The sequence below is a fragment of the Rhodoligotrophos defluvii genome, assembly GCF_005281615.1.
GTDB lineage: Bacteria > Pseudomonadota > Alphaproteobacteria > Rhizobiales > Im1 > Rhodoligotrophos > Rhodoligotrophos defluvii.
The window spans coordinates 1-227692 of the sequence record NZ_SZZM01000003.1 but is presented as its reverse complement, the minus strand read 5'-3'; the positions used below and the strand labels follow the sequence as shown (position 1 = coordinate 227692).

The window sequence follows — 227692 nt, the reverse complement described above, 5'->3', positions numbered from 1 at the left end:
CGCGCCAACTTCGTCTGGGAACAGATAATCGACCGGGCTCAAACCACGTTGATGGGCCACGATGCTGTCCACGTGATCGATGGCAATGAGACGATGAAGTTCCTCGTTCGGAACGAGGTCCTGTTTCGGTTCAAGAAAGCCGACGCGACGGGCCGCACCTCGAATGTTGCTACGCAGCTTGCGCTCGCTTTCCATGATCATGAACAGGACCTCTTCGGTCTGCCGGAAGTGCAGCGTGTCGAGGTCGTCTACAAGCTGAACAGGCTCGAAACGCAGGTCGAAGACGTATGCGTCGTTGCTCGCAATGGTGATTCGGTCGCCTGGGAATACAGCCTGCTGGATGCGAGCGAAGCGGTGGTGCCGTTGCCGATGTCCGAGCCGCAACCCGAGCGGCCCGCCGCGAAGATCGTTAAACTCAAGGGCGCTTCGGACGACCGCAAGAAGCGGCAAGAATGATGTCAGCCGAATTCAATCAGGATCTGCTGCGAATAGCGCGGCAGGCGCGAGGATGGAGTCAAACCGAACTGTCCAAGCGCTCGGGGGTTTCTCAGGCCAATCTATCAAAGCTCGAGAACGGACTGATCGGTCCGACTGATGATGTGCTGACCAACGTCAGTGCAGCTCTGCGCTTCCCTATAGATTTCTTCTTTCAGAACGACAGGGTTATCGGTTTGCCGATGAGCGTCCAATACAGGAAACGCGCGAGCGTCGGACAGAAAGCAATCGAGCGTCTTGAAGCCGAACTGAACATCAGGATTTTGCACATTCGCCGGCTACTCGATGCTGCCGAACTTGAACCTGAGCTTTCGCTTCCCCGCCTCGATGTTGACGAATACGGCGGCGACCCGGAACGAATTGCCGATCTAATAAGGCGAACGTGGCTCGTACCATCTGGACCGATCCGCGATCTGGTGGCGTGGGTGGAGCGAGCAGGATGCATCGTCGTCCATTGTGACTTTGCCGCCCTCAAGGTTGATGGTTTTACCGTTCAGATACCAGACATGCCGCCATGCATTTTCCTGAACCGGAATATGCCTGCGGATCGCCAGCGGTTCAGTTTGGCACACGAACTCGGCCATGTTGTGATGCATCAGGTCCCATCTCCGCAAATGGAGAACGAGGCCAACGATTTTGCGTCAGCGCTGCTTATGCCCGCGCGCGATATTCGCCCCCACCTCTCTGGTCGACGTCTCTCGATACAGCAACTCGCTGCGCTGAAACCGGTTTGGCGCGTGTCCATGGCAGCACTGCTCTACCGGGCAAATGCAATTGGAGCCATTACCGAGAACCAGAGCCAGTACCTGTGGCGGCAGATGAGCGCGATGGGTTATCGCCGCGCCGAGCCGCCTGAACTCGACCTCAGGGTTGAGATGCCGACGGTATTGCCGGAGATCGTGCGACTACATCTCGAAGATCTTGGATATGGTTTATCCGACCTCGCCGAGGCGCTTCGTTCGAGTGAAGAAGATGTGCGGGCATTGCATCCGCTACCATCAAGCTCTCCACACCTTCGCCTTGTGAAATAGGTCATGTTGACAAATGGCGGAGCCAGAGGCGGATCGACGTGATGTCGATGAAGCCCAGGAAGCTTTCGGCGGTCTTGTCGTAGCGGGTGGCGACGCGACGGGCATTCTTGAGCTTGTTGAAGCACCGCTCAACGAGATTGCGCAGGCGGTAGAGCCTGCGGTCAACGGCGACCCGTAGCTTCCGGGTTTTGCGCATGGGGATGACCGGCACCACGTCGCGCACCTCCATGGTCTTGCGGATGTTGTCGGAGTCGTAGCCGCGGTCTGCGAGCAGAACGCTTGGCTCGGGCAGGTTGTCAGCCATGACCAGATCGAAGCCGAGGTAGTCCGATGTCTGCCCGGCCGTGATCTCGGTTCTCATGGGCAGGCCTGCCGCATTGACCCGCAGATGGATCTTGGTCGTGAAGCCACCTCGCGAGCGGCCGAAACCTTGGCGCGGAGTCCCCCTTTTGCGCCCGCTGCCTGATGATGAGCGCGAACCACGGTGCTGTCGATCATCTGCAGCGCATCCGGCACGATCCGGCTCTCGTTCAGCGCCTCCAGGATCTGTTCCCACAGCCCCGCCAACGTCCAGCGCCGGAACTGCCGATAGACAGACGACCATTTGCCGAACTCTTCCGGCAGGTCGCGCCAGGGCGACCCCGTTCGGGCGATCCAGAAAATCCCATCCAGAACAAGCCGATGGTTCGTGGGCTTGCGGCCGTTCGGAGAACGGACAGCCAGGATGAAGCGTTCAAAGAACGCCCACTCGTCGTTCGACATCAGGTTTCGTGCCACGCTGGTCTCCATTGCAGATACCAGCTTGAATCACGATCACCGCGCCCGGTGAATCCCTTTTGTCAACACGCCCTAGCGCAATGGTGAGCGCGAGAAGCTGGGCAAGTTCCGGATCGCCACGCGACGCTACCCAACGGGCCAGCAACTGCAACGGGCCACGGGCAATGAACAGAGCTGCAACCAATGCCGTTGCACTGGCGACGACCGTTATCACGCCATACCCTTCGGCGGCTCCACTCATCGAATCGTGCAGAAGCAGGAATGCGACAGCTGCCAAGTCTTGAAACAGAAGCACCGCAATGGCCAGGCGTCCTTGGGCCGATCCCAGAGCGTTCGCGCTTGCGAGCACCTTGAGGCACATGGCCGTGGATGACATGGCAACGGCCCCGCCGATGAGGATTGCGGGGACGGGCGCGAGATCGAAGATCAGACTCGCTATCAACGACACCGTTATCGTCGTGACTGCAACCTGCACGGCTCCAAGACCGAAGACATGCATCCTGAGCCTTACGAGCTTCTCGAACGAGAATTCCAGGCCAAGCGCGAACAGCAGCAGCACCACTCCGATCTCGCCAATGCTGCTAAGGGCAGCGTTTTCGGCAATCAGGCCGAGGCCGGCGGGTCCAATGACTATACCGGCAAGAATGTAACCGACAATGCTGGGCACGCCAATCCGTGAACATATCGTCACGAGCACGAACGCGGCAAAGACCAACAAGGCCGCACTCTCGACAAATCCGGTCACGCCATGCATGTTCTTCTCCTGATGGCATGGCGCAGGGAAGGCCGCTACCTGTAACCTCTAGACATGCGAGCGCGCCCACTGCGCTATCTGCGCGGCAGGCATTGCACCGCTCGTCCTCGCGATTTCCTTGCCGCTCCTGAACAGGATCATGGTGGGAATGCCGCGGATCCCGTAGCGGCCGGCAATCTGCTGTTCGGCCTCGGTGTCGAGCTTGCCCAGGCGGACATGGGGTTCGAGCGAGCGCGCCGCCGCCTCGAACTGGGGCGCCATCATCTTGCATGGCCCGCACCACTCGGCCCAGAAATCGACCAGCATTGGCAGTTCGGCATTCGCATGGCGGTCAAAATTACCCGCGGTGAGCGTGACGGGCATGCCTTGAAAGAGAGGCGCGCCGCAGCGTCCGCAATTGGGGTTGTCGCTCAGGCGCTCTTGCGGCACCCTGTTGGTGGAATTGCACTGCAGGCAAGCGACCGTGGGCATCCTGTATCCTTTCGTTGACGAGCCGGGCTCGGCGGCCGAATGATGCAAGCGTTCAGCGCGTGGATATGGCGCGGCGCGCCTCTCGCTGCCGCGGCTCGGGCAGGTATTCCACGCCACCGCCCTGGCGCCGAACCGGCTGCGGATAGAGCGTCATCAGCTCCAGTATTTCCTTGGGCATGTCCGTTCCAACGGGCAGGCCCATGTCGCGGGCCTCATCGGCAGAGATGGGATAGTCGTGGGTCCAGGTGCCCGTCGCCAGCTTCGCCGCCAGCGCCGCCGCGCGGTTCTCGTCCATCTTGTCGGACAGCAGACGTTTCGCGAATGCCTCGATCTGCGCAATGGCCTTGCGACCGACATCGGCCATGATCAGGGTCTGGTCGTCGATCTCGGCGATGGGCTTCTCGGCGACGACCTTGAGGAGCGAGGCAGCAGGCAACTGGCCAAGTTGCGGATCGACGGGTCCCAGCACGGAATGCTCGCACATCACGATCTCGTCGGCGGCAAGCGCGATCAACGTGCCGCCCGACATCGCGTAATGCGGCACGAACACGGTGACCTTGCCCTTGTGGCCCTGAATGGCCCGAGCGATCTGGGTTGCCGCCAGCACAAGGCCGCCCGGTGTATGCAGCACGATGTCGAGTGGCACTTCATCGTCGGTCATCTGGATCGCGCGCAGGACTTCCTCCGAGTCATTGACGTCGATGTAGCGCATCAGGGGGAATCCCAGCAGGTTCATCGTCTCCTGCCTATGGATCAGCAGGATGACGCGACTGGCACGCTTCTTCTCGATACTGGCGATCTTGCGTGCGCGCATCGCCTCAAGATATCTGCGCTGCAGAACCGGCTGCAGCGCCGAAATGATGAAGAACAGCCAGAAAAGCTGCATTATGTCCATGGACCTTGTCCTCCTTCCCGTCGGCCATCCGGCAGAAAGCCATAGATGCCCTCGTCGCGATAATAGTGGCGATAGACGTCGGCGCGCCTTCGCAGGAGTGGCGTTACAAGCCAACCGGCGAGAAACCCGCCGATATGCGCCCACCAGGCAACCCCGCCCGTGGCCGGATCGCTGCCGAGCGATAGGAAACCGGGAACGACCTGCATGAAGAACCAGATCATCGCGAAAATGACCGCGCGCACTTCGAAGAAGAGGGGAATGAACAGAATCGGCACGATCACCACCAGCCGAGCCGCCGGAAACATGCGTGCGTAGCAACCGATCACGCCCGCGATGGCCCCCGATGCGCCAAGCGCGGGAACGACTGAGTGGGGGTTCGCCAGCGCGTGAGCCAGTCCGGCCGCCACACCACAGAACAGATAGAACAGCGTGAATCTACTCGGTCCGAGCCGATCTTCGACGGCGGGGCCGAAGATCCAGAGCGTCCACATGTTCAAGATGAGGTGCAGCCAGCCCCCGTGCAGGAAGATGTTGGTCAGGAACGGGGTCCAGTCGGACGGGGCGACGAGGCTTAGTTCCCCGAAGAAGCGCGAGGGCACCAGCGCGAACTCGAACAGGAACCGGTCCAGCACGCGCGGCGGCAGGCTGATCTGATAGAGGAACGCGAGGACGTTCATGCCGATGACCGCCCATACGATGACGGGCGGGTAACGGCGCGCGACGCTGTCATGGTAGGGAAACAAGCGGCAAATCCTCCCTCGCGCTGGCCATTCCGTTCATTATTTTTTCCCGGCGATCGTCACGCCCGTCCAGGCTGGGGGATCGGAGGCCGGGAAGGATTCGAGCGAGGCTTCGAGCACCGGATCGAATTCGGCCTGTTCTTGCGACGACAGGTCCACCGTGCCTTTCTCCTCGACCGCGCGCCGGAGGCGGTGATCCGTGCGACCCCGATCCAGGCGGGACGGTATGCGAAAGGCGTCCGGGGCGTCGGCTCCCTTGTAGAGGCGATGCCGCTCCTCTCCCCGCCAGCGGGCAGGCGCATGCCGGTGAGCTGTGTCCTCACGCACGAAATAGCGCCAGTCCTGCCGCTCCGCGAATTCGACCGCGCTTTCGCGGTCAGGGAATTTCAGCCGGAGCGGACGATAGGGATCGTCGCTGGAGGTATATCCCATCAGCGGCTCGATTTGGGGCGGGCGCGACGGTTCAAATTCCAGTATCCAGTCGTTGGGCCGCGGCGCCGATGTCATCGCGGAACGAGCCGGCCGGTAGATGATCGCCGTCGGAACGTCCCACGACCTCATATCGGTCCCGGGTATCTTCGGCGGAAAGGGTGGACGATTGTGACCGCGCATCATGGTGCTACCCCTCGGTTGTCTCCCAGAAAAGCGTGTTCCAGCCGGGCGCGATCCCGCAGGGGCTGGGGAATTCGCGACCCTCTCTGATGAGCACTGTCAAACAGCGCATGAACGGTATCGGAAGACTGACCTGAGTCGCGCAGTTTATCGCGAAGATAATCGCGCGCCGCTTGGGCGATCCGGGTCACGTCGTCTTCGGGAATGCCGAGAACCGAGGAGGCCGTTTCAAGCGGGGTGTCGTTCAGGTCGACAAGAAACAGAACCCTGCGCCATAGCGCCGGCAGACCGGCGATCGCCCGGTGAAGGGCCAGCCCGTCCTGCCGTTTCGCGACCGCCGTTTCGGGGTCGTCCCCGCCGTCGTCGGCGATGAGCTCCTCGAGCAGCAGCACGTCGTCGGGCTGGTAGAACTCGAACATCTCCTCGTCCGACTCGGTGGGTTCCTCGGCCGGAGTCTCGGGTTTCGCGTCGATCGAGGCGGCGTCCTCCGGCACCGCGCGGCGCGCGGCGCGCGCCTCGGCCTCGATGGTCTCGAAAGCCAGTTTCAGCAGCCAGTCGCCTATGGAAAACTCGGTGGGCCGCTGCTCGAACCTTTCCAGTCCCTTGAGGATCGTCGCATCGACAAGATCGCGAACGCTGAGGTAACCCTCCGGCACAGATCCGCTGCATTCGAGATAGGTCAACTCGCGCCTGACGGTGTCGTAGACCGTATCGAGATGATCCTCGATCAGGTCGAAGAAGAGTTGGCGCCGCTCCGCCTCCGCCGCATCCCGCGCGGGCGGCAGCGGGGCGCCGATCCGGCGCCGGCGGGCGGGACGCTTGTACTCCGGCTCGTGCTTGAGGCGCGCCACATGCCGATCGACCTGGTGGCGCAGGTCGGCAAAGGCCTTGCGCAGGACCGGCTCGATCTCGAACCCCTCTTCCTGCGCCGCGATCACGCCCGATGGCAGTTGCAGGCGCAGGCCGCCTTTGATGCGCGTCTTGCCCCTCGTCTGCGAGGCGACGACTTCGAGCCGGACGAGATTCTCGCGGAAGCGTATAAGATGCGGTTCAAGTTGCCGCACCTCTTCCTCGATGACCTCAGGCGCGCGCTGTTGGCCGTGCCGGTCAAGATTGCGAAATGCTCTGATGACTTCCATGCCGCGGATCCTTCCTGCAACCCTCCGACGAAATGGGCCGGCGCGACCGTCATCGCGCCGGGCCAGTCCTTCGCAAAGTCACCCGGCGGATTTGTCGTCCTTGGACTGCACCTCATCCTTGGCCTCGGCCGGGACGTCGGGCGTCGGAGCGTGCGCCTTTTCTTGGGCAACTTTGCCGGACTCGTCGATCCCGGCCTTGGCCTGATCGTCCGGGCTGTCGTCACCGGTGTCCTTTGCGATCTTTTCGAACACGACCTTCTGTTCGTCCGCTGACCAGGCGACGCGGACCTTGTCGCCATCCTCGATCCGCCCCGAGAGCAGTTCGCGAGCCAACTCGGTCTCCAGCTCCGACCGGATCAGCCGGCGCAGCTCGCGGGCACCGAATTCGGGACGGAAGCCGACCGCGCCGAAGTGATCCACGACGCTCACATCGAGTTCGAGTTCGACGCCCTGGGTAAGGGCGGTCCGCTTCACCCGGTTGAGCTGCAACTCGACGATCTGGCGGATCTCCGACTGATTCAGCGAATGGAAGACGATGATCTCGTCGATCCGGTTGATGAACTCTGGCCGGAAATGACCGCGCAACACCTCCATCAGTTCGGACTTCTGCTTTGCCTCGTCGAACTCCTTGGTGCCGCGTCTCTTGAGGTTACGCTGGATGATGTCCGAACCGAGGTTCGAGGTGGCGATGATGATGGTGTTAGTGAAGTCCACCACGCGACCCTTGCCATCTGTCAGGCGGCCATCGTCGAACACCTGAAGCAGGATGTTGTAGACATCGGGATGCGCCTTTTCGATCTCGTCGAGGAGCACGACCGAGTAGGGCCGACGGCGCACCTTCTCCGTCAGCTGCCCGCCTTCGTCGTATCCGACGTAGCCCGGAGGTGCGCCAACCAACCGGGCAACCGAGTGGCGCTCGCCATACTCCGACATGTCGATACGGATCATCGCATCCTGGTCGCCGAAGATCACCTCGGCGAGCGTCTTGGCCAGTTCCGTCTTGCCAACCCCGGTTGGCCCGAGAAACAGGAAGGTCGCAGTCGGACCGGAACCTTCGCGCAGACCCGCACGCGCCAGGCGCACCGCATCAGCCACGGCGCGGATCGCTTCTTCCTGGCCGATGACGCGCTCGTGCAGCTTCTCCTCGAGCTTGAGGAGCTTGTCCTTCTCCTCGGTGGTCAGCTCGGTGACCGGAACGCCGGTGATCTTGGAGACGATCTGCGCGACGTGATCGGCGCGCACCTCGGCGGTCGCCGAAGCCTGGTCGCGCTTCCAGATTTCCAGAAGCTCGTCCAGCTCCTTCTGCTTCTGCTCCAGCTCCTTCTTCAGTTCTGCTGCCCGGTCGAATTGCTTGCGGGCTGCGGCATAGTCCTGCTCGCGCCTGATCTGCGCGGCTTCGGCCTCCAGTTCCTGGACTTCCACGGGGCGCGCCGTGGCGCTGATCTTCACCCGTGCGGCTGCCTGATCGATCAGGTCGATCGCCTTGTCGGGCATGAAACGGCCAGTGATGTAGCGATCAGAAAGCTCGGCCGCCGCGACGATGGCCTCGTCGGTGATCGTCACCTTGTGGTGCGCCTCCAGCGTGTCGCGCAGGCCGCGCAGGATCATGATGACCTGAGCTATCGTGGGTTCCTCGACATAAACCGGCTGGAACCGTCGCTCGAGCGCTGCGTCCTTCTCGATGTATTTCTGGTACTCGTTGAGCGTCGTTGCGCCGATCAGGTTCAGCTCGCCCCGCGCCAGCGCCGGCTTGAAGGTGTTGGCGATGTCGAGACCACCTTCGCCACCGCCCTGGCCAGCGCCGACGATGGTGTGGATCTCGTCGATGAACAGGACCAGGCTGTCCTTCTCCTCGGTGATCTCCTTGAGGATCTTCTGGACTCGCTCCTCGAACTCGCCGCGATACTTCGACCCGGCCACCATCGAGTTGATGTTGAGCTCGACCAGCCGCTTGTCGCGCAGCGCCTCGGGCACTTCGCCCGCGACGATCCGTTGTGCAAGTCCCTCGACGATGGCGGTCTTGCCCACGCCGGGCTCGCCGATCAGCACCGGGTTGTTCTTTTTCCGGCGGGCCAGCACTTCGATCGTCGTCTCGATCTCGCGGGCGCGGCCGATGACGGGATCGAGCTTGCCCTCGCGGGCGAGCTTCGTCAGGTCACGGCTGAACTGGTCGAGATCGGGCGTGCTGGAAGGCGCCGCCACGCGGCCTTCCTCGGCTCCCTTGCCCACGACCTTGGTCACCTGCTGGCGCAGCGCCTGCGGCGTCAATCCGTATTTGCGCAGGATCGACGCGGCCAGGCCTTCACCTTCCTCGGCAAGGCCGATCAGCAGGTGCTCGGGACCGACATAGGAATGGCCGAGTTCGTTCGAGGCGATGAAGGCCCGGTTCAGCGCGTCCTTCAGGCGAGGACTGACGCCGATTTCGCCCTCCGTCCTGGCCTCTCCACGCTTCGCTTCCTTCTCAACCTGGCGCCGCAGGTCGTCCACATCGACCTTGAACTGTTCCAGGATCGTTTTGACGACGTCGGACGAGGTCAGTGCCAGAAGCAGATGTTCGGTATCGACCTCGCTGCGCCCGAATTCTCCAGCCTTCTGTGCGGCATCCTGCAATAGTTTGTTGCCCTGTTCGCTCAGCCGATCGGCGATGGTGCGTCCGCCGCCGCGCCGCGATCCGCGGCGCGGCGCTTCCTCCCCGAAGGTGGCATCCACGACGTCGTCCTCACCCGCGCCCGTGGCGCCCAGTGCGCCACCCCGCAGCGGGCTGTCGCTGAACAGGCTGCCGAACCCGCTATCGCCGAAGAATTCGTCAAAAAGGGAATGTCGTCCGAACAGGGACTCCAGCGGCGATGCGCTGCGGCCCGACCGGCGCACCATTTCGCTGTAGTGCTGATCGCACAGCTCCATGTTCTGAACCCTGCCGTTCACCGAGGCGCGCACGCGCGCCGTCGCCGGGCGACCGCAAATATCGCAAGCTCCGTTTGCCATTCGTCTTCTCCGTTTCTTTATCCAGTCAGGGTTGTCCGCCGATCATCTGCGCCAGTGACAGTGTTACGCAGCGACCGCTTCCGTTCTTTTCACCTTGGCCCCAATTGCCACCAGATCGGGCTCGTCCAGTGTCTCCCGTTGCAGGAGATCCTGCGCCGATTGCTCGAGCAGCGCCCGGTTGGCTTCGAGAAGCGAGAGGGTGCGCTTGAACACGCCATCCACGATGTCGCGCACCTTCGCGTCCATCCGCTCGGCAGTGGCCTCGCCGTAGCGGCGGTTCAGCCACGACGACTGGTCACCGGTGCCGAGAAAGCCGGGCCGATCGGTGTCGTAGCTGACATGCCCGAGGTCTTCGTCCATCCCGTACCGCGCGACCATGGCGCGGGCGATATCGGTGGCCTTGACCAGATCGTCGGCCGCCCCGGTCGAGAGGTGGTCGTAGACGATCTTCTCGGCCGCGCGCCCGCCCAGCAGCACGGCGATCTTGTTCTCCAGCTCCTCGCGGGTCATCAGGAAGCGGTCCTCGGTCGGCCGCTGGATGGTGTAGCCGAGCGCGCCGATGCCGCGCGGTATGATCGAGACCTTGTGCACCGGATCCACCCCCGGCAGAGCCATCGCGACCAGCGCGTGCCCCATCTCGTGGTGCGCCACGATCTCGCGTTCGCGCGGATTGAGCACGCGGTTCTTCTTTTCCAACCCTGCGATGATGCGCTCGACGGCATTGTTGAAGTCGTCCATCGTCACCGCATCAGCCTTGCGGCGCGTGGCGAGCAATGCTGCCTCGTTGACGAGATTGGCGAGGTCGGCCCCGGAAAAGCCGGGAGTAAGCGCTGCGACCTTCTCGGCATCGACGTCCGGGGCGAGCTTCACCTTTTTCATGTGAACGCCGAGAATCTGCACACGTCCCTTCTTATCCGGCCGATCCACCAGCACCTGCCGGTCGAAGCGTCCCGCACGCAGCAGCGCGGGGTCGAGGATCTCTGGTCGGTTGGTGGCGGCCAGGAGCACGATGCCCACCGAAGGGTCGAAGCCGTCGAGCTCGGTCAGAAGCTGGTTCAGCGTCTGCTCACGCTCATCGTGGCCGCCAGCGATCTGGCCGGAGGAGCGCGCCCGCCCGAGAGCGTCGAGTTCGTCGATGAAGATGATCGCCGGCGCGGATTTCCGAGCCTGCTCGAAGAGGTCGCGCACCCGCGCGGCACCGACGCCCACGAACATCTCGACGAACTCGGAGCCCGAGATCGAAAAGAAGGTCACGCCGGCCTCGCCTGCCACTGCGCGCGCTAGAAGCGTCTTGCCGGTGCCCGGCGGCCCGACAAGCAATATGCCTTTGGGGATATGTGCGCCCAGCTTTCCGTATTCGGCGGGGTTCCTGAGGAACTCTACGACCTCCTCGAGCTCGGCCTTGGCCTCGTCCACACCGGCCACGTCGGCGAAGCTGACGCCGGTTTCTTTTTCCATGTAAACCTTGGCCTTGCTGCGGCCGACCTGCATGAACCCGCCGAAACCCTGTTTGTCGGCGAACTTACGGAACAGCAGCATCCAGATTCCGAAGAAGACAAGCGCTGGCGCCACCCAGGAAATCAGCGTGCCGAGAAAGGTGTTCTGAGGAACGCCCGTGATCTCGACGCCGGAGCGGTCGATCCGCTGCAGGATCGCGGGATCCACGACCGTGGTGACGAACTGGCTCTTGCCGTCGACGGGGTCGGTGAAGGTGCCGGTGATGGTGTCCGCGCCGACCGCGACGGACGCGACCCTGCCATCCTCGAGATAGCTCTCGAACTGGCTGTAGCTGATCGGTGCGACGGATTGCCAGCCGGCGATCAGGTTCTGGATGAAAAGCACGGCTATGAAAGCCACCACCCAGTACCAGATGTTATATTCGGTCTTCCTTTCCATGCCGCTTGTCCCTTTCACTGGCGCCCGAGCCGCGCCCTGATCCGCTCGAGCAGCGCCAGCAGGATGCGCCTTTCGTCTGCCGACAGATCCTGCAGGATTTCATGTTCGAGCGCCGATTGCCGCGGCGCGAGTTCCTCCAGCATCGCCCGGGCCTTCGACGTTGCGGTGACGATCTGCGACCGCCTGTCGTCGAGCGAGGGCGACCGCTCGACCCAGCCGCCCCGGACCATGCGATCGACGAGCTGGCCCGCAGTGGCCGGGCCGACCTCAAGTCGGTCGGCCAGATCGCCGATGGTCAGCCCGGGCGCATCCTCGACATGCGCCGCCGCCATCCAGGACAGGCGGGTCAGCCCGCTGTCGCGGATGTCTTGGTCGATCCGCTGCTGGATGAGCTGCGCGACCCGGTGGATCGTCGTCCCGATCAGCGCGATGTCCGAAGAGATCATAGGTATCCTTCCTCCGGTTGCATGAGACATAGGATAGACCGCACTCCATCCAAAGTGCAATGCACGCATCATATATGCTTGCATAATAAATGGAACCGCCTATCTTGATGGGCGGTCTCCGAACCCACATCCGGCCGGCACCGTTGCCCGGTCCCTCCATGCCGACGGTTCGGGGGCATCGATCAGCAACAGGAGGCCAGTAATGCTCTACCCGACATATCTGCGCCGCAGCGATCCCTTTGCGCTGATGCGCTCCATGATGCGCGATCTCGACCGCGGTTTCTGGCCGCCGGCCCGCGCGGCGTTCCCGGCGGTGAATGTCTGGCAAGGCCCTGAGGCCGTTGCCATCGCCGCTGAACTTCCCGGCATCGAACCGGGCGACATTGAGATTTCGGTTAAGGACAACGTCCTGACGCTTTCGGGCGAACGCAAGGCGCCCGAGGTTCCCGACGGTGCGCGCTGGCACCGCAACGAACGCAGTTTCGGCAGGTTTTCCCGCACTATCCGCCTGCCGTTCGCGGCCTCGGATGACAAGGTCGAGGCGAGGATGACGAACGGCGTATTGCGGATCGTCATCTCCCGGCCCGAGGAAGAAAAGCCGAAGAAAATCGAGATCAAGGCAGCCTGAGAGGAGCTGGAACGATGAGCACCGACATCACGCAAGCCGCCGAAAAGACGCCGACCGACTCGCCCGAGACCACCGGCGGCGGACGCATCTACCGCCCGTTGACCGATATCGTCGAGACCGATCAGGGTGTCTCCATGATGCTTGAAATGCCTGGGGTCGCCGCCGATGCGGTCGAGATCACGCTCGAAAATCGTGTGTTGACGATCCGCGGCAAAGTTGACCCGGTGCGGCCGGAAAACCTCGAACTTGCCTATGCCGAATATGGCGAGGGCGATTTCGAGCGTGCCTTCACGCTTTCCGAGGACTTCGACCCCAACAGGATCGAAGCCGAGATGCGTGGAGGTGTCCTCACCCTGACGCTCCCCCGAGCCCCTGAAGCGCAGCCGAAAAAGATCGCCGTCAAGGGCGCCTGAAAACCGAAGGAGACCATATCATGCAGATCAAAGACCTCATCCCCTGGGCGCGCAAGGACGGCGCGCCAGATGCCAAGAGCAGCGAAGACAACCCGATCGCGACACTCCAGCGCGAAATGAACCATGTGTTCGAGAACTTCTGGAACCGTGTCGGTCATTTCGAATGGCCCTTTGGCAGCGGCGAAGCGAAATCCGACGTGGTCGAGACCGACAAGGCGATCGAAGTATCGATCGAGCTGCCGGGCATGGAGATGAAGGACATCGAGGTGACGGTCAACGATGACATGTTGACTGTGAAGGGGGAGAAGAAGATCGAGCGCCAGGAGGAGAAAAAGGGGTATTACCTGTCCGAGCGCAGCTACGGCGCGATCTACCGGACAATTCCGCTCCCTCCCGGTGTGGATGGCGAAAAGGCGCAGGCATCCTTCAAGAACGGGGTTCTGACGATCAAGCTGCCCCAGACTCCCGAGGCGCAGGCGAAGGTCAAGCGCATCGAGGTCAAGAACGGCTGATTTGCCACATTGGGTGTCGCCGGTTTGCGGCGTCCCCTCCGCTCCTTGCGATATCGCACCGTCTGGAGAAGCCCCGGGGAGCTTGTCTCTCCGGGGCGGCCTTCGAGAGGCAATCATGAAAGACTTGCAACGATCCGGGCTGACCCGTGAACAATGGTCGGCGATGACGCTCTACGAGAAGTTCGAGCAAGTTGTCATCTTCGTCCTCAGCGTCATCATTGCGGCGATCGTCGTGGCGTCGGTCTGGGCGCTGATGCGCGAAGTCGTGAACCGCCTGGTTCTGGGGGCATTCGACACTCTCGATTACGCCACCTTCCAGGTGGTGTTCGGCATGATCTTCACCGTCGTGATCGCGCTCGAGTTCAAGCGCTCCCTTCTTGTTGCGACCGAACGCAGCTTCGGGATCCTCCAAGTCCGCACGATCGTGCTGATCGCGCTCCTCGCCATCGCGCGCAAATTCATCATCCTGGACCTCGGCGAGACGGAATCATCCAAGATTGCCGCACTCGCGGGCGCGGCGCTTGCGCTCGGCGCTGTCCATTGGCTCGTGCGCGATCAGGACCGACGCGAACTCGGAGGCCACGAGACGCGATGACCGCGGCCTCCGCCAGCCACCGCCTGCTCAATTTCGTGCAATCGGCGCTGCTGCTCGGGCTCATGGCCGCGATCGCCTGGATCGCGGTGACAGCGATCGTCGGACCCGAGACCGGTCTCCTCATGGCGCTCGCGATGGTCGGGGGTCTCCTGTTTGCGCCCGCGCTGCCACGCCGGCTGCTCCTCTCGGCCTATCAGGCGCAGCGGCTCACCGGTCGTGATGCCCCCGGTCTCGTCGCGGCCCTGGCCGAGCTCGCCCGCAGGGCCGGGCTGCAGCGCGCGCCGGCGCTATATCGCGTGCCGAGCCGGCTGCCGAACGCCTTCGCCCTGGGCAGCCCCGAGGACAGCGCCATCTGCGTCACCGACGGGCTGCTCAACCTGCTCGACGGCCGAGAACTCGCCGGGGTTCTGGCGCATGAGATCGGGCATATCGCCAACTGCGACCTGTGGATCATGAGCCTCGCCGACATGATGTCGCGCCTCGTCTCGCTGGCAAGCTGGCTCGGACAGTTGTGGTCTGCCCCCTGAAAAGTTCTCTAATCGCATTCGTCAAGCTGGCTGATGGGTTGTGCGCAACGCCGGGTTCATGGTTCTCTCCGCGGTCGGTCTCGGTGGATCGCCGCATGTTGGCGTCAGATGGTCGGATCGACCGAAGTGGTCCTCGTGGTTGCCGAAGGCACCGCATTTTCAGGGACGGCCTGATCCTCGCCAAGCGTCCCGGCGGGGACGCATCCTTTGAAGTCAGTCGAACGGCATAGCGATGTTCATGCCGCCTCCTCCTGACTCCAACGGAATGGCGTATTGGTCTTCCACATGGCGTGCAGGATCACGGCCATCTTACGAGCTACGGCGATCCTCGCCTTCTTGAACCCGGACGCCTTCGCCAGCTTCAGGCCCCAGGCTTTGAGCGTCGAGAAGCGTAGGTTGCGTGTCAGAAGCGTTGTGGCTGCTTTTCATAGAGGTGCTTCCTGGTCATCACGCTCCCCTGCTTGGAGATGCGCCCGTTTCGGCTTGTCTCGCCGGACTCGTATCGTCGGGGTGTCAGGCCGAGATAGGCGCCGGCGCTCGATGACCGACTGAAGCGCGATGCATCGTCAAAGGAGGAGGCGACTGACAGGGCGGTGATAACGCCAACGCCGGGCACGGTCATGAATAGGCGCGCGGTCGGGTTTGCCTTGGCGATCGCCATCAGTCGCCGGTCCAGAACCTTGATCTGATCGAGAATGGAGGCTCTGGCTTTCATCAATGTCTCGGCAATGAGACGCATCTCCGGGGATGCATCGAGTTCGCCGGCGATGATCTCGTCGGCCCGTCCCGTGAACCCGCCGACGCGCTTGCCGAACAGAACACCGAAGGTGCGCAAGAGACCACGGATCTCGTTCTCGATCTTGACCCGGATCCTCACCAGCATCTCGCGGGCGACCAGAAGGGAGCGAACCTGGTAGCTGTCGCGGCTTTTGATGCGCACTTGCTTAAACCAGCCGGTTCGCATGATCTGCGCCAGGCCAGCAGCGTCGTTGCGATCCGTCTTCACCGGTCGCATCTTCAAAGCTGCGTTGGCATGACGGGCGTCGATGCACAGAATTGGAAGACGGCGTGCGGCGAGTTCGTTCCAAAGCCACACGGCCAACGGTCCCGTCTCGAGCCCGACCCGGACGAGGTCTGGCGCTTTCCGATTCAAATATGTGGCGATCGCTTCGGGGCAGGTTGCGACCTTCTTCTCGGCTCGAATCCGACCGGCATCGTCGACGACGCAGATCGCTGTCGTCTCTTGGGAAACGTCCAAAGCTGCATAGGAAGGCATCATGGTTCTCCGTCACTTGTCGGCCGAGCCGATCGTTGCTGGATCGCCAGCTTGGGGAACCGCTTCGCTCTCGGCGAGGGGGGCCACCTGCGATTACGCTAAGTGGTCCTCCCTGAAGTAGGCTATTGAGCCGTTGGAGGACGTTGGAATGCCCCAGAAGAAGCATAAGCCCGAAGAGATCGTCGCGAAGCTGCGTCAGGTCGATGTTCTGCTGTCGCAAGGTCGTTCGGTTGGCGAAGCGGTTCGTTCGATCGGCGTGACACAGTTCACGTATTACCGCTGGCGCAAGGAGTTTGGTGGCCTGAAGGGCGACCAGGTGAAGCGGCTGAAAGAACTTGAGAAGGAGAACGACCGGCTGCGCAAGGCGGTGTCGGACCTGACGCTTGAGAAGCTGATCCTGAAAGAGGCTGCTTCGGGAAACTTCTAAGCCCCTCCCGCCGCCGTCGCTGCGTCGATCATGTCATGGCGAAGTTCTGCGTGTCGGAGCGCTTCGCCTGCAAGGTTCTCGGCCAACATCGCTCGACCCAGCGAAAGAAGCCGCAAGGCCGGCCCGATGAAGAGGTGTTGACCGCCGACATCATCCGGCTCGCCTCACGCTACGGTCGCTATGGCTATCGCAGGATCACAGCGATGCTGCGGTCCGAGGGCTGGACGGTGAACGCCAAGCGCGTCGAGCGCATCTGGCGGCGGGAGGGGCTGAAGGTTCCCCACAAGCAACCGAAGAGAGGACGTCTCTGGCTGAACGACGGATCGTGCGTCCGGCTTCGGCCGGAGCATCCCAACCATGTCTGGTCCTACGACTTCGTCGAGGGCCGGACCCACAATGGCAGGAAGTTCCGCATGCTCAACATCATCGACGAGTTCACCCGGGAATGCCTGGCGATCCGGATCGATCGTAAGCTCAACTCGACCGACGTCATAGACGTCCTGTCGGACTTGTTCATCCTGCGCGGTGTGCCCGGCCATGTTCGTTCCGATAACGGTCCGGAGTTCATCGCCAAGGCGGTGCGGGAGTGGATCCCCGCGGTAGGGGCAAAGACCGCGTTCATTGAGCCGGGTAGCCCATGGGAGAATGACTACTGCGAGAGCTTCAACTCGAAGCTGCGCGATGAACTGCTCAACGGAGAAATCTTCTATAGCCTCGCCGAGGCAAAGGTCATTATCGAGGCATGGCGACGCTACTACAATCCTGTTTCATAACACCCATCTGTCTATGTTGCTGAAGTAAATAGGCTTTGTTGATCGGACTGCGATCCTGCGGGGTATTTTGGGTTCTGCCGCGCGCGATGAACGATCTGCTGAGCTTGCGGCTTTCCAAGTTCTGAGCGGCTGAAGAGCCACGGTCCATCCGGCAAAGGATGAACGCCTTCGATTTTGCCGGCCTCGGCGGCGAGCCTCAGCGTCTTCGGTGTTACGCCGAGGAGGCGTGCGGCCTTGTTCAGATTAAGCCATGGTTCGTTGCCGTCCAGCGCCGGCCGGAAGATCGGGATCTTGTGATGCGACCTGTGCGCCGTCACCCGCTCCCGTGTCCAGCGGTTGCCATGCCCGGTCACCAGGCCGTTGCGGTTGAGAATGCCGGCAATCAGGTCGTCGCTGGCGATCAGCACCAGTTGGCGAATGGCCGCGATGATATCTGCGGAGGTGCTGTTGCGCTGTCCACGACGCCGCTTCGGCAAGCGAAGTTCGGTATGAGCGCCACCAAACCAATGGATCAGCAGGACGATCTCAGAGGCTTCGTCGTCGATATCGGCGAGCACCTCCTGAATGACCGTGCGTACGATGCGCTTTTTGAGCCGCGCATCCGTCGTTGGCGCCGACCAGACAGCAGGGAGGTCTGCAGCCAGGGTCTGAAGGTCAGTTGCCGACACCGGCGATTGCTTCGGCGTGGCGGAATCATGCGCGGCGATCTGGCTCTCGACCTCATCAACATGTGCGAGGGCGCGGTTCCATCGCATCTCCAATTCCGCTGCGACCAGACGGTTCGCAGGGTCGGCGGCGTCATATTGCCGGAAGGCCCGATCGGCGGCGTAGCGGGCGGCCTCCAGATCGCGACTGAGAGCGTCCCGAACCTGGTCTCGACGACCGGCTGCCCGCGCCTCGGCTTCGGCAGCAGCCGCGATTGCGCCCGGCTCGACGACACGCAGCAGCGCTTCCTCGATCGCATCGTCGACGCGCAGTCCGCCGAAGGCGATGCAACGCGGCTCGCCATTGTCGAGCAGTCCCCGCCAGCAGGAATAGCGCGGGATGTTGTGCTTCGTGCCCGTGTAGCGCACCGTGAGCTTGCGGCCGCAGCGCCGACAGCGAACGAGCCCCGACAGCAATGCGTCGCCATGCTTGGGCGCGCCGTGATGCTGGCTTGTCGGCGTGTTATCGCTCACCATGGTGCGGATCGCCTCAGCCCTTTCCCAACTAACATAGCCTTCATGGTTGCCCGGGATCAGGGCCAGCCATTCCTCGCGCGGCTTTCGGCGAGCGCCTGACCGAACAGGGGACGGCCCAAATCCCGGTGCGACACCAGACTTACCATAGGCATAGGCGCCACCGTAGATCGGGTTCTCGATCATCCGGTGGATGGTCGCATAGTTCGGCCTGCGCCAGACGACGTCTCCATTATTGCGCTTTGCCGGCAGATCCAGTCCGTGCTCGAGGAACCACATCAGCGCCTGACGGGCACTACCGAGCTCAGCCACCTTATCGAAGACCATGACGATCGCTTCCTGCACGCGGCGATCGGGATCCTTCTCGAGCCGGTCTCCAACCTTCACGAAGCCGACAGGAGCAGCAACGACAAGTTCGCCGCGGCGGGCTTTCTCATAGCGGGCCGAGAGTGAACGCTGGCGCAAAAGATCCAGTTCATACTCGTTGAGGCTGCCCTTCAGTCCCAGCAGCAGCCGATCGTTGCCCTGGCGCGGTGCATAGACCGCCTCCTGGTCGACCAGCACGGTGTCAACGACGCGGCACATCTCGATGAGCTGCTGCCAATCGCGGCTGTTGCGGGCAAACCGCGACACCTCTCGGGCCGCCACTGCTCCAACCTTGCCGAGGCAGACCTCGGCGACCATACGGTCGAAACCGGCGCGCGTGACGCCGCCGGCGGCAGAGCGCCCGAGATCATCGTCGATCGTTTCGACGCGAGACCAGCCGAGCGCCGTCAGACGGTCGCGCATCGCGTATTGCAGCGTGCCGCTCTCGCGATTGTGCAGGACCTGATGAGCCGACGACTGGCGCACATACAGGATTGCCTTCCGCTCCAGATGGTGGGGTCTGATCTTCTCATGCATCATGATCAGCGCCCTCCCGTTGCCCGGCACGATCGCCGTCGACGTGGTCGAGGATCAGGCTGACCATCAGCTGCGTCACAGATCGACGCGTCTCGACGGGCAGCGTCTGCCATTGCGGCGTCTGCATCGTGTCGGCGTCGTTCGGCTTGGAGAACAGATCGAATTGGTATGTCGTGGGCTTGCGCGGCATGGACATCTCCCCGATTCGCGTCGTGAGAGCCCAATGCTGCGCCGTTCTCATCAGATTGCGATGGGGGATCCGTGTTCCGCAGCAGTGACGCCAGGGTGCCGAGCGCGGCGAGGTCGACGCGCGGATGAGTCGTGATGCGCCAGTTCGCGCTGACCGCTCGGTCGAACATCCAGGCCGGAATCTCCAGCCACCGATGTAGTGACTGGCCACAAAGGGTGCAGCGGAAAACCGCCGCGTCCTTCTTGTCGATTATCTCGTGGATAAAGACTTGCCGCCCGGCCCAGGGATGCCATGGGTAAAGAAGCTCGCGCTCAAAATCGATCCCGTGGGCGTTCCGTCGTCGAGTTGTACAATACCGAGCGGCCGCACTCATCGCTCGGCTACAAGCCGCCGGCACCGGAGGCCATCATCTGGCCCGGACAACCACCCGGATCGGTTCCATCGTCGGCACAGGCGATGGCCGAAAAGCCGGTCATGCATTAAGAGTGAAACCGGACCACCTCATGGGGTCAGGCCAGTTAAACGAGCGAAGCCACGATCGTCGCGAAATTTCCCGGAATCATCTATCGGGAACTCGCGGGTGAGGTCTTGCCTTTCAGCATGGTCTGGTCCGCGCGGAACGATAACCCCGCATGCCGGCGGCTGCTGAGTCTGGCGCGCACCATAGACCAAACCCCTCGCGTATCCAGGCCGCCGCCTGAAAAGGGCCAAAATCGCCCCTGAGTTCGCCCACGTTTCTGCTGCCGGAGATGAGCTGCGGGGAGAATTCTTCAAGCTGCCTCCAGCTTCAGGATCTCATTCGCCACGTAACTTCGAAACTCGGCAACTGAGGTGAAGCAGCGAAAGCCGGCAGCGCTTGCCAATGACAACACATCCGTGGGTTCGTTCAGCAGCACCGCGACCGGACCGGTCAGTCCTGGTTGGAGGCCGTCGGGCCAAGCCAAATCGAACACGGCCTTCTGGTCACCTGTATCAGGGTCTGCATAGTCGTAGCTGACCTGCCCGCGCGGTAACCCTTCTCCCTCGACCCAGTCGTTGATGGCTTCGAGCTCCAGTTCTTCGGCCTCACTCGTCACACCGCCGACAAATGGAGGTTCTGCTGAGACGATAGGCGACATCGGCGCGCCCAACCACTTGGAATCCCCGTGCAGCAGCTCTTCGAAGCGCTTATTCGCCTCGGCCGCCAATAGCTCCTTCCTCGCCTCGAGGAAGTCGCGATAGCGCTCGATCTTCCACAGTGCGGGATCGGTGGGGATCCACTGGGACGCCAGCGCCCCTGGATGCTTCGTCTCGACCTCCGCGAAATAGATCTCCGGCAAGCGGTCGCTGATGCTCAGATTTGTATCTTTTGTCAGAAAGCAAAAATTCGCCAGCGCATTAACTTCTGGCCGGCTATGATTCCTCTTATAGAGCTGTGCCTTGGGGAAAATGTGATGGACTTCCAGCCGGCTCATCTTACCCAGTAGGTTCGCCTTAAGGGCCAATCCCATCCCCCAATCTCGCGCCTCGCCCATGCGGGTCAGCATGTAGAGGACCGGATAGAAGCGCGCTCCGAGGCTCCAGCCTGTGAAATGGCCTGGCTCCACCCGCAAGCCGCCATGCCAGAGCCGAAGCCGTTCCAGCAGCGCGTCGAGACCGCCGGTTGGACCTTCAAGGGCTCCCAAATCCTGGTCGATAATTGTCTCTGTCGATCCCGAAAATCGACCCCACATTCCTGCTTGTGCAAACCAGAAGAGCAGCTTGTCGCGTTCAACGGCATCGAGGGTGCCCTGTTTCTGGTCCATCAATCGAACCATAACCGGAACGCCGAAGCGACCGAAAAAGACCTGATCGTGATCGAGGCCAAGTCTCCCTGCTATGAGGTTCAAACTGGTATCGATATGTTTGGAGGCGCGCTTCAATCCGTCCTGAATGTCGAGCGCGTCTTTGTCGTGGAGGTAGCTGAATTTGGCCTCGCCGGTGAGGACCGTATTCACCGAGCGCAGCAGCCAATCGAGGTTGAAGTTATAGCCCGCGTCAGCCCAATCCTTGAGTTTGGCCTTCATGGAATCCCGCGCGTCCGGCCACTCGGCGCAGATCTTTGCCAGCGCGAGATCACCCTTCGACAGCTTGGTGCCGCCGCTATTCACGCGGTTGAAAATGTCCACGACGATGTCGAGCGTCTTGTCCGCTCCAGTAACCTCCTCAACGTGGAGATCAATGTCGGTGATACCGAGCAAGGCGCTGAGACGGCCGACATAGGCGCCGACGTTGGCGGCGTGTTCCGGTACGGCTGATAGCTCTGAAACGAACGTGCCGAGCCCGGCCGTTCCAGCTTGCATCAAGGTCGTCACGTCGATCCAGAGGGGGTCGTCCTGCATCTTGACTGGCTGGTAGAACGCGAAGGTCTCCGTGCCGAGGTGGAATCGCAAACCCGTGAATACGTGGGCATTTCCGTCGAAGAACTTCGGCGGCTTTCCTCGAACGACGCCATAGAGCGTCGTCATCCGCTGCTGTCCATCGAGCAGCAGTTTGACGATGCCCGCCGCCAATGTCCCGTCGCCCCGGTGAGCCGCCGTCTTCGATTCAGTGGCCCAGACCAGTAAGCCACCAACTGGATGCCGACGATAAAGGGAATCGAACAGGCCCCGGACCTGATCACGGTTCCACACATAGCCGCGCTGGAACTCTGGCAAGGCCATGTGCCCGCTATCAATGTGATCCAGTATCGTCGAAATCTTCATTCGATCCCCCGTAGTATCGATTTTCTCAGGCAGCCGCACGCCCGACCAAGTCCATCAGCTTGCTGTAGTCGGTGACCACATCATATTTCACGCGATCCGCTGTAATCCTCTGGCTGATCTCATCGAAAAACTTCCGGGCACATTCGATCTTTGTCCTCTCGATCTCGCGCAACTTCATGCTGGACATCGTGCCCTTGGTCTCGGCCACGAAGTAGATGTGCCTTACGCTGCCAGCCTTAAAGGATATCGCCCAATCGGGATTGTAGTCCCCGACAGGGGTTGGAATCAGGAAGCCGCGCGGCAGCTTGGCGTAGACAACCACTTCGCTGCTTGTATCCAGCTCCTTCACGAACGCCTTTTCGACATCCGAGTCCGTGATCGCATAATCGTAGACATGGTTTTTGAGCTTCGCAGTAGCTCGGGAGAAATCCTGGCTGGTCTGGTTCGCCGTGAAGATGTCGACGTCGTACCGCTCATCGACTTCGTCGTAGGCCAGACGCTCGATCACCATGGCCGCCTTCTGCTCGGCGATGATGCGCGAGGCTTCTGAGATGAAGTGCTCGGGATTATTCGTGAACTGTTCGAAAACCGCCGGTGCGATTTGGCCCAGAATGGTGGCAGTCGTTTCTCGCGTCAGCTGTGCGTTTTCGGCCACCTTCCCGACGAGGTCGTATTTCACGAGAGAGTGGATCGAGCCCCCATGCTCGGTCGTCGTGGTGGTGACCATGAAACCGTCGCCGCTGCGAAGCTGGTTGTCAGTCAATCCGTCGTTCTGCACGCCGGCCTGAACCGTGTATTGCAGAGGGGTGACGCGCAACTGGCTATCCAGCGCACTGACGCACTTTCGGATCAGCTCCGCTGAGTCGAACTCCACCCGATAGACCGCCTTGCGGTTGATCCGCGCCCAGAGCTCCTGGAACTCCTTCTTCTCGAAATTGGCATTGAGGGGGTTGGTCTTGGGCTTGCGGCCGTCATCGACCTTGGGCAGTTGCGCGTCGCTGAAGACGCTGTCGATGAGCTGGAACACCTGCTCGGCGTGCGGCTTCAAATCGTCGGGCAGGTCGGCGAGTTTCCCCTCGGCCTTAGCCTCATGATAGGCGTCCGCGATCTGGTCCGCATCGTCGGTGTAGTCATTCTTCACCAGATAGCGGTAGATCTGCTTGGCCATGGCGGCAGTTACTTCAACCGGGCCATGCTCGGTCGCGAGTGTCTTGCCCGTGAAGTACTCCTCGGTTGCCTGCCGCGGACGCGACGAGAGGGTCTCCGCGATCTCCTTCTGGAGCCCGGCCACGAAGTCTTTGTAGCTCTCGCTCGCCACGACGGTCAGCACGTTGATGTCATGCACCACCGCCGGGTGGTCCATCCTGTCACCGTGCTGATCGACGCTCAACCGCAGGCCACGCCCCACTTCTTGGCGGCGCGAAATGGTGTTGTCGCTGTGCTTCAGCATGCACATGACGAAGACGTTCGGGTTGTCCCAGCCCTCGCGCAGCGCCGAGTGTGAGAAGATGAACCGGGTGGGTTCGGCGAGGGAAAGCAGGCGCTCCTTGTCCTTGAGGATCAGGTCGTAGGCGTCCACGTCGTCGGAATCGACCGAGCGGGCGCCAACAGCAGGGTCTTTGAGGCGGTTCGTCTTCTTATCGATCGAGAAATAGCCGTTGTGCGTCTTCGCGGGGTCGATGCTGGCGAGATATTTCCGGTACGCCTCGTTGTCGATTGCGAGCTCCGAAAGGTATTCAGCCTTCAGCAACTCGTACTCTTCCTCGAAGACCCGCGCATACTCGCCCTTCTCGTCTGCCTGGCCATAGTCCCGGTACTTCACCACCTCGTCGATGAAGAACAGCGACAGGACCTTGATGCCCTGTGCGAACAGCTGCTTTTCCTTGTCTAGATGCGCCTTGATCGTCTCGCGGATCTGGATACGGCGGATATCGTGTTCAGAGACGTCGCCGTTCGCCTCGCCAGCCCTCAGCATTTCCCCGTTGGTGAATTCGACCGTGTCGTTGACGGCGTCGATCTGGCTGATCGTGAAGCCGCGATATTGGTCCAGCTCGCCCGACTCCACGAACAGGTCATCGCGGAACTCGAGCCGCCTAAGCTGGCGCTTGATCTCGCCCGACTTCAGCTTCACCTCTATCTCGATCCGCGCCACGGGAGCCTTCTTCGAGATGTCGATGCCTTCCAGGTAGAGGTAGGCGTTGGTGCCAGCGAGCCCACGGGTCTGGATGCCGCGCACCGCGATCTTCTTGACCAGCTTCTGATTGTAGGCGTCCAGCGCGTCCAGCCGATGAACGCGGTTGTGCTGGGTGCGGTGGGGCGCCGAGTAGCGCAGGATGAACAGCGGCTTGAACTTCGGCAGCGCCTCCATCGTCGCCGCGCCTTCCATCTTTTGCGGCTCGTCCAGGATCAGGATCGGCCGGTTAGAGGCGATCACGTCGATGGGCTTGCGCGACTGGAAGTCGTCCAGCTCCTCGTAGATGCGGCGGTTGTCGGCTCCGCGCGCGTTGAACGCCTGGATGTTGATCACCATAACGTTGATCCCGGCGTCGGAAGAAAAGCTCTCCAGCTCGTGCAGGCGCTTGGAATTATAGATGAAGAACCGCGCTTTCTTGCCGCAGCTTTCCGTGAAGTGGTCGGCCGTGATCTGAAGCGACTTGTAGACCCCTTCGCGAATGGCGATCGACGGCACCATGATGATGAACTTCGACCAGCCATACCGCTTGTTCATCTCGAAGATGGTCTTGATGTAGCAGTAGGTCTTTCCCGTGCCGGTCTCCATCTCGACATCGAGGTGAACGCGGGTCGCGGCCAGCGCGTCGCGCTTGTAGTTGGCCGCGACGGGCACGCGCTCGCCCCGGGCGTTGAAGGTCGTGAAGTCCGTCAAGGACTGCGAGACGGGCAGGTTCTGCCGCCGTTGGACCTTCTGGATGTTCTCCAGAATCTGCACGTCTGTCAGCGCGAGGTCGGCGTTCTTGAAACCTTCCTCGAAGGCGCTGGTCTGCGCCTTGCGGCCGGGGTCGATGCGGTAAGTCAGGCCGGAGGTCATGGGCTGCCCGGCGAAGCAGTCGACCACGTCGTTGACGGCATTGGTCTGATAGGGCTGGACCTTGAACTTGAGTTTCATGGTGCGCCCTCAGATCGACTTGACGTCGGTGCTGGGCGAAAGCTGGCGGAAGATCTGGGTCACGTTGATCTTCACCGCGTCCGACACGAAGCCGTTGTCGCGGAAGACGACGCGCAGGGGCTCGTGGCCCGCCAGTTCCTTCACCAGATCCTCGGTGATGCAGCGGTCGAAGCAGGCGACAAGGGCGTTGTCGTCGACGAAGAACACGGTCTTGCCCTGCACCGCCTCGCGGCGGATGGGCAGCGTCAGGTCCACGCCCCAGTCTACCAGCACCTGGAACAGCAGGTCCTCGGCCGTGCGGCCCTCCTTGACGTTGTCGACCAGGTCGAGCAGGTCGGACTGCTTCAGCTCGTCCGGGCGGTAGTAGACGTCCTTCATGTTCGAAGTGTCGACCTTCAGCACCCGGAAGCCAAAATCTCCATGTTTCTCTTGAGCACCCACCGCCCGTCCCGCACGGCGAACACGCTCCTTCGAGATTTCCGCAATTGTTTGAAAGCCAGCCTTGCGAGCAGGCGAATCTTCGGGCGTCAACTCAGGAATCTGGATCAATATAAACTGAACGTGGTCACGCACAGGCTTCGGCAGACTGAAGCAGGCTTCCGCTGTTGTCCCACTTCCGGCAAAAAAGTCGAGTACAATCGCAGTTGGGTCATTCGAGGTTGCAATCTCGATGAACTGCTGAATTAGACGAACTGGCTTTGAGAATTGAACTACGACCGCCTCAGGGAAGTGCCTGCTAAGGTCTGCGGTGCCGTGCTGCGTATAGATTCCATCAATAACACTAAACGCCTTTTCTCCCCGCTCTTCTCCTTCCTCGTCTTTCAGATACTGTTTATAGTTTAGGGTAACCTTGTCGCCATTTCTAACTACAATCACATGATTATTCTTTAGGGCCTCTACAACTCTATCCTTACCCCAAAGCCATTGGCGCTGAGGCCGAACAATCTCGCCGCTTTCGAGCGTGACTTCGTATACCAAATTGGGGCGAGCATCCATGCTCTTCGTTGCTTCAAGCGGCTTGAGTCGGTAAGGACCCCGGGTCTCGAAGTGTTCGTCCCGGCCCTTGTAATACCGCTCAACCTTTTGTGGGTCATATGGCAGAGTAAAGGGAAGAAAGTCCTCCTTGCTCTTTGCGTACATCAGAACATATTCGTGCTGGGTAACCGCATATTTCTCTTTTGGCCCCCCGCCGTAGCTCTTCTTCCATACGAAGCACTCAATGAAATTAGATCGCCCAAAGATTTCATCGCATGGCCTAATCTTCCTTCACGGTCAAAAGCCGAAGTTGTACTTCAAGGAGCCGCTTTCCTTCCCCGATCAGCGAGAAGTTGCGCGCCCCGAGCGACCAGCGGATCGCCATGCCCTGCACCAGCGACGTCAGCAGAACGGCGGCATCCTCAGGGGCGACTTCGCGGCGCAGGCAGCCGCCGTCCTGACCGCGAGCCAGTTCGGCTACAATCAGCGCCTGAAACTTCATCAACAGGCCTCGAAAGGCCGCGCGCAGATCCTCATTGCCGACATTCAGCTCGCGCGAGAACAGCAGCATGGGCAGCGTCGGTGTGGCTGCAATCTGTCCCAGTTGCGCGGCCATGAGCGCTGTGACCCGGTCGAGGGGGTTATCAGTCCCAGCCAGTGCCCGCTGCCATTCCATAGCCAGTTCCCCGGCCACATGATCCGCCACGGCAAGCCACATCGCGGCCTTTGTCGGGAAATGCCGGAACAGGGCAGCCTGACTTACGCCCACCGCCGACGCCGCAGCGCCTGTCGTCACCCGGTCCGGTCCGATCTGGTCGGCCAGGTCGAGGACGGCCGCGACGATTTCGGCCTTGCGCAATTCCGCGGATTTTCGCATAAAACACCTAGTAAGTGAGCAGTCACATACTTAATGGAGCGATGATCGTGGTCAAGCTTTTCTGACGAGGCAATGCGAACGCGCGGTGTTGCGGGCAAGATGGGGGCAGCCTGCCGGCAATCGGAGCAGGCTTGCAAGGGGTGATCCTTCATGGATGCACAGAACCAGAACTGGGACGATCTGCGCTTTTTCCTCGCTGTGGCCCGGGCGGGCACGCTGTCTGGAGCAGCACGCAGCCTTGGCGTAACGCACTCGACCGTGTTTCGCCGTCTCGGCGCCTTCGAGGAACGTCTGGGTGTCCGGCTCTTTGAGCGGTTGCCGGATGGCTATGCGCTGACGGGCGCCGGAGAGGCCATGCACGAGACCGCCATCCGGATCGATGAGGAGATTATCGCCCTCTGGCGGCCTTCCATGCAGCGCAGCCAGGGATCGAATTGGAAGTGATCGTTTCGGACACTCCCCTGGACCTGACCCGACGCGAGGCCGATGTCGCACTGCGCATCGGCAACACCCCGCAGGAAACATTGGTCGGCCGGCGCGTCGGCCGACTGGCATTCGGAGCCTATGTCTCGGCGGAACGCGCCGCTCACGGACTCGATGACGATCTTGCCGGCAATGACTGGATCGGCTTCGGCCGGTCACATGGAGCGATTGGCCATCAGTTGGCGGATTGGCTGCCGACGGTGCGGCCGATTTACCGGACCAATTCGATCTCGGCTGCGATTGCCGCGGCAAGGGCCGGAATCGGCCTTGCGCCACTGCCTTGCGCCGTGGCCGACCGCACGCCCGACCTCGTCCGCATCGCCATGTTTCCGGAAGATTTCCGGCTCGATCTGTGGCTGCTGACCCATGAGGATCTGCGCAACACTGCCCGTATCCGCGCCTTCATGGATTTCATGGCCGACGCGCTCGCTGCTGACGCCGATCTTCTGGAGGGTCGCCGGCCACAGGCGGGTCCTCCCCGGACAACCACGGCATGATTCATCCGTTATCTCTCTTGCGGGGCGCGGTCCTGTGGACACCGCTTGCGATGCTGATGGAGCAACAAGGCGCGCGCTTCGGCAGTCACCAGTCTGTTCCATTGCTCCAATACAGGGACAATGTCGGATGCGTCTTCTCATAGCGCCTGGCAAGCCCCTGAAATCGCGAGCATCACGGAGACATCATGCCCGCCAATGACACGCTGAATGTTATGCCTCAGCGCCAACGACAAGGAACGCCCGGCGAGGTTCTGGCCGCCTTCCTGAAACTGGGCCTCACCTCCTTCGGTGGACCGATCGCGCATCTGGGCTATTTCCGCGAGGAATTCGTCGCCCGGCGCGGCTGGATCGAGGATCGTGGCTATGCCGATCTGGTCGCGCTATGCCAATTCCTTCCGGGACCAGCATCCAGCCAGGTCGGCTTTGCATTGGGCTTGCAGCGTGCCGGACCGGTGGGTGCGCTGGCTGCCTGGGTGGCGTTTACCTTGCCTTCCGCCCTGCTGCTGCTGTTGTTCGCGCTCGGAGCGGGGGCGTTTTCAGGCCCGCTTGGCATCGGGGTGCTCCACGGGTTGAAACTGGTGGCGGTGGCCATCGTGGCGCAGGCGGTCTGGGGGATGGCGCGCACGCTCTGCCCCGACCGCTCACGCCAGACGATCGCGCTCGCCGCCGTCCTGATGGTGGTGCTGATCGGGGGCGCGACGGGCCAGGTGGGTGCAATTCTGCTCGGTGGACTTGCCGGGCTCTGGCTTTGCCGGGACACGGCGGGAGAGACGGGTGAAGCGCTGCCCTTCCCGGTCTCGCGACAGGCGGGGATAGTCGCGCTGGCCCTGTTCTTCATCCTGATCTTCGGCCTACCGCTGGCGGCGGCGCTGTTTCCCGCGCAGGGATTGGCGGTGATCGACGCGTTCTATCGCGCCGGTGCTCTGGTATTCGGTGGCGGCCATGTGGTCCTGCCTTTGCTGGAAGCCGAAGTGGTTCGCCCGGGCTGGGTCACGCCCGATGCGTTCCTGGCCGGCTATGGCGCGGCCCAGGCGGTGCCGGGGCCGCTATTCACCTTCGCCGCCTATCTCGGCATGCTGCTCGAACCCGGCCCGAACGGGATCGCCGGCGCGACGCTCGCCCTTCTTGCGATCTTCCTGCCGGGCTTCCTGCTGCTTGTCGGCGCGCTGCCGTTCTGGAACACACTGCGCGCACGCTCCGGCGTGCGGGCGCCGATGGCAGGCGCGAACGCTGCGGTGGTCGGCATTCTGGGCGCTGCGCTCTACGATCCGCTCTGGATCAGCGCGATCGGTTCGCCCCGCGACTTTGCGCTGGCGCTGACCTGTTTCGTGGCCTTGATGAGCTGGAGATTCCCGCCCTGGCTCGTGGTGCTGATCGCGGCTGCCGGCGGCGCGATTCTGGAGGTAAGCTCAATGTCATAATGGAAAGGAATAGCGACCAGGAACCTGATCGACCGGACAGATCGCCAGCCCATCCGGCGCATCATCGCCGGTCTCCCCAGCCACTGCCGCCGTCGCGGCACAGCCAGGAACACAAATTGCAAATCGATCTTTCTTCCGACCGCTTCATGACAGCATTGACCGGCATCACGCTTGCCGGGATGGCGCTTGCAACTGTCGATGCCTTTTTGAGCCCCGGTCTATGGGGACCGGTCGGCCTCGTGCTGGTCTATCTGGCCGGTGGTGTGCCGACGGCGGTTCGGGCCCTGACCACGCTCTGGCGTGAGCGGATCCTCGACATCGATCTTTTGATGATCGTGGCAGCCCTTGCTGCCGCTGCGGTCGGCGCCGCGCTTGAAGGGGCAGTGCTGCTGACGCTGTTCAGTCTCTCAACCACGTTGGAGCAGCGGGCGATGGGCCGGGCGCGCCATGCGGTCGAGGCGCTGATGGCGCTGCGCCCCGACACCGCGCTGAGACGCGACCCAGAGGGCGCCGTCACGGAAGTTCCGGTGGGCGATCTCGTGGCCGGCGATCTGGTGGTGCTGCGGCCCGGCGCGCGGGTGCCGGCCGATGGCGAGGTGGCGGAAGGGGAAGGCTCGCTCGATGAGGCGACGATCACAGGCGAATCGATGCCGGTCGGCAAAAGCCCGGGTGCTAAGGTGTTTGAGGCCACGGTGAACCTCAACGCCGTGCTGGTGGTCCGCGTCACCCGCCCGGTCGCGGAAAGCACGGTGGCGCGGATGATCGAACTGGTGACAGAGGCACAGGCCGCACGCGCTCCGTCCGAACGGTTCAGCGCCTGGTTCGGCCAGCGCTACACCATCGCGGTGCTGGTGGGTGCGGTGCTTGCTTTGGCGATATTCCTCGCGCTTGGCTGGACGATGCAGGATGCGCTTTATCGCGCCGCGACGCTGCTTGTCGCGGCCAGCCCCTGCGCGGTGGTGATATCGGTCCCGGCCGCGATCCTCTCGGCATTGGCGGCGGCCGCGCGCGGCGGCGTGCTGTTCAAGGGCGGCGCGGCGCTGGAGACGCTGGCCGATGTCGATATCTTCGCCTTCGACAAGACCGGTACGCTGACAACAGGCAAGGCCGAGGTGACACAGGTGGTGGCGTCGGAAACGGGAGCACAGGCCGAAGAGCGGTTCCTGTCATTGATCGCGGGTCTCGAGGCGCATTCCGAACATCCAATTGCCGATGCGATCCGCCGCCACATCGACGAAAAAGGCATAACCGCCGCCGTGGTGCGCGATGTGGAAACCGTGCCCAGTGAGGGGATTACGGGGGAGGATGCCGTGGGCCCGCTCTGGGCCGGCAATCCGCGCATGGCCGCGCGCATGGGCGCATCGCTCGACGCACCCGAATTTGCGCAGCTGACGGACGGCAGCCAGACCGTGGTGTGGCTGGGGCGGGGAGATCGGGTCTATGGCGCGCTCACCGTCGCCGACCGTCCGCGCGCGACCTCGGCCGCGGGGTTGGCTGCGCTCAGAGCGGCTGGGGTGGGCACCATCGCCATGATGACCGGCGACCGGCGCTCTGTCGGCTTGCGGATCGCCGCGGAGCTCGGACTGGAAGCAAAACATGTCCATGCCGATCTGCTGCCTGAAGACAAGGTCCGGCTGGTGGGCGAACTGGCGAGGAATGGGAAAGTCGCCTTTGTCGGCGACGGGGTGAACGACGCCGCCGCGCTGGCGCGCGCCGATGTCGGCATCGCCATGGGCGCGGCGGGCAGCGATGTCGCGTTGCAGGCGGCCGATGTCGCGCTGTTGTCGGAGGACATGGCCCGGCTTGCCGCCGCGCATCGGCTGGCGCGGCGCACCCACCGGATTATCCGCCAGAATCTGATTTTCGCCATCGGCATGATGCTGCTTCTGGTCGCCTCGAGCCTGTTCTTCGCCCTGCCTCTGCCGCTCGCGGTCGTCGGACACGAAGGCGGCACGGTGCTGGTGGTGCTGAACGGCCTCAGGCTACTCGCCGACCCGATCCGGGCGCGCAGTGCGACCTCACTGCGACGCCAATCCAACGCCGGCCCTGTAGAGCCTTCATACCAGTCAGGGGTTTGACCGGATGACGGCAATCCCGCTCGAAACGCGCGTAGATGAGGAAACCGATCGATCTTCAGCAGGTGTCGATTGCCGGTCAAGAACCTGTAGTGCGAATGGCGACCGAAGGCGGCGATGACCATGCCAAGCAACAAGAGAACAATTCTCTCCGACAAAACGCGGTTCTTCCAGACGGAACCATTCCGCTGGAGAGAAAAATTCTCACAAGGCCGTTTCCCGGTGTGGGCGCTTCTGAACGTTCGCGATTTGGCAGGCGGCTTTATCGATAGACGATACCGCCATCGGTCAGGATCGACTGTCCCGTGATGTAGTCGGAATCGGCGCCCGCGAGGAAGGCGACCAACGCTGCCACGTCCTCCGGTGTCTGCGCGCGGCCCAAAGCGATGCCCTCGACGTATTTCTTGTAGGTTTCGCCCTTCGGCGTTCCGGTGATCTCGGAAAAGCGCTCGTCGATCTCCACCCACATGTCGGTGCCGACGATGCCGGGGCAGTAGGCGTTCACCGTGATGCCCGCGCTGGCATATTCCTTGGCGGCGGCTTGCGTCAGCGCACGCACGGCGAACTTGGTTGCCGAATAGACGCCGAGCATGGCGAAGCCGTCATGTCCGGCAATCGAGCAGGCATTGATGATCTTGCCCTTCTGACCTCGATCCTTGAATTTCTGCGAAGCCGCCTGGATGCCCCAGAGCACGCCGTCGACATTGATCCGGAAGATCAGGTCCATGTCCTCGGGCGTGACGTCGGCGATCGGCTTGACCTGGGCGATGCCGGCATTGTTGACCATGACGTCGAACCCGCCGAGTTGCTTCTCTGCATGGTCGATGGCGGCGTAGACTTCGTCGCGCTTGCTGACATCGGCGACGACGGTGGCGGCCTTGCGTCCGAGCGCTTCGACTTCCTTGCGAACGGAGTCGAGCTTATCGGCCTTGACGTCGGCCAGCGCGAGATCAGCGCCTTCCTTTGCAAGCCGCAGCGCAATACCGCGTCCGATCCCCTGGCCAGCGCCGGTTACCAAAATGACTTTGCCATTCAACGACATGATTTTCTCCTACAGAAAGTCGGCCAATCCTGTGCAGCCAGCATGTTCCCTTTCCGGGCAATACAGCCGGAGCAGAACCCACTCCACTCCATGATCCCGGCCCATTTTAAGGCCGTGGCCTGGAAATGATGCGACGGCACGGATACTGGCAGTAAGGCCACCTCAAGGGGCCGCCCGCAAAAGCAACAGTAATTGTTCGACCCCGCAAGAGTATGACATGATTCCGCATATATGTCCGAGCGCCATATTTTCATCGTGCGGTGAGTCGCTGTTGCAGAAGGATACGTAGTTGATGACGGAAGCGGAGCGCTACGACGCTGTCGTGATCGGCAGTGGCGAGGGCGGCAAATACCTCGCCTGGGATATGGCGCAAGCCGGCCAGAAGGTAGCCGTCATGGAGCGGCGCTGGATCGGCGGTTCGTGTCCCAACATCAACTGCCTGCCCAGCAAGAACGAGATCTGGAGCGCGGGTGTCGCTCATACCGTTGCCCATGCCGGGGAGTATGGCGTTGTCGCCGGCCCCGTCTCGGTCGACATGAAGACGGTTGTGGCGCGCAAGCGCGCCATGGTCGAGAGCCTCGTGGCGTTTCATCTCGAGCGCTACGAGGCGACCGGCGCGGAACTCGTCATGGGCAATGCACGCCTCGTCGCGCCTGGGACGATTCAAGTTGCCTTGAACGACGGCGGGATGCGGCGGCTCGCCACTGAAAAGCTGTTCCTCAATCTTGGGACGCATGCAACCATTCCGCCTGTTCCCGGCCTCGCCGAGACCAGGCCGCTCACTCATATCGAGGCGCTCGAACTGGACCGGTTGCCGGCACATCTGATTGTTCTCGGCGGAGGCTATGTCGGCCTTGAACTTGCCCAGGCGTATCGACGTTTCGGCAGTCGCGTCACAGTTGTGGACCGTGGCCCGCGGCTGCTGAAGCGCGAGGATGAGGATGTTTCCGACGAGGTCCGACTGATCCTGGAGGCGGAGGGCGTCGAGGTGCTTTTGTCGGCTGAAGTTGCGAACGTGGAGGGCCGATCAGCCGGAAGCGTGCGCGTCACCGTTCGGACGCCGGATGGTTCGAGAATGATCGAAGGCACAGACATTCTGGTTGCAGCCGGCCGCACGCCCAACACGCGAGGCATCGGCCTTGAAGAGGCAGGGGTTGCGCTGACGGATCCCGGCACCATCAAGGTGAACGATCGCCTGGAGACGACCGCAAAGGACGTTTGGGCCATCGGCGAATGCGCGGGAAGTCCGCAATTCACCCACGCTTCGCTCGATGATTTCCGAATAATCCGGGACAATCTCGACGGTGGAGACAGAACGACCACCGGGCGGCTGATGCCCTATTGCATGTTCATCGACCCGCCGCTGGCCCGCATCGGCATGAGCGAGGCGCAAGCGCGGGCCAATGGAATGGATTTGCGCGTCGTCAAACTGCCGATGAAGGCGGTGCTGCGGACACGGACGACATCGCAGACCGCGGGCTTCATGAAGGCGCTGGTCGATCCGCAGGATCGGATCGCAGGCTTTACCATGATCGGCTCGGAGGCCGGGGAAGTGATGGCCGTGGTGCAGGCGGCCATGCTTGGCGGTCTGTCCTACAGTGTCCTGCGCGATGCGGTTCTTGCGCACCCGACAATGGCCGAGGGGCTGAACGCGCTATTTGGCAACGTAGCGAAACGATGAGTTTTCCAAGTTCCATTGAGGCGGCGGGTTAGAGAATGAACGGACACGATGAGCATCGGCACCATTCGAATGATCATGACCATTCGGGTCATGCGCATCTTGTGACGGACCCGGTCTGCGGGATGGAGGTCGACCCGCAAACCGCAGAACATCGCCTGACCCATGGGGGCCACACTCACTATTTCTGCTCGGCGTCCTGCAATGCGAAATTCGAGGCGGACCCGGCGCGATATCTTGCAGGGGAAGCGTCGCCCATACCGGAAGCGCCCGAGGGCGCGATCTGGACCTGCCCGATGCATCCCGAGATCCGGCAGGACGGGCCGGGAAGCTGCCCGATCTGCGGCATGGCGCTGGAGCCGCTGGTGGTGACGGCCGACAGCGGCCCCAGCCCCGAACTCGCCGACATGACACGGCGTTTCTGGATCGGGCTGGTTCTCGCCGCTCCGGTCTTCGTGCTCGAAATGGGCGGTCATCTTTTCCCGGCCCTGCACCATCTGGTGCCAATGCGGATATCGATCTGGATTCAGCTCGTTCTGGCGACGCCGGTGGTTTTGTGGTGCGGATGGCCGTTTTTCGAGCGCGCCTGGGCCTCGCTGATCAATCGCAGCCTCAACATGTTCACTTTGATCGCCATGGGCACCGGCGTCGCCTGGGCCTACAGCATCGTCGCCGCCCTTGCGCCGGGAATTTTCCCCGCCGCTTTCCGCGCGGAAGATGGCACGGTCGCGGTCTATTTCGAGGCGGCGGCGGTCATCACCGTTCTGGTGCTGCTTGGCCAAGTGCTGGAACTGCGCGCCCGCGAACAGACCTCGGGCGCGATCAGGGCGCTGCTTGATCTGGCGCCGAAGACGGCGCGGCGCATCGGCGATGACGGCACAGAGGAAGACGTGCCGGTCGAGCACGTTATTCTCGGCGACAGGCTGCGCGTGCGGCCCGGCGAGACCGTGCCGGTCGATGGCGTGGTGGAGGACGGACGCTCATCGCTCGACGAGACGATGGTTACCGGCGAATCCATGCCTGTCACCCGCACTGTGGGCGATCAGGTCATCGGCGGTACGCTGAACCAGACCGGGGCGCTGGTGATCCGTGCGGAAAAGGTCGGCCGCGATACGATGCTGTCGCGGATCGTCCAGATGGTCGCCGATGCGCAGCGTTCGCGTGCGCCGATCCAGCGCATGGCCGACCACGTCTCGGGCTGGTTCGTACCGCTGGTCATCGTCATCGCAATTCTCGCCTTCATTGTCTGGGGCATCTGGGGGCCGGAGCCGCGCTTTGCCTATGGGCTGGTCGTGGCCGTTTCGGTGCTGATCATCGCGTGTCCCTGCGCACTTGGGCTGGCGACGCCAATGTCGATCATGGTTGGCGTCGGCAAGGGCGCTAGTGCCGGCGTCCTGATCAAGAACGCCGAGGCGCTCGAGCATATGGAAAAGGTCGACACGCTGGTGGTCGACAAGACCGGCACGCTCACCGAGGGCAAGCCGTCGGTGACGGCGGTCGTTGCGGCGGCCGGCTTCGACGAAACGGAAATCCTGCGGCTTGCCGCCGGTGTCGAGAAGGCGTCGGAACATCCGCTGGCATTGGCGATCGTGGAGGCGGCGGAGAAGAAGGGCATCGCCATCCCGCCCGTAGTGGATTTCGACTCTCCGCTTGGCAAGGGCGCGCTCGGCAGCGTCGAAGGCAAGGCGATCGTGGTCGGCAATGCGGTGTTCCTCAAGGAACACGACGTCGACGTCGCGGAATTGTCCGGCCAGGCAGATGCGTTGCGTCATGATGGCGCCACCGCGATCTATATCGGGATCGATGGCAGGGCCGGCGGCATCTTCGCCATCGCCGATCCGGTCAAGGCGACGACGCAGGAGGCGCTGAACGCGCTGCATGGCGAGGGCATCCGCATCGTCATGCTGACCGGCGACAATAAAACCACGGCCGAAGCCGTCGCGCGGCAACTCGGCATCGATGAGGTTGAAGCGGACGTGCTGCCGGACGCAAAGAGCGCGGTCATAAGCCGGCTCAAGGCAGAAGGCCGGGTGGTGGCGATGGCGGGCGACGGCGTCAACGACGCGCCCGCGCTTGCCGCCGCCGATGTCGGGATCGCCATGGGCTCGGGCACCGATGTCGCCATCGAAAGCGCCGGCGTCACCCTGCTCAAGGGCGATCTGATGGGGATCGTCAAGGCGCGGCGGTTATCCGAGGCGACGATGGCGAACATCCGCCAGAACCTGTTCTTCGCCTTCATCTACAATGCCGCCGGCATCCCGGTTGCCGCAGGCGTGCTCTACCCTTCTTTCGGCCTGCTCCTGTCACCGATCATCGCAGCAGCCGCCATGTCGCTGTCGTCGGTCAGCGTCATCGCCAACGCGCTGCGGTTGCGGGGTCTGAAACTGTGACTGAAACGCTGACGCGACTGACGCCCTGGCGTCAGTCGTAGGCGAGGGCGTCAGTCGCGCCAGTAATTGTTGGCGGCCGCCACCGTCTGGAAATGGATGGCGATCACCTGTGAGGAGGCGATCAGTTGCGCGGTGTCCTGATCGTAGGCCGCGCGCAGCTTGTCGCGAATTTCTGCGGACGGTTGGGTGACCTTGACGCCGACCCGCGCCATTTTGGTGGCAAGGTCGAACCCCTCCTGCGGGGTCGCTGTCTTGAGTGAGGGAAGCCAGATGTCAGCCATGTTTTTTCCTTCCAGAGAATATGAATACGCAACAACCGTAATCTACCCGAGCAGCCGACGAAAGCATCAACCCGCGATGCGCTTCGCCTCCAGGCGTCACGCCTGAAACGCCCTTTCGTGCGGGAAATCCCTTCCGGCGATGTAAGCTTCTTCCGCCGGCGTCGATTCTCGGCCGAGGACGTTATTGCGGTGCGGATGACGGTCGAAAGCGGCGATGACCTTGCGTACGTCGCCAGCCTGATCCACCAGCGACTGGTATATCGGTTGAAGGGAAGCGGACGCTTCCGCCGCTATCTCTTCGCGAAGCCTGATGAGCAGGTCGATGCGCGCGAGGTGATCCGGGCCTTCGCAATGGCCAAGGGGCTGACTGTAGACGATTCTGAACCAGGGCATGTCCAGCGATGCGTAGTGGCCGTTCGAAAACCCCTCCATCGCCAGCGACAGCGCGGCAGGGTCCTGCGCGAATGCGCGCTGTGTGTTGCGCCAGAGCGAGCGCGAGAACTGGTCGAGCACGATGATTAGCGCCAGCCTGCCTTCGGGGTCGCTGGTCCAGTCGTCGAGATCGCCTGAAGCTGCGCTTCTCGTGAGGTCGGCGAAGCGCTCGACGATCATGTCATCCGCTCCGCCGTGCAGCCGCCACGACCAGTGATCGCGGTGAGTTTCAGCCTTTATCTGTGAGGAGCGGCCTTCGGGAAACCAGAAGTCGAAAACGTCGTTCCATGGGGCGGTCCTGGCATTCATGTCGATCCTTTCCGACAAATGCGAGCGATGAGACAGGGTTGACGTCGCAAAAACAACAGACTCCGCATCGCTGCGGGGTCTGCGAGGAGGCTTCAGCCTCGCGCGGCCACAGTTGCGGGCCGGGCGGTGGCGACCTTTGAGGCCCTCCCGCCGGGTGCGGTCGTCTTCGGCATGCGCAGAAGGCGCATGCCGTTGGCGATGACGATCAGCACCGAAAGTTGGTGGACCAGCATGCCGCCGGCCATATGGACATTGCCGGAGAACACGCCCGCCAGCAGTCCGGCCACCGTCACCAGTGCGATGACGAGGTTCTGGCGCATATTGCCCAGCGTTGCGCGCGAGATCGCCATCGCCTCGGGGATCTTGCCGAGATCGTCTTTCAGGAGCGCGATGTCGGCGGTCTCGATGGCGACGTCGCTGCCGGCGGCGCCCATGGCGATCGAGGTGTCGGCGGCGGCAAGAGCGGGGGCATCGTTGATGCCGTCGCCGACCATGGCGACATGCGCGCCATCCGCCTTCATCTTCCGGATCAGTTCCAGCTTGTCCTCGGGCATCAGCCCGGCATGGACCTCGTCGATACCGACCTCGCGGGCGATGGCTTCGGCTGCGCCATGCTGGTCGCCGGTCAGCATGACCACACGGCCTATGCCGATGTTACGCAGCCGGGTGATGGCTTCCGCCGCGCCTTCACGGGCCATGTCGGACATGCCCAGCATCCCGATCAACTGCCCGTCACGCGCCACCAGGATCGGCGTCTGGCCATTGGACAGCAGACGGTCCAGAGCGGCTTCGCCCTCCTGGCCCAGCGCAATGCCGAGCGTGTCCATGAGGCGCCGGTTGCCGGCGGCGATGATGCGGCCGTCGATGCGGGCGCTCAGGCCCATGCCGGCATGTTCCTCCAGCGATTCGAGCGTGGAAAGCGGCCCCTGCTTGCGGCCGGCCTCGACGATCGGACGGCCGAGCGGATGGGTCGATCCGGTCTCGGCGGTCGCAGCCAGATGCAGCAACTCGGCCTCGGCAATGCCGCCGAGCGCGACGATAGAGGCGAGCTGCGGCTTGCCTTCCGTCAGCGTGCCGGTCTTGTCGAGCGCCAGCGTATCGATGCGGCCCGCACTTTCCAGATGCTGGCCGCCCTTGATCAGGATGCCGCTGCGCGCCGCCCGGCCGATGCCGGCGACGATGGAGACCGGCGTCGAGATGACCAGCGCGCCGGGGCAACCGACGACCAGCAGCGTCAGCGCCAGGCGGATGTCCTGCGTCACCGCGAAGGCGGCGACCGCGAGCCCGATGATCGACGGCGTATACCATTGCGCAAAGCGCTCGATCATGCGCTGGCTCGGGGCCTTTTCCTCCTGCGCTTCCTCGACGCGCTGAATAATGCGGGCAAGGGTGGTGTCGGCGCCGACATTAGTGGCGCGGATGCGCAGCAACCCGTTCTCGGCGATCGTTCCTGCATGGACGTGGCTGCCAGGCGCTTTCTCGGCCGGCATCGGCTCACCGGTAATCGCCGCCTCGCTGACGGCGGCGGTGCCTTCGGTTACTTCACCATCCACCGGGATGCGTTGACCGGCCCTGACCAGCACGGTCTCGCCAAGCTGGACCATATGCGCCGGCACCTCGACGGGATCGCCGTCGCGCAGCACGGTCGCGGTGGCGGGCGCGGCATCAAGCAATGCCTTCAGCGCGCCACGGGTCTGCCCCATGGTGCGCGCCTCCAGCCAGCCGCCGAACATGAACAGGAAGGTGACGGCCGCCGACTCCCAGACTTCGCCAATAATGAGCGCGCCGACCGCCGCGACGGTGACGAGCAATTCGATGCTGAAATGCTTTACACGCAGCGAGCGCCAGGCACGGATCGCGATGTCGGAGCCGGCAAGAAATGCGGCCGCGACCATCAGCGCGGTCCATGCCTCGACCATGCCGAAGCCGTAGCGCGCCAGAAGACCGGCCGCGATCAACCCGCCGCTGCCGACCGTCAGCCAGAAACGCCGCCGTGCCGGATGCACGAAGGCGCTCTTGATCCTGCTGACAAGATTGCTCATCTCCTCGCTCCTTTCATCTTCATCCATGTCGGAAAAGCGTGCCTGCCGCGCCGGCACGCGGCGCGGCGAAAAAGGCGGAGTGCCGATCAAAAGGCGGCAGGCCGCGCCTCGTAGCCGGTTCCACGCACTGCCTCGACCAGCGCTTCAACGCTCGATTGCGCGGGGTCGTGCTCGACCTCGATCTTGCCGGTGTTGAAGCGCACCTCGGCCTTTGCCACACCGGGAAGGGCGTTGAGCGCCTTCTCGATCTTGGGTACGCAGGAGGGGCAGGAAAGCTCATCGCTGCGAAGGATGGTTTTCTGGGTCATGATCGGGTTCCTTTCGATAGTGGGGAAGGGGTGTCCCCTGCCTCATTGATCTAAGGGTTTGACCCCGCATTGCGATTGGTGAAACCGGCAAGCCAGGCTTGCATGAATGCACAGGCCGCTGCCTTGGTTCTGGTTCGTCGGGCGACCACATGGGGAGCTGTGGTGGAATTGCCGCCTAAACCAAAGGGATTTCCGTGCGTAAATGCACAGGTTGACAAGTCTCGATTCCCTGGCGGATGCTTTGATGTGGACGCGCCGCTGCTGGAAGGACAGCTTGAGGATACTCTTACCAAAGTCGCATCGGCGACACGACCATATGCGAAAGTCTTATGGGGAGACTTGAGTGAGATCAACGACGAGCTAACATTTTTGCAATAAACCAATGAAATGGAGCATATCATGCGTGGATTTGTTGATGACATCGAGGAACTGACCGAAGGAAACACGGATTTTCGCCGTGTTCTTTATACGGCAAGAAATATGCAGCTCGTGCTGATGGCGCTTCAGCCCGGCGAGGAGATCGGCGAAGAGGTTCACGACGACGGCGATCAGTTCTTCCGTGTCGAGGACGGCGAAGGCGAAATCCTGATCGACGGCAATGTGAGCAGGATCAGGGCCGATATGGCCATGATCGTACCGGCCGGTGCGCGGCATAACGTCAAAAACACCGGGAATGAGCCGCTGAAGCTTTATACGATCTACAGCCCTCCCGAGCACGTCGACGGTGTCGTTCATCCAACCAAGGCTGAAGCCGACGCCGCGCATGAACACTTCGACGGCAAGACCACCGAATAACGCCGTTGCGCAAGCAGTGACTTGCGGCGACAACATCCATGAACGGTGTTCCTGCTTGCCCTCCCGCACCGAACCGCGAGAGGGCAGCTCTTTACTAGGAGATGACGTGAAGACCCCGATGCGCACCGGCCTTCCTGCCGCACGGCTGGGATTGCCCTTCAGAATCTGACATTCGTCATCGGTGCCGTAGTGGTGCGGGTCATCGGTGGTCTGTTCTTCGAACTGCCGTTGACCCTGCTCACCGTTCGCGATGGAGAAGCGCCGGTGCATTCAGGACGGCATCTATTGAATCGCGCAAATGGGGCGGCGAGTTGTTCCGGTGCAACCTGGGGAACGGTCGAAAGAGGCCCTATGAGAATTTGAGGCCGAGTCTCTTCCGTCTGGCAGGAGCCGCTGGCGGTTCTTCGACGGGCTTTGGCTTGCGTCCTAATCCCATCGATTTTGCCAGTGCGGAACGCGCTGCGGCGTAGTTTGGCGCGACCAGCGGATAGTCTGCCGGCAGGCCCCATTTCGCACGATATTCGTCCGGGGTGAGGCCATGGTGGGTCGACAAGTGGCGCTTCAGGGATTTGAACTGTTTTCCGTCCTCGAGACAGACGATGTAGTCCGGCGTCACCGACTTCTTGATTGGGACTGCGGGCTTTTTGGATTCTGATACGACTTCCGCGGGGACATCGGTCTGCTGCAGCAGGCTCGTATACACCCTGGAGATCAAGCCGGGCAATTCGGCGACAGGTACGGCTCTGATGATGTGACCGTCCTCCTTTGTGGATCATCGCAGACCCATCATGGCACATTGATGCCGTCGGCGGGCGGTCACATCATCAGAGCCCGCCGATCGGCTCGATCGGGCATGGGTTGCAACAAACTCCGAACGGCGGTTTCTTTCATTGAGCAGACGCAAGAAATGGCGTTTTTTTGCCGATTGCGGCGTCGGTATACGGGCAGTTTCGCCAAAACGGCAAGATCGACATGAAGAGTTCAGAACGTTATCCCGCAACCCCGGCGACCCGGGCGCTTGCAAAGGCAGGCATCGCCTTCACAACCTATATCTACGACTACGACTATGACGGGGCGGACGGCAGGCTCGGCATGCATGCGGCCGCGGCGATCGGCTTGCCTGCGGACCGGGTCTTCAAGACGCTGCTTGCCGAGGTGGATGGGACAGGGATGTGCGCGATCGTTCCCGTGGACCGCGTTCTGTCGATGAAGCGCCTCGCAGCAGCGGTCGGAGGGAAGTCGGCGATAATGATGCAACCGGACAAGGCCGAGAAGATGACGGGCTATCATGTCGGCGGGATCAGCCCTTTCGGGCATAGACGCCCTGTTCGGGCGGCGCTCGATGAATCCGCGTTGGAGCAGCCGCTCATCGTGGTCAATGGAGGCAAGCGCGGCTTCCTGATCGGGCTTTCTCCGCAGGATGCGCTGGAAGTGCTCGACGCGGTTGTCGCTCCGCTCTGCGCCGAGACGTAAAGCGCGGAAGCTTACCCGTCCGGCTTGGGATGCGTGTCGGCGCCGTGGACCTCGCGCACGAGGTCCAGCCATGCCCTGGCCGCTTGCGACAAATAGGCGTGCCGCCTCCATGCCATGACCATGCTCCATTCTGTGCCGGGTTCATCGAGAAGGACCTGACGGACCGTGGGCCTTGCGCGTTGCTCCCCGATCATCCGTGGCAGGAAGGCGACGCCAAGGCCTGCTGCGACCAGTTCGACCATGAAATCCATCTGGCTGCTCCGCGCCACGACATCGGGCTCGAACCCCGCCCACCGGCTTGCGTCGAGGATGATGCGATGAAGGCTGAAGCCGCTCTCGAAAATGATGAAGGGGGTATCCTTCAACTCGGCAAGGCGAACCGCATCGCGTGTTGCCAGCGCGTGGCCGGAAGGCAGCAGCGCCACCAGCGGTTCCTGCTTGACGGGTTGCCGGTCAAACTCCTCGGACATCGGCAGCAGGGCGCCCGCGAAGTCGATCTCGCCGGCCCGCAGCGTGTCCTCCAACTGGTCGCTGCCATGCTCCACCAGCCGTACCTCGATGCCCGGATAGCGCTGCCGGTAGAGGGCGAAGAGCGGCGCGAACAGCGTGCTGCTGCCGACCGGCGGCAGGCCGAGCCGGAGAACACCGCGCCTGAGGCCACGAATCTCGTCGAGCTCGGCCAGAAGGTCGTCGCGGTCGGCCAGCAGCTTCACGCCGCGCCGATAGACGACCTCGCCCGCCGCGGTAAGCACGCTGCGATGGCCGATCCGGTCGAGCAGAGGAAAGCCAATCTCTTCTTCGAGGTGCTTCACCGCCTTGCTGACCGTGGACTGCGTGGCGAAGACGGTCTTGGCGGCCTGGGAGAAGCCGCCTTGACGGACGACTTCGACGAAAGCGCGGAGTGGTCGAAATTCCATAACTAGTCCATATCAGAATGGAAACCAGTCGATCAATTCATTTTTATCATACTGCGTCGCGACATAGATTTCCACGCAGGAGATGTCTGATGCATAGTGCCAGATCATCAAGGTTCGTTCACCGCAACACGATTGTCCAGATCGCCCTGATCCTTGCCTTCTGGGTGGCGGGCGAGGCGACGGTGCGGCTGTCAGGCCTTCCGCTTCCCGGCGCAATGGTGGGGCTGGCGGTTCTTTTCCTGCTGCTCGCAACGCGGCGGCTGAGCGCATCTACCATGCGGCGCGGCGCGGAGTGGTTCCTTGCCGACATGCTGCTGTTCTTCGTGCCGGCGGTGCTGGCCGTGCTCGACCATCGGGAATTCCTCGGCCTTACGGGACTGAAGATCCTGTTCGTCATCCTGCTCAGCACCGCCGCCGTCATGCTGGTCACGGCCTTCACCGTCGACCGCTGCTATCGCTGGAGTCTTCACCGTGCCGCAGTTCGACCGGATCTTCGCTGAGCCGGCTGCCCAGGCCCTTATCTGGTCGGCGATCACCATCGGCTTCTACCTGCTGGCGAAACGCGTCTACCGCAGATGGCCACGCTGGTGGCTGATGCCGCTGGCCGTGACGCCGGTTCTCGTCGCCGCTGCGGTGCTCTCACTGCATGCGACCTATCACGACTACATCAGCGGAACGCGGTGGCTGGTGTTGCTTCTCGGCCCCGCCACCGTCGCCTTTGCGGTCCCGATCTATGAGCAGCGCGCCCTCATTCGCAAGCACTGGCCCGTGCTTCTCGCCGGTATGCTTGCGGGCAGCGCTGCCGCCATCGTTTCGAGCTGGGCGCTGGCCAGGCTGGTCGGATTAGACCAGACGCTGCTGCTCAGCCTGCTGCCGCGATCGATCAGCACGCCGTTCGCCATGGAGGTCTCGGGAGAGATCGGCGGCGTTCCGGATCTCACGGCGGTGTTCGTGGTCGTCACCGGCATCGCCGGCGCGGTTATAGGAGATTTGATCCTCGCGAGAATCCCGGTCGCGTCCGCGCTTGCCCGAGGGGCGTTGTTCGGCGTAGGCGCACATGGCGCCGGAACGGCGCGGGCGCACCAACTCGGCGAGACCGAAGGCGCGGTCGCCGGGCTGGTCATGGTGCTCGTTGGCCTCCTGAACGTACTCGCCGCGCCGCTCGTCGCGCGCCTGCTGGGATAGGGCCGTCGGGCAGGATTGCACCTGCTTCCCTGTCGCGGGATAGTCCCCACATGTGGGAACTCCTTGTGGCTGTTGATTTCTGCTGAGAAGTGACCCGGTATTTTCACCGAGAATTGACCCGCCTCATGGATATGATTTGGGATTGGTCAGGTGGTCAAGCCGGGTGTTTTCTCCTTTTTGGTTTTGACGGTTTGGGCCGAGCTGTTTTTGAACCGGAAGCTGTCGTTTCCGGTCTCGAGGATATGGCAGTGATGGGTCAGCCGGTCGAGCAGCGCGGTCGTCATCTTGGCGTCGCCGAATACGCTGGCCCATTCGGCAAAGCTGAGATTGGTGGTGATGATTACGCTGGTGCGCTCATAGAGCTTGCTCAGCAGATGGAAGAGCAATGCTCCTCCTGAAGCGCTGAAGGGCAAATATCCGAGCTCATCAAGGATCACCAGATCGGAATGGATGAGCCGGTTGGCGATCTGCCCGGCCTTGCCCTGGGCCTTTTCCTGCTCCAGCGCATTGACCAGTTCGACGGTCGAAAAGAAGCGAACCCGCTGGGGATGCATCGGAGCACCGCGCACATGGCTCATTTTCCGGGCCTTGATATATTCCGCCAGTTCGCCCGCGATATAACTCGGGCCATTATCCGACAGCAGCCGAGGCTTGTGCAGCACGGTGGCGTTGTCGCAGCCCGAGGACTTGAGAGCGCGGTCCAGCGTGTCGGTCACATCCTCGGCCCGCATATTGGTGCATAGCTTCCAGGCGATGATGTAGCGCGAGAAGTCATCGAGCACGGTCGACAGATACAACCAGCCCCCGATGATCTTGAAGTAGGTGAAATCGGTCTGCCACATCTCGTTTGGTCGGGTGGTTTTGGTGTGGAACTGATCGGCGGCCTTGATCACGACATAGGCCGGGCTGGTGATCAGATCATGGGCCTTCAACAGGCGGTAAACCGTGGCTTCGGACACGAAGTAGCGCTTCTCATCGGTGAAGCGCACCGCTAACTCGCGCGGTGACAGCTCGCTGTAATCGAGCGCCATCTCGACGATCTGGTCCTGGGTGTCGTCGCCGATGCGGTTCCACACCCGGCTCGGCGCCGATGGTCGATCTTCCAGCGCCTCCGGCCCGCCCACGAGATAGCGGTCATACCAGCGGTAGAACGTCCGGCGAGCAATGCCGAGCTGGTCCAGCGTGTGCTTGGCGGGCAGGTGCGACTGCTCGACGATCCGAATGATCTCGAGCTTCTCGGATGCGGGATACCTCATTCGTCGTCGCCCCCATCCGCGATCATGCTTTTTTTAAGCAGGCGATTGTCCAGCGTGAGGTCGGCAACACATTCCTTCAGGGCGCGGGCTTCACGACGCAGGTCATGCACTTCGCCGGTGGTCGCAGCACGGGCGGTGTCTCCAGCGAGACGGCGCTTGCCGGCCTCCATGAACTCCTTCGACCAAGTGTAATACAGGCTCTGCGCGATGCCTTCCTTGCGGCACAGTTCGGCAATGCTGTCCTCACCGCGCAACCCATCGAGCACGATGCGGATCTTATCCTCGGCCGAGAAGTGCCGACGGGTCGCACGGCGGATATCCTTCACCACCCGCTCAGCAGGGACCTTCACCGGAGATTTTTTCAAGGAGGTTTTGGGCTTCATCTTCGTTCCTTCATCACTACGACGAAGCCCAAAACCTCCTTAACTTACAACCTCAAACCTGTGCCATGGGTGCTGACGGCGGACATACATCTCGTTGTTGAGGATGCCGTTGCCGCGCTTCGGGTTCCCGTTGATCGTGCTGAAGCCCCAGTCGCCGCCTGACGGAGCGGGAATGCCTTCCTTGTTCAGGGCGAAGGCGATGGTCTTGGCCGATTTGCCGGCGGCATAGTCGCTGAAGATGCGGCGCACGACTTCGGCCTGGAATTCGTTGATGGTGCGATCGCCGCGGATCGGCTCGCCGTTCGCATCGAACTTCTTGACCACATCGTAGCCATAGGCATTGCCGCCGCCCGATTTGCCCGCCTCGACGCGGCCGCGCTGCCCGCGGCGGGTCTTGTCGGCCAGATCCTTCAGGAAGAGCGCATTCATTGTGCCCTTGAGCCCGACATGCAGGTGCGTCACCTCGCCTTCCGAGAGGGTGAACATCTTCACGTCGGCATAGGACATGCGCTTGAAGATGCCCGCGATGTCTTCCTGGTCGCGGGAGAGGCGGTCCATCGCCTCGGCGAGGATCAGGTCAAAGCGGCCACCCATAGCGTCGGCCATGAGCGCCTGAATGCCCGGCCGGATCAGCGAGGCGCCGGAGATCGCGTGGTCCGAATATTCCTCGACGATGTGTCAGCCCTGCTTTTCGGCATGGAGGCGGCACATACGGAACTGGTCGGCGATGGAAGCGTCGCGTTGATTGTCGGAAGAATAGCGGGCGTAGATCGCGACTTTCAAAACTTGGCTCCCATCCGTATCAGGAGGAGCGCTTCCTCCTTTGCCGTGGCATCTTCACTTCCTCTGCATAGCACTCCTGCGCCGCCTGCCTCGCCAGGATGCCGACCAGACGCAGAAGGCGTGGGTCGGGATTGCCGCGTGGCGTAAACGTCAGCTCCGGCTCGTCCAGCAGCAAGGATTCGAGCAGCGCTTCGCGCTCTCCTCCTGTCATCTTTGCCGGGTTTCCTGGGGCTCGCAAGGTCATAACTTGCAGCATTCGCCCCGAGGGAAGCATAAGCAACGGAAATTGAAGGCGAATATTCGGCGGCAATTGGCGCGGGTGAGCGTGCTATCGCGTAGCCCAGCGTGTCCTGGCGAGCCATGGCGTAGCAAAATAACCTATCGGAATCCCTCGCTGGCCCGGTCATCATTGGCCTCGTCGCCTGTCCTCATGAGGTCATTGACTGTGGGCGCAACCTTATCGTATTGTAATTCGCGATACAAGTCGCGATATGCCGACCAAGGAGATTCGCCATGGCCACGACCGCCGAACGCAAGGAATACCCGATCTCAATGCGCCTGCCCGAGGCGGNTCTCGTGGATAAAGACTTGCCGCCCGGCCCAGGGATGCCATGGGTAAAGAAGCTCGCGCTCAAAATCGATCCCGTGGGCGTTCCGTCGTCGAGTTGTATAACAGTCGAAGACCGCACTCAGCCTTCGACGGCAGGACACCCGATGAGGTCTATGCTACGGCAGAAATGACGGAGCAATTGGCGGCGTAGAAACAACCCGGATCCACCTTAGCCAAGCCGCCAAGCTGTCTCACCAGGCGGGACCACCTCTGTGACTTGGCCGAGCTCCACCACTTCGGCGATGCCGACATCCTCATCGACATCAGCGAGAATGCTGTAGTCTTGGAAAGTGCCCTTGAGCGCGCGCTGGGTTTGACCGACAAGCGCATGGGTCGGCGCGAGGAAGATGACGCGCTCTCCGCGCAGCAGCGCGGTCGCGATCTTGAGTTCAGCGAGCGTCGACTTGCCCCCGCCGGTCGGAAAGCTGATCGCCGAGGAGATGCCTTGTTCTAGATAACCCATCGCGATCGCTTGGCGATGATTGCGCCACAGATAAGGCCGCTGGCGCGCCATACGGCGCAGCGTTTGCCACCATCCATTTTCGTCGACGCCCCCAGGGGTAGGGATACGAGCGAGGGCGGTCGCAAGCAGATCGCCTTCCAGGCCAAGTAGTAAATTCGCGAGGTGCAGTGGGCCGGGATAGAGGCTGAGTAATGTCTCTCCGCTCATACCGGCACCCTCGACCGGTTCACTCGCCAGCGCCCTCACCTGCGCAAATAGCGTGCTCGCCGGCACCATGCCACCGGCGTCGGGCGCAAGATCTACACGTAGGCGCAGCTGGCGGGCGAGATTGGTGACGCCGCGCAACAGCAACAGCCGCAGCGCATCGAGCGCGCGCAAGTGAAGATCGTCGCTTTCGTCATCTATCTCTGGCTCGCCGGCGCTGACGATTCCACCCAGCCGACCTTGGGCGAGGCCTCGGATCGCGAGCAGCAGCGCGCGCTCGATCGGACCGGCGTCGGGTGCGGGAATGATGCGCTTGGAAGCCTCGGCAGCATCAGCATGAGCTTCTGCCAACAAGAACAGCAAGGTGGCGCAGATGTCCGAGCTGATCGCAGCCATATCGACATGGCTGTTGGCGTCGACGTTGCGCAACGCCAGCGAGATCGCTTGGTGGGCCGATGCGGCGACGAAAGCGGCCGAGGCGCGATTCTCACGATCGGGCAGTAAGGCGGCATAGGTCTCATGCGCCGCGGCGATGCGGCGCAACTCGGCGACGGTCGCCGCTAGTGCCGCATCTTCCACGTCGGCGGTCGCGCCGCGCAGGCGGATGCGCGCCGAAACGATATCAGCAAATGCCTCGGTCAACCGCTTAGGCAAATTGTCGAGGTCGAGCCCCTCGAGTGGAGGCGCCGCGCGTATTAGCGCCGCAGTTGTCGGATCAAACATTCGCGATGGCCTTGATCTTGACGATCACGCGCGCGGCGAAGCTCGCCATCCAGCTGCGCATCGTCGGAAGGTATATGGTGTCGGCGCGGCGGCGCGCTGCCGCGCCGGGCACGGAGTCGTCAAAGCCCTTGAAAAGCCTGGCACGGGCATCGGCATCATTGTGCGTGTCGCCGATAGTGATGCTGACACGATAGCGTCGGGCCTCGTGCCATAGCGTGTTGGCGATCGCAGTATCGAGGTCGAACTCCGGATCAGCTGCGGCGCGTGCATCGAGCATTCCGCTAACTTCTTGGCTGAGTTCGTTCAGTCGGTCGCCCTTTTCGAGCGCGACGATGCCCGGCCAGACATCGTCGCGGATGGTGTCGCGGGCATTGTCGGTGGCCTTGTCCTCGAAAACGACAACTGCAACGACGGCGGTGCCAGCGGCATTCAGTTCGAGCTGCATCCCGTCAAGGCCTTTGTCGGCCTTTCGGATATGCGGCATCCGTGTCAGCGAGGCGGAAGGCTGCTGGTGTGCAGCGATCCACGATATCGCTTGGAATAGCCAGCCGTCGCGGTGCCATGGATCGTCGCCATCGGCGAGGGTTAGCTGCTTGATCGCCGCATTCGCCTGTTCACTATTGGCAGTAGGCCCCGGCACGCCCGCACCGGTCAGAATCTTAGCGACGTGACGATACTGGCCGAGCACGATTCGTGCGACTCGCTCGGCGAGCACGTCCTCATCGACGACGGTCCATGCCCAGCCGTGGCAGAGTTCGCCATGGTTTATTGGGATAAGCGTCAGGGTCATGACGCGCTAGAAAGCCAAGCGAACCGCAGCGAGCGCAACCGAGCTGGCATCGACTCCGACGCGACGCGTTCTGAACTTCGCAACTGACAGCCCTCTTCTCATTCGCTGGAGGCGAAGCCAACAGCTGATTTATTCGATTCAGTGTTGCTCTTGCTTTTAGCCCCGAGCCTTTGACGCTACCACGGGAACAAAGTCGACGCGACTATCGATCACCGCCAGATACGTAGATCTGGCTGTGGAGATTAAGAAGGGCAGTAAACCCAAGGGAATGCTCAAGCTGATTGGTAGCTTTAGAAATCTGCGAACTAAGAGCTGCCGGCCAGGAATTGGTCCAGCTATCGCTGTTAGGTTTGGAAACACTGGTCAGTTCGCCAATTGGTGTCAATTTGCACTGCCGACTCTTGGCAAGCGCCGCCGCTAACTGTCCTTCCTCTTTCTGACCCCTTCACCCTCCTGATCATTGTTCAGATGCCCGGCATCATGCCATCGGCGGCTGCGCCGGCTGGCGTCTCAAGGATCACCAGCCGATCATCAGGCAGCGGCCGTTGTAGCGCCTTGGCTTCCTTCCAATCGGCCGTGAGCCAGGTCTCGACCTCGTCGCGGCTCGTCAGGATGGCGGGCATGGCCTTCGGATGAATCGGCTTCACCACGCCGTTGGCATCGGTAGTCAGGAAGGCGAACAGCTGATGATCGCCGGGGCGTGGGGTGCGGTTCGATCCGCGGGTTCCGCGCCATGGCGTCCAGATCCCCGCGAAGAAGAACAGGGGCTGGGCCTCGTCGAGGGCGAACCAATGCAGCGGTTTGCGCCGCGTTACCGGGTCGGGTTTTTGCCCGTATTCGGAAAAGGCGGTGGCCGGGACCACGCAGCGATGCTCGCCACCGAGCCATTTGCGCCAATGGGGGCTGCCTGGGTTGCGGATATTGGTGACGCCCGTGTCCGGCGCGTCGCGGGATTTCAAATACTCGATGGGCGTAGGCATGCCCCAGGTCAACGAGGCCAGTTCCCGCCCGCCATCGATGTTGCGCACCACAGGCGCCGGCCGGTCGGGGTAGACGTCGATCGACGGTTCGAGATTGCCGATACTGTCATGGGTAGCGGCCACGAACTCCCGGATCGCCTGCTGGTTGGTCGTAATGCGATACAGGTTGCACATGGCCCCGCCTCTCCTCGTTGCGATTTCATCGACGGTGGCTAGCGTTCGCGGCTACGCGGTTGCCCGAGCACTCGTAGGCGCAGTCGATGACCTTTATCGGTGCGCGCCGCAGCCGAGTGCAAGACGTGCCGCCGCTGCGCGTTTGTGCCATGCCTTGCCAGTCTTGCCCAGTTACAGGATGATCGAATGGATACTGTAGTCAGTGACGTTGAATTAGTTGCGTACACCTAACGGCAAATCACAAGGGTTCAGGCGAGCGGGTTCCGATCGATCGCCTGGTGACCTGGACAGCCGACCTGGCAGCAAAGGCTCTGATGCTTGGACGATCTCGCACATTCCGCCCCAGCCTATGGGCACGCCTTTTCTTGTCGGAGAATTGGAGGTTAATCCTCAGCGCCTCGTCTCGGGACCGCATTCGGTTAAGAATGGCGGCAGAGGACGAAATCCAGTGCCTTGAAGTCACTTCTGTTTCGTCGACGAAGGCATTGCTTTGGCACACTGTCGAGATACGGTCGAAGGGTCGCATCGACGCACTGTCAGGGCTGACTGCCAAGATGGCTCATACACTCCGCGACGACCTCCTGGCCTTTGTGAACCGACATCTCGCCGAACTCATCGATTCCGACAAGGAACACTTGCGGGAGGTCGACACAAAAGTTCTCGCGATTACGGACAGCAACAGGCAATACCTCGCCCATGCCGATGTCAGCCGGGCGATCGCCAGCGTCCCGGGAAAAGCGTCGCAGGCCTTGTCGCACCCGCTGTTTGACGCCCTTCTCATCCCGGATTCGCTAAGGGCTTATCTCTCGACCTCGTTCTCCATGCTCTCCGACCCGAGCGTTCGCAGCCGCTACAACGAAAACTTCGTGGTTCACGAAATGCAAAAGTTCGACGGGTTCTTCTCGAACCTGGGCGGCTTCTCGCTTTCCAAAGAGCAGCGAGAGGCCTGCATCCGGCTCGAGGACAACAATTTGCTGGTGGCCTCAGCCGGCTCCGGCAAGTCTGCGACCATGGTGGGGAAAGTCGCCTACGTGCTCGAGAAGGGCCTGTACCACCCGAGCGAAATTCTCGTCCTTGCGTTCAACAAAAGTGCAGCCGATGAGCTGAAAGAGCGGATCGCAAAGCAGCTCAAGATCGATGAGGACGCGCTGGAATGCAGGGTGACCACGTTTCACGCGCTCGGCCGGGGGATCATCGAAGAGACTGAGGGACGACCACCACAGCTGGCCAACTGGGTCGAGCATCCTGCCGGCGAGGCCCGAGTGATCGACAAAATTATTCGCGAACTGATGGACACGAGCGCAGAGTTTCACCGGCTGTGGATCGACCTCCTCTCAATTTTGCCGAAGGCGGATATTCCTGCGGAGGTCTTTGATTCCGAGGCGGATTACAATCGCTACATCGCCGACCGGAACGACAAGGGCGGCGGTATCATCGGCACCCTGGCGCCGGACGTCTACGTCAGGTCGCTGCAGGAGCAGCGGATAGTGAACTGGCTCTGGGTCAATTCGGTCCATTTCGAGTACGAGAAGCAGATCTCGTTCGAGGAAGAGGACGGGAACCGGCGGTTTGTCCAGCCTGATTTCCACTACCCGCTGACCAACACGTTCCATGAGCATTTCGCGATCAACGCGGATGGCTCTTCGCCCTTCGAGAACTACCTGGAGCACACGAAGGCCAAGCGGGCCGGATACAAGCGGGAGGAGCTGGACTTCTTCGAAACGACGTCCGCGCAGGCACAGGACGGAACGCTCTTACCGCATCTCGAGGCGGAGCTGGTCAAACGCGATATCCCGCTCGCGAAGAAGAGCGTCGAGGAGATCCTCAAGGCGATCGATCCAGTGGTGATCACCCACTACCAGAAGCTGATCGGCGTGTGCATCAAGCACATCAGAGCCAGCACGCTAACTCTGGACATGCTCCTCGAGCGGGCAAAATCTCTTCATGACAAACCGCGCGCGCAGCACTTTGCGCGTGCGGTGTGGCTGATCACCGAAGCCTACGGCCGCAAGCTCGACGAGGCCAAGCGTATCGATTTCGATTCGATGATCGGCGATGCAGTGCAGCTCGTCGAGACGGGGCGATACCAGAGCCCATTCTCGCTGATCCTGATCGATGAGTTTCAGGACATTTCAGATCCTCGGGCCAATCTGATCAAGGCGCTCAAACACCAGAAGCCCTTTACAAAGGTTTTTGCTGTCGGGGACGATTGGCAATCGATCTACCGTTTCGCCGGATCGGACATCACGATCTTCACGCAGTTCGAAGCGAATTTCGGCGCCTGCTGGCAGGGCCGATTGGAGCAAACGTACCGGTGCAACCAGCTGTTGGCTGAAACCGCCGCGCGCTTCGTTCAGCGCAATCCGGAGCAGATCAAGAAGACCGTGCGTTCAACACGCGCTGCCATACCGCGCTCAATCCGCGTTATTCCCGTTAGTGTCGAATGGCGCAAGCCAAGCTTTCCTACGGCGTGCTTCCAGCTGCTTGAGCGCTTGAACGTCTTTCTCGAGGGCATCGCTGGTCAATGGCGACAGGAGCCGGGACAAAAGCTAAAGGTTCTGGTCTTGTGGCGCTACAACCAGTTGGACCCATTCGGCGGTCAGGCCCCTGGTTTCTCCAGTATCGATGTAGCTGGTTTGTCGTTTCACCGCTCGAAAGGTCTCGAAGCGGACTACACAATCCTGCTGGACGTCAGCGAAGGCGACTACGGCGTTCCAAGCCGGATCGAAGACGACGAATTGCTCAATCTCGTCATCCCTCGGCCTGAAACCTTCGACTATGCGGAGGAACGCCGCCTCTTCTATGTCGCGCTCACCCGTGCCAGCAGGGGGACATTCATCCTGTGCAATGGACGCAAGCCTTCCCGGTACATTCGGGAGCTTTGCGAGATTGCCGGGGACGACGTCCGGTTCGAGACCGTCGACGGAATGGAACTCGATCAATGTCCCCGCTGTCTGGTCGGGCAGATGGTGGAGCGGCGAGGGCGGAACGATACGGTATTCTACGGTTGCACTCAGTATCCTGAGTGCCGCCACACCCGTCAGGTTGCCCCGGAATCCGTACGGGCCTGACCTGTTTCGCCCAAGCCGGCCGACCGTAGGCTTGGCGGCCGCCACTCTCCTTGCGAATCCTCTACGCCACCTTAGGCCATCGTGCTCCGTCGATCACTTCCGGGGTGGCCGAGATTGACTCTCGACCCACAAGAGAACAAATAAAGAACATAGCAACGGAATCGACCAGTGCAAAGCCCCGGAGACGCCATCCTCATATGCCCAGCCGTGCAGACAGCCCAGCCATTGCCGACCTCCGGGCGCGCATAGCGCGCCTCGAAGGCGATGGCGCGCGTCCGCACGAGGTGCTGCCCTTCGGGATCGCGCCGCTGGATCGCAAGCTGCCCGGTGGCGGGCTGGAGCTCGGATGCCTCCATGAAGTCGCCGGAGGCGGCAACGGGGCGGTGGATGGCGCGGCTGCGGCCTGTTTCACAGCCGGGATCGCCGCCCGCACTACCGGCCAGGTGCTCTGGTGCGTGGCACTCCAGGATCTCTTCGCACCGGGGCTGGAGCAGGCCGGACTGCGGCCCGGCCGGGTGATCTTCGTCGAAGCCGGAGACGACAAGGCCGTTCTGGCCTGTATGGAGGAAGGGCTGCGGCATGGCGGGCTGGGGGCGGTCGTCGGCGACGTCGCGCGCCTGCCGATGACCGCCTCGCGGCGGCTGCATCTGGCCGCGAAAGGCTCGGCGACGATTTGCATCGCGCTGCGCCGTTGGCGGCGGCAGGCGGAGGCCAGCGATTTCGGGCAGCCGACGGCGGCGATGACCCGCTGGCGGATCTCGGCGCTGCCGTCCTCGCCCCTTCCGGTTCCCGGCGTCGGGCGGCCGCGCTGGCTGGTCGAGCTGATCCGGGCGCGGGCGGGCGAATGTCTCGATATCGAACTGGAGGCGTGCGATGGCTCGGGTCATCTCCGTCTTCCTGCCGAACTGGCCGACAGACCGGTTGCGGCGGAAGGCGGGCGACGCAGCGCCGCCCGGTGAGGCGCCGCTGGTCATTGCCGGAAGGGAGAAGAACCGCCGGGTGGTGACGGCGGCCGATCCGGCCGCGCGGGCGCTCGGCCTGCGTCCCGGCATGCCCGTCACCAAGGCCCAGGCGATGGTGCCCGGCCTCCATATCGAGCCCGCCGATCCGCGGGCCGACCTGGACAGCCTCGAACGTCTCGCGCTCTGGGTGCTGCAACGCTTCTCGCCGATCGTCGCCGTTGACGCTCCGGACGGGATTGTCATCGACGCGACCGGCGCTACCCATCTGCATGGCGGTGAGGCGGCCATGCTGGAGGCGCTGACCGGGCGACTTGTCATGTCCGGCGTCACCGCCCGCGCCGCCATCGCCGATAGCTGGGGCGCGGCCCATGCGCTGGCGCGCCATGCGGCCGATCCGCTGTTTGTTGCCCCGCCCGGCGAAACCGTTCCGATCCTCACGCCGCTTCCGCTGCAAGCCCTGCGCCTGCCGCCCGCGATCGCAACGGGTCTGTACGATCTCGGCTTTGTCCGCATCGGCGACCTGGTCGGGCAGCCGCGCGCGCCCTTGACCCGGCGTTTCGGGCTGGAGCTCTGCCGGCGTCTCGATCAGGCCCTGGGTGCGGTCGCCGAACCCATCGAGCCGATCCGACCGGAGGAGCTGGTCTCCGTCCGCCGCGTCTTCGCCGAACCGATCGGCGCCGCCGAGACCATCGCGCGCTATATCGGCAAACTGGTTATGGCGCTCTGCGAGGCGCTCGAAACGCGGGGCCTCGGCGCGCGCCGTCTCGACCTGCTCTGCCACCGCGTCGACAACCGGGTCGAGGCGGTGCGCATTGGCCTGGCCATGCCGGTGCGGAATCCCGCGCGCCTGACCCGGCTTCTCTGCGACAAGATCGAGACCATCGCGCCGGGCTTCGGCATCGAGATCATGTCGCTGACCGCCACCCTGGCCGAGCCGCTGGCCTTGAAACAGGCGGCCAGCAGCCTGATCGAGGAGGGGGCACCGGATCTCTCCGGCCTGATCGACACGCTGGCGAACCGGGTCGGCGCGCGGGCGGTCTATCGCTTCGCGCCGGTGGCGAGCGATGTGCCCGAACGCTCGGTCTGCCGCCTGCCAGCGCTTGCCGAGGATGCGGGTGCGGGCTGGCCCGACCATTGGCCGCGCCCGTCGCGGCTCCTCGCCCGGCCGGAGCCGATCGAGACCATGGCGCTCCTGCCGGACCATCCGCCGAACTGGTTCTCCTGGAAGGGCGTGCGCCGACGTGTCCGCCGGGCCGACGGCCCCGAGCGCATCTTCGGGGAATGGTGGAAACGCGATGCCGAACTGATCGCGGTGCGGGACTATTTCCGGGTCGAGGACGATGCCGGCGAACGCTTCTGGATCTTCCGCTCCGGCGATGGCGAGGATGCGGGCACCGGCTCGCATCGGTGGTTCCTGCACGGGATATTCGGATGAGCGCGCCCGCCTACGCCGAATTGCAGGTGACGTCGCATTTTTCCTTCCTGCGCGGCGCCTCATCGGCCGAGGAGCTCTTCGCCGCGGCGGCCGCGATGGGGATCGAGGCGCTCGCCGTGACCGATCGCAACACGCTGGCCGGTATCGTCCGCGCCCATGAGGCGGCGAAGGAGGCGGGCGTGCGGCTGATCGTCGGCTGCCGCCTCGATCTCGTCTGCGGCATGTCGGTGCTGGTCTATCCGACCGACCGGGCGGCCTGGTCACGGCTCTGCCGCCTGCTCTCGCTGGGCAAGGGGCGGGCGGGCAAGGCGCGCTGCCATCTCGATTGGGACGATCTGGTCGCCTATGGCGAGGGTTTGATCGCGGTCCTGGCGCCGGACCTTGCCGACGAGACCTGCGGTCTGCGTCTGAGGCGCCTGCACGATGCCTTCGGGACCCGCGCCTATCTCGGCCTGACGCTGCGGCGGCGCCCCAATGACCAGATGCGCATCTGGGAGCTGTCGACGCTCGCCGCGCGCCTCGGCGTGCCCACCGTCGTGACCAATGACGTGCTCTTCCATGAGCCCGGACGCCGCATTCTGCAGGATGTCGTCACCGCGATCCGGCACAATGTCACTGTCGATGCGCTCGGCACCCGGCGCGAGCGCCATGCCGACCGTTATCTGAAGCCGCCCGCCGAAATGCACCGGCTCTTCGCGCGCTGGCCCGAGGCACTGGCCCGGACGCGTGAGATCGCGGATCGCTGCCGCTTCTCGCTCGACGAGCTGCGCTATCAGTATCCCGAAGAGCGCGACGATCCGGCGCTGAGCCCGCAGGAAACCCTGGCACGGCTGACCTGGGAGGGCGCCGCACACCGCTATCCCGAGGGTGTCCCCGACGAGGTGACCGCCGCGCTGGAGCATGAGCTGGCCCTGATCGGCAAGCTCGAATACGCGCCCTACTTCCTGACGGTGAACAGCATCGTCCGCTTCGCCCGGTCGCGCGGCATCCTCTGCCAGGGGCGCGGATCGGCGGCGAACTCCGCCGTCTGCTATGTGCTCGGCATCACCGCGATCGATCCCGGCCGCAACGATCTTCTCTTCGAGCGCTTCGTCTCCGAGGAGCGCCGGGAGCCGCCCGACATCGATGTGGATTTTGAGCATGAGCGGCGCGAGGAAGTGATTCAGTGGGTCTATGAGCATTACGGCCGCGAGCGCGCGGCTCTTACCGCGACCGTCATCCGCTACCGCTCCAAGGGCGCGCTGCGGGACGTCGGCAAGGCCTTGGGGCTTCCCGAAGACCTGATCCAGACGCTGTCCGGCCAGCTCTGGGGCTGGTCCGAGGCCGGCGTGACCGAGCAGCAGCTCCGCGATCTCAACCTCAACCCGGAGGATCGCCGGTTGCGCCTGACGCTCGAACTGGCGGCCCAGCTTCGCGGCGCGCCCCGGCATTTGTCGCAGCATCCGGGCGGGTTCGTGCTGACCCATGACCGGCTCGACGATCTCGTGCCCATCGAGCCTGCGGCGATGGAGGGGCGCCAGATCATCGAATGGGACAAGGACGATATCGACGCGCTGCGTTTCATGAAGGTCGATGTCCTGGCGCTCGGCATGCTGAGCTGCATGCGCCGGGGGCTCGATCTCCTGGCCGAGCACAAGGATATCCGACTCGATCTGGCGTCGATCCCGGCCGAGGATCCGCGCACCTATGCGATGATCCGCAAGGCCGACACGCTCGGCACCTTCCAGATCGAGAGCCGGGCGCAGATGTCCATGCTGCCGCGCCTGAAGCCCCGGACCTATTACGACTTGGTGGTGCAGGTCGCGATCGTGCGGCCGGGGCCGATCCAGGGCGATATGGTTCATCCCTATCTGCGCCGGCGCGAGGGCCTGGAAGAGGTCGACTATCCCCGGCCCGAGCTGGAGAAGGTGCTGGGAAAGACGCTCGGCGTGCCGCTGTTCCAGGAACAGGCGATGCGCGTCGCCATCGAATGCGCGGGCTTCACCGCCGGCGAGGCCGATCTCCTGCGCAAGAGCATGGCCACCTTCAAGCATACCGGCGGGGTTTCGAAGTTCCGCGACCGGCTGATCTCGGGGATGATCGCGCGCGGCTATGAGGAGGAGTTCGCTGCCCGGACCTTCCAGCAGCTCGAAGGCTTCGGCTCCTATGGTTTTCCGGAAAGCCATGCGGCGAGCTTCGCTCTGATCGCCTATGCCTCGGCCTGGCTCAAATGCTGGCATCCGGATGTCTTCTGCGCCGCGCTCCTCAACGCCCAGCCCATGGGCTTTTATGCGCCGGCCCAGATCGTGCGCGACGCGCGCGAGCATGGGGTGGAGGTCCGCCCGGTCTGCATCAATGCCTCCCGCTGGGATTGCACGCTGGAGCCGACCGGCGACGAAAGCCGTCTCGCGGTCCGTCTTGGACTGCGAATGGTCAAGGGCCTCGCCAATGCCCATGCCGCCGCCATCGTGGCGGCGCGGGGCGATGAGAATTTCACCTCGATCGCCGATCTCTGGCGGCGGGCCGGCGTTCCCGTCGCGGCGCTCGATCAGATCGCCGCGGCCGATGGATTCCGTCCGGCTTTCGGCCTCGCCCGGCGCGAGGCGCAATGGGCCATCAAGGGGCTGCGCGACGAGGAACTGCCGCTCTTCGCCGCCGCCTCGGACCGTGAGGGGCGGACCGTTCCGGAACTCGACGAGCCTGCGATCGCGCTGAGAGCGATGCCCGCCGGTCGCGAGGTGGTCGAGGATTACGGGCATATCGGCCTGTCGCTGCGCCGCCATCCGGTCTCCTTCCTGCGCGAGGACCTGGCGAAGCGCCGGATCGTCAGCTGCGCCGAGGCGATGGCGGCGCGCGACCGGCGCTGGCTGGAGGCGGCAGGGATCGTCCTGGTGCGCCAACGCCCCGGCTCGGCTAATGGCGTCATGTTCGTCACGCTCGAGGACGAGACCGGCATCGCCAATCTCGTCGTGTGGCAAAAGGTCTTCGAGCGCTATCGGCGGGTCATTCTCTCATCGAGCATGATCGCCGTGAGGGGCCGCGTTCAGCGCGAGGGCGAGGTCGTGCATCTTGTCGCCCATCGGATCGTCGATCTGTCGCGGGATCTGGCGACTGTCGGGCAGCGCGAGGCGGCTGCGGCCGAGAAGCAGGGGCCGGTGGCCGGCGGCATCAGGGTGAAGGCGCGGGATTTCCGGTAAAGCCGGTGGCTTTGACAGAAGGCGGTATCGGTTCGAACCAAGGAATCGGCTTGCCTCTCGGGGATCACAGATCTTCTGGCCCGATCGACCATTCTGCGATTTCTCTATCGATCAATCGCCATTGTTCTGCAAGGTCGGCAAGGTCGGCGGTGTCTACAACAGGATGATCGAGGCCCTCGAATTGGTCACCGAGATATGTGGCGAGGCCCGCACCGCCTTCGTTGGCGAACCACACTCCGACCAGATCCGCGATTTCCTTCAACTGCCTGAGAGTCTTTTCAGCATCGCGAATGTCGAAATCACCAAGCTCCCTGTCCTGCCGACTTTGCTTGTTCCCGGCATGAGCAACATGCGAGTTAACGTGCTCGGCAATTCGATCAAGGCGGGCAAGCCGAGTTTCGATCTTCTCGAAGACCGTGTCCGAGATCAGATTGCTCGGGTTACGCTCTGACGCAGAAACGCCGCTCAAAACATCGAAATGCCGATGCGCGGCCTCACTTTTCATGAGCTCTGGATCGCCCCACACCGGACGCCCCTTCGCGGCGACGAGGTGGTCATGTTGTTCTTGATGCAGGCGATCGAGATCGTATTGCGCGTCAAGCACTTTCTCGACGTAGATTCTCCTGGTCAACCAGTTTTGGCTCGCTTTCACGTCGTTGACGACAGATCGGATCGAGTAAACTCCCTTGGGGCCTTTTATCGGGGCCTTATCGAGAAGTCGGCGAGTGCCGAGAAGCAGGCTTGACCAGTATCCCTCGGAAACGAGATTGAACATCATCTGGTTAAGCGGGGGTCTCGAGCCTCTCTTCTCATTTGCAAGACGGACGATCCGAACCGTCGTGCGAAAGGCGGCGTAGTTCCAGAGCAGATCCTGAATGGTTCTGTGGATGCCCGTTGTCTCGTCGCGAAAAGCATCCCGCCACGCGGCGATGTGCTGGTCATGCTGCGTCATTAGTTTTCCAAGCCTGAGCGCCAAACTCACCTCATCATACCGGCAGACGCCAACACCGGCGACGGCTATTCGCTTCTGATTCTTCCTTCGCGCGGGCTCGTTTTATTGTTCCCGCGAATAAACGCGCATCTTGCCGTGGGCCTGAAGGGGGAAGGCCTTCCCCCTGGCCGGCACTATCGTTGCCGGCGCACCCCCTTCAGCGGGGAGACCCCGCAACGCCCCCTGAGAGGGAGAGTGCGGACGGGTTTTCCGTGACGGGTTGAGGGCTGGAGGAGTGGCCTCCGGCGCCCGTCGCGGAGATCATCCCGATGGCCAGAAAGGACCGCGCTCGCCCAGGCGGCGCCCGCAGCAATCTCTATGACGACATCACCGACAAGATCATCGCCGAGCTGGAGGAAGGGCGGCTGCCCTGGGTCCAACCCTGGGGGACGGCGGCGGCGAAGGCGCCGCTCGCCATGCCGAGGAATGCCGCGACCGCGCGGCAATATTCCGGGATCAATGTCCTCATCCTCTGGGGCGCAGTGGTCCAGCACGGCTATCCGACCCAGCATTGGCTCACCTTCCGGCAAGCACTCTCGCTGGGCGGAAATGTCCGCAAGGGCGAGCGCGGCACCACCGTCGTCTACGCCGACCGCTTCACGCCGGAGGACGAGAAGCGCCGCGCCCAGGAGTCGGGCGAAGAAGCCAGCAGCATTCCGTTCCTGAAGCGCTTCACCGTGTTCAACGCGGCGCAATGCGAGGGCCTGCCCGAGGACATCGCCTTCGAGGCCCCGCCACCGCCGCCCGGCATGATCGAGCCGAAGGTCGAGGCGCTGATCGAGGCGACCGGGATCGATTTCCGCATCGGCGGGGATCGCGCCTTCTATGTTCCGGCGCTCGACTACGTGCAGGTGCCGCCTCCGGCCGCCTATTTCGAGCCGATCAACTGGCACAGGACGGCGCTCCACGAGATGGGGCATGCCACAGGCCATGCCTCGCGCTTGGGGCGGGATTTTTCGGGCAGCTTCGGCACGAAGAAATACGCCTTCGAGGAGCTGGTCGCCGAGATGAACGCGGCCTTCTGCTGCGCCTCGCTCGGCATCGTGCCGACCGTGCGCCACGCCGACTACATCGGCTCCTGGCTGGAGGTGCTGCGCGAGGATAACCGCGCCATCGTCCGCGCCGCTTCGCAGGCGAGCAAGGCGGCCGACTGGCTGCTCGCGCATCTGCCCGACGAGGACGGCGCTGAATCGGTTGCGGCCTCGACCGAGCGGAGGGTGGCGGCATGATCCTCCTGACCCGTACCCAGCGTGCGCAGCTCCTCGCCAATGGCCGGCAGCGCGGCGCCGATCACGTCCCCGTCGTCAAATTCTTCAATCCCTTCGGCGAGGGCGTCTGGCTCGCGACCGAACTCGATGAGGACGGTGACCTCATGTTCGGCCTGGCCGATATCGGCTGTCCCGAAATCGGAAGCTGGAGCTTCAGCGAGCTTGAATCGATCCGGCTGCCCTTCGGTATGGGCATCGAGCGCGACCTGCTCTTCACCGGCGATTTCCCGATCTCGGTCTGGGCAGACGCGGCCGGGACCGCCGGCGGCATCCGCGCGGCCGAGCGCGTTCTCTACAGCCGCGCCCGCGACAGCGCCGGATCGACCCTGGAACCCGCCGATACGGAAACCCGGAAAGCCTGATCTCCGGCTCTCCGGCATTGCGATCCCGCGCCGCTCTCTCCGAGGCAGAGGGCGGCGCTTCTCGCCGTGACGCGGTGAAAGTCCCGGCACCCGGCCGGCTGCCCGTCGGGGAATACGAACATGACGCGACATCTGAGGAAACCCGCCATCGACCCGCAGCCTCTCCGGTTCTCGGCCCAGGAGCAGGCTGTCGTCTATGAAGCCCGCCAGATCCTGCTGCGCCACCTCAGCCAGAACCCGGTCCTGTCCTCCTGGCAGGCGGTTCTGGACTATTGCGCCCTCACGATCCGCGGCGAGGTGGAGCGCTTCCATGTCCTCTATCTCGACCGGAAGAACCGGCTCATCTCGGACGAATGCCTCGCCATCGGCACGATCGATCACGTCCCGGTCTATCCCCGGGAAGTGCTGCGGCGGAGCCTGGCGCTCAACGCCTCCGCGCTGATCATCATCCACAATCACCCGGCCGGTGATCCCGAGCCCTCGGCCGCCGATCTCGCGATGACGAGGGAGATCCAGAAGGCCTGCGCGGCTCTGGGTGTGACGCTGCATGACCACATCATCACTGGCGCCGGCCGGGAGACCAGCCTGCGCGCCCGAGGCGAGATCTGATGGTCATGGGAATTGCGCCGGCGCGGGGCCGGGAGAGTGAAAGGAGGGATGGGGAGTTCGCGACGGGCTGGTTGCCGGAGAGAGAGGCTCCCCGGCGTCCGTCATGGAGTGAAGAACATGGCCACTGCCGTTCAGAAGATCACCCTGTCGTCCTCGCGCGACATCCCCTTCAACAAGCTGGTGCTCTCCCAGGCGAATGTCCGGCGGGTCAAGGCCGGTATTTCGGTCGAGGAACTGGCCGAGTCCATCGCCCGGCGCGGCCTGATCCAGTCGCTGCATGTCCGGCCGGTGGTCGATGCCGAGGGGAAGGAAACCGGCATGTTCGAGGTGCCTGCCGGCGGCCGCCGCTACCGGGCGCTGGAACTGCTGGTGAAGCAGAAGCGGCTCAACAAGACCGCCCCGGTGCCCTGTGTCGTGTCGGAGGCCGGCGCCGGCATCCTGATAGACGAGGTGTCGCTCGCCGAGAATATCGAGCGCGCGCCGCTGCATCCGCTCGACCAGTTCCGCGCCTTCCAGGCCATGGGCGAGAAGGGCATGACCGAGGAGGAAATCGCGGCGGCCTTCTTCGTCGACGTCAAGGTCGTGAAGCAGCGCCTGCGCCTGGCATCGGTCTCTCCCGCGCTGCTCGACATCTATGCCGAGGACGGCATGACCCTCGAACAGCTCATGGCGTTCACCGTCTCGGAGGATCATGCGCGCCAGGAGCAGGTCTGGGAGGCGATCAAGGACGGCTGGCAGAAGGAGCCCTATTACATCCGTCGCCTGATGACCGAGACCACGGTCAGGGCCTCGGACAAGCGGGCGGCATTCGTCGGCATCGCGGCCTATGAAGAGGCTGGCGGCTATGTGCTCCGCGATCTCTTCCAGTCCGACGATGGCGGCTGGCTGCAGGACGCCGTCCTGCTCGACCGTCTCGTCACCGAGAAGCTCAAGGCCGAGGCCGAGACCGTCGCGGCCGAGGGCTGGAAATGGATCGAGATCGCCGTGACCTTTCCCTATGGTCATGACCACGGATTGCGGGAACTCGTCGGCACCACGGTCAATCTGACCGAGGAGGAACGCGCGACCCGCGAAGCGCTGCGCGACGAATACGACCGGCTCGAGGCCGAATATTCCGAGGCCGACGAGCTGCCCGACGAGGTCGACCAGCGCCTCGGTGAGATCGAAGAGGCGCTGGAGACCTTCGATCACCGTCCCATGACCTATGCGCCCGAGCAGATGGCCCGGGCCGGGGCCTTCGTCAGCATCGACTCCGATGGAACGCTGCTGGTCGAGCGTGGCTATGTCCGGCCCGGGGACGAGGCGACGGCCGAGCCCGAGGGCGGCGATGGCGCTGACGCTGCGGGCACGGCGACCGAGGACGATCAGCCGGCTGGCGTCCAGCGCGCCGTGATTACGGTTGGCGGATCCCCCACCGAAACAGACGAGGAGGAGGATGAGGTCGAGACGATCCGGCCGCTTCCCGACCGCCTGGTCAGCGAGCTCACCGCGCATCGCACGCTCGCCTTGCGCGATGCCGTGGCGACGAACCCCCATGTCGCCATGACCGCGCTTTTGCACCGGCTGGTCACGGACACATTCCTCCCGCATTCCACGCGGGGTTGCATCGAGGCCCAGGTCCGCGATGTGCATTTCCCGGCGCAGGCCGAGGATCTGCGCGACAGCGCCTCGGCGCGGGCGGTGGCAGAACGGCACGAACGCTGGGGCGATCATATCCCCGCAGATGACGCGGCGCTCTGGGACTGGCTGGCCGATCTTGACGACGGCTCCCGCATGGAGCTTCTCGCCCATTGCGTGAGCTTCGGCGTCAACGCGCTCTACGAGAAGCCGAACCCCTATGGCGGCATGGGAGTCAGCCAGCACGGCCTCGAGGTGAGGCTGGCGCAGGCCGACAGGCTGGCGCGCGCCACCGGGCTCGATATGGTGGCGGCTGGCTGGCGTCCGACAGTGGAGAATTATCTCGGCCGCGTGACCAAGCCTCGCATTCTCGAAGCCGTGCGCGAGGGGGCGGGCGAACGGGCAGCCGAGCTGATCGACCACCTGAAGAAGGGTGACATGGCCAAGGAGGCCGAGCGCCTGCTCGCGGAAACCGGCTGGCTGCCCGAGCCGCTGCGCATGATCGACCCCGGCGCGGAGACAGACGCTATGGCCTCCGCCGATGTCGAGGCCGACGAACTGCCAGAGTTCCTGGCAGGCGATAGCGAGGATGAAGACCTCGCCGAGGAGGAGGAGCAGCACATGGTCGCCGCTGAATGACCTCCGCATGCGGGGCGGCTCCGGCCGCCCCGCATCTTCCCTCTCGATTTTCCATCCGCCCGGCCACCGCGCCCGGCGCTTTTTCTTCAGGAGCTAACGATGACCGACGATACCGAAGCCGCGCCTGACACCAGCTCGGCGCTCGCCGAGTGGAGGACGCTGGATGCCCTTCGTGCCCAGCTCGAGGCCGAACTGTTCAACCTCAACAAGGGCGTGCTGCTCGATGCCCTCGCATCCGCGGGCGTCACGCATGTCGTCGTGACCTTCGACGGCTATGGCGATTCCGGTCAGATCGAGAATGTCGAGGTCCGGTCTGGCGACGATGCCATCCCGATGCCCGAGGGCACGATCGAGATCGCGCAAGCCGTCTGGGGCCAATCCGAGCCGGACCGATCCATCATCGCGATAGCGACGGCCATCGAAAGCCTGGCCTATGACGTGCTGGAGCGGACGCATTGCGGCTGGGAAAACTCCGACGGCGCCTATGGCGACATCACCTTCGATGTGGCGGCGCATGCGATCACGCTCGACTACAACGAGCGCTACACCGCCACCGAAAACTTCACGCATCAGTTCTGAGGGAGGCGGCAATGGGACATTGTTATCATCACGCGCTGTCCTCGGCGCGCAAATGGGGTGGCGCCGCGGAGGACTATCTGCCGCTGCATCAGTGGTTCGATGAATCGAAGGAGATCACCGCCGACTTCCGGCATCGGGCTCTGCGCCATCATGCCCAGGGCATATTCGAACTGGAGCGGGTCTTCGGGCCGACCATCACCGTCTTGACCGGCCGCGTCGTCCCCGTCCGATTGATCGGCGAACAGCATGTGCTGGAGGATCTCGGCTTCATTCCGAGCTTTGCCGATTGGGTGCGTTCGATCCGGCCCCAGCCCTGGATGGGCCGCGCCCAGCCGATTCACAAGCTGGTCGACCCCTTCGCCGCTGCGGCTGACAGTGAGCCGGACGCAAGCGGTCCACCGCATCCGGGGTCCGGCCCAGGGGCAGCCTGACCACGACCATCCCCCACAATCCGCCCGGTCCTCGTGACCGGGCTTTGCATTGGAGAGCCCCAATGACCGGATTGATCGATATCGACGAGATCTTCCGCCACGACGTCGGCAATCCCCCGGCCGAGCGCTCGCTGCCCTGGGAGGAGACGCGCGACGGCGTCACCGTGGTGGTGGAGCCCAAGCCCCATTGGGCCGAGGACATGCGGGCGTTCCGCCTCGATGCCCGCGAATATTGCCGCTACGCCGACTGGACCGCGCATGGCGCCAGGGCGCGGTTTTTCGGCCATGTCGACACGTCGGGCGACGAGGTGATGATGAAGGCCCGCGCCATGATCGCGCGCGAAATCGCCGATGGGCTCTGGGACTGAGCGGCAAGGCTGGTTCCGCCCCCATGTGGCGCCGCCGGTTATCGCTTTGCCGGCAGTGATGGACCGGGCTCCAGCTTCGCCATTAGCCATCGATGTCATGGGTGACGGTTGCCGTCCGGCCCCGTACGAACACGAATTTTCGGCCAGCGCGCCAGCAAGGCGGGCGGGACGAGGCATCTGCGACGGGTCTCGGGCATCCGGTCAGATGCAAGGCACCACCCCCCGCTTCCATTCGCAAACCTTGGTCTGATCCGCTTCTTTGCATTCAACCCCAAGGGGTCGGCTTGACGCTGCGCGTGCCGCCCTCGCGGATTCGGGGGAACCCGAACGCGCGAGCGTGAGTGCAGATACGGTCAGACACTTCGGGCGCCTGTCGCGCGGGGGATGGTCCCCCGCCTCCAAGACAGGAGCCGGAACCCATGTCCTATGCAGATGCCACCGCCTTCGCCGCCAGCCTCGCCGCCACGCTGATGGTCTCGATCGTCGTGTTCGAGGCGGGGGACGGCACCCACGGCGCCATGCCCGCCAATGAGTTCGATGGCGATGAGGAAATGGTGAAGCTGGAGCTCGATCCCTTCGGATGAGGCGCGAAAGCGCCTCATCCTCGACGGCCCGGGCCGCGGAAGCGCGTCCCGGGCCTTCCGCCTGGCGATGATCACCCATCGCCGGGGGTGGCGCCAAGGTCAAGGCCCGCGGCGATGAGAGGGAGAGTGCGGGCCGGTTTGGCCGTGACGGGTTAAAAGGTGGAGGAGAGGCCTCCGCCGCCCGTCGCGGAGTGATCCCGATGACCCTTTCCCGCCATGATACCTTCCGCTCCATCGGCCAGATTCTTGCCGCCGATGTGCTTCCGGCGCTTTGCCGCGCCGAGAGGCTGCCGCTGCGCGTCACCTGCCTCGGCACGGTCAACGATGACGGTGGCGACGATGCCGATGGTTTCGATCGCACCCTCCTGCTTGGTGAATGCCCGTCGCCCGAAGAGGCCATGGACCTCGCCATTCTGCGCGTGTCGCGCGGCGACATCCACGCAGGTCGCGACGATGCGCTGCGCTTCCGGCCGCGCATCGCGGTCATTCAGGACAGCGAATACGGTCTGGTGCTCGCCGGTGAAATCCGCGCCGGGATCATCCTCTGGCGCCAGCCGGTCGCGTCCGACGCCGAGGCCCGCCGCATCGTGACCGAGGCCAGCCGTCTGCGCGGCATGGCTTTCGCCGCGTCAGGGCACGGGGAGCACGGATCGGCGCGCGACCTGCGCTACCGCGCCAGCCTGCTCGAGGCGCGGCTCGTCGATCCGTTCTGGCGGGAGACCGCCGCCGAGCTGCTCAGCCTGCCGCGGGCCGCCTGATCTTCCATCCATTCCCATCCATTCGGCCCGGTCTCGCGTCGGGCCTTGTCATGTCCGGAGGCCGTCATGGCTGACTATTACACGCATTTCTCCTGCCTGCTCGATGTGGGCACCCCCGAGAACGCCACCTGCGCGCTCGAACTCTACAATGCCCTGTCTGACGAGAACGCCGGCGAGGATCCGCCCTCGGATGGGTTCACGTTGTCGATCCAGCCCGAGCATGGCGGCTCGCATCTCTGGATGCGCGATGACGGCACTGGCGATCCCGAGCATGTCATCCAGTTCGTCAAGCGCTGCGCGGCCGAGTTCGGCCTGACCGGGCGATGGGGCATGCAATACGCCAACACCTGTTCGAAGCCGCGTCTCGATGGCTTCGGGGGCGGAGCGCATGTGCTCGACCTCGCCACCGGCGAGACAGTGGACTGGATCTATACCGATGGCTGGCTCGCCACCGTGCTGGACGGAGGTGACGCTCATGCCTGAGATCATCGAAACCACCGTCTATCGTCTCGACGAGCTTTCCGACGCTGCGAAGGAGAAGGCTCGCGCCTGGTATCGCGAGGGCGGCTTTGACTACGACTGGTATGATGCCGTCTATGAGGATTTCCAGCGGATCGCGGAAATCCTCGGCATTTCCCTCAAGACCCGGCCCGTTCGTCTCTATGGTGGGGGCACGCGGCAGGAACCGTGCATCTGGTTCCGGGGTTTCTGGTCGCAAGGGGACGGGGCCTGCTACGAAGGCTTCTGGTCCTATGCGAAGGGTGCGGCGAAACGCATCCGGGACTATGCCCCGCAGGATGGCGCCCTGCACCAGATCGCAGATGCATTTCAAGCGATCCAGCGGCGCAACTTTTACCAACTTCGCGCCGAGATTGCCCATCGCGGGCACTACTATCACGAATACTGCATGGTGATCTCGGTCGAGCGCGACGGCCCGGTCTGGCAGGACATGACGGCCGATGCCGAAGATGCGGTGATCGAGGTGCTGCGCGATCTTGCCCGCTGGCTCTATCGCCAGGTCGAACGGGAATATGACTGTCTCTCGTCCGACAAGGCCGTCGACGAAACCATTCTCGCAAACGACTACACCTTCACCGAGGCAGGTCGCCGCTTCGGTTGATCGAGAAGCGCCCGACCGTCTGGTCGGGGCGCTTTTTGTATGTCGCGATACTCAGAGTGAGAGGCCTGCCGGGACGGGGCGAGTCCGGGCGGTCGAGAGAGCGCTGGCCGGGCTCTCCCGTTCCCGCTCTCCCGAGGTCCCCTCTCATGAACATGGCTTCCCCCGCGGCCGGTCCGGTCGCGCCGCTTGCCCCTGCGTCGGCTATCCTGGCCGCCGCCAATCTCCTGCTCCCCCATCTCGAACACGGCCGGCGCATCGATGCGATCGTCCTGCGCGCCGCCATGGAAACCGCTTGTCGAGGCTCCGACGCCACCGGCGCCTGGGGCTGGAAGGCGGCCTATGACGCCTGCGAGGTCGCGACCGTCCTGTTCCTGCGCAAATACGGCAACGCGCTTTTCCGTAAAACCGCGTCTCCGGCTGCACGGCTCGACGCGCTCACGAAGATCGCCGGGTTACTGCCGACGCATACGCGGCGCTCGGAAGAAAGCCAGAATTTCCAGCAGTTCAGCACACCGGTCCCGCTGGGCTTCGCGGCGCTGAGTGCGGCCGCGATCACGCCGGATGATGTGGTATTGGAGCCTTCGGCCGGCACCGGGCTGATGGCGATCCTGGCGCAGACTGCCGGCGGATCGCTGATCCTCAATGAACTGACCGAGACCCGCGCCGATTTGCTGTCCTCCCTCTTTCCAGCCAATCCCGTTACCCGGTTCGATGCCGCCCAGATCGACGATCACCTCGCGCCTGCTGCCGTCCCATCCGTGGTGCTGATGAATCCACCGTTCTCGGTCATGGCCAATGTCACCGGGCGCATGGCCGATGCGGCTTATCGGCACGTCGCCTCGGCGCTCAACCGGCTTGTCCCCGGTGGCCGACTGGTCGCGATCACGGGCGCGAACTTCGGCCCTGACGTGCCTGCCTGGCGCGAAGCGTTTGCTCGATTGCAGGAACGCGGGCGGGTGATGTTCACCGCGACTGTCGACGGCGCAGTCTATGCCAGGCACGGCACCAGTATCGACACGCGGCTGACCGTCATCGACAAGCTGCCCGCCGAGGATCCGTCGCTCTTCCAGGCCTCGCCGGGCACGGCCCCGGATGTCGCGACGCTGCTGCACTGGGTCGAGACCCAGGTGCCGCCGCGCCTGCCGGTCGCATTGCCGAAGGTTGCCGTTTCTGCCTCGACCGCCGCGCCGAAGACCGTGCGCGGTTATCTCACCCGCTCGGCTGCGATGCGTCCTGTCGCGGACCCGGCCAGCGATCCTGACGGCGTGGAGCTGACCTACGAGGCGCTCGACTGGTCGCCGCCTGAAGGGGCGCGGCTGTCGGACGCCATCTACGAGGAATATGCGCTGCAATCCCTGCGGATTCCCGGTGCGCAGCCGCATCCGACCAAGCTGGTGCAATCCGCCGCCATGGCCTCGGTTGCACCGCCCCGCCCGTCCTATCGGCCAATGCTGCCCGTCGACATCCATGAGCGCCTGTCCGATGCTCAGCTCGAGACGGTGATCTATGCGGGCGAGGCCCATGCCGACTATCTGGCGGGGGCCTGGACCGTCGACGCGACCTACGACAATGTCAGCGCGGCGCCCGAGGATGCGGCAGGCGCGGTGCGCTTCCGCCGGGGTTTCATGCTCGGCGATGGCACCGGCGCGGGCAAGGGGCGTCAGTCTGCCGGCATCATCCTCGACAACTGGCTGCGCGGTCGCCGCAAGGCCGTCTGGATCTCCAAATCCGACAAGCTGATCGAGGACGCACAGCGCGACTGGTCGGCACTCGGCATGGAGCGGCTGCTGATCACACCACTCTCGCGATTCGCCCAGGGCAAGCAGATCACGCTCACCGAAGGCGTCCTATTTTCCACCTACGCTACGCTACGGTCCGACGACCGCGGCGAGAAGGTTTCGCGGGTGCGGCAGATCGTGGATTGGTTGGGCTCCGATTTCGATGGAGTCATCATTTTCGACGAAAGCCATGCCATGCAGAATGCCGGCGGCGGCAAGGGAGAACGCGGCGACGTCGCCGCCTCGCAGCAGGGACGCGCGGGCCTGCGGCTTCAGCACGCCCTGCCGGACGCGCGCGTGGTCTATGTCTCGGCGACCGGCGCCACGACGGTCCACAACCTCGCCTACGCACAGCGGCTCGGCCTCTGGGGTGGCGAGGATTTTCCGTTTGCGACCCGCGCCGAATTCGTCGAGGCGATCGAGGCCGGGGGCGTGGCGGCCATGGAGGTTCTGGCCCGCGACCTGCGGGCGCTCGGCCTCTATACCGCACGGTCGCTCTCCTATGATGGCGTCGAATACGAACTGGTCGAGCACCAGCTCACGGGCGAGCAATGCCGCATCTACGATGCCTACGCCGGAGCATTCGCCGTCATTCACAACAATCTCGATGCGGCGATGGAGGCCGCCAATATCACCGGCAGCGAGGGCACGCTGAACCCGCAGGCGAAGTCTGTCGCACGCTCCGCCTTCGAGAGCGCGAAGCAGCGCTTCTTCGGCCATCTGCTGACCAGCATGAAGACGCCGACCCTGATCCGGCAGATCACGGAGGATCTGGAGGCGGGCCATGCCGCCGTCATCCAGATCGTCTCGACCGGCGAGGCGCTGATGGAGCGGAGATTGTCCGAACTGCCGACCGAGGAATGGAGCGACGTCCGCGTGGACATCACGCCGCGGGAATACGTTCTCGATTACCTCGCCCATTCCTTCCCGGTGCAGCTCTACGAACCCTTCACCGATGGCGAGGGCAATCTGTCGTCGCGCCCGGTCTTTCGCGATGGCCAGTCGGTCGAAAGCCGCGAGGCCGTGGCCCGGCGCGACGAGATGATCGAGCAGCTCGCCAGCCTGCCGCCCGTTCCCGGCGCGCTCGACCAGATCGTGCAGCATTTCGGGACCGACATGGTCGCCGAGGTGACGGGACGCTCGCGGCGGATCGTGCGCCGAGGCGAAGGTCCGGCAGCACGCCTCGCTGTCGAGAGCCGCGCTCCCTCCGCCAATCTTGCCGAAACCTCGGCGTTCATGGATGACCAGAAGCGCATCCTGGTCTTCTCGGACACGGGCGGAACCGGGCGCAGCTATCACGCCGAACTCTCGGCCAGGAACCAGCGCCTGCGCGTTCACTATCTGCTGGAACCCGGCTGGAAGGCCGATGCCGCCATTCAGGGGCTGGGTCGCACCAACCGCACCAATCAGGCGCAGCCGCCGCTCTTCCGGCCCGTCGCAACGGATGTGAAGGCCGAGAAGCGTTTCCTCAGCACCATTGCTCGACGTCTCGATACGCTGGGCGCCATCACGCGCGGCCAGCGCCAGACCGGCGGGCAAGGCCTGTTCCGGCCCGAGGACAATCTGGAATCCAGCTATGCCCGCGACGCCTTGCGCCAGCTCTATCTGCTGGTCGTGCGCGGCAAGGTGGAGGGTTGCCCGCTGGAGCGGTTTGAATCTGCCACCGGTCTCAAGCTGATGGACAGCAATGGTCTCAAGGATGACCTGCCACCGATCACCACCTTCCTCAACCGTCTGCTGGCACTGACAATCGAACTCCAGGGCATCCTGTTCTCGGCCTTCGAGCAGTTGCTTGAGGCCAGGATCGACGGGGCCATCGCCTCGGGCGCCTATGATATGGGGCTGGAAACCCTGCGCGCCGAGAGCTTCACCGTCACCGACCGGCAGGTAATCTACACCCATCCGGCGACCGGCGCCGAGACCCGGCTCCTGACCATTGCCGAGCGCAAGCGTAACCGGCCGGTCACGCTGGATGCAGCGACGGCCGAACTTGACGATCCCCGCGCGAAGCTGCTGGTCAATGAGCGTTCCGGCCGTGCCGCTGTCCAGATCCCCACCACCAGCGTCATGCTGGACGATGGCGAGATCGAACGGCGCGTCCGGCTGATCCGGCCGATGGAGGCGCACAACGTCCCCCTACGCATGATGGGCGAGACCCATTGGGTCGAGGTCGACCGGGAGACATTCGGCGCGGCCTGGAGGGCCGAACTCGCCGAGGTGCCGGAGTTTACCGACAGCACGCTGCATATGGTGACAGGTCTGCTGCTGCCGATCTGGAAGCGCCTGCCGCAGGAGTCTTCCCGCGTCTATCGCCTTCAGACCGATGAGGGCGAACGGATCATCGGCCGCCGCGTCTCTCCCGCATGGGCCGCCAGCGCCTCGACCAGCGGTGTCCCCGCTGGTCTGACGCCCGATGCGGTTTATGCCGCACTGCTGGAAGGCCGCACGGTCTTCGATCTCGCCGAAGGATTGCAGCTGCGCTGCGCCCGCGTGATGGGTGCGAACCGCATCGAGCTTTCGGGCTTCACCGAGTCGATGCGGGAGCGCCTGCGCGCCTATGGCCTCTTCAGCGAGATCATCTCGTGGAAGCTGCGCTTCTTCGTGCCGGTGGGCGCATCCGGGCCGGAGATTGCGGCCAGGCTCCTCGACCGCTTCCCGGTCGAGCGCATCGGTGAGCGGGAGGCCGCGTAATGTCCCGTCTCGACGCCACTGATCTCGCGCAGCGTCTCGGCCGTCAGGCCGAGGCGGTCTGCCGCTTCTATCTCTCGAACGGGCGCAAGCAGGGCAATTACTGGCAAGTCGGTGACGTCCGCAACACCGCCGGGCGCTCGATGTTCGTACGCTTGCATGACAGCGCCAAGGGTGTCGCCGGGAAATGGACCGACCCGGCGACCGGCGAGCATGGCGACCTGCTCGACGTGATCCGGGAATCCCTCGGCCTGATCGACTTCGCGGATGTCGCCGAGGAGGCCCGACGGTTCCTCAGCCTGCCCCGTCCGGAGCCGGGGCCGTATACAGGCCGGCCGCGAAGGCCGACGGCGCCATCGGGTTCGTCCGAGGCCGCGCGCAGGCTCTGGCGCATGACCCGGCCGATCACGGGCAGCGTCGCAGAAGCGTATTTGCGCAAGCGCGGCATTACGGATTTACGCGGAGTCGCAAATCTTCGGTTCCATCCGAACTGCTACTGGCGGCCCGAGGGCGATGGTCCGACCGAGACCTGGCCTGCGATGATCGCCGCGGTCACCGACCTCAATGGCAAGGTCACCGGCGCGCACCGGACCTGGCTCGCCCGTGACGGCTCGGCCAAGGCGCCCATCGATCCGCCGCGCAAGGCGATGGGCGACCTGCTCGGCAATGCCGTCCGTTTTGGCGAGGCGCAGGATGTCATGGCGGCGGGGGAGGGCATCGAGACCATATTGTCCCTGCGGCAGGCCATGCCCCCGATGCCGATGGTGTCCGCACTCTCGGCCGGGCATCTCGCCGCCATCCTATTTCCGACCGATTTGCGCAGGCTATATATCGTCCGCGACAACGATCCGGCAGGTGACGGCGCGCGGGATAGCCTTGTCGACCGGGCACGCGGGGCCGGGATCGAGGCGATCACGCTCTCGCCCGTGCTGGGGGACATCAACGAAGATCTCGTCATGCGCGGGCTGACTGCGCTTCGGGCGGAGGTGCGGGTACAACTCGCCCCCGAGGACGTCAGCCGCTTCATGGTCCTCACTGCATAGCCGGGAAGGGGTGTGATCGGGCGGGGTCCGGCTTGTCATGGCATATGGGACTGCACCATCACGGTCAGGGGACCGCGCCTCGGCCTTCGAGAGGGCGAGCGGCCCACAAACGGTCCGGCCCGGCAATGGCGGCGCCGGACTATTTTCCGCCGCCCCTTCGGGGCTTTGCAGCGCGAGGCAAAATAGTCCGGCTTTGCCATCGAGGCCCTCGCCAGGGCTCGGGCTGCCGGACCGGATCGCCCGTGGGCTTGTCGTCGCCATGAAGGCCGCGACGGTCGCGGTCCAGCCGAAGGACGCATCCCATGCACGCTCATGACGAACTCGAACCCGATCACAGCACCTCCCCGACGGGCCACGTCATCGAGGATCTCGAACTCTATGGCTATCGTCCCTCGGAGGACGAGGAAGATCCCCGGATCACCCCCGAGGATCACGTCATCCAGACCGCTGTCGCCGATATCTTCGACGCCCTGATTTCCAGCATGGTTGACACCAGCCTCGATTTCGACCTCGACGAGATCATGTGGTCCACGGTCAATACCTTCCACCGCGCCGTCGAGCGGATCGAGCGCAAACTGGACGACAACGAGCAGGCGCAGAGACGCCTTCAACGGGAACAGGATGGCTCGGAGGTCAAATCCGTCCAGCTCGAGACCCTGATCGGCATCGGCCAGAGCCTCATCGAGCGCCGCGACAGCATGGAGCTCTTCCGCGATACCGCCGCCGACATCTACCTGCGCACCACCGGCACGCCCTGGTCGCCGCGCTCCGGCTCACGGGTCAACCACCGCCAGATGACCGCGGCGATGATCGACAGCCGCGACTTCCTCGCCGCCAAGCGCAGGGCAGACAACGAGGTGCTGGTGCCCGCAGGGCCGAAGATCGCCTTCTCGGGTGGGGACACGGCCGACCACCGGCTGATCTGGGACAAGCTCGATCAGGTCCATGCCAAACACCCGGACATGGTCCTCCTGCACGGCGGAACGCCGAAAGGCGCAGAACGCATCGCCGCCACCTGGGCCAACAATCGCAAGATTCCGCAGGTTGCGTTCAAGCCCGACTGGGCGAAACACGCCAAGGCCGCGCCATTCAAGCGCAACGACCAGATGCTCGCCACCATGCCGATCGGCGTCATCATCTTCCCCGGAACCGGCATCCAGGACAATCTGGCCGACAAGGCCCGCAAGATGGGCATCCCGGTCTATCGCTTCGGCACGGGCAGCGCATGAGCGCTGCCCTCCAACATTCTCATGTCGAAGGACCTGCCATTCCGTCTCGCCGAGACACGCATGTTCATGCTATATTCCCGTTTGCGCCGTGGAGGTGGTGGCAGGCGCAACCGTTCAACCTTTTGCACGGAGCCGCCACCATGATCATTCTGGGCATCCTCGTTTCCATTGCCGCCATCGGCACGATGTGCTGGTTGCTGTTCAACGTCGCGGTCTTTGCGCTGCCGTTCTTCCTCGGCGTGAATGCCGGCACTTGGGCCTATGGCACAGGCGCGGGATGGCTCGGCGCAGGGCTCGTCGGCCTCCTCGCGGCTGGGCTGACCCTGGCCGTTGTGCAGGGTCTGCTCATGCTCGTCCGCCCGCTCTGGGCGCGCATGCTGATCGCCCTGGTCTTTGTCGCTCCCGCAGTCCTCGCCGGGTTCCATGCCACGCTTGGCATCGTCAAACTCACGATGCCGTCCGAGACCTGGCAGTTCGTATTCGCGATCATTGGCGCAATAGCCGTGGGCGTGTCGGCTTTCCTCCGGCTCGCGGGATGGGCGGCCGCCGGCCCGGCGGACCGGAACCTTGCGCGCGCGTGACGACGCATAGCGGCGGCTGGACGGACAGCCAGGGCAGCGTGACACCGGCCATCCCCGTCAGCAGGCAGGTGGGGATGTATCGGAGTGTACGACCCGGATCGGCGTGAGGCCCGCGCGCGGCCGTAACGGGAGCGCAAGATGTCAGCTCCGGCACTCGCCTGCCGATCCTGAACCCGGCAATGGGGGCAATGCCGGTGGAACCGTTCGTGTGGAAGGCCGCGCAAGGCCTGGGACGAAGGGTGACGGACCGGCCGTGATGCCGGCCGGGTCTGTCTTTCCTGGAACCACTGGGGCGCCATCGTCTCCGTTTCATGCCCCGACTCTCAACCGCTCCAATCGGCCTCTTCAATGGCCTGATCTGGCCGAAGACCGGCTGCGCCTCGACCGCTTCAGCGCAACAGCGCCGTCACAACTTTCTTCCCCTGCCGGTGCAGGCACCGTCATTCCTCGCGGTGACAAGAAAGTTCCTCCTTTGCTGTCCAGCCCCTGCTGCGCGGGGGTGCGCCAGCGATCGTCTCCGTCCTGTCGATCGCCATCGAGGCCGCAACGGTGCGGGCTCGAAAACGGAAAACGGAGACTTAAAATGGCGACCATCGGCACCTTCAAGAAGACCGGCTCGAACGAATTCACCGGCGAAATCGTCACCCTCAGCGTCCAGGCCAAGGGCGTGCGCATCGTCCCCGACCAGCGCGCCACCGGCGAGAATGCCCCCAGCCACCGGGTCCTGGTCGGCCGCGCCGAGATCGGCGCCGCCTGGTCCAAGCGCTCGGGCGAGGGCCGCGACTATCTGGGCCTCAAGCTGGACGATCCGAGCTTCACCGCTCCGATCTACGCCAACCTCTTCGATGACGAGGACGGCGAGGGTTACTCCCTGATCTGGTCCCGCCCCAACCGCCGCAACGGCGACTAAGGCGCGCAAGGCCCCGGCCGACAGGTCGGGGCCTCCTCCCTGCTCGCAGGAAAGCCGTCACCCCGGCCGCTGCCGCCGAATCGATTCGGAAGCGTTGAGCCAGGACGCACGCAAAGCCGGGCTCAGGATCTGCGATTTCAGATAGAAGATCGGAACAGAACGACTATTATAGCCGTAGTTCTGGAATGCGCGCCGGTCGCGATGGGAGGTGATCATGCATGATCACCTCCCGACAGTCGCGGGCCGCACGCGCGTTACTGGGTTGGACGCAGGAGACGCTCGCAGATAAGGCCCGTGTATCATTGACCGCGCTCAAGCGCCTCGAATCCGAAAGCCGGCTCGAGGTCTACGAAACTACGCGCGATCAGGTTCGCCGGGCCCTTGAAGCGGCTGGAATAGTTCTCCTGTCGACCGAACGCGGACAGGGGGTGCTGCTTGTTCATGATCGCGACGAAAAAGGACGCCGGTAAAGGGTCGGGGAATACTTGGCCCGCGCGAGCGCGTCTTTCGCAGTCAGCTAAAACCTGTAGCCGCTCGCAAGCCATTCACCCGACGGCTATTTTGTCTCAGGGGCGGCCGGTATGTCCTCGATGATCGAGCCATTCGAGGATGATGCTCCCGATGCCGAGGAACTGACGGCCTACGACCAGACGCACATCAAGCTTTACATGCGGCTCCTGGACGCCGCCGCCGACGGCGCCGAATGGACCGAAGCGGTGGAAGTCCTGTTCGGGATTGACCCTCGCATCGAGCCGGCTCGCGCGCGCCGCGTCCATGACAGCCATCTGGCGCGGGCGAGATGGATGACCCAAACGGGATATCGCCACCTCCTGTGGCAATCGGCGCCGCGGCACTGACCCGTCAGGCGGGGCCGTGAAGCGATGCCAAACCGGCATCGCTCATTGCCGTCCCTCGATCTTCCCGCATGCGGATGATGCTGGAATCGTTGAACAACTCGACCGTTCCGTCAAAGCGAGGAGGGGAGGATGCGGCCAGACACATCCCAATGGAGCGACAGCGATCGTTACGAGTTCTACGACAGCCTCTCGGTCGAGGGCCTTGCCTGGGAATGCCTGCGCCGCTCCGAACCTTATCAGGAGCATTTCGCCGAACTCGCCGCCATGAATGCGGAGACAAACCCCTACACCGATGACGCCCAGCATCTATGGGGGTTGCGATTTCCCGGCGCGACCGAGCCTTTCCGTACTCGAACAACAGGTCGTCTGGTCGCCGCTCGTCAATCCGGCCGTTCTGCTCATCGACACCGCGCCGTCGTTCCTGTCGTCGCCGCCTCCGCTCGCGCCTGCTGACGGCCGCGAAGGCCCCGAGGGCCTGTATGCGATCCACGAGGCCTATACCGACGCGCAAGTCTTGTATCTGACCGGCTGCGACGTTGGCAGCGCATCCTCCATAGTTCTGCCCCTCGACAGCGATCTACCCGACCGACTTCAGGCCGTTCTCCGTCTCTGGCATGCCGCAAACGCAGGACCAGTCCCGCACGATGCGCGCGTGACACCCTATCAGCGACGGAGGATGCGCCAGATGATGCAGGCGGCCGATGGCCGCAGCAACGGCGCCAGCTACAGGGAAATCGCGATTGCCATGTTCGGTTCCGAGCGCATCGCCTCGGAGCCCTGGCGAACATCCGCGCTCCGCGACACGGTCATCGGGCTGATTGAGAGCGCCTCCGCCCTTATCGAAGGCGGCTACCGCAGGCTGCTCCGGCACAAACGCAAGGCCTGAACCTGCCGCGCTGCCCGGGGGTGGGGATTCTTCGCCCCCAATCTTCCCCATCCACCCCGCCGATCTTTCTCCGCCACCGTGGTCGCAAATCGCCGCTGGTCCTCTGCGGCGTCCCGCAACCCCACGGAGGCTCGATCCATGCACGCTGATCCCGCCGTTCTGCCGCCGCGCTACCTACGGACGAAAGAGGCGGCCGCATTTCTCAGCCTGTCGGCCAGGACACTCGAGAAACACCGCACCTACGGTACTGGTCCCGCCTATCACAAGCTCGGCGGGCGCGTCGTCTATTCCGTCGATGATCTCAAAGCCTGGGCCGACCGCGGCGCGGTGACCTCCACTACCGATCCGCGCGGCCAGCTGGTTCCGCCCAAGCGGCAGACGCCGCCGGCCTCACCGCGGGCGGTTCGCACCGCCCGCTGATGACAGGACGGCATCGAACCCTGTCGGAGCGCGGGCAGCTCGACTTGTTCAGAGCGCTTCCGGGAGATTTCGCGCCACGAGACGCGCAGGATCTCATGGCCTATCCCTTCTTCTCCCTCTCAAAGTCTCATCGCGTCGCGCCGATCGACTTCAGCGCGGGAGCCGTCTCGATCCGCGTCGAGGCAGTCCCCGATCACGGAATGGCGACCATCTGGGACGCCGACATCCTGATCTGGGCCGCGAGCCAGATCGTGGAGGCACGCGATGCCGGGCTGCGAACCTCACGGCTTATGATGGCGACGCCCTACGAGATTCTCACCTTCATCGGCCGCGGCACCAGCCTGCGAGATTATCGGCGCCTGAAGGCCGCACTGGACCGGCTGCAATCCACCACGATTTCGACCACGCTTCGTCAGACCGCTGAAGGACGCCGCCACCGCTTCTCCTGGATCAACGAGTGGCAGGAGCGGACCAACCGCAACGGCCGACCTGATGGCGTCGAGATGATCGTCCCGGACTGGTTCTACCAGGCTGTCCTCGACGATGCGCTCATCCTCACGATCGACCGGGCCTATTTCGATTTGACGGGCGGTCTCGAACGCTGGCTCTACCGTCTCGTCCGCAAGCATGGCGGCCGGCAGAAGGACGGCTGGCGCTTCGACTTCCGCCACCTTCACCAGAAATCGGGCAGCCTGTCGCCGTTCAAGCGCTTCGCCTTCGATCTGCGCGACATCATTCGGCGCCAGCCGCTCCCCGGCTACACGCTGTTCACCGAGATCGAATACGGCGGCCGGATGTTGCTGGCCTTCGAGCCCAGCCCAGCCTGTGGAAAACCTGTGGATGGCCTCGTGCCATCGGGAACCCGGACTATCGTGCTATCGGGAACCCGGGGCTCGTGCTATCGGGAACCCAAACAGGGCGTAACGCACGGAAATCGCGTCGAAAATCGCGCCCTTAACTTAGAGTCTAACGAAGAATCTAACTTTGAAGAGCGCAGACGCGATGTGCAAAAGCTCATCGTGAAGGTCGGCAATGCGCTGAAAGTAACGTCCGGCGACAAGCACCAGACGCTGGATCGGAACGCCTCCGCCGACACTCCCGCAGCCCGTCAGCGCACCCCCAAGACGTCTTCCGGCGATCGCTCGGGAGGCGCGTCATGATCCTCGCCTTGCTCAATCAGAAGGGCGGCGTCGGAAAGACGACGCTGGCGCTCGCCGTTGCGGGCGAGTGGGCCATGCAAGGACGACGGGTCATCCTCATCGACGCCGACCCGCAAGGCTCGGCGCTCGATTGGTCCGAGATGCGCGCTCGCGAGGGGCTGCCGCGCCTGTTCAGCGTGATCGGTCTCGCCCGAGACACACTGCATCGCGAAGCCCCCGCTCTTGCCAGGGATGCCGATCTCGTCGTCATCGATGGGCCGCCGCCTGTGGCCGGACTCATGCGTTCGGCGCTGCTGGCAGCGGACATGGTGCTGATCCCGGTGCAGCCGTCGCCCTTCGACGGCTGGGCGTCTGCGGAAATGCTGGCGCTGATCTCGGAGGCGCGCATCTACCGGCCGGAACTGGTGGCCCGTTTCGTCCTGAACCGGTGCGGGGCGCGCACTGTGCTGGCGCGCGATACCGCTGAAGCGCTCGCGGATCATGACCCACCGGCCCTGGCCAGTCGCATCGGTCAGCGCATTGCATTCGCCGCCGCTGCGCAGTCCGGACGGATCGTCCGGGAACTCGACCATGAGAGCGCGGCCGCGCGCGAAATCTCCGCGCTGGCGGCCGAGGTCGCGCATCTCGGCAATCCCCGGAGCGCATCATGAGCGCCCGGGCAAACAGGAAGGGCTTCGCGACCCGGCCGGCCGATCCCGAACAATGGATCAAGGCCGGACCGCCCCCGAAACGCGACGAAGCGGCCACGAACACCGCCCGGCTGACCATCGACGTGACGCCCGAGTTGCGGGGGCGGATCAAGATCGCCGCCTTCCGGCGCGGCATGACCGTCGCCGACATGCTGCGCGAGCTCCTCGCACGGGAGTTTCCCCCAACCAGCGGAGATGGCGAATGACCCCAAGCACCACATCCGGTCAGGCTCGATCCGCGCACATGGCCGACCGGTTCACTCGTGTTGAGCTGGTCTGGGTCGAGAAGTCGGTCGAACACTGGATCAGGTTCGGCATGGCTGTGCGTGAGGAGATCCTCGACCGCCGCCGGCGTGTCCTCTCCTTCCGGCCAGGCTCCAGTTTCGCGCTCGTTCGCTGGGCTGCCAACGAACATGGCACCATCGAGTCCCGGCTCGACATCCTGTGCGCCCCGAAGCTGGGTGAAGCCTATCAGACCGTGCCGTTCGTCGATCCCGGCGGCGTTCTTCTCCTGCGCACACATGGCTGGCCCAAGGTGGAGCGCATGCTTCAGATCATCGACGCGATCGAAGCGGTGGGTATCGATGCGGTGGAGGTTTCGCCCGATCACTGGCGGCACGTCCACAATCGGCTCGCCGCCGGCGAACGGCCGCGTTCCTATTCGCCAACGCAGCACCGCGCCTGGCTGAAACGGCGGAGCGTCCAGCCATGAGCCGCCGCGCCATTGTCTGGACCATGGCGGCGGCGGGCGCGCTGATCGTCGCGCCGCATTTGACCGGGCACGGTCCCCGCTTCATCTGGAATGCGTCGGCCAGCGCGCCGATCGGCCTCTATTCCGTTCGTCCTGTGGGGCGGCTCGAGGTCGGCGATCTTGTCGCGGTCATGCCGCCGGACGATCTCGCGGGCTTCCTCGACGCGCGCGCCTATCTCCCGCGCGGCGTTCCCCTGATCAAGCGCGTTCTGGCGCTTCCCGGCACCCAAGTGTGCCGAAAGGGCGCGCAGATCATGGCTTACGATCACGCCTATGGCGAAGCCCGCGAACGCGACAGCCGGGGCCGCCAACTGCCCTCCTGGCAGGGCTGCCGGGTGATCGCCAATGGCGATGTGTTCCTAATGAACTGGGACACCGAAGACAGCCTGGACGGCCGCTATTTCGGGCCGCTCCCCCTCGCATCCGTCACCGCGCGCGTCGTGCCGATCTGGACCGACGAGAACGGCGACGGCCGCCTCGAACCGCAGGCGTCAACGCGGTGAACGCCTGCACGGGAGCGGACATGCCGCCCGTTCCCGGTCCACTCCGCCGCAAAGGAAAGGAACGTCCCATGCCGCAAATCGGTGAGTTCACCCGGCAGAAATCCGGCTTCTTCGGCCGCATCCAGACCCTCACGCTCGACAGCGAGATCGCCATCGTCGTGGTCGATGCCGCGGGAGTCGAGAACGCGCCCGATCACCGTGTTCACCTCGGCCCGGATGAAAGCGGCCCCGAGGTCGGCGCCGCCTGGTCGCGCACCGGCGAGAAGGCCGGAGACTATCTCTCGGTGCTGATCGACGATCCCGCCCTGCCGCATCCGATGCGCGCCGCCCTGTTCCAGAACGGCGCCGACGCGACGTCGTGGTCGCTGCACTGGAGTCGCGCGCCCAAGCGCGACGGAAAGGACTAAGCGATGCCGAAACACCGCTTTCGGCGTCGCCAGGGTCATGCGTTCGGGCGGCTTCGCGCTGCCCGGCGCACCACCTCACTTCTCCTTCTCGGCCTGTCGATACCTTTCGCGTCCGATACCCTGGCGCAGGTCCCTGCCGCACCCGCCGCTCAGGCCGTTCTGCGCGATCCGAACGCCCAATATGTCGCGGAAGCGTCGCTCCGCTTCGGCATTCCGGAGTACTGGATCCGCGCGGTGATGCGCGTCGAAAGCGCGGGCGATCTACGGGCGGTGTCATCGGCTGGAGCGATGGGCCTGATGCAGATCATGCCCGACACCTGGGCCGGGCTGCGCTTGCGTCACAGGCTCGGCCGTGATCCTTTCGATCGTCGCGACAATATTCTCGCGGGCGCGGCTTACCTGCGCGAGATGTTCGACCGCTACGGCAATATCGCGGCCATGCTGGCCGCCTACAATGCCGGACCGGGCCGTTACGACGAGTACCTCTCCGACGGTCGGAATCTGCCCGCAGAGACACGCGCCTATGTCGCGACCCTCGCGCCGATCTTGGGCGCGGATGCGCTCTCCGGTACGGCTTCTGTCACGCCCGCACCGCCGACCGATTGGCGCGAAGCGCCGCTCTTCGTGGCGCGGGCGGGGAACCGCGATACTGCGCCCGATACGCAGCCGCAAAGCACCCGCGCTCTCGTTCCGGGAGCGGATCAGGGCGCTGCGGAAGGCATTTTCCTTGGCGCTCAAGCCACGGGTGATGCGCCATGACCGGCCGAACGCACCATCGTGCTCTGGCGAGCTTTTGCGCACCATTGAGGGCGAAGGGGTCGGGTGCGGGCACCACGACCGGACGATGGCAGGATAAAAGGCCGCGCATTGCGGGCCGGACGGTCGGTTGTTTTTATTGGGTTTTCCAGCGCATTTCACACATTGCGGTGTCCCAGCGCAATGTGCCGGAACTGCTCATCTGCCCGGAATTGCTCGGCTTTTCGCACATTGCGGGGCAGGGTCATGGCCGGTGAGCGCGAGTTCCGCATCCGCCCTGGCCGCATCCGCTCGACACGGGCACAGCATGTGCGCCCGTTCATCGCCCAGGCACTCGCGGCGGCCAAGAAGGCCGGGGGAACGGTGTCGCGTTCTGGCCGCGTCACCTCCGGGAACCGCTCGCGCTTTGGGCACGGACAGCGGGCCAGCATCCAGGCCAATCGTTTCATCACCGCGCGGTCACGGGGAGCCGTGGTCAAGGCGCGCGTCGTGCGCCACTCCGGGCGCGCCGCGCCGCTGGGCACGCATCTCGATTACCTCAGCCGCGAGGGCGTGACCCGGGACGGGGAGAAGGCGCGTCTGTTCGGGCCGGAGACGGAGGCCGCCGAAGGGCGGGCCTTCGCCGAGCGCTGCGGCGATGACCGGCATCATTTCCGCTTCATCGTCTCGCCCGACGACGCGCTCGAGATGTCGGATCTCAAATCCTTCACGCGCGATCTCGTCGGGCAGATGGAAAAGGACCTCGGCACGCGTCTCGATTGGGTGGCCGTCGATCACTGGAACACCGAGCATCCCCATGTCCATTTGATCGTGCGTGGGGTCCGCGACGACGGACAGGACCTCGTGATCTCGCGCGACTACATCAAGGAGGGGATGCGCGACCGGGCGCGCGATCTCATCACCATGGAACTGGGGCCGCGCACCGATCACGACATCCGGCGCGCCCTCGAACGCCAGATCGAGGCGGAGCGCTGGACCCAGCTTGACCGCCAGTTGGTTCGCGACGCCCACGATGCCGGTGTGATCGACCTGGCGCCGCATCCCGACCGTCAGCCAGATGAATACCAGGCCCTCAAAATCGGACGGCTCCGGAAGCTGGAAACGCTCGGCCTCGCCGAGCAGGTCGGCCCCGGACAATGGTCGATCAGCCACGATGCCGAGGCAACGCTGCGCCAATTGGGAGAGCGCGGCGACATCATCAAGCGCATGCACCGGGCTCTGACCGAGAAGGGGATCGAGCGTGGCGCCGCAGGCTATGTGCTTGCCGCCGAGAGTGTCGACGCGCCGGTCATCGGCCGGCTGGTCGAGCGTGGGCTCGATGACGAGCTGAAGGGGACCGCCTATGCGGTGGTCGACGGCGTTGATGGCCGGACCCACCACATCAAGCTGCCCGATCTCGATGCCGCGGGCGACAGCGCTCCCGGATCGATCGTCGAGCTTCGCAGCTTCGACAATGCCAGGGGGCAGCGCCGCGTGGCGATCGCCGTGCGTTCCGATCTCGATCTGCAAGCCCAGATTTCGGCGTCCGGCGCGACCTGGCTGGACCGCCAGGCCGTCGCGCGCGAGCGGATCGATGTTTCCTCCGGTGGCTTCGGCGCCGAGGTTCGCGAAGCGATGGATCGCCGCGCCGAGCGCCTTCTGCAGGAAGGGCTGGCGGAGCGTCAGGGGCGACGCATCGTCTTCAACCGCAACCTGATCGACACGCTACGGCGGCGCGAACTCGACGCGCTCGGCGGCAAGCTGGCGACCGAGACTGGCCTGCCGTTCAACCGGGCCGCCGGCGGCGACTATGTCTCCGGCACCTACCGGCAGCGACTGGCGCTGGCCTCAGGCCGCTTCGCCATGATCGACGACGGCCTCGGCTTCCAGCTCGTGCCCTGGTCCCCTTCGCTCGAGAAGAATCTCGGCCGCCACGTCTCGGGCGTCGCGCGGGGCGACGGCGGCATCGACTGGAGCTTCGGTCGCAAACGGGGCCTCGGGCTCTGACAATCAAAGGAAGGAACCACCATGTCCGCGACGAGAATCCTCTGGGGCCAGATCATCACCGTCTTTCTGATCGTCCTCGTCACGACATGGACGGCGACACAATACGTGGCATGGGAGCTCGGGTTTCAGGTGCAGCTAGGGTCGCCATGGTTCCGGGTCGGCGGTTGGCCGGTCTATTATCCGCCCGCGATCTTCTGGTGGTGGTATTTCTATGAAGCCTATGCGCCGGGCATTTTCGCCACGGGTGGAATGATCGCGGCATCGGGCGGATTCATCGCCATTGCCGTCGCGATTCTCATGTCGGTCTGGCGAGCGCGGGAGGCAAAGAACGCGGAGACCTATGGTTCCGCCCGATGGGCGCGACCCGATGAGGTCAGGGCCGCGGGACTCCTCGATCCCGATGGCGTCGTACTTGGGCGCTTCGATCGTGCCTATCTTCGTCACGACGGACCGGAGCATGTCCTGTGTTTCGCGCCGACACGGTCTGGCAAAGGTGTCGGCCTAGTGGTGCCCACGCTCCTGACCTGGCCAGGGTCGGCAATCGTCCATGACATCAAGGGCGAGAACTGGCAGCTCACCGCGGGCTTTCGCGCCCGGCACGGCAGGGTGCTTCTGTTCGATCCGACCAATCCGGATTCGTCGGCCTATAATCCGCTGCTCGAGGTTCGCCGCGGTGAATGGGAGGTCCGCGACGTCCAGAACATCGCCGATATCCTGGTCGATCCGGAAGGCAGTCTTGAGCGGCGCAATCACTGGGAGAAGACCAGTCATGCCTTGTTGGTCGGGGCCATCCTGCATGTCCTCTACGCCGAACCCGACAAGACCCTCGCTGGCGTGGCCTCGTTCCTCTCCGACCCAAGGCGTACGATCGAAGCGACACTCGATGCGATGATGAAGACCGCGCATCTGGGGGAAGCCGGCCCGCACCCGGTCATCGCCAGCGCGGCGCGCGAACTTCTGAACAAATCTGACAATGAGCGCTCGGGCGTGCTCTCCACCGCCATGTCGTTCCTCGGTCTCTACCGCGATCCCGTCGTCGCCGAGGTGACGCGCCGCTGCGACTGGCGTATTGCCGACCTGGTGGCGGGCGAAATGCCCACGACGCTCTATCTCGTCGTGCCACCGTCTGACATCAATCGGACCAAGCCCCTTGTCCGCCTCATCCTCAATCAGGTCGGGCGTCGCCTGACCGAAGATTTGCAGACCAAGGCGGGGCGGCATCGGCTCCTGCTCATGCTTGACGAATTTCCGGCTCTCGGTCGGCTGGACTTCTTCGAGAGCGCCCTGGCCTTCATGGCAGGCTACGGTCTCAAGAGCTTCCTGATCGCCCAGTCTCTGAACCAGATCGAGAAAGCCTACGGCCCGAACAATTCGATCCTCGACAATTGCCATGTGCGCGTGAGCTTCGCCACCAACGACGAGCGAACGGCCAAGCGCGTGTCCGATGCGCTCGGCACGGCAACCGAAATGAAGGCAATGAAGAACTATGCCGGCCACAGGCTTTCGCCCTGGCTCGGGCACCTGATGGTCTCGCGATCCGAGACGGCCCGCCAGTTGCTCACGCCCGGCGAAATCATGCAGCTTCCGCCATCCGACGAGATCGTCATGGTGGCAGGCACCCCGCCGATCCGCGCGAAGAAGGCCCGTTATTTCGAGGATGTGCGCTTCAAGGAGCGCATCCTCGCGCCCCCGGAATCGGTCCGATCCGGCAAGCCACAGTCCGACGACTGGAGCGCCTTGCCGGTGCCGCAGCGTCCGCTGTTCGACACGACCACGACGACATCCGGCGATCCGGATGAAGATCCGACCGGCTCCGAGCGCCGGCATCAGCCGGAGTTGAGGCATGCCAATCCGATCGAGAAGAGGAAGCCGATCGAGAACGAGTTTGATCCGCCTGATGAGGACGGTGAGGACGATGCAACCCGCAGCCGGCGCCTCACGCAGGTGATGGGGCTGAACGTGGCGCGTCAGGTGAGCATGGATCCCGGTGACGGGATGGACCTCTGATTGCCATGACCGCACGCAAGAAGAAATCTCCGGTCTCCGTCTATCTCGACCCCGAGATCATGACGATGTTGGCGGACTTCGCTGCGCGCCGTGGTCAGTCCCGATCGATGATCGCGGAAGCCGCGATCGCGTCCTTTCTGTCGCCGGATGCCGACGAACGTCGTGAAGCGGCCATCGTCAAGCGGCTCGACCAGATCGATCGGCGCGTTTCAAGGCTGGAGCGCGATGTCGGGATCTCCGTGGAAACCCTGGCGGTTTTCGTGCGCTTCTGGCTCACCAGCACTCCGGCGCTGCCCGAGCCTGCGGCCCAGGCGGCGCGGGCGAAAGCGAGCGAACGCTATGAAGCTTTCGTCGGCGCGCTCGGGCGCCGCCTGGCGGCAGGCCCGCAACTCCGGCAGGAGATCAGCGAGGATATCAGCCCCGCGCGATCGGAGCCATGATAGAGGTCGTGCAGCATGCCGACGGTGCCGGGCAATCCCGCCGATTTCCTGTATTTGCACGCTACAGTACTACTCCGAAAGACAGTTGTTGAATCCACCCGAATTCGGGTTCTTTTAATCGTCCCCGTCGGGGCAGGACCGAATTGTTCCCGGCCAGAACGGGGACAAGATGGCGGCTTCACATAACAACCCAGAAGGACGCGCGCGCAGTTCGCGCATGCTGCGCACGGCGCTCGGAGCCGCCATCGCCCGCTTTCTGGACGACCCCGCGGTCGTCGAGGTCATGCTCAATCCCGATGGCCGCATCTGGGTGGACCGGCTGTCCGAGGGCCTGGCCGATACGGGGGAGATTCTGCCCGCAGCCGATGGTGAACGCATCGTGCGGCTCGTCGCCCATCATGTCGGCGCCGAAGTGCATGCCGGGGCGCCGCGGGTTTCGGCCGAACTACCGGAGACCGGCGAACGCTTCGAAGGCCTGCTGCCGCCTGTCGTCGCCGCGCCCGCCTTCGCCATCCGCAAGCCAGCGGTCGCGGTGTTCACGCTCGACGACTATGTCGCCGCAGGCATCATGACGGCCGAGCAGGGCGCGACATTGCGTGAGGCGGTGGCGACGCGCGCCAATATTCTCGTCGCGGGCGGCACCTCGACCGGCAAGACGACCCTGACCAATGCCCTGCTTGCCGAGGTGTCCAACAGCTCGGACCGCGTCGTCATCATCGAGGATACGCGCGAGTTGCAATGCGCCGCGCCCAACCTCGTCGCTATGCGCACGAAAGATGGCGTGGCGACTCTCTCTGACCTCGTCCGTTCCTCTCTGCGGCTTCGCCCGGATCGCATCCCCGTAGGCGAGGTGCGTGGCGCCGAGGCGCTCGACCTGCTCAAGGCCTGGGGGACGGGACATCCGGGCGGCATCGGCACGATCCATGCCGGCTCCGGCATCGGCGCTCTGCGCCGCCTCGAACAACTTATCCAGGAAGCCGTCATCACCGTGCCGCGCGCCCTGATCGCCGAGACGATCGACCTGGTCGCGGTCCTCGCCGGACGCGGGTCCGCGCGAAGGCTTGTCGAACTCGCGCGCGTCGAAGGGCTCAGCCCTGACGGCGACTACCGCATCACCCCCGCAATCAGTTCAGAAGGGAAGTCCGAATGATCCGTCACGCCTTGCGCATGCGCCGTCACGTCGCGACAGCCGCGGCCGTCACCTATGTCAGCCTGTTCATGGCCCCGGCCGCTCATGCGTCCGGGTCATCCATGCCCTGGGAGGCGCCGCTCCAGAGCATTCTCGAATCGATCGAGGGACCGGTCGCGAAGATCATCGCCGTCATCATTATCATCGTGACCGGCCTGACGCTGGCCTTTGGCGACACCTCTGGCGGCTTTCGCCGGCTGATCCAGATCGTCTTCGGCATCTCCATCGCCTTTGCGGCATCGAGCTTCTTTCTGTCCTTCTTCTCGTTCGGCGGCGGGGCGCTCATCTGATGGCGGCCGTTCTCGAACAGCTCGATGCCGTGCCGGGCTTCACCGTCCCGGTTCACCGGGCGCTGACCGAACACATCCTGCTGGGCGGCGCGCCACGATCCATTGCGATCCTGAATGGAACGCTCGCCGGGGCCGTGGGCCTCGGCCTGCGCCTTTGGCTGGTCGGTCTGGCGATCTGGGCCGTCGGGCATTTCGTGGCGGTTTGGGCGGCAAAACGCGACCCGCTCTTCGTCGAAGTCGGCCGCCGGCATCTGCGTATCCCGGCTTTCCTGGCGGTGTGAGGGCGCGGCGATGATGAACCTGGCCGAATACCGCCGGACAGCCACTCGCATGGCCGACTATCTGCCTTGGGCCGCATTGGCCGGCTCCGGCGTGGTGCTAAACAAGGATGGCAGCTTCCAGAGGACGGCGAAGTTTCGCGGGCCGGATCTGGATTCGTCGGTCGCCGCCGAACTGGTCGCCGTGGCTGGCCGCATCAACAATGCGCTGCGCCGTCTCGGCTCCGGCTGGTCGATCTTTGTCGAGGCGCAGCGCAGCGAGGCCGCGACCTATCCCGAAAGCCTGTTTCCCGACCCGGCATCGGCCTTGGTCGACGCCGAGCGCAAGGCGGCATTCGAGGAGGCCGGCGCGCATTTCGTGTCGGGCTATTTCCTGACCTTCCTCTGGCTGCCGCCGGCCGAGGATTCCGCGCGTGCCGAGACCTGGCTCTATGAGGGCCGCGCGCAATCGGGCGTGAATCCCTGGGAGTTGCTGCGCGGTTTCGTGGATCGCACCGACCGCGTTCTGGCCCTGCTCGACGGCTTCATGCCTGAATGCCGTTGGCTCGACGACCCGGAGACGCTCACCTATCTCCACTCGACGATCTCGACCAACCGGCATCGCGTGCGCGTGCCGGAGGTGCCGATGCATCTCGATGCGTTGCTTGCCGACCAGCCGCTGACCGGCGGGCTGGAGCCGCGCCTCGGAGATCAGCATCTGCGTGTCCTCACCATCATCGGCTTTCCCACGGCCACGACGCCCGGCCTGCTGGAAGAAATGAACCGGCTGGCATTTCCCTATCGCTGGAGCACGCGGGCGATCCTCCTCGACAAGCTCGAAGCGACAAGGCTGCTCACCAGAATCCGCCGGCAATGGTTCGCCAAGCGCAAGTCGATCGCCGCGATCGTCAAGGAGGTGATGACCAACGAGCAGTCCGCACTGGTCGACACCGATGCGGCCAACAAGGCCGCCGACGCCGATATGGCCCTCCAGGAACTTGGGCAGGACATGGCGGGCATGGCCTATGTCACGGCCACCATCACGGTCTGGGATGCCGATCCGCGCATCGCCGACGAAAAGCTGCGGCTCGCCGAGAAGGTCATTCAGGGCCGCGACTTCACGGCAATGGCCGAGACCGTCAACGCGGTCGATGCCTGGCTCGGCTCTCTACCCGGTCATGCCTATGCCAATGTCCGGCAGCCGCCGATCTCGACGCTCAATCTTGCCCACATGATCCCTCTGAGTGCCGTGTGGGCAGGGCCGGAACGGAACGACCATCTCGGTGCGCCCCCCTTGCTCTATGGCAAGACCGAGGGAAGTACGCCGTTCCGGCTTTCCCTCCATATCGGGGATGTCGGCCACACGCTCGTCGTCGGCCCGACCGGCGCGGGCAAATCGGTGTTGCTGGCGCTGATGGCGCTCCAGTTCCGCCGTTACGCGAAAGCCCAGGTCTTCGCCTTCGACTTCGGCGGATCCATCCGAGCCGCGGCGCTCGCCATGGGTGGGAACTGGCACGATCTGGGCGGCGGATTGACCGACGGGTCGGACGCCTCGGTGTCGCTGCAACCGCTCTCCCGCATCGACGATGCCTATGAGCGCTCCTGGGCTGCCGACTGGATCGGCGCGATCCTGGCGCGCGAGGGTGTCGCCGTCACACCGGAGGTGAAGGAGCACATCTGGACGGCGCTGTCCTCGCTCGCGTCCGCGCCCCCCGGCGAACGCACCATCACCGGCCTCGCCGTGCTGCTGCAATCCAATGACCTCAAACAGGCGCTGCGACCCTATTGTGTTGGCGGTCCCTATGGCCGGCTTCTTGACGCCGAGACCGAGCACCTCGGCTCCGCCGACGTGCAGGCATTCGAGATCGAAGGGCTCGTCGGAACCGGAGCGGCGCCTGCGGTCCTGTCCTACCTGTTCCATCGGATTGGCGACCGGCTCGATGGCCGCCCGACGCTGCTCATCATCGACGAGGGCTGGCTCGCCCTCGACGATGACGGTTTCTCCGGCCAGCTCCGCGAATGGCTGAAAACGCTCCGCAAGAAGAACGCCTCGGTCATTTTCGCCACGCAGAGCCTGTCGGACATTGATGGCAGCGCGATCGCGCCCGCCATCATCGAGAGCTGCCCGACGCGGCTCTTGCTGCCGAACGAGCGCGCGATAGAGCCGCAGATCACGGCCATCTATCGCCGCTTCGGTCTCAACGATCGCCAGATCGAGATCCTCGCACGGGCGACACCCAAGCGGGACTATTACTGCCAGTCGCGACGCGGCAACCGGCTGTTCGAGCTGGGCCTCAGCGAAGTCGGACTCGCGCTCTGCGCCGCGTCTTCCAAATCCGATCAGGCCGCCATCGAGCGCGTCCACGCCGAGCATGGGGCCGACGGCTTCCTTGCCGCCTGGCTGCGCCATCGCGGCGTGGACTGGGCCGCCGACCTGATCCCCGGCCTCCCCAATCTCGTCCCGCAGCCGCCTTCGGGCCCGGAGGATGAGCCGGCAATAGGCATCTCGAGCCAAGCCGGGCCCCAAGACGAATTCTCAATCGATGAAGAGTTCAGCCAAGAGGAGATCGACCTGTGACCTTTCCCAAATTGCACCGTTTCACGCGTGTCTCGCTGCTCGCCCTGGCGCTTGCGACGCCGCTTGCGCCGGTGCTCACCACACCCGCACACGCCTTTTTCGGCGGGTTCGGCCGCATCGTCTATGATCCGACCAATCATGCCGAAAACCTGCTGACAGCCGCCCGATCCCTGGAGCAGATCAACAATCAGATCGCCCAGCTTCAGAACGAAGCGCAGATGCTCATCAACCAGGCCCGCAATCTCTCGAGCCTGCCGTTTTCCTCGCTCCAGCAGCTTCAGCAAAACATCCAGCGCACCCAGCAGCTCTTGAGCCAGGCCCAGAGCATCGCCTTCGACGTCCAGCAGATCGACCGGATGTTCCAGCAGGACTACGGCAAGCTCTCGATCTCGGCCACCGACGCGCAGCTGATCGCCGATGCCCGTTCGCGCTGGGAAAACACCGTTGGCGGGTTGCAGGACGCCATGCGCGTGCAGGCCGGCGTGGTCGGCAATATCGACAGCAATCGCAGCGCGATGTCTGCGCTGGTCGATCAGAGCCAAAATGCGGTCGGTGCGCTGCAAGCGACGCAGGCGGGCAACCAGCTTCTCGCACTGCAATCCCAACAGCTTTCGGACCTCATCGCGGTGATCTCCGCCAATGGCCGCGCCACAGCCATGCTCGAGGCCGACCGGGCGACAGCCGCCGAACAAGGCCGCATCCAGCGCGAGCGCTTTCTGACACCTGGCTCGGGCTATCAGCCGGGCAACGCGCAGATGTTCAACAGCGGCAACTGATCCCGGGAGGGGGTCCCATGGATGGGAAAATGCTGGCCCGGATCGGGGTGATCATATTCATCGCCATAGCGATCACCGCCACGGTGATCGAGATGACCCGGGAAGAGGAACCGGCGCGGGTGAGGTCCGCGCCGGAGCTCCAGCCCGAGGCGGATCCTCTGCGCCTGACGCTTCGGCGATGCCAGCGACTCGGAGAAGCCGCCACCAGCGATGCCGAGTGTCTTTCGGCCTGGGCAGAGTCCCGCGACCGCTTCCTTGGCCGTTCTCCGGCGCCCGCCGCCCCAGCAGTCGAAGGGGAGCGATGAGCCGTGGGCGGGATGGGGGTCATCGACAATTTTCTCGGCGTCTTCACGAGCTATATCGACAGCGGCTTCGGCTTGCTCGGCGGCGAAGTCGCCTTCATCGCGACCACCCTGATCGTCATCGATGTGACGCTCGCGGCTCTATTCTGGAGCTGGGGTGCCGACGACGACATCATCGCCAGGCTGGTGAAGAAGACCCTCTTCGTTGGTGTCTTCGCCTACCTGATCGGCAACTGGAACAATCTCGCGAAGATCGTTTTCGACAGCTTTGCGGGACTCGGCCTGCAAGCCTCCGGAACCAGTTTTTCCGCTGCCGATCTGATGCGCCCCGGCCGCGTCGCGCAGACAGGCCTCGATGCAGGCCGACCGCTGCTCGACGCGATCTCGGATCTGATGGGCTTCGTTTCCTTCTTCGAGAATTTCATCCAGATCGCCTGCCTGCTGTTCGCCTGGGCGCTGGTGCTGCTCGCCTTCTTCATCCTTGCGATCCAGCTCTTCGTCACCCTGATCGAGTTCAAGCTGACGACGCTTGCCGGGTTCGTCCTCATTCCCTTCGGCCTTTTCGGCAAGACCGCCTTCATGGCCGAGCGTGTGCTCGGCAACGTCGTCTCCTCCGGCATCAAGGTGCTGGTCCTCGCCGTCATCATCGGCATCGGCTCGACGCTGTTTTCCCAGTTCACCGCCGGTTTCGGCGGCGCGACCCCGACCATCGACGATGCCATGGCGATCGTGCTGGCCGCTCTCTCCCTTCTCGGTCTCGGCATCTTCGGCCCCGGTATCGCCTCGGGCCTTGTCTCGGGCGGGCCGCAGCTCGGAGCCGGCTCGGCTGTCGGCACCGGCCTTGCCGCCGGTGGCATGGTGCTGGCGGGAGGCGCCGCCGCAGGCATGGCCGCAAGGGGAGGCGCGGCCGCCCTGTCGGGAGGAGCCGCGGCCGTCCGTGGTGGCGCGACCGCCGCGGGAGGCGCCACAGCCGCCTATAGCGTCGGATCGCTGGGCCAGTCCGGTGCGGCAGGTGTCGTCTCCGGTCTTGGAGGTGTCGCCCGGGCATCCGGTTCCGCCTCCGCCTCGCCGCTGAAACGCGCCGCTTCCAGGGCAAACGAGAGCGTCAGGTCCAGTTTCTCAGATGGTGTTCGCGCCGGGTTCGGCGCGACAGGCGGGTCATCTTCCATGGGCACCCTCGGCGGCGCAGGCGATGCCGCCGCCGCATCGGCCTCGGCCTCCGCTGGCGGTCCTCCGGCATGGGCGCAGCAGATGCAGCGCCGACAGGTGCTTGGCCACGGCACGACCATGGCGGGCCATGCCGTGCGCTCCGGCGACAGCCACGGCTCCGGCTCTTCCGTCAATCTTTCCGAAAGCGACCGCTCATGAATCTGTTCAAACGATCATCGACACATTACGGCAAAACACCCGAACCCGAGACCCCTTACCAGAAGGCCGCGCAAGTCTGGGACGAGCGTATCGGCTCGGCTCGCGTTCAGGCAAGAAACTGGCGTTACATGGCCTTCGGCTCGCTGGTCCTCTCGGCCGGCTTCGCCGCCGCCCTGGTCTGGCAGTCGGCGCAGGGGACGATCGTGCCCTGGGTGGTGCAGGTGGACAATCTCGGTCAGGCGCAGACTGTAGCGCCCGCAACCGCGGACTATCGCCCGACAGACCCGCAGATCGCATGGCATCTCGGCCGCTTCATCGAGCAGGTGCGGGCCATTCCGGCCGACGCAATCATTGTCCGCCAGAATTGGCTGCGCGCCTATGAATGGACGACCGACCGGGGAGCGGCGGCGCTCAACGACTATGCCCGTGCGAATGACCCCTTCACTCGCGTTGGTCGCCAGCAGGTGGCGATTGAGGTCTCCTCGGTGATCCGGGCGTCACCCGATTCCTTCCGCGTCGCCTGGACCGAACGCCAATACGAGAACGGCCAACTCTCCACCACCGAGCGCTGGACCGCGATCCTGACCATCGTGATCCAGACGCCGCGCGACGCCGAACGGCTGCGTGCCAATCCGCTCGGAATTTACGTCAACGCCATCAACTGGTCGCGGGAGATGAGCCAATGACCCGCACGCCGATCCGTAAGTCCGGCTTTCCGGCTTTCCGCAAACCCGCGATCTTGGCCTTGCTGGCCGCGACGGCGCTGGCTGGATGTGCCACCAATCGGGTTCCTCAGTTCAGCTACGATGCCGACGTGCCACCGCTGCCCGTCGTACAGGCACCTGTCACAGATGAGCGGCCGCGTCCGCTGCACACGCCCCCCTCCTGGAACGTGGCGCGGGGCGGTGCAGCCGCAGGCACGCCGGCGGGACGGGTGGAGAACGCCAATGCCGCCGCCCGCGTCGAACCGCGTCGCGAGGGCTATTACAACGCCATCCAGATTTACCCGTGGTCCGAGGGCGCCCTCTATCAGGTCTATGCGTCGCCGGGGCAGATCACCAATATCGCCCTGGAGCCGGGTGAGGGCCTGACTGGCGCCGGGCCGATCGCGGCGGGCGATACCGCACGATGGATCATCGGTGATACCGAGAGCGGAAGCGGTGCGCACCGGCGTGTTCATGTGCTGGTGAAGCCGACGCGGCCGGACATCTCGACGAATCTGGTCATCACTACCGATCGCCGCATCTACATGATCGAGCTTCGCGCCCGCGAGGAGCTCTACATGCCTGCCGTCGCGTGGGCCTATCCCGCGCCGCCGGCGGGGCAGCGTCGGTCGGCCCCGGCTGCACCCGTCATCCCGGTCGAGGCGGCGCGCAACTATCGCTACGGCCTGACCGGCGACAGCCCGCCGTGGCGGCCGATCTCGGTCTTTGACGATGGCCGGCGCGTCTACGTCGTTTTCCCGCGCGGTATCGTCCAGGGCGAGATGCCGCCGATCTTCGTGCTCGGCTCGGATGGCGAGCCGCAGATCGTCAACAGCCGTATCCACCAGAACATCCTGATCGTCGACCGCCTGTTCGGTGCAGCCGAGCTTCGCCTTGGAAGTGGCGAGCGCCAACAGACTGTCCGGATCGTCCGGATCGAACAGCGGCAGGCCGCCGCCCAGCCGGCCCGCGAGACCGGAGGCGCCCCATCATGACCGAGGAAGCAACCACCACAACAACCACGAGCGCGGCAACGGCCGCACCCATGCGCTTGCGCGCAGATCCGCCGCGCGTGACGCGGCTTTCCCGCAAGATGCTGGCTGGTGTCGGCGCCGTTGCATTGCTCGGGATCGGCGGAGCGCTCATCTATGCGCTCCAGACCCGGGACGCGGGGCAGGGCGGCGAAGAGCTCTATTCAACCGAGAACCGGCCGACGGCAGATGGCCTGTCCGGCCTGCCGAGGGACTATACCGGCCCGGTCCTTGGACCTCCTTTGCCGGGCGATCTCGGCGGCCCGATCCTCGATGCGCAAAACCGGGGGCAGCCGGTCGCACCGCCTGCCGTGACGGCGCCGGCCGCCGACCCGGAGGAGCAGCGCCGGCTTGCGGAGGAAGAAGCGGCGCGCCTCAGCCGCGTTTTCTTCCAGACCGGTCCGAGCACGGCAACTACTACCGGAGGTCCAGGTCTGGCCGGTCTCGGCCTTGGCTCGCAAACCGGCGCGACGGCCGGACAGGATCGGCACACGGCTTTCCTTAACGGCCCTGTGGACCGCCAGACCGTTGCGCTCGATCGCATCGTGGCGCCGCCGTCGCCCTACGTCCTTCAGGCGGGGGCGGTGATCCCGGCCGCGATGATCACCGGCATCCGTTCCGATCTGCCCGGACAGATCACCGCCCAGGTCACGGAGAACGTCTATGACAGCCCGACCGGGAGCCTGCTCCTCATCCCGCAAGGCACCCGCATTATCGGGCAATACGATGCCGGCGTGACCTTTGGCCAGCGACGCGTCCTGCTCGTCTGGAACCGTCTGATCCTGCCCAATGGCCGCTCCATCGTGCTGGAACGTCAGCCCGGAGCGGACGCCAGCGGCTATGCCGGCCTTGAAGATGGCGTCGACTACCACTGGTGGGATCTGATGAAGGCAGCGGGGTTATCGACGCTGCTTGCGGTGGGGACGGAGCTCGCCACCAGCGACGAGGATCGCCTGATCCGCGCCATCCGCGATGGGGCACAGGACACCATCAATCAGGCCGGCCAGCAGATCATCCAGCGCCAATTGCAGGTTGCGCCGACGCTCACCGTCCGGCCGGGCTTCCCGGTCAGGGTGATCGTCACACGCGACCTCGTTCTCGAACCTTACAGGAGTTGACCATGGCGAAGCTGAAACTCGGACCCATCGTCGAGGACAAACCGGTCAAGGTGACGGTGGAACTGCCCGGACCGCTTCATCGAGATCTCGTCGCCTATGCCGAGGTCTTGGCGCGCGAGTCCGGTCAGCGCGCCACAGACCCGGTCAAGTTGATCGTGCCGATGCTCGAGCGGTTCATCGCCACAGACCGGGGTTTCGCGAAGGAGAAGCGGAGCAGGTCGGGCGGCCAGCTATGACATGGACTACCTGCGATCGGGACCAGTGGCCGCGATGATCTCCAGGAGAGTATCGACCACTACGAGCGCAGCGTCCTGCCTGATCTTTTCATCGGGGGCACGGTTTTGCAGCGCAAGAGAGACTGCACCGTGAACGGCGGCCCAGAACGTGAAAGCATAGCGCTTCGGGTCCGCTCCCGGCAGCAGGCCCTGTTTCTGGCAGGCGCGAATGGCCTTCACCACCAACTCCAGCACCGACCGGCCGAGATCCGTCGAGAGCGGCCCCTGGTCCGCTGCGAGGCTCGGCGGCGGGGAAAACATGAGGCGGTACAGGGTCGGATTGTCGAACGCGAACTGGGCATAGGTATGGCTGCACGCGCGGAGATAGGCGGGGGGTTCTGCCTTGAAGTGCTTGGCCCGCGCCCGCTTCTCTTCATAGAGCCGCTTGAAACCGGCATCGTGGACCGCACGCAGCAACGCGTCCTTGTTGCGGAAATGCCCATAGAGAGCGGGTGCGGTACAGCCGACCGCCTCGGCGACCGCCGCCAGCGGCACATCGAAATCGTCCCTCTCGCCGAGGAGCCGGATGGTCTCCTCGACTGCTTTCCGGGAAATATCGAGGGCCGCATCCTTTTTCGGGCGGGGCATCAGTGCCGCCCCCGGTGTGACCTGACATTGCTCAGCGCTAGGTCGTTTGCCACGGTACTCGGTGTCATCGCTTTGGCTGGCACACTTGCCGCTCTCCTGCTGGCGGGATGCTGGCAGACACTTAACTTAATGACATTCATTTTCCGTTGACGTTGGCAATGTCAATCTGCACGATACCGCTAACTGAATATTGTTAAGTTTCTTGCGTGGGCGAAATATGACGACACGACGCAGGGAAATCCGCGCGGCAGGAGCATCAAGCGGCTTCGAGGGTAGGGCGCGACTATCCTGGCCGATGGATGGCATTGGCCGCAGCTCTCGGGCAGACGGGAACCTGTGATCGTGGACGGGGCGGAAAATATCGTTCCGCGTCCGAGCGACAACGCTCCAGATGAAATCCTGATACCTGAGCTGCCGCGCAGCCGCATCAAGCTCCAACATCTCCGTTATTTCGTGGCGGCGGCAGAGCACGGCAGCTTCCGCAAAGCGGGCCGAGAACTCGAAATCGAAGAATCGGCCATCAGCCGCCGCATTCGGGACATGGAAGATGAGCTTGGCGCGTCGTTGTTTCAGCGTCACGCGGGAGGAGTTCGCTTGACGCTCGCGGGCCAGAGGTTTCTGGGTCCGGCGCGAAAGGCGCTCCGGCATATCGACGCCGGCGCGAGTGATGTAGCTGCGGTCGGCCGCTCGGAGGAGGGACACGTCCGGGTCGGTGTCTTCTCGTCGCTTGCGTCCGGCTTCCTGTTCGACCTGCTGCGGCAGTTCGGCAAACTCCATCCAAAAGTCCGGGTCGATCCCATAGAGGGAAATCCGGCGGAGCATGTCGCTGCCGTCCGGACATTGACTCTCGACGTCGCCTTTATAACAGGCACGAAGACCTGGGACGGCTGTGAGACCGAGCATCTGTGGTGCGAGAGGGTCTTCGTCGTGTTGCCTGACGATCATCCCCTGGCAAACAAAATTGAACTCGGATGGCCGGACCTGGTGTCCGAGCGCTTCATCGTGAGCGATGTTGCCCCGGGCCAGGAAATCCACGACTACCTGGTTGCACACCTTGCAAGCCTCGGCAGCCATCCTGAAATTCACCCCCAACACGTTGGACGCGACAATATCCTCTCGCTGGTTGCCGTAGGTCGCGGCCTCACGCTGACGAGCGAAGCCACGACTGTCGCGCAGTTTCCCGGCATCACCTATCGGCAACTGGCGGGTGAAGTTTTGCCGTTCAGCGTGGTCTGGTCCGCCCGAAACGATAACCCGGCATGCCGACGGTTGCTGAGTTTGGCGCGTACCATTGGTCGAAATTCGGTGGAAGGCTGCCCGTCCTCCTGAGCTTACGGGACAGCCAGCACGGCGGTGGCCCGAGAATCCATCGCTAGGAGGGGCTATGCCGCCATTCGACTTATGATTGAGGCGACATAGGTGTCTTTTTGATCCTCCATGAACAGCACATGCATATCCTCCAATTCATGGATCGTTCTGCCCCAGTTCAGCTTGCCGAACCGTGTCGGTGTGACGATAAAGCTGTTCAGTATGACGTTCTCACTGGCGAGCCTTGCCTGAATGCCCTTGATGACCTGATGGAATTCGATCTTCTTGTGGCCAGGGCCTTCATGCTGGAGGCCATGAGGCTCGACGAAAGCCAAGTGCTGTCTGCCGTCCTTCACAAGCCATAGAAGGAAGTCGGGATAGAAATTTCCTGCCTCAAAGAAGCCCACTCCGCGCCCGCGGCTCTCATTGCGAAGCAAGAATAGTTCAATTCCTTCCGCCGCCAGTCGTGCTTGATCCTTTTCGATGAAGAGGCGCAGATCATCCAGGAACTGGAATTCGCTCTCATTCAATGAAACCGGCGCAATCTGGATTTTGCTTCCCTTGGCCGCATGAAGCACGGGCTCGTAGAGATGCGTGCCAAACAGGCAGCCTTTCAAGTCGCCAGCGCGCAACACCCCGGCCTTTCGAGTAGATATCTCGCTGGTGAGGTTCTGGATGTCATTAATGAGCGCTGTTTCGCTGGCATCGACGATTAGCTGGTATTCGTCCGCTTCAGGCAGGCTTCCGTCGCCGGCCTCGATCTCACGGAGCTCAAGGCGTGGCTCGATAAAGGCCGCCTTGCAGTAGTTGTAGCATTCTTCCGAGAATCTCTGCAGGAGTTCCGCCGCCATCTCCTGCCAAAGCGCAACGTTCCCAAAATCCGAGAACTCCATCTTCCCCGAAGGCACGACGACCTTGTACCAGGTCCGGTCAGTGAGCAGCGTCCTGATCATGGACTTGGAAATATTGAGATTGTGCCAGGTGCGCTCACGCTTGAATTTCTCAAGCCGGAAGAAAAGGTCATCGTAGTCCAGGAAGTCCAGGTGACCATCCTCAAAAACGGTCTCCTCCTTGGTGCCCAGCTTGGTGCCCTTCTTGGACTCGAGAGACTGGATACGAGGATACCAATCTATCGCGACGCCCTTTTGACGTATCTTTTCTGGAACCAACGTCAGGGCCGGCACAGCGCCGTCCCTCTTGAAATCGTACTCGCGACCGTCACCGCGCTTCTTTCGGGGGCGCAGCACCTTGAGGCGTTGCCCGAAGTCGTATGTGACCGTCAGCGGAACTGTGAAGACCTGCTTCTGATCGTTGCGAGGCAGCTCTTCCTCTTCGAGGAACTTCCGGAATCGCTCCATGAAGTCGGCCTCGATCCCGAAGACATTCAGGGTCTCGACGTACTGTATGAGTTCCGGTTGATGGGTGGGGGTGGCGAAGCCGCTGCGCTGGAGCGACCAGTCATACCCCTTTAGCCGGACGCCGCGCCCGAAAAGCTGGATGATCTGCGCGCCTTCGCTCTTGCCGACATGCATGAGACCGAGGGTGCTGACGCGCCAGCAATCCCAGCCCTCGACAAAGCGCTTGGAACCGATGAGCAGATTGACCGGGGAACTGGACAGGTTGATCTGCCCGAACATCGTCTCGGCAAACTCGGATTCCAGGACCGCGACGTTGTCGAACTCCTGCTCAGCAATATGGGTCGCCAAGCCAGATGCGTCGCCGACGTTGATGAGCCCGAACGGCTTCTCCGCCTGTCCGACGCGTAGCATGATCTCGTTCTCGTCGCCCTTGATCCGGGCAATCGACAACTCACCACCGGCCCGGTTCTGAAAGAGCTTTTCGAGGATGTCGCGGAACAGGTCGCCGGGCTTCCAGCTCTCCCGAAGCATGAGCTGCTGCAGGTAGACGAAACCGCCGGCGAAGATGTCGCCGCCGTTCTCATCCAGGAGACCGGTCTCCTGAGCGTTACCGGTGAGGATCCGCTCGATTTCGGCGGCCGACGTACCCTCGCTCTTAAGGAACTTCGCGATGAAGGCGAGGATCTTGCCTACGTCAGAAACTGTGGCCTTCTCGGCCTTGGATCCGGTGGCCTTGGTCACGCTGGAGCCGACGAAAACCCAGAGCGGTTTCTCGATGTTGTAGGGCGCATAAATGCCCTGCTTGTCCTCGTAAAGCTTCAGCTGCTGGTAGAAGCTCAGAAGACACGCCGTCAGGTATGAGAATTCAAGCTGGGAGAATGTCCGCGGAAGGTTGAAGATGCGGTAATCCTTGCCGTAGCCGTCCTCGTAGAAATACCGATACGAATAGTCGAACAGGATCGTCTTCGCGTAGGACGCCTCGATGTCGGAGCGCTTTGCGGCGGAAACGGCCTCCTTCAGCGTCGCCGAATACTCGAAGACGAAACCCTTCTCCGACAGGCGGGCGCGGCTTCGGAACCAGCCGCGCTCTTCCTGGCTTCCCATGCCGCGATGGGCCTCGTCGACAAGCAGCAGGTTCTGGTCGCCCAGATTGCGCGTCGCGATGACGTTGGGTCCGTCGGTGTCACCGAGCTTGGTCACCTCGGTGAAGTCCACCTGGCGCAGCCCGTTCTTGCCCGAGGACAGCAGGTCGCCGCTGTCGGTGAGCAGGCGCGACGCAACGATGTTGCTGCCCTTCATCTCGCGCGCGTGCTGCAGGGAAAGCTGCTCGTTCGGCGTGATCAGCACCGTCCGCGTCAGGTCGTGCTTGAGCGGCGATTTCGAGGCGTAGTGCCGGAATTGCAGGAAGTTGACGTGCATTAGCAGCGTCTTCCCCGAGCCAGTGGCGTTCTGCAGGCAGAGCTTGTTCAGGTCGTCGAGCTCGTAGGGCGTGATCCCCGTCTCGTATCCTTCATCGGTCCAGTACGTGTCGAAGGCATCGACATAGGCGTTCAGCGCATCCAGCAGCGCAGCGCGATCGGCGAAGAACCGGTCGAGATAGATCTCGGCGAACAGCAGCGAGAGCCACTGGTAGTACTTCCAGACGATCGGCCGGTCACGCTTCTCGTTGATCGCCAGCGTGTGGCTGACGATGTTGTGCTCGTAGCGCAGCAGGTCGGCCCGCGTGATCTGGGCGCCCGCCTGCAGGTGAACGTCCAGCGCCTTGTAGAAGTGGTGCAGGTTCTCGGACGTCATGCCCTCCGGCGCGTCCTTCACCGTCTTGGCCAGCGGCTGTACCGGCCGCAGGGTGCGCTTGCCGTCCTTGTGGTCCTTCAGCGGGTCGAAGCCGAACAGGCTGACGATCCACTGGTTGAGCACCAGCTTGTGGCCAAAGGGGAGCGGCTTGATCTTGGACTTTCTCGCCATCGCTCAGCCCTCCACGTCCCACATCGCCTGATGGAAGGCTTCCTCGATCAGGCGCACCTTCCAGGTCTCTTCGGCTTGGCGGAGATTGGGCAGGTTGTTGGAGCCGTTCACGTAGATCACGTCGAACTCGGTGTCCTGCGCGGAAAGGCGGTACTTCCGGAACCACTCGTCCAGCATCAGGTTGTCCTGCTCGAGATCGCCGGTCAGCTTGCGCCAGACGACCAGCACCTTCTCCCGGTCGTTGTGATCGCCCGGGGTGCGCAGGGTGTAGCCCTCGACCTTGCGGAAGCGCCAGGCGCCGTCATCCGTCTCCTTCAGCGGGCCGTCGAGCATCAGCCGCGTGTTCGTGTCGTCCGGCAGCTCGGGATCGACCTCGCGCTTGAAGGCTGCGTCGTAGCCGCGCCAGCGATCCAGATGCTCGACATGCAGGCCGATCAGCCAGTTGAACGTTTCGACGAGGTCAACGGCCTTCTCGACATACTCGTCCGTGCCGGGCTTCTTGATCTTCAGCTTGTAGGCGGTCGGATCGTCGAACCATTCGATGTTCAGAAGCGACGGGCTGCCCTTGGTCTCGAAATCAAGCCAGTAGCGGAGCATGTAGTCGCGTGCGAAAGCGCCTCCCGCTGGCAACACCTCTGGTGCGGATTTCAGAGCGAGATTGTTGATCGCATCTTCATAGGTTTCCAAGCGAACATACGGCACAAGGGCGCTTAAATGATCAGAAGACGAGGGGACACCTTTCTTCCATTCATTGCAATAAACTGATTTCTTGACCCTTGGTAGCGTTACGCGATCAAAGTATTCGCCCATTTCCACCAAAAAGAACTTTCTTCTTCCGCTGTCGGATCTGTTCAGGTTCAGCGTTGCGTGAGCAGTTGTTCCTGACCCTCCGAAGAAATCAAGAATGACAGAATCTTTCTTGGCTCCGCATGCCCTTAAACAGTCTTCGACTAGGTGAATTGACTTGGGGAATGAAAAGTCTGCAATCCTACCAAACATAGATGTCAGATAATTCGTGCCGTACTGTGTAGCCGAATATTCCTTCTTATCCCACCATGTGACAGGCATCATGCCCTCATCGTTCATTCGGGCTTTCATATAGACGCCGATTTGGCCAGACTGATCATTTCTACCGCAGAAATTGGAATAATCGGATTTGACGCTTTCCGCGCCCCACTTCCACCGACGCTCGACTCCATCAGGGGAGACAGGCAGCACAGCAGTCTCACCAGCGTTTGGCTCCTCCAATACGTCCCACGCCTGCGCATCAGTGTTCCAGGACATTTCGGGAACACGGATCTGGCCGCCAGAAACATAAATTGGATAGAACATTTTTGGACGTGCTTGGCGGCTGGCCTCAACGCCACCGTGTTTGCGGAAATTTACCCATTCAAAAGCCCCTCTCTCATCAGACTCTGAGTACCGGGCAACCTGCTTGTCGGTTCGGGGCATTCTGCCGACAGATGCGGCATCACTAGCGCCGGCAAATAGGGTGTAATCGTGCGCTTCAGAGAAGCCATTTGGAGTGGATCGCCCGGATGGATTGCTTCTAACCACCGCAACCCCCAGCATATTTTCCTGGCCGAACTTTTCCTCCATTAATTGCCGAAGTCTGCTAAATTCGATATCGTCTATTGCGACGGCGATTACAGCCGATGCCCGCATCAGTTTTTGTGCTTCCGACAGCCGGGTGTCCATTAGGGAAATCCAAGATGAGTCCTTATAGTTGTTCTTGTAAACTATTGAAGAAGCATCGGTGTTGTACGGCGGGTCTATGTAAATGCAGTCTACGGCATTCCGAAGCTTTTCGCCTAAAGCCCTGAGAGCCTGATTGTTCTCGGAATGTATCAACAGGCCCGTGGTTTCAGCTTCAAGAAGCTGAGTTTCAGCAATCACACGGTCCTTGAATGACCCTGCGAAGTTTGCTGTGTCGAGTGGAAGAGAGGAATTTTTCTCAAGAAAACTTACGGATAGAGGCTCAGAGTACCCGTCTATCTTGTCAATCGCGAAAAGCTCCACCCACTCTTCTCTCTGCGCCTCGTTGGCCGCGATCTCCGGATAAAACTCCTCCGGGATGCGGTCGAGCGTGATGCAGTACTGGGTGTCGACGACGAACTTCCTCTTCAGCCACAGCCGTTTCTGGAAGTCCTCGAGTTGGGCAAGGAAATCGATCAGATGCTGTGCAATGCGGCGCAGCACCTTGACCTTGGCCAGGTAAGCTTCCACTCGTGGCGCATCGGCGGACTCGATGTCGTCCAGCCGCATGACCTCGTTCTTGATGTAGAAGTCCAGCTCGCGCCGCAGGAAACCGCCCAGATCCTTGTGGATGAAGTAGTCCATCGTGTTCCGGGCCGTGTACTGGGCCAGGTACTTCTCCAGAAGCGTGCGGTCCTTCTCGGCCTCGGTCGGCGCCGGGGTCATCAGCGCGCTCACGTAGTCGTCCGCGCCGTCCAGCTTGGGCAGCAGCGCCTTCACCATGTCCGCCGCCTCGGCGAGGCGCTTCTTGCGCCAGGTGCCTTCCTGGCCGGTCTTCTCGGGGTCCGGGCGGTACTGGAACTGGATCACCAGCTCCGGCTGGCCGGTGTCGCCCGTCTCGATCTTCATCGGTTCCGGCTCGTGGATGATAAAGAAGCGTTCGGTCTGTTCGGACGCCTTGACGTTGTTGTGCTCGCCCTCGGACGCCGAGACGATCCGGCAGTGGACCTTCAGGGGCTTCTGCTCGACCAGCGCGCCGTGATGCGCCTGGAACTCCTTCGCCTGCGTCGGATCGAACGTGAAGTTGGTCAGGTACTCGGACGTCTTGATGTAGTACTGGTCACGGTTGGCCCAGTGCAGATAGACCTCGCGCCCGTCGTAGGGGACAGCATAGGGTGCCGCCTTGCCGTCCGTCTCGCGCGCGAAATAGCGGCGGCTCATGAAGTCGCCGTTGTCGTAATAGCGCTCGAAGAAGCGGTAGAGGTGATCGTAGACGTCGCCTTCGTTGCTGCCGCTGTCCTTGGCCGCATCCCAGGCCGCCTTGGCTTCCTTCACTTTCGGAGCGGTATCCGGATCGGGTGCGCCGAATTCCTCTGCCTGCTTGCGCGCGGCCTCGTAGGCAGCTTTCGCTTGCTCGACCCGGGCGCCATCCGCCTCGCCGAATGCATCCCGGATGATGCTCAGCAGGTCCTTTTCGAGAAACTTGGTCACCTGGCCCGCCTTCGCATGCATGATGCGATAAAAGCCAAAGTCCAGGTCCGGCTGGTCGAGCTGGAACAGCTCCTTCAGCAGGCTGATCAGGCGATCTCGTTGTTTCTCGACGTTCGGCATGTGACGGGATTCTCCTGCGTTCTGTTGGCTCACACGACCGCCCAGCGGACGGTGAAGAGCTCTTGTTTGCTGATGTCTTGTTTAAGACGGGCTTCCAGATCGGCGATCATCTGATCTCGTTCCTCGATGATCTCGTCCTCCACCTCAAAGATTCGCTGGCGCAGCCGGCGCTTGGACTTTTCCAGCTCCTGGATCTGCGTCTGGATGCGATGCTGCTGTTCGGGAGACTGGGCCGTTCGCGCCTCCCGCTTGAGCTCAAGGATCCGCGCCTTCGCGTCCTGCAATTCCTTTTCGGCGGCAAACACCTTGTCCTCGGCCCATTTTTCCAGCTTCCGACTTTCCTCGGAAAACCACTGGGCGTTCTGCCGCTTCAGCGCCTCGATGACGTCCTGTTCGCGTTGCGCCAATATGGGACCCAGCAGCGCCCGAGCATGCCCGATCTCGCCATCGGCTTGTCGGCATGGCATCTCGAACAGGCGTCGAACAATGTCAGGGTCGATATCGCGCCCATCATCCGTCTTGGCCGCGAGCAGGATGTGGTCCTGCTCGTCAAATCCGGAGAAGCTGAGGCATCGTGCGGCGAGGATACCTGACTGGCCCACCAACGGCTCGATGTTGACCGCCTTGGCTGGCCATCCGGAATAATCGAACACGAGGGCTGCACCGTTCAGATTGCGCTCGCGTGCCCTGGCAATCACGTGCTGTGCGAGCGGGTGCCCCAAGCGATATCTGTGCTCGCTTAGGCCATTCTTGGCGATACCGTAGCCTCCGGTCGGGACGTCCAAACCGTCGGGCGCGCGCTTCAAGGTGAAGGTGAGGTATTCATCATCGAAGTTGGCGTGCTGCCGCAGCTCATGCTGGGTAACGGCCCACAACATTCTCTCATAGCGCCCGATATACTCTCTGCTCTTGTCCAGATTGAACTTTAGGCGGTCATGGACCTCAGCGTCGAAGTTCTCCAGCAACTTCCGACGCGTATCCTCCATGGCAGCATTGATGTTCTCGTCCATCTCTGCGCGTAGACGCTCGAACTCCGTCTCGATCTCATCCGTGGATCTACAATTTTGGTAGATTGTGACGATGCGCTTCTCGAATTCGACGCCAGACTCAACGGCTCCGAGCACCTCATCCGAAGCGCCGAACACGCCGGAGAACAGTTGAAACTTCTCGGCCAACAGCTCGTAGACGCGCTGATCGGCCGCGTTGTTCTTGTTGAGGAAGTTAATCACGACCACGTCGTAAAGCTGGCCATACCGATGGCAGCGCCCGATCCGTTGCTCAATTCGCTGCGGGTTCCACGGCAGGTCGTAGTTCACGACGATGGAGCAGAATTGCAGGTTGATGCCTTCGGCCGCAGCTTCGGTTGCGATCATGATTGACGCATGTTCGCGGAAATGCTCCACCAGTGCGGCGCGAATGTCGGCAGTGCGGGAGCCAGTGACGCGATCAGACCCCTTGTGCTTCTGCAACCAATTTTCGTAGATAGCTTTCGACTGAGGATCGCTGTTGGAGCCGTTGAAAAGCACAAGCTTGTCGGCGTACCCGTTCTCCGAAAGCAGCCGTACCAGATACTCCTGCGTCCGGCGCGACTCCGTGAATATGATGGCCTTCTGCGCTGCACCAAGCTCCTGCGTCTTGGCGAAGCCGGCTCTCAACGCGCTCAACAACGCCTGCCCTTTGGCGTTCTCGGAGATTGAGACAGCAAGGTCCCGGAACTCGCGAAGATCTGCGATCTCCTGCTGGACGATCCCAATATCTTCAGCCGTCAGAAGCTCTGGCTCGTCGTCATTGTCCGACCATTCGTCGGCGACCTCTTCATATTCCTCGTAGTCCTCGGACAGTTCTTCTTCGAGCTTCTCCCGAAGGTTCGTGTCATCCTTGAGCTGGCGTTCCAGCTTCCGGGCTAGGGAGTCGAGGGCGCCCGCAATGGCGAAGGTAGAGGAAGCCAACAGCTTGCGCATGATGAGGGTCATTAGCGTCCGCTGGCTAGACGGCAGCGCCTGCAGAGACGGTCGCCGAAGGTATTCCGACACCATGTCGTAGAGCGATTGCTCCGCCTCGCTTGGAACGAACTCTTGGGTGATGGGTATCCGGTTGGTGTAGCGGATGTATTCCAACACCTGTCGACGCAGAGTCCGGTGGCAAACCGGCTGAAGGCGATGCTTCAACTCTTCAAACTGGCCGTCACCGGTCAAGCGCGTATATTGGGCTCGGAAGCTCTTCGCATCGCCGAATGTGTAGTCATCGATCAGGCTGACGAGACCGTACAACTCCATCAGCGAGTTCTGAAGCGGGGTCGCCGTCAGGAGTACCTTCGGAACATTTGCAAGCGCGCCCTTCAGTGCTCGGCCGATCCGGTTGTCGGGCCTATAGACGTTTCTGAGCCGGTGAGCTTCGTCGATGACCACTAGATCCCACGGGATAACCATGAGCTCTTCGACATGTCGCGCGGCGAATTGGAACGAACAGATAACGAGCTTCTTCTGTTCGAACGGGCGCCGGACACCCTCCTTTTTCATCTTATTGTAGTTGCGAGCTTCAAGAATAAGAGTCGGTAGAAAGAACTTTTCCTCTAGCTCCTGCGACCACTGCTTCCGCAAGTTTGCCGGAGTGATAATGAGAACGCGACGGCGGCCTTCCGTCCACTTTTGGGCAAGAACCAAGCCTGCCTCGATCGTCTTTCCCAAACCTACTTCATCGGCGAGAATCGCACCTTTCGAGAGTGGCGACTTGAATGCAAACAGCGCAGCTTCGACCTGGTGCGGGTTCAGATCCACTTGGGCGTCCAATAGGGCACCAGCAAGCTTTTCGGCATCTGCAACCGAATGCCGTTTGCTCAGTTCGTGTGCAAAGAGCTTGGAGTGATACTCTGTGATCAATTCATCTCTCCGGCGCCTTACTTATGGAATCTGATGCATCGCCGATTGAGGGGAGCTGGCTGCCGATCTCCTCTCGGTTCAGCAGCACGATCTGCTGGTCTTGGGGGCGACGTGCAGCAGGGTCGGTGTCGAGTCCAAGCCGTCTCAGCGCGTAGTAGAGAAGTGCGCGTCGCACCTTGATCTTCGCCTTGCCGCCACGCATCCCGTAATCCAGTGCGATGACCTTCGTCTGCGTCTCCGAGAGGTCGGGGTGAGGGCCGATTTCCAGCGTGACCTCGGAGTGCCAGTCGTCATCATCGTCGGCCGACGCTTCGCTCCCGCGCGACCCGCGGATTTCGAGCATTCGGGAAAGCAGGAAGTCCTTGAAGCACGCGTCGGTCTGGCAGAATGCCCGGCTGTGCCAGCGGAACCCGTCGAAGGCGATGGCGTGGGGCGCGATCCACCGCCAGCGGGGCTGCAGGCTCGAAAGTGATTGGTACTTCACCTCGATCATCTCGTATCGGCGGATCGCAGCAAGCACCGTCCGCAACGTGTCGTTATCGACGCTGCGGCCGACCACAGGCGTTCCGGAATATGGGGGCAAATGAGCAATCCAGGATTCAGATGGCGCCAAAATGCCTTCGGCTACGGATCGGAGCTGGTTAAGATATTGTCCGGCATCTGGTTTCAGAAAGCAGGGCCGAAACTCGCTGCTCGCAACATAGCGTTTCGCGCTCTTGTCATAGACAGCATTGTGTGGAGCCCGCTCTTGATACAGCGTCAAATCCTTCGATGCCTGGGGCACAGACACGTCGAAAGCTTCGACAATATCTGATCGATTTACGCCGCCCTCCCAGTAAAGACGGAACTCGATAAATTCGAGTCGCCGCTCGACACCCCATTTCAGCACCGTCTCGCCTTCTGACATCGCCGTCTACCTCCGGGCGTCGATGGGAATAGAAACTATATGGACATATCGACACGACCCGTGTAATTATTATTTCCATATGGGATGCCCGTCAATGGCGAACGGGCGTGGGGCGAGGCAAGACATGCTGCGATTCGGTTCGAAGTGCGAAGTCACAGACAGGCGGGCGGCCGGCGCCGCTGCAGAGGTATTGAGTATCTCCAACAGTGGTGACGCGGTGAAAACTGCTGCCGCACCGGCACTGTCCCGGCGGCCGAGAACGAACTAGCCACAAGAAGGAGATCGGTCATGACCATCGCGCATCGATCCACCCTGGTCGTTCACGGTCGCCTCGCCATGCGGGAGAGCCGTCTGGCGGCGGGCCGTGACGGTCGCCACGGCCTCCAGATCATGTCGTTCGAGCAGGCCGCCGTCCGGCTGGCGGGTGGCTTCGCCCGTCCCATCGACGACGAGAGCCTGCGCGCTTCCATCCAGGCGGCCTTGCCCGCCACGCCGATGGGTGAGCTGGAGAGCATCAAGGCTCTTCCCGGCATGATCGACGCGGCAGCCGACACGCTCCACAAAGCCTGGCGCGGGGGCATCGATATTGCCGCACGCGCGGCGGATCATTCGCGTCTCGACGCTATCGCGCGGCTCGAAGCAGCCGTCCTCGACCAGCTTCCGCCCGGCATGATGCGGCCTCTCGACATCGTTGCAGCCGCGACCGCCCGCATTGCTCATGCGCCGGCGGTCCTCGGCCCCATGGAGATCGTCGGCCTTACCGAACTCTCGCCCTGCTGGCGGCCGCTGCTCCAGGCCCTCACCGCCCATATCCCGGTGCAGTGGACGGCCGGCCCGAGGAGCGTTCCGGCATGGCTGGACGGCACGGGCGTCAGGATCACGCGCGAACCGGCGCAAACGCCTGGGATCAGCGCCGTCAGCGCGGCGACCGCCTATCACGAGGCCATTGAGGCGATGCGCTGGGCGCGTAGTCTGCTCGCAACTGGCGTCTCGCCCTCGGAGATCGCCATCGCGACCGCATCGCCCGCCGACTATGACGATCATTTCCTGGCCCTGCGCGCCGACGCCAACATCGACCTGCACTTCGTCCACGGCGTCCGCACCGTCACCACCCGCGAGGGCCAGGCGGCCGCGGCTCTGGCCGACATCGTGGTGCGCGGTCTGTCGCAATCCCGGCTGCGGCGCCTCGCGGCGCTCTGCCGGGACAGCGGGCCATTCGAGACCTTGCCCGAAGGCTGGCTGCGGGTCCTGCCGACCGATGCGCCGCTCTCGACGCCGGGGGCATGGAATCGCCTGCTCACCCGATTGACGCCGGAGGACTGGCCCGATGGCGCCGACCATGCTCCGGCGCTGTTTACTGCGGTTGAGACTCTGGCCAAAGGACCGGACGCCGCCGGTGAGATCGGAGAAGCCTTCCTCAAGGGCCGCGCGCTCGCGATCTGGCGCAAGGCTCTGCTCGCCGGACCCGCCGCCTCGATCGACGCGACGCTGGAACTCCTGAAGCAGGACGACGGGCTGGAAGCGTGCGTCTGCGTCGCCTGGATGCCCGCCAGCGCGCTCGCCGCGTCGCCCCGCCGCTTCGTGCGGCTCCTCGGCCTCAATTCCTCGCGCTGGCCGCGCGAGATCGCCGAGGACCGCCTGATCCCGGAGCATATCATCCCGACCCCGGTGCTCGATCCGCTGCCGGTCAATCTCGCCGACCGCCGCGATTTCGAGACGATCCTCGCCACGACGGCCGATACCGTCGTTCTCTCTCGCGCCCGGCGCGACAGCGACGGGCGTCTGCTGGGTCGCAGCCCCCTGCTCGCCGGACGTGGCGACGAAACCTATCTGCGCCGCAATGCGACGCCAGCGCACGCCTTCAGCGAAACCGACCGCCTCATGGCCCGGCCCCAGGAGTTCGCCGCCGATCCGCAAGCGGTCGGTGCGCAGAGCTGCTGGCGCGACTGGCGGCAGACGGAGATCACCCCCCATGACGGGCTCGTGCGGGCGGATCATCCGCTCGTTCTCGCCATCCTCGGCCGGACCCAATCGGCCAGCTCGCTGCGCCGCCTGCTGCGCAATCCACTCAGCTTCGTGTGGGTCTATGCCTTCGGATGGCGCGAACCGCAGAGCAGCGCCGAACCGCTCGTGCTCGATGCGCTCGGGATCGGCGATCTCGTCCACATGGTTCTCGATCGCGCCTTGCGCGCCCTCGAAACCGGAGGAGGCCTTGCCTCCGCCGACGCGGGAACCATTGACGCGGCGGTGACGCAGGCGGCTCAGGCCGTCGCCGCCGATTGGGAGAGCGAGCGCCCGGTTCCGCCGGCCGTCATCTGGGGGCGCACCCTCGACGACGCTCGCGTGATGGCGGGCCGCGCCCTGTCCTATGGCGATGATGTCCTGCCGGGCGCACGCTCCTACGGTGAGGTGCCCTTCGGCGGCTCGGAACCGAAATCACACGCGGAAACGCCTTGGGATACGACCACGCCGGTCACGATCCCCGACACGGGCTTCAACATCGCCGGTTATATCGACCGGCTCGACATCTCGGGTGATGGCAAGCGCGCGCTGGTGCGCGACTACAAGACCGGACGGCCGCCGCGCGGCGACATCCGCCTCAATGGCGGACGAGAGCTTCAGCGCTGCCTCTATGCTTTCGCGGTAAAGGCACTCCTCGGCGACGATGTCGCCATCAGCGCCTCGCTGCTCTACCCGCGCGAGCCCGTCGATCTTCAGCTCGACGATCCCGAGGCCGTGCTGGCAGAGATCACAGGCTATCTGCGCGCGGCAAGGGCGAGTTTCGCCAGCGGCGCAGCTCTGCCTGGCCCGGATACCGGTGGCGATTACGACGACCTCGCCTTCGCCCTGCCGGCCAACGCCAGCGCCACCTATTGCAAACGCAAGATGCCGGCCGCGACAGAGCGGCTTGGCGAACTCGCTCAGATCTGGGAGGCGGCCTGATGAGCAGCGTGTCCAAGGTGCTGAAGGACGACGGCGCGCGCCGGGATGCGATCAGCCTCCATGATCGCTCGATCCTGGTCGAAGCCGGCGCGGGCTCAGGCAAGACCGCCGTCATGGCCGGCCGCATCGCCGCCCTGCTGGCCGAAGGCGTCGCGCCGCGTTCCATCGCCGCCGTGACCTTCACCGAACTCGCCGCGAGTGAGCTGCTGTCGCGTGTCCGCGAGTTCGTCGCCGACCTCTCGGCCGGCAGGATCGCGACCGAACTGCGCGTGGCGCTGTCCGATGGGCTGACCCAGGCCCACCGGGACAATCTCGCCACCGCGAGCGCTGCGATCGACGAAATCACCTGCTCGACCATCCACGGCTTCTGCCAGCGCCTCATTAAACCCTATCCGGCGGAGGCCGACATCGATCCCGGCGCCGGCGTCATGGATCGCAACCAGGCTGACCTCACCTTCCTTGAGATTGTCGATGGCTGGCTGCGCGAACGCCTGTCCGGCGGCCACGGCGGCATCCTGGCCGAGATGGTGCTACACAGCCCCGGCGAGACCGTGGCGCTCATCCATAAGATCGCCGAGAATTTCCGCCGCCGCCCCACGCTCGCGGCCCCGCCCGTCTCCCCGCTTGACGGCCACCTGACGGCGTTCCGGCAGGCCGCCGCGGATTTCGCGGGCTTCATGGATGGTGTGGTGGCGGCCGAGCCGGAAACGGTGATGATCGTCGAGCGGCTGGCCGAAATGGCGACCGCCGTGGCGAACAGTCCCGATCCCGCGACGCCTGCGGGCCTCGTCCGCCTCCTGACCTCGCGGCCTCACCCGGACCTTTGCACCAAGGCCGGCGCTTTCGCCTCCTATCGCAAGAAGGGCAAATGGGCCGCCGCGGCCAAGCGGGCTGGTCTCTCCAAAGCTGACGGCGACCGACTGAACGACGCCGCCGAGACCCACTATACAGCCTGCTGCGACGCCTGGGTCGAACTGGCGCAGGCCGCCGCCGGCCATGCCCTGGCGGCGCTGATCGACGAAGCGCGCCCGATCCTGCAACGCTATCGCGAGCACAAGCGCGCCAGCGCCCAGCTCGATTTCGACGATCTGATTTTCGCCGCGCGCGATTTGCTGCGCGACCACGATGCCGTGCGCCGTGCTCTGGGACAGCGTTTCGCCCATGTCCTCGTCGACGAGTTCCAGGACACCGATCCCCTGCAAACCGAAATCTTCTGGCGGTTGTGCGGCGAGCCGGTCGATGGCGATGCCGACTGGACCCGGTTCCAAATCCGGCCAGGCGCGCTCTTCCTGGTCGGCGACCCCAAGCAGGCGATCTATCGCTTCCGGGGCGCCGATGTCGGCGCCTATGTGCAGGCGCGCGACGCCTTCCGCGCCCAGGACCCCGACAGCCTCCTGTCGATCTCCACGAACTTCCGCTCCTGCGCCTCGATCCTCACCTTCGTCAACGAGCGCTTCGAGGCCGTGCTCTCGGCCGATGGCCAGCCGGGCTTCACCGCTCTCGACCCGTTCCATGACGATCGGAGCGGCCTTTGCGTGGCGGCCCTCGACATCGCCGTGGCCGATGAAAACGGCAAGGCCAGCGCCGAACAGCAGCGCGACGCCGAAGCCGACGCCATCGCTGAGCTGTGCGCCCGGCTGATCGAAAGCCACCCCATCATCGACCGTCGCAGCGGCGCGGAGCGCCCCTGCCAGCCGGGCGACATCGCCTTGCTGGCGCCAACCGGCGCCGAGCTGTGGCGCTATGAGGAAGCCCTGGAGCGCCGCGGCATCCCTGTGGCCACCCAAGCCGGCAAGGGACTGTTCCGCCGCCAGGAAATCCAGGACCTGATCGCGCTGACCCGCGTTCTGGCCGATCGCCGCGATACCCTGGCGCTCGGCGCACTGCTGCGCGGGCCTCTGGTCGGTCTCACTGAGGAAGAGCTGCTGGACATCATCTGGGGGCTTCCGCGCTCGGGGGAACAGCCAAATCGGATTCCGCGCCTGGATCTCAGCATCGACCCTGCCGTCATCGCGCACCCGCTCGCGCGCGACGTCATCGAGCGGCTGCAATCGCTCTCCCGGCGCGGCAACAGCACGACACCGCACGAACTGCTCTCGCAGGCTGTCGACGTGATGCGCGTCCGCCCACTCCTCCTTGAGCGCCATCGCGGCCAAGCCGAACGCGCGCTCGCCAATGTCGATCTCTATCTCAGCCTGTCGACAGGCTATGCCGTGCGCGGCCTGCGCGCCTTCGCCGAGGCCATGACCGCAGCGTGGTCCGACGAGGCCCGCGCCGTCGAGGGACGGCCCGACGCCCAGGAGGAAGCGGTCGCGCTCTTCACCATGCACGCGGCCAAGGGGTTGGAATGGCCGATCGTCATTCCGGTCAACACCATGACCGGCGTCATGGCGCCCGACAGCGCCGTGATCGACCGCCAGACCGAGACCTTCTATTGCCCGGTCCTGGGCGTCGTGCCCGAGGGCTACGAAATCGCGCGCCAGGCGGAAAAGGAGGAGCTGGACCGCGAACGCATCCGGCTCTGGTATGTCGCGGCCACCCGCGCCCGCGAACTCCTCGTCTTGCCCCGGCTCGACGCCACACCGTCGAAATCGGCCTGGATCGGTCTCGTCGATCTGTCGCTCGCCGACCTGCCCGGACTGGACCTCTCCCATCTGCCTGCCGACCTCACGGCCGCAGGAGCGGGCGCGGGCAACACCCAGACGCGCGCGAGCTTCGCTGCTGAAGCCGAAGCCATCGCCGCCGCGCAGACGCGGCTGACTTGGCTTGCGCCCAGCCGCGATGAAAACTCCGCCGGAACCGTGCTGCGGGAAGAAGAAGCCGCGCTCTGGACGGGAGCGACCGACGACCAGCTTCCCGAACTGGAAGCCGCCGCTCCCGTGCAGGGCGGCCGCGAACGCGGCTTGATCCTCCACAAACTCATGGAAGAGGTGCTGACCGGCGAAACTCCAGAGGCGGAAGCCGCCCTGACCGAACGGGCGGCCGACCTCATCCACGCTCTCGGCCAGACGCCTGTCGCCGACCCAGCGACGGGGCTGTCGCCCGAGGAACTAGCGGCCTGTGTCGCCCGGACCTTAGCTCTGCCGGATGTCGCGGCCCTACGGCCGGGTCTTTTCCCCGAATTTCCTGTCTATGCCGCACACGCGACCGACGGCGTAGAAACCGCGACGGCCGGGATCGCAGACGCCCTGACTGTTGGCGAGGATGGACGGCCCATCGTGGTAGTCGATTGGAAGAGCGACGTGAACCCCGACGCTCAGACACTCAATCACTATCAGGCTCAAGTCCGTAGCTATCTCGACATTACAAATGCGGAGCGCGGACTGATCGTGTTGATGACCTCTGGCGCCGTCATTTCCGTCCTGCCAATGATACCGACTGAGAGCGAGGGTGCCTGACCCATGTCGTACCTTACTTGGATCGATCGCCCGTCACGACTGAGGACCGCAGCTGTCAGTACATGCGGAGCCGCTGCCAAAATGACTCGCACGACGATCTCAACACAGCGAATACTCCCGCATAGAATTCATTCCTGATAACCGTGATATTCGGGGCATAGCCAGAAGGGGGGCGTTTTGGACACAGTACATAATCCAGATCGTTTTATGGCCGATCTTCGGCAGATCCTATCGCAGGGACGTAAACGTATTGGCGTCCTGATCGGTGCTGGCGGCCCTCTTTCCGTGCGGGTGGACGCGACTGGCAAGCTTGACCCAAATGGTCAGGCGTTGATCCCGGGCGTAAACGTTTTGACTGATCAGGCATTGCTGAAGCTGACCGGAACGGAAGGTGCCGCGGCGGCTGCAATCCGTGCATCCCTGCCCGATGGCGGCAATATCGAGACCATATTGTCCAAGATTCGTCTTCTCCAGACTGCGCTCGGTGACACGCCAATGCATGGCCTTGACGGCCCCGGCTATGCCGCGCTGGGAAAAGCGATCTGCGACGCGATTGGCGAGATTGTCGGTGCGAAGCTACCTGAAGGGCGAACCCCATATCACGAGCTAGTCTCGTGGGTAAGCGGGACACAGCGAGCACATCCGGTCGAGATATTCACCACGAACTACGACCTGCTAATAGAATCCGCATTCGAACAGGCAAAAGCACCGTATTTCGATGGTTTTTCAGGCGGGCATGCACCCTTCTTTGATCCGGTAACGGTGGCGGGCAACGATTTGCCCCCGCGCTGGTCGCGCGTTTGGAAACTTCATGGATCACTGGGTTGGAAAAGTGACAGCGGGACAGTTGTCCGCTGCGGCGGCACGGATTGCACCGAACTCGTCTACCCCGACCACCTCAAGTACGATCTGACTCAGAAGCAGCCTTATGCTGCGCTGTTCGAGCGATTGAAGCGGTTTCTGCTGACGCCTGACACAGTGCTTCTGGCCACTGGCTTTTCGTTCCGTGATGCGCACATCTGCGCGGTGCTAGGCGAGGCGCTCGCCATGAATGCCAACGCAGCAGTCATCGCCTTGCAATTCCAAACTCTTGCGGAAGAGGAGCCTGCCCGGAAGCTTGCCTTCGAACATCCGAACCTTTCAGTTTACGCCAGCGATGCCGCTGTAATCGGCGGTATTCCTGGTCAGTGGCGCTTGGGTGACTTGCCCAAGAACTGGGGGGAAATTCGTTCAAGCTTCTGGGGCAAGCGCGGCGGCGGCGACGCCTTCCTCTTGGGCGACTTTGCGAGCTTCTGCCGCTTCTGTGCGCTCTCCTATTCGCCCGACCTCGCTCGCCCTACGGACGCAGGTGTTCCGATCGATGCCACCGAACCGGCTGCGGTGTCGGCATGACTGCGACTGATCCGACTTATCTCGGGCGTGTGAGCGCGGTTTCAGGATCCACCATCACGGTAAGGCTAGCCGAGTCACTATCGTCCGGTCTGGCTATGATCGACGGCCATACCTACCGCGTCGGCCAGGTCGGCAGTTTCGTCCGTATCCCTCTCGGGTATCAGGATCTTTACGGTGTCGTCGCCGAGATTGGGGCCGCCGCTGCGCCTGAACCCGTTGCCGTTGCAGAGATGGATGGCCAAGATACCGGACGCTGGATGCGCGTGGAGTTGGCAGGCGAGGCGACCGGCGAGTACTTTGAGCGTGGTCTCAGTCAACATCCCAATGTCGACGATGCGGTCCACTTAGTCACCCAGAAGGATCTTCGCCGCATATACGGCGGCGCAGAGGAAGATCAGGTCGAAATTGGGACGCTCTCGAGCGCCGAAAATATCATCGTGCGTTTGTCACTCGATGCGCTTGTCACTCGGCACAGTGCCATCGTCGGTTCGACGGGATCAGGTAAGTCAACCACCGTCGCGAGCATACTTCGTTCAGTAGTCCGCACCTCCGAAAGTGTAGCCGCTAGCGGAGCGCGGATCCTTCTATTGGATGTGCATGGGGAATACTCTACGGCACTTGGAGATCTCGCCAAAACCTTCAGTGCTACGCCGTCCCCCGACGAAGAGCCTCTGTTCGTTCCGTACTGGGCGTTGGAGGCCGGAGAGCTACTTGATTTTATCGCTGGCGAACTCAGCGACAATCATCTGATGGCATTTACTGATAAGATCCAGGAGTTGAAGGAAAACCGGCTCGGCGCTGGTGCGCTTCCGGGTCTCGACCCTCAATCCCTCACGGTTGACAGTCCCGTCCCGTTTTCGCTGAAGAAGCTCTGGTATGATTTGATCGACTTTGAGACAGCCACATTCACCGGGCCGCAGCGTGACCAGCCTGCCCTCGAGGCTGCGGGCGACCCAGCGACCTTAACTGCTCCTCGTTATACACCGCACGCGATGGGTGCGGCTGGGCCATTCCTCAATCAGGCCGCCAAAGGCATCCGCCGACCGCTCAATTTGCTGCGCTCTCGTCTTCTAGATCGACGGTACGATTTTATCCTTCATCCCGGTCCCTGGGATCCCGACCTCGCCGGACAGACGGCTCAGGACCTTGATACACTACTGGGCGGCTGGCTTGGCCACGACCGTCCAATCACAATCCTCGATCTCTCCGGCGTGCCTAGCAGCGTCTTGGTTCGGCTGATTGGCTCTATACTCCGTGTTGTCTACGAAGCGCTCTATTGGAGCCGGGAGAAGACCGAGGGAGGCGTACTGCGGCCTCTGCTTGTTGTGATGGAAGAAGCCCACCGGTACGTCAGCCCCGATAGCGGCGATGTCGCCGCGGACGTTGTGAAACGCATCGCGAAGGAAGGTCGCAAGTACGGGGTTGGTGCCATGCTGGTCTCTCAACGTCCGTCTGAGATCGATGAGACCATCCTCTCTCAGTGTGGCACGCTCATAGCGCTGCGGCTATCCAACCCAGCGGATCGCGGGCGCGTGAAGGGCGCACTTCCCGATAATCTATCGGGCCTCATGGATCTTCTGCCAGTGCTGCGGACGGGTGAGACAATCATCTCTGGTGAAGCCGCACGACTACCCGTGCGCTGCCGCGTGTCGCTTCCCCCCGCGGATCGCTTGCCTCGCAGTTCAGATCCCGAAGTCAGCGCAGCCTGGCGGACCCGCCGCGTGGCAGAAGGCTATGATCGCATGGTGGCGTCGTGGCGAGCACAACGAACCACAGCCGTTGTGCGAGATATTGCGATTACGCGGACCCCCATCAACGAAGATGAACAGTAGGAAAACCTATGATTCGAGACCCCGTCGCCTCAAGCAATATTGCATCTATAGGCTACGATCCCGACAGTGAAACACTGGAGGTCGAGTTCACAAATGGCTCGATATACCAATATTTCAATGTATCCGCCGGACTGTATGAGCAACTCATGGCCGCCCCGTCTAAAGGGCAATTTCTAAATACCTACATTAAGAACGCCTATCCGTATTCGCGCGTTGGGTAAATTCTAATATCCGTGCACCTGAAAAGTGGGCTCTCAATGGGGAGGCTTGTCTGCCTCGACCTCGACCTTGGCAAAGGTGCGTTGGTTTCCTACGCTGCTGCTCGGAATAAGGCTGAAAGAAAGCCGTACCTTTCGGGAGCCGCTACCCCCGCGTTAGATGGGGCGCCGACAGGCAAAGGTCGGCCACCACCCGAACGCAAGTAAAGATGGTTGCGCCCTCCCGCAACCATCTTTACCGGCGCCGATCGCAAGTTCTGATCGACGCCGGTCCCCGCAACCACTTCTGTTATAACTCCCTCGAAATCCAGATCTGACCAAGGCCCCAGAAGCTTAACCGCTTGTGGGGTCTTTCTTTTTTACCCGAGCCTATCAGCACATTGTTCTGCCTTGCCAGTAAGCTCTCGGCGATGATGCCTTGGGCTGTGGGTGGGCTGATCCGCTCGTGCTGGATAGCGTGGTTCTGAGAGCCGCTCACTGATCAGCTCGCCACCTGAGTCAGGATGTAATTTCACTGTACAGTAAATATGTGCTTTTCCTTGAATGTCCGGGAATTTGGTGATATTCACTGCGCAGCAAAAAAGTGAGCCCTGATGCACATTGAGGGAACAGAGCGCCAGCTGGTCGACCAGTTCCTGGAAACCCTTCGGGGTTTGCCGGAAGTGCGGGCCGACCTGGAGGCTAGCCCCCCGGCCGGTTCCGCCCCCGGCCCAGACAGGGGATATGACGCCCAGATCGATCTTTGGGTGGCGGGCAAGGCCGTCACCCTGCTGATCGAGGTGAAGAAGGCCCTCTATCCCCGTGACGTCCGGCAGACTCTGTGGCAGCTCAAGGAATTCGCTCGCAGATGGCCGAAAGCGCCGGAAGGAAAGCAAACGGCCTCTCTCCTGGTTGCCGAATCGATTTCTCCCGGAGCCAAGGAACTGCTGAGGGGCGAACGGGTGGGCTACTATGACAGCGGCGGCAGCCTGTTTCTCCCCGCCGAGGGTATCTATCTCTACATCGACAGGCCGCCCCCCAAGACTCTATCGAAAACCATACGGTCGCTGTTCTCGGGACGCCGGGCGCAGATGCTGCATGTGCTCCTGATCCGCCATGGCGAATGGTTCGGGGTCAAAAAAATTGCCGAGCAGGCGCGGGTCTCGCCCGCGACCGCTTCGCAGGTGCTGACGGAGCTAGAGAGATTCGACTGGGTGGTGTCGCGTGGCCAAGGTCCAAGCAAGGAGCGCCATCTGCGAGAACCCGCGGCCTTGCTGGATGCCTGGGTCAAGCACCTGGCCGTGATGCGAGCGCCCGCGATGCGGCGCTACTTTGTGCCCTCGGTGCGCGCGGAGGGGCTGGTCCAGAAGATCGCCGAGGTCTGTGCGGTCCATGACGTGGAATACGCGATCACCCACGAGGCAGCGGGGCAACGCTACGCACCCCTTCTATCGAATGTCTCCCAGGTGCGCTGCCGGCTGCTGACCGGTCCGGCCGCAGATCAGGCCCTCGGCGAACTCGATGCCCGCATCGTCAACGATGGCGCGAACCTGGCGGTCATCGAGGTCAAGTCATCCGGCGAGTTGCTGTTTCGCGAGCAGGTGGACGGGGTTTGGCTAGCGAGCCCCATCCAGGTCTATCTCGACCTGGCACGCAGTGAAGGTCGCGCCAAGGAAATGGCGGAGCACCTGCGCCGAGAGAGGATCGGTTTCTAATGGCGAAGCCCGCGACCTTCGACGGCTACGCCGATCAGAACACAGTCGATTGCGAGCGCATCCTCGTGACCCTGCTGCGCGGATTGGGGCCCTGGAAGGAGTCCGTCTTTCTGGTCGGCGGCCTGACCCCGAGATATCTGGTGGCGGCCAGGCCACCGGTGGTGCCGCCGCACGCCGGCACCCTCGACGTCGACATCGTCATCGACCTGCAGATCCTGGCGGACACGGAGGCGTATCACACGCTCGAGGACAACCTGCGAAAGATGGGGTTCGAGCGGGCTACGAACGACAAGGGCCAGAAGCTCTCCTGGCGCTGGCAGACCCGCACCGAGCACGGCGCGCTGATGGTGCTCGAGCTGCTGGCCGACGCGCCGGAGGTCGCCGGCGGCAAGGTTCAGCCGCTTCCCACGGACGGCACGATCTCCGCGCTCAACATCCCGCACTCGTCCATCGTCTTCGATCTGCACCAGGTCACGGAGATTCAGGCCGAGCTCCTGGGCGGCGCCGGCATCGCCACCGAGCAGGTCAAGCACGCCGATCTGGTGAGCTTCACCTGCTTGAAGGCATTCGCCTTCGATCAGCGCTTCGAACGCAAGGACGCGCACGACCTGATCTACTGCATCGAGCATGCGCCCGGAGGTCTCGACTTTGCCGCGAAGGCGGTCCGCGAGGCTCGCGAGGGAACGCACGGCGCAGTCATCCGGGAGTCCCTGGCGATCCTCCGCAATCGCTTCGCGCAGGACGATAAGATCGAGGGCTACCGCAAGGACGGTCCGGTCGCGGTGGCCCGCTTCGAACTCGGCGACGGCGACGAGCCCGATCAGCGTGAGGCGCGGCTGCTGCGGCAACGCGAAGCGAGCGACGTGGTCGAGCAGCTCCTGGCCCGGATCGGTTAGGAGGCGGCGTGGCTCTGAAGGCTATTTTCGTCGGCATCAACAAACACCGGGACCCCGCCATCCCGGAGCTGAGCGGCGCGCGGCGCGACGCCACGGCACTGTGGGCGTTGTTCACCGACACCATGGACGGGCTGGCCGCCCGGCTGCTGGTCGATGAGGGCGCCACCTACGCTGCCGTCTCCGAGGCCATTCTGGGCACGTTGGAGGTCGCGCAAGAGGAGGATGTGATCGTCATCAGCTTCGCGGGCCATGGCTCGCCGGATGGGAGCCTGGTGCTGTTCGACACCGATGGGACGGATCTCTCGGGCACCGCGCTGTCGATGGCGGCTCTGGCCGATGCGTTCAAGAGCACCAAGGCTCGGGCGGTGCTGTGCATTCTCGACTGCTGCTTCAGCGGGCAGGCGCCGGCGCGAGTCTTCGAGACGGTGGCGCGCCCGCGCAATGCCTTCGCGCTCGCCGGCGTCTATGGCGAAGGGCGCATTCTGCTCGCGGCCTGCGCCACCAGCGAAGCCGCTTGGGAGCAGCCGGGGACCGGTCATGGACTGCTCACTTATGCGACCATCGAGGCGTTGAGCAAGGCGGACGGGGAGTCGGTGAGCTTTCCCGAGGTCGCCGGCGAGATCATCCGGCTGGCCCGTGTGGAAGCCGAACGCATCGGCGTGACGCAGACGCCCGTCTTCCTGGGTAACGTGCAGGGAGGCCTGATCTTCCCGGTCCTGAAACGCGGCGACAATTTCGTCGCAGCGTTTCCCGCCGTCTCCGTCCCGCAGATGTCGGGCTCGTTCGCGGAGTTCGCCGAGCACGGCTTCCCGTCCGAGATCGTCGACCAGTGGACGGCGGACTTTCCGCACGGGCTCAACGCCCTGCAGCTCAAGGCGGTTAACGAGCACGGGGTGCTCGACGGCAAGTCGTTGCTTGTCGTGGCGCCGACCAGCTCTGGCAAGACGCTGATCGGCGAACTGGCCGCGATCCAGGCGGTGACTGCCGGAAAGAAGGCGGCATTCCTCCTGCCGTACCGGGCGCTGGTCAATGAGAAGTTCGAGGACTTCAGCCAGCGCTACGGTCCGGCTGGCTTGCGCGTTGTGCGGTGCAGCGGCGACGCGGCCGACGGCGTCGGTCCCGTGCTGAGCGGCCGCTACGATCTCGGCTTCTTCACCTACGAGACCTTCCTCAATCTGGCGCTGGGATCGCCGCGCCTGCTCAATCAGCTCGGTCTGGTGGTTCTCGACGAGGGGCAGTTCATCACCGACCCCAATCGCGGCATCACTGTCGAGCTCATCTTCGCGTTGTTGCTGAGGGCGCGACAGCGTGGAATCCAGCCCCAGCTCGTGGTCCTGTCGGCGGTGATCGGAAACCTCAACAGCTTCGATCGCTGGCTCGATCTCCCATTGCTCACGTCGCGCGAGCGGCCAGTGCCGCTGATCGAGGGCGTGCTCGATCGATGCGGCACATTCCAGTTCGTCGACGTGGACGGGACGACGAAGACCGAGGCCTTGCTGCCACCGCACCAGGTCGTCCAGCGCCGCGACAAGCCGAGTTCGCAGGATGTGATCGTCCCATTGGCGAAGCAGTTGGTCGCCAAGGGAGAGAAGCTGCTCGTCTTCCGCAACATGCGGGGTTCGGCTCAGGGCTGCGCCCGTTACCTGTCCAAGGAGCTCGGCCTCCCTCCCGCCACGGCAGTCCAGGAAGTCTTGCCGACGCAGGATTTGACGGGCGCCTCGCAGGTCTTACGCGAGTGTCTGCTCGGCGGCACGGCCTTCCACAACACCAATTTGCTGCGCGCCGAGCGCGAAGCCATCGAGAGGGGGTATCGCAGTCCTGACGGCGGCATTCATGTCCTGGCCGCCACCACGACCCTTGCCGCCGGCATCAACACGCCGGCCTCCACCGTAGTCCTCGCGGAGAACGAGTTCGTCGGCGAAGACGGCCGCCCGTTCACAATCGCGGAATACAAGAACATGGCCGGCCGGGCCGGCCGGCTGGGCTACAATGAAATCGGCAAGGCGATCATTCTTGCCGACACGCCGATCGAGCGCGCTCAGCTGTTCCAGAAATACGTGCTGGGAACACCTGAGGATGTCACCTCCTCGTTCCAGCAGCGCGATCTTCCGACCTGGACGCTACGACTGCTGAGCCAAGTGCGTGGCTTGCGCGGCAACGAGATTCCGGGTCTCCTGGTCAACACCTTCGGTGGTTTCACGGCGTCTCGCGCCAATCCCCAGTGGATCAAGTCCGTGGAGACCGATGTGTCGGCGTTGGTCACGCGGCTGTTGCAGGCGGGACTCGCAGAGCAGGATGGGGATCTCATCCACCTCACCTTGCTTGGGCGGGCCTGCGGTTCGTCGTCACTGTCGTTCGAGTCGAGCCTGCGCCTGATCGAACTGATGCGGCAGCTGAACGCGGCGCAGACCGATCCCTTCCACGTGCTCGGCCTCGTCCAGGTCCTGGCCGAGATGGACGCGATCTATACGCCGGTGATGAGGCGCGGTCGTTCGGAGAGCGTTCGCGCGAGCGAGGTGGCGCAGCGCTATGGCCACGCCGTGATGCATGGGCTGCAGCGTTACTGCCGCGACGAGTTCGAGTTCTTGGCGCGATGCAAGCGGGCGTCGCTGCTGCACGACTGGGTTGAAGGCACGCCCATCGATGTGCTGGAAAGGCATTACTCCACCACGCCGTTCCAGGGCGCGATTGGCTATGGCGACATCATCCGTATTGCTGACGGTGCGCGTTTCCATCTGCGATCCGCACATCAGATTCTCTCGACTCTTTTCCCGGACCAGCCGGCGTTCCTGGCGGGACTGGACGAGCTGCTGCACCGGCTCGAGTTCGGATTGCCGGCGGCTGCGCTACCGCTGACGGATATCTCGTTGCCGCTGACGCGCGGGCAGTATCTCGCCCTGTCTGAGGCAGGCTGCGCCACCGCCGACGATGCAAAGAACCTCACGCTGGAGACGCTCGCTCAATGCATCGGCACCGATGCGGCATCGCTGTTGCGGGCCAGGTCCGGTACTGAGGAGGGGGGGCGCAGCTCGCGTAATGTTCTTTAATTCTACTGTTCAGGAGTGGCTCATGAGCCGCACCGGGCGAAGGTAAACCACCATGTGGCCCGATAACGAGACTGAGCGGGACTTTCTGAACTTCTCCGGCGTGGCGGACACGGTGGCGGAGATCATCGTCCAGGCCCGAGGTCGCCCGATCTCAATCGGGGTGTCCGGCGCGTGGGGCATTGGCAAGTCGTCGATGATCAAACTGACTCAGGCATCTCTGGCCGCGCGCCCGCGTAAGGATGGAGAGCGCGAGTTCGTTTTCGTCGAATTCAACGCTTGGCTCTATCAGGGTTATGACGACGCGCGCGCCGCGCTGATGGACGTCATCGCCACGAAGCTCGAGGAGGAGGCGAAGGCGCGGGAGAAAGGGATTGACAAGGCGAAGGCGCTGATGAAGCGGGTCAATTGGCTTCGCGCGGCCAAGCTGGTAGCCGGCTCAACCGTTGCGATGTCGTTGGGGCTGCCGCCGACCGGACTGATCGGCGACCTATGGGGCCTCGGCCACCGCTTCTTGTCAGGAGGCGTCAACGCGAAGCTGGTCGAGGACGCCGAAGGTAAGGCCGGCGAAATGGCCGAAACGGCAACAGGGCTCTTCAATCCGAAGGAGGAAACGTCCCCGCCCAAGGAGATCCAGGCACTCCGTGACATCTTCGAGGAGACGCTGGAGGAACTTGGCGTCACGCTTGTCGTACTGATCGACGATCTCGATCGCTGCCTTCCAGAGACCACCATCTCGACGCTCGAGGCGATCCGGCTCTTCCTGTTCCTGAAGAACACCGCCTTCGTGATCGCCGCCGACAACGACATGATCAAGCATGCGGTCCGGCGGCATTTTGAGGGCGTGCCGGACGATCTGCTCGTCACCAACTATTTCGACAAGCTCATCCAAATGCCGATCCGCGTGCCGCCGCTCGGAACACAAGAAGTTCGCGCGTACATGATGCTGCTGTTCGTGGAGAACAGCGACCTCGCGGAGGACGTGAAGGAGAAAATCCGGGCCGGCGTCTGCGCTCAACTCCGCCAGACCTGGCAGGGCAAGCGGGTGGACCGGGCCTTTGTCCAGAGCCTCCATGATGCATATCCCCCGGAACTGATCGGCCGCTTCGATACTGCAGACCGGCTTGCGCCGATGATGACGACGGCGTCGGGCATTGTTGGCAATCCGCGGCTTATCAAGCGCTTTCTGAACGCGCTGGCCATCCGAATGGCGATTTCGGATGCGCAGGGCGTCGGCGTCGACGAGGCGGTGTTGGCCAAGTTGCTGCTGTTTGAGCGCCTCGGCAGATCGCAGGCGTTTGCCGAGCTGATGGCGAAGGTCAGTGCAAGCGAGACCGGCAAACCGACGTTCCTGGCCGAATGGGAGGAAAAGGCAGCCGCCGGCCAGGATATGAACCTGCCGGCTCCATTCGACGATCCTTTCTTCAAGGAATGGCTGACATTGCCCCCGGCGCTCGCCAACACCGATCTCCGCGGCGCGCTCTACGTGAGCCGGGAGCATGCGCCACTGATCACGCCAGAGGACCGGCTGTCGTCGGAGGCGGCCGAGCTTCTGACGGCGCTGCTCCAGCATCCTGAGATGGCGGCGAGCCTGAAGGAACGGCTGGTCCGTGTGCCCCGCGCCGAGACGACGGTCATCATGGATCGGCTGCTCGACAGGGCACGGCAGGAGCAGGAATGGGGCGTCCCCCCGGTACTTGAGGCGTGCCTCGTCGTCGCGGAAGCCGATCCGCCACAAGGCGCCCGCTTGGCGGCCTTCCTCGGGGAGCGCCCAGCCGCGCAAATCCAGGCGAATATCGTCCCCAAGATCAGCGACCAGCCGTGGGCGAAGGGTGTGTTCGACATCTGGGACAACAAGCAAGTCTCGAGGCCAGTAAAGAACGCTATCAAGAGGCAGAGGGACAATGGGAACGTCGCAGTCTAGTGGGGGGCCGGGTGGCGGGGTCCCCATGGTACCGTCTTGGACGCCGGACCCGCCCGCCGGAGGGTCGCCGGAATCGGAGTCGGGCGGAGGCAAAGCCCCTGACGAGCCTGCGGCCCCAGCGCCGGAAGCACCGCCGCGCGCGCCGGTACCGGCACCGCTCGCCCCACCAGCCCGCTTCCTTGGTGCGCGCCGGGCGCTGGGCGACTACGCACGGTCAGGAGACAGCCGCGAGCTGCGGCGCGGCCTCGGCCACTACGTCCGGACCGGCTATGGCGGCTCGGCGACTGCGACCCGTCGGTTTGGAGGCACGGCAACAACGGCCGGAGCGCTTGGGGGCGCGCTCGCGAGCGTGGCCGCTGGCCAGCCGGCCGCGCCCGGGAGTCCGCTCGATCCGGTTCTGCTGGCGGGACGGACGGCGCAGGAGGTCATGGATGCGGTCGTCGAGGTGGTTCGTCCGGTCGACGGCACTCAGGATGCCGAAGCCGAGCGAGCGTCGATCCGCGATGCACTCTCTGAGCTGCTGACCCGATTCCCGGATGCCGACTTGCTGAACTTAGACCCGGATCAGCGCGCCTTCGCGATCGAGCGGTTCACCGCGATCGACGTGTTCAGGCGGTTTGAGCTCGACCTTGGCAAAACTATCATCGAGAAGGCGCCCAGCGCCGCCACGGCGTTGGCCCGGCTGAGGGAGGCGCGGGACTTCATCAAACAGAGTGTGGCGGCGTCGTTCCGCAAACTTCGCGGCGCGGGTCGCACCCTGACCAGCGGGCGCATCGGCCAAGTCGTCGGGGACGCCCTGAAGGAAACTTTCGAGATCTTCGAGGGCTATGCGGAATGAGGCTCGTATGCGGCCCCGATGATTTTGGGTTGCCCGGCAGTGACAGCGCCTTGCGGGTAATCCTTTACGGACAGGCGCGGTCGGAAGGCCAGGGAAGCGCGGGTGATGCGGCGAGATACGAGATCCAGCGCAGGCGCCTTGAATGTGCTCCAAGGGCCTGGGATCTGCTGTCCATCGCGCTCAGCGTCGTCACAGCGGACCTCGCGGCGCTCCGCGACCAAAGCCCGGACGGTTGGACCCGCGAGATCGAGCTCGACATCGCGGTAGCGGACGCACCGTTCTGGGCGGGACAGGCTAGGCCCCTTGCCGAGGCTCTGGCATTCCTGACGACGGATCGTTGGACGCTGCGCTTCCATGAAGGCGGCGTGCAGACTGCGCAACCGCGCGATCCGGTGCGGCCGCCGGAAGATTGCGTGGTCTTGCTCTCAGGTGGGCTCGACAGTCTTGTGGGCGCAATTGATCTCGCCGCCGCGGGCCGGAGGCCGTTCGCGATTAGCCAGACGGTGCGCGGCGATGCCGACAAGCAGGTGGACTTCGCCGCCCGCATCGGCGGCGGACTTGGTCATCTTCAGCTAAACCACAATGCGAGCTCGCCCGGGGCTCAGGAATCCTCTCAGCGGGCTCGATCGCTGATCTTCATCGCCTTTGGCGTACTCGCCGCGACAGCGCTTCAGCGCTACCACGATGGCGATCGGGTGCCCCTCTACGTGTGTGAGAATGGGTTTATCGCGGTCAATCCGCCGCTCACCGGCGGCCGTCTTGGTAGTCTGAGCACGCGCACGGCGCACCCGGAGTTCCTCGGGCGGCTGCAACGTGTGCTCGACGCTGCGGATTTGCGCGTGGGGATCGCGAATCCCTATGGCGCCAAAACCAAGGGCGAGATGCTACGGGAGTGCGCGGACCAGACGCTGTTGAAGGCCGAGGCGGTCCGGTCCACGAGCTGCGGCCGCTTCCAGCGCTTCAACTATCGTCAGTGCGGACGCTGCGTGCCCTGTCAAGTGCGGCGAGCGGCCTTCCTCGCGTGGGGAGGCATTCCGGATACTACCGACTATGTCTATGAGCCGCTAGGCCGTAACGACGCAGACCATTCGAGCTTTGACGACGTCCGCTCCGTCGCGATCGCCCTCGCGGCCGCCCGGGCCGATGGTATCGAGACATGGCTCGGTCACGCGCTGGCGTCGCCTTTGATCGGAGATCGCGCGGCGCTGCTCGCCATGCTCAAACGGGGTATGGCGGAGCTTCACACTCTGCACGAGGCTTATGGCGTCACGTGATCGACTTCCATGCGCATCTCGATCTTTACCCCGACCCGCACGCGGCCGCGCGCGAGTGCATCGCGCGGAATCTTTACGTCCTCTCGGTCACAACCACGCCGTCCGCCTGGGCAGGGACAGCGGCGTTGACGGAGGGCGCGCCGAGGATCCAGACGGCGCTCGGGCTGCACCCGCAGATCGCCCACGAGCGCAAGGCGGAGCTCGCCCTGTTCGAGGAGCTGCTGCCCCGGGTTCGCTATGTGGGAGAGATCGGCCTCGATGGTGTGCCCGAGTATCGGCGCCACTGGCCGGACCAACAACGTGTTTTCACCAGAATCCTCGAGCTGTGCGAGCGGGCTGGCGGACGGATCATGACGCTGCACAGCCGTCGAGCCACTACAGCGGTGCTCGATGGGCTCTCTGCTCATCCCGATGCAGGAACGCCAGTCCTGCATTGGTTCTCAGGCACTCAGCGGGAACTCACGCGCGCTGTCGATTTGGGATGCTGGTTCAGCGTAGGCCCGGCGATGCTCTCAGGGGACAAAGGACGGCAGCTTGTGCTGAAGATGCCGCGGGAACGCGTGCTTACGGAGTCGGACGGGCCTTTCGCTCAGATCGACGGGCGGGCAGCCTGGCCGTGGGACGTAGTGAGGGCAGTCGAGACATTGGCACAGCTTTGGTCCGAACCGCCTGACGCCGTGGATCGGCAGCTGCGCGAGAATCTGAGAGGGCTGACCGCTAACGGAGGCTGAACGCCGGGATGCCTCAGTGATCACCATTCGGCGCGTCTGCAGTACGCAGGAGATCGCCGATGCTTGGATTTCGGGTGAGGTAAACGACGCGGCGCAAGACCAGATAGTTATCCTGGGACGCAAGACGGCGCAGGAGAGGTCGCCTCCTTCCGGCTGATGCTATCGCGACATGCCGCTCGTCGCGGACAGAAGCCGAACCCCCTGTCGGTATCCATGAGCTGGCCCGAAATCGGCGACTGTCTTGGTACGCCGCTCCGACGGGATCACCGCTGGTCACCCGATGCGCGCCAGACCTGGGAAGGTGTCGAGCAGCCAATAGGAGAATTCGGACAGCTTTCCCGTGATCATCGCGATCCCCATCAGCACCATGACTGCGCCCGCGCCGATCTGGAGGATCCGCCCGGTGCGTCGCATTGCCTTCAAACGACTGAGTATCCGGTCGGTGAAGAGCGCCGAGACTATGAACGGAAGCCCGAGCCCGAGCGAGTACACGCCAAGCAGGGCGACGCCGTTCGAGACCGCCGACGACATGGCGCTGACGGTCAGGATGGCACCCAGAATCGGCCCGATGCAGGGCGTCCAGCCGAAGGCGAACGCCACGCCCAGGATGTATGCCGGAATGGGACGCCCGCCTGCCATGTCGGGATGGAATCGCAGGTCGCGCTGTAACCAGCCGACGTTCACGAGACCCGTCGTGAAAAGGCCAAAGAGCATGACGATGGCGCCACCAAGGATATTGGCCTCATATCTGTAGGCCAGCAGCCATCGGCTAATCGCCGTGGCGCTCGCTCCGAGGGCGACGAACACCGTAGAAAAGCCGAGAACGAAAAACATGCTGAGCCACAGAGGCGCCAGTTTGCCGTGGAGGCCCTCCCGGGCTTCGCCGGCGTTCAGCGACTGGCCCGTTATGTAGGACAGGTAACCCGGAACCAGCGGGAGCACACAGGGTGAGAGGAAGGAGACGATCCCCGCGGCGAAGACGGCGAGCATGCTTAGGTTCGAAATATCAGACGTCACACTGAATCCGATCTCCTGCGAGCGATGTGCGGCGCCTTTAGGCCACTCATGTCAATTGACGCCGAACGAACCACGCCGCGAGCGGCGGCAGAAGGACCCACTGGAGCAGCGGCGCGACTCCGATGCCCAGAAGCGGAATCATCGGCATCGCCTCCGCGTAGTCCCACTGATCCAACGGGCCGGTCGCCAAGTGCTCGACCACCATGGTGATCGCGAGCCCGATCCCGCCGAAGCCGGTGACTTGGCCGAGGCGCGGTCTCAGAACCCATCGCCTTGACCCTGCCGTTGCTGCGATTCCCCAGAAAGCCACCACAAGAATCACTGCATCGCCCAATGCTGCGCGCGTGCAGGTCTTCACGGCCTGCCAATGCGGAGCGTCGGCCATTCCTTGATAGAGGGGCGCCTGCAGGAACTCCCAGGGATAGTTCAGGAGGAAGCCGAACATCGCCACATTCACCTCCGCGTGTCGACGAAACGGCGCAGAGAGCCGCCCAACCCGATCATGCCGGGACCCTCTGCCGGCTGTCCGTCGGCAGGACGACCCGGCGCGCCCACCAGAATCCGACGACTGGGATGAGAACCCATTGGGCGATCGGCGACAGGCCGGCATCGATGACGGGAATGACCGGCATCAGGTCGGAATAGGCCCAAGTTTCCCGCACGACGATATTCAGCCATTCGCTGAAGATCGTATAGGCCACGCCAAAGGCCACTGTGAGCGCCGCGACTCGCCCAAACCCCCGAGCCGGCCAGCCAGGATTCCCGACCAAAAGCAATGCCAGGACGAGAGCGGCGCCGGCGATCAGCACGTCGCCCCCGGCGCAATGCACGGCGGTGAAGATCAGCTCTTGCGTGTTGCCCTCCGTCCAGATCGTGTAGAGCGGCAGGTGCAGAAACTCCCAGGCCAAGCTCGCGACGGCGACGAAAGCAAGATAGCGGCGCAGCACGGCGTGCCAGAAACCCGATGCCTGCTTGGCGGGCGTTGCGAGAGGCTGCCGTACATCCGCTTCCGATATCGGCCCGGCATGTTGCCCGGCTGTAGGGCCGAGCCTCGATTGCGCGTCAGACGACATATCGATCCCACGAGCCATAGTGCTCCTCGCTGCGCCGGCCGCGCGGCAGGCTGAGGGCGATCACGACGGCGCCCGCGATGATATCGTTCCAGGCGCCTTGCGCGGACGGGCCGTCGGCCAGCAGCCACGGAGCCGCAATCAGCCAGATGCCAAACAGCACGTTGAGGAAGCGCAGGGGCCGCACGACCTCGGCCATGGCGATGACCGCGACCGTGATGATCATCGCACCCAGCAGATGATCGCTGTCGGCCACCAGCCCGTGCGTGTCGAAGACCAGGCGGGAGAGCATTAGCCAGGCGCCAATCACGCAGCTTGCGACCAGCGTCCAAGGCATGGTGACGCCCAGGACGGCTGAACGGGCCTGGGCCGGCACCGACGCGCCGAAATCGGGGTTCCGATCCGGCCGATCGTCCACATCCGGGCCGCCCTGGAGGAAGGTGCGGATGAATGGCCGTCCGGCGCGCATGCTGCGGGCCATGTACTGGCCCATGGCGACCACCTCGTCGATGGCCAGCGGGATCATGACCAGCATGGCGAACGCCTGGACCAGGCACAGCGTGCAATAGGTGCCGATCATGATCGGCTGAATGATGATGAAGCCGATGCTGACGGCGCCGAGCGGGACCACGAGGATGAAGAAGAAGGTCACCATCCATGGCATGGTGCGCCAGCGCTTGGCCGAGCCCATGGCGCCCATCAGCGTCTCCAGCATGTAGGCGACCGCGCCGAGACCCGCATCGGAGATCGGAAACGCCTTCGACACGTCCGAGGTGACAATGTCCTCGGTGCCGTTCAGGGTCTCCCGGCCCGGGAAGATCGGGTCCCACACCGCGTCGATATGGCCGAACTGGTAGGCGGCGAGATAGCGCGCGATCAGGAAGCCGAAGAAGCCCAGCGTGATGATTGGCACGCGTTGCAGCCAGCTCGAAGGCGAGTAGCTCCAGCCCGGCGGTACAATGCCCTCGTCCATCATCCCTTCGTGGCTCATGCCCGGCATCATCGGCACGAGCACGGAGAAGGTGATCGCCAGCGCGCCCACGGCCGTATCATTCATGTAGGCGGCGGCGCTCGGGGTCCAGAACAGCAAGGGCGCGAACAGCAGCCACAGGCCGATGCAGGTCGTGCCCCACTGCGCCCACTTGAAGCGGGGATTGAGAGCGAGCGCACCGAACAGCATCAGGAGCAGACCACTGATGATGTCGCTCCAGCCGGTGAGCGTGTTGCGCAGCGCCGGGTCCCACAGGTTTCGCTCGTGCGTGACATCGCGGACGGCTTGCGCCGCGGCCGGATCGAACAGCGCGAACTGGAAGGGGCTGGTCAGGAGCCAGGCACCAAGCCCGATCACCGCGAAATGCACCCAGAGCATCCGCATCCGCATGGCCGCCATCGCGTCCATGTGCTCGTGCATGTGCTTCTCGTGGCCGGCGCCATGCTCTTCCTCGGGCGCCTTGGCGCCGCCGCCGCCCACCACCTTGGCGGCATTCAGCTTGTTCGCCTTGTACCAGCCGACCGGATCGTCCTTGAGCGCCCCGATCATCTTCGGCAATGCGGCACGAAGATTGTGCTTCGTTTCCCAGCCGAGCAGGGTCCGGGCGCGGGTGATGTCGAGGGCGTAATGGTCGTCGGCGATGTCGACCATCCAGGACCGGATGAACGGATCCTCGCCGAGCACGTCCTCCTCGATCCAAGCCCCGGCCTTGGCGAGCGGCTTCGGTACCTCCCGTGTCTCCCAGTCCTCGCCGTGGGTGAGCCGGCCGATCTCGTTCTGTAGCTCGCCGTAGCCCGTCACGTCCGGTTCGCCGAGCAGGAGTGGCAACTCGGGCGGGAGCCGGGACCGGCATTCGACCGCCCGAGAGACGGCGTTCACCAGATCGTCGAGGTGCAGAAACGACTGCCCCGTTCGGAGGTCTCCGGGATAGACGTGGCCCTTCGGGTTACGCTCGTAGATGCGGGCGATCTGGCGGGCGAGGAAGGGGTTATGGCAGCTGTCGTCATAGACGCCGGCCGGACGAAGATAGACGACCGGGATCCGGCCACGCTGCTCGTGGATCAGCCGCTCCGTCTCGATCTTCGAGGCGCGATAAGGCAGCTTCGGGTCGAGCGGCCGCTCCTCGTCGATCTGCTCGCCGGGTTCGCCCGCCGCGTGCACGAGCATGGTGCTGGCGAAGACGAACTGCTCCACCTCGAAGGATTGCACCTCGCGCAGCAGCCGCTCGGTGCCGCGCACTGTGATCGCCTCGTACTTTGGGTCCGGCTCGCCCGTGAGATTGAAGTACGCCGCGAGGTGGATGACCGAGGCGATCCGGGCGCCGGCGCGCTCGCGTACCCGCGCCAGCGCTTCGTGGACACTGTCGTCGGAGGTGAGGTCGATCCGCTCGAAGGTCGCGGAGGGTGGCAGCTCTGCAGGCTCGTGCAGATCGAGCCCGACAACATTGTAGCGCTCGGCGAGCCGGGCCACGATCGCCCGGCCAATGAAGCCGCTGCTGCCGGTGACGATGGCCGTATCCCTCTTCTCCGTCATGATCCTCCTGCCTTTCCACGCATCGGACCGGTTACCTGCGGCTCGCCTCCAGATTCCTAACGGTGACAACCCTTCCGAAGGTGCACCGTGCCGGCACTTCATGGGCTCTGCGTCTCCCGCCCGGCTACCATCCGGCTTGATCGAGCGTTGGAGATGCCGGGGTCAGAACGGCGCGCGCACTTTGTCCCAGAGACTCTGCTCGCGATGCCCGTGGGGCGTATTGACGTTGGTCAGGGCGTTCACGAAGACGACGAGGCTCGTCGGGTCGAACTTCAGCCCGTGGAAGTTGGCCCGCCAGCGACCCTCGCCGTCGATAACGTGCGTCACGACGCCATGGATCTGATAGCCGTCCTCGGTCTTGGTGAACTTGTGCCCGAAGCGTTCCGCCAGGGCGCGCGTCGCCTCCGGCTCGTCCGGCCCGCTGGTGAGGAAGACCCAGTTCACCGGATCGAGGCCGTGTGCCTGGCCGTATGCACGCATGATCTCGGCCGTGTCGCTCTCCGGGTCTGTCGTGATCGTGACGAACTGGACCAGATCCCGCATCGGCGTCTGATTGATCATCGCCTGAATCTCGGCGATGCGCTCGGCATGGAGCGGGCAGACGTCTGGGCAGCTCGTATAGATGAAGTGCAGAACGACCACCTTGCCGCGGAGATCTTCGAGGCCGACCTCCCGACCGTCCGGATTTTCAAGCCGGAAACTCGGGGCTTCGCGGTCGATCGGCTGGAAATAGACCTCCCGCTCGCCGAGTTGCTCCTGGAGCTCCTCCAGCGTGTGGGCCGCGCCGAGCGACGTCGCCGTTACCGCCAATGCGAGGCCCAGAACGAATGCCTGGATACCCTTCATTTCCATATCCCTGATCCTGGAGCAGCGGACGGACCGCCGGCGGGCGTTGTACGCCCGGCCGACGGCCGATCCTGTCCCTGGTCAGCCTCTGTTCTCCGGCTGCCCCGGTTCGCGGTCCTGCAACTGCTCGTCCGGCCGCTGCGAACCGCGGTTCGCCATCATGCCTTTCATCATCTCGTTGCAGGTCTCCATCATCTCGCTCATCTGGCCCATCATGTTCATCATGCCTTGGCCACCCTGCATCATGCCGCCTTGGCCCATCATGCCTGGGCCGCCTTGCGTGCCGCCTTGGCCCAGCATTGGGCTCTGCGGGGCGGCGGGCTCGTTCTGGGCGTAAAGGGCGGGCGCAGCGACGAGCCCGGCAAGCAGGGTCGAGGCCGCGAGAAGGCTTTTAAGATTCGGACGCATGTCATCTCCTTTCGTCTGGGGTTGGGATTTGCACGAAGTCCGCCGTCTTCCCATCGGCGGCGGTTATGTCGCCCGGCCGGGCCGGCGTATCGTGGATCGGTTCGATGCGTTCCACCTTGGCGGCAGTGGCCGGAAGAACTTGGGGTGAGGGAGGCTCGCCCGGCGCGGCGCTCTTTGCGGCGTTCGTCCCGGCGGAGCAGGATTTGCCTGCCATCTGGTTCATGCACAGGCCGAGGGCGCACATAGCGAGGCAAGGGAGTGCGCCCAGGAGCAGGGGTACAAAGCCGGCCGCCACGAGCCAGCTCCAGTTCAGGGCCGCGCCCGTGATGGCGATCACGACCGCTAGGGCGATCAGGCTCTTCCGGTCGCCCAGGTAGTACCGCGCCGCGTGAAGCAGGTCCTGGCTCAGCGGCGTTTCCGATGGGCTTGCCGTCTCCGATGTTTTCATGAGCTTTCTCCTGACCTATTCCGGTTGAGCATGAGGGGCTTCCTTCATTGAGGGGCCGAGGTCTGGCCGGTCGCGATGTGCGCCGCGGCGAGGGACTGCGCGTCTGGAAGGCGAGGGCTGGCAGTTCGGGCCGTCCTTGGGAGCACTCGTGACCCGGTCTTCCGTTCCAGATGCCCGCGGATGAACGCCACCACCTCTGGGCTGTCCCATTCCGCGGGGCCGACCAGCCGGCCGAGCTCGCGGCCCTCGCGGTCGACCAGCAGAGTCGTCGGCAGCCCGACCGTGCCTAGCTCCCGTGACGCTTTGCCGGAGCTGTCGAGATACATGGCGAGGTGTTTGATTCCGGTCTCGTCATAGAACGCGCGGACGATGTCGAGACCCGCCCGGTCGATCGACAGGGCCACGACCTGAAATTCAGGTCCGCCCAGCTCGGCTTGGAGGCGATCCAAGGTCGGCATCTCTTCCCGGCAGGGGACGCACCAAGTCGCCCAAATATTGAGGAGCACGACCTTGCCGCGGAAATCGGCCAGCGTCATGGTGCGCCCGTCCCCGTCAATGAAGTCGACCGCAGGCAGTGGACGCGGTTCCTCTAGCAGTGTGAACGCGAAGCTCGCCTGCGGAGAGGAGACACCAGTCGTGACGGAAGGAGGCGACGCGGACATAGGTCGTTCCTGGTACCAGTAGAGGCCAACGGCCACAGCCGAGAACACGAGGAGGGACGTTGCTGCTGCGATCAGCGCCGTCTTCATCGCCGCAGCTCCCGGACCAGGGGGAGGATCTCGGTCTCAAGGACCTCGGCCGTAACCGGGCCGACCTGCTTGAAGGCGATCCGCCCCTCCTGGTCGATGACGAAGGTTTCGGGAACGCCATAGACGCCCCACTCGATCGCTACACGGCCGTCGCGGTCAGCCCCGGTCCGCGTGTAGGGGGCGCCCAGCTCGTCGAGCCATGCTGCCGCGTCCTCGGGCGCGTCCTTGTAGTTCAGGCCGTGGATCGGCACGACGCCCTCTTCCTTGAGCCGCATGAACAGCGGGTGCTCGTAACGGCAGGCGGTGCACCACGAGGCGAAGACGTTGACCAGCGAGACCTCGCCCTTGAGGTCAGCGCTCGACAGGCCAGGGCCGTATCTTGGCACCGGCGGCAGGCTGAATTCGGGCACGGGCTCGCCGATCAGGGCCGAGGGGATCTCCCGCGGATCACGCGTTAGGCCGTAGGCGAGCGCCACGGCCAGGGCCACGAAGATCGCGATCGGCGCCAGGAAGGCGGGGCGCCGGCGCCGGATTATCGGCTCCGGTGAACCGACACTTGCCCGCGTCTCCCGGTCGAGCGCCTGACGGGCCGTCATCGGTCCGAATCCCCGCGGCGCCCTCTACCCGAGACCAGGTACTTGAGGAGCGCCGCGGCCGCGAGCACGAGGACTACGATCACGAGCAGGCCGACGAGGCCCATGCCCCACATCATCGTGCCACCGCCCATCATGCAGTCCATCATCGGTGCGCTCCGTTTAGGCGGGTCTGGCGGGCTTGTATCGCCGCCGGCCATTGACTCTTAATGAAGGCGAGGACGGCCCAGATCTGTTCGTCGGTCAGGGTGCCGCCGAAGGCCGGCATGTCGCTCTCATATCCCGAGGGAGCGAGCGGCGGTCCGAGCCCCGATTTCGTGATCCGGAACAGCTGCTCGTCCGGGTGGTGCCAAGTATGGCCTGTTGCGTCGTGCGGCGGTGCCGGCAGACGACCGTCCGGTTTGCGGGCGCGCCAGTTCGGTTGGCCTTCCAACCGGGCGCCGTGGCAGCTCGCGCAATACCGCTGGTAGATCGTCTCGCCGAGCGCCACTTGGCGCGGGTCGTCGGGGTCGGCGCGCCCCGTGGTCGTCGATGGCCAAAGAATCCACCCGACCAGGGCCGTAAGGCCGATGACGGCGGCGCCCAGAGCGAGGCCGGCGGGCGAGCGCATCCTTGCCCGGCGTTCTACCTCCATCATTCGACGGCGTAGACCTCGGTCGGCTCGTCGCCGAACCCGTAGATTGTGAACGGCTCGGTCTTCGGCCCGCTCATGCCGGGCGAACCCATCGGCATGCCCGGCAGCGACACACCCTTGATGGCCGGTCTCTCGGCGAGGAGCTTGTTCAGGGTGTTCGCCGGCACGTGCCCCTCGACCACATAGCCGCCGATGAGGATCGTGTGGCAGCCCTCGAGACCCTCGGGGACGCCGTGTTGCCGCTTGATCAGCGGCAGGTCGTGCGTCGCCACCACCTTCACCTCAAAGCCGTTCTGGCGCAGATATTTCGCGTGCTCTTCGCAGCAGCCGCACTGCGGATTCTTGTAGAGGGTTGCTTTGTGCGCGGGTGTCGCGCCAGCGAACGCCGGGCTCGCGAGTGCCAGGCCGAGCAGCAGGGGAAGGGTATTGAGGAAGCGCATCGTCGGTTCTCCATCGAAAGGGTTGCGATCAGGCCACGCGGATCGTGCTCATCATCCCGCCGGCCTGGTGAACGAGGACGTGGCAGTGGAGCATCCAGTCGCCGGGGTTGTCGGCGACGAAGGCGATCTCGACGCGCTCGCGCGGCGCACACAGGACCGTGTCCTGCCATTCCCGGTAACGGGTCGGTGCGCCGTTGCGGGCGATCACGCGGAACGCGTGGCCGTGCAGGTGGATCGGGTGCCACCAGGCGGTCTCGTTACGCAGATCGAAGACGTAGGATCGCCCCCGCGTCAGCGTCACGGCCGGATCATGCACGTGCCCTGTGGCCGAGACGCCGTTCACGGTCCAGGCGAGCCCCCGCCGCATCATCGCGCGCATGTCCATGCGCTCGCCGCCGACCATGGCGCTCGACATCATGCCCATCATGCCGCCGCCGAAGACGATCTCGTGTCGCTCGGCGGCGCTCACGTCGGGCTCGGGGAGAGGATTCGGTGGCAGCGCTATGGCCGCATCGAGCAGGTGCTCGCGCAGGGGCGGCGCGTCGATATAAGCGAGATCGACGAGGCGGTATTCGAGGCCTTCGTAGAACGTGTCTGCGACCGTGAAGCGGTCCCCGGGCTCGCCCGCCATGTCGAGGACGACGTCGGCGCGCATCGCCGGACCGAGGACGACGCGACCGCCCTGCGGTTCGTGGGGTGCCACGGGCTGACCATCGAGCGCGATCACCCACGGGCGGTGACCCTGGAACTCCAGCCCGAAGATGCGCGCGGTCGCCGCATTGATCAGGCGCAGCCGTATGCGTTCCCCGGCTCGGACCGGGAAGCGCTCAAGGATTTGCCCGTTGATCGTGACGGTGTTGCCGATCCGCCCGGCGTGGCTCATGTCGTGGCGGTTGCCGAAGTCGCCGCTGATCGAGGCGTCCTCGAGCAGCCGCCAGTCACCGAGAAGCCAGGTGACGTCCCGGTCCACCCGGACCGGCTCGCGCTCCTCGACGATCAGGGCGCCGTAGAGGCCGCGGCCGACCTGCTCGAAGCTGCGCTGGTGCGGATGGTACCAGTAGGTGCCGGCATCCGGCACGTCGAACGCATAGGTGAAGGTCTCACCCGGCCCGATCGGCTTCTGTGTCAGGTGCGGTACACCGTCCATGGCGTTCGGCAGACGCACGCCGTGCCAGTGCACGGTCGTTCCTTCATCGAGCCCGTTCTCGACGAGCACGCGCAGTCGCTCGCCCTGGCGGACGCGGATCTCCGGACCGGGGACGGCGCCGTTGTAGCCCCAGACCGCGGTCTCGGGGTGAGGCGGCGGGACCAGCCGCACGCGACCCGGCGCGGCGGCAAGCTTGACCTCCCGCTGGGTCCGCTCGGTCACTGCAGCCGCACCAATCCTCGGCAGGATGGGGGCGAGCGCGGTTGCGCCGGCACCCAATAGAACCGATCGGCGGCTCAGCGCCGATCCAGGCAACGCTATGGTGTTCACTTCTCCTCGCTCCCGTCGCCACCGCCGGCTTGGACGAGCCGGATCGGGGTGGCCACCTCACGGTCCCGGCGCTGCGAGCGCTCCGGGGACGTCACGCTACGTGTCGGCGACCCGTAGTCAGCGGGCCGTCGCGACTCAGGCGCGGGAGAAGGGTCGGGGAGGGTAGGGATCGGGCGGGCCGGCAATGCCGGCCGCCAGGCAAACCAGGGGGACCGCGTGGGTTGCCGGTGCAAACAGCTCGGATGTGCCGACCGTCGCGGGTATCGCGACAAAGGCTCCGCCGCAAAGGGCGACACAGCCGACAGCCGTCATCATTGGCATTTCGCCGGCATCACCACAGCCGTCGCAAGACGGCATTGCGCCCTCGCCTGCTGGAAGCATCGCTTCGACCGCTCCCGTGCCCGCTGGCGCGGACATCGCCATGCCGGCATGGAGCGGCAAGCTAAGAAGGATGGCCGCCATCGCAAGTATTCCGACGACGCGGCGCAGAAGAGGATTACGCCTCATGACAGTCATATAGGCCTCTGCTCGATGGATCGCCACCTCCGAGTTGCGCGGCGGAGCGCCGCACCGGAAGCCGGACAAGGAGGTACAAGCAACCGGAAAAGAGGTACGCGGGGGCGAAAACGTAAATGTACTGGTCGACGCTGTGCCCCCCTGGCAATCCGCAGGGCCGAGAGCCGTCCGCAAATAGAATCTGGCGACCAAACGGCCGTTTCGACGTTCTCCCAGAGGTGGTGGTTGGTGCCCGTATTGTCCGGAATCGATAGGACCGCCACGTCATCGTGGCGGAATCCTCCAACCGCCGTGGATGTCGATGAAATGTGGCCCCGGGTTGTCCACGCAGAGGCGGCCTTCTACATCAGAAGAATGCGATCGCTAGCGTTCCGCCGTTGGTGTGTGCTGATCGTCATCGTCGCCTTTGCCTCGGGGCTGCCGGTGCACGAGATACATGGCGTGCACGCGAGCGCAATCGGCGCCATGGCGTTGGGAACGTCCGCGGGGCAGTCTTTGCTAGACGACTGCCCGACTGACCATCACTCCAGAAAAGCCGCGGCTATCGTTGCCTGCGCCAAGGCCTGCTCCGCGATGGCGGCCGTCCTGCCCGCAGGTCCGCTGCCTCTTACGCCGTATGCGGCGCAGGCGATTTCGCCGGCGGACGCATATCGCGCCGGCCTCAAGACCGCGCCCGATCCATTCCCTCCTAGACCTGTCGACATCGCCTGAGCCGGATCATTCCGCAGATCGCAGATTCCCCGGCAGCGTGACAATTCCCGATCGCATCGGCGCTCGGGTGGCGCCGTGACGCAGATTGGCGAAACATAGTTACAGTAAAGAAGAAAATAATTCAGTATAGTCTCGGAGTTGATATTCCGAGTGCGCCTTCGTTTTCATATTTAAACATAGCGATTCTGCATTTTTATTTTAGATTTTCGGAACAAACATACCCTGAGGGAGTTGTGTGATTAGCGTCTGATTGATTCAAAGCTTGAATTTACGGGCGTGCAGCAGCGACGGGGTCAGCGCTGAGTTCACCCCATCCCGATCGCAGAATGACAGGAGACCACAGCATGCATGCACAAGAGATGATTCGCACGCACCCCCATGTGCAAGGCAATACCAATGATGCCCTGATCCGCTGCGTGGAGGAGTGCTACGCCTGCGCACAAGCCTGCACAGCCTGCGCGGACGCTTGCCTCGGCGAGCAGATGGTACAGCAGCTCACGCAGTGCATCCGTCTCAATCAGGACTGCGCGGACGTTTGCGCCGCGACGGGCGCCGTTGCCACGCGGCGCACCGGCTCCAACGAGCAGGTGATCCGCGGCATGCTTGAGACCTGCGCCACCGCTTGCCGTATCTGTGGTGAGGAGTGCGAGCGCCACGCTGGCCAGCACGAGCACTGCCGGCTCTGCGCTGAGGCGTGCCGCCGCTGCGAGCAGGCCTGTCAGGAAGCCGCGCGCAGCATGGCTGCCTAAGCCGCAGCCGTTCGGCTTGCGATTGAGCCGCGGGTGGGATCGGGCGGCCCCGCCCGTCGATTCCTGGATTCTGGAGCGTTGCAATGGCCGAGCAAACGGCGCAGCAGCCGTCCGGAGCCACCATTCGGGGAGGAGCCGCGCCATGGCTGCCGGCGAACCGCTAAATCGGGCTGAGACGGTCACGGATCCCGTCTGCGGCATGCGCGTGGACACGCGCACGAGCAAGCACCGTACGGTCCATGAAGGCAAAACCTATCATTTCTGCTCCGCACGGTGCCGCGAGAGGTTCGAGGCCGAGCCTGCGCGCTACCTCGCGCCGACCGAGCCGACGGAGCCCGCTGCGCAGGGCCATTGCCACGGCGATCACGACAAGGAGAAGGAATTGGCGGGCGGCGGGCTCCACGAGAGCGCGGTGAAGGACCCCGTCTGCGGCATGAACGTCGACCCGCAGACCAGCAAGCACCGAACCACGTACGACGGGCGCATCTACCACTTCTGCTCGGCGCGCTGCCGTGAGAGGTTCGAGGCGGACCCGCAGGCCTATATCGAAGGGCGGCAGCCCGTGCCGGCCCCGGCCATGCCGGGCGCGATCTACACCTGCCCCATGCACCCGGAGGTGCGGCAGGAGGGGCCGGGGACATGCCCCAAATGCGGCATGGCGCTGGAACCCGAGAGCCCGTTGCCCGTCCGCCGAACGCAGTACACCTGCCCCATGCACCCCGAGATCGTGCAGGACGCGCCGGGCAACTGCCCGATCTGCGGCATGGCGCTGGAGCCGACGACCATCGAGGCCGAGACGGGACCGAACCCCGAGCTGGTCGACTTCCGCCGCCGCTTCTGGGTGGGACTGGTGCTCTCGCTGCCGCTGCTGGTGCTGGCGATGGGACACATGCTCGGGCTCGATCCGCGCGCCTGGATTCCGGGCCGGCTGAACGCTTGGCTTCAGCTCGCGCTCGGCACGCCGGTGGTGCTGTGGGCGGGCTGGCCCTTCTTCGAGCGCGGCTGGGCCTCGATCCGCAGCCGCAACCTCAACATGTTCACGCTGATCGCGATCGGCACGGGCGCGGCCTACCTCTACAGTACCATCGCGGTGCTCGCGCCCGGCCTCTTTCCCGCAGCCTTCCGCGACCCGGAGACGGGCGAGGTCGGGCTCTACTTCGAGGCGGCGGCGATCATCGTCGTGCTCGTCCTGCTCGGCCAGGTTCTGGAGCTCAGGGCACGCGAGAGCACGAGCGGCGCCATCAAGGCGCTCCTGAACCTTGCCCCGCAGACCGCGCGGCGCGTGCGGGAGGACGGCACCGACGAGGAGGTGCTGCTCGACCGCGTCCATGCCGGCGACCGCCTGCGCGTGCGGCCCGGCGAGAAGGTGCCTGTGGACGGCGAGCTGCTGGAGGGGCGCAGCGCCGTGGACGAGTCGATGATCACGGGCGAGCCCGTGCCCGTCGAGAAAGGTCCGGGCGACAAGGTGATCGGCGGCACGCTCAACCAGACGGGCGGCTTCGTCATGCGAGCCGACGCGGTCGGCTCCGACACCACGCTGTCGCGGATTGTGGCCATGGTGGCGCAAGCCCAGCGCAGCCGCGCGCCGATCCAGCGCCTCGCCGACCTCGTCGCGGGCTGGTTCGTGCCCGCCGTGCTGGTCATCGCGTTGCTCGCCTTTGTTGCCTGGGCGATCTGGGGCCCGCCGCCGGCGCTAGCCTTTGCGCTCATCAGCGCGGTGTCGGTTCTGATCATCGCCTGTCCGTGCGCCCTCGGCCTTGCGACGCCCATGTCGATCATGGTCGGCACGGGCCGCGGCGCGCAAGCGGGCGTGCTGTTCAAGAACGCGGAGGCGCTTGAGACCTTTGGGAAGGTCGACACGCTGATCGTCGATAAGACGGGCACGCTCACCGAGGGGCGGCCGGAGGTCACCTACATCGAGCCCGCCGGAGCCGCCTTGAGCGACGGCGAACTGCTGGCCCTCGCGGCGAGCCTGGAGCGGGGCAGCGAGCACCCGCTCGCCGACGCCATCGTCGGGGCGGCCGAGCAGCGCAAGCTTGCGCTCCGGCCGACGGAAGACTTTGCGTCCCACACCGGCCGCGGCGTTTCGGGTCGCGTGGACGGGCGTGCGGTCGCGCTCGGCAACCACCGTATGATGGAGGAGCTAGGTATCGCTACCGCTACCCTGGCGGCCCGCGCGGAGGAGCTGCGGCGCGAGGGCGCGACGGTGATGTTCGTCGCGGTGGACGGTGCGCCGGCCGGGCTCGTGGCAGTGCAGGATCCGATTAAGGCGACGACGCCCGATGCGATCCGCGCGCTGAAGGAGGAGGGCCTGCGCATCGTCATGCTCACCGGGGATAACCGCACGACGGCCGAGGCGGTAGCGCGCCGGCTCGGTATCGATGAGGTCGAGGCCGAGGTGCTGCCCGACCAGAAGAGCGCAGCCGTGGCCCGGCTCAAGGCGCAGGGGCGAAAGGTGGCGATGGCGGGCGACGGCATCAACGATGCCCCGGCGCTCGCGGCTGCCGACGTCGGCATCGCGATGGGCACGGGCACGGATGTCGCCATCGAGAGCGCGGGCGTCACGCTGGTGCGTGGCGACCTCGCGGGGCTCGTGCGCGCGCATCGCCTCAGCCGCGCGACGATGCGCAACATCCGCCAGAACCTCTTCTTCGCCTTCATCTACAACGCGCTCGGCGTGCCGATCGCGGCTGGCGTGCTCTATCCGGTGCTCGGCCTGACGCTGAACCCGGCGCTCGCGGCGGCGGCGATGAGCCTCAGCTCGGTTTCGGTGGTTGCGAACGCATTGCGCCTGCGGGCGGTCCGGTTCGGCTGAGCGAGCGGGAATACGGTGAGGCACCCATGAGCGGCATCTTCGGGAGCATATCATGGCGATGAATCACGGCGGCGGGCACGCCGGGCACATGCCGGCCAGTGGCGACCGCCGGGCGCTGGTGATCTCCGGTTGGCTGACCGGGATCTACTTCCTCGTCGAGCTCGGCATCGGATTATGGACAGGCTCGGTCGCCGTTATGTCCGATGCCTTCCATACTTTCTCGGCGGTGGGCGGCGTGCTGATCGCGCTGGCAGCACAGCGTCTGGGCGAGCGCGGCGCCTCGCCCACCCAGACCTTCGGCTGGATCCGCGCTGAGATCCTGGGCGCGCTCTTCAACGGCCTGTTTCTGGTCGGCATGGCCGCCTACGTGCTGTGGATGGGCGCCATGCGCCTCATGGAGCCGATCGAGCTCGCCACCACCCCGATGCTGTTCGCCGCCGCCGGCGGCATCGCGACTGAGCTGGTGGCGCTCTGGCTCCTCTACAAACGCCAGAAGGGCAACCTCAACATGCAGGGGGCGTACTGGCACATCCTGCAGACCTTCGTCGGCAGCTTCATCATCATCGTCTCGGCGCTGGTCATCCGCTTCACCGGCTTCCTCCCGATCGATCCGCTGCTCGGCATGGCCTTCGGTCTCGTGCTGTTCTGGGCGTCGTGGAGCATCTTACGCAATTCGCTGCACATCCTGCTGCAGGGCACGCCCGAGGACCTCGACCTAGAAGCTGCGATGGGAGCAATCCGCGACGTGGAAGGCGTCACCGACGTGCATCATGTGCATGCCTGGAGCCTCACCTCGGGACGAAACATCTTCTCCGGTCATGTCTGCGTGCGCGACTTTGCTCAGGATGGCGCCCGGGTGCAGCAGACCGTCCATGATCTGCTGAAGGAGCGCTTCAAGATCTACTTTTCGACGGTGCAGATTGAGGAGCGCTGCCTCGAGGGCGAGAAGGGTGCGGAGGCGATCGACATCACCCGATCCGAACGCGACATGGCGGGAGGTCAGCGATGAGGATATTCGCGGGGTTCATCCTCTGTCTCGTCGTCCTCATTGTGGCAGGGACAATCCTTCTCTACTCCGGCTGGTACAACGTTGCGGCCACGGAGCCCCATACGGCCCTTGGAAGATGGATCCTGGATACCGCCAAGCATCGATCGGTCGAAGCGAAGGCTGATGAGGTGCAGGTACCGGCGGAATTCAGTGAGGCCCAGATCCGGCGCGGCTTCGAGCATTTCCGGGAGACCTGCGTTGCCTGCCACGGTGCGCCCGGCGTGGAGCGCTCGGAGATGGGCAGAGGCCTACGGCCGCAGCCACCGCCGCTCGCCGACGTGGTCCCGGAATGGAGCACGGCGGAGCTGTTCTGGATCGCCAAGCACGGTATCCGGATGACGGGCATGCCGGCCTGGGGGCCTACACATGGCGATGACGAGCTCTGGGCCATGGTGGCCTTCGTCAAGACGCTTCCGACCATGTCGGCCGAGGACTACCGGCGGATGGAAATGGAAGCTGCCAACGGACGACCTGAGAGGGCACAACCGGAGCGCGGTCAGGGCCATTGACACGCTTGGAGATCTTGCATTCCGGCTTGCTATCCGCTATGGAAAAGGGCTCGACAGGTTCTTGGGGTCATGGGTAAACGGTCGATACGGTTAAGTCTGTTTGCGTGTTTGGCGCTGCTCGTGGCCCTCGTTGCGGCCCAGACGCCAGATGTTGCCGCGCACACGCTTGATCATGTTGGCGTAGAGGCGTCCATCGCAGCGGAGGTAACGTCCCAGCCTCCAGCCTCTCACCAAACTTCCCCGCTTCATCCGCTCGGGCACCATCAGCACTCCGATAACGATGGCTCGAACCATACCGGATCATGCTGCGTGGTCGGTTGCTCGGCTTCAGGAATCCCCGCCTACGCTCCGAGCGCTACACCGACCTTCACGTCCGAGCGTTGCGCCCCTGCACCGGTGACATCCGCGCGGGCGCTCGGCATCACGCCGCCACATCGTCCTCCGCGACACCTCTCCTAGCAGATATCCGCGCGACTTCGCGTTAGGCGCTTAGGCTTGCCAACAGGTGAAGCCGGAACTCGATGTCCCGGCTGACCAGCACGCCGTCCTTCAGATCTGCGCCTCACGTTGCAGCCGGACCGGCACGGGATTGTGCCAGACCGTCCTGAAGACCCGCGCGGCGCATCCCCCTGTGACATCGCAAATATCTGAATCTCTAGGAGACCCTTGCCATGATCAGCTTTGGCATTCGCTTCATCCAAATCACCTCTTTCGCGGCTGGCCTCTCGGCCATGTCCACGCTGGCGCTCGCCGATACCGGCCATAGCCATGGCGCCGCCATCGGCGAGCCAGCCAAGGCATCCGCCGCCACACGCACCATCCAGGTCAAGCTGGGCGACAATTTCTACGAACCCCGGACGATTCAGGTGAAGGCCGGAGAGACCGTGCGCTTCATCCTGACGAACACCGGCGAGCTCCTGCACGAGTTCAACATTGGGACGGCGGCTATGCACGCCGAGCACCAGAAGGAAATGCTGGCGATGATGGAGAGCGGCATGCTGACCGCGACCGGCATCAACACCGACATGTCGAAGATGGATCACTCCAAGATGGGCGGCCATTCGATGAAGCACGATGACCCGAACAGCGTTCTCGTCGAGCCGGGCAAGACGAAGGAGATCGTCTGGACGTTCACCCAGGCCGCCGATCTCGAATTCGCCTGCAATGTCCCCGGCCATTACGAGGCCGGGATGGTCGGCAATATCCGTTTCGGACGCTGAGCGCAGATGGCCATAGAGATGGAGAGCTAGCCATGAGGAAATCTTCTTCCATCCTCGATCGTCGCGCCTTCTTGGCGGGCACTGCTGCCATCGGGGGAGCCGCCGTATTTGCACCCCTGCTGCCTGCCTGGGCGCAGTCCGGAACGCGCGGCCTGAAGCCGGACATGCCGACCCTCTCGGGCGAGGATATCGCGCTCAGGATCGGCCACAGCCCATTCACCGTGGGGGGGCGGACCGGCCAGGCGGTGACGATCAACGGGACCGTCCCAGCACCGCTGATCCGCCTCAGAGAAGGGCAGAATGTCCGGATCGCCGTAACCAACACGCTCGAAGAGGATACCTCGATCCACTGGCACGGCGTGTTGCTGCCTTTCCAGATGGACGGCGTTCCCGGCGTGAGCTTCCCGGGCATCCGCCCGGGCGAGACCTTCGTCTACGAGTTCCCGATTCGGCATGCCGGCACCTTCTGGTACCACAGCCACTCCGGTCTTCAGGAGCAGCTCGGGCATTACGGGCCACTGATCTTCGACCCGGCCGGGGCCGATCCCGTCGCCTATGATCGCGAGCACGTTCTGGTGCTCTCCGACTGGAGCTTCATGAATCCGCACACGATGCTGCGGAAGCTGAAGGCGATGGGCGACTACTTCAACCGCCAGCAGTTGACGGTGGCGGGTCTGTTCCGGACAGGCGATCCCGAGCAGCAAATGCCGCTCTCGGAACGGCTGATGTGGGACAGGATGCGGATGGATCCCACGGACATCGCCGACATCACCGGGACCACCTACACCTACCTCATCAACGGCCACGGACCGCAGGAGAACTGGACCGGGTTGTTCCGGCCCGGTGAGCGGGTTCGTTTGAGGGTCATCAACGCGTCGGCAATGACCGTCTTTAACGTCCGGATTCCCGGCCTGCCGATAACGATAGTCCAAGCGGACGGCAATAACGTTCGCCCTGTAAAGGTGGACGAGTTCCAAATCTCCGTCGCCGAGACCTACGACGCGATCGTCGAGCCGGCGGACGACCGCGCTTACACCATCGTCGCCGAATCCGTCGACCGCTCTGGCATGGGCCGCGGAACCCTTGCGCCGCGGATGGGCATGACCGCTGCGGTGCCACCGCTCCGCCCCAGGCCAACGCTCGGCATGGACGACATGGGCATGGCGGGGATGGGTCACGGGTCCATGGGCGGCATGGACCACGGGTCAATGTCCGGCATGGATCATGGCGCGATGGCTGCCATGGGCCAAAGCGGCGGCATGACCGGCATGGGTATGGGCGACATGAACATGCGCGACGAATCGCTCGCGCCGCCGGATATGAAGGTCGGCGTTGGCGTCGATATGATCGCAATGAACCCGCAGGACTCGGTCGGAAAGCCGGGCCTCGGTCTCGCGAATGTCGGCCACAAGGTGCTGGTCTATACGGATCTCGTCGCGCTTGAGCCCAATCCCGATCCGCGTCCGCCGTCACGATCGCTGGAGATCCACCTGACCGGCAACATGGAGCGGTTCATGTGGTCGTTCGACGGGCGCCAGTTCAGCGAAGTCGTCGAGCCGATCCGCTTCGCCCGCAACGAGCGTGTTCGAGTGACGCTGGTCAACGATACGATGATGCAGCACCCGATCCATCTCCACGGCCACTTCTTCGAGGTGGTGAACGGCCATCCGGGCCACCACCCGATGAAGCATACCGTGAACGTGCTCCCGGGAAGCAAGATCACCTTCGACCTGACGGCGGACAACCCGGGCGACTGGGCGTTCCACTGTCATCTCCTCTTCCACATGCATGCGGGTATGTTCAACGTCGTCACGGTCCGTCCGCTCGATGGAGGACCGGCATGAAAGCGCTCCTGATCGCAGTGCTCGCGGCGGCTGTAGGAACCCCGGCCTACGCCCAGCACGCCGGCCACACCATGCCCATGCAAGCACCCGCTGCGGACCCGCATGCGGGGCATGATATGAACGCCAAGCCCGCCCCCGCGCCGCAACCGGACCCGCATGCCGGTCACGACACGGGAACCGCGACGCCGGCTTCTCCTCCTGCCGCGGCCGATCCGCATGCCGGTCACGACATGGGGACGATGCAGCCAGCCGCGCCGGCCGGCCCGACGGATCCACACGCGGGCCACGGCATGGGCACCATGCAGCCGGCCGCTCCGGCGTCCCCTGCCGACCCGCATGGGGGTCACGGTATGGGGCCGGAGGCCGGCCCCGCTCCGGTGCTGCCCGAAGCTCCGCCGCCGCCGGCGGCATTCTCCGGCCCGAGGCATGCCGCTGACATGCTGTTCGATCCGTCAGACATGGCCAGAGCACGTGAGGACCTTCGTGTCGAGCAAGGGGGGGCTACGAATTACAGAGTGATGGTCGACCAGCTCGAAGCGCGAATTCACGATGGCCGGGATGGCTATCTCTGGGACGCGCAGGGCTGGTATGGCGGCGACATCGACAAGCTCTGGATCAAGACGGAAGGCGAGGGCAGCTTCGGCGAGAAGACGGAGGAAGCCGAAGTGCAGGCGCTATGGAGCCGCGCCATCACGCCCTGGTTCGATTTCCAGGCGGGCATCCGCTACGACTTCCGGCCCGACCCGGAACGCGGCCATTTGGTATTAGGGTTGCAGGGCCTCGTGCCGTACGAGTTCGAGGTCGATGCCGCGGCGTTCGTTTCGGATGAAGGTGATGTCTCCGCGCGGTTCGAGGCCGAGTACGACCTGCTGATTACGCAGCGCCTCATCCTGCAGCCCAGAGCCGAGGTCAATCTCGCGGCCCAGGAGGTCCGCGAGCTCGGCATCGGCAGCGGCATCAACGACATCGAGCTCGGTCTCAGGCTCCGATACGAGTTCGCACGCGAGTTCGCGCCGTATGTGGGCGTCGAGTGGGAGCGGAAACTGGGAGAGACCGCAGACTTCGCGCGCGACGAAGGCGAGGGCGTTGATGACCTCTTCTTCGTCACAGGTGTGCGAATCTGGTTCTAAGGAGACAAACATGAAGAAGCTTGTTCAGATGGCGGCGGCGGTCGCTTCAGCATCCATTTCGCTCATGGTGCCTGCTCATGCCAGCGAAGTGTCAGTCGAATTGCTCAACAAGGCGGGTGAGCGCCGGTTCGTCTTCTCACCGGAGCTCCTCCGGATCAATCCGGGCGATACCGTGGTCTTCGTTCCGACCGACAAGGGACACAACACCGTCTCTATCGACGGCATGCTCCCCGAAGGCGCCGAACGGATCAACATCGGCTTTAACAAGGAAGGCGCTGTCACGCTCAATCGACCTGGCATCTACGGCATCGAATGCACGCCCCATGCCGGTCTCGGCATGGTGGGTCTCATCGTCGTCGGCGATCCGGGCAGCAGCGATGCGGCCCGTCGTGCCGCGACCAAGCTGCCGCCTAAGGCCCGAGAGCGTATCGACGCGCTCCTAGACCAGGCCGAAAGCTGATCGCGATACTCGTCTCGGCGGCGCTGGTGTGGTCGAAGCCATCGTCGTGCCCACGTCGCCGAGACACCGAGCTTCGCGACCGCTGCCGAGTCGAAAGGGTGCAGCGCGATGTTTCCGTTCACAGACCTTCACATTCTTGCCGACGACCTCGTTGTTGGCTCTTTCGACCATACTCACTGGTGGCTGCACCTCGTCGTGCACATCGTGGTCGTTGCGGGACCAGTGGCGCTGCTCGCGGTGCTGATCGCGTGGTGCCTTCGCCTCCTGCGCGGATACCGTCGTCGCTCTACCCAACGGGGCGCGGCGGCACCTGCGGATCTCGGCCGTAGCGCCCTCGTCCCCGGCGTATTCGGCTATCTTCTTCGCCAGACGTGGCGCTCGCAACTTTGGCTCCTGCTCGGTGCGGTTCTGTCTCTGCCGGTGCTCTATGCCACTTTGGAGCTGCCCAAGGTCATCATCAACAACGCGATCGACTCTGGGCATTTCCCGATCCGCTTTGGTGGCTTCCTCCTCTCGCAGAGCGAGTTCCTGTTCATTTTGTGCTTCCTGTTCCTGGCAGCCGTGCTTGCCAACGGCAGTCTCAAGTACCTCGTGAACCTATACACAGGACGAGTCGCCGAGGCACTCGTGCGGCGGTTGCGGCTGACGGTTCACCGAGAGTGGCGCCGCCGGGGTCGTCCAGGTGGTCCTGCTCAGCTCATTCCGGTCGTTACCCAGGAAGTCGAACCTGTCGGCGGCTTCGCCGGTGAGGCCTTCGTGCTGCCAGTCCTTCAGGGTGGTACTTTCCTCACGATCCTGACATTCATGCTGGTCCAGGACCCGATCCTGGGGGCCGCAGCAGTAACCCTGTTACCGCTGCAACTCATGCTGATTCCCCGCCTCCAGCGGCGGATCAATGCGCTGGGGCGCGAGCGGGTCCAGGAAGTCCGTCAGCTCGGTGCGATCATCGGTAATGAGGACTCTAACGGTCTCAGTACGCTCCACGACTCCTTCAGGCGGATACAGGCGATCCGCTTCGAGATTTATAAGCGCAAGTTTTTCATGAAGGGACTGAGCAATTTCATTTCTCAAATGACGCCGTTCTTTTTCTACACGATCGGCGGCTATCTCGTGATCGAGGGAAAGCTGTCCTTCGGCGCCCTTGTCGCGGTACTCGTCGCCTACAAGGACTTCTCAGCGCCTTTGCGGGAACTGTTCCGCTATTACCAGACCATGGAGGACGTGCGGGTCCGCTATGAGGAGCTCCGCTGTTTCCTAACAGGTCCCTGTGATCATAGTACGGAGGCAGTTGTGTTCAGGCGGGCCGCTCCTGCCGCCACCGCAGAGGTCCCTGTTGGATCATCGGAAGCCGGTAGCAACGGGCTGAGCATGGCTCGCCAGACGACGACACCTGTCTGGCCTGCCTTTGCAGGCCAGGGTCAATTGGCCTGCACCATTTCCAGAGAAACATGAGGGGACGCAGGCTATGCCAACACGGCTGAGGCTCATGACTCCTTTGCTGCTGATTGTGCTGGCGCTGGTCTCCAGCCTCCCAGCAGTGCTGGCGGACACGCCTTTCGATATGGGTAGCAACATCCGTGTTGAAGCGGCGACAGCCACTCCTGCTCGACAAGGCGATTCCTCTCGCATTCGCTTTCGCATCATCAACGGCAGCACGGCCCCGTTTCATGTCATTGGGATCGATACACCCGTGGCCCGAGAGGCAAGACTAGTCGCACGTATAGGAGATATTGAAACGGCAGTACTCGAATCCATCGGGACTCCGGCTGGCGAAACCCTCGACCTGACGACCTCGCATCTCTGGTACGAGATCGGGCCAGTAACGCGCGATCTGCGTGCGGGAGAGACTTTCGAGATGAACCTACGTTTCGTGGGTGGAAAGCTCACTGTTCCGGTTCACGTCCATGAAGCTCCATCAGAAAAATAGTACGTACCCGCTCCTTATCTCCGTGTCGTTCGATGAAGGAAGGCCGTCCATCCTTTCTCTGCAATGAGACCGCAAGTATGGTTGCACCAAGCGACGAACCTAAGAGACCCCGCGCTGAGACCACCGGAAAATGGACTACTTTACTGACGCCGGACACAGCGGTCATTGCCGTGATCGACTTTCAGTCCTCGCAGGCTGTACGTCTGCAATCATCCGAAGCGCCCCTTCTCGTCGAGAACGCCGCCGCTCTCGTAAAGATCGCCGCGGTATTCGGTGTTCCACTCATACTATCGACGTCGCGGGAGAGCGACGACGGGGAGCTGATTGGCGAAGTAAGTGACGCCGCTGCCCAAGCATCACTGACCGTCCGGGCGACGGGTCGGCGGAATGCATGGGAGGATCCGTCCTTTCGGAATGCGATTCTGTGTGCTGACAGACGAAAACTCGTGCTGGCCGGTCTGTTTACGGAAGAGGCCATCACGCTTACGACCATTGCCGCGCTCGAGGCCGGCTTCGAAGCCTACGTCGTGCTTGACGCCTGCGGGGCAACGAGCGCCGATGCGCATCACGTGGCTATCCGGCGCCTCGAGCAGGCAGGCGCAATTCCCGTGACCACCCGCCAGGTCGCCAGAGAATTTCTCGATGTCCGAAACACACCCGAAGCCCGAGCTGCCGTCCGTGCGATTGAGGAAGCCCACTTCTCCATCGGGCCGCCTGAATCGACGCCTTGATCCCTCTGCGACCGGCGCGTCGTAGCAAAAGGCCCTTTCAGAGCGAACGGCGGAATCGGGCAGGGGTCATGCCGGTCAGGCGATGGAAATGGAAAGTCAGGTGGCTTTGACTGGAAAAGCCGACAGATAGGCTGACTTCGCTAATCGACAGCCTGGGATCCGCCAGGAGCTCCTTGGCGCGGTTGACCCGTTGCTCGATCAGGTAACTGTGTGGGGAGCGGCCGACGCTCGCCCTGAAGGCGCGCGCGAAATGAAACTGGCTGAGCTCGGCGACCGCCGCGAGCTCGCTCTGGTTCAAATCTGCCGCGAGGTTGTCGGCAATGTATTCGGTCACGCGGCGTAGCCGGTTAGGAGCCAGGCCTCCGTGATGGCGCGGCAGACGAGCTGGTGCCGCGCCGTAACTGCGGGCGAGATGCACGGCCAGCGAGGTCGCGAGTCCCTCGAGGAACAATTGCCCGCTCGCGCCATTCGAAGTGAGCTCGTTCGCGAAAAGGGCTGTCATGTCGCGGATCAGGCTGTCGTCTGCACCGATGGCTGGATTCAGTTCCAAGTGATCGCTGCTGAATGCGACGTCAAATGCCCGTTGCGCGACATCGAACGCAAATTCATGGTCGATCGCAATCACCAGCACGCGCGGTCGTCCTCGCCATCGCTGCCAGAGTGGCTGGTTGGAGCTCGTGATGTGCACAGTGCCGGGCGTGATGAGTCGCTGCTGGAGGCGATCGCTACCGGGCATGCGCCACTCCATGCGGAACGGGGCACCCTGGTGCACAGCAACGGTCAGCTGAACTGCCCCGATGCGCCTCCCTGGGTTTGGATGCAACGTGCAGCGTGTCAGTGCTACCGTGCCGACGGAGAGGCGATGGGCAAGTGCGAACGGTGTCGCGCGGGCAGGACCGGCGAAGTCGATAAGGCTGGCGTTCTGCACCGCCGCCTCACCAGAGAACCTCTCTGGCGTGTCCAGGCGTTTATCGGAACCGATCCTCGCACCTCCACGCGGTTTCTTGTCGCGCAACCGAAGGCTGTAGGACCGTTCACCTTATCTTCAGAAAAGTTAATAATGCGTTGCCGTGATCGGCCGCTGTTAGGCTGTTCTCCGTCGTGATGAAGGGATTGCCGCAGGATTCCGATATATCTGGCACGAGCATGACAGAAGCGGCCCACCCGATAAGCCAGGATCGGGTATGAGGGGAATTCCCTCGATGATGATGTCGATCGCCCGGCGGTTGCCGTCGGGAGCCATGAGGGGGACGCGCGGCCGTCCGCGCGGTGCTCGCGACGCGACAGCCCTCCGCCGAGCGATGGCTCGAGGAGGACGTCAGCATGCGACGGAATGGCGACTCACGTATTGCGCCAGATTGGCGCGACGCCGACACCTATGCTTATACCCAGGACTTGCCCCGCCGCGCCTGGGCTTGGGAGTTCCTGCGTCGCAATCCGGCTTATCGTCGGTCGGCGGAGCGAGCGCTTTCCAAACGGCCACGCAAGGTCGCGAAATTCGCGGCGGCGACCGTCCTGTTCTCCGCCGCTCCCGATTGTTGGGAGTCCGCGCCGTGGGGCCTGCTTGGGTTTTGAGGCGCCCGACCTGGATGCCTGCGCCGCCTCGGTCTTCTGGCGGCCGGATTGGTGCCCTGCTGTTCTCCCAGTGAAGGTCGCGCCAAGCTGCGACCTCGCCGAGAGGCGGGTGCCGATTCCCCTGGACCGGCTCGAGTGTCGCATCACGATCCTGAGGTACAAAGAGGAACAGGAGAGCATCCTCTTCGACACCGCCGGACGCGCCTTACAGATAGCGATCACGAGCGGAAGTATATTGCACGCCGAGGCGCTTCTCACCGACGCCCTTATAGGCATTGCGGTGCTGCCGGCCCGTCTGCATACGCTCCGCTGTCTCGCGGATCTCCTCGCAACGCGACGCTTAAAGCCCGCTCGTTTCCCACCCGATCCGCGGCGACGGCGTCACGCACAGCTCCTGCAGGCCCTCGATGGGTGGCTTGCTGGTGCTTCTCAGTATGACATCGCTCATGCCCTCGTCGGGGCCGAGCGCGCCGCACGGGACTGGCGCGATCCCGGCGATCATCTGCGCGACCATGTTCGGCGCGCGATACGGCGCGCCCGGGCCCTGATGGACGGCGGCTATCGCGGGTTCCTGACGTGATCGCTCGCGGTCTCGTCAATGCTGCAGGAGGTGCTGGTAGCCAGCCTCGGTCATCCACCGCGCCCGCCGCAGATGACTAGCAACGGCTCTCTCAGCTCGTTCAGGTTCCGTCGCTGGGTCGATCCCAAGAATAATCTTGGCCATCTCGTCTGTACTGGCTCCCTCAGAGCTTGCATCCAGCAGCCGCAGATACGTCAGAAGGTGCGCTTCATCATATGAAGTCAGCTCATTCGACCACGGCGCTTCATCGGCGATCGTCGCGTCATCTGTTTGCTTCGACATTTCGGCACTCGCTCGCGCTCTCGGCGTGCAACTCACTTTCTCTTCTCGGGGTCGCCGTCCGGAGCCTGGCGGCCGGACGTTTGCAACCCTCGCACGCAAGGGCACAGCACCTTTAGGCCGGAGCCCTGGACATAGTGCCGTCGTCCGGCCATAGGCCGAACGTGCGTGGGGTTGCAAAGCCCCCTGAGCGAATTGGCGCTCAGGCACATAGAATCGCAGACCTTTCCGAGCACCGCAAGGCCTGCTACGGAATGACCGACAACTGCATCTGCGCCAATCGCCGCGACGCCGATGCAGCAACTGCCGCCATTCACCTGGGCGACTACTTCACATGGGCGTGCTCAGTGGCGTGCCGGTCTCCGCCAGGACGCCAGGAGGCGAGATTAAGCGCCGATGTTCGAAGGCGGCCAAAGCCGGTGGGCATACGCTTAGCGGTGTCACCCATCGGAGGAACCCGTCGGACGCCTTGCCTCCGACAATTGGAAAACCTCCGACGTGCCCGGTTGCAGAACGACGGTCCGCCGACCGACGGCGACCGAAATCGCCTCGGCGCCGCTGGGATCGCTCGCAATCTTGAGTGTGGTCGCGGTCAGGTCGACCGACAGCGAGTGCTTGCGGTAGCGCAGCTGGAAGGAAAGGCGGCTGAGCTCTTCGGGAAGCACTGGGTGGAAGCGAAGCTTGTCGCCGCGTAATTCCAAGCCGGTGTAGCAGCGCTGTAGAAGATCGATGGTTCCGGCCATGGCACCCAGATGGATGCCTTCGGGCGTGCTGCCGCCCTGAATGTCGTCGATGTCGCTTCGCAACGCTTCCGTAAACAGGTTCCAGGACTGGCGCCGCAGGGATCGCGCGAGCACCCAAGCGTGAACGATGCTACTCAAAGTCGAGCCGTGCGAGGTGCGCCGGAGATAGTAGTCGATCGTCTGGGGAATTATCGCGCTCTCGAAGGCGTAGCCAAGGCGCCCGAAGAGTTCGGCCAATTCCTCGGCGGAAAACAAGTAGAACAACATGAGGACATCGGCCTGCTTCGAAAGCTTGTAACGGTTGGGCGAATCGCCCTCCGCCTCAAGGATCAGGTCGAGCCGCATGATGTTGCCATAGCGGCGCCGGTAGGCCGCCCAATCGAATTCCTCGAGTCCCTCGTAGCCTTCGAACTGGCTAAGGATGCCGTCACTGTGAAAAGGCAGGTAAAGCTTGCGGCTCACATCCTCCCAATGAGCGATTTCATCCCGTTCGATATCCAGAGTCTCGCAAAGGTCGCGGCATCGCTCGACGGGGAGCAGGTCGAACAGGTCGAGCGCGCGGGCAAGGCACCACGCCGCCATGACGTTCGTGTAGGCGTTGTTGTCCAAACCCGGCACATCGCGGCCCGGATAGCGGTCGTGGAACTCGTCCGGCCCCATGACATCGCAGATGTCGTAGCGACTGCGGGCCTCGTTCCACCGGGCGATGCTCGCCCAGAAGCGGGCAATCTCGAAGAGTAGTTCCGCCCCGTAGCTATAGAGGAACTCGGAGTCGCCAGTTGCCTGGTGATAGCGCCACACGTTGTAGGCGATTGCGGCGCCGACATGCCTTTGCAGGTGCGTATCGTCCCGAATCCAGTTGCCGGACCGGGGATTGAGGTACGCCACATCGGTCTCTTCCCGTCCGTTGCTGCCGCTCTGCCAAGGAAACATCGCGCCGCGGTACCCGGCCGCGCGCGCTGCCCAGCGGGCCTCTGGCAGGCGACGGTAGCGGTAGAGGAGGAGGGACCGCGTCAGGACCGGTATGCGCAGACTGAGGAACGGAAAGATGAAGAGTTCGTCCCAGAAGATATGACCGCGGTAGCCCTCACCATGCCAGCCGCGAGCCGGAACACCGGCATCGAGCTCCATCGTGTGCCGCGAGACGGTCTGCAAAAGGTGAAAAATGTGGAGACGGACGGTCAAGTGCGCGCGGTGGAGCGGATCGGCGTGGAGCTCGACGACATCCATATCGCAGCGCCGCCACAGATGGGCCCAGGCGAGGGCATGGCTTGCGAGGAGCTCCTCGAATCCGCCGGCGCGGGAAACGGCGGCGCGCGCCTCCGTCCGGCTGTCCGCAACGGCGCGGTCGCGCGAGGTGTAGAGGGCTACGATCTTCTCCAACTCGGCGCGATCACCGGGGGCGAGATCGAGAGCGAGCTCCTGGCCGACATGGGTAGGCTCTACAATTGCGTGCCGGTCGAACGGACGGACCTGTCCGTTGACGGCAAGGCGGATGCGCGCGGCCTCCGTGATCCGCAGTTGCGACTGCGTCGTTTCCGCATCGAGGAGGATGATCTCGGGATCCGGCGCAGCTGTGTCACGCACCATCAAGTGTGCGCCGTTGAAGGGGCGGTACCGCTGTACGCCCGCATTCTTGACTCTGCCGTCCAGGAAGGCACGGACGGTGAGTCGTCCCGACCAGTTCTCGGCAGTGATTGCGACGTGCTGACCGGCGAGATGCTTCTCTTGCACATGGACGAAGCGCCGTTCGAAGACGCGGGTGCGCCGTCCCTTCGGATCGCGAATGCGGATGTTACGCTCGTACAATCCACGTCGCAGGTCGAGTGCCTGCCGATAGCCCAGGATCTCGACGTGGCGCAGGTCGAACCAGTCATCGTCGTCAGCACGGAACGTCAGAGGCAGCCAGTTCGGCAGATTGACCAAATCCTCGTGCTCCACCATCCGGCCGGCAATCGCCGTTGTCAGCCGGTTGTAGCCGCCGGCGAGATAGGTGCCGGGATAGTGAATGTCATCGGCGGCCGCTTCGGCCGCGGCCCCTCGGGTAACGAAATAGCCGTTGCCGAGGGCAGAGAGCGTTTCGCGCCGTCCCTCGACGGCAGGATCGAACCCGTCGTAGGCAAATACCCATGGGTCGGTTTCGGCCAGAGCGCCGGCATGACGCCGCTCCATCCCGGGCTGGCTTATGAAGGGGTCCAGCCGATGCACGTCCGGCTCGGCCCGGGGAGCGCGCGCACGCGGTGCCGTCGGTCTGTCCGGCCGCAACTCGACCTCCGAAAGGTCGGCTACGACAACATGGGCACCGTGCGCCCGGAGCGCCTCGGCTTGGCCGGAACGGTCGACGCCGATGACCAAGCCGAACTTGCCGGCGCGGCCAGCCGCGACCCCGGCGGTTGCGTCCTCTATTACGACGGTTCGCGCCGGGGCTGTCCTGAGCCGGCGCGCCGCTTCGAGGAAGGCGTCGGGTGCCGGCTTGCCGCGCAGCGAAAGCGCTGCTTGGACGTTTCCGTCCACTGTTGCATCGAACAGCGACTCGAGCCTGGCGGCGCCGACGATCTCGGCGCAATTCCGACTCGCCGTCACCAGCCCGACTTTGAAGCCGAGCGCCCGCAGGCGCCGGATCAGCGCCACCGTCGAGGGATAGACGTCCACTCCGTGAGCCCGAATGTGATCAAGGAAGAGCCGATTCTTGCGCGCGCCGAGCCCGTGCACCGTATCCCGGTCCGGCCCATCGGACGGATCGCCCTCCGGTAAGGACAGATTTCGCGCGGGGAGGAAGGCCCGGATCGCTTCGAGACGCGGCCGGCCGTCGACGTAGGCTTGATAGTCCGCACGAGTGAAGGGCACGAACGGGACGGTGTCCTCCTGGGCTCGCTCTTGAAGGAACGCATCGAACACTTGGGTCCATGCGGCAGCATGGACCCGGGCCGTATCGGTCACCACGCCATCGAGATCGAACAGGACGGTCGCGAATCGTCTGCGCGTCAGGACGACGCCATCGGATCCCTTTCCCTGAGCGGCGCTATCTTTCATGACATTTCATCCAGCGCCCACCTGCTGCCAGGAGAGAAGAGTGTAGCGCATCATGCCCTCTGGACCGCCCTTCGTAGCGAACCCTGCGGCACGCGCTGTTGAACATCCCGAGCGTAGCGTCGTCCCGAAGCGACGGCATGCAACTATGAGCCGACGCCACTCGATCGACCATCAACAACCCGGTCCTTGCATGGCCTGAGCCGCTGGTTGTTTCCTCGGTCAAAGCAGCGATGCCGGGCGATCATTGGCCGCAGCGGGTGGGTTGCGGACTCGCCGGCCGCCGGCGGGCTTATCGCGGGTACCCAACCCGCGTCACGTGAGGGCGGCGCGGACACCATCCGCCAGGAGACCGGTAACGTCGATGGCATTTGTCTCGTGCGGCACCGTGTTGCAGGTCACGACCCTCGCCGCGCCGGCGGCTAACAGTTCGCGGTAGGCATCGCCCGCAAAAATTCCATGAACGGCAATGCAGACCGGCGCCGGCATGCCTGTGCGCTGGAGATGCCGCACGGTCTCGATCATCGTGCGCGCTGTCGAGACGATATCGTCGATCAAGACGGGAGTTCGACCCTGCCAACGCTCGATCTCAGGCACCGAGATCTCGACCGTGCGGTCGCCGTGGCGGATTTTTCGCAATACCACGTGCGGCAGGTCCGCCTCTCGGGCAGCGACGCCCACCCATTGCGCGCTCTCGCTGTCGGGCCCGATCAGAAGAGGCCGCTCGACCTCACGGCCGATCCAGGTGGACATCAGCGGCGCCGCGTGCACCGCTATGGCTGGCACTGAGTAGAGTTCGGAAAGGTCGGCGTGCCGATGCAGATGCGGGTCGACTGTCACCAGCCAGTCGATCTGCGCGGACAGGATCTTCGCAAAGTCGGTGGCCGTGACCGCCTCGCCCGGCCTGAACCGGCGGTCCTGACGCATATAGGCGAGGTACGGTGCAATGAGACCCACTCGTTCGGCCCCTGCATCGCGTGCGGCCGCGGCCGCGAACAGGACTGGAAGGATCTTGCTGTCGGGCCGATCCAGCGTACGCAGCAGACACACCGACCGGTGGGCGACCGGTGTCTCGTACCGGAGATACGTCTCCCCGTCGGGAAAGCTACGGATCTCCACCCGGCCGAGGTCCGCGCCCAGTGTCTCGGCCAGCCCCTTCGCGAGTCGATCATCCGCCGCGAGCGGGATCAGCACGGGATCGCTCATTTCTCTACCACCTCCACGACATCGCGGTTCGCGGAGACAAACTCCAAGGCATAAGCGAGCTCGCCCGGCGTTTCCGCGTGGACCGTGAACAGAGGCCCGCCGCGATCGATCGCGGCGCCGAGCCGCGTATGCAGCTCTAGGCCGGCTGCCTTCGCATCTGGCGCCCCCGCGAGCTTCGCGACCCTGGCGAGCCGGCGGTTATCGATCCTCGACACGCGGCCGGCACGGTCTGCAAGTACGGGGTGATGGTGCGGGGCCACGGGGGGCTGCCGCAGACCGCCCTGCGCCTCGCAGATCCGCTGGAACTTCGCCCAGGCGATCCCTTCGGTCAGCGCTTGCGCTGCCGCAGCGACGCCGGCCCCGCGCGGCGCCGTTCCCGTCATTTCGAGCAGGCGGCCGGCAAGCGCAACCGCCCGGGTGCGTAGGTCGGCTGGAGCCCCCGGCGCGCCCTGGAGCACGGCCAGGACGTCCACGGCCTCCAGCGCCGGACCGATGCCGCGCCCGACCGGCTGGCTGCCATCGCTCGCGACCACCTCGACCACTATTCCGAATGCCTCTGCGACATCCATCAGATGGCGCGAGAGCGCCGCGGCCGCCTCGTCGCTGCGGACCTTCGCCGTCGGTCCTACCGGGATATCGAGCACGACGTGGGTCGAGCCGGCCGCGATCTTTTTGGAGAGGACGGAGGCGACAAGTTGTCCCTCGCTGTCGAGGTCGAGCGCCCGTTCGACCCGGATCAGCGTGTCGTCGGCCGGGCTGAGCTGCACCGCACCACCCCACACGACGCAACCGCTCTCCCGCTCCACGACCCGCCGCATCGCTGCGATGTCGAGATTCACCGGCGCCAGCGTCTCCATGGCGTCCGCGGTTCCGGCCGGCGACGTGATCGCGCGCGAGGAAGTCTTCGGCATCGTCAGGCCGCACGCCGCTGCGATCGCCACAACGATCGGCGTCGTGCGGTTGCCGGGAAGCCCACCCACGGAGTGCTTGTCAGCCACCGGACGCACGGGCCACGACAGCCGGTCACCGGCGTCCACCATCGCCCGGGTAAGCCCGATCATCTCGACGCGGTCCAGCGAACGCGCCGCGCAGGCGGTGAGGAAGGAAGCGAGATGGATGTCGTCGTAGCGGCCGCCGACAATGTCCCGGAGGATATTGCGCAGCGCCGCCGCGCTGAGGCGATCGCCGTAGATTTTCCCTCGCACCCGGCTCAGCGAATCCAGCGGTTGCGGGTGACTTGCGGCGATCTCGTCGCCGTCGGTCGCGCCCAGCTGCACCCAGGCCGACTCGGAGAGACCGGCCTCGTCGACTTCCAGTAGACCATCCGTCACATGGTAGAGCGTCGCTATGATCGACTGCTCGCCGCGGCTCAAGCGGACACGGGCATGCGCCGCAAAACCTTCCGAGCGGCAGACTGGGCAGTCCTGACGCATAAACACGACCATCTCGTGCTGCGTGTCGACACCGAGACGGCGTGCGCGCAGCCGGTTAGGCTGACGGCCAACTGGCATGGAGGCGAGGTGCGTGGGGTTTTGCGTCACGGCAGCGCCACCGTCTCGCCATGCTCGGGGATCCGGCAGTTCCAACCGAGTTCTTCCTCGATTCGGTGGCGCAGGACGTCGGAGCCGACGGGCTCGCCGTGGGTGATGAATGTCAGCGCGGGCGGCCGTTCGAAGTTGCGGAGCCAGCCGAGGATCTCGTCGGAATCGGCATGCGCCGAGAGCATCGAGAGATTGTCGATCTCGGCCCGCACCGGGAAGTATTCGCCATGGATCTTCACGCGCTCGGCGCCGGCCACCAGAGCCGCGCCGCGCGTGCCGCCCGCCTGGAAGCCGGCGAACAGAACGGTGTTCCGGGGGTCAGGGGCCAGCCGCTTCAGGTGATGGAGCACGCGGCCACCGGTCGCCATGCCGCTCGCCGAGATGATCACCTTCGGGACGGGATTTGTATTCAGCGCCTTCGACTCCTCGACCGCGCGGACGTAGCGCGCCACACCGCAAGAGATCCGGCACTCCTGCTCGGTGAGCTTGTGCGCGTTGAGATGCCGGCAGAGGAGTTCGCTCGCGTCTATCGCCATCGGACTGTCGAGGAAGACGGGCAGGTCGGGGATCCGACCCGAGGCCTTGAGCCGCTGAAGATGGTAGAGCAGCGTCTGCGCGCGGCCGACGGCGAAGGCGGGCACGAGAACCGTGCCGCCCCGCGCCGCCGTCCGCGTGATCACCTCCGCTAGCGCGTCCTCGGGATCCCGCGGCTCGTGCCGGCGATCGCCGTAGGTGGATTCGACGAGCAGGTAGTCGGCCTCGGGAATCGGGGTTGGATCCAGCATTGTGGGGCTGTCGGCGCGCCCGAGATCGCCGGAGAATACCAGTCGCGTCGAACCGTGCACGAACTCGACGATGGCGGCGCCGAGGATATGTCCGGCAGGCAGGAACCGCACGGTGAGGCTTCGCCCGATCGGGCACTCCTGCCCGAAAGCCACAGGGGCAAACCTCTCGAGCGAGGCCTCCGCATCGGCGCGCGTGTAGAGGGGTAGCGCCGGGCGATGCTTGGAGAAGCCGTGCCGGTTGGCGAATTCGGCATCCTTCTCCTGAAGATAGCCGCTGTCCGGCAGGAGGATGGCACAAAGATCGCGCGTTGCTTCCGTCGACAGGATCGGTCCCGAGAAGCCGTTCCGGACGAGGAGGGGAAGATAACCGCTGTGGTCGAGATGCGCATGCGTCAGCACGACCGCATCGAGGCGCTCCGGGGCGATCGGGAAGGGCGCCCAGTTACGCAGCCGCAGTTGCTTGAAGCCCTGGAAGAGACCGCAATCGACGAGCACGCGCGCGTCCGGCATCTCAAGGAGGTATTTGGAGCCGGTCACCGTGCCGGCGCCGCCGAGAAAGGTCAGGGCGAATGGCGCCGCGCCGGCCACTTTCGATCGTCGTGGTTCCGCGGATCGCGCGTGCCGGATCTGAGCGGCGTCAGGAGATCGCATGTTCACCTCATGCCTTAAATGTCACTTACGGTCTCACGCACCGCTCATTGCCGCCGGCGGCTCCGGAGCTCCGAGATCAAGCTCCTGATCCTGCCTGCTGTTTTCTTGCCCGTGTTCAGCGCTTCGTGTGACCGCTCGCCCGTAACGCTCGTTCCCCCACCAGGACACAAGGACCATGGTGGTTCGGGCCTCAAGGCGGATCTCGTGCACGTCATCGATGCTGGGCGCGCCGCCGAGGTCCGGTGCGTCGTCAGGCGCCGTTTTCGACGTGTCGACGGCGATGCGCCACGGCTCCATCGGCGGCGCCGGCAGGAGGAAGCCGCACGGGGCATGGCTGGCGTTGAAGAGCAGGCACAGAGTCGCGTGGCTGCCGCGGACAAGGCAGGCCAGCCGGTTGTCGGGCCCGTGCCAGTCGGGCATGCTACCCTTCGCCCCGAACCAGGCGACGTCCGCGTCCGTGTAGAAGGTCTCGGCGCGCAGCACGGAATGCGCCTTGCGGAACGCGATCAGCTGCCGGACGAAGCGCGCGAGACTCGCGTTCCGCTCTGCCAGCGACCAGTCGTACCAGGAGGTTGCATTGTCCTGGCAGTAGGCGTTGTTGTTGCCCCTCTGGGTGCGGCGGAACTCGTCGCCGCCGAGCAGCATCGGCACGCCGCGGGAGAGCAGGAGCGTGGCGAGCAGGTTCTTGATCTGCCGCAGGCGCATGGCCTCGATGCGGGGGTCATCCGTCGGGCCTTCCGCGCCGTTATTCTCGCTGTAATTCGCGTCGATGCCATCCCGGTTGCCCTCGCCGTTCGCCTCGTTGTGCTTGCGCGCGTAGCTCACGAGGTCGTTGAGCGTGAAGCCGTCGTGGCTGGTGATGAAGTTGACGCTGTTGAGCGGGCTCTCGCCGCCGCCCTGGTAGAGATCGCTGCTGCCGGCGAGCCGGGTCGCGAACGCGCCGGTCAGTCCGGGGTCGCCCCGCCAGAAGCGGCGCACGTCGTCGCGGTAGTGGCAGTTCCACTCGGCCCAGCGCCGGCCCGGGAAACGGCCCACCTGGAAGGCGCCGCCGGCATCCCAGGCCTCGGCGATCAGCTTGACGTCGCGCAGGATCGGATCCTCGGCGATCTGCTCCAGCAGCGGCGGGTTCGGCAGGAGATTGCCGCTCTGGTCGCGCCCGAGCACCGAGGCGAGGTCGAAGCGGAAGCCGTCGACGTGGCACTGCACCACCCAGTGCCGCAGGCAGTCGACGATCATGCCGCGCACCACCGGGTGGTTGCAGTTCAGCGTGTTGCCGCAGCCGGTATAGTCCGCGTAATCCCCGTCGGGGGTCAGGATGTAATAGATCGCGTTGTCGAGTCCCCGGAAGCTGTAGGTCGGGCCGGTGCGTCCGCCTTCACCCGTGTGATTGAAGACGACGTCCAGGATGACCTCGATGCCCGCCCGGTGCAGTTCGCGCACCATGGTCTTGAACGCCGCGAGTTCGCCGCCCGGCGCGACGTCGCCCGCGTACCCCGCCATCGGCGCGAACAGGGCGATAGGGTTGTAGCCCCAGTAGTCGCGCAACGCCTCGCCGGTGAGCGGATTTCGCCGCGCGATCGCCTCCGGGTAGAAGGCCTGCACCGGCATCAGCTCGAGCGCGGTGACGCCGAGCGCCTGCAAGTAGGGAATCTTCTCGATCACCCCGAGATACTGCCCGGGATAGCGGGCACCGGACGAGGGGTGGATGGTGAGCCCCCGCACGTGCGTCTCGTAGATGATGGTGTCGCCCCAGGGATGGCGGAGTGGCGCATCATCCTGCCAGTCGAACCGCTGGTCGGCGATCGCGCACCGAACGCTTCGCGCCGGAAGCGGGTCCGGCTCGCCGTTCGGGGTGGAGGCGCGGGATCCGGCCACCAGGCCGGCGACGGCGCCGGCATAGGGGTCGAGCAGGACCCGGTTCGGGTTGAACAGGTGGCCCTCTTCCAGGGCCTCCGGCCCATCCACCCGAAGCGCGTAGAACCTGCCGCGAAGGTCGCCCCTAAGGCGGACGTGCCAAGCATCTCCGGTCCGATGGCGCCGCGGCTCAAGCATGATGCGGGAGCTCGGCTCGGCCTGGGCGGGATCATCGAACAGGAGCACCTCCATCCGCGTGGCGTGGCGGCTGAACACCGCGAGGTTCACGCCATCCCAGCATTCGTGCAGACCAAGCGGGAGCGGATCACCGCGGGCGATCCCGACGGTGCCGTTGCCGGCGCCGGCTGGCGCGGCCGCATGACGCACCGGCTTCGGCAGACCGGAGGACCTGCCGGACACGACCTGGAGCCGATCCAGCGCGCGACGCACGGAACGGGGCGGCTCAGCCATCCGACACCACGTTCCGTGGCTCACCGCGCGCGAAGGCCTCAATGTTCTCCATCGTGGTCTCGACGATGCGCCGGACGGCGCTGTCCGTGTTGTAGGCGTTGTGCGGCGTCACGATCACGTTCGGGAACCGCAGCAGCACGTGGTTGGCGACGAGCGCCTTGAGGTCGTAGCCGCCGATCGATGGGGCGCGGAAGATCTGCGCCTCCTCGCGGATCAAGGGTTCCTGTGGCAACACGTCAAGGCCTGCCGCCTTGAGTCTGCCGTCGGCCAGCGCCCGTACCAATGCCGGGACATCGACAATGTTGCCCCGGGCCGTGTTGATGAGCACGGCGCCCGGGCGCATCTGGCCGAAGGCGCGGTCGGACAGCAGACCTGCCGTCTGCGGCGTGGCGGGCACGTGCAGTGTGACGACGTCGGCCGCCGCGAGCACTGCATCGAGAGCGGCGTAGCGGAAGCCAAGCTGGCGTGCGGCCTCTTCGTTCGGATGGGCGTCAAACGCCAGGACGGTCATGCCAAAGCCCTTGGCGATCTCGACCACCCGGCGTCCGATGCGGCCCGTGCCGATCACGCCCAGGGTCTTATCCCGCAGCTCGAAGCCGCGGAGGCCGGCCTGCGAGAAGTTGCCCCGCCGCGTCCGCTCGACCGCCTCGACGAGGTGGCGGGCCACCGCGAGGAGCAGAGCGAACGCGTGCTCTGCGACCGTCGAGTCGCCGTAATCCGGCACGTTGCTGACCGTTATCCCACGGCTGCGGCAGTAGGCGAGGTCGATATGGTCGTAGCCGGTGGAGCGCGTGGCGATGAGCTTCAGGTCGGAGAACCGCGCCAGAACAGCAGCGCTCAGGGTCGAGGTGACGAAGGTGCTGACGGCTTCGGCATCCGCGTGATCCGAAGCCGTCCCCTCGTCGAGCGCATCGCGGGTGCAGACCACCTGATGCTCCGGCTGCAGCCGCAGACAGGCTCGGTGCTCCCATTCCTCGGTCTCGAATACGGCAACCCTCATGCTGGTCCTTCCGTCGGTTCTGGATGCGGTCCTATTTGCCGGGGCACGCAGCCGCTTGCGCCATTACCATTGACGGCAACTCTGATCTTCTCCGCTGCTATGATGTGTGAATCCTCCGTTGAATTGCTCCTGTGAGCCCGGCTCGTTCTGCGCAGGCTCAATGTTGCGCCGCAGTGGCGGCGGGCTGCGGTCTCTGGCCGTCTCCCGCCGGGATGGGCTCGGCGCTGGCGACCAGCCGGCGGGCACGCTCCAGCAGCTTGGCGTTGATCGCCACGATCACAGTACTGAGCGACATGAAGGCAGCACCTATGGCCGGCGTGAGCAGGATGTCCCAGCCGTAGCCGATGCCGGCGGCGAGCGGCAGGGCGACCGCGTTGTAGCCGGTGGCCCAGAGCAGGTTCTGGGCCATCTTGCGGTAGGTCGCCCGCGAGAGCGCCAGGATGGCGAAGACATCCCGCGGATCGCTGCGGACCAGCACCACGTCGGCCGATTCGATGGCCACGTCGGTGCCCGCGCCGACGGCGATGCCGAGATCGGACTGCACCAGCGCCGGCGCGTCGTTGACCCCGTCCCCCACCATGGCCACGCGCAGCCCCTTGGCCTGCACCTCCCTAACCTTCTCTGCCTTCTGGTTCGGCAGTACCTCCGCGAAATAATCGGCGAGCCCCAGCTTCTCGGCGACCGTCTTCGCCACCGCCCTGGCGTCACCGGTCAGCATCATCGACTGGATGCCAAGCTCCTTGAGCCGCCGGACCGTCTCGTAGGACTCCTCGCGGATCACGTCGGCCAGCGCCACCGCGCCGATGACCGCGCCGTCCAGCAGCACATAGACCACCGTGTTGCCCTGTTCGGCGAGGCGGCCGATCGCCGGATCGTCCGCGGAGAGGTTGTTGGCCCGCAGATATCCGGGGCTCACCACCTTGACGTCGTGCCCCTCGATCCTGGCTTCGGCGCCCCGGCCGGGCAGGTTGCGAAAGTCCGTCACCGGCTTCAGGCTGATGCCGCGCTCGGCGGCACCGCGCACCACGCCTTGCGCGATCGGGTGTTCCGACTGGCTCTCCAGCGCTGCGGCCCAGGAGAGCACCTCCTCGGCGGAGCGTCCGCCCAGCGGCACCACATCGGCGACGCCGAACCGACCCTCGGTGAGCGTGCCGGTCTTGTCGAAGATCACGACGTCCAGGTTGCGGGCGCGTTCGAACGCGGCGCGGTCGCGGATGAGGAGGCCGTTCTGGGCCGTGAGCTTGGTGCTGACCGCCACCACCAGCGGCACCGCGAGCCCCAGCGCGTGCGGGCAGGCGATGACCATGACGGTCACCATGCGGGTGAGCGCGAAGTTGAAGCCGGCGCCGGCGATGAGCCACACGGCGAGCGTGCCGCCGCCGCCGAGGATGGCGATCCAGGTCAGCCACTGCGCCGCCCGGTTTGCCAGGTCCTGCGCCCGCGAACGCGTCGCCTGTGCCTGACGCACCATCTCGATCACCTGGCTGAGATAGGTCTGGTCGCCGGTCTTCCGCACCTCGATCGTGACCGCGCCCTCGCCGTTGATGCTGCCGCCGACCGCCTCCTGGCCCTCACCCTTGTCCACCGGCCGGGATTCGCCGGTCAGCATCGATTCGTTGAAGCTGGAGCTGCCTTTGACGATCATGCCGTCGATCGGCACCTTGTCGCCTGGCCGGACGAGCACGCGGTCGCCGGGCTTGAGCTCTGATACCGGCACCTCTTCGGTCTCGCCGGTCGGCGTCAGCCGTAGGGTGGTGGCGGGCAGCAGCCGGACCAGGGCCTCAAGCGCCCCCGAGGCCCCCATGACCGAGCGCATCTCGATCCAGTGGCCGAGCAGCATCACGTCGATCAGGGTGGCGAGCTCCCAGTAGAACACCTCGCCTTCGAGGCCGAAGACCACGGCGCTCGAATAGACATAGGCGACGGTGATCGCCAGCGAGATCAGCGTCATCATGCCGGGCCGCCGGCTCTTCAACTCCTCGGCAAGGCCGACGAGGAACGGCCAGCCACCGTAAAAGAACACGACCGAGGACAGCGCGAACAGGACATAGTCCGAGCCTGGGAACGCCAGCGCTGCCTCAAGGCCCAGGATGCCCTGGATCATCGGCGACAGCGCCAAGATCGGCACGGTCAGAACGAGGCACACCCAAAAGCGCCGACGGAAGTCCGCGATCATCGCGGCGTGATCGTGGCCACCGGCGTGGGCGTGGCCGCCTTCTTCGGTCCCGGTGTGGCCGTGCCGCGCGGCGGTGGCGATCTCGGTCCGGGTCGCGCGATCCTCTGGGCCAAGCCCGGCGGCGTGGCCTTCGTGGTGGCGGTGGGAAGACTTAGCCATAACTATCTGCCTTTCTGTGCGCCCGCTTGCCCGGCGAGCAGACGTCTTTTCTCCTCGAACTCCTCCCGCTCGATCTCGCCCCGCGCGAATCTCTCCTCGAGGATCTCAAGCGCCGAGCGATCTGGCGGGCGCTGCTCGCGCGCGCTTCCCGACAACCAGCGGACGATCAGGACGATCAGGGCGATAACGGCGGCCCAGAACAGGAGCATCATCAGGCCGCCGACCACCATATGTCCCCAGCCCCATGTTCCGTGCCACATGCCGACGCCGTCTCCATAGACCTGGGCCGCAACGGGAGACGCCGCCAGACTGGCCGCCAACATGCTACTCATCTGTGCTGCCGGCCTCTTCATGTCCTGCCTCGGACGCCGGATCCCGGAGCGCCGGCCACGCGTGCTGAGTCCCGCCGCCGCTCGACCTCGGCGACATGGCGGACGGTCGCGACGAAGCTGTCGGGGTTGAAGGAAATCGAGTCGATCCCTTCCTCGACGAGGAAGGCGGCGAACTCGGGGTAGTTGCTCGGCGCCTGGCCGCAGATGCCGATCTTGATCCCGGCCGCGTGCGCCTTGGTGATCGCCTCGCGAATGGCACGTTTCACGGCTTCGCTGCGCTCATCGAACAGCGGCGCGAGATCGCCCGAATCCCGGTCGACGCCGAGGATGAGCTGGGTGAGGTCGTTGCTGCCGATCGAGAAGCCGTCGAAGCGCTTGGCGAATTCCTCGGCCAGGAGCACGTTCGAGGGAATCTCGCACATCATGTAGACCTGAAGCCCGTCCGTGCCGCGCCCGAGTCCATACTTGGCCATCACCGCCAGCACGCGCTCGGCTTCCTCCGGCGTGCGGCAGAACGGCACCATGACGATGACGTTGGTGAGCCCGATCTCTTCGCGCACCGTCCGCAGCGCGCGGCACTCCAGCGCGAAGCCCTCGCGGTACCGCTCGTCATAGTAGCGCGAGGCGCCGCGCCAGCCGAGCATCGGATTCTCCTCCTTCGGCTCGAACGCGCTGCCGCCGATCAGGTGCGCGTACTCGTTGGTCTTGAAGTCGCTGAGGCGCACGATCACCGGGTGCGGATGGAAGGGGGCGGCGATCTTGGCGATGCCACGCGCGAGCTGGTCGACGAAGTAGTCCCGTGGATCCCGATAGCCGCGGGTCAGCTCGCGGATCTGCTGCCGCGCCTGCCGGTCCTCGACCCGCTCGGGGTGGACCAGCGCCATCGGGTGGATCTTGATGATGTTGTTGACGATGAATTCCATCCGGGCGAGGCCCACGCCCTTGGCCGGCAGGCGCCACCACTGGAACGCCGCGGCCGGGCTTGCGATGTTGACCATCATCGCGGTGCGCGTCTCCGGGATGTCCTTCAGGTTGACATCCGCCGCCTCGAAGGCGAGGGCGCCGTCATAGACGTAGCCGATATCGCCCTCGGCGCAGGACAGGGTGATATCCTGCCCGTCGCGCAGCAGCTCGGTAGCGTGGCCGGTGCCGACGACGGCCGGCACACCCAGCTCCCGGCTGACGATGGCGGCATGGCTGGTGGTGCCGCCGTGGTCCGTGATGATGCCGGCCGCCTGCTTCATGACCGGCACCCAGTCCGGGTCGGTGATCTCGGTGACCAGAATCGAGCCCGGCCGGAAGCGGTCGATCTCCGTGGCGCTCCGGATGACGCAGGCCCGAGCGGCCGCAATCGCCTGGCCGATGGCCGCACCGGAGAGCAGCCGCTTGCCTTTCTCCTTGAGCCGGTAGACCTTAAGCGGCGCCGAGCCCCGGAGCGACTGCACCGTCTCCGGCCGGGCCTGGACGATGGCGAGCTCGCCGGTCTCGCCGTCCTTGGCCCACTCCATGTCCATGGGCCGGCCGTAATGCTCCTCGATGACCACGGCCCAGCGGGCGAGCTGCAGGATCTCGTTGTCCTGGAGCACGAACACCTCCTGCTCGCGGCGCGTGGTGTCGACGTTCTTCGTCCGGCCGCTGCCGCCCTCGGCGTAGATCATCTTCTTTTCCTTCGCGCCGCGCGCTTTCTCGATGATCGGCCGGTAGCGCTTCTCGCCGAGCGGCGGCTTGAAGACCAGGTACTTGTCCGGGTTGACGGCGCCCTGCACGATGTTCTCGCCGAGCCCCCAGGCGGCATTGATCACGACCACGCCGGGGAAGCCGGTCTCGGTGTCGATCGAGAACATCACGCCCGATCCCGCCTTGTCGGATCGGACCATCCGCTGCACGCCGATCGAGAGCGCAACCTGCAGATGGTCGAAGCCCTGGGTCTCGCGGTAGCTGATCGCGCGATCGGTGAACAGCGAGGCGAAGCAGCGGCGGCAGGCCGCGAGCAGCGCCCGCTCGCCGCGCACATTGAGGAACGTCTCCTGCTGGCCGGCGAAGCTCGCCTCGGGCAGGTCCTCGGCGGTGGCGCTGGAGCGAACGGCGACCGACACCTCGTCCTGCCCACTGCGCCGGGACAGTTCGCGGTAGGAGGCCCGGATCGCCTCGGCGATCCCCTCCGGGAACTCGCCGTCGAGGAACAGCCGGCGAATTGCCTCGCCGGTTTGGTGCAGCGACGCGCGTCCACTCTTCATTGCCTCGATGCGCTCGCGCAGCGCTGCCTCGATCGCGTTCGCCGCGATGTATTCCCGATAGGCCCGCGCCGTGGTGGCGAAACCGTCCGGGACGCGCACGCCTTCGTCCTTCAGGCTGCGTACCATCTCGCCAAGTGAGGCGTTCTTGCCGCCGACGCGGGCGACGTCGCCGGACCCCAGATCCTCAAACCATGCGATATAGTCGGAGCTCACAAATGTCTCCTTTTGGTTGCTCTCCCGCTTCTAATTTGCATCCTGCGGCAGAGCGACGTAGCCGGTCGAGCCGTGTGATACAACGTCAAAGACGGCTTTGCGGCCGCAGTATTACAGTTGGAACGGCGCTTTTCCGGTGCGCCCCAGGCGGCGCGGCGCCCACAACCGTAACCGGATCTCAGAATATTCGTCTGCACACCGACAGATAGGGCGTCCATGGATCAGGTAGCCCACTATGTTGTTCACGTGCAGGAAGATGAGCAGCGGTAAGCGCTCTTCACGGCAGCGCCCGCAGGACGACGCGTGCTCGCGCCCAGGGCGAAACATCGCAGGCAAATACCCATTCCCTTGCCGCTGCGGCGTGACTCTGAAGACCGCCGCCGGGGCGCCAGAGGACGAGTCCGCCTCGATGGCCGGCCCTCGGCTTCATGGCGCGCCTGCCGCGCGAACTCTGCTCAGGCTGTGCCGCCGTGCGGACAATGCCGGTCGGACGCTTGCGGGCGGGCCCGTACGTCCGCGCGGATACGAACGATGAGCGCGCGAACCGGTCCATCCGGTCCGATTGGAGGAGGGGCGCCCCTCGAGAACGGTGGCGCAGCCCGGCAAGCCGAGATTGCACGCGACCGCGCCTGGATCTGCCTTCCCGAGTTGCGTGAGGGTCGGGGCGCTTTTCGGCTCTTCGTCGAGGGCGACGACCTCTACGACGCCATGGTCGCGGCGATCGGGCGCGCCGAACAAGACATCCGCATGGAATCCTTCATTTTTGCCGCTGACGAGGTGGGACGGCGCTTCGCCGCCGCCCTGGCCGCCAAGGCCCGCAGCGGGTTGCACGTGCGGCTGCACCTCGACGCCTTCGGCGCCGGCTTCCCCGCGTTTCGCGACCTGCAGCGCGAGCTTGAGGGCGCGGGCGTGCGGTTCCGGTGGTTCCATCCCTTCCGCTGGCGCCGCCCGCTCCAATACCTTCAGCGCAACCATCGCAAGCTGCTAGTCGTCGACGGGCGGGAGGCCTTCCTCGGCGGCTTCAACATCCGCCGACTGAACTCGCGCGAGCTCCACGGCGAAACGCGCCAGCGCGACAGCCATGTGCGCGTCGCCGGCGAGCTCGCAGCCCTGGCCGCGGCGCTATTCGATCAACTCTGGCAGCATGAGCGACCGCCCCGTGCCGAGGCCATTCCCGAGGACGCCACGAGACTCGAAGCCTTGCTCGTGCCGAGCTATTCCCGCCATTGCCGGCAGCGGCTCGCCTGCCTGCACGCCGGCCTGATCGAGAACGCGCGCCGTCACGTTTACCTGACCTCCCCCTATTTCGGACCGGGCACAATCGTCGAGGCGGCGCTGCGCGCGGCGGCGAGGCGCGGCGTCGACGTGCGCCTGCTGGTGCCCCGCCGGGGCGATCCGCCGGTGGCCGGCTGGGCGACCCGCGCCGCCTACGAGCCGCTTCTGGCGGCGGGCGTTCGCATCTACGAGTACATGCCCCGCAAGCTTCACGCCAAGACGTCCGCCATCGACGAAGAGTGGGGCGTCATCGGGTCGGCGAACCTCGACTATCTGAGCCTGTTCGTCAATCAGGAGCTCGTCCTGCTGGCGCGTGACCGGTCGCTGGCCAAGGCGTTGGACGCTCAGTATCAACGCGATCTTGAATATGCGGCCGAGGTGACGCTGGCCCTATGGCGTCGCCGTCGTTGGCACGAGCGTGGCCTGGAAGCGTTCGGCCGTTCCGTACGCTGGCTCCTCTGAGCAGGTCCGCTGATGTGCGGCGGGTGCACTCGCTGCGGGTCGCCACATCAACCGCATGAGCTTCGCCGGCTGGCCGCGCAGCAGTCCCCGTCTTCGGCTAGGAAGAGCGCGGCCGCGCTCCGAACAGTTAGCGGGCCCTCAAGGCACCGCCGTGGAAGAAGCTCTGCAGCTCTTCCAGCGTGAGTTTGCCGTCCTTATCCCCGTCGGCATAGTTGAACATCCGGGTATGTACGGCCTGAACCTCCTCCAGCGACAGCGCGCGGTCGCCATTCGTGTCCATCATGACCATCATCATCGTCATCATGCCCGGACCCATCCGTTCTGGACCCGAGCCCGCTCGCCCCCGCATGCCGGAGTCCATCATCCCGGGACCATCAGTCTCGCCCATCATTCCCGGCCCGGTGGTTTCGGGCTGGCTGCCCTGCTGGCTTGCACCGCCACCGCGCTGCTGCATCAGCATGCCGGGCCGGTCCTGCTGCTGCATCATCGGGCCAGAGGGCCCCTGCTGAGCGTGAGAAGCGGTAATGCCGCTTGCCAGAAGGACGGTGGACGCTGCAAATGTGAAAAAGATCTTCCGCATGTCGATTTCTCCTCTCGGTGACCCGCTCTCAGAAGCATGTTCGAGGGTTTTTCAGATTCCCTTTCCGCGATGACAACGCTGCCGGACCAAAGGGGGTCCGAGGTCGATGCGTGGCCTTTGCAACCGCCCAAACCTCGAAGGCCGCCCGACCATTCTATCGACGCGGCGCCTGTCGGCGCATTACACATCTGGTGATCGTCGTGTGCACAGGTCACCAAAGCGCTCGCGGAGCTGGCCAAGCGAGCCCGTCGCGCGCTATTGGGCGCCCGGCGAGACGGCGTCTGTTCAACTGCTTGAGTTCCCGCCCTCGAGAGGCGGCTTTGTCGCGAACACGCGCCGCAATCCGATCGATGTGATCAGGGTGGTTATCACGGCCATGATCACCAGTGCGGAGAAAAGATTGGCGACAATTGGATCCGCCTGATTGAACAGGCCAGCTTCGAGCGCGATGCTGGCGATGACGAGTTCAACCGCGCCGCGGCCGCTCATCGCCACACCGACCGCGACCGACTCGCGCGAGGACAGCCCAGCAAGCCGCGCCGGCACGCCCGCGCCGATCAGCTTCCCAAAAAACGCCGCCACCAGCAGCGCTGCCAGGAAGGCTGGCACTGCGGCTACGGCACCAAGGTCAACGCGAACTCCGATCGACGCGAAGAACAGCGGTGCCAGCAACCCGTTTGTGACGTCTCCGACGCTCTGCTTGGCGTTGGCGTAAGGCTCCTCGCCGACGGCATCGGGGTCGAAGAACAGCCCTGCCACGAACGGACCGAGAATGAAGTCCATGCCCAGAGCCTCGGCGAGGACGGCGAAGGCCAGCGCCATGGAGATCAGGGCGCTGAAATGCGGCGCCGGAATACGCAGCCGCGCAACCCAACGGGCGATCCGCGGATAGAGGAGGAGCCCGGCGGCGACGGTGATGGCAAAAAACGCACCGACCTGGCCGAGCAGCACCATCATCGATCGGAGATCGGGTCCGGCGCCGGTCTTGATCACGCCGGTCATGACGGCGAGCAGCATCAGCCCAATCACGTCATCGAAAATCGCCGCCGAAACCACCGTCCGGCCGACGCGCGTGTGCAAGAGCCCAAGCTCCATCAGGATGCGTACCGTCACCGGCACGGCCGAAATCGACAGCGCCACACCGACGAGAAGTGCCTGCGCGAACTTCAGCGGCGTCTCCGGAAGGAATGCCCAGGCAAGAGCGAAGCCGCCCGCCAGCGGCACGAGCACGCCGCCGAGTGCGACGGCGAGCGATCCACCCGAATGCTCCGCGATCTCGCGCGGGCGCATCTCGATCCCAGCGAGCAGCAGGATGAAAAAGATGCCGAACTCGGCAGCCACCTCAAGAAACGGACTCTCGGCCAAGTTGACAAGCAGCGGCAGGGGGAGGGCTGCGGCAGTGACCAGCGCGATGGCGACGCCGGCGACGATCTCCCCCATCGAGGCGGGCTGGCCGACGCGTTCCGAAACCTCGCCGAACAGCCGCGTCACAACAAGGAGGAGGAAGAGGTGGAGGGCGTGTTCCATTGTGCTCACGCCCGGTGGTCGTGACCGCGCAATCGGCCAAGGCACCGTCCAACGAGCTTTTCCAGTTCAAGGGGAACGAGCAGGGCGACGCCCACGAGCACTATGGCCAACCCGTCCCGGAACGCGACGGGGCGCGTCTCGAACAGCGCCTGCATGACGGGCGCATAGGTGAAGAGAAACTGCAGCGCCGTCACCGCGGCCACGGCAAGCAGCACCGCCCGGGTGCCGAGCACCCCTTCCCGGGTGAAGGACGTGCGGTACTGATAGCGCACGCTGAACAGATAGAAGATCTCCATCACGACGATCGTGTTGACCACGATCGTCCGCGCCGCCTCGAGCGGCAGCCCGCGCTGCAGCGCCCAGAAGAACATGCCAAACGCGCCGATCACGAACAGGACCGAGGTAAAGACGATCCGCCAGACGAGCAGGCCCGAGAGCAGCGGCTCGCGCGCCGCGCGGGGCGGCCGCCGCATCACATCCGGCTCGGGCGGCTCGAAGGCGAGCGCGATGCCGAGCGTCGCCGCCGTGACCATGTTGATCCACAGGATCTGGACCGGCGTGAGCGGCAAGGTGAACCCGAGCAGGATGGCGGCGATGATGATCAGCGACTCGCCGCCATTCGTCGGCAGGGTCCAGGCGATGACCTTCTTGAGGTTGTCGTAGACGGCCCGCCCCTCGCGCACCGCCGCGGCGATCGAGGCGAAGTTGTCGTCGGCCAGCACCATCTCGGCCGCCTCCTTGGCTGCCTCGGTGCCTTTGCGGCCCATGGCGATGCCGACATCCGCCCGCTTGAGCGCCGGGGCGTCGTTGACCCCGTCGCCGGTCATCGCCAGCACCGTCCCCTCGGCCTGGAGCGCCTGAACGAGGCGCAGCTTGTGCTCGGGGCTCGTGCGGGCGAAGACGTCGGCCGCGCGTGCGGCGCGCCGCAGCTCCGGCTCGCTGGGGTTGTCGAGCTCCCGTCCGGTAACGGCGTCGCGCGCATTCTCCAGGCCAAGCTGCCCGGCGATGGTGCGCGCCGTCGCGGCGTGATCGCCGGTGATCATCTTGACGCGGATCCCGGCGGCCTGGCAGTCGCGGACGGCCGCGATCGCCTCCTCGCGCGGGGGGTCGATCAGGCCGACGAGCCCGAGCAGTGTCAAGCCGCCCTCGGCGTCGGCGAAGGTGAAGTCGCGGCGCCCCGCGGGCATCGGCTTGGTCGCGAGGGCGAGCACCCGCTGGCCCTCGGCGGCAAGCGCCTCCACCCGCGCGCGCCATGCGTCGCGGTCCAGGGGCTCGTCGTCCGCGGCCCCGCGCTGCCGGTCGCACATCGCGAGCAGCCGCTCCGGCGCGCCCTTGACGCAGAGGAAGCCCCCGCCGTCATGGCCGTGATGCAGCGTCGCCATGAAGCGGTACTGCGCGTCGAACGGAATCTCGTCGGTACGCGGCAGGTGCCGGCGCAACTCCGGCTCGAGCCCCGCCTTGCGCGCGAAGGCGACCAGCGCCCCCTCCATCGGGTCGCCCTCGACCACCCAGCCATCTCCGACCTGGCGCAACGCGGCGTCATTGCAGAGCAGCGCCGCGCGCGCGAGCTCCGCGAGCGGCGGATGCGTGGCCGGATCGACGTCCTCCTCATCCCGCCGGATCGCGCCGCGGGGCTCGTAGCCGACGCCGGTGACGGCGAAGCTGCCAGCCGTCGTCACGACGGCACGGACCGTCATCTCGTTGCGCGTGAGCGTGCCGGTCTTGTCGGTGCAGATGACCGACACCGAACCGAGCGTCTCGACCGCGGGCAGGCGTCGGACGATGGCGTTGCGCGCCGCCATGCGCCGCACGCCGATGGCGAGCGCGATCGTCATGACCGCCGGCAGGCCCTCGGGAATCGCCGCCACGGCGAGGCCGACCACCGTCAGGAAGGCGTCCTCGGCGGCGTAGTCGCGGGCGAGCACAGCGAAGGCGAACACCGCCGCGGCGCCGCCGAGGATCACGGCGGTGAGCCGGCGGGCGAACGTATCCATCTGGCGCAGGAGCGGCGTCGTGAGTTTCTCGACCGTGCCGACGAGCGCGCTGACACGCCCGATCTCGGTTGCGGTCCCCGTACCAACGACCACGCCCGCGCCGCTCCCGGCCGCCACCAGGGTTCCCGAAAAGGCCATAGAGCTGCGGTCGCCGAGCGGGGCATCCGCTGCCACAGGCACAGGCGCCTTCTCGACGGGAACCGACTCCCCCGTCAGCGCCGCCTCTTCGATCCGCAGATTGCGGCTGCGGATCAGGCGCAGATCCGCGGGCACGCGGTCGCCGGCTTCGAGCAGGACGAGATCGCCGGGAACGAGCTCCTCCGCGGCGACGGTGAGGCGGGGGCCGCCGCGCACCACCGAAGCCTGCGGCGCCAGCATGGAGCGGATGGCGTCGAGCGCCTGCTCCGCCCGGCCTTCCTGTACGAAGCCGACGACGGCGTTGATGATCACGACGCCCAGGATCACGCCCGCGTCGATGACATGACCAAGCGCCAGCGTGATTGCGGCAGCGGCGAGGAGGACATAGATCAGCAGGTTGTCAAATTGCGCGAGGAAGCGGCGAAATGCGCTCCGGGGCTTGGCTGCAGGCAAGCGGTTGGGACCGTGCGCGGCGAGCCGCCGGACGGCCTCGCTGTCCTCCAGCCCGTCGCGGCCGGTCACGAAATCCCGCAGCGCCTCGTCAACGGCAAGGGCGTGCCAAGGCCGATCGGCAGCCGCCCCGGTACGGTCAGACTCCATGGTGCCGGCCGGCGGCGGCGCTGCGGTGTCTGCCTGTTGGTAATGGGGGTCGGTCATCGCCTGCTCAGGCTGGCTTGTGACCGGCACGGTGCCGGCCTCCGGGCGTGCATGCGTGAACGCTCTCATGCCAGGACGTTGTCGCCATCTACTGTGCCGTGTAGCCGCCGTCGATCACTAGCTCGGCGCCAGTCACGAACTTCGACTCGTCCGAAGCGAGATAGACGACGCCGTAGGCGATGTCGTCGGGCTCGCCGACATGGCCGATCGGGTGCAGGGTATCGAGCGCCTTGCGGCCTTCTTCGACGCCGCCGTGCTCGCGGAGATAATGCTCCACCATCGGTGTCCAGATATAGCCGGGATGGATCGAATTGACCCGGATGCCCAGCCCCTGCTTGGCGCAATAGAGCGCCACCGACTTGGTGTAGAGCCGCACGCCGCCCTTGGAGGCGTTGTAGGCTCCGAGGTTGGGATCGCCGACCAAGCCTTCGATCGACGACAGATTGATGATCGAGCCGCCCTTTGGCGGGACCCGCTTCATCGCCAGGATCGCGTGCTTGGTGCCGAGGAAGACGCCATTCAGGTTGATGCTCATCAACCGGTTCCAGCGCTCCAGCGTCTCCTCCTCGGGCGGTCCGCCCCAGCCGACCCCAGCGTTGTTGACCAGCACGTCAACCCGGCCGAAACGGTCGAGGGTGGCCTGGATCACGCGCTCCCAGGCGTTCTCCTCGGCGACGTCGTGGTGAAGGTAGATCGCTTCGCCGCCGTCCTCGACGATGGCCTGCGCCGCCCGCTCACCGTCATCATCCTTGATGTCGGTGAGGACCACTCTGGCGCCCTCGCGCGCCAGCATCCGGGCCGAGGCTTCGCCCAGACCCAACGCTGCCCCGGTCACAAGCGCAACCTTATCTTGCACGCGAATCATCGTTCACCCTCCTTTCTGTGGCGTTGGATATCCGCGACGCGCATCGGACCGGCACAGGGTGCCGGACCGCATCACATCCTGTCGATGCCGACGATCCGCCGGGCCGCCCTAGCTAAGACGTTGGGCACATCCGCAGATTACACCCAAGCCCGACAACTGCGGAACGCACACCAGATCAACCCCTCGTCACTTGTTGCATTCCGAGCAGGACCAAGCCGATCCCGGCAAACTCGACCAGGCTCACACCTTCGTCGAAAAATCCCATGCCGATGGCAACGCCAAATACCGGTGTCAGAAAGCTGAACGCATTCGCGCGGCTCAAGCTGCTCCTCTGCAGGATGGAGAACCACAGGTAGAAGGCCAGAGCGGTCCCGAGCAGCCCGAGAACGGCCAGAACGATCAAGAACTGCGGCGCCCACAAGGCTGATGGAAGCGGCTCCAGGACTGTCGCGGCGACCAGCAACGGAACGCCGCCGAACACCAGCTGCCAGCCCATGGCCATGAGTGGGTCGACGCGATCCGCCATGCGCTTCATCAGGATGTTGCCGACGGCGACCCCGATTGCGGCAAGCGCGATATAGGCGGTGCCGAGCGAGTACGCGTTTCCGCCATCCGCCAGAAGCCGAGGCAGCGTCATCAGCACAATGCCGGCGAAGCCGAGAAGAAGCCCCACTCTGCTGCGCCACCGCAGATGCTCCCCAAGCAGCAATGAAGCGAGCACGGCGGCTATGAGGGGTTGGGTGTTCGCGATCACCGTTGCGAAGCCCGGGGACACGAACTGGCTTGCGAGGAACATGCCGAAAAAGCCCAGACTGGTTGCCGTGATGCCGATGCCGACAAGGAGCGCCCAGGTGCGACATCCACTTGGGAGCGGTCGCCGCAGTGTCATCGCCAGGACGAGCAAACCGCCGCCGGCCACGAACGCCCTTGCCGCGGCGAAGTAGAACGGGGAGACCATCGAAAGGCCGATCGAAATGAGTGGAAAGCACAGTGCCCAAAGCAGCATCACCAGGACGATGCGCGCGAGCACGGCTGTCGGCAGCCTGCCGGGGTGGTGGTCCTCGCTGGACGCGGCGGCGGGCTCCTGCATCGCGGGATGCCGTCACAGGACCATTGGGAGAGAAAAGGCCAGTATTCCGGCCGCCAGGCAGTAATACAACATTGGTGCCAAGGTGAAGCGGATGATCGTTCCCTCCTGGCCGAGCAGGCTGACGACCGCGGCCGCTGCGACCACGTTGAGCACCGAAATCATGTTCCCAGCGTTCGCCCCGAGCATCTGTGCCGCCAGGACCGCTGTTTCCGGGACCGCCGCCCGGTCTGCGGCGCTGAGCTGGAACAGCGCGAACGTCATGTTGCTGAACGTGGCGCTGCCTGACAGGAAGGCGCCAAAGGCGCCGATGAACGGTGCGGCTAGCGGCCAATCCGCGCCGATGTAGTTCGCGGCGACCACCCCCAGCTCCATCGGCATGCTGGCCAGACCGGTGCCGTTGACCCCGGAATGGATGAAGATCCGCACCATCGGCACGGCCGCGCCCAAGGCCAGTGCGCTGCTGACGAGGGCCGCGCCCGCTTCCCGCAGCGAGGTGCCTGCCTGACGGGCGCTCACCCCGAGTAGGGGGACGGTAATCAGAACGACGGCGACGAACATGGTCCCAGGCAGGTAGAGCGGCGCGAGCGAGACGCCGACCTCGGTCCCGAGAATCCCCGCCCAGGAGATTGTCGCAGCCTGCAGCCAGTCCTTTAGCGGCAGGTACTCGATGCGGGTGGCGACCAGCAGCCCAGTCAACAGCAGATAGGGCGCCCACGCACGGCCGAGCGACATTCCGGGTGACGCCGGGTCGCCGATGGGCCCGTCGCCCTCAGTCTGGGGCGGCGAGCTCGGTCCGAGCATCAGCCCTTTTCGAGCAACCGGAACCACCACCGCGAGCCCGACTAGGGGGCCGATGAGCGAGGGGAATTCCGGCCCGAGCAGGACCGCGACGGCGAGTGCCGGCAAGGTGAAAGCGAGGCCCGCGAACACGGCAAACCGCCAAGCGCGGAGCCCGTCCCGCCAGTTCCGCCTGGGATCGAAGAAACGGGTCAGCATCATCACCATGATCAGGGGAATGAACGTGGCGACGAACAGGTCGATCGTGATGGCCTGCACCGCCACGGACCGAAGGAAATCCGGCAAGGACGCGTCACCGATCACGCCGGCTGCGCCGGGGGCGACATTGCCGCCCTCCTGCAGGCCCTGCGCGAGTCCGACCACGACTGGGGTGCCGATGGCGCCGAACGACGACGGACTGCTGTCGGCGACGAGCGCGAGGACCACGGCCCCCATCGGCGCAAAGCCGAGCGCGACCAGCAAGGGCGCGGCGATCGCCGCCGGAGTTCCGAAGCCCGCCGCGCCCTCGAGAAAGGCGCCGAACAGCCAAGCAATCAGGATGACCTGAGCGCGCGGGTCGGGCGAGATGCGCATGAACCCGCCGCGGATTGCGGCCATCGCGCCGCTCGCGGTCAGGACCTTCACGAGCAAGATGGCGCCAAATACGATCCACAGGATCGAGGCCGCGATCAGCACGCCCTCGATCAACGAAGCGAGCACATGCCGAACGGGAACCTCCCAGACGGCGATGCTCATGCCGGCGGTAAGGGCCAAGCTGAGCGGCATGGCCTGCGTCGCCGGCAGGCGCAAGATCACGAGCAGACCGAAGACCGCGAGCAGGGGCGTCAGCGCGGCAAGAATCATCCGTTCGGTAATCGAAGCAGCGCGACCATTACGCTCTGTCGTTCCCGGCTGCGTGTCTGGGGCGGACTGAGCGACGAAACTTGATCGGCAGTCAGACCCCTTGCTCCAATGAGAGACGCACGCATCCAGGCGCCATTACACTCCCGATGAAGGGCAATGGTCCAAACCCTCTCAAACGTGCTGCGAGCGAAGCAACGCGTGTCTCGGTTTTTCCCAGCCCCATGCATGCAAGCACGGCTCGCTCTTGTGGTATCCGAGGAAGTGTAAGTAATTCCGGGCGAGTTGCGTCACTTTCCCTGATGACCGCCGACCTTTGGACGGCTACGAGAACACCCCCTGGTGACACGTGACGCGGCGGAGCATCCTGCTACCCTCGCAGGTCTTAACGATGCGAGGCACCTCCGTTGAACGTCGTCCGAGAGGAAAAAGCGATGAAACCCATCGTTACGTTGACGTTGAATCCGTCCATCGACGGTGCCGCCCAGACGCACGTCGTACGGCCGATTCGCAAGATACGTACCTCGGACGAACGCTACGACCCGGGCGGAGGCGGGATCAACGTGGCTCGGGTGGTCCAGGAACTCGGTGGCACGGCCTTCGCCACCTACCTTGCGGGCGGCGCGACCGGCCGCGTGCTCGACGATCTTCTGGAATCCGCAGCAATTATGCGGCGGCGAATCTCAATCGACGACCACACCCGGATTAGCCACGCCGTCTACGAACGATCGAGCGGCCTTGAGTATCGTTTTGTGCCCGAAGGACCCGTGGTCCGCGAGGCCGAGTGGCGGGCCTGCCTGGAAGCGCTGGAGGATCTCGACTGCGACTATCTTGTCGCGAGCGGCAGCTTGCCCCGTGGCATACCGGAAGATTTTTATGCCATCATTGCGGACCGCGCCGACCGAAATGGATTCAAACTGGTGCTCGACACCTCGGGCGCTGCACTGCGTAGGGCGCTCGAACGCGGCGTCCATCTGGTCAAACCCAATCTCGGCGAGTTCGAATCTATGCGCGGACGGAAACTTCCCAACCCGGCGTTGCAGGAGGAAGCCGCCCGGGAACTTGTCCGCTCGGGAGCAGCCGAAATCGTGGCGCTTACCTTGGGGCGTGACGGCGCGCTGCTCGTCAGCGATCAGAGCGTCCTGCGCCTGGCCGCACCCGATGTGACCGTAAAAAGCGCCGTGGGCGCTGGCGACAGCTTTGTCGCGGCCATGACGCTCGGCCTTGCACGAGAGCGCCCGGTCGCGGACGCGTTCGCCTATGGGATGGCCGCCGGAGCCGCCGCGGTGCTGTCGGCGGGTACCGGACTGTGCCGGCGCGAGGACGTCGAGCGGCTCTATGGCGAAATTAAGATGAACTTACCCCAGCCGCGATAGAATTTCTTATGGACGGATCGCCTCGCCCAAAAAGGCGCCCCGCAAGCTGATCCGCCGCCACGTGCGCTCGCGACCCGAGTCCGTGGTAAGCCGATCACCCGCGGGCAGTGACGAATTGAAGAACTCTTGAATGTCATAGTTGCTGGAGACTTACAGACAGTTTCAGCGGACGAACTTGATCCAGGTCAACATCCGGCAACATTATACCCCATATAATGTTAGAAGGATGGTGCTCCTCGAGATCGCGATGCGGGTCCACGAACAACAACGGCGACACAGGGCCGGGTTCGCGCGGAAATGCGTGGCGCTACTCCTATGTCTGCTCTTCGCGTTCGGCGGGAACCTCCACTCCGCACACGGCGCGCTTGGCCTCGCCGGGGCGGACGCGGCGCAGGTGATCAGTTCCACTGATCATCCGGATGACCATCAGCACGAAGGGCTTCTGGGCATCGAGCACTGTCAATCCGCTAGCTCGTGCCCCTGTTGCGCGCCGATCGCTGTTTCGCCGTACTGCTTGAACCCGCGGGCCAATCAACGGCCGCTTGGTTCGGTCACGCTCGCGCTCCCCGAATTCATCCACCGCCACCTCCGCCCACCTCGCCTCCCTGCGCACGCCTGATCACTGGCGACGCTTCTCATGCGTCTCATGCGTCGCCACCCAGTCGTGACGTCTCCGGACGTCCACTTGCGCATGGAGCTACTGCAATGCCTGCTTTTTCCCGCCGCCAATCTGGCCCTCCAACTTCTACCCTCAACGCCATCGTCAATCAGCGATTGCTCGATTGTCGACGGGAGTTCCTGGGCTTCTTCCGCCGCCGCCTCAATCGGCCCGAGGACGCCGAAGATGCCCTGCAGGACTTCTGCCTGAAGGTGGTTCGCGCCGCGGAGACGCTGGGGGATGACGAAAAGATCGATTCCTGGCTCGGCCGCATCCTGCGGAACACACTGACCGATCACTATCGTCGCCGCGCTGCGCGGCAGCGGGCGGAAGCCGCCTATGGCCTCGAGATGCAGACGGCGGTGTTCGAAGTGCAGGCGGAGCAGGACGCAAAGCCGTGCTCCTGCGTTCACCATGCCCTGCCGACGCTGAGGCCGCATTACGCCGAGATTCTGACACGCGCCGATCTCAACGAAGAGCCGCGAGAGCAGATCGCCGCCGATTTGGGGCTCACCACCAACAATGTGGGCGTGCGCCTGCACCGGGCGCGTCAGGCCTTAAAGGCAAAGCTCGAGGACATCTGCCCGACATGTCGGGATCGAGTCGGCCTGGGTTGCAATTGCGAGCCGGCCGGCGAAACGAGGAGCCGCCTTGATAGGGATCCGGCCAAGCGTAACGCCACCGCTCCCGGTGCGTCCTTGTCGAGGTAGCGCCAGCCCTAAATGGCCTGGTAACCCCGATCCGGCATGCATGAAAAAAGGTGAACCAATGATGTTCCGTCTCTCCGTCGCCGCCCTGCTCGCAACGATGCCTGTGGCCGCGTTGGCCGATCCTGTCTACATCCCGCTCGGCAGCGCCGACGCCATTCTCGTCGTGGACAGCAGCACCGACCACGTCACCGGCCGCATCGACGGCGTCCCCGCCGTCCACGGCCTTGCACCGACACCCGATGGCCGATATCTGATTGCCGGAAGCGCGGACGAACGCCCGGCCCGCGCTGCTGTGCCCGACAAACCGGAAACCATCTCCGACGCGGAGCACGTGGCCCACCATCCGGGGCCCCTTGCACCGATCGCGAGAGCCCCGGCGACGCTGAGCACCGTCTCGATCATCGACACCGAGGCGGATGCGGTCGTCCGCCGCATCGATGTGCCCGGTGGCGTGCATCATGTCGCGGTCGACCCGACCGGTCGCGTTGCCGCCGTGACCCATCCGGCGCCCGGCGGAATTACCGCGATCGATCTCTCCAGCTTCGAAATCGCGGCGACGGTTGCCACAGGGCCATACGCCAACTATGCCGCCTTCTCGCCGGACGGCCGCCGGCTTTATGTGAGCAACGCCGGCAATGGCACGGTCAGCGAACTCGACGTCGAGCGCTGGATTGTGCGCCGCAACGTGATCGTCGGGGCGAGTCCCGAGCATCTCGTGCTCTCCCGCGAGGGCCGCCGACTTTACGTGAACAATGTAGAGGCGGGTACCGTCTCGGTGGTCGACACCTCTGCGTTTGAGGTCGTCGAACATCTGGCCGTCAGCGCCCCGCTGCACGGTATCGAACTCGCCGAGAACGGAGATACGCTGTTCGTTGCGGCGATGGGCGAGGATCGTCTCGTTGCCTTCGACCTCGCCGCGCGCACACAACGCGACGTGGCGCTCAGGCCCGCGCCCTACCACGTCGCCGCAATCGCCGGAACCGGCAAGCTCTACGTCTCCAGCGACGTCGAGCCGAAGCTCTGGGTTGTCGACCAGAAGACGCTCGCGGTGATGCGCGAGATCGAGCTCGGCGGCAAGGGCCATCAGATCGCCCTGCCGACGCAGCGATAGGCGCCAATTCGCTGCGTTGCAGCCTAGCATCCGGCGCGAGAGAAGGTCCAGCCATGGACTGGCTTTCAGAGAACTGGCTTTGGATTCTCATCGGCGTGGCCTTCATCGCCATGCATCTGTTCGGTCACGGCGGACATGGAGGCCACGGCCGGCACGGGGGCAGCGAACGTGATATCGGGCCAAGCCGCCACGACCCTGCCAAGCGTCCGGGCGCGAATGCGCCGACGGCTCATCGCCACGAGGGCAAGGCACACAGGCAGTGACGGCCCGACCTTGCCTCATCCTGTGCGCGCCAACGCCCGGATCCATGGCCCGCGCCGTCGGAACCTCGCGGCCGGATACAGCGGACGCCGTGGCGCAGGAGGAGCCGCCCCGTGCCTGGAGTAAGAACGGCACCCTCGGACCCGGAGCAAAGCGGCGGACAGGCGGTCCATCTCGACATCGAACGAACGGAGAGCGCGATGCTGAACACGAGGCTGGTAACTTGGGCCTTAAGTCTCTGGACGGCGATCACCTTTGTGGTTTGTGTGGTCTACGGGCTGGTGACGCCGCAAAGCCTTGGCATGCAACAGTTTCTCGAAATGGTGTTGCCTGCCTTCAAGTGGCTGACCTGGTGGGGCTTCCTCCTCGGCCTAGCCGAGAGCTTTCTGTACGGCGCTTATGCCGGCCTCGTCTTCTGCCCGGTCTATAATCTGCTGCAACGGCGGTGGGGAGCGCAGACAGGCCAAAAGGCCTGATGCGACGTTGTGCACAAGATCCACGATGATAAACGCGATTGTACGGTTAGCCTGCCGATCCGCACGCGACCGAAGGCGTCGGTCGCCGCAGCTGGGAGACGGAGCGCCAGAGATCGATGCCGCACGCCGCGCCGAGGAGTCCGAGCGCGTCACGCCGTGCAGATCGATCTGCGCCAGCCGCAGCCGGCAAACAGGATGGTGATACAGCCAGTGACACAGGAGCCCGGATGAGCCACAGGGGCAATTCAGGCGCACCCGCCGCTCGCCTCCGAGCGGCGTTCGGTGCAGAGGAAGAATGGGTGCCGCGTTACTCGATCTTGCGCTTTGCCCGGCCTGGCGCCTTTGGGGTAGGTCCAGCAGTCTCGGCGACGGCCGAAGTCGGTGGCCCGGCATAGGCCCGCTCCGCTTGGTTCGTCACCTGGGACTGCTCGGTTTCGATCTCCGCCTCGGCGCGGAGCCAGTGCTCGAGATCTTTGCCATCGGGTCTGTTCTCGCGCTCCCAGATGAGGTAGGCGCGCTGCCTGACTTTCGCCGCGAAATCCTCGGTCATATTCTATCTCCTAGCCTGCTGTTGCGTGACGATACTTTTCACGTGCTTATTGTTCGGGCTCGCATGGGGGTGGATACCCGCATGTCAGCTTCCTGCGGCCGTGGAGCGGGCGGGCCCGGTGCAGCCGACACTGGACCGGCCCGGGGTCCCGTGAGTGTCCGATAGAGCGCAAAATACTCTTCAGCCGGTCCTTTCCATCCGAAGTCCCGGCGCATGGCGCAGCGCTGCATCCGACGCCAGCCGACCGGCTGCCGGAATGTGTCCAAGGCACGCGTCAGGCAGCCCAGCAGATCCTCCAGGGAACCACCGGTGAAGGCGAAGCCTGTCGCCTCGCCATCGTTGTTGGTCGCGCTGTCAACGACGCTGTCGGCCAATCCACCGACCCGCCGGACGACGGGCAGGGTCCCGTAGCGCAAGGCGTATATCGGCACGAGGCCGAAAGGCTCAAAGCGCGACGGATGAAGCAGGATGTCGGCCACTGCCAGCAAACGCCGCGCGCGTCGCTCCTGATAGCCGATCCGCACCGAAACGCGGCCGGGATAGCGCTCGGCCAGCGCCAGGAACCGTGTCTCATGTGTACGGTCGCCCTGTCCGTGCACGGCAAGCTGCGCGCCGACCTCGACGAGCCGCGGCACGGCTTCCGCGACCGTGTCGGCCATCTTCTGTTCGGTCAGACGGCTCATGAAGGCGACGACAGGGGTATCCGGCTCGACCGCGAGGCCGAGCTCCCGCTGTAAGACTTCCTTGCAGATGCGCTTGCCGGCGATCTCAGCGAGACTGTATCGCCGGGGCAGTGGCAGGTCGCGGGCTGGGTCCCAGATCCTGTAATCCGCCCCGTTCGGAATGCCGACAAGGCGCTCGGCCCGCTGGCGGAGCAAGCCGTCGAGCCCGCAGCCGAATTCCGGCGTCTGGATCTCCTGTGCGTAGGTTCGGCTGACCGTCGTCAAATGATTGGCATGGCGGATTCCCGCCTTCAGAAAGGAGATCCGGCCATAAAACTCAATCCCGTCGGGCGAAAAGCAATCCGCCGGGAGACCCAGGCGTGGCAGCCGATCCGCATCGAAGAGCCCCTGGAACGCCAGATTGTGGATCGTGAGCACAGTCGCCGGGCGCCGTGTAGCAGCATGGCTCAGCAGGAGCGGCACCAGCCCCGAATGCCAGTCGTTGGCATGAACCACGTCCGGGCGCCAATTCAGCCCATGCTCGCCCTGAGAAACACGCGCGGCGGCCCGGCTCAAGGCGGCGAAACGAAGGTCGTTGTCCGGCCAGTCGCGGCCGTCCGGATCCTGGTATGGCCCGCCCGCTCTCTGATAGAGCGGTGGGCAGTCGATCAGCCAGAGCGGTAGGCCGGAATCAGGGCTTCGTGCGGGGAGGAGCCGGATCGTGCCCGCGCCGGGCACCTCACCGAGCGGAACGGACTCGTCGAGATGCTCTGCACCGTCCAGAGCCTCAGAGTAGCCCGGCACCATCACGCGCACATCGATGCCGAGTTCAGCCAGTGCGGCGGGGAGGGCGGCCGAAACGTCGGCGAGCCCGCCGGTCTTGACCAGGGGATAGAATTCCGACGTGACGAACAGGATGCGCATGGTTTCAGGCCTGATCACCTCTGATCGCAATCCGGCGGCGACCCAGAAGCGGCCTGCCGAGCAGGCCTTTGCGCCGCCGATGGCGTTCAAGGGGCGTGACGGAGGATTGTTCAGCCATATTGCTTCGTTCCGCGGCGGATCGCGGTAGCTCCGGCGCCAGCCACACCTACGCCGGCCGTGGGCCCGGGCTCAACATCACTCCTTGACGGTTCGGAAGGTGACCCCGTTCGGACCTTTGCCGACACGCACATTCGCAGTCACGGTCCGACTGGCCTCGTCGATCACCGAAACCGTACCATCGACGATGTTGGTCACGAACACTCTGGTCCCGTTGTCGCTGACGACGACGCCATGCGCGCCCCTGCCGGTCCGGATTGTTTCAACAACCCGATTTGCCGTCACGTCGATGACCGAGACGGTGTCGTCCGGTTCGGCCTCACTTCCCTGATTGGCCACATAGACCCGCTGGCCATCGGGCGTCGCATAGACCTGGATCGGATTGCGGCCGACCTCGATCTTACCCACGAGCTGACGCGTCGCGGTGTCGATGACCGCAACGCGGTTCTCATCGCGCAGTGAGACATAGGCGCGGCTTCCGTCGGGAAGAAACCCGACCTGCACAGGCGCAGCACCCACGGAGATCCGTGCCGCTTCGGTGAGGCTAGCCGTATCGATCACCGAAACGCTCCCGTCCTCGACCGTGGCGACATACGCCTCCTGCCCGTCAGGGCTGATCCGCAGCCCGTGGGGATATCTGCCGGTGGTGATCGTCCGAACGATGGCGTTCTTCGCCAGGTCCACCACCGCAACTGCATCGTCTCCGGCATTGGTGACGAAGGCATGTCTGCCATCGCGGTCGACGACGACATGGGCAGGGTGGTCGCCGACCGGAATCGTGGCGAGCGGACCGGCGGCCAGATCATCGGGATCGAGGATGACGAGGAGCCCGCGCGCCTCGGGCGCGCCATGACCTTCATCCTTACCCGCGTGTCCATGGCCCTCATCGGCCGGGTTGCCGACCGCCAGAAGCCGGTTCCCATCAGCGCTGATCTGGATGTTGTGCGGCTCGATCGGGATGGGCGTTGTCACGACGCGTCGGTTCCGAAGGTCGATGGCACTGACGGAATTCCCATATTCGTCAGCTGTATAGACGAATTCCACCCCGCTTCCCTCGGCGTGAGCGGATCCAGACGCACTCCCAGCTCCGATGGACAGGAAGACAGTCGCGGCCAGGGCAGCCAGCACGCTCCGTCCCATGGTCGTTTTCCGCCTCCGAGCGTTGAGGCGTGAGATCTTTTCCTGCTCGATCGACTGCAATGGCATTGTCTGTCCTCCGTCACCTATCGAATTCCGAGCGTCCACCACCGGCTCTCGGCCGCATGCGCGGCCCACGCGCTGCCGGCGTGGCAGTCCGGCCTGTCGCGCCGTGCGAGCGAAGTTGCTTGGACGTGTGTCTACCCCCACTGACGGTCGATGGGTGCGCGCCTTACACCGCTTCTGCGGCGCAATGCCTGCCGGTGGGATCAGCAGACCGAATGCCCCGCGATCTATCGCCGCCCGCGCATGGTGTAATGCGGCCGACCGTGGGGCGTCTGATAGACACCAGGTGGACGATGATGGGCGATGATCACGAGACGGGCTCGGCTGGGGACAATAAGCCGCGTGCGCCTGGGAAGGCGACGGACGCCACGGTGCGCCGCGTATTGGTGGAAAGCCACCGGCAGCTGCTCGGTTTCCTGCGCCGGCGATCAGGCAGTACGGAGGAGGCTGAGGAGGTCCTGCAGGTGTTCATGCTGCGCGCCATCGAGCGATCGGCGGAACTGCGCGACGTTCGAACGGTGCGCGGCTGGCTGAGCCGGATTCTCGCGACGACCATCATCGACTATCAGCGTCGCGCTGCCCGGCGGCGGGAGGCGATCATGAGACCTGATGAATTCGAAGGTTTGTCGGTTGAACCAGACGTCGAGCTGGATGAAGCAGTCTGCAACTGCCTCTATAAGCTCCTTCCCACGCTCAAGCCGGAATACGCCGAGGTAGTCTGGCGGGTCGATCTGGTCGGGGAGCCGCGGGACCGGGTGGCCGCAAGCCTGGGCGTCACCTTGAACAACGTCACGGTGCGACTGCATCGCGGCCGCCGGGCGCTGAAGAAGCGGCTCGAGGAGATGTGCCTGACCTGTCCCGTGCATGGCTTTCTCGACTGCCATTGCGAAGCGGCCGAGCGCGCCCGCCGTCGGCGTACGGAAGCGGCCGGCGCTCCCGACCTGTAACGCCGAAGGCGTCGCTGCGTCTATCTCTACGGACGGCAGAGAAGCCAAGCGCTGATCCCGGTCAACCACCGGCTAAGCCGAGCCGGTCATTCCAGCTCAGCGACGGCCGGGCACTTTCCTGCGCTCGCGACCGGGCGCGCCGCGCCACAGGAGAAGAGCGATGAGCACGAATGCGCAGACTAAAGCGACCCAAACCGGCAATCCACCGGGCCGGACCGAAGCTTGCTGTTGCGCCCATGGTGCGCGTTCCGTTCCAGAGGAGGTGCCTCCGGCGCGGAAGCCGGCCGCGGAGCCGCGGCTAGGGGGCGTACCGCAACCCGCGCAGGACGGGTCGCAGCGCTGCTGCGGACGCGGTTGAACCCGGCGTGCCAGCCGAGGGTAGGAGAGCTGCGCCCGGTCGCAGAGACGGTCTGGTCTTCGGCGAATACTGGGAGATTGCTGATGAGCACAGTGACGCTGGAGGTTGGCGGCCTCTTCGAAGAGCTTGATCATCTCGGCGTCGAGAAGCAGCTGAGGACGGAGAAGGGCGTCCGCAGCGCCAGTGCCAGCCCTGCCTTCGACAGCGTGACGACCGACTACGAAGAGAGCGTCACGAGCGCCGACAGGCTGCAAAGGACTGTGCGGGCTGCGGCTTCCGCTGCCGCGGCCGGGTGGTGCCGCGGCACCTGTGTGAGCTGGGCGCTGCGACGTTGCCCCCGCGCCTCCGGCGGACGGTGGCCACGCCCATGTCGCGAGGTTCGGCGGGGCGGCTATGTCGATTGGAGCCCAAAGCTGCAGGAGAATCTATGACTGATCCCGGCGTTCTGCAGCCATGGCGTGCTCGCGCGGGTCTTGCGGTTCTTCTCCTGGCCCTCGTCGCCTTCGCGGTTATGCTCGCCGGGTTCGGCAGGCCGGCGTCGGCGGCGGTTGACGAGAGGTACAAGATAGCGGATGGCCTCGCAGTCTATCTTGGCGTGCTGCCGGCGCAGGTGCTTCGCGGTCACCCACCGGAGCATGCGGAGCGCTCGATGCACGGCGGTCCGCCTGGCGGGCGCCACGATTACCATCTCGTCATTGCGGTATTTGACGCTGCATCCGGCGCGCGGATCAACGATGCCAACGTGACGGCCACGGTTTTCGGCTTGGGGTATGTCGGGAGCAGCCGGCGCCAGCTCGAACCCATGAGTCTCGCGGACACTGTGACCTACGGCGGATTTATCGCCCTGCCAGGCAACGACCGCTACACGATTACGATCGACATCCGGCGCCCGGGTCAAGGCTCTCCGGTCCGGGTCGACTTCGTTTACCAGCACGGCGCGCGATGAGACGGAGCGCACGCGAGGAGAGGACAGAATGGATCACGGAGAGAACAGGCGCGGGTTCTTCGAATCACGCGTCAATATCGCCTTGGTCGGCTTTCTGGCGATTGCCGGCTTTTTTCTGATCGCTGAACATTGGGCACATGTCCTTGGCTACTGGCCATGGTTGCTGCTCCTTGCCTGTCCCCTTCTGCATATCTTCATGCACGGAGGCCATGGCGGCACGGGAAATTCCGATAGCCGGGATCGGCAGCCGCCAGAGCCGCATCGCCACTGACCGGACGGGGGTAATTCGAAATGACCGACACTGCGCCCGCCTACGGCCTGTGGGGCCTTGCAATTATAAACTCTGCGATCTTCATTCTGTTCGCGTTCAGCTTTTTCAAGCCGCGCACGGCGCGCGACTGGCGCTCCTTCGGCGCGTTCAGTGCCTTCCTTGTGGCGCTGTTCACCGAAATGTACGGCTTCCCGCTGACGATCTACCTGCTCTCAGGATGGCTGCAGAGCCGCTATCCACAGGTGGAGTGGTTTTCGCACGACGCCGGCCATCTGCTCGAGATGCTGTTCGGCTGGGAGGCGAACCCGCATTTCGGACCCTTCCACCTCCTGAGCTTCGCCTTCATCGGTGGCGGCTTCATCCTGATTTCGGCCGCATGGAAGGTGCTTTATGAGGCGCAGCGGCGGCATTCGTTGGCGACCGCCGGTCCCTACGCTTATCTGCGCCACCCGCAATATGTCGGGTTCGTCCTCGTCATGTTCGGCTTTCTGCTGCAGTGGCCGACTCTGCTGACACTGGTGATGTTCCCCGTCCTTGTCGCCATGTACGTCCGATTGGCAAGAGCCGAAGAGCGCGAGGCGCTCGCGGAGTTTGGCGATGCCTATCGCCGATACATGGTCGAGGTGCCGGGATTTTTTCCAAGATTTTCACGTCGGGCCGGCCGCGATTCGCGCGGCGGTGCACGGCTGCCATGATCGGGCGAGGCCGACCGATGCAGCCCCAAACGCAAGGAGGAACAGATGAACGGAAGCAGCAAGACCCGTGTGGCGGTTAACGGTTACGGCGTCATCGGCAAGCGCGTGGCCGAGGCGGTCGCCCGGCAGGACGATATGGAGCTTGCCGGTGTGTCTGACATCGGTACCGACTGGCGGCCCCGCATGGCGACGCACAAGGGATTCCGCCTTTATGGCGCCGGGGCCGAGCATGTGCAGGCGATGCGCGATGCAGGTCTCAACGTCGCAGGGACCCTCGACGACCTGCTCGGAGCGGCTGACCTGGTCGTCGACTGCACGCCGAAGCGCGTTGCGGCAAAGAACGTCGACCTTTACCGGAAGAGGGGGATCAAGTTCATCCTCCAGGGCGGCGAGAGGCACAACGTGACGGGCCACTCCTTCGTCGCCGAGGCGAACTATGCAAGTGCTCTCGACCGGGATAGCACGCGCGTCGTCTCCTGCAACACAACCTCGACCGTTCGGACCCTGACCGCACTGAAGCAAGCGGGGCTGCTGCGCCGCGCCCGCGGCACGTTGCTCCGCCGCGCCACCGACCCGTGGGAGAGCCATGAGGGCGGGATCATGAACACGCTGGTGCCCGAACCCGAGATCCCAAGCCATCAAGGGCCGGATGCCCGGAGCGTCGACCCGGAGCTGGACGTCATCACGATGGCGGTTAAGGTCCCGGAGACCCTGGCGCACCTTCATTACTGGTCCGTGCAGATGACGCGCAAGGCCGACAAGGAGGAGGTGCTGGATGCGTTCCGTGCGGTCTCGCGTATCGCCCTCATCCGCATGGATGAGGGGCTGACGGCGCTCAACACGGTCAAGGAACTCATGATCGACCTCGGCCGGCCGCACGAAAATCTCTACGAAGTGGCGCTCTGGGGCGACATGCTGAAGGTGGAGGGCGATGAGCTCTTCTACGCCTACATGGTCGACAATCAGGCCATCGTGATCCCTGAGACCATCGACGCCATTCGGGCCCTCACCGGCACGATCCGCGAGGCCCGCGAATCCATCGCAAAGACCGATGCGGCGCTCGGAATCGGCCTGATCACCGAAGCGCTCGGCGCGAGGTGATGAAGGGGCAAATCCGATGATCTCATCAGTGGATCCGTTTCTGCCGCGCACCCGCATCGCCTATTTCTCAATGGAGATTGCGATTCGGCCGGAGATGCACACCTACTCCGGCGGGCTTGGCGTCCTCGCCGGTGACACCGCCCGGTCCTGCGCCGACCTGGACCTTCCTGTCGTGTTCGTGACCCTGGCCAGCCGGGAGGGCTATCTCCGCCAGGAGATCGACAGTGATGGCTACCAAGTCGATCTTCCCGACCCATGGGATCTGGCGGAGTGGGCGATGCCGCTCGATGCCGCGGTGGCCGTCCGGATCGAGGGGCGTCCGGTGTGGATTCGGCCGTGGCTCCACGTTGTGACCTGCCCGACCGGCCACACCGTGCCCGTCCTGCTGCTGGATACGCGGCTCGAGCAGAACGATCCCTCCGACCGCGCGATCACCGATCGACTTTACGGTGGAGATGAGGTCTACCGGCTCAAGCAGGAGATCGTGCTCGGGATCGGCGGTGAGCGGCTGCTGCATGCGCTCGGCTTCGAGGTGGAAACATACCACCTGAACGAGGGTCACGCCGCCTTGCTCGCAGCCGCACTGCTTCGCCGGCATCCACGCCCGGCCGACCGGCCGAGGGAAGGTGCATTGCGTTATGACGCCGAGCCGGTGCGCGAGCGCTGTGTGTTCACCACCCACACCCCGGTCGAGGCCGGACACGATCGCTTCTCCTATGATGACGCGGTCAGGCTGCTCGGCGATTTTATCGAGAGCGACCAGTTGAAGCTGATGGCCGGCGAAGACCGGCTCAATATGACGCGTTTGGCGCTCAACTTGAGCGGTTACATCAACGGCGTGGCGACGCGCCACGCCCAGACGGCTCGGCAGATGTTCCCTGGGTACAGCATCCGGGCGGTCACAAACGGCGTGCATGTGCCGACCTGGGCGCATCCCGCCTTTGCCCGCCTTTTCGAGGCGGTCGCGCCGGACTGGGGACACGACCCCGAACAGTTGGCCGCTGCGGATCAGCTCCCCGACGACGCAGTGTCGACGGCGCATGCGGAGGCCAAGAGGGACTTACTGGCCGAAGTCCAGGGCCTGACCGGCATCGCGATGGCACCCGACCTGCCGGTGATCGCTTTCGCCCGACGGATGACCGGTTACAAGCGGCCGGATCTGCTGTTCGCCGACATCGAGCGGTTACGGGCGATCAATCGTGCGCATCCTTTCCAGCTCGTGATGGCGGGCAAGGCGCACCCGCGGGATAATCCCGGCAAGGCCCTTGTCCACGAGGTTCACGCCCACATGCGGCGGCTGGTGGGTGAGATCCCGATGGCGTTCCTGCCTAACTACGACTTGACGCTTGCGAAGGTTCTGGCTGCAGGTGCGGACATTTGGCTCAACACCCCGGTACCGCCGATGGAAGCCTCGGGCACGAGCGGGATGAAGGCGGCGCTTAACGGCGTCCTGAACCTGAGCGTCCTCGACGGCTGGTGGATCGAAGCCTGCATCGAAGGCGTGACGGGCTGGGCGATTGGGCGGGACGACGGTAAGCACGACGACGACGCGGTGAATCTCTACGAAACACTCGAAGAGAAGATCCTGCCGCTCTACCACGACGACCGAGGCCGCTGGACCTGGATGATGAAGCAGGCGATCAGCAAGATCGGCCCACGCTTCAACAGCCAGCGCATGATGCGCCGCTATGCCAGCGAAGCCTATCTCCGGTGATGCCGGTTCCAACATGACTGTTCGCTCGATCCCCACGCGACCGTTTCCCGATCAGCAGCCGGGTACCTCGGGATTGCGCAAGAAGGTGGCCGTCTTTCAGCAGCCACAGTATCTCGAGAACTTCGTTCAATCGGTCTTCGACACGCTCGTTGGGCGTTCCGGTGCGATCTTGGTCGTCGGCGGCGACGGGCGATATCATAACCGTTGCGCCATCCAGACCGTCATCAAGATGGCCGCCGCGAACGGCTTTGGTCGGATCATCGTCGGCCGCGAGGGGCTGCTGTCCACGCCGGCCGCCTCCGGCCTCATCCGCAAGCGCGCCGCCCTTGGCGGCCTGATCCTCTCAGCAAGTCACAATCCGGGCGGTCCCGAGGGCGATTTCGGAATCAAGTACAACGGATCGAACGGCGGTCCGGCGCCGGAGGCTCTCACCGAGGCCATCTACGCCCAGAGCCGGAAGATCCATGCCTACCGTATCGTCGAGGCACGAGACCTCGATATCGACCGGCTCGGCGTAACCGTCCTCGGCGACACGGCCGTGGAGGTCGTGGATCCGATTGCCGACTACGCGGCCCTGATGGAGGCACTCTTCGATTTTGATCGGGTTCGGGAGCTGTTCGCGACGGGCGGCTTTCGGATGCGCTTCGACGCCATGAACGCGGTGACGGGCCCCTATGCCCGCATGATTCTGGAAGACCGCCTCGGCGCGCCGTCCGGAACCGTGGTCAACGGCGTGCCGCTGCCCGACTTCGGGCGCCGCAAGCCGGATCCGAACCTCGTCAATGCGCGGGAGTTGGTCGAGGCCATGAACCATGCCGATCCGCCCGACCTCGGCGCCGCCTCCGATGGCGATGGGGATCGCAACATGATCCTCGGCCCCGGCTTCTTCGTGACCCCGAGCGACAGTTTGGCGATCCTTGCTGCCAACGCGCCTCTCGCCCCCGGGTACCGCGCCGGACTTGCCGGCGTTGCCCGGTCGATGCCGACCAGCCGCGCACTCGATCGGGTCGCCGAGGATCTCGGCATCCCCTGCTTCGAGACGCCAACCGGCTGGAAGTTCTTCGGTGCCCTGCTCGACGCCGACAAGGTCACCATCTGCGGCGAGGAGAGCTTCGGCACAGGCTCGAACCATCTACGCGAGAAGGATGGGATGTGGGCAGTTCTGCTGTGGCTGAACATTTTGGCTGTGCGCCGGCAGCCGCTGCCCGAGATCGTGCGCGATCACTGGCGCAAATACGGACGGCACTTGTATTCGCGGCACGACTACGAGGACCTGGAGGAGGTCGCCGCGACCGCGCTCATGGACCGGCTGCGCGGCTGCGTCACCGAACTGGCCGGGCGCCGACTTGGGGCTTCGACGGTCCGCTTTGGCGACGACTTCAGCTATACCGATCCGGTCGATCATCACGTGACACACCATCAGGGCATCCGGATCTTCCTGGACGACGAATCCCGGATCGTCTACCGGCTGTCCGGCACGGGGAGCGGCGGAGCGACCTTGAGGATTTATATCGAGCGTTACGAACCGGACACAAAGCGGCAGAACCAAGATGCGACGGTTGCGCTCGCGGACTTGGCAGCCATGGCCCGTGAGCTTGCCGATATTCCTCGCCGCCTCGGACGGAATGCGCCGTCCGTCGCTACCTGAGTCGACCCACGACCGCGACGTCTGTCGGCACCTCCAGCTCTTTCGCCGGTCAGCACGACTTCCGCAAGAGCAAGGTTCTTCCGCGAACACTCGGGCCCATGGCTCAACTCGTGCCGCAATCGCTGCTTTGATCGGCCTACGACCGATCGACCGGAGTAAACATCACCGCATCAAACCGGCGCTGGAAAAGGCGATGCCAAGAAGTTCGTCCGTTACCGCAGCTACCGATGTTGATTTTTGCCGGATCAGAGGTGAGTGATCAGCGAGATACCCACAGAAGCAAGGCAAATTTCCAGTGGAGCTGATTTTGGAACCTGCGTTCGGGTCATGACTGATTCTTTTCACTAGGCATTCCTGCTGATCGGGCGTCGAGCCCACCAGAAGGCCACGAGGGGTACGGCGATCCATTGGGCGAAAGGTGAAACCCCCGCCCCGATCAGCGGAAGTCTGGGCATGTAGTCCGTATAGGCCCAGCTGCCCCTAATCTCCGTGTTCAACCACTCGCTGAATACCGTATAGGCAAGCCCGCCGAGCAGGGCGAATGCGGCCACGCTCTGGAACCGCGCGTGCGGCCAACGCCCGTCTCCGACGATCACGAGGGCGGCGAGCAGGGCCATGCTTGCGATCAGGACGTCGCCTCCGGTGCAGTGTAGAACAGCAAAGACAATCTCGTCGGGCTTACCATCGCGCCACAGAGTGTAGAGTGGCAGCTGCGCAATTTCCCAGACGAGGTTTCCGCAAGTGGTCGCGACAAAATAACGCCGCAGGATGATCAGCCAGTCGCCGACGGCTGCTGCTGGCGTCTCCATCACCGCCACTTCTCCTTCTGCCCGGGGCGGCTCCGCCGGATCCGGATTTCGTCCGGCCATTTGCTTTTGATAAACGCGAGAACTGCCCAGATCTTCTCGGCGGTGAGTACCGAACCGAACGCTGGCATGTCGCTCTGGTAACTCTCGGGCGCGAGGGGCGGCACAAGACCGGCCTCGGTAATGCGAAAGAGCTGCTCGTCCGGATGGCGCCAGGTATGCCCCGTTTCGTCGTGTGGAGGGGCCGGCAGCCGGCCGTCCGCTTCGCGGACCCGCCAGTTCGCTTGCCCTTCGAGATTGGCCCCGTGGCAGCTCGCGCAGTGCTGCTGGTAGACCGCCGCGCCGCGCGCTATCTGCTGGGTGTTGTCTGCGTCAGCGCGGTCGCCCAATGGCCGGTTCCGGAGCATCCATCCGGCGCCGCCCGCCAGGATGACAATAGCGGTGGCGAGGAGCAGACTTGTGAACGTCCAACGTCTCCAGTGGCTCATTCGCAGCCGTCGACCTGTTGCACTCCGGCCGCAATCTCTTGAGTCTTGAACGGAGCGGCGTCAAGAGTCACCATTTCTCTCATGTACGGGTGCCTTCTTACCCGATGGCCCGCTAGTCTGATGCGCAAACAGCGATGTGCGTCGACATCGGAAAGATCAGTTCGTCGCCCTCGCCGTATTGGCTTACGACGGAAGCGATCTCGTGAGCGACCGCCTGGACCAGCGCGAAGCGCTCGGTTTCGTCCAGCCGGGTGAACGCGGGAATCGACGTGGCCGCTCCTAAGACCGTGAGTTGCACGAAGCGGTCTGGCGAAGGAAGGTGAATCTCGAGCGACCGCGGCGTGATCTCGACCTTGGAGAAGTTGGTGGTGCCCAAAAGTGCCCGCAACTCTTCGGCGTCCCCTAGGGAGAAGGACAGATCCACTGCGGAGATGGGCACGCCGAGATGACGGGCCGTCGCGTCAAACAACGCTTCGAAAACCGGATGGCGTTCCAGAGCCTGCCATACACTAATGATGGCCCGCCCGCCATCAGTCAGGACCCTCCGCATTTCTGCCACCGCCGCGGCGCGGTCGGAAAAGAATTGCACTCCTTGCTGGCACAACGCGAGATCGATGATCCCGTCCGGTAGCTCGAGTCTGCGCGCATCCCCCTCGCACCACTCGATTGGCGCGCCCGCCGGCGCGGGCAGTGCACGGGCTACTGCCAGCATGGCAGCGCTTATATCGATCGCGACGATTCTACCCGCCACGCCGACCATCGGCGCAACCTGTCGCGCGACGCTGCCTGTACCGCAGGCGAGATCGAGGACACTCTCCCCGCGTCGCGGAGAAGCGTATTTGAGGAGCACCCGGGTCCAGGGATCCGCAATCGCGGGTCCCAAATAGTGCTCGTACACCTCGGCTGGGTTGGAGCTGTCGTTTCTGCCCATGGGCTTTCTCCTGCCGCATCTTCGTACCAGGAATTCCGGTCACTACAGCCTCGCCGTCTGGAGCCGCGCCGCGTTAGAGATGACGCTCACTGATGAGGGCCATGGCGGCAGCCGCGATGATCGGCGAGAGCATGATCCCAAAGAACGGGTAGAGCAGGCCGACTGCGACCGGCACTCCGAGCGTGTTACAGATGAAGACGAAGAACAAGTTCTAATGGATGTTGCGCGACAGTCACCTGCTCGGGATGCGCGCTGATGCCGTTGCTGCTGGATAAAAGGGTGAGGACCTACGGCTTCGTCTCCATTCGCGGCGCACTACAGCGAGAGGTGGAAGCCGGATCCTATCCCGAGTGCGAGTTCTGCCCTTCCGTTCCTTTTTTGCACATGCGTTGCCCGCGGACACGCGAACGCTTCTTCCTGCCCGATTCGGTATGTCGAATCGGCGCACTCTATTCAGAAATCGACGCCGACTGGCGCGATTTTCGCGATTACCTCCGCGATCGCTGTCGTTCCCGCCACGGCCGAATGGTCATGAACACCGGACGTCGCAGGTCCTGAGATGAGGATTTTCGAGGAGCATGCCGCTTCTCAGATCGGCCTAGGCGGCCCACGAAACCGGGAGAGGGAGAGGACGATCGGATTTTGGTAACGGGCTCGAGAGGCGAGAGAGAGGCTCTTGCCGGTCCGTCGCTGAAAGGATCTCCCGATGAACGGTCCAGACTTCATCCAGAACATCCCCCTCGACAGGCTCGCCAAGTCGCCGCGCAACGCACGCAGGACGCCGCCGTCGGAGACGGCCGAAGCAGAGCTGAGGGCGAGCATCGCCGTCCATGGCCTCCAGCAGAATCTTGTCGTCACACCGGCCAATGGGGACGGCGTTCATGAGGTGATCGCTGGCGGTCGCCGTCTCGCCGCGCTGAAGGCATTGCAGGCGGAGGGCAAGCTGCCGTCGGACTGCGTCGTGCCCTGCTTCATCCGGACGCACAATGCGGCCGAACTCTCGCTCGCGGAGAACATCGTCCGCCAGGCGATGCACCCGGCCGATCAGTTCGAGGCCTTCGCCGCCTTGGTAGACGCAGGTGAGACCGTGCCGGCGATCGCGGCCCGTTTCGGTGTCTCCGAGAAGCTCGTCCGCCAGCGTCTCAAGCTCGGCAAGGTCGCGCCCAAGCTTCTCGCCGCCTACCGGGCCGAAGAGATGGACCTTGAGACGCTGACAGCCTTCACCTTGGCCGACAGCCATCGCCGTCAGCTCGCGGTCTGGAAGCAGGTCAGGGATGAGCATTACGGCGTCTCGCCCCACACGGTTCGCCGCCTCCTGACCGAGAAGTCGATCTCCTCCACCTCGCGGCTCGGCCGCTTCGTCGGTGCTGAAGCCTACGAGCAGGCCGGCGGACGCGTGACCCGCGACCTCTTCAGCGAGCGGGACGAGGGCTATTTCGATGATGCCAAGCTGGTCCACAAGCTCGCCCTCCAGAAGCTCGCGGCCAGGGCCAAGGAGCTTGAGGCGACCTGGAAATGGGCCAAGCCGATGCTCGAGCCAGACTACGGCTTCACCGCGGAGTTCGCCCGTGTCCATCCCCAGCCCATCGATGTGCCGGCCGAGGTCACCGAGGAACTGGAACGCCTCGACCAGCGCGAGGACGACCTGACGAACCTCGATGAAGAGGACTGGACCGAGGGGCTCGAAGCCGAAGCCGACCAGCTCGCCGCCCGGCGCGAAGAGCTGCAGCAGGTCATCCAGGAGCATACCGCGTTCAGCGACGACGATCGCAAGCGCGCCGGCTGCATCGTCACCATCGGCCATGACGGCGATTTCCAGGTCTATGAGGGCCTGATCCCGCGCGACGAGCTCTCCCGGGACAACGATGACGTCTCGGGTGAAGAGCCTGGCGAGATGCCGTCGGATCGATCGCCCGAGGCGGCCTTATCGGGTGAGCAGGCGGTCCGCAAGGCGCATGGGCTCAGCCAGGTGCTGATCGACGATCTGAAGGCCCACCGGCTCCAGATCACCAAGGCCCATCTGGCGCAAGACTTCGAGACCAGCTTCGATGTTGCGCTCTACAGCCTGTGCATCGGCATCCTGCATCTCGGCTATCGCGCCAATCCCCTCGATCTCCGCGCGGTCCAGACCCATGAGCACAGCTCGCTCGGCGACCTCAAGGAGACGCCGGCAGCTCAGCTCCTGGCGGCGCGGTGCGACGGACTGGACCTCGCCTGGCTTAGCCTGCCGCCCGCCGAGGGCTTTGCCCAGCTCTGCGCGCTCCCACCAGAAGCCAAGCAGACGCTGTTCGCCTGGTGTGTCGCACAGACCTTACAGACCCAGCTCGCCTTCGAGGACAAGGCCGATCCGGTGATCGAGCGGGTCGGCGAGCGACTCGACATCGACTTCTCGGCCTATTGGCGCCCCACGACGGAGAACTACTGGGGGCGGGTCAAGAAGTCTCATGCGCTGGAGGTCGGCGCCACTGTGCTCGGGGCACGCTGGGAACGCGACCACGACAAGGACAAGAAGCCCGTGCTCGCCAAGGCACTGGAAGCCGCCTTCGCGGGCGACGGCACGACTACGCTCGGCCTGGACTCGGAGACGGCCGCACGGGCCGGCGCCTGGATCCCACCCGGGATGGCATACGGCGCATCGCGCGATGACCCGCCGCCCGCCGACACCAGCAACGTGGACGAGCCTGACCGGATCGATTCTGAGCCCGGTTCGGCCTCGGCAGCGGAGATGGTACCGGCTTTCCTGACCGCCGATTCCGAGCCTGCGGACACTGAGGTCCCCCAAGCCTAGGGGCCCGCCGACGACGACCGGCGGGTATGCCGATATGCGGCGTGCCCGCCGGTTCCCTCCATGTTTCCGATCCCGGAGATCCATCATGATAACGAACTACCGCATGCTCGACCGCGAGCCGGGCCAGCGTCTCATGACCGTGCGCACGCACGACATCAAGCGCATCGAGGAATACGATCCGGACCCGGACCTGTCGTACCTAGAACCCGATGCCAGTCCCGAATATGCCGCGCAGAACGCCGAGCGGCTGGCGGCCTACCGCGCGGGCGCGTGGCACTGCATCGGCCTCAAGGCTCGGGCCAGCTTCCTCATCGGTCTCGGCGAAGTGGCCGTGATCCAGACCGTCGAGAGTCCCGGCCTGTGGGGTATCGAGAGCGACAGCGACCCCAGCTATCTCGACGAGGTGTTTCACGAAGAGGCGCAGACCCTACGCGACATGCTCGCGCAGCTGAACGTCTCGGTCATCGACGCCTAGAGCAGATTCCCATCATTTGGGTTCATAACCTGCGGCGGTGAAGAAGTTCCGGCATTGGTCGGGTGTGAAGGCATCGAGCGCGGTGGCGACGGCGTTCCAGAGGGCGTCGCGGGTGCGGGCGGCGGCCTTGCGGACGAGGGCCTTGAGCTCGGCGAAGGCGTTCTCGATCGGATTGCAGTCGGGGCTGTAGGGCGGCAGGAAGCGGAGCTCCGCGCCGGCAGCCTCGATGGCCTCGCGCACGGCGACGCCCTTGTGGCTGCCGAGATTGTCCATGATCACTACGTCGCCCGGCCGGAGCGTCGGCCCGAGAACCTGCCGGACATAGGCGAGGAAGCTGTCGCCGTTGATCGCTCCGTCGATCACCATCGGCGCGTCGATCCCCGACAGCCTCAACCCGGCGACAAAGGTCGTGGTGCGCCAGTGCCCGTGCGGGATCGGGGATCGCAGGCGCTCGCCTCGCGGCGCCCGGCCGCGGAGCCTGGTCATCTTCGTGTTCAGCCAGGTCTCATCGATGAAGACGAGCCGTTCGGGGTCCAGGTCCGGTTGCGCCTCGAACCAGGCCTGGCGGGCGGCGGCGACGTCGGCGCGCTCCTGTTCGGCGGCGTGGGCCGACTTTTTTTGAACGTCCAGCCGTGGCGGCGGAAGAAGCGGTGCACGGTCGAGGGGGCGAAACGCTCGCCGTGCTCGACCGCGAGGCGCTCGGAGATCTCGGCCAGCGTGATGTGCGCCGCCTCCTCGACCATGGCGAAGATCGCGGAACCGAGCGCCTCGATCCGCTCGGAGCGCCGGTCCCCGCCTTGCGCCCGCGGCGCCACCGATCCTGTCTCGCGCCAGAGCCGGTGCCACTTCACCGCCGCCGACGGGGCGATGCCGAACCGGGCCGCTGCCGCACGGCAACTCTGGCCCGCGTTGATCGCGTCCACGACACGCTGCCTGAGATCGAGGGAGAGAGGTCTGGTCATGAAGGCTGGCCTCCTCACCAGCCTTCACGATGAATCACACCTCAGCCCAAATGGGAATCCCCTTCAGCGATTCCATGCGGTCGCGAAGTGCTCTAGTGTTTCGCTGTGGCGCGGGACCTTGTCGGCCAATGACATCGCGTCCCTCCCGCGGGCGTCGAACTCGGTCAAGAGGGGGCGTTTCTCCGACGCACCTCGCCAGGCCCAGAGGATCTGTCGCAAACACGGATACCCTCGCACGACTTCTCGCGTTTGACTGTATCCTCTCCAGGGGGATAGGATCGGACCATGAGTCACGCAGACAATCCGGACATCCTCAAGCGTCTTCGCCGCGCTGAAGGCCACCTCGCATCCGTCGTCCGCATGGTCGCGGAGGGACGGGACGGGCTAGCCATCGCCCAGCAGATGCAGGCGGTGATCAGGGCCCTTGAAAAGACGAAGCAGATGCTGATTCTCGACCACATCGACCACCATCTGGGCGAGGTCACCGGACCGCTGCCGCCTGACGTGCAGCAGAAGATCGCGGCGTTTCGCGAGATCACGAAATACCTTTGAGCGGAGTCATCGAATGCACTCTGATTCCGTCGAATCCTGGCGGCACGAGCATGTCTTCCTGGGTGTGGATCATGACCGTAACGAGCGGCGGACCTGGATTGTCATTGCCCTGACGGCCGTGATGATGGTGGGAGAGATCATCGCCGGGGCCATGTTCGGGTCGATGGCGCTGCTCGCCGATGGCTTCCACATGGCGACCCATGCCGGGGCGCTGACGATTGCGGCTGTCGCCTATCTCTATGCCCGCCGCCATGCCCATGACGCGCACTTCACCTTCGGAACCGGCAAGCTCGGAGAGCTGGCCGGATATTCGAGCGCGGTCATCCTGGCGGTCATCGCCCTGCTGATCGGCTTCGAGTCCGTGCTCCGCCTGACCGCTCCTATCCCGATCCAGTTCAACGAGGCCATCGCCGTGGCCATTCTGGGCTTGCTCGTCAATCTGGCGAGCGCCTGGCTGCTCCGCGATGGTGATCATCACGATCGTCAGCACCATGACCATGGTTGGCACGATGATCACCGGCGCGGGCATGCGCATGGTCATCAGGATCACAACCTGCATTCGGCCTATTTCCACGTCCTCACAGACGCCCTGACCTCTGTTCTGGCGATTATCGGCCTTCTCGCCGGGCGATTTTACGGCTGGCTGTGGATGGACCCGCTCATGGGCATTGTGGGAGGTGTCGTGATTGCCCGTTGGTCATGGGGCCTGCTACGCGGCGCGGGGGCGGTCCTGCTCGACACGGTGCCGGACAGCGCTTTGTCGGAGCGGATCCGTCATACGCTCGAACAGGGCGGGGATCGGGTCTCCGATCTGCATCTGTGGCGGATCGGTCCCGGCCATATGGCGGTGATCGTATCGGTCGTATCCGATCGTCCCCAAGCACCCGGCTATTACAAAGCGAAGCTCCAGGGGCTGTCGCAGCTCTCGCACGTAACCATTGAAACCCACCGCTGCGAACACGTGCGGCAAGCGGCATGAGCCGATGCCGCGCTCCGGGCAACACGGCCAATCAGCAGGCGAATCGACGACCCAAACGGCGCTGCGGGCAAGTGCACAGTATTCGCTGATGGCGCGTACGAGCGGCCGCAAATCATCAGGTTCGCACCTGATATCCGGGGAGGGGCGGCTATATCAGCTGCCAGACTTTCAAGACGGATGGTCGGCTGCCGATGAGGGTCGACTTAGGGCTTGAGCGCCGTCCGCGCACCGAAGGTTGGGGCCGGCCCCCCAACAGGACGCCTTTACAGCATATAGCCGATGTCCGAGGCCCCGGTCGGGTAGGCGAACATGGTGGATTTCAGGGCCTCGGCCGTCAGCCCATGGCGGATCGCCAGAGCGAAGAGATTGATGACCTCATTGGCGTGCGGGCCGACGAGATGCGCGCCAAGGATGCGCTCGGTCCCGTCCTCGACCATTGTCTTGAAGACATAGACCGGCTCGGCCGCTTGTCGAGCCGTAAACCAGTCGGAAGCCTTCTGCGTCTGCACGCGGAATTTGAGGCCTTTCCGGCGCGCTTCCGCCTCACTGAGGCCTACGGCCGCAATGGGCGGAATCGTGAAAGCGACGCTTGGGACACCACGATAGTCGGGCTTGTGCCGGTTCCCTTCCAGCAGGTTCGCGGCCACGATCTTGGCATCATGGCTCGATACTGGCGTGAGTGGCGGGCCTGAGTTGGCGGCATCTCCTGCCGCATAGACAGCCGGGTTTGAGACGCTTTGTAGGTGTTCGTTGAGCTGCAAACGGCCATCCTTCACCGCCACCATGGCGGCCTTCAGATCGAGGCTGTCAATAGCGGGCACGCGGCCCGCCGCATGAACCACCAAGTCCGTCTCGACGGTAACGACCTGCCCGCCCGATGAGGCGTTCACTCGATATCCGCTCCCGGTCTTCTCGACACCCTCGACGGTTGTTCCGGTCCGCACGTCGATCCCGATTACCTGGAACCTCTCCATGAGCCAGCCGACCAGCTCCGGCTCGAAATGGGTCAGCATGCGCTCGCCCCGTTGCAGCAGCGTGACCTGCGCCCCAGCCCGCGCCGCGATATGCGAGAACTCGGCGGCGATGTAGCCGCCGCCGACCATGACGATCCGCTGCGGCAGCGCCTCGAGGGCAAGGAACTCTTCATTCGTGATCAGGTGCTCCTCGCCGGGAAGGCCGAGCGTTACCGGCCGTGCCCCCGTGGCGATCAGGATGTGCCGGGCTTCGAGCGTCTGCCCCTCGACCGCGATGCTGTTCCGGCCGGTGAACCGTGCCTGTCCGTGGAAGGTGACAATGCCCTTTGCGGCATAGCCTTCCTCATGCCTCTGCGGCACCGGATCGGTGAAGCTGCGCTTGAAGGCGATCAGCCCCGGCCAGGCGATATGTAGCCCATCCGACACAATGCCCTTACCCTCCATGCGCCGGGCATGGTCGAGGGCGGAGGCCCCGCCGACGAGCATCTTCTTCGGATCGCAGCCGCGCAGGGCGCAGGTGCCGCCGAACGGACGGCAGTCGATCACGGCGACGGTCCAGCCAGCCGCACGGCAGCGCATGGCCGCAACCCGCGCCGCCGTGCCCGTCCCGATCACGATGAGGTCGAACTTTTCAGTCACGACACCGCCAATGATCAGGTTGCGCAGCAAGTTCCGGATTCAGCACCCGTCCGGCGAGCCGCCTGCACCGGCGGGCAGGGGACCGAGCCGAACGAGCAGAACACGCAGCAATCGCCCCGATGCGGCCGCAGCACCACGCCGCAGCTCTTGCAGTCATAGAAGAACTGGCAGGTGTTCGTCGGCATGACTTCCGTCTGCCGGTGCCCGCAAGCCGGGCAGGCAATGGTCGATTGCAGCTCCGTCATATTGTTCGTTGCCTTCTCCAAAGCGCGTAAGCCGTGCTTCCGATGAACATTGCGAGGGCGGGCAACAGCACGTAATCCAGCCACCCGCCGGGCGCCGACAATCCTACGACACCGAGCAGGATCACCAGAATCGGCGTAAAGCAACGCAGCGCCACTACGACGGTGCCGATGATTCCGACCTGCAGTAGGTTCCGGTCGTTCAAGCTGTCCCCTCCGCCAACCGGAGTAGGGCGGCCATCACGGCGGGCCCGATCCAGCTCCATGCCGCGGCTACGCCGACCAGTAGCGTAGACAGGCCTAGCGTGCCGAAGGTCAGCCAACTCCGCTGAGGCCGGGCGCACGCGTCGTCTGCCGTGCAGACGATCGGCCGCCGCCGCAGGACCACGACCCAGCCCATGGCGAGGGTGACGGCCGCCGCGATCAGGAAATAGGGCCGGTAGAAAACCAGCTCGCTCACCCCGCTGAGCCATGCGCCGCCGAATCCGACGACAGAAAGCGCGAGTGGCAGGACGCAGCAGGACGAAGCGGCGACCGCGCCCAAGCCCGTGACCAGGCTGATGAACGCCGCGCCGAGTCCAGCCGTTCCGTTGACCCAAGCCCGCATAATCATCCATGCTAGGACCTGTAGGAACTACAGATTCAAGGAGAAGATTTGGCGGCAAAACGGGATTTCAGCATCGGGGCGCTGTCGCAACGGACCGGCGTCAAAATCGAGACGATCCGGTATTACGAGAAGATCGCGCTTTTGCCGCCACCGCCACGCACCCAGGGCGGCCACCGACTCTATCCGGACGATCACCTCAAGCGGCTGTCCTTCATCCGGCGCAGCCGCGAGTTGGGATTCACCCTCGACGAAATTCGCAACCTGCTCGACCTGGTCGAAGGCGGCTATAGCTGCGACGAGGTGAAAGGCGCCGCCCTCACGCACTTGAAGGACATCCGCCGCAAGATTTCCGATCTCCGGCGCATGGAACGGACTCTCGCAGAGACAGCCGCCCGCTGCGAAGGCGGAAGTACACCGGATTGCCCGATCGTGGACGTGCTCTTTGCAACTGGCCCTTCCGGACGCAGCACGGCCGGATGATTGAGTGTCCCCGTCTATATCGCCGCCGCTCTCGCGGAGATCGCGGGATGCTTCGCCTTCTGGGCGTGGCTGCGCTTGGGAAGGTCCATCCTGTCGTGCCCGGGGTGGCGAGCCTGATCGCCTCCACCTTTCTGCGTCCCTGCTGTGGCTGTGGCTCGCTGACGGCGTCAGACTGGGCGGTTGGGATTTCTTGGCCATGGTCATGAGCTTGGCCGGAGCCGCCCTGAACCTGTCGGATCCGCGCTCTGCTTGAGCCTGAAAATGCAGTGCCCTTTCCGAGTGAATCCTCCCGAGCGAAACGGAAATCGTCTCTGGATAGATCAGCTCCCCGAGGCCGTCCCGCACACATTCCGCCCGTTCGAGACCGCAGCGCACTCCTGACAGGAATTGCCGCGATTGCGTGCGAGCCCCCCGCCGCCCGAATCTGTGCGGGCTGCCCAAAGGAAGAGGGCCGCGCCCCGTCGGCGACGGGTTTCCAGGCGAGAGAGAGGCTTTCGCCGCCCGTCGCTGACGGGAGTCTCCCATGAAGCTCATCACCAAGGAGATCGAGCGCCGGCTGCTCGAGAATGGCCGCAGGCCCGACGAGGACCACCGGCCGGTGGTCAAGTTCTTCGACCCCTGCGGCGCCGCCACCTGGCTCATCATCCAGATGGACCCGGACGAGCCCGACATCCTGTTCGGGCTCTGCGATCTCGGGCTCGGCTTTCCCGAGCTCGGCCCCGTGCGCCTGAGCGAGCTCGAAAGCGTCAAGGGCCGGCTCGGCCTCGGCATCGAGCGCGACCTCTATTTCGAGGCCCGATACCCCTTGAGCGTCTATACCGAGGCCGCCCGCGTGGTCGGTTCGATCGTCACCGCGACGCGGCTGCTCGACGACGCGGCGCTCCGCCTCGGCCATCCCCTCAACCGCTCGAACGACGGAGACACGCCATGACCATCTACACCGTGCAATGCGGCTACGCCGCCTATCACGCCAACACCGTCGAAGTGGAGGCGGAGAGCCTCGATGCCGCCCTTGAACAGGCCATCGAGAGGGCCAACGACGATCCCCATTGGAAGGCGCTCGACCATTGCGGCCCGACCTTCATCGACGCGGTCGCCGAAGGCGCCGATGCCGACCCCTGGTCCGGCTTCGCCTCGGCGTTGCCGATCCCCGGCCGCTTCACCGAGGAGGGCGAACCGCCCACCGTGACCGTGATCATGGAGGGCGGCGTCGTTCAGGGCGTGATCGCGGAGGGCGGCGCGGTGCGCGTGCTGGTCAAGGACTACGACACCGAGGGGCTTGATTCCGGGGTCTACGATATCCGTCGCGACGAGAACGGCGATCTCTACACGCTGACCGACCGGAGCCCTTGAGGGCACCTCGGAGCGGCCCGGCCGGTGGCGCTTCGCGCCTCGCCGGCCGGGGCCGCTCCGAGACGAGAGCGAGAGGGAGACCGGGGAACGGGCGAAGCCCGGGCGGGACGAGAGAGCACGACCCGTCCGGGCGCCCGTCCCTCGCTCTCGGAGATCCGCCATGCCGACGACCGCTGCCGCGCCCCGCCAAGGGGCGGCGCTTCCCCTGTTCTCCGCTCAGGCCCCGGACAAGATCTCGGGGCTTTTCCATGCCGGGACTATCCTCGCCCGCCTCCTCGAGAAGGGCCGCGTCCTCGACACCCAGCTCCTGCGGACCGCCATGGAGGAGGCGCTCGGCGCCTCCGATGCCGAAGGCGCCTGGGTCTGGAAGGACGCCTATGAGGCTGTCGAGGTCGCCCAGGTCCTGTTCCTCCAGAAGTTCGGCCCGGCCATGGCCGCGCAGGCCGCGGCATCCGCCGACCTGCTCGCTATGCTGGGGCGGCTTGCCGCGCGCGTGCCCAGCCAGACCCGGCGTTCCGAAGAGTCCCAGCACCTCCAGCAGTTCTCCACGCCCCTCACGCTCGGCGCCGTCGCCGCCCGGGCGGCGGGGATCGGTCCCGGTGACCTCGTCCTGGAGCCTTCGGCCGGCACCGGCCTACTCGCCGTCTTCGCGCAGATAGCGGGCGCCGCGCTGGCGCTCAACGAGACCGCCGAGACCCGCGCCGGCCTTTTGGCCCGTCTCTACCGCGAGGCGCCGGTCACCCGCCACAACGCCGAGCAGATTCATGATCACCTGCCGCCCGGCCTGCGGCCGAGCGTGGTGCTCATGAACCCGCCGTTCTCGGCGTCGCCCGCCGTGGCGGGCCGTTACCGCGCCGCCACCGCCAGGCACCTCGGCGCGGCGCTCGCCCGTCTCGCGGACGGCGGCCGGCTGGTCGCGATCACCGGCAACGGCTTCGCGCCCGATAATCCGACCTGGCGCGAGACGTTCGAGCGGTGGCAGGAGAGGGGCCGCATTGTCTTCTCGGCCGGGCTCGCCGGCAAGGTCTATGCCCGGCATGGCACCACGGCCGAGACCCGGCTCACCGTGATCGACAAGCGGCCAGCAGACGCGCCGAGTGCGCTTCCGGCAATCCACGGCGTGGCCGACTCCGTCGAGGCTCTCCTCGCGCTGGTCGAGCATCACGTTCCCGACCGCGTGCCGCTGCCCGGCGCCGTCGCCCGCGCCGATGGCACCAAAGCCGTGGCCGTTGTCACGCCGCGGCGCTCCGCCGTTCCGGTTAACGGATCGCCCGCGCCCGAGCGCACGCCGCCGCTGCGCCGGCCGGCGCACCGGCTCGATGCCGCGACCGCGGTCGAGCTCGATTATGCGACCCGCGACTGGACGCCGGCCGACAAGGCGATCACCGAGGCGCTCTACGAGGGCTACGAGGTGCAGTCCGTCGTCATTGCCGGCGCCAGGCCGCATCCGACCAGGCTCGTCCAGTCCGCCGCCATGGCCTCGGTGGCGCCGCCCAAGCCCCGCTACCGGCCTCACATCCCCGAACGGCTCGTCACCGACGGCGTCCTCTCCGACGCCCAGCTCGAGAGCCTGATCTATGCCGGCGAGGCCCATGCGGGCTTCCTCACCGGCCATTATGCTGTCGACGAGACCTTCGACACGGTGAACGCCGTTGACCTCGAAACCGCGGGCGCCGTGCGCTTCCGGCGCGGCTGGTTCCTGGGCGACGGCACCGGCGCCGGCAAGGGCCGCCAGGTCGCCGGTATCATCCTCGACAACTGGCTCAAGGGCCGGCGCCGGGCGCTCTGGATCTCCAAGTCAGACAAGCTGATCGAGGACGCGGTGCGCGACTGGACCGCGCTCGGCGGCGCCAAGAGCGACATCATCGCGCTCGCGCAGTACCGGCAGGGCGCCGCCATCCAGCTCGGCGACGCCATCCTCTTCACCACCTACGCGACCCTGCGGACCCAGGAGCGCCAGGGCAAATGTTCGCGGGTCAAGCAGATCGTCGACTGGCTGGGGCGTGACTTCGACGGCGTCATCGTCTTCGACGAGGCGCACGCCATGGCCAACGCCGGCGGTGACAAGAGCGCCCGCGGCGAGAAGGCGCCCTCGCAGCAGGGCCGGGCGGGCCTGCGTTTGCAGAACGCCCTCGCCAATGCCCGTGTCGTCTACGTCTCCGCGACCGGCGCCACCACGGTCAACAACCTCGCCTATGCCGCCCGGCTCGGTCTCTGGGGCACGGGCGACTTCCCCTTCGCTTCGCGGGTCGAGTTCATCGCCGCCATGGAGGCGGGCGGCATCGCCGCGATGGAGGTGATCTCGCGCGACCTCAAGGCGCTCGGCCTCTACGCCTCCCGCGCGCTCTCCTACGAGGGTGTCGTCTACGAGATCGTCGAGCACGACCTGACGCCGGAGCAGGTCTCCATCTATGACGCCTATGCCGACGCCTTCAAGATCATCCACCAGAACATCGAGGCGGCGCTCGAAGCCGTCAACATCACGGGTCCCGAAGGCACCTTGAACCGCAACGCCAAGGGCGCCGCGCGCTCGGCCTTCGAGTCCAACAAGCAGCGCTTCTTCAACCATCTCCTGACCGCCATGAAGTGCCCGACCTTGATCAAGGCGATCGAGCGCGACCTCGAGGCCGGTCACGCCGTCGTGGTGCAGGTGGTCTCGACCGGCGAGGCGCTGCTCGACCGGCGGCTCGCCGAAATCCCGGCCGCCGAATGGTCGGACATCGCGGTCGACATCACGCCGCGCGAGTACGTCCTCGACTATCTCGCCCACTCCTTCCCGACGCAGCTCTTCGAGGTCTTCTCCGACGCGGACGGCAACCTCATGTCGCGGCCGGTCTACGACGCCGACGGCAACCCGGTCGTCTCGCGCGAAGCGGTCGAGCGGCGCGACCGCCTGATCGAGCATCTGGCCGCGCTGCCGCCGGTCCAGGCGGCGCTCGACCAGATCGTCTGGCACTTCGGGACAGAGCAGGTGGCCGAAGTTACCGGGCGATCGAAGCGCGTCGTGCGCAAGGCCGGCGCCGGCGGCGACCGGCTCTGCGTCGAGAGCCGGCCAGCCTCGGCCAATCTCGGCGAGACGCAGGCCTTCATGGACGACGAGAAGCGCATCCTCGTCTTCTCCGATGCCGGGGGCACCGGGCGCAGCTACCACGCCGATCTCGGGGCCAGGAACCGGCGCCTGCGCATCCACTACCTGCTGGAGCCCGGCTGGAAGGCGGACACCGCAATCCAGGGGCTCGGGCGCTCCAACCGCACCAACCAGGCCCAGCCGCCGGTGTTCCGGCCGGTCGCCACCGACGTCAAGGGCGAGAAGCGGTTCCTCTCGACCATCGCCCGCCGGCTCGACACGCTCGGCGCCATCACCCGCGGCCAGCGCCAGACCGGCGGCCAGGGCCTGTTCCGGGCCGACGACAATCTCGAGAGCCCCTATGCCAAGGCGGCGCTGCGGCAGTTCTACCAGGCACTCCACGCCGGGCGCATCGCCTGCTGCTCGCTATCCGCCTTCGCCGAGCACACCGGGCTCGAGCTGACCGACCAGGACGGCAGCCTCAAGGAGGACCTGCCGCCGATCACCCGCTTCCTCAACCGCATGCTGGCGCTGCGCATCGAACTGCAGAACGCGCTCTTCGAGGCGTTCGAGGCGCGGCTCGAGTCCCAGATCGAGGGCGCCATCGCGTCGGGCACCTACGATGTCGGCGTCGAGACGCTGATCGCCGAGAGTTTCGCGATCACCGAGCGGCGCACCGTCTTTACCCATGCCGCCACCGGCGCTGAGACGCGGAGCTACCGGGTCCGGCGCAAGGACCGCAACCGGCCGCTCGGCTTGGATGCGGCCCACAAGGTCGCACTGCGGCACCATGGCGAGCTGATCGTCAACCCCGTCTCCGACCGCGCCGCCGTGCGCATCCCCGCGCCCAGCCGCATGTACGATGACGGCAGCGTCGAAGAGCGCGTGCGCCTGGTCCGGCCCATGAGCCGCGAGACCATGAGCGTTCGCGACTACGCAGCCTCACGCTGGGAGGCCTCGCAGAACACCGGCTTCGGAACCCTCTGGCAGAAGGAGGTCGACGAGACTCCTCCGTTCTCGACGACCGAGTTCCACGTCATCACCGGGCTCCTGCTGCCGATCTGGGACCGTCTGCCCGGCGACAACATGCGCGTCTACCGGCTGCAAACCGACGACGGCGAGCGGGTCATCGGCCGCCTTGTGACTCCCGAGGCCTTGGGCGCCGTCTATGCCGCGCTCGGTGTCGACGCCGACCACGCGCTCTCGGCGGAGGACGTCTGGGCCGCGGTCATGGAGCGCGGCGCCAGCGTCGCCCTTGCCGGCGGCCTGAGCCTGCGCCGCGCCCGCATCATGGACGCCGAGCGCTTCGAGGTCGCGGGCTTCCCGGCGGGCGCCGTCGATCAGCTCAAGGCGCTCGGCCTGATGAGCGAGATCATCACCTGGCGGCTGCGCCTCTTCATTCCCACGACGGATGCGGGCGTTGCCATTCTCGGCCGGCTCCTCGACCGCCACCCGTTTCTTCAGGGCACCGCGCAGGCGCGGATTTGAGCGTGGGAGGGCGCCATGACCGAGCATCCCGCCGCTGTCCTCGCACGGCATCTCGCGGCGCACGCCGAAGACGTCTGCCGCCGATATCTCCCCAACGGGCGCCGCGCCGGGCGCTACTGGCTCGTCGGCGACGTCCAGAACAGGAAGGGACGCAGCCTCTATGTCCGTCTCGACGGCCCGCTCGCGGGTCCGGGCGCCGCCGGCAAGTGGACCGACGCCGCGACCGGCGAGCATGGCGATCTCCTGGACCTCATCCGTTTGCGCTGCGCGTCCGGCGCCGCAGGCGAGGCCATGGGTGAAGCCCGCAGCTTTCTCGCCCTGCCGCGCTCGACCCCGGAACCCCGGCGCCCGCGGTCCTATGAGCGCGGGTCCACGCCCGAGGCCGCGCGGCGCCTGTTCTGCGCCGGCCGGCCGATCCCCGACACGCCCGCCGAGGCCTATCTCCGCGCGCGCGGCATCACCGCGGTCGGCTTTCCGGCGCTGCGCTTCCACCCGTCCGTCTACTATCGCGCCCACGACCGGGCGCCGCTCCGCCGGATTCCCGCCATGCTTGCCGCCATCACTGACCTCGATGGCCGCATCGTCGGCGTCAACCGGACCTGGCTCGATGTCGAGCGCCTGTCTGTCGCCGACCTCGACGCGCCGCGCAAGGTCCTGGGCGTCCTGCTCGGTCATGGCATCCGCTTCGGCCGCGCCACCGACCGCCTTCTGGCGGGCGAGGGCATCGAAACGGTGCTCTCGCTCAAATCCGTCCTGCCCGAGCTACCCATGATCTCGGCGCTTACCGCCAACCATCTGGCGGCGCTGCTCTTGCCGGCCGGTCTCGCCCAGCTCGTCATCGCCCGCGACAACGGCGACGCCGGCGTCCGCGCCGCGGCCCGTCTCCGCGACCGGGCGGAGGCCCAGGGCGTCGCCGTCCGCGACCTCGTGCCGTGCCTCGACGACTTCAACGACGATCTGCGTCGTCTCGGTCCTGCGCACCTGCGCCGGCACGCGCGCGACCAGATCGCCGACGTCTTGCTACGGCCGACCGGCTGATCGTCCGCGCGAGCGTCCCTCGGCCTGCTGCCCTGGCCGCGCCGGAAAGGGGTGCGGTAAGGGAGGCGGCGCTGCTGGCATCGCCGGCCGTCTCCCCGGCGCTCCGGGAACGGGCCCGCGCCGGCCTTGCTCGGCAGGCGATCTACCGGAGGTCGGGCGGCGAACGGCCGCCCTCGCGCCGGGACCGCAATGGCGGGGACCGGCTTTTTTCCCCTGGTCGCGCCGAGCGCGGCCATTCCTCGCGGATCAAAAAAGCCGGTCCCCGCCATCCTCCGCGTGCGCTCCGGCCCTCCGGGTGCGGCCGCCGCGCGCCTCCGGTCCCCCCGATCGCCAGCAAGGCCGCGATGGGCGCGGCCTTCCCTTACAAGGAGACCACTCATGGCGATCAACGGCACCAACCCCCTCGCGACCCGCAACGGCCTCGCCGGCCCGGCGCAGTCGCCCACCGCCTATCTGCTCGACGAACTGGCACTCTACGGCCACCGGCCGCACCAGGACGAGCCCGATCACCGGCCGTTGCCGGACGCCGATGCCTGCGAGGGAGCGCTCAACGACATGTTCGACATCCTCGCCCAAATGCTCGGTGAGACCCGGCTCGAGGACGATCTCGCCGACCTGCTCTGGTCCGTCGTCAATCTCTTCCATCGCAAGATCGATCGGGTCCAGCGCGACCTCGACGACAACGAGGACGCCCAGCGCCGGTCCCAGCGCGAGCAGGACGGCTCCGAGGTCAGGTCGGTCGAGCTCGAGCGGCTGATCGCCCAGGGCCTGACGCTCATCGAGCGGCGCAATACCTTCGAGTTCCTGCGCGACCATGCGGCCGAGCTGTTCGAGAGGCGCACCGGCTCGGCCTGGAAGCCGATGTCCGGCTCCAAGGTCAATCACCGCGCCCTGACCGCCGCCGTCATCGACAGCCGCGACTTCATCAACGCCAAGCGCCGGGCCGAGACCGAGATCTTCCTGCCCGAGGGTCCTCGCATCCTCGTCACCGGCGGCGTCGACTATCAGGACCATCACCGCATCTGGGCCGCCCTCGACAAGGTCAAGGCCAAGCATCCCGCCATGGTTCTGCTGCACGGCGGCGCCCCGCGCGGCGCCGAGCTGATCGCCGCCAAATGGGCCGACAACCGCGGTGTGCCGCAGGTCGTCTTCAAGCCCGACTGGGCTCGCCATCAGAAGGCCGCCCCCTTCAAGCGTAACGACGCGATGCTGGAGGCGATGCCGATCGGCGTCGTCGCCTTCCCGGGCTCGGGCATCACCGAGAACCTCGTCGACAAGGCCAAGGCACGGCGCATTCCGGTGCGGCGCTACAGTGCCGACACCTGACATCGGCCGGCGGCCGCGACCCTAGGCGGTCCCGCTCGCGCGGGATCGCCCTTTTCCTGCGCGTCCGTGCTGTCGATCCGGCACGCCCGGATGCACTCTTCTCGCATCCGTCTCCACCGCAACGCCTCTCAAAGAGGAACCTTTTTCGAGGGCTCAGGTCGGTGGTTCGTCTTTGTAATTCCGGCATGGGTCAACGCCCTGCGCCGTTCCGGTCAGCAGCTCATCCGCGAGGCTTAGCAATGCTTCCAGCCGGGAATCGCTCAGGCTGTAATGGACAAAGCGCCCGCGCTGCTCGCCTGCGACAAGACCGCATTCGCTCAGGCAACGGAGATGGTTTGAGGCGTTCGACTGCGACAGGCCGGTCATCGCGACAATCTCCCCGACCGACAGTGGTCCCGCACGCAGCGCGTCCAGGATCGATAGCCGCGAGAGGTCGCCCAGCCCCCGGAACAGCTTTGCCCGTAGTTCGACGCTACGGGGGTCCACCCGCTGTATGAGTTCGGTTTTGCTCGACATATCAGTAAGTAATGATACGTTATCTGTCTGACCTATGGAAGATCGTCATGAGCGTAACCGCTTCGATGGAAGATCGAACAGCACGATATCGCATCACCGGTATGGATTGTGCGTCCTGCGCCGCCAAGATCGAAAGGGCGGTGCGCGCGGTCGGCGTGGAGAATGTGAAGGTTTCGACCGCCACCCAGATCATGACGCTGCGTGTAGACAATCCCGCCGCGCGGCTGCCGGAGGTCGAACGCGCGGTGTCGGGCATGGGCTACCAGATCGACCGACTTGACCTGGCTGCGGCGGACGCCCGAGGCGATGACGGCGACCTGCCGAAACATCTGAGCCACATCACTCCGGCCTACCGGCGGGCGCTTTGGATCGTCATCCTGCTCAATGTGGGCTACGGCGTTATCGAGATGGGCGGCGGCTTCATTGCGGGGTCGCAGGCGCTAAAAGCCGACGCGCTCGATTTTCTCGGGGATGGCCTGATCACCTTTCTCGGCATTCTTGCCATTGGCTGGAGTCTAGTCTGGCGTGCCCGCTCGGCGCTCATTCAGGGCCTGTTCCTTGGCGGGCTCGGCTTGGGCGTCCTGGGTACCACGGTTTATCGCGTGCTGGTGGAACACCAGCCCGAAGCAGAGTTGATGGGACTGCTCGGTATCATTGCACTTACCGTCAATGTGGCGGCGGCGCTCGTCCTCATCCCACACCGGACAGGCGATTCCAACGTGCGGGCGGTCTGGCTGTTCTCGCGCAATGATGCGATCGGCAACGCGGCTGTGGTCGTTGCGGCGGGGCTCGTTGCCTGGACCGGCACGGCGTGGCCCGATCTTGTCGTTGCGGTCGTGATCGCCGGGCTGTTCCTGCAATCCTCATGGTCGATCATCCGCGATGCGCGCAGCGACCTGCGGGACGCGAAGGCATGACCGGGGCAGGTCGGCGGATCGGGATCGCCTGCGCAGTCGCGGCATTCGCTCTTGATCAGGGCACCAAGGTGCTTGCGCTTGGCTCACCTGCCTTGTCGACCGGCCTCGAAGTACTCCCCGTTCTGAACCTCGTCCTCGTACGCAATTCCGGCGTCAGCTTCGGGATGCTCGATGGCCTGCCGTGGTGGGCACTTACCCTGCTCGGGCTGACTATTGTGGCGGCCCTGTCCGTCTGGCTGTCGCGGGCGCAAAGCCGATTTATCAGCGTCGCCCTCGGGCTGGCGATCGGCGGTGCGCTCGGCAACCTGTTCGACCGGCTGCGCCACGAAGCAGTCACGGATTTTCTCGATTTCCACGTTGCCGGTTACCACTGGCCCGCCTTCAACCTCGCCGACGCGGCGGTGGTCTGTGGGGTAGGCCTCCTGCTGGTCGATGGCCTGCTCGAATCGCGCGGGCGAAACAAAACGGGCGGGGTGCCCGATGCGTGATGGTAACGCAGGACATGATGGGCGGCGGAACAATGTGGAGCAGGGGCCCGCTCGGGCGGCTCGCGAATTGCCGTTCTCGCTCTTCCCGTTACTGCTCTCATCGAATATCTCCGGACACGAACCGAAGGATGATCCACCATCTAACCCGTGCGAACCGAGCCCCTGGTATATAATCAAGGGTGATAAGGCCTCGATAATTCGGCAATCCGCGATACGCCCGCCCTGGCAACAACTGCTGATCCGCCGCAGCTCGTCGGCAAGGCGGTCGAGGTGGCAAATCTTCTGCCCGACCGCCGAAAAATGCTCGATGGCGACCCTGCCAACGTCGGCGTAGTTGCGGTCCTTGACATCGCCCGGCGATCGCGCCTCTGGGCGGTCCCGCTCGCGCGAGATCGCCCTTACCGCTGCTTAACCCATTGCCCGGCTTTGCGCGGATAGCCGCTTACCGACCTACCGAGGAAGATGACGCCGAACAGTGCGATAAGGGCGGCGCTCAGCTTGCCCGATCGGGGCTACTTGGCGGAGATCGGCCTTGTGGGCGAACCCGCGTCTGCAGACCCTTAGCAGGTAAGTCAATGGGTGGTCACGATCAACAGCTGTAACGGAGCCGGAGCCGACCAGCGGCAGCACGTTACGTCAGGTTGTCGGAAACAGGCGCTGCGTCCGGTTGGCGAAGGCCACGAGCGAGAGCATCACGGGGACTTCGACCAGAACGCCGACCACGGTTGCCAGAGCCGCGCCGCTGTTCAACCCGAACAGGCTGATGGCAACGGCAACGGCCAACTCGAAGAAATTGGACGTGCCGATCAGGGCGCAAGGGGCCGCGACGTTGAAGGGCACCCGCCACGCCCGCGCCGCCGCGTAAGTCAACGCGAAAATCCCGTAGGACTGGATCAGCAGCGGGGCCGCGATCAAAGCGATCAGCACCGGCTGGTCAAGAATGACCTGCCCCTGGAAGCCGAACAAGAGAACGACGGTCGCCAGCAGCCCAAGCATGGAGAACGGCTTCACGGCCGCCGTGAACCGGGCCACGGCCGCCTCGCCGCCCTCGTTCCGGTTCGCGTGCGCCACAAGCCAACGGCGCGTCAGCGCCCCCGCCGCAAGCGGGATCAGGATGTACAGGCCGACCGAGAGCAGCAGGGTTTCCCATGGCACGGCGATGTCGGTGACGCCGAGCAGCAGCGCGACGATCGGCGCGAAGGCGAAAATCATGATGACATCGTTCACCGACACCTGCACGAGTGTGTAGGTCGCATCGCCGCGCGTGAGCTGCGACCAGACGAACACCATGGCCGTGCAGGGGGCCGCGCCGAGCAGAATCAGCCCGGCGATGTATTGCTGCGCATCGGCCGGAGCGATCAGTTCCGCGAACAGGAACTCGAAGAAAAGGACGCCCAGGGCCGCCATTGTAAACGGCTTGACGAGCCAGTTGACGACAACCGTCAGCACCAGCCCCTTGGGCCGGTCGCCGATATGGCGCAGGCTGGCAAAATCGACCGCGACCATCATCGGATAGACCATGGCCCAGATCAGCACGGCCACCACCAAGTTGACCGAGGCGTATTCCCATGAAGCGAGGGTTTCGAACGCGCCCGGAAACAGGTTGCCGAGCGCCAGCCCGGCCACGATGCAGAGCGCGACCCAGACCGACAGCCATTTCTCGAAAAAGCCGATCCCGGGGGCCGAGGCCGCGAAGGATTCGGCGGAGGGGGTAAAGGTTTCCTGCATCACTAACCAGCGTTCTCGTTCGTGCTGTCCGGACGCCGCCTGGCCGCGTCAACGACCAGCTCGCCGTCCTCTTTGCGGAACTCGCCGCGCTGTGGGTTCGGCAGGATATCGAGGACGGTTTCAGAGGGGCGGCAGAGCTGTACACCGCGCGGCGTGACGACGATCGGGCGGTTGATCAGGATCGGATGAGCAAGCATCAGGTCGATCAGCTCGTCATCCGCAAATTTCGGATCATCCAGGCCCAGCTCGTCGTATGGCGTGCCTTTGCGGCGCAAGAGATCCCGAACCGGAATCCCGATGCGCCCGATCAGTTCGACCAGCTTTTCGCGCGTCGGCGGGGTTTTCAGATATTCGATGATATGCGGCTCTATCTCTGCATTCCGGATCAGGCCGAGCGTGTTGCGCGACGTGCCGCACTGCGGGTTGTGGTATATGATCACGTCCATCGTTCGGTTCCTTCGGTCAGGTTGGGCCGGGGCGAGGACGCGCCGTCGCCCTGACCGATGGCCCGCAGCTTCGCGCTGAGGGCGAGCTTGTCGAGACTCGCGAGCGGCAGCATCGTGAACAGGGAAATCCGGGTCTTGAGGGAGCGCAGCGCCTGAACGAAGGCGGCCTGCTTTTCGATGTCTGTTCCCTCGACGGCCGCAGGATCCTCAATGCCCCAATGCGCCGTCACGGGATGGCCCGGCCAGACCGGGCAGACCTCCCCGGCCGCGTTGTCGCAAACCGTAAACACGAAATCCATGACCGGCGCGTCCGGTCGGGCGAAATCGTCCCAGCTCTTCGAGCGCAGACCCTCTGTCGGATAGCCAGTGCTTTCCAGGACCTTGAGCGCGAACGGGTTTACTTCGCCCTTGGGATTGCTTCCGGCCGAAAAGGCCCGGAAGCGCTCCCCTCCATCCTTGCGCAGGATGCTTTCCGCGAGGATGCTCCGCGCCGAATTGCCGGTGCAGAGGAACAGGACGTCGTAACGCCGTTCCGTCATGCCGCCACCTCTGGAGCGGGCCCGCAGCAAGGAGCATTGGCCGCAAGTTCGGGCTTCGCATCGCAGCACACGCCCTGAGCCGTTTGCGGCGTGCAGCAGGCCTCCGCGGCCGTCGCCTCGAGGTCCGGGCTGTCACCGTAGACCGTGCTTTCACCGCTCGTCAGGAAGGTTTCCCACGCGACGCCCTGCGGGTCGCTGATCCACGATTTTTCCGAATGGTGATAGCAGCAGGTGGTAGCCCCCTCTTCGAGCACGGGACGATCCGCCGTCTTCAGACGGACATAAACCTCCTGCAACTCCTCTGCCGTCTCGACCTGGATGCCGAGATGCTCCACGCCCGCTGTCGCCCCGCGTTGCGAAATGGCGAAATTCACGTGCGGATCGTCGAGCATCCATTTCGCATAATCAGGCTTGAGCACCGTCGGCTCAGCCGCGAACAGCGTGCTGTAAAACCGGATTGATTGGGACAGGTCCTCAACGGACACGTGCACGTGCAGGCGCTTCATGGCGGACTCCTTGATTGACCGTTTCAGGGGCGGAGGGGGTGCAGATGCCGACGCCGCAGGCGTCAGGATTGCCCCGGCAGCAATTCTCGGTGAGGTAGGCCAGCAGGTCGTTCATGGCGGCATACTCGGCCGCGTAGATCAGCGAGCGGCCGTCCCGGCGGAATGTCACGAGCCCGGCCTGCTTGAGCTGGCTCAGATGGAACGACAGGGTTGCCGAAGGCAGGCCCAGCCGTTCCCCGATCTGGCCCGCCGCAAGGCCCTCTTCCCCGGACTGCACCAGCAGCCGGAAGATATCAAGGCGGGACTCTTGCGCGAGTGCCGCCAGAGCGGCCATGGCGTTTGATTTCTCCATATCTCCAAAATAATGGAAATACATGTCGCGTCAAGAGGCGCACGGCCGCACATCCCGGTCAAAGGGTTTCCTTTTACCTCTCGATCGCCCCACCGGGGATCGGGCGCCACGACCAGCGCCGACGGGGACCGGCTCCGGATCGGCATCGGTCGGCGTCCCCTGGGGCCGTGCACCGGCTGATCGCGTTCTCCTCCGGCACGGTCGTGCCTCGCCGGTTGATCCGATGCCCACCGCCTGGGCGGGCGTTCCGTGGCGCCGGCCGGTCTCTGCGGCGCACCCGGGCCGGGCATCTGCCTCAAAGGCGTGCGTCGGACGATGGCGGGCTGGCGATGTCACCGCGGCGGAGGTCCTGTGCCGGAAGCGCCGTCGGTCATCGGCGACGGCCGCCGTTCCGCCATGTGTCTCCTGCGAGTTTCCGCTCGCCCGCAGGTCCACGCGGGCCTTGATTGCTCGGCGATCTACCTGCGGGGCCGGGCGGCTGTGCCGCCCTGAGCGGTGCCGCAACGGCTTGGCCCTGACTTTTTTCCCCGCCCCGGTCACCCCACGCGACAGGTCGCGTGGGGGCCCCGACTCGCGGCTTCCTCGCGCAGCAAAAAAGTCGGGCCGCGCCATCCTCCGCATGCGCTCCGGCCCTCCGGGTGCGGCCCGCTCCCCCTTCGGCTTTCCGATCGCCATCAAGGCCGCGATGGGCGCGGCCGAGAGCAACAGGAGACTCGAAATGGCGAACATCGGCAGCTTCACCAAGACCGCGAACGGCTTCACCGGCACGATCCGCACCCTGGCGCTCAGCGTCAAAGCCAACATCGTCCCCGACGAGTACAAGGCCTCCGAGGCCGCGCCCGACTACCGGGTCTTCTCCGGGACCGTCGAGCTCGGCGCCGGCTGGAAGCGCACCGCCAAGAACGGCGAGCAGCGGGGATACGTCTCGGTCAAGCTCGACGACCCGAGCTTCCCCGCCGCGATCTACGCCAACCTGGTGCAGACCGAGGCCGACGAGAGCGTCTACAGCCTGATCTGGAGCCGGTAAGCCTTCCCGCCGCTCCGGCCCTTGGGCGCCCCGCCTCCCGGCGGGGCGCCCTTCGTCCTGTCCGCAGGGTCGCTCGCCGGCGCGCGCAAGCCCCGGACTTGATAGATGCGAGAGGCCGGGAGATACGTCTCTCCCACGATGCTCCGTGTGTTTGTTCTTGGCCGACTTTCGCGCATCGCCCTCCATCCAGTTGCATCGGTTCCGTCGATAGCGTCGCCAGCGCTTGGCATCGACGAGAGCCTTTCGATCGCACCTCATGGAGTGCCGTTTTCAGGGTCCGGACTCCTCCTTGATGACGTGTTCGTGCGCGACCAGCCTCCTTTTGTCGGGCGTCCGATAGGAGCGCGGTTCCCATAGTAAGAACGTGCTGGACGGATCGGGCGCCTGCCCGCTGACGCGGGCACCGCGCTCTACTCGCTAAGCCTCCCGACGGCGGCTGTCCGGCCGCCGCCGCCAGCCTAAGCTCGCCGAGCCCCCTCCGGGGTCTCGGCCCTCCGGGTCACGATCGCCTGGCGCGAGGGCAGCGCTGGCGCGCTGCCGAGGGTCCGCCGACACCCGTCTCCCGCGCTTGTCGGGAAGGCTTTCGGGCAAGGCCACGCCCAGCATTCCCGCAGTCACATTCCGCCAGTCGCCGCCGCCGCTCCGCGAGAGCGAGAGGGTCGCGCGTCCTGTCGCGACGGGTCTCCGAGGCGAGAGAGAGGCTTTCGCCGGCCCGTCCCGGAAAGGAGCCCGATCCATGAGTATCCATGTCCAAGAGTCGGCGCAGCGGCGGCGCGCTGGCGGCAGGAAGCCCGACGCGGCGACGGTCCGAGCTAGCAACCGGCAAGACGTCTACAGCCGCGTCACCGACAAGATCGTCGCCGATCTGGAGCAGGGCGTGCGCCCCTGGGTGAAGCCCTGGAACGCCGAGCATCTGGCCGGGCGCATCACCCGGCCGCTGCGGCACAACGGGACGCCCTATCGCGGCATCAACGTCGTGATGCTGTGGATGGCGGCCGCGGCGCAAGGCCACGCCTGCCCAATCTGGATGACCTTCCGGCAGGCGAAGGAGCTGGGCGGCTTCGTCCGCAAGGGCGAGACGGGCATGCTCGTCGTCTACGCCAACAGCTTCACGGCGACCGAGACGGACGAGGACGGCGAGGAGAGCGAGCGCGAGATCCCCTATCTCAAGGGCTACACCGTCTTCAACTGCGAGCAGATCGAGGGCCTGCCCGACCACTATTACGCCCGCGCCGAGGAGCCGGCGAGCCCCGTCGCGCGGATCGAGCAGGCCGACGCCTTCTTCGCCAATACCCGCGCCGACATCCGCCACGGCGGCGACCGGGCCTATTACGCGATCCAGCCCGACTACGTCCAGATGCCACCCGCCGAGACCTTCCGCGACGCCGAGAGCTACGCCGCGACCCTGGCCCATGAACTCACCCACTGGACGCGTCACCCGTCCCGGCTCGACCGCGATCTGGGGCGCAAGCGGTGGGGCGACGAAGGTTACGCCCGCGAGGAGCTGGTCGCCGAGATCGGGGCGGCTTTTCTCTGCGCCGACCTCGGCATCGCGCCGGAGGTCCGGGAGGACCATGCCGCCTATATGGCGTCCTGGCTCCAGGTCCTGAAGGACGACAAGCGGGCCGTTTTCCAGGCCGCCGCCCATGCACAACGGGCCGTCGACTATCTGCACGGGCTGCAACCCGGGAGGCAGGGCGCCGATGCCGCGCGGGAGAGCGTGGCATGAGTCGCGCACCCATCAACCGCCCTGCCAAGGTCGATTTCACGGCGTTCCGGCACCCCATCCTGGCCGTGGCGTGCCCCACCTGTCGGGCCCGTATCGGCACCTGGTGCAAGCGCCCGTCCGGCCATCGGGCGAGCGATTTCCACGCCTCCCGTAAGGCCGAGGCCGACCGCATCTGGGAGAGCCAGGACGACCCGCCGATCCGGCGCACGGCCACCGGCTGGGCCTATGCCTATGGCGAAACAGAGGACGCACCGCCGCCTGCTGCGGCCCGGCAACTGGCATTGTTCGGGGAGGGCGAAGGGCGATGACGAGCGATGTCTACCGCTTTCGGGGCGGCGCCGGCTGGCCCTATCAGTGCTTCCGGCTCGCCTCGGCTTGCTCGGCCAGGCGATTCAGCAGGTCGACGAGGTCGTCCGCGTCGTCGAGATCGAGGCCGGTCTGCGCCACCCCGTTCACCCGCGCCGCCTGGCCGGTTGCGGCGTCGAACACCGTCCAGCCCGCGTCATCGGGGCGCATGTCGTAGTGGGTCACCATCGGCGCAGCATGGCATGACGGCATCGCGCCGTGAAGCCGGGATCGCGTGACATCGGCCCGCTTTCGCCTGTTGTCGCTCCACAGGTTCGCACTCCGTTCCCGGGCGAAAACACCCACCTCGGTTTTCGCCCGTCCCCGGCTCACCCCTCGCGCGCGCATTCTCGCTGTCGAAGCGGCGACCTGCGCTGTCGCTGCCCACCGTCACCCGGGGAGGTCCGTCATGGACGATGAGATCATTCGCGCCGCCAACGCGAAGAAGGGCAGCCCCTTTCTCGACACCGCCCAGGCTGCACACTACGTCGGCCTGTCGCGCCGGACGCTCGAGAAGATGCGCGTCGCAGGCGGCGGCCCGAGGTTCCGCAAGCACGGCCGCTACGTCCGCTATCACATCGCCGACCTCGACGACTGGTCGGCCGCGCGCGCCAGGCGGTCCACGTCCGATGCGTGAGGACCGGCTCCGCCTGACCGGCGTTCTGCGGCCGACCCGGCGCCGGCGCGGGCGTCGCCGCCCGCGCGCCGTGCTCGCCCTCGCGCTCCTCGGGCTCGCGGCACTCGGCTTCGCG

The 227692-nt window shown here is 64.6% G+C and carries 205 protein-coding genes and 7 pseudogenes (1 of these 212 cut by a window edge); 124 read left to right on the top strand and 88 right to left on the bottom strand.

Annotated elements, in window-relative coordinates; genetic code table 11:
• Positions 1–456, top strand: the 3' portion of a protein-coding gene (locus tag E4P09_RS15360; RefSeq protein WP_137390490.1) for a hypothetical protein. Its footprint begins 135 nt before the window's first position; the window shows 456 of its 591 coding nt (coding positions 136–591); its start codon lies off the left edge, out of view; the stop codon is at positions 454–456.
• Positions 453–1526 (top strand): helix-turn-helix domain-containing protein, encoded by a 1074-nt coding sequence (locus E4P09_RS15355; RefSeq protein ID WP_036748701.1) that lies wholly within the window; start codon positions 453–455, stop codon positions 1524–1526. The genes E4P09_RS15360 and E4P09_RS15355 overlap by 4 nt, the downstream gene beginning before the upstream one ends.
• A 1-nt stretch (position 1527) precedes the next feature.
• Here E4P09_RS15355 and E4P09_RS15350 read toward each other — a convergent pair.
• From E4P09_RS15350 to E4P09_RS15305, 10 genes and pseudogenes are all read right to left on the bottom strand, one after another.
• Positions 1528–2288: pseudogene (locus tag E4P09_RS15350) on the bottom strand (IS5 family transposase).
• The gene (locus E4P09_RS15345; RefSeq protein ID WP_024845966.1) at positions 2260–3057 is read right to left on the bottom strand and encodes a cation:proton antiporter domain-containing protein; all 798 of its coding nucleotides are present in this window, start codon (positions 3055–3057) and stop codon (positions 2260–2262) included. Before E4P09_RS15345 ends, E4P09_RS15350 begins: the two are co-directional and overlap by 29 nt.
• 48 nt (positions 3058–3105) lie before the next feature.
• Positions 3106–3528, bottom strand: coding sequence for a thioredoxin TrxC (trxC, locus tag E4P09_RS15340; RefSeq protein WP_137390489.1), 423 nt, complete (start codon positions 3526–3528; stop codon positions 3106–3108).
• 52 nt (positions 3529–3580) lie between these two features.
• Positions 3581–4423, bottom strand: coding sequence for an SDH family Clp fold serine proteinase (locus E4P09_RS15335; protein ID WP_028035865.1), 843 nt, complete (start codon positions 4421–4423; stop codon positions 3581–3583).
• Positions 4414–5166, bottom strand: coding sequence for a rhomboid family intramembrane serine protease (locus tag E4P09_RS15330; protein ID WP_137390488.1), 753 nt, complete (start codon positions 5164–5166; stop codon positions 4414–4416). The genes E4P09_RS15335 and E4P09_RS15330 overlap by 10 nt, the downstream gene beginning before the upstream one ends.
• A gap of 36 nt (positions 5167–5202) precedes the next feature.
• The gene (locus E4P09_RS15325; RefSeq protein WP_239025223.1) at positions 5203–5778 is read right to left on the bottom strand and encodes an NADH dehydrogenase ubiquinone Fe-S protein 4; all 576 of its coding nucleotides are present in this window, start codon (positions 5776–5778) and stop codon (positions 5203–5205) included.
• On the bottom strand, positions 5775–6914 hold the full coding sequence (locus E4P09_RS15320; protein WP_137390487.1) for an RNA polymerase sigma factor: 1140 nt from the start codon (positions 6912–6914) through the stop codon (positions 5775–5777). Before E4P09_RS15320 ends, E4P09_RS15325 begins: the two co-directional genes overlap by 4 nt.
• Before the next feature lie 78 nt (positions 6915–6992).
• Positions 6993–9899 carry an ATP-dependent Clp protease ATP-binding subunit gene (locus E4P09_RS15315; protein WP_137390486.1) on the bottom strand — a complete coding sequence of 969 codons (2907 nt, stop codon included), beginning with the start codon at positions 9897–9899 and terminating at the stop codon, positions 6993–6995.
• Positions 9900–9962: 63 nt separating this feature from the next.
• On the bottom strand, positions 9963–11795 hold the full coding sequence (gene ftsH / locus E4P09_RS15310; RefSeq protein ID WP_137390485.1) for an ATP-dependent zinc metalloprotease FtsH: 1833 nt from the start codon (positions 11793–11795) through the stop codon (positions 9963–9965).
• Positions 11796–11809: 14 nt separating this feature from the next.
• Positions 11810–12241: a MarR family winged helix-turn-helix transcriptional regulator gene (locus E4P09_RS15305; protein WP_013651409.1), complete on the bottom strand. Its 432-nt coding sequence runs from the start codon at positions 12239–12241 to the stop codon at positions 11810–11812.
• A gap of 202 nt (positions 12242–12443) precedes the next feature.
• On the opposite strand from E4P09_RS15305, the gene E4P09_RS15300 reads away from it, so the two are divergent.
• From E4P09_RS15300 to E4P09_RS15280, 5 genes are all read left to right on the top strand, one after another.
• Positions 12444–12869, top strand: coding sequence for an Hsp20/alpha crystallin family protein (locus E4P09_RS15300; RefSeq protein WP_072493527.1), 426 nt, complete (start codon positions 12444–12446; stop codon positions 12867–12869).
• Between the two features lie 14 nt (positions 12870–12883).
• Positions 12884–13282 carry an Hsp20/alpha crystallin family protein gene (locus E4P09_RS15295; RefSeq protein WP_028713488.1) on the top strand — a complete coding sequence of 133 codons (399 nt, stop codon included), beginning with the start codon at positions 12884–12886 and terminating at the stop codon, positions 13280–13282.
• 20 nt (positions 13283–13302) lie between these two features.
• Positions 13303–13794, top strand: a complete 492-nt coding sequence (locus tag E4P09_RS15290) for an Hsp20/alpha crystallin family protein (RefSeq protein WP_086466662.1) — start codon at positions 13303–13305, stop codon at positions 13792–13794.
• Positions 13795–13909: 115 nt separating this feature from the next.
• The gene (locus E4P09_RS15285) at positions 13910–14389 is read left to right on the top strand and encodes a phosphate-starvation-inducible PsiE family protein (protein ID WP_135995192.1); all 480 of its coding nucleotides are present in this window, start codon (positions 13910–13912) and stop codon (positions 14387–14389) included.
• A complete protein-coding gene (locus E4P09_RS15280) occupies positions 14386–14916 on the top strand; it encodes a M48 family metalloprotease (protein ID WP_239025222.1) in 531 nt (176 codons plus the stop codon). The genes E4P09_RS15285 and E4P09_RS15280 overlap by 4 nt, the downstream gene beginning before the upstream one ends.
• Positions 14917–15319: 403 nt before the next feature.
• Here E4P09_RS15280 and E4P09_RS15275 read toward each other — a convergent pair whose 3' ends face one another.
• Entirely contained in the window at positions 15320–16192 is an 873-nt protein-coding gene (locus E4P09_RS15275; protein WP_239025246.1) for an IS110 family RNA-guided transposase, read from the bottom strand.
• Between the two features lie 148 nt (positions 16193–16340).
• Between E4P09_RS15275 and E4P09_RS15270 the strand changes: the two are divergent.
• Positions 16341–17386: pseudogene (locus E4P09_RS15270) on the top strand (IS3 family transposase); the annotation flags it as partial.
• Between the two features lie 17 nt (positions 17387–17403).
• Here E4P09_RS15270 and E4P09_RS15265 read toward each other — a convergent pair.
• Together E4P09_RS15265 and E4P09_RS15260 are read right to left on the bottom strand one after the other, a co-directional pair.
• Positions 17404–19476: a recombinase family protein gene (locus E4P09_RS15265; RefSeq protein ID WP_137390484.1), complete on the bottom strand. Its 2073-nt coding sequence runs from the start codon at positions 19474–19476 to the stop codon at positions 17404–17406.
• Positions 19466–19663 carry a hypothetical protein gene (locus E4P09_RS15260; protein ID WP_137390483.1) on the bottom strand — a complete coding sequence of 66 codons (198 nt, stop codon included), beginning with the start codon at positions 19661–19663 and terminating at the stop codon, positions 19466–19468. The genes E4P09_RS15265 and E4P09_RS15260 overlap by 11 nt, the downstream gene beginning before the upstream one ends.
• A gap of 291 nt (positions 19664–19954) precedes the next feature.
• On the opposite strand from E4P09_RS15260, the gene E4P09_RS15255 reads away from it, so the two are divergent.
• The gene (locus tag E4P09_RS15255) at positions 19955–20146 is read left to right on the top strand and encodes an integrase core domain-containing protein (protein ID WP_428977718.1); all 192 of its coding nucleotides are present in this window, start codon (positions 19955–19957) and stop codon (positions 20144–20146) included.
• 287 nt (positions 20147–20433) lie between these two features.
• On the opposite strand, the gene E4P09_RS15245 is transcribed toward E4P09_RS15255, so the two are convergent.
• From E4P09_RS15245 to E4P09_RS15230, 4 genes are read right to left on the bottom strand one after another with little or no spacing between them, the layout of a single operon-like run.
• Complete coding sequence (locus E4P09_RS15245) at positions 20434–22386, bottom strand: GmrSD restriction endonuclease domain-containing protein (RefSeq protein ID WP_137390482.1); 1953 nt, start codon at positions 22384–22386, stop codon at positions 20434–20436.
• Positions 22387–22411: 25 nt separating this feature from the next.
• A complete protein-coding gene (locus E4P09_RS15240) occupies positions 22412–25510 on the bottom strand; it encodes a type III restriction-modification system endonuclease (protein WP_137390481.1) in 3099 nt (1032 codons plus the stop codon).
• A 9-nt stretch (positions 25511–25519) separates the two neighbouring features.
• Positions 25520–26770 (bottom strand): DNA methyltransferase, encoded by a 1251-nt coding sequence (locus E4P09_RS26260; RefSeq protein ID WP_205042152.1) that lies wholly within the window; start codon positions 26768–26770, stop codon positions 25520–25522.
• Entirely contained in the window at positions 26766–27362 is a 597-nt protein-coding gene (locus E4P09_RS15230) for a TetR/AcrR family transcriptional regulator (protein WP_211657369.1), read from the bottom strand. The genes E4P09_RS26260 and E4P09_RS15230 overlap by 5 nt, the downstream gene beginning before the upstream one ends.
• Positions 27363–27512: 150 nt before the next feature.
• On the opposite strand from E4P09_RS15230, the gene E4P09_RS26580 reads away from it, so the two are divergent.
• The 5 genes from E4P09_RS26580 (at position 27513) to E4P09_RS15210 (ending at position 32110) form a co-directional block, all read left to right on the top strand.
• Positions 27513–27806, top strand: a complete 294-nt coding sequence (locus E4P09_RS26580; RefSeq protein ID WP_239025221.1) for a LysR family transcriptional regulator — start codon at positions 27513–27515, stop codon at positions 27804–27806.
• Positions 27803–28342 carry a LysR substrate-binding domain-containing protein gene (locus E4P09_RS15225; protein WP_239025220.1) on the top strand — a complete coding sequence of 180 codons (540 nt, stop codon included), beginning with the start codon at positions 27803–27805 and terminating at the stop codon, positions 28340–28342. Before E4P09_RS26580 ends, E4P09_RS15225 begins: the two co-directional genes overlap by 4 nt.
• A gap of 185 nt (positions 28343–28527) precedes the next feature.
• Positions 28528–29763: a chromate efflux transporter gene (gene chrA, locus E4P09_RS15220; protein ID WP_009450587.1), complete on the top strand. Its 1236-nt coding sequence runs from the start codon at positions 28528–28530 to the stop codon at positions 29761–29763.
• Between the two features lie 116 nt (positions 29764–29879).
• Complete coding sequence (locus tag E4P09_RS15215; protein ID WP_009450586.1) at positions 29880–31841, top strand: heavy metal translocating P-type ATPase; 1962 nt, start codon at positions 29880–29882, stop codon at positions 31839–31841.
• Positions 31842–31876: 35 nt separating this feature from the next.
• Positions 31877–32110 carry a hypothetical protein gene (locus tag E4P09_RS15210; protein WP_137390480.1) on the top strand — a complete coding sequence of 78 codons (234 nt, stop codon included), beginning with the start codon at positions 31877–31879 and terminating at the stop codon, positions 32108–32110.
• On the opposite strand, the gene E4P09_RS15205 is transcribed toward E4P09_RS15210, so the two are convergent.
• Positions 32101–32880 carry an acetoin reductase gene (locus E4P09_RS15205; RefSeq protein ID WP_137390479.1) on the bottom strand — a complete coding sequence of 260 codons (780 nt, stop codon included), beginning with the start codon at positions 32878–32880 and terminating at the stop codon, positions 32101–32103. The genes E4P09_RS15210 and E4P09_RS15205 overlap by 10 nt on opposite strands.
• 292 nt (positions 32881–33172) lie before the next feature.
• Here E4P09_RS15205 and E4P09_RS15200 point away from each other — a divergent pair, with 292 nt between their 5' ends.
• Both E4P09_RS15200 and E4P09_RS15195 read left to right on the top strand, forming a co-directional pair.
• A complete protein-coding gene (locus E4P09_RS15200; RefSeq protein ID WP_009450584.1) occupies positions 33173–34561 on the top strand; it encodes a mercuric reductase in 1389 nt (462 codons plus the stop codon).
• Positions 34562–34596: 35 nt separating this feature from the next.
• Positions 34597–36948, top strand: a complete 2352-nt coding sequence (locus tag E4P09_RS15195; RefSeq protein ID WP_137390478.1) for a heavy metal translocating P-type ATPase — start codon at positions 34597–34599, stop codon at positions 36946–36948.
• A gap of 50 nt (positions 36949–36998) precedes the next feature.
• On the opposite strand, the gene E4P09_RS15190 is transcribed toward E4P09_RS15195, so the two are convergent.
• From E4P09_RS15190 to E4P09_RS15165, 6 genes and pseudogenes are all read right to left on the bottom strand, one after another.
• Complete coding sequence (locus E4P09_RS15190) at positions 36999–37229, bottom strand: hexameric tyrosine-coordinated heme protein (protein ID WP_009450582.1); 231 nt, start codon at positions 37227–37229, stop codon at positions 36999–37001.
• Between the two features lie 96 nt (positions 37230–37325).
• Positions 37326–37970 (bottom strand): DUF924 family protein, encoded by a 645-nt coding sequence (locus tag E4P09_RS15185; RefSeq protein WP_009450581.1) that lies wholly within the window; start codon positions 37968–37970, stop codon positions 37326–37328.
• A 92-nt stretch (positions 37971–38062) separates the two neighbouring features.
• Positions 38063–39928, bottom strand: coding sequence for a heavy metal translocating P-type ATPase (locus tag E4P09_RS15180; protein ID WP_239025219.1), 1866 nt, complete (start codon positions 39926–39928; stop codon positions 38063–38065).
• A 170-nt stretch (positions 39929–40098) separates the two neighbouring features.
• Positions 40099–40320: a heavy-metal-associated domain-containing protein gene (locus tag E4P09_RS15175; RefSeq protein WP_009450579.1), complete on the bottom strand. Its 222-nt coding sequence runs from the start codon at positions 40318–40320 to the stop codon at positions 40099–40101.
• 360 nt (positions 40321–40680) lie between these two features.
• Positions 40681–41385: a hypothetical protein gene (locus E4P09_RS26895; protein WP_425287023.1), complete on the bottom strand. Its 705-nt coding sequence runs from the start codon at positions 41383–41385 to the stop codon at positions 40681–40683.
• Positions 41386–41464: 79 nt separating this feature from the next.
• Positions 41465–41854 (bottom strand): annotated as a pseudogene (locus E4P09_RS15165) (Ros/MucR family transcriptional regulator); the annotation flags it as partial.
• Positions 41855–42087: 233 nt separating this feature from the next.
• Between E4P09_RS15165 and ybaK the strand changes: the two are divergent.
• On the top strand, positions 42088–42588 hold the full coding sequence (ybaK, locus tag E4P09_RS15160; RefSeq protein ID WP_137390476.1) for a Cys-tRNA(Pro) deacylase: 501 nt from the start codon (positions 42088–42090) through the stop codon (positions 42586–42588).
• Between the two features lie 11 nt (positions 42589–42599).
• Here the strand turns inward: ybaK and E4P09_RS15155 are convergent, their stop codons facing one another.
• Positions 42600–43505 (bottom strand): LysR family transcriptional regulator, encoded by a 906-nt coding sequence (locus tag E4P09_RS15155; protein ID WP_137390475.1) that lies wholly within the window; start codon positions 43503–43505, stop codon positions 42600–42602.
• 89 nt (positions 43506–43594) lie between these two features.
• Between E4P09_RS15155 and E4P09_RS15150 the strand changes: the two genes are divergently transcribed.
• Together E4P09_RS15150 and E4P09_RS15145 are read left to right on the top strand one after the other, a co-directional pair.
• On the top strand, positions 43595–44005 hold the full coding sequence (locus E4P09_RS15150; RefSeq protein WP_137390474.1) for a CidA/LrgA family protein: 411 nt from the start codon (positions 43595–43597) through the stop codon (positions 44003–44005).
• Positions 43995–44690, top strand: a complete 696-nt coding sequence (locus E4P09_RS15145; protein ID WP_137390810.1) for an LrgB family protein — start codon at positions 43995–43997, stop codon at positions 44688–44690. Before E4P09_RS15150 ends, E4P09_RS15145 begins: the two co-directional genes overlap by 11 nt.
• A gap of 146 nt (positions 44691–44836) precedes the next feature.
• Here E4P09_RS15145 and E4P09_RS26255 read toward each other — a convergent pair.
• From E4P09_RS26255 to E4P09_RS15115, 7 genes and pseudogenes are all read right to left on the bottom strand, one after another.
• Positions 44837–45178: pseudogene (locus tag E4P09_RS26255) on the bottom strand (ATP-binding protein); the annotation flags it as partial.
• Positions 45179–45232: 54 nt separating this feature from the next.
• Positions 45233–46329, bottom strand: a pseudogene (locus E4P09_RS15140) (IS3 family transposase); the annotation flags it as partial.
• Between the two features lie 81 nt (positions 46330–46410).
• A pseudogene (locus E4P09_RS15135) lies at positions 46411–47112 on the bottom strand (recombinase family protein); the annotation flags it as partial.
• Between the two features lie 19 nt (positions 47113–47131).
• Positions 47132–47323, bottom strand: coding sequence for a hypothetical protein (locus E4P09_RS15130; RefSeq protein WP_239025218.1), 192 nt, complete (start codon positions 47321–47323; stop codon positions 47132–47134).
• 568 nt (positions 47324–47891) lie between these two features.
• Positions 47892–49112: a DEAD/DEAH box helicase gene (locus tag E4P09_RS15125; protein WP_239025217.1), complete on the bottom strand. Its 1221-nt coding sequence runs from the start codon at positions 49110–49112 to the stop codon at positions 47892–47894.
• Complete coding sequence (locus E4P09_RS15120) at positions 49105–49902, bottom strand: hypothetical protein (protein WP_137390471.1); 798 nt, start codon at positions 49900–49902, stop codon at positions 49105–49107. The genes E4P09_RS15125 and E4P09_RS15120 overlap by 8 nt, the downstream gene beginning before the upstream one ends.
• A 464-nt stretch (positions 49903–50366) precedes the next feature.
• Positions 50367–51056, bottom strand: coding sequence for an SOS response-associated peptidase (locus E4P09_RS15115; protein ID WP_137390470.1), 690 nt, complete (start codon positions 51054–51056; stop codon positions 50367–50369).
• Between the two features lie 425 nt (positions 51057–51481).
• Between E4P09_RS15115 and E4P09_RS15110 the strand changes: the two genes are divergently transcribed.
• The 4 genes from E4P09_RS15110 to E4P09_RS15095 all read left to right on the top strand — a co-directional run bounded on the left by E4P09_RS15110 (position 51482) and on the right by E4P09_RS15095 (position 59700).
• Entirely contained in the window at positions 51482–54127 is a 2646-nt protein-coding gene (locus E4P09_RS15110) for a UvrD-helicase domain-containing protein (RefSeq protein WP_275406472.1), read from the top strand.
• A 197-nt stretch (positions 54128–54324) separates the two neighbouring features.
• Positions 54325–55086 (top strand): ImuA family protein, encoded by a 762-nt coding sequence (locus E4P09_RS15105; RefSeq protein WP_137390469.1) that lies wholly within the window; start codon positions 54325–54327, stop codon positions 55084–55086.
• On the top strand, positions 55001–56524 hold the full coding sequence (locus E4P09_RS15100) for a Y-family DNA polymerase (RefSeq protein WP_137390468.1): 1524 nt from the start codon (positions 55001–55003) through the stop codon (positions 56522–56524). The genes E4P09_RS15105 and E4P09_RS15100 overlap by 86 nt, the downstream gene beginning before the upstream one ends.
• Positions 56521–59700, top strand: a complete 3180-nt coding sequence (locus tag E4P09_RS15095; RefSeq protein ID WP_137390467.1) for an error-prone DNA polymerase — start codon at positions 56521–56523, stop codon at positions 59698–59700. The genes E4P09_RS15100 and E4P09_RS15095 overlap by 4 nt, the downstream gene beginning before the upstream one ends.
• A gap of 64 nt (positions 59701–59764) precedes the next feature.
• On the opposite strand, the gene E4P09_RS15090 is transcribed toward E4P09_RS15095, so the two are convergent.
• The gene (locus tag E4P09_RS15090) at positions 59765–60652 is read right to left on the bottom strand and encodes an AbiU2 domain-containing protein (protein WP_205042135.1); all 888 of its coding nucleotides are present in this window, start codon (positions 60650–60652) and stop codon (positions 59765–59767) included.
• A gap of 308 nt (positions 60653–60960) precedes the next feature.
• Between E4P09_RS15090 and E4P09_RS15085 the strand changes: the two genes are divergently transcribed.
• The 16 genes from E4P09_RS15085 to E4P09_RS15005 all read left to right on the top strand — a co-directional run bounded on the left by E4P09_RS15085 (position 60961) and on the right by E4P09_RS15005 (position 77255).
• Positions 60961–61920, top strand: a complete 960-nt coding sequence (locus E4P09_RS15085; RefSeq protein ID WP_137390465.1) for an ArdC family protein — start codon at positions 60961–60963, stop codon at positions 61918–61920.
• Entirely contained in the window at positions 61917–62321 is a 405-nt protein-coding gene (locus E4P09_RS15080) for a DUF2958 domain-containing protein (protein ID WP_137390464.1), read from the top strand. Before E4P09_RS15085 ends, E4P09_RS15080 begins: the two co-directional genes overlap by 4 nt.
• Before the next feature lie 120 nt (positions 62322–62441).
• Positions 62442–62930: a RadC family protein gene (gene radC / locus E4P09_RS15075; RefSeq protein WP_137390463.1), complete on the top strand. Its 489-nt coding sequence runs from the start codon at positions 62442–62444 to the stop codon at positions 62928–62930.
• A 117-nt stretch (positions 62931–63047) separates the two neighbouring features.
• Complete coding sequence (locus E4P09_RS15070; RefSeq protein WP_137390462.1) at positions 63048–65186, top strand: ParB/RepB/Spo0J family partition protein; 2139 nt, start codon at positions 63048–63050, stop codon at positions 65184–65186.
• A 99-nt stretch (positions 65187–65285) separates the two neighbouring features.
• Positions 65286–65765: a DUF6878 family protein gene (locus tag E4P09_RS15065; protein WP_137390461.1), complete on the top strand. Its 480-nt coding sequence runs from the start codon at positions 65286–65288 to the stop codon at positions 65763–65765.
• Positions 65766–65776: 11 nt separating this feature from the next.
• Positions 65777–66196: a DUF6915 family protein gene (locus E4P09_RS15060; protein ID WP_137390460.1), complete on the top strand. Its 420-nt coding sequence runs from the start codon at positions 65777–65779 to the stop codon at positions 66194–66196.
• Between the two features lie 62 nt (positions 66197–66258).
• Complete coding sequence (locus tag E4P09_RS15055) at positions 66259–66564, top strand: hypothetical protein (protein WP_137390459.1); 306 nt, start codon at positions 66259–66261, stop codon at positions 66562–66564.
• A 419-nt stretch (positions 66565–66983) separates the two neighbouring features.
• Entirely contained in the window at positions 66984–67148 is a 165-nt protein-coding gene (locus tag E4P09_RS15050; protein WP_137390458.1) for a hypothetical protein, read from the top strand.
• A 200-nt stretch (positions 67149–67348) separates the two neighbouring features.
• Positions 67349–67906 carry a hypothetical protein gene (locus tag E4P09_RS15045; RefSeq protein WP_137390457.1) on the top strand — a complete coding sequence of 186 codons (558 nt, stop codon included), beginning with the start codon at positions 67349–67351 and terminating at the stop codon, positions 67904–67906.
• A 66-nt stretch (positions 67907–67972) separates the two neighbouring features.
• Positions 67973–68389: a hypothetical protein gene (locus E4P09_RS15040; protein ID WP_137390456.1), complete on the top strand. Its 417-nt coding sequence runs from the start codon at positions 67973–67975 to the stop codon at positions 68387–68389.
• Positions 68382–69026 carry an antitoxin of toxin-antitoxin stability system gene (locus E4P09_RS15035; RefSeq protein WP_137390455.1) on the top strand — a complete coding sequence of 215 codons (645 nt, stop codon included), beginning with the start codon at positions 68382–68384 and terminating at the stop codon, positions 69024–69026. Before E4P09_RS15040 ends, E4P09_RS15035 begins: the two co-directional genes overlap by 8 nt.
• A 146-nt stretch (positions 69027–69172) precedes the next feature.
• Positions 69173–73495, top strand: coding sequence for a strawberry notch family protein (locus E4P09_RS15030; protein ID WP_137390454.1), 4323 nt, complete (start codon positions 69173–69175; stop codon positions 73493–73495).
• Complete coding sequence (locus E4P09_RS15025) at positions 73495–74535, top strand: DUF7146 domain-containing protein (protein WP_137390453.1); 1041 nt, start codon at positions 73495–73497, stop codon at positions 74533–74535. The genes E4P09_RS15030 and E4P09_RS15025 overlap by 1 nt, the downstream gene beginning before the upstream one ends.
• A gap of 302 nt (positions 74536–74837) precedes the next feature.
• Positions 74838–75764: a DUF2493 domain-containing protein gene (locus tag E4P09_RS15020; protein WP_137390452.1), complete on the top strand. Its 927-nt coding sequence runs from the start codon at positions 74838–74840 to the stop codon at positions 75762–75764.
• A 140-nt stretch (positions 75765–75904) separates the two neighbouring features.
• On the top strand, positions 75905–76345 hold the full coding sequence (locus E4P09_RS15015; protein ID WP_137390451.1) for a hypothetical protein: 441 nt from the start codon (positions 75905–75907) through the stop codon (positions 76343–76345).
• 583 nt (positions 76346–76928) lie between these two features.
• Positions 76929–77255: a DUF736 domain-containing protein gene (locus E4P09_RS15005; protein ID WP_137390450.1), complete on the top strand. Its 327-nt coding sequence runs from the start codon at positions 76929–76931 to the stop codon at positions 77253–77255.
• A 57-nt stretch (positions 77256–77312) separates the two neighbouring features.
• On the opposite strand, the gene E4P09_RS26030 is transcribed toward E4P09_RS15005, so the two are convergent.
• The gene (locus E4P09_RS26030) at positions 77313–77471 is read right to left on the bottom strand and encodes a hypothetical protein (protein WP_170984455.1); all 159 of its coding nucleotides are present in this window, start codon (positions 77469–77471) and stop codon (positions 77313–77315) included.
• 2 nt (positions 77472–77473) lie between these two features.
• On the opposite strand from E4P09_RS26030, the gene E4P09_RS15000 reads away from it, so the two are divergent.
• From E4P09_RS15000 to E4P09_RS14875, 26 genes are all read left to right on the top strand, one after another.
• Positions 77474–77725, top strand: coding sequence for a helix-turn-helix domain-containing protein (locus E4P09_RS15000; RefSeq protein WP_107815998.1), 252 nt, complete (start codon positions 77474–77476; stop codon positions 77723–77725).
• Positions 77726–77836: 111 nt separating this feature from the next.
• Positions 77837–78112 (top strand): DNA -binding domain-containing protein, encoded by a 276-nt coding sequence (locus E4P09_RS14995; protein ID WP_137390449.1) that lies wholly within the window; start codon positions 77837–77839, stop codon positions 78110–78112.
• Between the two features lie 129 nt (positions 78113–78241).
• Entirely contained in the window at positions 78242–78565 is a 324-nt protein-coding gene (locus E4P09_RS26575; protein WP_239025216.1) for a transcriptional regulator domain-containing protein, read from the top strand.
• A gap of 61 nt (positions 78566–78626) precedes the next feature.
• Entirely contained in the window at positions 78627–78998 is a 372-nt protein-coding gene (locus E4P09_RS26570) for a DUF2285 domain-containing protein (protein ID WP_239025215.1), read from the top strand.
• A gap of 138 nt (positions 78999–79136) precedes the next feature.
• On the top strand, positions 79137–79418 hold the full coding sequence (locus tag E4P09_RS14980) for a helix-turn-helix transcriptional regulator (protein ID WP_137390447.1): 282 nt from the start codon (positions 79137–79139) through the stop codon (positions 79416–79418).
• Positions 79418–80578 carry a replication initiator protein A gene (locus E4P09_RS14975; RefSeq protein ID WP_137390446.1) on the top strand — a complete coding sequence of 387 codons (1161 nt, stop codon included), beginning with the start codon at positions 79418–79420 and terminating at the stop codon, positions 80576–80578. Before E4P09_RS14980 ends, E4P09_RS14975 begins: the two co-directional genes overlap by 1 nt.
• The gene (parA, locus tag E4P09_RS14970) at positions 80575–81228 is read left to right on the top strand and encodes a ParA family partition ATPase (RefSeq protein WP_137390445.1); all 654 of its coding nucleotides are present in this window, start codon (positions 80575–80577) and stop codon (positions 81226–81228) included. The genes E4P09_RS14975 and parA overlap by 4 nt, the downstream gene beginning before the upstream one ends.
• Entirely contained in the window at positions 81225–81473 is a 249-nt protein-coding gene (locus E4P09_RS14965) for a ribbon-helix-helix protein (RefSeq protein WP_137390444.1), read from the top strand. The genes parA and E4P09_RS14965 overlap by 4 nt, the downstream gene beginning before the upstream one ends.
• Positions 81470–81979: a DUF2840 domain-containing protein gene (locus E4P09_RS14960; RefSeq protein WP_137390443.1), complete on the top strand. Its 510-nt coding sequence runs from the start codon at positions 81470–81472 to the stop codon at positions 81977–81979. The genes E4P09_RS14965 and E4P09_RS14960 overlap by 4 nt, the downstream gene beginning before the upstream one ends.
• Complete coding sequence (locus E4P09_RS14955) at positions 81976–82521, top strand: S26 family signal peptidase (protein ID WP_024846188.1); 546 nt, start codon at positions 81976–81978, stop codon at positions 82519–82521. Before E4P09_RS14960 ends, E4P09_RS14955 begins: the two co-directional genes overlap by 4 nt.
• Before the next feature lie 68 nt (positions 82522–82589).
• Complete coding sequence (locus E4P09_RS14950; protein WP_170984454.1) at positions 82590–82928, top strand: DUF736 domain-containing protein; 339 nt, start codon at positions 82590–82592, stop codon at positions 82926–82928.
• A 3-nt stretch (positions 82929–82931) separates the two neighbouring features.
• Positions 82932–83687, top strand: a complete 756-nt coding sequence (locus E4P09_RS14945; protein WP_137390441.1) for a lytic transglycosylase domain-containing protein — start codon at positions 82932–82934, stop codon at positions 83685–83687.
• A gap of 243 nt (positions 83688–83930) precedes the next feature.
• Positions 83931–85670 (top strand): relaxase/mobilization nuclease domain-containing protein, encoded by a 1740-nt coding sequence (locus E4P09_RS14940; RefSeq protein ID WP_137390440.1) that lies wholly within the window; start codon positions 83931–83933, stop codon positions 85668–85670.
• Between the two features lie 21 nt (positions 85671–85691).
• Positions 85692–87677 carry a conjugal transfer protein TraG gene (locus E4P09_RS14935; RefSeq protein ID WP_137390439.1) on the top strand — a complete coding sequence of 662 codons (1986 nt, stop codon included), beginning with the start codon at positions 85692–85694 and terminating at the stop codon, positions 87675–87677.
• 5 nt (positions 87678–87682) lie between these two features.
• On the top strand, positions 87683–88117 hold the full coding sequence (locus tag E4P09_RS14930; protein ID WP_137390438.1) for a CopG family transcriptional regulator: 435 nt from the start codon (positions 87683–87685) through the stop codon (positions 88115–88117).
• A gap of 169 nt (positions 88118–88286) precedes the next feature.
• Positions 88287–89267 carry a P-type conjugative transfer ATPase TrbB gene (gene trbB, locus E4P09_RS14925; RefSeq protein WP_137390437.1) on the top strand — a complete coding sequence of 327 codons (981 nt, stop codon included), beginning with the start codon at positions 88287–88289 and terminating at the stop codon, positions 89265–89267.
• Positions 89264–89596: a TrbC/VirB2 family type IV secretion system protein gene (locus tag E4P09_RS14920; RefSeq protein WP_012112717.1), complete on the top strand. Its 333-nt coding sequence runs from the start codon at positions 89264–89266 to the stop codon at positions 89594–89596. The genes trbB and E4P09_RS14920 overlap by 4 nt, the downstream gene beginning before the upstream one ends.
• Positions 89596–89877, top strand: a complete 282-nt coding sequence (locus E4P09_RS14915) for a VirB3 family type IV secretion system protein (RefSeq protein WP_137390436.1) — start codon at positions 89596–89598, stop codon at positions 89875–89877. Before E4P09_RS14920 ends, E4P09_RS14915 begins: the two co-directional genes overlap by 1 nt.
• Before the next feature lie 10 nt (positions 89878–89887).
• Complete coding sequence (gene trbE, locus E4P09_RS14910; RefSeq protein WP_137390435.1) at positions 89888–92431, top strand: conjugal transfer protein TrbE; 2544 nt, start codon at positions 89888–89890, stop codon at positions 92429–92431.
• Positions 92428–93207: a P-type conjugative transfer protein TrbJ gene (trbJ, locus tag E4P09_RS14905; RefSeq protein ID WP_239025214.1), complete on the top strand. Its 780-nt coding sequence runs from the start codon at positions 92428–92430 to the stop codon at positions 93205–93207. The genes trbE and trbJ overlap by 4 nt, the downstream gene beginning before the upstream one ends.
• Positions 93208–93224: 17 nt before the next feature.
• Positions 93225–93512, top strand: coding sequence for a putative entry exclusion protein TrbK-alt (gene trbK-alt, locus E4P09_RS14900; RefSeq protein WP_137390434.1), 288 nt, complete (start codon positions 93225–93227; stop codon positions 93510–93512).
• A gap of 3 nt (positions 93513–93515) precedes the next feature.
• Positions 93516–94877 (top strand): P-type conjugative transfer protein TrbL, encoded by a 1362-nt coding sequence (gene trbL, locus E4P09_RS14895; RefSeq protein ID WP_137390433.1) that lies wholly within the window; start codon positions 93516–93518, stop codon positions 94875–94877.
• Positions 94874–95563 carry a conjugal transfer protein TrbF gene (gene trbF, locus E4P09_RS14890; RefSeq protein ID WP_137390432.1) on the top strand — a complete coding sequence of 230 codons (690 nt, stop codon included), beginning with the start codon at positions 94874–94876 and terminating at the stop codon, positions 95561–95563. Before trbL ends, trbF begins: the two co-directional genes overlap by 4 nt.
• On the top strand, positions 95560–96576 hold the full coding sequence (gene trbG, locus E4P09_RS14885; RefSeq protein WP_137390431.1) for a P-type conjugative transfer protein TrbG: 1017 nt from the start codon (positions 95560–95562) through the stop codon (positions 96574–96576). Before trbF ends, trbG begins: the two co-directional genes overlap by 4 nt.
• Entirely contained in the window at positions 96573–97730 is a 1158-nt protein-coding gene (locus tag E4P09_RS14880; protein WP_137390430.1) for a TraB/TrbI/VirB10 family type IV secretion system protein, read from the top strand. The genes trbG and E4P09_RS14880 overlap by 4 nt, the downstream gene beginning before the upstream one ends.
• A gap of 2 nt (positions 97731–97732) precedes the next feature.
• Positions 97733–97966 (top strand): DUF2274 domain-containing protein, encoded by a 234-nt coding sequence (locus E4P09_RS14875; protein ID WP_114669213.1) that lies wholly within the window; start codon positions 97733–97735, stop codon positions 97964–97966.
• 6 nt (positions 97967–97972) lie between these two features.
• Here E4P09_RS14875 and E4P09_RS14870 read toward each other — a convergent pair whose 3' ends face one another.
• Positions 97973–98593, bottom strand: coding sequence for a TetR/AcrR family transcriptional regulator (locus tag E4P09_RS14870; RefSeq protein ID WP_137390429.1), 621 nt, complete (start codon positions 98591–98593; stop codon positions 97973–97975).
• A gap of 396 nt (positions 98594–98989) precedes the next feature.
• Here E4P09_RS14870 and E4P09_RS14865 point away from each other — a divergent pair, with 396 nt between their 5' ends.
• A complete protein-coding gene (locus E4P09_RS14865) occupies positions 98990–99922 on the top strand; it encodes a LysR family transcriptional regulator (RefSeq protein ID WP_428977726.1) in 933 nt (310 codons plus the stop codon).
• Positions 99923–99975: 53 nt separating this feature from the next.
• Here the strand turns inward: E4P09_RS14865 and E4P09_RS14860 are convergent, their stop codons facing one another.
• From E4P09_RS14860 to E4P09_RS14845, 4 genes are read right to left on the bottom strand one after another with little or no spacing between them, the layout of a single operon-like run.
• Complete coding sequence (locus tag E4P09_RS14860; protein ID WP_137390427.1) at positions 99976–103224, bottom strand: DEAD/DEAH box helicase family protein; 3249 nt, start codon at positions 103222–103224, stop codon at positions 99976–99978.
• A gap of 3 nt (positions 103225–103227) precedes the next feature.
• Positions 103228–106530 (bottom strand): site-specific DNA-methyltransferase, encoded by a 3303-nt coding sequence (locus E4P09_RS14855; RefSeq protein ID WP_137390426.1) that lies wholly within the window; start codon positions 106528–106530, stop codon positions 103228–103230.
• Positions 106531–106559: 29 nt separating this feature from the next.
• Positions 106560–109409: an SNF2-related protein gene (locus tag E4P09_RS14850; RefSeq protein ID WP_137390425.1), complete on the bottom strand. Its 2850-nt coding sequence runs from the start codon at positions 109407–109409 to the stop codon at positions 106560–106562.
• Position 109410: 1 nt separating this feature from the next.
• Positions 109411–110316 (bottom strand): BrxR family helix-turn-helix transcriptional regulator, encoded by a 906-nt coding sequence (locus tag E4P09_RS14845; protein ID WP_137390424.1) that lies wholly within the window; start codon positions 110314–110316, stop codon positions 109411–109413.
• A gap of 288 nt (positions 110317–110604) precedes the next feature.
• Between E4P09_RS14845 and E4P09_RS14840 the strand changes: the two genes are divergently transcribed.
• The 12 genes from E4P09_RS14840 (at position 110605) to qatD (ending at position 130500) form a co-directional block, all read left to right on the top strand.
• Positions 110605–113259 carry a PD-(D/E)XK nuclease family protein gene (locus tag E4P09_RS14840; RefSeq protein ID WP_137390423.1) on the top strand — a complete coding sequence of 885 codons (2655 nt, stop codon included), beginning with the start codon at positions 110605–110607 and terminating at the stop codon, positions 113257–113259.
• Positions 113259–116657 (top strand): UvrD-helicase domain-containing protein, encoded by a 3399-nt coding sequence (locus E4P09_RS14835; protein ID WP_137390422.1) that lies wholly within the window; start codon positions 113259–113261, stop codon positions 116655–116657. The genes E4P09_RS14840 and E4P09_RS14835 overlap by 1 nt, the downstream gene beginning before the upstream one ends.
• A gap of 177 nt (positions 116658–116834) precedes the next feature.
• Positions 116835–118049: an SIR2 family NAD-dependent protein deacylase gene (locus E4P09_RS14830; RefSeq protein WP_239025213.1), complete on the top strand. Its 1215-nt coding sequence runs from the start codon at positions 116835–116837 to the stop codon at positions 118047–118049.
• Entirely contained in the window at positions 118046–119881 is a 1836-nt protein-coding gene (locus tag E4P09_RS14825; RefSeq protein WP_137390421.1) for an ATP-binding protein, read from the top strand. Before E4P09_RS14830 ends, E4P09_RS14825 begins: the two co-directional genes overlap by 4 nt.
• Positions 119882–119889: 8 nt before the next feature.
• Positions 119890–120102, top strand: a complete 213-nt coding sequence (locus E4P09_RS14820) for a KTSC domain-containing protein (RefSeq protein WP_137390420.1) — start codon at positions 119890–119892, stop codon at positions 120100–120102.
• A 590-nt stretch (positions 120103–120692) separates the two neighbouring features.
• Positions 120693–121793 (top strand): hypothetical protein, encoded by a 1101-nt coding sequence (locus tag E4P09_RS14815; RefSeq protein ID WP_137390419.1) that lies wholly within the window; start codon positions 120693–120695, stop codon positions 121791–121793.
• Positions 121793–122689 (top strand): antitoxin, encoded by an 897-nt coding sequence (locus E4P09_RS14810; RefSeq protein WP_137390418.1) that lies wholly within the window; start codon positions 121793–121795, stop codon positions 122687–122689. Before E4P09_RS14815 ends, E4P09_RS14810 begins: the two co-directional genes overlap by 1 nt.
• Before the next feature lie 8 nt (positions 122690–122697).
• A complete protein-coding gene (locus E4P09_RS14805) occupies positions 122698–125736 on the top strand; it encodes a DEAD/DEAH box helicase (RefSeq protein ID WP_137390417.1) in 3039 nt (1012 codons plus the stop codon).
• A gap of 52 nt (positions 125737–125788) precedes the next feature.
• On the top strand, positions 125789–127657 hold the full coding sequence (locus tag E4P09_RS14800; protein ID WP_137390416.1) for a KAP family P-loop NTPase fold protein: 1869 nt from the start codon (positions 125789–125791) through the stop codon (positions 127655–127657).
• Positions 127638–128495, top strand: a complete 858-nt coding sequence (gene qatB, locus E4P09_RS26775) for a Qat anti-phage system associated protein QatB (RefSeq protein ID WP_137390415.1) — start codon at positions 127638–127640, stop codon at positions 128493–128495. Before E4P09_RS14800 ends, qatB begins: the two co-directional genes overlap by 20 nt.
• Before the next feature lie 29 nt (positions 128496–128524).
• The gene (gene qatC, locus E4P09_RS14790; protein WP_239025210.1) at positions 128525–129769 is read left to right on the top strand and encodes a Qat anti-phage system QueC-like protein QatC; all 1245 of its coding nucleotides are present in this window, start codon (positions 128525–128527) and stop codon (positions 129767–129769) included.
• On the top strand, positions 129766–130500 hold the full coding sequence (gene qatD, locus E4P09_RS14785) for a Qat anti-phage system TatD family nuclease QatD (RefSeq protein ID WP_137390413.1): 735 nt from the start codon (positions 129766–129768) through the stop codon (positions 130498–130500). Before qatC ends, qatD begins: the two co-directional genes overlap by 4 nt.
• A gap of 273 nt (positions 130501–130773) precedes the next feature.
• On the opposite strand, the gene E4P09_RS14780 is transcribed toward qatD, so the two are convergent.
• The 13 genes from E4P09_RS14780 to E4P09_RS14725 all read right to left on the bottom strand — a co-directional run bounded on the left by E4P09_RS14780 (position 130774) and on the right by E4P09_RS14725 (position 140697).
• The gene (locus tag E4P09_RS14780) at positions 130774–131517 is read right to left on the bottom strand and encodes a cytochrome c biogenesis CcdA family protein (RefSeq protein ID WP_239025209.1); all 744 of its coding nucleotides are present in this window, start codon (positions 131515–131517) and stop codon (positions 130774–130776) included.
• A 46-nt stretch (positions 131518–131563) separates the two neighbouring features.
• On the bottom strand, positions 131564–131968 hold the full coding sequence (locus E4P09_RS14775; protein ID WP_205042134.1) for a hypothetical protein: 405 nt from the start codon (positions 131966–131968) through the stop codon (positions 131564–131566).
• Between the two features lie 49 nt (positions 131969–132017).
• Positions 132018–132590 (bottom strand): hypothetical protein, encoded by a 573-nt coding sequence (locus E4P09_RS14770; protein WP_239025208.1) that lies wholly within the window; start codon positions 132588–132590, stop codon positions 132018–132020.
• Positions 132580–135111, bottom strand: a complete 2532-nt coding sequence (locus tag E4P09_RS14765; RefSeq protein WP_137390411.1) for an NAD-dependent epimerase/dehydratase family protein — start codon at positions 135109–135111, stop codon at positions 132580–132582. The genes E4P09_RS14770 and E4P09_RS14765 overlap by 11 nt, the downstream gene beginning before the upstream one ends.
• Positions 135112–135273: 162 nt before the next feature.
• Positions 135274–135963 carry an SCO family protein gene (locus tag E4P09_RS14760; protein WP_239025207.1) on the bottom strand — a complete coding sequence of 230 codons (690 nt, stop codon included), beginning with the start codon at positions 135961–135963 and terminating at the stop codon, positions 135274–135276.
• 75 nt (positions 135964–136038) lie between these two features.
• Positions 136039–136365 (bottom strand): hypothetical protein, encoded by a 327-nt coding sequence (locus E4P09_RS14755; protein WP_137390410.1) that lies wholly within the window; start codon positions 136363–136365, stop codon positions 136039–136041.
• 1 nt (position 136366) lies between these two features.
• A complete protein-coding gene (locus E4P09_RS26560) occupies positions 136367–136813 on the bottom strand; it encodes a hypothetical protein (protein WP_170984442.1) in 447 nt (148 codons plus the stop codon).
• 44 nt (positions 136814–136857) lie between these two features.
• On the bottom strand, positions 136858–137562 hold the full coding sequence (locus tag E4P09_RS14745; protein ID WP_137390409.1) for a TlpA family protein disulfide reductase: 705 nt from the start codon (positions 137560–137562) through the stop codon (positions 136858–136860).
• Complete coding sequence (locus E4P09_RS14740; protein WP_137390408.1) at positions 137559–138158, bottom strand: DsbE family thiol:disulfide interchange protein; 600 nt, start codon at positions 138156–138158, stop codon at positions 137559–137561. The genes E4P09_RS14745 and E4P09_RS14740 overlap by 4 nt, the downstream gene beginning before the upstream one ends.
• Positions 138155–138304 (bottom strand): hypothetical protein, encoded by a 150-nt coding sequence (locus E4P09_RS26020; protein ID WP_170984453.1) that lies wholly within the window; start codon positions 138302–138304, stop codon positions 138155–138157. Before E4P09_RS26020 ends, E4P09_RS14740 begins: the two co-directional genes overlap by 4 nt.
• Entirely contained in the window at positions 138301–138792 is a 492-nt protein-coding gene (locus tag E4P09_RS14735; RefSeq protein WP_239025206.1) for a c-type cytochrome, read from the bottom strand. The genes E4P09_RS26020 and E4P09_RS14735 overlap by 4 nt, the downstream gene beginning before the upstream one ends.
• Positions 138789–139229 (bottom strand): DUF411 domain-containing protein, encoded by a 441-nt coding sequence (locus E4P09_RS14730; protein WP_137390407.1) that lies wholly within the window; start codon positions 139227–139229, stop codon positions 138789–138791. Before E4P09_RS14730 ends, E4P09_RS14735 begins: the two co-directional genes overlap by 4 nt.
• A gap of 28 nt (positions 139230–139257) precedes the next feature.
• Positions 139258–140697, bottom strand: coding sequence for a multicopper oxidase family protein (locus tag E4P09_RS14725; RefSeq protein WP_428977725.1), 1440 nt, complete (start codon positions 140695–140697; stop codon positions 139258–139260).
• Positions 140698–141606: 909 nt separating this feature from the next.
• On the opposite strand from E4P09_RS14725, the gene E4P09_RS14720 reads away from it, so the two are divergent.
• The 12 genes from E4P09_RS14720 (at position 141607) to E4P09_RS14665 (ending at position 154366) form a co-directional block, all read left to right on the top strand.
• Positions 141607–141933 carry a hypothetical protein gene (locus tag E4P09_RS14720; RefSeq protein ID WP_137390406.1) on the top strand — a complete coding sequence of 109 codons (327 nt, stop codon included), beginning with the start codon at positions 141607–141609 and terminating at the stop codon, positions 141931–141933.
• A 344-nt stretch (positions 141934–142277) separates the two neighbouring features.
• Entirely contained in the window at positions 142278–142682 is a 405-nt protein-coding gene (locus E4P09_RS14715) for a four-helix bundle copper-binding protein (protein WP_137390405.1), read from the top strand.
• Positions 142683–142881: 199 nt separating this feature from the next.
• Positions 142882–145497: a heavy metal translocating P-type ATPase gene (locus E4P09_RS14710; RefSeq protein ID WP_428977724.1), complete on the top strand. Its 2616-nt coding sequence runs from the start codon at positions 142882–142884 to the stop codon at positions 145495–145497.
• A 52-nt stretch (positions 145498–145549) separates the two neighbouring features.
• Positions 145550–146506, top strand: coding sequence for a cation diffusion facilitator family transporter (locus tag E4P09_RS14705; protein WP_170984452.1), 957 nt, complete (start codon positions 145550–145552; stop codon positions 146504–146506).
• Positions 146503–147054 (top strand): c-type cytochrome, encoded by a 552-nt coding sequence (locus E4P09_RS14700; protein ID WP_137390403.1) that lies wholly within the window; start codon positions 146503–146505, stop codon positions 147052–147054. The genes E4P09_RS14705 and E4P09_RS14700 overlap by 4 nt, the downstream gene beginning before the upstream one ends.
• Before the next feature lie 671 nt (positions 147055–147725).
• Positions 147726–148274, top strand: coding sequence for a cupredoxin domain-containing protein (locus E4P09_RS14695; RefSeq protein ID WP_137390402.1), 549 nt, complete (start codon positions 147726–147728; stop codon positions 148272–148274).
• 32 nt (positions 148275–148306) lie between these two features.
• Entirely contained in the window at positions 148307–150118 is a 1812-nt protein-coding gene (locus E4P09_RS14690) for a copper resistance system multicopper oxidase (protein ID WP_137390401.1), read from the top strand.
• Positions 150115–151248, top strand: coding sequence for a copper resistance protein B (locus tag E4P09_RS26725; RefSeq protein WP_137390400.1), 1134 nt, complete (start codon positions 150115–150117; stop codon positions 151246–151248). The genes E4P09_RS14690 and E4P09_RS26725 overlap by 4 nt, the downstream gene beginning before the upstream one ends.
• A 10-nt stretch (positions 151249–151258) precedes the next feature.
• Positions 151259–151708: a pseudoazurin gene (locus E4P09_RS14680; protein ID WP_137390399.1), complete on the top strand. Its 450-nt coding sequence runs from the start codon at positions 151259–151261 to the stop codon at positions 151706–151708.
• Between the two features lie 108 nt (positions 151709–151816).
• Positions 151817–153160, top strand: coding sequence for an ABC transporter ATP-binding protein (locus E4P09_RS14675; protein WP_137390398.1), 1344 nt, complete (start codon positions 151817–151819; stop codon positions 153158–153160).
• 34 nt (positions 153161–153194) lie between these two features.
• Positions 153195–153635 (top strand): copper chaperone PCu(A)C, encoded by a 441-nt coding sequence (locus E4P09_RS14670; RefSeq protein WP_170984451.1) that lies wholly within the window; start codon positions 153195–153197, stop codon positions 153633–153635.
• A 77-nt stretch (positions 153636–153712) separates the two neighbouring features.
• Positions 153713–154366 carry an isochorismatase family protein gene (locus E4P09_RS14665; protein WP_170984450.1) on the top strand — a complete coding sequence of 218 codons (654 nt, stop codon included), beginning with the start codon at positions 153713–153715 and terminating at the stop codon, positions 154364–154366.
• Positions 154367–154403: 37 nt separating this feature from the next.
• On the opposite strand, the gene E4P09_RS14660 is transcribed toward E4P09_RS14665, so the two are convergent.
• Complete coding sequence (locus E4P09_RS14660; RefSeq protein ID WP_137390395.1) at positions 154404–155294, bottom strand: helix-turn-helix domain-containing protein; 891 nt, start codon at positions 155292–155294, stop codon at positions 154404–154406.
• A 395-nt stretch (positions 155295–155689) separates the two neighbouring features.
• On the opposite strand from E4P09_RS14660, the gene E4P09_RS26890 reads away from it, so the two are divergent.
• Complete coding sequence (locus tag E4P09_RS26890) at positions 155690–155941, top strand: transcriptional regulator domain-containing protein (protein WP_428977717.1); 252 nt, start codon at positions 155690–155692, stop codon at positions 155939–155941.
• Entirely contained in the window at positions 155931–156521 is a 591-nt protein-coding gene (locus E4P09_RS14655; protein WP_205042132.1) for a DNA -binding domain-containing protein, read from the top strand. Before E4P09_RS26890 ends, E4P09_RS14655 begins: the two co-directional genes overlap by 11 nt.
• Positions 156522–156536: 15 nt before the next feature.
• On the opposite strand, the gene E4P09_RS14650 is transcribed toward E4P09_RS14655, so the two are convergent.
• The 10 genes from E4P09_RS14650 to ppsA all read right to left on the bottom strand — a co-directional run bounded on the left by E4P09_RS14650 (position 156537) and on the right by ppsA (position 173198).
• The gene (locus E4P09_RS14650) at positions 156537–156803 is read right to left on the bottom strand and encodes a DNA -binding domain-containing protein (protein WP_137390394.1); all 267 of its coding nucleotides are present in this window, start codon (positions 156801–156803) and stop codon (positions 156537–156539) included.
• Positions 156804–157240: 437 nt separating this feature from the next.
• Positions 157241–160576, bottom strand: a complete 3336-nt coding sequence (locus tag E4P09_RS14645) for an HAD-IA family hydrolase (RefSeq protein ID WP_137390393.1) — start codon at positions 160574–160576, stop codon at positions 157241–157243.
• A 312-nt stretch (positions 160577–160888) separates the two neighbouring features.
• Positions 160889–161779 carry a ribose-phosphate pyrophosphokinase gene (locus E4P09_RS14640; RefSeq protein WP_137390392.1) on the bottom strand — a complete coding sequence of 297 codons (891 nt, stop codon included), beginning with the start codon at positions 161777–161779 and terminating at the stop codon, positions 160889–160891.
• Positions 161776–163320, bottom strand: a complete 1545-nt coding sequence (locus tag E4P09_RS14635; protein ID WP_428977716.1) for a thymidine phosphorylase family protein — start codon at positions 163318–163320, stop codon at positions 161776–161778. The genes E4P09_RS14640 and E4P09_RS14635 overlap by 4 nt, the downstream gene beginning before the upstream one ends.
• The gene (locus tag E4P09_RS14630) at positions 163317–164756 is read right to left on the bottom strand and encodes an MBL fold metallo-hydrolase RNA specificity domain-containing protein (RefSeq protein ID WP_137390391.1); all 1440 of its coding nucleotides are present in this window, start codon (positions 164754–164756) and stop codon (positions 163317–163319) included. Before E4P09_RS14630 ends, E4P09_RS14635 begins: the two co-directional genes overlap by 4 nt.
• A gap of 33 nt (positions 164757–164789) precedes the next feature.
• The gene (gene glgX, locus E4P09_RS14625) at positions 164790–167081 is read right to left on the bottom strand and encodes a glycogen debranching protein GlgX (protein WP_137390390.1); all 2292 of its coding nucleotides are present in this window, start codon (positions 167079–167081) and stop codon (positions 164790–164792) included.
• Positions 167074–168081 carry a hydroxyacid dehydrogenase gene (locus E4P09_RS14620; protein ID WP_137390389.1) on the bottom strand — a complete coding sequence of 336 codons (1008 nt, stop codon included), beginning with the start codon at positions 168079–168081 and terminating at the stop codon, positions 167074–167076. Before E4P09_RS14620 ends, glgX begins: the two co-directional genes overlap by 8 nt.
• Before the next feature lie 157 nt (positions 168082–168238).
• Complete coding sequence (locus tag E4P09_RS14615) at positions 168239–170416, bottom strand: heavy metal translocating P-type ATPase (protein ID WP_170984449.1); 2178 nt, start codon at positions 170414–170416, stop codon at positions 168239–168241.
• Between the two features lie 2 nt (positions 170417–170418).
• A complete protein-coding gene (locus E4P09_RS14610; protein WP_239025204.1) occupies positions 170419–170748 on the bottom strand; it encodes an SHOCT domain-containing protein in 330 nt (109 codons plus the stop codon).
• A 17-nt stretch (positions 170749–170765) separates the two neighbouring features.
• On the bottom strand, positions 170766–173198 hold the full coding sequence (gene ppsA, locus E4P09_RS14605) for a phosphoenolpyruvate synthase (protein WP_137390388.1): 2433 nt from the start codon (positions 173196–173198) through the stop codon (positions 170766–170768).
• Positions 173199–173729: 531 nt separating this feature from the next.
• On the opposite strand from ppsA, the gene E4P09_RS14600 reads away from it, so the two are divergent.
• Positions 173730–174935 (top strand): phospholipase D-like domain-containing protein, encoded by a 1206-nt coding sequence (locus tag E4P09_RS14600; protein ID WP_137390387.1) that lies wholly within the window; start codon positions 173730–173732, stop codon positions 174933–174935.
• 127 nt (positions 174936–175062) lie between these two features.
• On the opposite strand, the gene E4P09_RS14595 is transcribed toward E4P09_RS14600, so the two are convergent.
• The 6 genes from E4P09_RS14595 to E4P09_RS14570 form a co-directional block, all read right to left on the bottom strand.
• Positions 175063–175515, bottom strand: coding sequence for a PLC family EF-hand domain-containing protein (locus E4P09_RS14595; protein ID WP_137390386.1), 453 nt, complete (start codon positions 175513–175515; stop codon positions 175063–175065).
• 285 nt (positions 175516–175800) lie between these two features.
• Positions 175801–176955 carry a cation:proton antiporter gene (locus E4P09_RS14590; protein ID WP_428977723.1) on the bottom strand — a complete coding sequence of 385 codons (1155 nt, stop codon included), beginning with the start codon at positions 176953–176955 and terminating at the stop codon, positions 175801–175803.
• Between the two features lie 92 nt (positions 176956–177047).
• Positions 177048–179774 carry a cation-transporting P-type ATPase gene (locus E4P09_RS14585; RefSeq protein WP_137390796.1) on the bottom strand — a complete coding sequence of 909 codons (2727 nt, stop codon included), beginning with the start codon at positions 179772–179774 and terminating at the stop codon, positions 177048–177050.
• Positions 179775–179919: 145 nt separating this feature from the next.
• Positions 179920–180696, bottom strand: coding sequence for an SDR family oxidoreductase (locus E4P09_RS14580; protein WP_137390384.1), 777 nt, complete (start codon positions 180694–180696; stop codon positions 179920–179922).
• Positions 180697–180871: 175 nt separating this feature from the next.
• Positions 180872–181786 carry a DMT family transporter gene (locus E4P09_RS14575; protein WP_205042129.1) on the bottom strand — a complete coding sequence of 305 codons (915 nt, stop codon included), beginning with the start codon at positions 181784–181786 and terminating at the stop codon, positions 180872–180874.
• A gap of 12 nt (positions 181787–181798) precedes the next feature.
• The gene (locus tag E4P09_RS14570; RefSeq protein WP_137390383.1) at positions 181799–183427 is read right to left on the bottom strand and encodes an L-lactate permease; all 1629 of its coding nucleotides are present in this window, start codon (positions 183425–183427) and stop codon (positions 181799–181801) included.
• A 431-nt stretch (positions 183428–183858) separates the two neighbouring features.
• On the opposite strand from E4P09_RS14570, the gene E4P09_RS14565 reads away from it, so the two are divergent.
• Positions 183859–184800 carry a 1-phosphofructokinase family hexose kinase gene (locus E4P09_RS14565; RefSeq protein ID WP_137390382.1) on the top strand — a complete coding sequence of 314 codons (942 nt, stop codon included), beginning with the start codon at positions 183859–183861 and terminating at the stop codon, positions 184798–184800.
• A 313-nt stretch (positions 184801–185113) separates the two neighbouring features.
• Here E4P09_RS14565 and E4P09_RS26015 read toward each other — a convergent pair whose 3' ends face one another.
• A complete protein-coding gene (locus E4P09_RS26015) occupies positions 185114–185263 on the bottom strand; it encodes a hypothetical protein (RefSeq protein ID WP_170984447.1) in 150 nt (49 codons plus the stop codon).
• 242 nt (positions 185264–185505) lie between these two features.
• Between E4P09_RS26015 and E4P09_RS14560 the strand changes: the two genes are divergently transcribed.
• The 4 genes from E4P09_RS14560 to E4P09_RS14545 all read left to right on the top strand — a co-directional run bounded on the left by E4P09_RS14560 (position 185506) and on the right by E4P09_RS14545 (position 188016).
• Positions 185506–186168: an RNA polymerase sigma factor gene (locus tag E4P09_RS14560; protein ID WP_137390381.1), complete on the top strand. Its 663-nt coding sequence runs from the start codon at positions 185506–185508 to the stop codon at positions 186166–186168.
• Between the two features lie 58 nt (positions 186169–186226).
• Positions 186227–187279 carry a YncE family protein gene (locus E4P09_RS14555; RefSeq protein ID WP_170984446.1) on the top strand — a complete coding sequence of 351 codons (1053 nt, stop codon included), beginning with the start codon at positions 186227–186229 and terminating at the stop codon, positions 187277–187279.
• A gap of 53 nt (positions 187280–187332) precedes the next feature.
• Positions 187333–187542, top strand: a complete 210-nt coding sequence (locus E4P09_RS14550) for a DUF2933 domain-containing protein (RefSeq protein ID WP_137390379.1) — start codon at positions 187333–187335, stop codon at positions 187540–187542.
• A 198-nt stretch (positions 187543–187740) separates the two neighbouring features.
• A complete protein-coding gene (locus E4P09_RS14545; protein WP_137390378.1) occupies positions 187741–188016 on the top strand; it encodes a DUF5676 family membrane protein in 276 nt (91 codons plus the stop codon).
• 307 nt (positions 188017–188323) lie between these two features.
• Here the strand turns inward: E4P09_RS14545 and E4P09_RS14540 are convergent, their stop codons facing one another.
• From E4P09_RS14540 to E4P09_RS14530, 3 genes are all read right to left on the bottom strand, one after another.
• Complete coding sequence (locus tag E4P09_RS14540) at positions 188324–188566, bottom strand: DUF2934 domain-containing protein (protein ID WP_137390377.1); 243 nt, start codon at positions 188564–188566, stop codon at positions 188324–188326.
• Between the two features lie 38 nt (positions 188567–188604).
• Positions 188605–190170 (bottom strand): glycogen synthase GlgA, encoded by a 1566-nt coding sequence (gene glgA, locus E4P09_RS14535; RefSeq protein ID WP_205042127.1) that lies wholly within the window; start codon positions 190168–190170, stop codon positions 188605–188607.
• A gap of 177 nt (positions 190171–190347) precedes the next feature.
• Positions 190348–191409, bottom strand: coding sequence for a cytochrome D1 domain-containing protein (locus tag E4P09_RS14530; RefSeq protein ID WP_137390376.1), 1062 nt, complete (start codon positions 191407–191409; stop codon positions 190348–190350).
• Positions 191410–191765: 356 nt separating this feature from the next.
• On the opposite strand from E4P09_RS14530, the gene E4P09_RS14525 reads away from it, so the two are divergent.
• The 8 genes from E4P09_RS14525 (at position 191766) to E4P09_RS14490 (ending at position 199152) form a co-directional block, all read left to right on the top strand.
• A complete protein-coding gene (locus E4P09_RS14525; RefSeq protein ID WP_239025203.1) occupies positions 191766–192419 on the top strand; it encodes an RNA polymerase sigma factor in 654 nt (217 codons plus the stop codon).
• Positions 192420–192860: 441 nt separating this feature from the next.
• The gene (locus E4P09_RS14520) at positions 192861–193208 is read left to right on the top strand and encodes a hypothetical protein (protein WP_137390375.1); all 348 of its coding nucleotides are present in this window, start codon (positions 192861–192863) and stop codon (positions 193206–193208) included.
• Positions 193205–193723 carry a hypothetical protein gene (locus E4P09_RS14515; protein WP_239025202.1) on the top strand — a complete coding sequence of 173 codons (519 nt, stop codon included), beginning with the start codon at positions 193205–193207 and terminating at the stop codon, positions 193721–193723. The genes E4P09_RS14520 and E4P09_RS14515 overlap by 4 nt, the downstream gene beginning before the upstream one ends.
• Positions 193724–193751: 28 nt before the next feature.
• Positions 193752–193994, top strand: coding sequence for a DUF2933 domain-containing protein (locus E4P09_RS14510; RefSeq protein ID WP_137390374.1), 243 nt, complete (start codon positions 193752–193754; stop codon positions 193992–193994).
• A 20-nt stretch (positions 193995–194014) separates the two neighbouring features.
• A complete protein-coding gene (locus E4P09_RS14505; RefSeq protein WP_137390373.1) occupies positions 194015–194689 on the top strand; it encodes a methyltransferase family protein in 675 nt (224 codons plus the stop codon).
• Positions 194690–194734: 45 nt separating this feature from the next.
• Positions 194735–195790, top strand: coding sequence for a type II glyceraldehyde-3-phosphate dehydrogenase (locus E4P09_RS14500; RefSeq protein WP_137390372.1), 1056 nt, complete (start codon positions 194735–194737; stop codon positions 195788–195790).
• Between the two features lie 16 nt (positions 195791–195806).
• A complete protein-coding gene (gene glgP / locus E4P09_RS14495; RefSeq protein ID WP_137390371.1) occupies positions 195807–197504 on the top strand; it encodes an alpha-glucan family phosphorylase in 1698 nt (565 codons plus the stop codon).
• A gap of 13 nt (positions 197505–197517) precedes the next feature.
• On the top strand, positions 197518–199152 hold the full coding sequence (locus E4P09_RS14490; RefSeq protein WP_137390370.1) for an alpha-D-glucose phosphate-specific phosphoglucomutase: 1635 nt from the start codon (positions 197518–197520) through the stop codon (positions 199150–199152).
• A gap of 344 nt (positions 199153–199496) precedes the next feature.
• On the opposite strand, the gene E4P09_RS14485 is transcribed toward E4P09_RS14490, so the two are convergent.
• The 3 genes from E4P09_RS14485 to E4P09_RS14475 all read right to left on the bottom strand — a co-directional run bounded on the left by E4P09_RS14485 (position 199497) and on the right by E4P09_RS14475 (position 201377).
• Positions 199497–199961: a hypothetical protein gene (locus E4P09_RS14485; protein WP_137390369.1), complete on the bottom strand. Its 465-nt coding sequence runs from the start codon at positions 199959–199961 to the stop codon at positions 199497–199499.
• On the bottom strand, positions 199961–200347 hold the full coding sequence (locus E4P09_RS14480; RefSeq protein WP_239025201.1) for a c-type cytochrome: 387 nt from the start codon (positions 200345–200347) through the stop codon (positions 199961–199963). Before E4P09_RS14480 ends, E4P09_RS14485 begins: the two co-directional genes overlap by 1 nt.
• Before the next feature lie 211 nt (positions 200348–200558).
• Entirely contained in the window at positions 200559–201377 is an 819-nt protein-coding gene (locus E4P09_RS14475) for a class I SAM-dependent methyltransferase (RefSeq protein ID WP_137390367.1), read from the bottom strand.
• 255 nt (positions 201378–201632) lie between these two features.
• Between E4P09_RS14475 and E4P09_RS14465 the strand changes: the two genes are divergently transcribed.
• From E4P09_RS14465 to E4P09_RS14455, 3 genes are all read left to right on the top strand, one after another.
• Positions 201633–201935: a hypothetical protein gene (locus tag E4P09_RS14465; protein WP_137390366.1), complete on the top strand. Its 303-nt coding sequence runs from the start codon at positions 201633–201635 to the stop codon at positions 201933–201935.
• Positions 201936–202083: 148 nt separating this feature from the next.
• Positions 202084–204165, top strand: coding sequence for a ParB/RepB/Spo0J family partition protein (locus E4P09_RS14460; protein WP_137390365.1), 2082 nt, complete (start codon positions 202084–202086; stop codon positions 204163–204165).
• Positions 204166–204250: 85 nt separating this feature from the next.
• Positions 204251–204640 carry a hypothetical protein gene (locus tag E4P09_RS14455; RefSeq protein ID WP_137390364.1) on the top strand — a complete coding sequence of 130 codons (390 nt, stop codon included), beginning with the start codon at positions 204251–204253 and terminating at the stop codon, positions 204638–204640.
• Positions 204641–204652: 12 nt separating this feature from the next.
• Here the strand turns inward: E4P09_RS14455 and E4P09_RS14450 are convergent.
• Positions 204653–205602, bottom strand: a protein-coding gene (locus tag E4P09_RS14450) for an IS630 family transposase (protein ID WP_137390363.1) whose coding sequence is annotated in 2 segments (ribosomal slippage) — positions 204653–205260 and positions 205260–205602 — 951 coding nt in all. Because the reading frame shifts where the segments join, the coding sequence is not laid out codon by codon here.
• 285 nt (positions 205603–205887) lie between these two features.
• On the opposite strand from E4P09_RS14450, the gene E4P09_RS14445 reads away from it, so the two are divergent.
• Positions 205888–206154 carry a metal-sensing transcriptional repressor gene (locus E4P09_RS14445; RefSeq protein WP_137390362.1) on the top strand — a complete coding sequence of 89 codons (267 nt, stop codon included), beginning with the start codon at positions 205888–205890 and terminating at the stop codon, positions 206152–206154.
• Positions 206155–206167: 13 nt separating this feature from the next.
• Entirely contained in the window at positions 206168–207133 is a 966-nt protein-coding gene (dmeF, locus tag E4P09_RS14440) for a CDF family Co(II)/Ni(II) efflux transporter DmeF (RefSeq protein ID WP_137390361.1), read from the top strand.
• A gap of 263 nt (positions 207134–207396) precedes the next feature.
• On the opposite strand, the gene E4P09_RS14435 is transcribed toward dmeF, so the two are convergent.
• The 4 genes from E4P09_RS14435 to E4P09_RS14420 are packed head-to-tail and all read right to left on the bottom strand — an operon-like array spanning position 207397 to position 209595.
• Positions 207397–208746 carry a dihydrolipoyl dehydrogenase family protein gene (locus E4P09_RS14435; RefSeq protein ID WP_137390360.1) on the bottom strand — a complete coding sequence of 450 codons (1350 nt, stop codon included), beginning with the start codon at positions 208744–208746 and terminating at the stop codon, positions 207397–207399.
• 14 nt (positions 208747–208760) lie between these two features.
• A complete protein-coding gene (locus tag E4P09_RS14430) occupies positions 208761–208991 on the bottom strand; it encodes a GDCCVxC domain-containing (seleno)protein (protein WP_137390359.1) in 231 nt (76 codons plus the stop codon).
• A complete protein-coding gene (gene merF, locus E4P09_RS14425; RefSeq protein ID WP_239025200.1) occupies positions 208988–209194 on the bottom strand; it encodes a mercury resistance system transport protein MerF in 207 nt (68 codons plus the stop codon). The genes E4P09_RS14430 and merF overlap by 4 nt, the downstream gene beginning before the upstream one ends.
• A complete protein-coding gene (locus E4P09_RS14420; protein ID WP_170984444.1) occupies positions 209191–209595 on the bottom strand; it encodes a mercuric transporter MerT family protein in 405 nt (134 codons plus the stop codon). Before E4P09_RS14420 ends, merF begins: the two co-directional genes overlap by 4 nt.
• Positions 209596–209643: 48 nt before the next feature.
• Between E4P09_RS14420 and E4P09_RS14415 the strand changes: the two genes are divergently transcribed.
• From E4P09_RS14415 to E4P09_RS14385, 7 genes and pseudogenes are all read left to right on the top strand, one after another.
• Complete coding sequence (locus tag E4P09_RS14415; protein WP_137390356.1) at positions 209644–210075, top strand: MerR family transcriptional regulator; 432 nt, start codon at positions 209644–209646, stop codon at positions 210073–210075.
• Positions 210076–210328, top strand: a pseudogene (locus E4P09_RS26240) (YnfA family protein).
• Between the two features lie 270 nt (positions 210329–210598).
• Positions 210599–211006, top strand: coding sequence for a DUF2958 domain-containing protein (locus E4P09_RS14405; protein WP_137390355.1), 408 nt, complete (start codon positions 210599–210601; stop codon positions 211004–211006).
• A complete protein-coding gene (locus tag E4P09_RS14400) occupies positions 211003–211428 on the top strand; it encodes a hypothetical protein (RefSeq protein ID WP_137390354.1) in 426 nt (141 codons plus the stop codon). The genes E4P09_RS14405 and E4P09_RS14400 overlap by 4 nt, the downstream gene beginning before the upstream one ends.
• Positions 211429–211588: 160 nt before the next feature.
• Positions 211589–215983, top strand: coding sequence for a strawberry notch-like NTP hydrolase domain-containing protein (locus E4P09_RS14395; protein ID WP_137390353.1), 4395 nt, complete (start codon positions 211589–211591; stop codon positions 215981–215983).
• A gap of 15 nt (positions 215984–215998) precedes the next feature.
• A complete protein-coding gene (locus tag E4P09_RS14390; RefSeq protein WP_137390352.1) occupies positions 215999–217021 on the top strand; it encodes a DUF7146 domain-containing protein in 1023 nt (340 codons plus the stop codon).
• 378 nt (positions 217022–217399) lie between these two features.
• Positions 217400–218347: a DUF2493 domain-containing protein gene (locus tag E4P09_RS14385; RefSeq protein ID WP_137390351.1), complete on the top strand. Its 948-nt coding sequence runs from the start codon at positions 217400–217402 to the stop codon at positions 218345–218347.
• 153 nt (positions 218348–218500) lie between these two features.
• On the opposite strand, the gene E4P09_RS14380 is transcribed toward E4P09_RS14385, so the two are convergent.
• Positions 218501–218863, bottom strand: a complete 363-nt coding sequence (locus tag E4P09_RS14380; RefSeq protein ID WP_137390350.1) for an ArsR/SmtB family transcription factor — start codon at positions 218861–218863, stop codon at positions 218501–218503.
• Positions 218864–218910: 47 nt separating this feature from the next.
• On the opposite strand from E4P09_RS14380, the gene E4P09_RS14375 reads away from it, so the two are divergent.
• Both E4P09_RS14375 and lspA read left to right on the top strand, forming a co-directional pair.
• Positions 218911–219780 (top strand): cation efflux transmembrane domain-containing protein, encoded by an 870-nt coding sequence (locus E4P09_RS14375; protein WP_137390349.1) that lies wholly within the window; start codon positions 218911–218913, stop codon positions 219778–219780.
• Positions 219777–220268: a signal peptidase II gene (lspA, locus tag E4P09_RS14370; RefSeq protein WP_205042125.1), complete on the top strand. Its 492-nt coding sequence runs from the start codon at positions 219777–219779 to the stop codon at positions 220266–220268. Before E4P09_RS14375 ends, lspA begins: the two co-directional genes overlap by 4 nt.
• 636 nt (positions 220269–220904) lie before the next feature.
• Here the strand turns inward: lspA and arsB are convergent.
• Genes arsB through E4P09_RS14345 form a run of 5 tightly spaced genes read right to left on the bottom strand, consistent with a single transcriptional unit; the run spans position 220905 to position 223821 of the window.
• Positions 220905–221996 carry an ACR3 family arsenite efflux transporter gene (arsB, locus tag E4P09_RS14365; RefSeq protein WP_137390347.1) on the bottom strand — a complete coding sequence of 364 codons (1092 nt, stop codon included), beginning with the start codon at positions 221994–221996 and terminating at the stop codon, positions 220905–220907.
• 2 nt (positions 221997–221998) lie between these two features.
• The gene (gene arsC / locus E4P09_RS14360) at positions 221999–222442 is read right to left on the bottom strand and encodes an arsenate reductase (glutaredoxin) (RefSeq protein WP_137390346.1); all 444 of its coding nucleotides are present in this window, start codon (positions 222440–222442) and stop codon (positions 221999–222001) included.
• Positions 222433–222981 carry an arsenate reductase ArsC gene (locus E4P09_RS14355; protein ID WP_137390345.1) on the bottom strand — a complete coding sequence of 183 codons (549 nt, stop codon included), beginning with the start codon at positions 222979–222981 and terminating at the stop codon, positions 222433–222435. Before E4P09_RS14355 ends, arsC begins: the two co-directional genes overlap by 10 nt.
• The gene (locus E4P09_RS14350) at positions 222978–223487 is read right to left on the bottom strand and encodes an ArsI/CadI family heavy metal resistance metalloenzyme (protein WP_137390344.1); all 510 of its coding nucleotides are present in this window, start codon (positions 223485–223487) and stop codon (positions 222978–222980) included. The genes E4P09_RS14355 and E4P09_RS14350 overlap by 4 nt, the downstream gene beginning before the upstream one ends.
• A complete protein-coding gene (locus tag E4P09_RS14345; protein WP_428977715.1) occupies positions 223456–223821 on the bottom strand; it encodes an ArsR/SmtB family transcription factor in 366 nt (121 codons plus the stop codon). The genes E4P09_RS14350 and E4P09_RS14345 overlap by 32 nt, the downstream gene beginning before the upstream one ends.
• 736 nt (positions 223822–224557) lie before the next feature.
• Between E4P09_RS14345 and E4P09_RS14340 the strand changes: the two genes are divergently transcribed.
• The 3 genes from E4P09_RS14340 (at position 224558) to E4P09_RS14330 (ending at position 226903) form a co-directional block, all read left to right on the top strand.
• Complete coding sequence (locus E4P09_RS14340; RefSeq protein ID WP_137390342.1) at positions 224558–224866, top strand: DUF736 domain-containing protein; 309 nt, start codon at positions 224558–224560, stop codon at positions 224864–224866.
• Positions 224867–225602: 736 nt separating this feature from the next.
• Entirely contained in the window at positions 225603–226595 is a 993-nt protein-coding gene (locus E4P09_RS14335; protein WP_137390341.1) for an ArdC family protein, read from the top strand.
• Entirely contained in the window at positions 226592–226903 is a 312-nt protein-coding gene (locus E4P09_RS14330) for a zinc finger domain-containing protein (RefSeq protein WP_137390340.1), read from the top strand. Before E4P09_RS14335 ends, E4P09_RS14330 begins: the two co-directional genes overlap by 4 nt.
• Before the next feature lie 43 nt (positions 226904–226946).
• On the opposite strand, the gene E4P09_RS14325 is transcribed toward E4P09_RS14330, so the two are convergent.
• On the bottom strand, positions 226947–227153 hold the full coding sequence (locus tag E4P09_RS14325) for a hypothetical protein (protein ID WP_338049006.1): 207 nt from the start codon (positions 227151–227153) through the stop codon (positions 226947–226949).
• Between the two features lie 196 nt (positions 227154–227349).
• Here E4P09_RS14325 and E4P09_RS14320 point away from each other — a divergent pair, with 196 nt between their 5' ends.
• Positions 227350–227577 carry a helix-turn-helix transcriptional regulator gene (locus E4P09_RS14320; RefSeq protein WP_137390339.1) on the top strand — a complete coding sequence of 76 codons (228 nt, stop codon included), beginning with the start codon at positions 227350–227352 and terminating at the stop codon, positions 227575–227577.
• Positions 227578–227692 lie beyond the last annotated feature (115 nt).

What these genes read in the sequence shown, in the direction of transcription:
- E4P09_RS15355 (WP_036748701.1), top strand. Translation starts at nt 453, where the DNA reads ATGATGTCAGCCGAATTCAATCAGGATCTGCTGCGAATAGCGCGGCAG.
- E4P09_RS15345 (WP_024845966.1), bottom strand. Translation starts at nt 3,057, where the DNA reads ATGCATGGCGTGACCGGATTTGTCGAGAGTGCGGCCTTGTTGGTCTTT.
- trxC (WP_137390489.1), bottom strand. Translation starts at nt 3,528, where the DNA reads ATGCCCACGGTCGCTTGCCTGCAGTGCAATTCCACCAACAGGGTGCCG.
- E4P09_RS15335 (WP_028035865.1), bottom strand. Translation starts at nt 4,423, where the DNA reads ATGGACATAATGCAGCTTTTCTGGCTGTTCTTCATCATTTCGGCGCTG.
- E4P09_RS15325 (WP_239025223.1), bottom strand. Translation starts at nt 5,778, where the DNA reads ATGATGCGCGGTCACAATCGTCCACCCTTTCCGCCGAAGATACCCGGG.
- E4P09_RS15320 (WP_137390487.1), bottom strand. Translation starts at nt 6,914, where the DNA reads ATGGAAGTCATCAGAGCATTTCGCAATCTTGACCGGCACGGCCAACAG.
- E4P09_RS15315 (WP_137390486.1), bottom strand. Translation starts at nt 9,899, where the DNA reads ATGGCAAACGGAGCTTGCGATATTTGCGGTCGCCCGGCGACGGCGCGC.
- ftsH (WP_137390485.1), bottom strand. Translation starts at nt 11,795, where the DNA reads ATGGAAAGGAAGACCGAATATAACATCTGGTACTGGGTGGTGGCTTTC.
- E4P09_RS15305 (WP_013651409.1), bottom strand. Translation starts at nt 12,241, where the DNA reads ATGATCTCTTCGGACATCGCGCTGATCGGGACGACGATCCACCGGGTC.
- E4P09_RS15300 (WP_072493527.1), top strand. Translation starts at nt 12,444, where the DNA reads ATGCTCTACCCGACATATCTGCGCCGCAGCGATCCCTTTGCGCTGATG.
- E4P09_RS15295 (WP_028713488.1), top strand. Translation starts at nt 12,884, where the DNA reads ATGAGCACCGACATCACGCAAGCCGCCGAAAAGACGCCGACCGACTCG.
- E4P09_RS15290 (WP_086466662.1), top strand. Translation starts at nt 13,303, where the DNA reads ATGCAGATCAAAGACCTCATCCCCTGGGCGCGCAAGGACGGCGCGCCA.
- E4P09_RS15285 (WP_135995192.1), top strand. Translation starts at nt 13,910, where the DNA reads ATGAAAGACTTGCAACGATCCGGGCTGACCCGTGAACAATGGTCGGCG.
- E4P09_RS15280 (WP_239025222.1), top strand. Translation starts at nt 14,386, where the DNA reads ATGACCGCGGCCTCCGCCAGCCACCGCCTGCTCAATTTCGTGCAATCG.
- E4P09_RS15275 (WP_239025246.1), bottom strand. Translation starts at nt 16,192, where the DNA reads ATGCCTTCCTATGCAGCTTTGGACGTTTCCCAAGAGACGACAGCGATC.
- E4P09_RS15265 (WP_137390484.1), bottom strand. Translation starts at nt 19,476, where the DNA reads ATGATGCATGAGAAGATCAGACCCCACCATCTGGAGCGGAAGGCAATC.
- E4P09_RS15260 (WP_137390483.1), bottom strand. Translation starts at nt 19,663, where the DNA reads ATGCCGCGCAAGCCCACGACATACCAATTCGATCTGTTCTCCAAGCCG.
- E4P09_RS15255 (WP_428977718.1), top strand. Translation starts at nt 19,955, where the DNA reads ATGGGTAAAGAAGCTCGCGCTCAAAATCGATCCCGTGGGCGTTCCGTC.
- E4P09_RS15245 (WP_137390482.1), bottom strand. Translation starts at nt 22,386, where the DNA reads ATGAAGATTTCGACGATACTGGATCACATTGATAGCGGGCACATGGCC.
- E4P09_RS15240 (WP_137390481.1), bottom strand. Translation starts at nt 25,510, where the DNA reads ATGAAACTCAAGTTCAAGGTCCAGCCCTATCAGACCAATGCCGTCAAC.
- E4P09_RS15230 (WP_211657369.1), bottom strand. Translation starts at nt 27,362, where the DNA reads ATGCGAAAATCCGCGGAATTGCGCAAGGCCGAAATCGTCGCGGCCGTC.
- E4P09_RS26580 (WP_239025221.1), top strand. Translation starts at nt 27,513, where the DNA reads ATGGATGCACAGAACCAGAACTGGGACGATCTGCGCTTTTTCCTCGCT.
- chrA (WP_009450587.1), top strand. Translation starts at nt 28,528, where the DNA reads ATGCCCGCCAATGACACGCTGAATGTTATGCCTCAGCGCCAACGACAA.
- E4P09_RS15210 (WP_137390480.1), top strand. Translation starts at nt 31,877, where the DNA reads ATGAGGAAACCGATCGATCTTCAGCAGGTGTCGATTGCCGGTCAAGAA.
- E4P09_RS15205 (WP_137390479.1), bottom strand. Translation starts at nt 32,880, where the DNA reads ATGTCGTTGAATGGCAAAGTCATTTTGGTAACCGGCGCTGGCCAGGGG.
- E4P09_RS15200 (WP_009450584.1), top strand. Translation starts at nt 33,173, where the DNA reads ATGACGGAAGCGGAGCGCTACGACGCTGTCGTGATCGGCAGTGGCGAG.
- E4P09_RS15195 (WP_137390478.1), top strand. Translation starts at nt 34,597, where the DNA reads ATGAACGGACACGATGAGCATCGGCACCATTCGAATGATCATGACCAT.
- E4P09_RS15190 (WP_009450582.1), bottom strand. Translation starts at nt 37,229, where the DNA reads ATGGCTGACATCTGGCTTCCCTCACTCAAGACAGCGACCCCGCAGGAG.
- E4P09_RS15185 (WP_009450581.1), bottom strand. Translation starts at nt 37,970, where the DNA reads ATGAATGCCAGGACCGCCCCATGGAACGACGTTTTCGACTTCTGGTTT.
- E4P09_RS15175 (WP_009450579.1), bottom strand. Translation starts at nt 40,320, where the DNA reads ATGACCCAGAAAACCATCCTTCGCAGCGATGAGCTTTCCTGCCCCTCC.
- E4P09_RS26895 (WP_425287023.1), bottom strand. Translation starts at nt 41,385, where the DNA reads ATGCACCGGCGCTTCTCCATCGCGAACGGTGAGCAGGGTCAACGGCAG.
- ybaK (WP_137390476.1), top strand. Translation starts at nt 42,088, where the DNA reads ATGAAGAGTTCAGAACGTTATCCCGCAACCCCGGCGACCCGGGCGCTT.
- E4P09_RS15155 (WP_137390475.1), bottom strand. Translation starts at nt 43,505, where the DNA reads ATGGAATTTCGACCACTCCGCGCTTTCGTCGAAGTCGTCCGTCAAGGC.
- E4P09_RS15150 (WP_137390474.1), top strand. Translation starts at nt 43,595, where the DNA reads ATGCATAGTGCCAGATCATCAAGGTTCGTTCACCGCAACACGATTGTC.
- E4P09_RS15130 (WP_239025218.1), bottom strand. Translation starts at nt 47,323, where the DNA reads ATGACAGGAGGAGAGCGCGAAGCGCTGCTCGAATCCTTGCTGCTGGAC.
- E4P09_RS15125 (WP_239025217.1), bottom strand. Translation starts at nt 49,112, where the DNA reads ATGTTTGATCCGACAACTGCGGCGCTAATACGCGCGGCGCCTCCACTC.
- E4P09_RS15120 (WP_137390471.1), bottom strand. Translation starts at nt 49,902, where the DNA reads ATGACCCTGACGCTTATCCCAATAAACCATGGCGAACTCTGCCACGGC.
- E4P09_RS15115 (WP_137390470.1), bottom strand. Translation starts at nt 51,056, where the DNA reads ATGTGCAACCTGTATCGCATTACGACCAACCAGCAGGCGATCCGGGAG.
- E4P09_RS15110 (WP_275406472.1), top strand. Translation starts at nt 51,482, where the DNA reads ATGGCGGCAGAGGACGAAATCCAGTGCCTTGAAGTCACTTCTGTTTCG.
- E4P09_RS15105 (WP_137390469.1), top strand. Translation starts at nt 54,325, where the DNA reads ATGCCCAGCCGTGCAGACAGCCCAGCCATTGCCGACCTCCGGGCGCGC.
- E4P09_RS15100 (WP_137390468.1), top strand. Translation starts at nt 55,001, where the DNA reads ATGGCTCGGGTCATCTCCGTCTTCCTGCCGAACTGGCCGACAGACCGG.
- E4P09_RS15095 (WP_137390467.1), top strand. Translation starts at nt 56,521, where the DNA reads ATGAGCGCGCCCGCCTACGCCGAATTGCAGGTGACGTCGCATTTTTCC.
- E4P09_RS15090 (WP_205042135.1), bottom strand. Translation starts at nt 60,652, where the DNA reads ATGACGCAGCATGACCAGCACATCGCCGCGTGGCGGGATGCTTTTCGC.
- E4P09_RS15085 (WP_137390465.1), top strand. Translation starts at nt 60,961, where the DNA reads ATGGCCAGAAAGGACCGCGCTCGCCCAGGCGGCGCCCGCAGCAATCTC.
- E4P09_RS15080 (WP_137390464.1), top strand. Translation starts at nt 61,917, where the DNA reads ATGATCCTCCTGACCCGTACCCAGCGTGCGCAGCTCCTCGCCAATGGC.
- radC (WP_137390463.1), top strand. Translation starts at nt 62,442, where the DNA reads ATGACGCGACATCTGAGGAAACCCGCCATCGACCCGCAGCCTCTCCGG.
- E4P09_RS15070 (WP_137390462.1), top strand. Translation starts at nt 63,048, where the DNA reads ATGGCCACTGCCGTTCAGAAGATCACCCTGTCGTCCTCGCGCGACATC.
- E4P09_RS15065 (WP_137390461.1), top strand. Translation starts at nt 65,286, where the DNA reads ATGACCGACGATACCGAAGCCGCGCCTGACACCAGCTCGGCGCTCGCC.
- E4P09_RS15060 (WP_137390460.1), top strand. Translation starts at nt 65,777, where the DNA reads ATGGGACATTGTTATCATCACGCGCTGTCCTCGGCGCGCAAATGGGGT.
- E4P09_RS15055 (WP_137390459.1), top strand. Translation starts at nt 66,259, where the DNA reads ATGACCGGATTGATCGATATCGACGAGATCTTCCGCCACGACGTCGGC.
- E4P09_RS15050 (WP_137390458.1), top strand. Translation starts at nt 66,984, where the DNA reads ATGTCCTATGCAGATGCCACCGCCTTCGCCGCCAGCCTCGCCGCCACG.
- E4P09_RS15045 (WP_137390457.1), top strand. Translation starts at nt 67,349, where the DNA reads ATGACCCTTTCCCGCCATGATACCTTCCGCTCCATCGGCCAGATTCTT.
- E4P09_RS15040 (WP_137390456.1), top strand. Translation starts at nt 67,973, where the DNA reads ATGGCTGACTATTACACGCATTTCTCCTGCCTGCTCGATGTGGGCACC.
- E4P09_RS15035 (WP_137390455.1), top strand. Translation starts at nt 68,382, where the DNA reads ATGCCTGAGATCATCGAAACCACCGTCTATCGTCTCGACGAGCTTTCC.
- E4P09_RS15030 (WP_137390454.1), top strand. Translation starts at nt 69,173, where the DNA reads ATGAACATGGCTTCCCCCGCGGCCGGTCCGGTCGCGCCGCTTGCCCCT.
- E4P09_RS15025 (WP_137390453.1), top strand. Translation starts at nt 73,495, where the DNA reads ATGTCCCGTCTCGACGCCACTGATCTCGCGCAGCGTCTCGGCCGTCAG.
- E4P09_RS15020 (WP_137390452.1), top strand. Translation starts at nt 74,838, where the DNA reads ATGCACGCTCATGACGAACTCGAACCCGATCACAGCACCTCCCCGACG.
- E4P09_RS15015 (WP_137390451.1), top strand. Translation starts at nt 75,905, where the DNA reads ATGATCATTCTGGGCATCCTCGTTTCCATTGCCGCCATCGGCACGATG.
- E4P09_RS15005 (WP_137390450.1), top strand. Translation starts at nt 76,929, where the DNA reads ATGGCGACCATCGGCACCTTCAAGAAGACCGGCTCGAACGAATTCACC.
- E4P09_RS26030 (WP_170984455.1), bottom strand. Translation starts at nt 77,471, where the DNA reads ATGATCACCTCCCATCGCGACCGGCGCGCATTCCAGAACTACGGCTAT.
- E4P09_RS15000 (WP_107815998.1), top strand. Translation starts at nt 77,474, where the DNA reads ATGATCACCTCCCGACAGTCGCGGGCCGCACGCGCGTTACTGGGTTGG.
- E4P09_RS14995 (WP_137390449.1), top strand. Translation starts at nt 77,837, where the DNA reads ATGTCCTCGATGATCGAGCCATTCGAGGATGATGCTCCCGATGCCGAG.
- E4P09_RS26575 (WP_239025216.1), top strand. Translation starts at nt 78,242, where the DNA reads ATGCGGCCAGACACATCCCAATGGAGCGACAGCGATCGTTACGAGTTC.
- E4P09_RS14980 (WP_137390447.1), top strand. Translation starts at nt 79,137, where the DNA reads ATGCACGCTGATCCCGCCGTTCTGCCGCCGCGCTACCTACGGACGAAA.
- E4P09_RS14975 (WP_137390446.1), top strand. Translation starts at nt 79,418, where the DNA reads ATGACAGGACGGCATCGAACCCTGTCGGAGCGCGGGCAGCTCGACTTG.
- parA (WP_137390445.1), top strand. Translation starts at nt 80,575, where the DNA reads ATGATCCTCGCCTTGCTCAATCAGAAGGGCGGCGTCGGAAAGACGACG.
- E4P09_RS14965 (WP_137390444.1), top strand. Translation starts at nt 81,225, where the DNA reads ATGAGCGCCCGGGCAAACAGGAAGGGCTTCGCGACCCGGCCGGCCGAT.
- E4P09_RS14960 (WP_137390443.1), top strand. Translation starts at nt 81,470, where the DNA reads ATGACCCCAAGCACCACATCCGGTCAGGCTCGATCCGCGCACATGGCC.
- E4P09_RS14955 (WP_024846188.1), top strand. Translation starts at nt 81,976, where the DNA reads ATGAGCCGCCGCGCCATTGTCTGGACCATGGCGGCGGCGGGCGCGCTG.
- E4P09_RS14950 (WP_170984454.1), top strand. Translation starts at nt 82,590, where the DNA reads ATGCCGCAAATCGGTGAGTTCACCCGGCAGAAATCCGGCTTCTTCGGC.
- E4P09_RS14945 (WP_137390441.1), top strand. Translation starts at nt 82,932, where the DNA reads ATGCCGAAACACCGCTTTCGGCGTCGCCAGGGTCATGCGTTCGGGCGG.
- E4P09_RS14940 (WP_137390440.1), top strand. Translation starts at nt 83,931, where the DNA reads ATGGCCGGTGAGCGCGAGTTCCGCATCCGCCCTGGCCGCATCCGCTCG.
- E4P09_RS14935 (WP_137390439.1), top strand. Translation starts at nt 85,692, where the DNA reads ATGTCCGCGACGAGAATCCTCTGGGGCCAGATCATCACCGTCTTTCTG.
- E4P09_RS14930 (WP_137390438.1), top strand. Translation starts at nt 87,683, where the DNA reads ATGACCGCACGCAAGAAGAAATCTCCGGTCTCCGTCTATCTCGACCCC.
- trbB (WP_137390437.1), top strand. Translation starts at nt 88,287, where the DNA reads ATGGCGGCTTCACATAACAACCCAGAAGGACGCGCGCGCAGTTCGCGC.
- E4P09_RS14920 (WP_012112717.1), top strand. Translation starts at nt 89,264, where the DNA reads ATGATCCGTCACGCCTTGCGCATGCGCCGTCACGTCGCGACAGCCGCG.
- E4P09_RS14915 (WP_137390436.1), top strand. Translation starts at nt 89,596, where the DNA reads ATGGCGGCCGTTCTCGAACAGCTCGATGCCGTGCCGGGCTTCACCGTC.
- trbE (WP_137390435.1), top strand. Translation starts at nt 89,888, where the DNA reads ATGATGAACCTGGCCGAATACCGCCGGACAGCCACTCGCATGGCCGAC.
- trbK-alt (WP_137390434.1), top strand. Translation starts at nt 93,225, where the DNA reads ATGGATGGGAAAATGCTGGCCCGGATCGGGGTGATCATATTCATCGCC.
- trbF (WP_137390432.1), top strand. Translation starts at nt 94,874, where the DNA reads ATGAATCTGTTCAAACGATCATCGACACATTACGGCAAAACACCCGAA.
- trbG (WP_137390431.1), top strand. Translation starts at nt 95,560, where the DNA reads ATGACCCGCACGCCGATCCGTAAGTCCGGCTTTCCGGCTTTCCGCAAA.
- E4P09_RS14880 (WP_137390430.1), top strand. Translation starts at nt 96,573, where the DNA reads ATGACCGAGGAAGCAACCACCACAACAACCACGAGCGCGGCAACGGCC.
- E4P09_RS14875 (WP_114669213.1), top strand. Translation starts at nt 97,733, where the DNA reads ATGGCGAAGCTGAAACTCGGACCCATCGTCGAGGACAAACCGGTCAAG.
- E4P09_RS14870 (WP_137390429.1), bottom strand. Translation starts at nt 98,593, where the DNA reads ATGCCCCGCCCGAAAAAGGATGCGGCCCTCGATATTTCCCGGAAAGCA.
- E4P09_RS14860 (WP_137390427.1), bottom strand. Translation starts at nt 103,224, where the DNA reads ATGGCGAGAAAGTCCAAGATCAAGCCGCTCCCCTTTGGCCACAAGCTG.
- E4P09_RS14855 (WP_137390426.1), bottom strand. Translation starts at nt 106,530, where the DNA reads ATGCCGAACGTCGAGAAACAACGAGATCGCCTGATCAGCCTGCTGAAG.
- E4P09_RS14845 (WP_137390424.1), bottom strand. Translation starts at nt 110,316, where the DNA reads ATGTCAGAAGGCGAGACGGTGCTGAAATGGGGTGTCGAGCGGCGACTC.
- E4P09_RS14840 (WP_137390423.1), top strand. Translation starts at nt 110,605, where the DNA reads ATGACCATCGCGCATCGATCCACCCTGGTCGTTCACGGTCGCCTCGCC.
- E4P09_RS14835 (WP_137390422.1), top strand. Translation starts at nt 113,259, where the DNA reads ATGAGCAGCGTGTCCAAGGTGCTGAAGGACGACGGCGCGCGCCGGGAT.
- E4P09_RS14825 (WP_137390421.1), top strand. Translation starts at nt 118,046, where the DNA reads ATGACTGCGACTGATCCGACTTATCTCGGGCGTGTGAGCGCGGTTTCA.
- E4P09_RS14820 (WP_137390420.1), top strand. Translation starts at nt 119,890, where the DNA reads ATGATTCGAGACCCCGTCGCCTCAAGCAATATTGCATCTATAGGCTAC.
- E4P09_RS14815 (WP_137390419.1), top strand. Translation starts at nt 120,693, where the DNA reads ATGCACATTGAGGGAACAGAGCGCCAGCTGGTCGACCAGTTCCTGGAA.
- E4P09_RS14810 (WP_137390418.1), top strand. Translation starts at nt 121,793, where the DNA reads ATGGCGAAGCCCGCGACCTTCGACGGCTACGCCGATCAGAACACAGTC.
- E4P09_RS14800 (WP_137390416.1), top strand. Translation starts at nt 125,789, where the DNA reads ATGTGGCCCGATAACGAGACTGAGCGGGACTTTCTGAACTTCTCCGGC.
- qatB (WP_137390415.1), top strand. Translation starts at nt 127,638, where the DNA reads ATGGGAACGTCGCAGTCTAGTGGGGGGCCGGGTGGCGGGGTCCCCATG.
- E4P09_RS14770 (WP_239025208.1), bottom strand. Translation starts at nt 132,590, where the DNA reads ATGTCGTCTGACGCGCAATCGAGGCTCGGCCCTACAGCCGGGCAACAT.
- E4P09_RS14765 (WP_137390411.1), bottom strand. Translation starts at nt 135,111, where the DNA reads ATGACGGAGAAGAGGGATACGGCCATCGTCACCGGCAGCAGCGGCTTC.
- E4P09_RS14760 (WP_239025207.1), bottom strand. Translation starts at nt 135,963, where the DNA reads ATGGAAATGAAGGGTATCCAGGCATTCGTTCTGGGCCTCGCATTGGCG.
- E4P09_RS14755 (WP_137390410.1), bottom strand. Translation starts at nt 136,365, where the DNA reads ATGCGTCCGAATCTTAAAAGCCTTCTCGCGGCCTCGACCCTGCTTGCC.
- E4P09_RS26560 (WP_170984442.1), bottom strand. Translation starts at nt 136,813, where the DNA reads ATGAAAACATCGGAGACGGCAAGCCCATCGGAAACGCCGCTGAGCCAG.
- E4P09_RS14745 (WP_137390409.1), bottom strand. Translation starts at nt 137,562, where the DNA reads ATGAAGACGGCGCTGATCGCAGCAGCAACGTCCCTCCTCGTGTTCTCG.
- E4P09_RS14740 (WP_137390408.1), bottom strand. Translation starts at nt 138,158, where the DNA reads ATGACGGCCCGTCAGGCGCTCGACCGGGAGACGCGGGCAAGTGTCGGT.
- E4P09_RS26020 (WP_170984453.1), bottom strand. Translation starts at nt 138,304, where the DNA reads ATGATGGACTGCATGATGGGCGGTGGCACGATGATGTGGGGCATGGGC.
- E4P09_RS14735 (WP_239025206.1), bottom strand. Translation starts at nt 138,792, where the DNA reads ATGATGGAGGTAGAACGCCGGGCAAGGATGCGCTCGCCCGCCGGCCTC.
- E4P09_RS14730 (WP_137390407.1), bottom strand. Translation starts at nt 139,229, where the DNA reads ATGCGCTTCCTCAATACCCTTCCCCTGCTGCTCGGCCTGGCACTCGCG.
- E4P09_RS14715 (WP_137390405.1), top strand. Translation starts at nt 142,278, where the DNA reads ATGCATGCACAAGAGATGATTCGCACGCACCCCCATGTGCAAGGCAAT.
- E4P09_RS14710 (WP_428977724.1), top strand. Translation starts at nt 142,882, where the DNA reads ATGCGCGTGGACACGCGCACGAGCAAGCACCGTACGGTCCATGAAGGC.
- E4P09_RS14705 (WP_170984452.1), top strand. Translation starts at nt 145,550, where the DNA reads ATGGCGATGAATCACGGCGGCGGGCACGCCGGGCACATGCCGGCCAGT.
- E4P09_RS14700 (WP_137390403.1), top strand. Translation starts at nt 146,503, where the DNA reads ATGAGGATATTCGCGGGGTTCATCCTCTGTCTCGTCGTCCTCATTGTG.
- E4P09_RS14695 (WP_137390402.1), top strand. Translation starts at nt 147,726, where the DNA reads ATGATCAGCTTTGGCATTCGCTTCATCCAAATCACCTCTTTCGCGGCT.
- E4P09_RS14690 (WP_137390401.1), top strand. Translation starts at nt 148,307, where the DNA reads ATGAGGAAATCTTCTTCCATCCTCGATCGTCGCGCCTTCTTGGCGGGC.
- E4P09_RS26725 (WP_137390400.1), top strand. Translation starts at nt 150,115, where the DNA reads ATGAAAGCGCTCCTGATCGCAGTGCTCGCGGCGGCTGTAGGAACCCCG.
- E4P09_RS14680 (WP_137390399.1), top strand. Translation starts at nt 151,259, where the DNA reads ATGAAGAAGCTTGTTCAGATGGCGGCGGCGGTCGCTTCAGCATCCATT.
- E4P09_RS14675 (WP_137390398.1), top strand. Translation starts at nt 151,817, where the DNA reads ATGTTTCCGTTCACAGACCTTCACATTCTTGCCGACGACCTCGTTGTT.
- E4P09_RS14670 (WP_170984451.1), top strand. Translation starts at nt 153,195, where the DNA reads ATGACTCCTTTGCTGCTGATTGTGCTGGCGCTGGTCTCCAGCCTCCCA.
- E4P09_RS14665 (WP_170984450.1), top strand. Translation starts at nt 153,713, where the DNA reads ATGGTTGCACCAAGCGACGAACCTAAGAGACCCCGCGCTGAGACCACC.
- E4P09_RS26890 (WP_428977717.1), top strand. Translation starts at nt 155,690, where the DNA reads ATGCGACGGAATGGCGACTCACGTATTGCGCCAGATTGGCGCGACGCC.
- E4P09_RS14650 (WP_137390394.1), bottom strand. Translation starts at nt 156,803, where the DNA reads ATGTCGAAGCAAACAGATGACGCGACGATCGCCGATGAAGCGCCGTGG.
- E4P09_RS14645 (WP_137390393.1), bottom strand. Translation starts at nt 160,576, where the DNA reads ATGAAAGATAGCGCCGCTCAGGGAAAGGGATCCGATGGCGTCGTCCTG.
- E4P09_RS14640 (WP_137390392.1), bottom strand. Translation starts at nt 161,779, where the DNA reads ATGAGCGATCCCGTGCTGATCCCGCTCGCGGCGGATGATCGACTCGCG.
- E4P09_RS14630 (WP_137390391.1), bottom strand. Translation starts at nt 164,756, where the DNA reads ATGCGATCTCCTGACGCCGCTCAGATCCGGCACGCGCGATCCGCGGAA.
- glgX (WP_137390390.1), bottom strand. Translation starts at nt 167,081, where the DNA reads ATGGCTGAGCCGCCCCGTTCCGTGCGTCGCGCGCTGGATCGGCTCCAG.
- E4P09_RS14620 (WP_137390389.1), bottom strand. Translation starts at nt 168,081, where the DNA reads ATGAGGGTTGCCGTATTCGAGACCGAGGAATGGGAGCACCGAGCCTGT.
- E4P09_RS14615 (WP_170984449.1), bottom strand. Translation starts at nt 170,416, where the DNA reads ATGGCTAAGTCTTCCCACCGCCACCACGAAGGCCACGCCGCCGGGCTT.
- E4P09_RS14610 (WP_239025204.1), bottom strand. Translation starts at nt 170,748, where the DNA reads ATGAGTAGCATGTTGGCGGCCAGTCTGGCGGCGTCTCCCGTTGCGGCC.
- E4P09_RS14600 (WP_137390387.1), top strand. Translation starts at nt 173,730, where the DNA reads ATGAGCGCGCGAACCGGTCCATCCGGTCCGATTGGAGGAGGGGCGCCC.
- E4P09_RS14595 (WP_137390386.1), bottom strand. Translation starts at nt 175,515, where the DNA reads ATGCGGAAGATCTTTTTCACATTTGCAGCGTCCACCGTCCTTCTGGCA.
- E4P09_RS14590 (WP_428977723.1), bottom strand. Translation starts at nt 176,955, where the DNA reads ATGGGGGAGATCGTCGCCGGCGTCGCCATCGCGCTGGTCACTGCCGCA.
- E4P09_RS14585 (WP_137390796.1), bottom strand. Translation starts at nt 179,774, where the DNA reads ATGGAGTCTGACCGTACCGGGGCGGCTGCCGATCGGCCTTGGCACGCC.
- E4P09_RS14580 (WP_137390384.1), bottom strand. Translation starts at nt 180,696, where the DNA reads ATGATTCGCGTGCAAGATAAGGTTGCGCTTGTGACCGGGGCAGCGTTG.
- E4P09_RS14575 (WP_205042129.1), bottom strand. Translation starts at nt 181,786, where the DNA reads ATGCAGGAGCCCGCCGCCGCGTCCAGCGAGGACCACCACCCCGGCAGG.
- E4P09_RS14570 (WP_137390383.1), bottom strand. Translation starts at nt 183,427, where the DNA reads ATGATTCTTGCCGCGCTGACGCCCCTGCTCGCGGTCTTCGGTCTGCTC.
- E4P09_RS14565 (WP_137390382.1), top strand. Translation starts at nt 183,859, where the DNA reads ATGAAACCCATCGTTACGTTGACGTTGAATCCGTCCATCGACGGTGCC.
- E4P09_RS14560 (WP_137390381.1), top strand. Translation starts at nt 185,506, where the DNA reads ATGCCTGCTTTTTCCCGCCGCCAATCTGGCCCTCCAACTTCTACCCTC.
- E4P09_RS14555 (WP_170984446.1), top strand. Translation starts at nt 186,227, where the DNA reads ATGATGTTCCGTCTCTCCGTCGCCGCCCTGCTCGCAACGATGCCTGTG.
- E4P09_RS14550 (WP_137390379.1), top strand. Translation starts at nt 187,333, where the DNA reads ATGGACTGGCTTTCAGAGAACTGGCTTTGGATTCTCATCGGCGTGGCC.
- E4P09_RS14545 (WP_137390378.1), top strand. Translation starts at nt 187,741, where the DNA reads ATGCTGAACACGAGGCTGGTAACTTGGGCCTTAAGTCTCTGGACGGCG.
- E4P09_RS14540 (WP_137390377.1), bottom strand. Translation starts at nt 188,566, where the DNA reads ATGACCGAGGATTTCGCGGCGAAAGTCAGGCAGCGCGCCTACCTCATC.
- E4P09_RS14530 (WP_137390376.1), bottom strand. Translation starts at nt 191,409, where the DNA reads ATGGGACGGAGCGTGCTGGCTGCCCTGGCCGCGACTGTCTTCCTGTCC.
- E4P09_RS14525 (WP_239025203.1), top strand. Translation starts at nt 191,766, where the DNA reads ATGATGGGCGATGATCACGAGACGGGCTCGGCTGGGGACAATAAGCCG.
- E4P09_RS14520 (WP_137390375.1), top strand. Translation starts at nt 192,861, where the DNA reads ATGAGCACAGTGACGCTGGAGGTTGGCGGCCTCTTCGAAGAGCTTGAT.
- E4P09_RS14515 (WP_239025202.1), top strand. Translation starts at nt 193,205, where the DNA reads ATGACTGATCCCGGCGTTCTGCAGCCATGGCGTGCTCGCGCGGGTCTT.
- E4P09_RS14510 (WP_137390374.1), top strand. Translation starts at nt 193,752, where the DNA reads ATGGATCACGGAGAGAACAGGCGCGGGTTCTTCGAATCACGCGTCAAT.
- E4P09_RS14505 (WP_137390373.1), top strand. Translation starts at nt 194,015, where the DNA reads ATGACCGACACTGCGCCCGCCTACGGCCTGTGGGGCCTTGCAATTATA.
- E4P09_RS14500 (WP_137390372.1), top strand. Translation starts at nt 194,735, where the DNA reads ATGAACGGAAGCAGCAAGACCCGTGTGGCGGTTAACGGTTACGGCGTC.
- glgP (WP_137390371.1), top strand. Translation starts at nt 195,807, where the DNA reads ATGATCTCATCAGTGGATCCGTTTCTGCCGCGCACCCGCATCGCCTAT.
- E4P09_RS14490 (WP_137390370.1), top strand. Translation starts at nt 197,518, where the DNA reads ATGACTGTTCGCTCGATCCCCACGCGACCGTTTCCCGATCAGCAGCCG.
- E4P09_RS14485 (WP_137390369.1), bottom strand. Translation starts at nt 199,961, where the DNA reads ATGGAGACGCCAGCAGCAGCCGTCGGCGACTGGCTGATCATCCTGCGG.
- E4P09_RS14475 (WP_137390367.1), bottom strand. Translation starts at nt 201,377, where the DNA reads ATGGGCAGAAACGACAGCTCCAACCCAGCCGAGGTGTACGAGCACTAT.
- E4P09_RS14465 (WP_137390366.1), top strand. Translation starts at nt 201,633, where the DNA reads ATGCCGTTGCTGCTGGATAAAAGGGTGAGGACCTACGGCTTCGTCTCC.
- E4P09_RS14460 (WP_137390365.1), top strand. Translation starts at nt 202,084, where the DNA reads ATGAACGGTCCAGACTTCATCCAGAACATCCCCCTCGACAGGCTCGCC.
- E4P09_RS14455 (WP_137390364.1), top strand. Translation starts at nt 204,251, where the DNA reads ATGATAACGAACTACCGCATGCTCGACCGCGAGCCGGGCCAGCGTCTC.
- E4P09_RS14445 (WP_137390362.1), top strand. Translation starts at nt 205,888, where the DNA reads ATGAGTCACGCAGACAATCCGGACATCCTCAAGCGTCTTCGCCGCGCT.
- dmeF (WP_137390361.1), top strand. Translation starts at nt 206,168, where the DNA reads ATGCACTCTGATTCCGTCGAATCCTGGCGGCACGAGCATGTCTTCCTG.
- E4P09_RS14430 (WP_137390359.1), bottom strand. Translation starts at nt 208,991, where the DNA reads ATGACGGAGCTGCAATCGACCATTGCCTGCCCGGCTTGCGGGCACCGG.
- E4P09_RS14420 (WP_170984444.1), bottom strand. Translation starts at nt 209,595, where the DNA reads ATGCGGGCTTGGGTCAACGGAACGGCTGGACTCGGCGCGGCGTTCATC.
- E4P09_RS14405 (WP_137390355.1), top strand. Translation starts at nt 210,599, where the DNA reads ATGAAGCTCATCACCAAGGAGATCGAGCGCCGGCTGCTCGAGAATGGC.
- E4P09_RS14400 (WP_137390354.1), top strand. Translation starts at nt 211,003, where the DNA reads ATGACCATCTACACCGTGCAATGCGGCTACGCCGCCTATCACGCCAAC.
- E4P09_RS14395 (WP_137390353.1), top strand. Translation starts at nt 211,589, where the DNA reads ATGCCGACGACCGCTGCCGCGCCCCGCCAAGGGGCGGCGCTTCCCCTG.
- E4P09_RS14390 (WP_137390352.1), top strand. Translation starts at nt 215,999, where the DNA reads ATGACCGAGCATCCCGCCGCTGTCCTCGCACGGCATCTCGCGGCGCAC.
- E4P09_RS14385 (WP_137390351.1), top strand. Translation starts at nt 217,400, where the DNA reads ATGGCGATCAACGGCACCAACCCCCTCGCGACCCGCAACGGCCTCGCC.
- E4P09_RS14380 (WP_137390350.1), bottom strand. Translation starts at nt 218,863, where the DNA reads ATGTCGAGCAAAACCGAACTCATACAGCGGGTGGACCCCCGTAGCGTC.
- E4P09_RS14375 (WP_137390349.1), top strand. Translation starts at nt 218,911, where the DNA reads ATGAGCGTAACCGCTTCGATGGAAGATCGAACAGCACGATATCGCATC.
- lspA (WP_205042125.1), top strand. Translation starts at nt 219,777, where the DNA reads ATGACCGGGGCAGGTCGGCGGATCGGGATCGCCTGCGCAGTCGCGGCA.
- arsB (WP_137390347.1), bottom strand. Translation starts at nt 221,996, where the DNA reads ATGCAGGAAACCTTTACCCCCTCCGCCGAATCCTTCGCGGCCTCGGCC.
- arsC (WP_137390346.1), bottom strand. Translation starts at nt 222,442, where the DNA reads ATGGACGTGATCATATACCACAACCCGCAGTGCGGCACGTCGCGCAAC.
- E4P09_RS14355 (WP_137390345.1), bottom strand. Translation starts at nt 222,981, where the DNA reads ATGACGGAACGGCGTTACGACGTCCTGTTCCTCTGCACCGGCAATTCG.
- E4P09_RS14350 (WP_137390344.1), bottom strand. Translation starts at nt 223,487, where the DNA reads ATGAAGCGCCTGCACGTGCACGTGTCCGTTGAGGACCTGTCCCAATCA.
- E4P09_RS14345 (WP_428977715.1), bottom strand. Translation starts at nt 223,821, where the DNA reads ATGGCCGCTCTGGCGGCACTCGCGCAAGAGTCCCGCCTTGATATCTTC.
- E4P09_RS14340 (WP_137390342.1), top strand. Translation starts at nt 224,558, where the DNA reads ATGGCGAACATCGGCAGCTTCACCAAGACCGCGAACGGCTTCACCGGC.
- E4P09_RS14335 (WP_137390341.1), top strand. Translation starts at nt 225,603, where the DNA reads ATGAGTATCCATGTCCAAGAGTCGGCGCAGCGGCGGCGCGCTGGCGGC.
- E4P09_RS14330 (WP_137390340.1), top strand. Translation starts at nt 226,592, where the DNA reads ATGAGTCGCGCACCCATCAACCGCCCTGCCAAGGTCGATTTCACGGCG.
- E4P09_RS14325 (WP_338049006.1), bottom strand. Translation starts at nt 227,153, where the DNA reads ATGCCGTCATGCCATGCTGCGCCGATGGTGACCCACTACGACATGCGC.
- E4P09_RS14320 (WP_137390339.1), top strand. Translation starts at nt 227,350, where the DNA reads ATGGACGATGAGATCATTCGCGCCGCCAACGCGAAGAAGGGCAGCCCC.